Origin of the sequence: Maribacter sp. MAR_2009_72, from assembly GCF_007827235.1 — a bacterium.
In the GTDB taxonomy this organism is placed as follows: domain Bacteria; phylum Bacteroidota; class Bacteroidia; order Flavobacteriales; family Flavobacteriaceae; genus Maribacter; species Maribacter sedimenticola.
Genome location: NZ_VISB01000001.1, coordinates 3,344,945 through 3,575,630, shown reverse-complemented (window position 1 = coordinate 3,575,630; position 230,686 = coordinate 3,344,945). Strand labels below are relative to the sequence as shown.

Sequence of the window (230,686 nt, the reverse complement as noted above, 5' to 3'; positions counted from 1 at the left end):
CAAAGTAGCCTTATAATTTAACTTCTTGTCAAATGTATGGTTACCGTCCACATTTATGGCAACATCCTTATAATTTACCGTAAAAGGTTTCACGTTTACAACACCATCCTTAAAACTTAAGGATGTCTTTAAGTCCTTTAAATTAAGTTGGTCCAAATCAATAAAATTCAACTTACCCACCAAAGCGGTGAGCAAAGGTGCAGATTCCGTATCAATTTCATCCGTAGCGATGTCTGCAAAAAGCTCTCCTGTCAAAGACAGTAAATTTGGCAATAGATCATCTGTTAAATTACCGGACAATGAAATATCCGAACTTAATTTTCCTTTTAAAATTTGTGCTATTGGTGCCAAGGATTTAAATAGGTCCAATGAACCAAACGCTTCTTGAATACCCAACTGCTCCAAGTCTAACTTCATGGCAAACGTTGGAACTTCCTGTTTTGTGGAGACCTCACCGTTAAAAGCCATTTTACCCCCAAAAAGACCAGAAGACATATTGTTCAGTTTTGCCGTTTCATCCTTTATGACCAGGACGCCGTTTACATTGTTCAAGACAATATCATCATAAAGTACCTGCTTGGCACTTGCATTGATCGTTGCATCCAAAAATGATGGAATCTTGATTTTGTTCGCTGTAGCATTTTGTCCTTCTGTGGAATTGTTTTGGGTCGTTGAAATTGACGATTCTTCATCAGAAACCATGAAATCATTCAAGGCAAAGGTGTTGGACTTTAAATTAAAATTCCCTTCCACATTTTCATCGTTGAACATAAAGCCCAAAAGATTATTTATGGTTCCCGTAATATCAAAATCAGTTTTGCCGGTGGTACCGTTTAAACTATTTAGCGTAACGGTTTTTGGGTTAAAAGTTATCCGTGCCGTACTGAACTTAACGGCATTTGCAAGTTCATCTGAGTTGAATTCAAAATTATCGACACTTAAATTACCGATAGTATTGGTTTTATCATATTGTTTGTTCTCAACGGATGCCATATCAAAAGCCATAGTAATATCGGCCTTTAAAAAACCTTTTAGATCATAGGTTGCAGGAACGGGATAAGCTTGAGAAATATTTGCCAAATTCATTGACCCGTCTACGTGCGCCTTGACCTTGGTATTCCCCATAAGTTCACTGATTGTGGAAGTTAGGTTAAACCTATCCTCATCTATCATAAAAGAGGCCTTATTGATTTCTACATACGTATCTTCCGCTATACCTGTTGTATTGTTCAATTTCACATCCAGAAATACATTACGAACGGCCTTGGGCAAATCTGGATATTTAAAAGAGGCATTATCCGATTTTATAACAATATTGAATTTTGGAATATGTTCCTCATCCACTATTCCTTTAAAATTACCGTTCACCTCAAATTCACCAGTGGTGGTTACAGTCTCTATATTCTTGGAATAGGTTTCCGGTATGACCCCTAAAAAGTTTTTAAAATCTGACGAAGGCGTCTTAAAAGTCAAGTCTACTTCTTGATTGGTTTCATTAACCTTTATAAAACCATTGAACACCAAGGGAAGTTGATTGACCAAAGCTTCATTTTTCAAAAAAGTATAGGTATTCTCATTCAGGTCTATACCAATAAGGGCATCCAGCTGAACCTTATTCCTGTTCAAATAATTTACGCTATCCATTTCAAGGGAAACCAAAGCGTTGGTATGTGTATCCAATTCTGAAGTAGCCAAGGACAAATCTCCAGTTCCATTATGCTGCACATCATCCATTTTAAAAGCTATACCAGCAGCTTGATCGGTATAATATATGCGTGAGTTTGTAATATCATAGGCCTGAAGATCTAAAGAAAAACCTTCAGTAGCGCCAGATTCCTCAACTGCCGTACTTTCAGATGGCATTGCAATATCATAATTGGCATTCTCATCCTTATCGACCACAATATTTAAATATGCGCCATCTACATTAAAATTATTAATGGCAATTGGCTCACCTGTACTTTTGAACAATTGCATAATGCCCATGGTCAAACCAAGATCTTTTGCCGTAAACAAGGTGTCTCCTTCAAAGGGTGCCTTATTGATCAATACCACATCCTTAAAGCTTACTTCTGCATTTGGAAAGCTACTGATCAAGCTTAAATCCGCATCGGCAAAGTTTAATGTGGCATTCACGTTCTTATTGACATTATTCTTGACTATATCACCAATTTTAGCCTCCAAAAAAAACGGAGCGGCAATTAAAACCGCAATAATCAACACTACAATGGCACCAACAATCTTTACTATTTTCTTACCCATAATTTGTATACTTCTTTTTATAATGACCAAAGGTCTTTTAAAAATCCAAGTCTAATTCCTCATTTGGTTTTAGATTAAAACGTTTCCTCATTATATATACGAAGAAATAAAGAAAAGGGGTGTCAATAAATGCTATAAAAATCTTAAAAATGAATCCACTGACCACCAAACCAAAGAATAAATCCCACGGTAACACCTTAAAGACACATAATAAACCAACAACGGTAAACGTATCTAGAAATTGCGATAAAAAGGTCGAGAAATTATTTCTTAACCATAAATATTTTCCTTGAGTAAGTTTCTTCCAAAAATGATATATCGCCACATCTACATATTGGGCCAATAAATAAGCGATCATAGATGCCAAGACAGCTATGGGCGACAGGGCAAATACCTTTGTAAACGTTTGGTCGTCAATTGGGGACGAAGGTATTGCAGGTGCAATATCGGCAACAATTATAATCCCCATTGAAAAAAAAGAAGCAAAGATACCGGCGGTCACAATTTGGTTTGCCATTTTACGGCCATAAATTTCGGATATGAGATCGGTTATCAAAAAAGTAATGGGGTATGGCAATATACCAACGGATACTTCAAATAAGGAAACTCCAAAAACCGTCAGGTTACCAAAAGGGTTCCAATAAAAAAACTTTTGAAATATGAGGTTGGAGACCACTAAAGAAGTGATGAACAATGCCCCAAGATACAAGTATATACGTTGTGCCAGTCTCTTATCCCTAATTGTCATCGTTTACTTGATATCTAATGCAAAAGGCATTCTTGCCTGTATCCTCTTTCGTTCTTTAAAAGATTGCAACTCCTTTAATATCATAAATGCCTCATCCCCTATTTCTTTTTTGATCAATGTCTCCTTAAATTGAACGCTAGCCCCTTCCAAGTCTTCCATAAAACGCTCAAAGCCACTTTTATACTTAGGGAATTTTCTAATACCATAAGTTTCCAATCCTGCAATTTCCGCAGCGGCTTTAATGGCATCGTCCAAATTACCTAGCTCATCTACCAAGCCTACTTCCACGGCTTCGGTTCCACTCCACACCCTACCCTGCGCCACGCTATCTACCTGTGCCATGGTCAGGTTTCTTCCTTGGGACACCCGTTCAAGAAATGTTTGGTACGTATCTTCAATACTCTCCTGAACCTGATTTTTAAAGCTTTCCTTCATTGGCTCAAAAAGTGAGTAGTCTATAGCATTGGCATTGGTACCTACCTGTTCTGCGTTTATACCGATATCCCCTGCTAATTCCGTCAAATTGGGAATGGTCCCAAAAACACCTATAGACCCGGTAATGGTGGTAGGCTCGGCAAAAATCTTGTCAGCTCCCGCAGCAATATAATAACCGCCAGAAGCCGCTACGTTACCCATGGAAACCACCACGGGCTTTACCTCTTTGGTAAGGGCAACTTCCCTCCAAATAATATCTGATGTCAAGGCACTGCCCCCCGGTGAATTTACCCTAAGGACGACTGCCTTTACCTTTTTGTCCTCACGCGCTTTTATGATTGCCTCGTTTATAATGCCTTGTCCAATGATATCCGGACCGCCTTCACCATAAAATATTTCTCCTTGAGCAAATACTATTGCAATCTTATCGTCACCTTTCTTTAGTATTTTTTTGTTCGAATATTTGACATATTCGTCCAAAGTGCTGTAATTAATATCCTTATTGGTAGTTACCCCCAGCGCATTTGATAATTTACCTTCATATTCATCATAGAAGAGAATATCATCTATCAAGCCAGACTTTATGGCATATTCCGGAGTTCTACCCCCCAAGGTATCCGCAATTATATTCAGGTCACTTTCCGTTATAGACCGATTTCTAGATATATCGGTTACCATAGAATTCCACAAGGAATGCAACAATTCTGACAATTGGGTCCTATTATCCTCACTCATGGAATTTTCCAAATAAGGCTCAACCGCACTTTTATATTTTCCGTGTCTTATAACCTCCATTTTTATCCCGGATTTTTCCTGCAAATCCTTATAATAAAGAACTTCCGTAGATAGTCCCTTAAAATCCAATACCCCAACCGGATTGATAAAAACCGAATCTGCAACACTAGCCAAATAATAATCTCGCTGCATATAAAAGTCGGCATAGGCATAAATAAATTTACCGGCAGATTTAAAATCTTCAAGTGATTTACGTATGGCCTGTGTCTGGGCCAGGCCAGCTATAATAAAATTGTTATTGATACTGATCCCCTTAATACGTTCATCGTTCTTAGCAACCTCTATAGCATGAATGATTTCATCCAAACCTTGGGACTGTTCAAAAATACCTGCAAATGGATCTACCTCATTAGTTCCTGTATAATCTGAAATTGGACGTTGTAACTGAAGTTCCAAAACAGAATTTTTCTTTACAGACGCCTCATCCTCACTTGCACCTACCAGACTAATGAAAATCAGGAACATTACGAACAAAATTCCAAAAGCAAACAATGAGCCTAGAATGGAAGCCAAAAAATTTCTCAAAAAATTCATGCAAATCTTAATTTTAAATCCACTTCAAAGATAACTAATGTGAATATGTTTTCTTTATTTTGTCCTGACATTATGGGAGTATATAAATCTGCATTTTTATCATTAGGAAGTAATTTAGGACAGCGAGATATCCTGATACAAAAGGCTATTTTTGAAATTGGAAGACAGGCAGGTGAAATTAGACAGGTTTCTTCCTTGTACGAGACTCCGGCATGGGGCTTTGAAGGAGAGGATTTTTTAAATGCATGTGTAGAGATACAGACCACCCTATCCCCAACGGATCTATTACAGGTTCTTTTAAATATTGAAAATTACTTTGGCCGTTTAAGAAAAGAAGGGGACGGCTACCAAAGTAGAACATTGGATATTGACATCATCTATTACGAAAAAGAGGTCATACAAACGGCCCAACTTACCGTACCACATCCTAAAATGCAGGAGCGAAAATTTATTCTAAAACCTTTGGCCGATATTACTCCACAGTTTTACCACCCATTGCTCAACAAGGATACCAGAAATCTTTTAATGGAATGCAAGGACAAAAACCCAATTGTTAAATTCCATAAAAAACTATTTACCAACCGGCACACCTTCTTTTCCAGTTTGGAATATATTGCCATAGAAGGGAACATAGGCGCAGGAAAAACTACCCTGGCCACAAATATTTCAGAAGATTTCAATGCAAAGTTAATTTTAGAACGATTTGCTGAAAATCCGTTTTTGCCCAATTTTTATGAGGATCAAGCACGGTACGCCTTTCCGCTGGAAATGTCTTTTTTGGCCGATCGCTACCAACAATTTACGGAAGACACCAACCAGTTAGACCTTTTTAAAAGCTTTATGGTCAGTGACTATGACATATACAAATCCTTAATTTTTGCAAAAGTGACCCTACAGCAAAACGAATTTGAACTTTATAGAAAAGTATTCAACTTTATGTACAAAGAGGTAAAAAAACCCAGGATTTACGTTTATCTATACCAGACCACCGCACGTTTAATGGAACAGATCAAACAGAGGGGCAGGGATTATGAGCAAAATATTGAGATGTCCTATCTGGAGCGCATCAATAGGGGGTATTTTGATTTTTTAAAGACCTATCCCAAAGAAAATCAACTAGTTATAGATGTTAGCGAATTGGATTTTGTAAGCAGAAAAGAAGATTACGAAAACATCTTGATGCAAATAGAAAACTTTGCCCTTTCTACGGTACGTTAAGATATTTATTGGTCAATTTCTTGCGTAAATGAAAAGGATTTGCTTTATTGCATGAGCATAAGAGCAACTAACTAACTCAAACTATACTCCAAAAACCTGGTCATTGACCAGGTTTTTTTATGCATTTAATTTACTCCAACAGTCCCACACGACAATACCTACACTTACAGCCACGTTTAAGGAATGTTTGGTACCAAACTGAGGAATTTCCAATACCTCATCACTTAAGGATACCACTTCCTGGGCCACTCCTTTTACCTCATTACCAAAAATCAACACTTGTTTTTTATCAGTAGAAGGGAGAAAAGTTTGTAATAAGGTGCTGTTTTCAGCTTGTTCAACGGCAATTACATGACAGTTCTCCATTTTTAATGTTCTGACCAATTCCTTTGTATCCTCAACATACTCCCATGCAACACTATCTGTAGCCCCCAAGGCCGTTTTGTGAATATCCTTATGGGGAGGTTGAGCGGTAATTCCGCATAAATAAATCTTTTCAATAAGAAAGGCATCTGCTGTCCTAAATACGGAGCCTATATTGTTAAGGCTCCTAATATTATCCAGGACAATGATAATAGGTGTTTTGCCGGCAAGCTTAAAATCTTCCACATTTTTTCTTTCCAACTCGTCATTTCTAAGTTTTCGCATTTTCCTTGTATAAATTAAGTGATCTGTTGGGATAAACTTATCCTCAAATATCAACAATCATTTAAAATCCATTGATAAAATCATACTTTCGTGAAGGTGCAAAATTAAGAGATAAAGATAACGTGGCGGATAAAAAACAGACAAAAAAGGTAACCCCTTTAATGAAGCAGTATAACACCATCAAGACTAAATATCCTGATGCGCTTTTACTATTTCGGGTAGGTGATTTTTATGAGACTTTTGGCGAGGATGCCGTAAAGGCCTCACAAATACTGGGCATTATCCTTACCAATAGAAACAATGGCAGTGAACGTACAGAGCTAGCCGGGTTTCCGCACCACTCCCTTAACACCTATTTACCCAAATTGGTTAAAGCTGGCCAACGCGTAGCAATTTGTGACCAGCTGGAAGACCCAAAGCAGACCAAAACCATTGTAAAAAGAGGTGTAACGGAATTGGTAACACCAGGGGTGGCCATGAATGATGATATTCTACACGCTAAAACAAATAATTTTCTTTGTGCCGTACACTTTGGAAGAAAAAAAATTGGTATTTCTTTTTTAGATATCTCTACAGGTGAATTTTTAACGGCAGAAGGCGGTGAAGAACAGATAGATAAACTACTCCAAAATTTTTCACCGAACGAAATCCTGATTTCCAAGGCCCATAAAAAAGAATTTACAGAAGTCTTTGGCAAGAATCACCATTTGTTCTATTTGGAAGATTGGGTTTTTCAAGAAGATTATGCCCTTGAAAATCTGACTGCCCATTTTAAGACCAAGACGTTAAAAGGTTTTGGTGTAGACCATTTGGTATGTGGTACTATTGCCGCCGGGGTCATTCTTCACTATTTGGGAGAAACGCAACACCGTCAATTACAGCACATATCCAAATTACAACGTATAGCAGAGGACGATTATATTTGGATGGATAGGTTTACGATCAAAAATCTAGAATTGTACCATTCCTCCAACATCAATGCTGTTACGCTTTTGGATGTAATAGACAAAACAATTTCCCCAATGGGTGGGCGTATGATCAAAAGATGGTTGGCCCTACCCTTAAAAAATCTGGACAAAATTAAAAGAAGGCAGCAAATTGTTTCTTATTTGCATAACGATGAAACCACTTTAGAAAGGTTTCAACACCACATAAAACAGATGGGAGACCTTGAGCGTCTCATATCAAAAGTTGCTACGGGAAAGGTATGTCCAAAGGAGGTGGTACAATTAAAAAATTCCCTTGAGGCATTAATACCCATAAAACAGTTGGCCACGGCATCCAAAAACGAAGCATTGGCTCTTACCGGAGATAAAATTCAATCCTGTGATCTATTAAGGGCAAAGATTAAGGAAATGCTCAGCGAAGATGCTCCGGCCAATCTATTAAAAGGCAGCACCATAGCACCTGGGTTTTCCGAAGAATTGGATGAACTCAGGAATTTGGCTACTTCAGGCAAAAATTATTTAAAAAGTATGCTTGAACGGGAAACTGCCGCCACAGGTATTACATCTTTAAAAATCGCGTCTAATAATGTTTTTGGATATTACATTGAAGTAAGAAATACACACAAGGACAAAGTACCGGAGACTTGGACCCGTAAGCAGACCTTGGTCAATGCAGAACGCTATATCACAGAGGAATTAAAGGAATATGAAGCAAAAATATTAGGTGCGGAAGACCGCATATTAAGCTTGGAACAACAGCTGTTTTCCCAATTGGTGGTCTGGATGCAAGAATACATTACGCCCGTCCAAAACAATGCCCAACTCATAGCACATTTAGATTGCCTTTGCGGCTTTGCCCAATTAGCCAAGGAAAATGCCTATAATTGTCCTGGACTTAACGATTCAATGGATTTAAAAATTACCAATGGCCGCCATCCGGTAATTGAAAAACAACTTCCTTTAGGCGAACAATACATAGCAAACGATTTGTTTTTAGACCGTTCCAACCAGCAATTTATTATGATAACAGGCCCTAATATGAGTGGTAAATCCGCTTTATTAAGACAAACGGCGCTCATTGTACTTTTGGCACAGATGGGGAGCTTTGTACCTGCGGAAAATGCGCAAATTGGTGTGGTAGATAAAATATTTACACGTGTTGGGGCAAGTGACAATATTTCTATGGGAGAATCTACTTTTATGGTAGAAATGAACGAAACAGCATCTATCCTGAACAACCTCTCCGAACGAAGCTTGGTCCTACTGGATGAAATAGGTAGGGGAACAAGTACATATGACGGTATTTCCATAGCCTGGGCCATTTCAGAATACCTTCATGAACATCCTGCAAGGGCAAAGACCATGTTTGCTACACATTATCACGAACTCAATGAAATGACCAACACTTTTCCTCGTATTAAAAACTTTAATGTAGCCATTAAAGAATTAAAGGATACTGTATTGTTCCTTAGAAAATTGGTACCGGGAGGCAGTGAACACAGTTTTGGTATACATGTAGCAAAAATGGCCGGAATGCCACAACAAGTTATTCAAAAGGCCAATAAAATTTTAAAGAAGTTGGAAAGTTCACATGCAAATGGCGAAATGGGCGAGCAATTAAAAAATACTTCTGATGAAATGCAGCTCAGCTTTTTTAACCTTGATGACCCCTTGTTGGAAGAAATCAAAGAGGAAATCACTCATTTAGACATAGATACGCTTACTCCTGTAGAGGCATTAATGAAATTGAACGAGATTAAACGATTGCTCACAAAGAACAAGAAAGCCACTTCGTAATATTTTTTATTTCTTTTGCTTAAAATTACTTTGGTTTTTGCAGAATTGTATTAAATTTGCACCCGCATCTTTTAGGAGATGTACGTTCATTAAAATTGCGAAAGTAGCTCAGGGGTAGAGCATCACCTTGCCAAGGTGGAGGTCGCGGGTTCGAATCCCGTTTTTCGCTCAAAAGATGCCGTTTCACGGCATTTTTTAATTACTACCAGATTGGCTCGAGTGGTGGAATTGGTAGACACGCCGGACTTAAAATCCTGTGCTCTTTGGGGCGTGCGGGTTCAAGTCCCGCCTCGAGTACAAAAACCCTTGTTAATCTTTTGATTTTCAAGGGTTTTTTATTTAGTATCATTTTATATTAAAGATTGAGCTTCAAAAGTTAATAGGTAATATTATCTTTAATCAAGAATAGGAGTAGATGCTAAAAACAATTTTAAAGATTTCCGGAGCATTGTTAATTGCGTTATTACTCGTGATAATTTGTTGCAATGCCATTATTACCAGCACTACCGAAGACAAAACATTCTTTGATGTCCAACAAATTCCTACCAATAGGGTTGGTTTAATTCTTGGTACATCCAGCAGATTAACGGATGGTTCTCCAAATCCCTATTACACACACAGAATAAATGCCACGGTTGCCCTATACCAAGCCAATAAAATTAAATTTGTATTGGTTAGCGGGGATAATGGAACTATTTATTATAATGAACCGGACACTATTAAAAAAGACCTGATCAAAGCAGGCATACCCGAAAAGGTAATTTTTCTGGATTATGCCGGATTCAGAACATTGGATTCCATGGTTCGCGCAAAATTTATTTTCGGATTGAAAAAGGTAACGGTAATATCCCAACAATTTCATAACGAACGCGCCATATATATTGCCCAACAAAAAGGTTTGGATGCAATTGGTTTTAACGCAAAAGACCTTTCTACATCACAAGGAATCAAAGTGCAGGTTAGGGAATATTTAGCTAGGGTAAAGGTGTTCATAGACGCACTTTTAAATACACAGCCCAAATTTTATGGCGAGCCCATAGAAATAAAATAGGTCTTTACAGCTTCAATTAAAAAGTTTACATTTATGGACACCAACCAAAACTACATCTCGTGTCCAGAACAGGAAAACTGCTTAGAAATCTAGGTCCAGGGTTATTATTTGCCAGTATGGCCATTGGCACCTCACATCTGGTATTATCCACAAAGGCAGGTGCGCAATATGGTTGGTTGATGGCCATTCCTATTATCCTGGCCAATATTCTAAAATATCCTTTTTTTGAATTTGGTGTGCGTTATACCAGTGTTACCAATAAAACATTGATTGAGGGGTATTTAAACAGGGGTAAGGGGTATTTATGGTTTTATGCAGGGATAACATTGCTGACCACTTTTACAATATTAGCAGCGCTGTATACGGTTACCGCAGGATTGTTCATTAATCTCTTTGATATAGGACAAAGCTCTGTAGCTACAGTAGCACTTTGGCTTTTTATCATTATCAGTGCGTTGCTAATTTTCGGTAAATATAAATTTTTGGAAATTAGTTTAAAATTTGTGGTCAGTATTCTATTCGTAGCCCTGGTCATTACCACAATATTAGTGCTGTTGCAAGGGCCTGTGCCCCATGTACCCAATTTTAAGCCTACTCCTATATTCAATGAGGTAGGTGTTTTGTTTTTAATAGGATTAATGGGTTGGATGCCTACCACGGTAGAAGCTTCTAGTTGGGTAAGTCTTTGGAGTATTGAAAAATGGAAGAATCAACCAAAGCCAAGTTTAAAGGAATCATTACAGGAATTTAATGTTGGTTATGGAATTACGGCTATCCTAGCCCTATTCTTTATGATTATAGGTTGGTTTACCTTATATGGCACTAATACGCAATTGAGTGACAATGCTGTTAGTTTTGCTGATCAAATAGTACTTTTATTTACTGAACATATAGGTTCATGGGCCTATATATTCATTGCAATATCTGCATTTGCGACCATGTTCAGTACATGCATGACGGCACACGATGCCATTACTAGGGTAAGTTTGGACATTATTACCTTATTAAAAGAAAAAAGTACGGTCAAGGAGAAGAATAACAAGTTATATTTCTCAATTGGCGTCATCTTATTGGCAGTAATCAATTTTGTAGTCATTACTGCCTTTAGTGCCAACATGGGGAACCTTGTAGCCTTGGCTACTTTTGTTTCATTTGTAGTCGCCCCTATCATAGGCTATATGAATTTAAAGAACGTTACCAGTACTGAGGTAGCTCCAAACTTAAGACCGAACAAAAATCTAAGGATTTTGACCTATATGGGCATCGTCTTTTTGTCCTGTTTCTCCTTGTACTACTTTTACATTGTAATCTTTTAGGACAACATACCCTTATTTATCTACCACAACGATTAAAGTACGTTCATTTTGCTTGTGAAGAAAATCTAGACAATAGGCTCCATTGGTACAGTTGTTCTTTATTTTTTCCTCTCCAAAACCAACTACATCTACAATATTATTTGGACTTACACCTTTTTGAAGCAAATAATTTTTAATGGTATTAGCCCTATCCGTAGAGAGTTTTTTATTGTAAGCGCTACTTCCCCTACTGTCCGTGTGGTTTTCAATTACCATTCTTAAACTTGGAAAATGCATAACGGCATCCACCACTTTGTTAAGCTCGGTTTCTACTTGAGCGTTAATTGTAGATTTCCCTTTATCAAAATAGAATTTATCCAATTTTAATATGGTTTTATCCTCTTTATTGGTCAGCAAATCCTCTAGTTTTACTAGTCCCATATTAAAAGATTTGTTTTGAAGATCTTCCATACCATCTTCCGAGTAGGTCGTAGACAATTGAGAATAGCCATTCTTGGAAGTCTGTACCGTAATCTGACTTGACCATGGCACCTCAATTCTATAATCCCCATCTACCGTTGAAAACGTTTCCTTTAGGACTTCACCCTCACGGTCTAACAATTTTATACTCACCTTGTCCAATCCTACCTTGTTGGTAAGGTTCACTACCTTACCTTTAAGAGTGAATGTTTTAAGCCCAGGGGTATTTTTTAAACTAAATCTATAAAGATCATCACCACCTTTTCCCCCATTCCTATTTGATGAAAAATAACCAGTCAATGAATTATTATCGGCACCTTCTTTAATGATAAAACCAAAATCATCCGCTACCGTATTTATTCCGTTTCCTAGGTTGACCGGTATCGTAAATGCATCACCTTCCAACATATTGGATTTATAAATATCCATACCACCATAGCCATAAAAAATATCCGATGAAAAATAAAGGCTTCCGTTATGGATATAGGGCGATATCTCGTTACCCGGAGAATTGATACGGGGGCCAAGATTTTTAGGTGCAGAAACGATTTGGCCATTGTTGGTGTACACATAATACAAATCCGTACCACCGTAACTATCATCAAAATTGGCAGCAAAAAAAAGACGACCAGTTCTATCTTCCAAAAACGGATAATAAAAAGATGTACTAAGGTCTTTCAATAAAAACCTGAATTTTCCACTGTCCGTTAAAATACCTATGGCCAATGCATTTTTTCCATTTTCATCATAAGCAAGCTCATCGTTTTCAGTATTGGAAAGAATGTAATAGAACGATGCATATTTTTCCGAATAATATGGCGTTGATTTATGAAATCTTGAATTTGGAATTTTATCGAAAACCCTAACATCCACTAATTCCCCATCAGCACCTAACCTGCCATAATAGATATCTAAATAGGATTCTCCAGAGGGTTCATAAACACTCTTTGATTTTTGAAGCCTACTACTGGAGAACAACAACCCATCTTTATAGAATGTTGGTGAAAAATCTCCTTGGGCACTATTGGCACCTATGCCTTCAATTACCGTATTGCTATTGTCTGTGGCAATTTCCAAAAGGCTGTAATTAAATTCTGCATTTTCAAGAAGTTCCGGAGATAACTTATCCGCTTTTGACCTTAAAAAAGTTTTAACCCGTTCCCGTTCAGAATTTTTACTTAGGCTCTGCAATAATTTATTAAATTGATTGACAGTCATAATGGTGTCATTCTTATTGACATCCAGGTATAGTTTGGAAGCATCGTCAAACTTACCTGTTTGAAAATATGCATCTGCCAAATTCAACAATTGCACATTGCTTAGCGACCTTTTGGCCATTTCACTCTTATATTCCGCAATTGCTTTTTCATATTGATAGGCATAGAACAAATCATCCGCTTTGGATTTTTTTTGCTGTCCCAATAGCGAAAATGGAAGGAAAAATAAAATAGTAAGAAATAGTTTATAGTTCATTTTCGTTCGCTTTAAAAGAATCGAGGTGAATCAATTTGTTTAGGTTTGCCTTTTGCATTTTTATCCTTGTCACCACTATTTTTGGCAGGACCGCTTCTACCAATGTAAAATTTCAGGATTACCTCATGAGAGCCATTATTGAATTCCCCTAATAAATTGGTATTATAATCATATGAATATCCTACGAACAATGAATTGGAAACCTGAAACCCTGCAAGGCCACTAAAGGCGTTATCCAGGCGGTAAGAAGCACCCGCCGTAACTACATCGGAAATTAAAAAATTCGTGGATAAATTTACGTTTACCGGAGATCCTTGAATGGAGTTTACCAAAAAGGCTGGTTTAAATTTTAGGTTATCCGAAATATTGAACACATATCCTCCTATAAAATTAAACTGAATCTTATCCTCAACAATTGCGGCAACATCATCATTATACACACCTTCCGTTAAAAAGTTGGGCACAGATGCGCCCAAGTACCAATCATCTGAATATAAAAATGCACCCGCACCTACTGTGGGGTAGAATTTGTTGAGCATTTCCTCGTTTAAATTCTCTCCAGGATTTTCAAAAGTACCTTTGGAAAAATCTACATTTAAGAAACTTCCACCCGCGTCTATACCAAAAGAAAGCTTGGTTTCATCACTGACCATAATCTGGTATGAGTATGAAATATCCGCATAGGTCTGGGACATTGGTCCCAATTGGTCACTTACTACGTTCAACCCCAATCCTACCTTCTCATTCTGAAAAGGCAAATTGGCCCCAAAACGAAACGTTCTGGGCGCACCGGGTATATCTATCCATTGTGCCCTATATAGTGCGGATAATTCCGGAGATTCAACAGTACCCACGTAAGCCGGGTTAAAACTGCCAATATTATACATATACTGCGTATACTGCGGTTCTTTTTGTGAATATGCATTAAAGCCTAAAAAACAAAATAGAACCAGTGCAATTGTATAACCCTGTGTATTTAAGTTATAATCCATAATTTATTTTATCTGATAAGCTGTATCCAACCCTTGTCAATAACTGCGGGTTCATTATTAATGCTATAATTCATAATATAAAAATAGGTTCCTTTTGGCACTTCCTTACCCTTATAGGTACCGTCCCAAACATCCACATCATTTATTTTTTCAGTTTCAAATACCAAGTTTCCATAGCGGTCATAAATCTTGATTTTGTACTGCAGATTTACTTCTGTTTGCACACCTGTTTCCGGGTCTGTCAACGTACGATTAATACGTAATATCTCATTTTGATTATTACCATTAGGCGAGAACTGGTTAAATAGGAAGCCAGGCTCTGCTTCCGTCTTATTGATGACCTCTACCTCAACCGTAGCTTCATTGTTCAATGTATTGCCATCTCTTGGAAATGATGAGACAATATTGGCCGTATTGGTGAAAACACCTATTTGAGGAACTCTGGCGCTAATAATCAAGCGTGCGGTTTCTTCCCTGTTCAATGACGGAATACTCCAATTACCTGTTGTTTCATCATAGACACCATTAAAATCAGATTCCGCCGATACGAATTCAAATCCGTTTTCAGCCAAAATCAAATCGTTGACCACAATATTGGTAACCACATCCGACTCGGAAATATTGGTTACCCTGATAATAAACTCTACCACATCGCCTACCAGTGCCTTATCCGGGCGCGCTTCTTTCTCAATTTTTAAATCCACACCTTCAGGAGCCTCCGTATTCAAGATTACGGTTGCCTCATCATTGGCCGGATTATTGTCCGTTGGTATGGATTCCAACAAGGTAGCCGTATTTGTATAAGGTCCCTGCTCCGCAACAACAACGGTAATGGACAGCTCAACAGAGAGACCTGCCTCTAACTCAGCAATATTCCAATTCCCCGTTATCTCATCATAATTGGCAGAAGTGGAGGAAACAAAATCAAAACCAAGTTCTAATAGATCACCGACAACTATGGCCCTTGCGGTCCTATTGGATAAATTGGTCACCAAAATTGTAAAGGTTATGGTATCACCTACCAAGGCATCTGGGTTGTCAACCGTCTTCAATACTTCTAAATCAATGGGGTCATCGCAGTCGGGTGATTCGACCGGATCACAAGGATCGTCCGGATCAGAACCGTTGGTCTGTTCGTCCAGATCGGAAATACCATCACCGTCCGTATCACAACTACCATTAAATCTATTTGGAATACATGGGTTATTGTTTGCCGGATCCTGTTGATCGTTAACCCCGTCATTATCGGTATCCAAAATATTGGAATCCAATGCATCGATTATACCATCATTATCTTCATCTAAGGGATTATTGATATCCGGCCCTACTTCTTCACCATCATTGATACTGTCCCCATCCGTATCCGGATTATTGGAATCCGTACCCAGACCAACCTCTTCACCGCCTAAAAGTCCGTCATTATCATTATCGCTCTCACAATCACTAACATTGATGGTCACATCTACGGAAGGATTCGTACATGGTGCCGTTGAATTTGTTGTCGTAAATCTAAAGATATAGTCTCCGGAAGTCAATCCTTCAAAATTGACCACATTGGTAGAGTTGATCACTACATTATCTTCAGGGCCCGAAAGGAAAACCCATACACCGGCATCTGCATCCGTTAATGTACTATCCAGATCTAACGATGTAAGACCGTTTGTGGCCAAACTACAGATAGAAGCATTTTGTGCCGTTCCCGTAGTAGCCTGTACCCCTACACGGGCAACAACTTCTTGCCGAGCCGTGGTACAACCATTTTCGGTTGCCTCTACATAATATGACCTTGTAGCGCTTAACCTTGGTGTGGTAAACGTTTGACCAAATGCAATAGGAGTATCGGCATCAATGGCATCATACCAATTTACGGATGCTCCCTCACTAGGTTCCGCACTTAACAAAAGCGTACCGGGACCACAACGCTCGTTACCTGCAACATTGACAAATTGTGGAATGGTATTTTCTACAATCTGTACCTCTATGGTACCACTTGCACAATTATTTGTCGCATCATAAAAGAAACCATAGTATGATGCTTGTGTATCTATGTTTTGCGCCTCTGTTGGCGATAAATGGGAATCTGTATTCAAGGGGTCCGATACCCTACTCCATGTTAATACGGTACCTGTAGGAGCCTCAGATTGTGTATAGTCATATAAATTGGCAATAAAGCCATCGTCACTTCCATCTTCCACACAATAAATCATAGATACCGAAGGATCCAAAATTGGTGCGGCCACACAATTATCATCATCATTGATCGTACCTATGGCCGTGCCACCATTGGTTCTTTGCACATTATTGGTTGGTACTCCCAATTGCACGGTAAACGTTTCCGTTTCTTCCAAAAGTTCGTCATTGATGATTGGGACTACAATTTGCAACGTTTCGTTTGCCGTACCGGTAAATGTCAAGCTTCCATTGACACCGTCATAATCAATACCCCCGCCAATAGCCGTATCATCCTCAAAAGAATAGTTAACCGTAGTTCCGCCCACGACGGCAAGATTAAGTACTACATTGAACAATAATTCACCAGAGGCAACATCTTCATTTACCGTTGCATTGGATATGGACAAAGAAGCTTGGTCGTTATCCTCTATGACTACGGTAGCGGAACGAGTTGCGGCTGCCCCCAAGACATAACCCGTGCCAGCGGCAAGGGTAATGACCACATTTTCCGAGCCTTCCTGCAACTGATCATTAATCGGGGTAATGGTAAGTACGGCGGATTGCTGTCCATTAGGAATCACCACCGCATTCGCATTTATTTCCGTATAATCCACACCATTTGTAGCAGTACCGCTTATGGTATAATTTACCGTTATGGCACTTCCTGTATTGTTGGGCGAGTTAAGGTTGATGGTAAATTCTCCCGTGGCCAGAGCACCATTACTTTCCGCAGCCGTAGCATCGGAAGCCGTGATGCGAGCTATATTGGCATCATCACTGATAATAATGACCGTAGCACTGTTCTGGGCTGCAATAGTATATCCTGTACCTGCTGCCAATGTTAGAATTACCGTCTCGTTATTTTCAATAGCACTATCATTGATAGGTGTTATGGTTACCGTTGCCGTACGTTGATTATTGGCGATGGATACCGAACCACTTAAATTACTATAATCTAAACCTTGTGTAGCGGTACCGGTCATGGTATAATTAACCGTAATGGGGCTACCCGTTTGGTTAACTGCACCCAGGTCTATAGTAAAAACACCATTGGAAACCGGATTTTCATTGGCAGAAGCCGTTGTGGACTGCACACTGGCCTCAAAGGCATCATCATCATCGTTGATTACCGTAACATCGTCAACGTCATCACCATCCAACCCATTATAACTAATATCCGTTGATGTTACATTTCCCGTAACAATGGTATATTCCACATCACCATCTACGGCAGAATCGTCAACACCGGTAATGGTAACCGTTGCCCCGGTTTGCCAATTGGTAGCGTTCATTACAACATTGTCCGGAACCGTACCTTCTGTTTCATCACTACTGCTCAAAGCAATAGTAACCGGAGCCGTAGGTTGGGAATCCAAGGTGACCAAAAATGTAGCCGTTGCACCATCCTCAGCGGTGTTACCACTAATCGCACCTATATTAATCCCAATAGTATCATTATCATTGTTTGCAACCGTAACATTAGCTACATCTGCACCTGTTAGACCATTATAGTTGGAATCCGTAGATGTAACATTCCCCGTGTTGATGGTATAGATAATATCACCATCTGCCACATCATCATCTACTCCGGTCACCGTTACAGTAACCCCTGTATCCCAATTAGCTGCAGGAACAGTGACGGAAGCCGGGACCGTACCTTCCGTAGCATCCGAACTGGATAACGCTATGCTTACAGCTGCGCTAGGCTGGGTATTCAAGGTTAAGGTAAAACTTGCCGTGTCCAAATCTTCACTGGTATCTCCACTGATCGGGCTAACGCTAACCCCAGGAATATCATCATCTAAGATAGTCACAACACCAGAATCGACCGCTCCAATTTCAAAAGCCGTAGTACTTGCCCCTGCATCTAGACCCGTAATGGTCAATTCAATTATTTCGTTCCCCTCTACCAATAAATCATCAATAGCTTCGATATCTATAACCCTAAAAGACCTTCCATCCTCAATTATAAGGGTACCACTTAGGGCCACATAATCATCATCTGGGGTTGCATTACCTGAAATAGTGTAACTTACCGTAAGGTCATCTCCCGTATTGTTTTCTTCGCTAAGATTTATCCTAAACCGACCATCTTGACCTGATTCATCTTCATTTACAGTAGGCCGTACAGGATCAACTGACACCTCTATAAAATCATCGTTTAAAATAGTACCTTCTGCGTTTGGTCCTAGGATGATATTACTATTGTCAACACTTGTCAATATAATTTCAAAAGTTTCATCCGCCTCAATATTGCTGTCGTTTAAAGTGGTTACCGCCAATTGTTTTGAAACTTGACCAACGGCAAATGTAACCGTTCGTTCACCGGCACTGTAATCTTCAGGGTCTTGAAGCGTTCCTGAACCGGGAGTAGCGGTTCCACCAGAAAAATTAACAGTTACCGTATAATCAACTTCGACCCTGGTATCGGCCACGAGATTAAACACTAAATTAGTACCTTCCTCAGCACTTGTATCACTAACAGTGACCGTGGCAAAGTCATTATCCTCTATAATCATGGTGGCGGAATTACTCGCTGCACCAGCATTTATGGTATAATCATCACCTGGCAACAAAAACACGCTTAATGTTTCCTCACCTTCAACCAAAGCATCATCGTTAATCCCATCAACAATAATATAGCCTGAAATTTCACCTGCAGGCAATACTAATTCACCAGAAAGGTCATTTCTGTCCACACCTCCTTCTGTTGCCGTAGTCAATAATTCATCTACATCGTAATTAATAGTTCGTTCAATATCAGCCGGTGGAAAGAGACTGTTTAGCTGCACTAAAAATCGGCCGGTACTAGTTGGGCCCGCGGTTTCACTTCCGTTTCTGTCCACACTAATGGTTGCTCTTTGACCATACATCAAAGATGATCCCAACAACATTCCAAAACAAAAAAGTTTAGTGATTATGCTTTTATACCTATGCCAATTAAGCTTATTCATTTTCATAGCGTTTATTAATATCCCATAGATTCACGAAGATTGTTCTAGATCTTCGCCAAAAAATAAGGGCCTCAATATTACAAAAAAATCAAGGTAAAGCCCTCACAAACAGTTGAAAAAAGGATTTTTGGGTTGAACGGTATTATAGCCACTTTTAAGCTTCCATATCCAGGGATGGGGACTGCGTTTGTACACTGGGCTCAATTTTTCTGATCAGCCCCTGCAACACCTTGCCCGGACCTATTTCCGTAAACAAGCTAGCGCCATCCTTGACCATTTGCTGTACACTCTGTGTCCATTTTACCGGGGCCGTAAGCTGCAACATTAAATTTTTCTTGATTTCCCTGGCATCATTGACCGCTGTAGTAGGTACATTTTGATAAATAGGACAACTAGGCACTGCAAACTGAGTATTTTCTATGGCTGCTGCCAATTCTTCCCGTGCCGGCTCCATTAAGGGCGAGTGAAAAGCTCCGCCAACAGGTAACATCAAGGCGCGTCTTGCACCTGCTTCCTTTAATTTTTCGCAAGCCAGTTCAACGGCAGCTACCTCTCCTGAAATAACCAATTGTCCCGGGCAGTTATAATTTGCGGCTACCACTACCCCCGTGGTTTCCTCACAAATTTTTTCAACGACATTATCATCCAGACCCAATACGGCCGCCATAGTGGAAGGTTTAAGCTCACAAGCCTTTTGCATGGCCAAAGCACGCTGTGATACCAGTTTTAATCCGTCTTCAAAACTTAACGTATTATTGGCCACCAATGCCGAAAATTCACCTAAGGAATGGCCTGCGACCATATCTGGTTTAAACGCATTTCCCATAACCTTGCTCAATATTACCGAATGTAGAAATATGGCAGGTTGGGTAACCTTGGTTTCCTTTAAACCTTCTGCCGTACCATTGAACATTACATCTGTAATGTCAAAGCCCAATATTTCATTTGCCTGTAAAAAGAGTTCTTTGGCAATTGGGTATCTTTCATAGAGATCCAATCCCATTCCAACAAATTGGGCACCTTGCCCAGGAAAAACATATGCGTTCATAACTTTTAGTTTAGGTGCGGCAAAAATACGGATTTTAGACAGACCCCGATATCGTAATTGAACGAGCTTATAACCCTATTCCTTAAACCATCCGGAATACATGATATAAGCCTCTGCAATTCTATTGATTTCACCCTGGCTCAATTCTGGACTGATATCCTTAATCTTTTTTGCCGGCATACCCGCAAAAACGGTTCCGGAAGGCACGTGGGTACCTTTGGTCAAAACGGCGCCTGCAGCAATTATACTATTACTTTCCACGACACAATCGTCCATAATAATGCTACCCATACCCACCAACACATTATCATGGATCGTACAACCGTGCACTATGGCATTATGGCCAATAGATACGTTGTCACCTATGGTAGTAGGTGATTTTTGATAGGTACAATGTATTACCGCACCATCCTGAACATTGACCTTGTTACCCATTTTAATAAAATGGACATCGCCCCTTAAAACGGCATTAAACCATACGCTGCATTGGTTGCCCATAGTAACTTCACCTACAATGGTAGCATTTTCCGCTATAAAACAATCCGCTCCTATTGATGGACTTTTCCCTCTTACTTCCTTGATCATGTAAATTGAATCTATTTAATTAAAAAACGCTAGAAAATCCTTCTTTTTGGATGCCGAGACCAACAATTCCTTGCCATTGGACATAACCACACTACCGCCTTTTCCTTTTCTATATTTTACCACTTCATTTACATTGACCAAGTAAGATTTATGTACCCTGGCAAAAGGAAAATCCGCCAATGCATCTTCAAAATATTTTAATGTTTTGCTTACCAATATCTTGGTGTTCACCAAATAAATCTCGGTATAATTGTCGTCTGCCTTACAATATAGTATTTCCGGAATATTCAAGACCTGAAAACCATCTTGCTGGGGCAGCGTTAACTTACCGGTAACGCCTTTAGATTTGGAACTAAGGACCTCACCTTCCAAGGCAAGTTCCTTGGCACGTACAGTTGCCACATAATCAACAGCATTGATCAACTCATCAATATTTATAGGTTTGGTCAAGTAATACGCCGCATGATGGTTCAAGGCATCTTTGGCATATTGATCATAGGCGGTGACAAATACGGTTTCAAATGTTCTATCGGGCAATTGGTCCAAGAGATCAAACGCATTGCCAAACGGCATTTCCACATCTAAAAACACCAAATCCAGCGTATGGTTCTCAATGAGCACCATAGCTTCTTTAATGGAGGCCGCTTCGCCGACCAACACAACATTTGTGCAATATTTGGAAATATAGTTTCTTATAATTTCCCTACTATTGGCTTCGTCCTCTACTATGATCGCTCTTAATTCCATTATTCTTTTTTTAATATGAACAATACCTTGGTTCCCGATCCATCGGTCTCTAAATCAGAAATATTGATAGACACCTTGTCCGAGTACATATCGTTCAAAATGGCAACACGTTTCTGTATAATCCCCATGCCCTTGGATTTTTGTTTCTTTTGATTTTGTGTTTTTATGGATGCTGATTTTTTACGGCCTATTCCATTATCGGTAATGCAAATGGCCACAGAATTATTGCTTTCTACCTTGACCGACACATAAAGTAGCCCTTTGGTTTCCCTGTACCTTAAACCGTGCCAAATGGCATTCTCAATATAGGGCTGCAATAACATAGGCGGTATTTGATAGTTATTTACAGGGACCTCATCGTCCACCACAATCTCATAATCAAATTTATCCTTAAACCGTGAATGTTCAAGCTTTATATACAATTCTAACTGTTCCAATTCCTTGGCCAAGGGTATAAAGTCCTCTTCAGAGTTTTCAAGGACGGAACGCATGAGGGTAGAAAACTCACTTAAGTATCTATTGGCACTGCGCTCATCGCTTTTGGAAATAAAATTATTGACCGAGTTGAGTGCATTGAAAATAAAATGTGGGTTCATTTGAGACCTTAGTGATTTTAAGGCCAATAAGTTGTTCGTTAATTTTTGTTGCTGATTGCTTCTATAAAAAAAGAACGCTGCCAGCACGGTCAACAACAAGCCAAAAATCAAGGAATAAATGACCCATTGCTGTCTTTTGTAACTTTCTTCCACCAATTGCTGTTCGGTAAGCGCCAGGTCATACTTGCTCTGGGAAAGCTCCCTTTCGTTTTCAAGTCCTACCAACCTACTTTGGGCATTGGCAATATCCCTGTTAATACGGTTGGCCCTGGATATTTCCTGTTCCTTTCTGATATAAAGCGTATCTACCAATGCCACATAGGACTGGTAGGTATCCAAGGCCTTGGTGTAGTCCCCTTTTTCCTTATAAACTTCAGAAAGTTTTCTAGTCGCATCTTTCTGGACTACAAGATCATCTTCCGTATCTGCCTCAATAATACTTTTTTTCAGGAACGGAATGGCTTCGTTATACCTATCCTGTGCTATGTATGCATTGGCAATCTTATAATTAATACGCTGTGAAGTAATGGTATCCGCTTGGTCCAATTTAGAAATACCCAATTTGGGCGTATTCAGTTTTTTAATATCCTGCAAGCTTCTCTTCCGCATATTTATTTCCTCGTTGAACCTGCTTTTTTCGTTATAAAAATCGGCCACCTTTTCATTCTCCTGCAGTGCCCTTAATGGCGCAGATGCCTCTGCCAACTGCAGCGAATTGTCAAAGTAGGCTTCTGCCTCTATAATTTTGTTTTCTCGTGAATATGCCTCTGCTATCTTGGAGTTTAAGTCAATTAACTTTGGGGTAATCTGGTTTTTTTCGGCAATAAGCAAACCTTCCTTATAAAATTCAATGGCCTGGAGTACTTCACCGTTCCCTTTTTTGGCATCCCCCATTAATTCATATAAGGTAACCCGTTGATAGGGCACCATAGTTTTTAGTGCCATTAAAGGGTCTAACAATATTATGGACTCATTGAATCTAGAGGACATATTATAAACCTTGGCCAATAAAAGCGAAGTCTTGATCGTTTTGTTGGCCTCCAGTGCATCTTCGTAATTATCAATGGCCAAATCTATTTGTTTATGGTACTGATAAATTTCGCCCAGTTTAGATAACGATCTAGCCAATTCTTTCTTTTGACCCCGTTTGCCAAGGATAGAAATGGATTGGGCAACAAAATCGATACTTTTCTCAATATCCTTATCCTTGTAACGTTCTGCAGAATCCAATAAGGTTTCATGTCTTTGCGTTACACTTTTGGTATTGGCAGACCTTGACAAGGTATAGTCCTCTACTTGTATCAACACATCATCGTTACCTTTAATTCTATATCGCACCGTTTCCATATCTACGGCCTCTACCACAAGTTCATCCCCTATGCGCACCTTGATCTTAAATTCCCCTAAACCGTTGGTAAGTACGTAATCGCCCAAATTTGTGGAAACAGACACTCCCGGTATAGGCTTACCGGTTTCCTTTACCTCGACCTTACCGTTGAGTGTAAAAGTTTTGGGCGTTTGTTGAGCTTGGCAGAATGCCGTACCTGATGCCACAATAATTAACAATATGAAAACAACAATTTTTTTCATGTCCAATGATTGCTGTAAACTTAGCTGATTTTTATGGTACTAAAAAATAGCATAATGCACGCTCCACTTAATAAACACTACCTTTTTACCCGTTAAAAAACCAGACCGTACCGTTGGCTAAGCCAAAGGTCATGTTGCCTCATTATGGATATTTTAAAAAAAAGTTTCGCTTTAGTTTGGTCCAGAATTTATAATACATCGATCATGAAAAAATTTAATAAAATTTCAACTACGGCATTTTTATTTTTAACACTAACAACGGCGTTTGCCTGCAATGAAAAAAAACAAGACAACACAGTTACCTTATTGTCCCATAGTCTACAAGCTACAGAGCCATCTAGGGACAATACGGTACAAATTGCACTATTGTTGGATACCAGCAATAGTATGGACGGACTCATAAACCAGGCTAAATCACAATTATGGGATATTGTAAACGAGTTCAGCTCGGCTAAATGCGGAAATGGCACAAGACCCAATTTACAAATTGCGCTTTACCAATATGGCAATGACAACCTTTCCTCAAGTGAAGGTTACGTGGAACAAGTATTGGATTTTAGCAGTGACCTCGATGAAATTTCCGAAAAACTATTTTCACTGACCACCAATGGTGGAGAAGAATATTGCGGCAAAGTCATACAAACTTCATTGCAACAATTACCTTGGAAAAATAATCCAGACCATTTGCGCTTGATCTTTATTGCCGGTAACGAACCTTTTGACCAAGGAAGATATGACTACAGAACGGCTTTGGGCAATGCCAAGGAAAAAGATGTTGTCGTAAACACCATTTTTTGTGGAAACTATGACCAAGGTATTCATACCTTTTGGAAAAATGGAGCTACAATGACCGGCGGGGATTATATGGCCATTGACCATAATAAGGAAGTAGTACATATAAATACTCCGTATGACGAAATAATTATAGAACTAAATTCCAAGCTAAACACTACCTATATCTCTTATGGTGCTTTAGGGCAACAAAAAATGTCCTCACAAAAAGAACAGGACTACAATGCCTATGAAATGGAAGAAGCCGTAGCTGTGAAAAGGGCCGTGAGCAAAAGCTCCAGGCTTTACAATAATAAAAACTGGGATTTGGTAGATGCCTATGATGATGATGCATTTAATATAGAGGACTTAGAAACAAAAGACCTTCCAAAGGAACTGCAACAAAAAAGCAAGACGGAAATTAAAGCGTATGTAATGGCCAAAAAAGAGGAACGCGAAAAAATTCAAGAACAAATTTTGGATTATAATACCAAACGCACAGCTTATATTGCTAAACATCAGATAGAGAACAATACCGGGGAATTGGAAAATGTAATGATCCAGGCACTTAAAAAACAAGCTGCATCAAAAAACTATAGTTGGGATTAAACATTATATCAAAGGGCCCATGTACCAACTAATGGGCTCTTTTAATTTGCAGCGGGACAATAACAGTCATATTTACGTTCGGTTTGCCCAAAGTCGTACCCTAAGGTAATCTGGTGAAAACCACCATTGTCAAAACGGATGCTACCCATTTGATAGGAGTAATTATAGGACACCATAAAATTCTTGATATTGGCTCCTACAATAGGCGTTACCAATTGCAATCGTTGTTCTCCAAAAGAACCGCTATCTTGAAATTGTGCACCATCAAAACTTCTTCTGTAGGATAATCCTCCCCAGATACGGCCAAAATCTACATCCCTATATACCTTGGCATTAATATCAATATTTTTTTCCTTGGTAAATTCGGTCAATTGAAAAAGTATGGAAGGTTCTACTTGCCATTCATTTTTACCGAACACGTAGCCAGTTGAAATTAGATACCTTCTAATATTATCAATAACCAATTGATCGGGATTGTCCTGCCTATCCCTATAATACACATTTCTCTTACTACCCGTAAGGGCGTTGGTCACTGCAAAATGCGTATAAAATTCCTGAAAATTGTATGAAATACCAATATCCACATTAGAATAAGAGGCACTTAATTTAATTCCTGCTACCGCTGGATCGGGCTGGGCAGACCTAAATTCCGTTTCATCCAAACTACTTTGTAAAATGGTAGCGCTTAAACCAAATGACAATTGGTTCAATACTCTCATATCACTACCACCCATTCTTAAATGATGGGCATAGGTCAATTTTAATCCCGTTTGTGAATGATAGCCATTGGCATCGTTAAAAATAATAGCCCCTATTCCACTTGGCGAATCCCCCAGTCTAAAATGGCCATTTATAGTTTGTAAACTTGGGGCATCTTCTACATCAAACCATTGTTTTCTTGCGGTAGCCCTAATTTTACCACCTTGTGTAATTCCCGCCATGGACGGAAAAACCAAATAGTAATTATCAGATAAATAATCAAAATATACGGGTATACCTTCTTGAGCTTTGGATTGGGAACCTACTAAAAGCAACAATAAAAACAATACTAAGTTGTATCTCATCTTGGGGCGTTGAAACTAAAAATTAGTTCTAATATTATAAAGTGTATAACGGGTTAACCATAACATTATTATGTGTACTTAAACTAAGATTTCCTTCGTATTTTTGCATAAATTAAATCAGCAATGAAAGAGTATTCAATTACGGTTGTCAAAACAAATAACCCTAACATATTAAAATTCGAAACTAATCATTTATTAGTACACCGAAAAAACTACGAATATAAAAATATTGACGAAGCCAAATATTCACCACTGGCACAGCAATTATTTTATCTGCCCTTTATAAAGACGGTATACATTTCTGGGGATTTTATTGGGTTGGAAAGGTTTGACATTGTTCAATGGGAAGATGTTAAGGATGAGGTAGCACAGCAATTGGTAGAATACCTAAACGCGGGTGAACCCATCGTTATAGAAGAAGATATGGACAAGCCTATTCCTGTTACGGTATATGCCGAGGTAACGCCAAATCCTTCCACTATGAAGTTTGTGGCCAGCAAAAAAATCGTAGGTGCCGCTTTTGAATTTAAGAATATAGATGAGGCAAGAGATTCTAAATTGGCAACGGCCTTGTTCCAATTTCCATTTGTCAAGCAAGTCTTCATTGACGAAAATTATGTATCTGTTTCCAAGTTTGAAGTTGCGGAATGGGATGATATTACCATAGAACTTAGAGAATTAATAAGAAACTTTATAGCCGATGGCAAGGAGATTGTGGCGGACACTGCAAAATCTAACAATCCTACCCAAGTTTCAGAAACGGTAACTACCCAACCAACCATGGACCTGGATGAAACATCACAGGAAATTGTAGATATTCTAGAAGAATATGTCAAGCCTGCTGTAGCTAGTGACGGTGGAAATATTATGTTCAAGTCCTATGACACGGAAACCAAAACGGTAAATGTTATTCTACAGGGCGCATGTAGCGGTTGTCCTTCATCTACATTTACTTTAAAAAATGGTATAGAGACCATGCTCAAGAATATGATGGGCGATAAGGTCAATGAGGTAGTTGCGCTAAACGGTTAAAGATTCAGCGCATAGAATTAATTTGTAACAAGCTTTTTTTGTAACTTGTAATGAACCTAAAAATAGAATAACATGGCAGTTTTAAAAGTAATTGAAATATTGGCAAATTCTGATAATGGCTGGGAAGATGCAGCAAAAAAGGCTGTAGAAGAAGCAGCAAAATCAGTAAAAAATATCAAATCCGTTTATATAAACGAGCAAAGCGCCACGGTAGAAGATGGTAAAATCAAAAACTACCGGGTAAATGTTAAAATAACTTTTGAAGTCAAGTAATATTAACAGATTGTATATAAAAGCGCCTTTTGGCGCTTTTTTTTGTTCAGAACTGTACCATAAACATAGTAATTATGCAAGCACCGTATACCAACGATCTCATTCATGAAAGCAGTCCATATTTGTTGCAACATGCGCATAACCCAGTAAATTGGGTAGCCTGGAGCCAAAAAGCATTGCTCAAGGCCAAGAATGAAAATAAATTGATCTTGATCAGTATTGGTTATGCCGCATGTCATTGGTGCCATGTTATGGAACATGAATGTTTTGAAGATGAGGATGTGGCAATGACCATGAATAAAAATTTCATCAATATAAAGGTAGACAGGGAAGAAAGACCCGACATAGACCATATATACATGGATGCATTGCAAATGATGACCGGTAGTGGTGGTTGGCCACTTAATATTTTGGCCTTGCCGGACGGAAGACCTTTTTGGGGAGCCACCTTCGTAAAGAAAGACCAATGGATCCAGGTATTGAACCAATTACAACAACTATATGAAAATGAGCCAAATAAAATAATAGGGTATGCCACCAATATGCACCAGGGTCTAAAGGAAATTAATTCGATTTTTGCAGAAAGCTCCGTGCAAAATATTTCAGCTACAACCTTAGCAGAAGTTGTTACTACATGGTCCGCCTATTTTGATACTTATTTAGGAGGGTATAAACGTGCTCCAAAATTTATGATGCCCGTAAATATCAATTTCCTCTTGCACTATGGTCAAACCCAACAGGACCAAATGGTAAAGGAATATGTTGCGACCACATTGACCAGAATGGCCTGGGGCGGAATTTTTGACCATGTTGGAGGTGGTTTCTCCAGGTATGCAGTAGATACCAAGTGGCATGTACCCCATTTTGAAAAAATGCTCTATGACAATGGATTATTGATCAGTTTATATTCAAAAGCTTTTGCCGCGGATTCTAATGCGCTTTATAAAAATGTAGCCCTTCAATGTATTAATTTCCTCAAGGAAGAACTACTTGACGAAAACCATGGGTTTTATTCCTCTTTGGATGCTGACAGCCTTACCCCCAAAGGTACATTGGAAGAAGGAGCCTATTATGTTTGGACAGAGGCGGAATTAAAACAGTTGCTTCAGGAGGACTTCAATCTTTTTAGTGATTATTTCAATATCAATTCCTATGGCTATTGGGAAGATGACAATTATGTATTGATCCGGGATGATGAGGCAGCATCAATTGCAGAAAAACATAATCTTAATACAAATGTAGTAGTTGAAAAAATATCAAAAAATCTAACGAAGTTAAAGACCCAACGCCAACTAAGGGCCAAACCCAGATTGGATGATAAAATATTGACCAGCTGGAACGGCTTGGCTTTAAAGGGTTTAACGGATGCATATAACTATTTAGGAAATTCCGATATCTTGGACCTTGCCGTCAACAACGGTAATTTTATTGTAAACCAAATGCTCAAGCCCAACGGTATATTATATCGCAACCATAAAAATGGTAAAACTACAATTTCTGGCTTCCTAGAAGATTATGCCGCCGTAATAGAAGGATTTTTAGGACTTTATGAAGCCACTTTTAATTTATTCTGGATGGATAAAAGTGTGGAGCTCACCAAAATTGTGATCGAAAATTTTACGGATCCAAAAACAGGATTATTTTATTTTACGGCAATAAATGGGGAATCGTTGATCAGAAATACCATTGAAGTTGCAGATAATGTTATTCCGTCCTCCAATTCCATTATGGCCCTAAATCTTTTAAAGTTGTCCAAGTACTACCCAGAAGAAAGTTACCAAGATCGGCTGGAACAAATGATGGGTACTATGCATGCGACTATATTGGAAAATCCACAAAATCACGCCAATTGGCTTCATGTTTCCTCATTGATGAACGAAAAATTCTATGAAGTGGTCGTTATAGGTGAAAATTATGAACGCATTTGCAAAAAAATGCAAAAGAGCTATTTACCATATACTATCTTTGCTGCTTCAGATGTAAAAACCAGTGAATTTCCACTGTTTAAAAATCGATATGTTGAAGATAAAACAATGATATATGTGTGCCACAACGGCACCTGTCATTTACCGGTAGAACGTGTAGAGGATGCATTGAACCTATTTACATAATTTCCCTGAAATTGGTCTACTTTCCATATAGATAAACTTGAATTCCCTGGTAAACTTTTATAAAAATTAAAATTTTAAATGTAGTTATGGACAAGATCATGAATCTTCAAGAGCATGCGGACAAAGCACTAGAATGGATGTGGGCCGTATTGCCTAATGTTATAATCGCCATTATTTTATTGGTTTTAGGAACGTATATTATTAGGTTCATCAATAAAATGGTACGCAAGTTTTTTCTTAGAAAGGATTATGACCTTGCCCTGGAAACTTTTTTACAGAGTTTTATCAGTATAGCCCTTAAAATAATTCTGTTTGTTTTGGTAATTACCCAACTAGGTGTACAGACCACGTCTTTGGTAGCCATTCTTGCCTCTGCCGGACTGGCAATTGGTTTGGCCCTACAGGGTTCTTTGGCCAACTTTGCCGGAGGTGTACTTATATTATTGTTTAAACCATTTAGAATAGGTGATTTTATTTCTGCTCAAGGTGTAGATGGAACAGTAAGGGAAATTTCAATTTTCACGACTAAAGTGAGCACCTTTGGTAATCAAATTGCCGTGATACCAAATGGTCAATTATCAAATAACACGATTATCAATTATAATGCATTAGACACCAGAAGAGATAAAATTGATGTAGGTATAGGTTATGGTTCAAATATAAAACAGGCAAAGGAAATTCTGCTGGCTATAGTTAATGAACGCGATACCATCCTTAAAGCACCAGCCCCAGAAGTTTACGTTGGTGAACTAGCTGATAGCTCGGTAAACCTAACCTTACGTTTTTGGGCAAACAACCCAGATTTTTGGGCTGCACATTTTTATGTACTGGAAGAAATAAAATATAGATTTGATGCTGCAGGAATTGAAATACCGTTCCCACAACGTGTAGTGACTCAACTAAAGAGTTAATTCTAAAAACATTTAAGAACCTCCTTTTGGAGGTTTTTTTTGTATACTATTGTAAATCAATGCTTTAATTTGTATTTTTAATAAAATTAGACGTCATGTACAAATTATTTTCTTTCCTGTTTTTGATGACACAAATTGTTCTTTCGCAAAGTGTACAACCTATTGGAAATTCTAGTGGATTAATGACCACGGCACAAATGGGCATGTCCTATTATGAAGTGCCCATAGAAGGTACTCCCTATGTAAACGAGCTGTTCAAGAAGGGAACCACCATTATTAACGGAAACTATAAAAATGATGGGTTAATGAGATACAACGCATACCAAGATGCCATAGAAATAAAAAACGAAAATGGTTCCGTACGTACATTGTTAAGAAGGGAAAATATAATAGCCAATATTGATGGTACCATGTATATGGTGAGGAATTACAAGAGCATGGGTCAAATAAAAGCAGGGTATTTTAATCCCCTAAATGAAGGTTATACGCGTCTATTATTAAAACCAAAGAAAATATTCTTACAAGCTGAAAATCCTGAGAATGGATATGATGTATATAAACCCGCAAAGTATATGGACGTCTCCTTATATTTTATACAGCAAGGTGATCAACCAGCAATAGAAATAAAATTGAACAAAAAATCTGTTTTAAAATTGTTGGATGGCAATAGCGATAATTTAAAAAAATACATTAAACAGAACGATCTAAACCTAAGGTTACAGGAAGATATCATCAGGTTATTGAACTATTATAACACTTTGGACAATGATAATACAATGCTTTAGTCCAAATAACTAGGTATTCGATACTTTTTTAGTCTGCAATACAAAATCCTTTAAATAATAAGGTTCAAAATAAGCTACATCCTCAAATTTCTGTTCTTTGAACTTATCAAAGGAAAGTAAGGCCATTTCTTTGGAAGAAGGAACTATATGTGTGTGGAAAATAACTGTACCTGTATTCAAAACACCTTTTATTTTTTCCGCTCCACTACCTACGAAATGAACTGTTGCGTCTCCTAAATATTCTTGAAAAGAATGTTCATCGATTATTTCAGCTTTTGTATCTCGTACTTGGTTCATTTGGTGATCAAAAACTGCGGAATATACTTCCATCCGCCTAGCATCCAATACCGGAACTACAACCACATTATTTTCAATATCCACTATTTGTGATGCCATGCTTTTCAAAGTAGAAATAGAAATCAAAGGTATACCTAGCGCATAGCACAGCCCTTTGGCCGCAGAAACCCCTATTCGAAGTCCCGTATAAGAACCTGGGCCCTTACTGACCGCTATAGCCTCTATATCATCCATTTTAATAGTGGCTTCCTCAATTACTTCCTCAATAAATACATGCAATTTCTCCGCGTGCGAATAGTTAGCTGAATTTAATTCTCTAATCGCAAGGATTATTCCGTCTTTAGCGACACAAACGGAACAATTGGTAGAAGATGTCTCTAAATTTAATATTAAGCCCATATTGCAAAGGTATTACATCCTATAAAATGAAAAAGCCTGTAACACGTAAATGTTACAGGCCTTTTAAATTATGTGATCATATTAGTTTAAGGAAAGCGGTATCCCAAAATAGAACTCAAGAACTTTTATTCTAAAAATATAATCGTATTTGGTTCTTATTACATCTGCTTCTGCATTATCCACTCTAGATTGTGCTTGGCTAAAATCAAATGCGTTCATTAGTCCAACATCATACCTTTCCTTTGAGTAGTCATAGGCCAATCTCCTAGCCTCTAACGTTTTTTCAGCTGCTTCATAAGCTTTGGCAAAACTTTTTACATCAACATAGGCTTGGTTGACATCGGTCTCCAATTGTAATTTATTCTCCTCTAATTGTAATTGAGAGCGTAAAATATTTATTTCTGCTCGCTTAATATTGTTCTTATTTTCAAAACGATTAAAAATTGGAACATTTAGCTGTACGCCATAAGAAATACCATCATTCTGCCACAACTGGTTTGAGAAGCTTTCTCTCTCTAAAAGCCCAGTAATATTATTAAAACGTTCTTGATCGGAATACCTGGTGTTATAATTAAAGAAACCTACAAGTGTTGGCAATAAAGCGCCTTTGGATATTTTTAAAGATTGTTCAGCAAGAGCCACATTACTTTCTGAAAATTTTATATCATTTCTAAAAGATAAAGCTTTTGCAAAAATCTCCTTAGGGGTTTGAATAAGAATTTCTGATTGTGGAACATCTATATCGATTTCCGCTATATCAAAATTATCATAATCTGTAATTTGCAATAATTGGGCTAAACTTATTTTTGCGATAATTACTTGGTTCTCCGTAAGAACGATTTGCTGTTCTTGACCTGCTGCCGTTGCTTCAATTTCCAACAAATCTCCTTTGGGCAGAACACCTGCAACCACAAGTTCGGAAGTTCTTTTTAAATCTTGTTCAGTAACGGCATATTGTGCTTTTTGGGTAACCAAGGTTTCTTTTGCAGAAATAATATTTAAATACGCAAAAGCGACATTTAAACGTATATCGTCCTTGAGGTCATCCAAGCGATATTGATTGGCCAAGGAATTCATTTTTGCTCTTCTTAACCTATTGATATTTCTTAATCCATTAAATAAATTGACATTAGAACTTAAACCACCGTTGGCCGTTAATATTGTTGTAGTTACCGGTTCTTGCGTAGTAGGATCAAAAGACAGACCGGTATTGGCAGAAGTTGTAACACTGGCATTTGCGTTGGGCAAAAAATTCCCAAAGGCATCAGACTCACCGATCTTTGCTTCTTCAAAATCCAGTTCAGATTGCGCAATACTTATATTATTCTCTTCTGCATACAAAATACATTCTTCCAAGGTCCATTTTTTCTGTTGGGCCGTAACTACCACAACAGAAAACAATAATAGTAGTCCTGTTATTTTTACTTTCATTTGTTTTCTTTTTTGAACCGAACCTAAGTTTGGCTACAGGTTTCGTTTTTTGATTTGATTGATTATTTACTTATTGGTTAGCACCATTGTCAACACTCTTGGCATCTAACTTGTTCCAAATTTTAATCTTGGCATTCTCATCAATACCGGAAATGATCTCTACATCGATACCATCACTGACCCCTAACACCAATTCTCTCTTTTCAAATTCATTTTCGCCGGTTTCAACTTCCACGTAAGGTTTATTGGTTTCCTTATCAAACTGCAGCAATGCTTCTTTAATAGAAAGCACATCTTTCTTTTCTTCCAGAACTATAGCTGCATTAGCGCTATAGCCCGCCCTAACATTGGTACTGTCCGTAACCACCAAATCTCCTTCTATCTTAAACTGTACGGCACCTTCTTCCTCTACCCCCTTAGGAGCAATAAACTTTAATTTTGCCTTGAACGTTTCATCCTGCAACGCCCCCATACTAATTTCTAACGGCATACCAACTTTTAACTTTCCTACTTCTGCCTCGTCTACTTCTCCTTCAAATATCATTTTGGACATATCCGCAATGGTGGCTATAGTAGTACCATCGTTAAAATTGTTACTTTCAATGACCTGATCACCTACCTCAACAGGAATTTCCAATAACGTACCCGTTACCGTAGCCCTAATATTGGTATTGGCGCTGGATGAGCCTCCTGCGGATCCCACCCGGATTATCTGGTAGTCTGCCTGTGCATTTTCCAGTTCCTGCACCGCTTGATCATAGCTTAATTTAAGCGCATTGAAATCTTGGCTGGAGATAACACCCTTATCAAACAAAGTTTTGTTTCTTTCATATTCAACCTTGGTATTCCCCAGTGCAATTTTGGCATTGTTTACACGTCCTTTTGCTTGGTTTAAGGATTGTTCATTGGGCACTACCTTAATGGTAGCGATCAAATCTCCCGCTTTTACCTGAGCTCCTTCTTCCAAGTATACTTTTTCAATAATTCCGGAAATTTGGGGCTTGATCTCTATTTCATCTTCTGGAATAACCTTACCGGTAACCACAACCTTGTTTACAATATCCCTTTTTGCAACTTGCTCCGTTTCATATGTCTTTAGAGGAGTACTATTTTTCTTTAAAAAATAGACCACTGCAGCCAATATCCCTATTACCGCCACTCCTAGTAATCCGTACTTTACATACTTGTTCATGCTCAACTATTTGATTGTTATTTATTTTCTATTCTCTGGTTTGTTATTCTTCCCGCAATGCATCTATCGGTTTTATTCTAATTGCCCTATTGGCCGGAATCAATCCTATTAAAACACTTAGGCCTACCATTAAGACGAATGATACTATAAACTGCGGTATACTGATCATAAGATTATAAAAGGGCATATCACTATTTTCCCCTATCATATTATTGGCTATCGCTAAAAACCCAACAGCTATGGCAAAGCCTACAAATCCTGCAAACACGGTTATTACTATAGACTCCAAAACAATCTGTCTTTTTACGACTCTGGGAGTCGCCCCCAAGGCGCGGCGTATGCCAATTTCCTTTGTGCGTTCCTTTACCGTAATCAAAAGAATATTACTGATCGCAATAACCCCGGCAAGAAGTGTCAGTATACCTACAAAGAATGACACTCCCTGCAATACCGTTGTAAACGATGTTACGTTATTAAAGACCTCAGACAGGTCAAAGCTTCCAATAGCCCTTTCATCTATTGGATTGATATCATACTTGTTTTTTAACAATCGTTTGATCTGACTTTCTACTACAGGTACCTTTACATCTGGTTTTACCGAAATTGCCATCCAACCCATTCTATCTCCTGATCCAAATGCTTTTTGAAATGTGGAAAAAGGAATATATACCGAATTTTCACCATCAATATTGATATTCTGGTTGGGCTTGTAAATACCAACGATATTAAAGAACACCCCGTTTATCCTGACATCCTCACCAATAGCATTTTCCCCTTTATCAAAAAGAAGTTTATAGGTTTCCTCACCTATAACGCACACCTTTTTAAAATCTTCCATATCATTTTCGTTCAAAAACCTGCCTTCCACAAGTTTCTTCTTCATGATATCATCAATATTGGGATAATCACCATACACGGATGAACCACTGGTCAACCCATTTCTATATACGGTAACTATACCCCTGTGGCTTCCTAATTCAATTCTTGGAGCCAACACTTCTATTTCCTCTATCTGCTCCTTGAGTATGGTTGCATCCTCTAATTTAAATTGAATTCTACGACCTCTTTCAAAACCTTTATAAGGTTCAGAAGTACTTTGGCTCCATATAAAAAGACTGTTGGAAGCCGTACCGGCAAATATTTTCTGGAATCCGTTGCTCATTCCATTTGCCCCTCCTAAAAGCAAAACCAAAATAATCATAGCGATAATTACACCCAGCATGGTTAAAAAAGTGCGAAAAAGATTCTTGCCCAAAGTGGCAAAAATTTCCGACCATAAATCTTTATCTAGAATCCACATATTATTTATCGCTTAACGCTACAATTGGTTTAACCTTTGCTGCTTTCATAGCCGGTATAAGTCCCGCCAAGACACCTGCTACCACTAATATTATTGTTGCCGTGACTACAATGGACATACTTACCGACGGGTTTGCAAATGCACCAGATTGAATATTGGGTCCCACTGCGGCCAGTAATGCGGTAGCAATGCCCAACCCAATAAAACCGGACAAAGCGGTTATAAAGACAGACTCAAACAACACTAATTTTATAATAGACCAAGGTTCTGCACCCAAGGCTTTCCTTACGCCAATTTCCTTGGTACGTTCCTTAATGATGAATACCATTATATTGCCTATACCCACAATACCCGAAAGCAAAATCAATAGACCTACAATAATCACGGCAATATCAAGACCTCCGGTAAAATTGCTGATGTCCTCAAAAACTTCGGCATAATTAAAAATTCGCAATCCGGCCTGATCTTGTGGTGCAATCTTAAATCTGCGCTTAAATACACTTTCCAGTCGTTCAGAAAATTCCAATGCTTTGGTTAGGTCATAAGTAGGGTTATAGGTTAAGGAAATTTGGTCTATATGATCTGTCTGCCCATACATTTTTTGAAAAGTACTTGTTGGTGCATAAATTCCACGCTCCGCATTATCGTCGCCATCGTCCGTAAAAGTACCTATGACCCTAAACGGCAAGCCATTAAATTCAACAAATTTACCTATAGCATCTTCTCCCTTAAATAGGTCTTCCTCTACCTTTCTTCCAATAACCGCTACTTTAGAGGCATTGAGCAAATCATTGGTATTGATATACCTTCCCTTATTTACGATTGTTTTCTCTATAGCTTGATGATCTGGATAAACTGCCTGTATATTATAGCTACCGGTTTCACTTCTATAACGAGCAGAAGTACTTTGATATACCCTTGGGCTAATGTATTCAATGTCGTTTGGAAAACTGCGTTTAATATATTCTATATCGTCATTGGTAAGCTGTATTCTTCTACCGGCCTCAAAACCACCATATGCCATAGATGTAGTACCGGTACGCACAAAAATTGAATTAGTGGCATCATCACTGAACTGCATGGTAAAACCGTTCTGCATTCCATTAACGCTAGCAAGCAGCATCACTAAAATAAAAATACCCCATCCAACGGAAAATCCCGTTAAAAATGTACGTAGCTTATTATTGCTGATACTATGATAAATTTCCTGCCAAATATCGCGATCAAACATATTGTTCTGCCCTTACCTGTTCAATTTTCTTATCCTCTATGATCACACCATCCTTTAAATGCACTATACGTTTACACATATCTGCAATATCCGGTTCATGCGTAACTATTAAAATAGTATTTCCCTGATCGTTAATTTTCTGGATAAGGTCCATTACCTCATAGGAGGTCTTACTATCCAAAGCTCCTGTAGGCTCATCCGCAAGCAATACCTTTGGTTCTGCTGCCAATGCCCTAGCAATGGCAACACGTTGTTTTTGTCCACCGGAAAGCTCACTGGGTAAATGTGAGGCCCATTCCTTTAGTCCAACTTGTTCCAAATATTTCAATGCTTTTTCTTGGCGTTCCTTTCTTGGTACTTTTTGGTAGTACAGGGGCAGCGCTACATTCTCCGCCGCACTTTTATAATTAATTAAATTAAAGGACTGAAAAACAAAACCTAAAAACTTGTTCCTATAGCGTGCTGCCTTGGTTTCATTCAAGTTTTTAATAGGTACATTATCCAAAATATATTCCCCGGTATCTGAACTATCCAACATACCTAGTATATTCAGTAACGTAGATTTTCCGGAACCGGAGGAACCCATTATAGCTACCAATTCACCTTCCTCAACGTTAAAATTTATACCTTTTAAAACGTGAAGCGAGTTTTTGCCCATTTTATAGGACTTGTGAAGATCTTTAATTTGAATCATGTTGGTTATGGTTTTGAACAATCCTAAGCATTGTCTTTAGGTTAGACTATGTGAGATTAAGATTGTTACATCAATTCTTGGATTTTTTTTAATTTATTGATTTTGGGCAAATTCATCTGGCTTGACCTCGTTCCAAACCTTAATTTTGTCACCTTCTTTGATACCTGAATTTATTTGCACGTAAATACCGTCGCTTATGCCCAGTTCAATATCCTTACGCTCAAATTTCTGGTCACCGGTAGCAATTTCCACAAATGGTTTTTTGGTTTTGTCGTCAAATTGGACCAATGCCTCCTTTACGGCCAAAACACTGTCCGCTCGAGCAAGGATAATTGAGGCATTAGCGCTAAGTCCGGCCCTAATGAATACACTATCCTGCTTTTTAAGGGTGCCTTTAATTTCAAATTGTATGGCGCCGTTCTCTTCATTACCCTTTGGGGCAATATAATCAAGAACCGCATCAAAAACTTTGTCCTCAATGGCACCAACCGTAATTTCCAAAGGTAGATTTTCCTTAATCTTGCCTACTTCGGATTCATCGACCTTTCCTTCAAATATCATTTTGTCCACATCCGCAATAGCCGCAATAGTAGTACCCTCGTTAAAATTGTTGCTTTCTATAACCTGGTTGCCCACTTCCACAGGTACTTCCAGTACCATACCACTTACCGTGGCCCTTATTTGCGTATTTGCGGCATTACCGTACCCGGCCGTTGTACCGGTCTTAACAATATCAAAGCGCTTATTTGCGGCAGCGAAAGATTGCTTTGCCTGATTATAGGTTACTTCCGCTCGTTCTAAATCCACCTTTGATATTACACCTTTCTCAAACAGGCTTTTTTGCCGGGCCAAATTTCTTGCTTGATCATCCAAATTTATCTTGGCTTCATCAATATTGTTTCTTGCATCGTTCAATGCACTTAAATTGGGCACTACCTTTATGGTACATAACAAATCACCGGACTGTACATAATCCCCGCCCTCTACAAATATTTCATCTATTACCCCAGAAATATTAGGTTTGATCAATACTTCCTCTAGAGGTAAAATACTACCGGTAGCCATCGTTTTTCTTATAATCGTCTGCTTGGACGGTTCTTCTGTCTGATAAACAACAGGGTCCTCAGCATTTTTTTGATACAAATAATACATAGACCCACCAAAGGCCAAAACAATAATTAAAAGAATGACAATAGTTGCTGATTTTTTCATTTTTTGATTGGTTATAATTTTATCAATGTAATTATTCTGTTCTTAATGCCTCTATAGGCCTAATTTTTATAGCGCTTTGGGCAGGTATAAAGCCTGCAAGCAATCCTGAAAAGACCAAGATGATCAATGCACTTAGCACCACCCCAAGGCTTACACTCGGATTTATGAACATATCTACGGGACCGACCGAATCTAAAAGTGCATTCACTCCATATATAAATGATGCGCCAAATACAATACCGATCATACCGGAAATAATGGTCAAAAAAATAGATTCCATCAATATCTGTTTTTTAATAGACCAAGGTGCTTCTCCCAATGCCCTACGGATACCAATTTCCTTGGTGCGTTCTTTGATTACGATCAACATGATATTGCTCACCCCTATAATTCCGGATAATAGGACTAGTACTCCAACAAAATAAGCCACCCACCGCAGTGCCCCAAAAAGGCTCTCAACCCTATTAAATTGTTCATAGAGATCAAAATAGCCTACAGCACGTTTATCATCTGGATGTACCCGCCTTTTTTCCTTGACTACACTCACAATTTTCTCCTTTAAATCACTAATAGAGCTACCATCTTGAGCTGTTATGGCCATCCAACCCACATTATTCCCCATATTAAAGGCTTGGGAAAAAGCCGTAAACGGTACAAAAATTTCCTTTTGCCCTTCTTCACCTCTACCTTCGCTCTTTTTTTGATAAGTACCTACGACCATAAAGTTGACCCCCTGAATTTTTATATAGGTTCCCAGCACCTGTTCACCTTTATCGTAAAGCTCGTTTTGTACCCCGTCCCCTATTACCGCTATTTTTCTTTTGTCCTCAATATCGTTCTGGTTAATAAATCTGCCCGATGTGATGGTCATGGGTTCTTGGCGAATAATTTCCGGATAGTCCCCATAGATATTAAAGGCCCCTATTTTAAGTCCCCTTACCACATTATTTCCGCCACCAAAACCTCCTAATTGATTACGAGGGGAAATAAAACGTAAGTTTGGCACATTATCCCTAATAGCTTGAACATCTTCTATCTTAAACTGAAATTGTCTTCCTTTAGGCAACCCTTTATAGGGCATTGTGGTACTTCGTGACCACATAAACATCGTATTGGTAGCAATATCCCCAAAATCTGCCCGTATACCGTTCTCCAACCCTTTACCGGCCGCCAATAAAATAATTAGGATAAATACACCCCAACCCACACCAAAAGAGGTTGCCAGCGTTCTAAAGACGTTGCCTGACAAGACTTCCATAATTTCCTTCCAACGGTCTCGGTTAAACATGTTTACTTTATTTAATTCCAATACTAATCCAACCACAAACAGTGGCGTTTAACATACTACTCATCACGCAATGCTTCAATCACATGGATTCTGGCCGCTCGCCAAGCAGGAAAAAAACCTGCAATGGCACCTGCCACAACCAATACGATTACCGTAGTCAATGCAACATTAAAATCTACGGAAGGATTGAGTATATAGTCAACTTCTATATGGGGACCTACAAGTTCCAATAGCCCCATACTAAGAATAAGACCAGAGAAACCAGCTATTGCCGTTATAAAAATAGCCTCATGCAATATCATACCGACTATGGACCATGGTTTGGCCCCCAATGCCTTTCGTATGCCTATTTCCCTAGTTCTTTCCTTAACTACTATAAGCATAATATTGCTCACCCCCACAATACCCGCAATAATGGTACAGACACCTACAAACCAAAAGAAAAACTTAATGCCCCCCATAAGGGAATAAAAACGTTTTGCCTCTTCCATAGGATTATAGACCTGTATTGCACTGGTATCATCCGGAGCAACGGTATGCGCCTGTTGTAGATAGGATTTTATTGCATTTTTAAATTGAAGGGATTGTACCACGGCAGTCTCAAAATCCTTGGCTGGAGGTAATGTATAGGCCAAGTTATTAATATAGTCCGCCCCATTGAAAACTTGCTGTGCCGTGCTTATAGGAATATAGATGCGGTCCTCTTCCCGCTCTCCTCCAATATCTCCATAAACGCCAACAATCTTAAAAGAAATACCGGATACATCAAGGATTTGGCCAATAGGGCTTTCAATGTCCTTAAAAACCTCCCGCTTTATTTTATTGCTGATAATGGCAACCTTTGATTTTAAGTCTACATCTTGCTGGTTAAGAAACCGACCTTGTGACATAAACTCATTCTCAATGAACTGAAATTGGGCACTTACCCCTTGTACATTGTACGCCAATGATTCCTTACCGTAGTTGACAAAGGAATTTCTAACAAATAGTCGAGGTGATTTATGTTCAATTTTGTCAGCCAGCAATACAGCCGCAAAATCATAGTTTTCATTGCGCAATTGTATTCGCCTACCAGGATTCATACCCTTATATTCCTTTGTAGTAACTCCCGGCCACACCCAAACACTGGTAGCCGCATCTTGTTCAAACTCCTTGGCGATACCATTTTGCATACCTTGCCCAAACCCCAATAAGATGACCAAAATAAAGATTCCGGAAGCTACGGAAAGACCCGTTAGGAAAGTGCGCAGTTTATTCTTGCGAATAGTATCGAAAATTTCCTGCCAACGTTCTAGATCGAACATATGATTGATTAGTTTGATTGATTGATGAGCGCAATATTGCTATTGCACAACTATAAGACTAATCAATTTAAAGTTTGTTACACTTAAATGGTAAAAAATATTCGCATATTAGGTTGTACGCATTTTTCGATAGATGAAATAGAACAGACCACCGACCAATACATAGGGTACCGCCATTAAATAAACAATGCCGTTATTGATACCTTCCGCAGCCTTACCAGTAGACTCGCTTTCCAAAACCGCCCTACACATTGCACATTGTGCATCCATATCTATAGGAAAACATACAAAGGCTATGATTATAAGTAGTATAATTTTTTTAGTACGCATAATAAGGAGATATCATTAAATAAACTACGACCCCTGTTACCGCAACATACAACCAAACAGGAAACGTATATCTGGCCAAGGACCTATGTTCCTCAAACTTTTTAAGATAAGCTTTTGCATAAGTTCTCAACACTAAAGGAATCAATGCTATGGAAAGTATGATATGGGTTATGAGAATAAAGTAATATACATATGAAATTAAGCCATCACCACCAAATGGAGTGGAATCTGAAGTCATATGGTATGCAATATACATCACCAAAAAAAGTAACGATAACACAATGTTGGCGGTCATTAAATTTTGATGTAATTTTTGATTACCATTTTTTATGGCCCATAGCGCAACCAATAATAGAACGGCCGTTAAACCATTTATAGCAGCATAAATAGGTGGTAAAAAAGATAATGGGGCCACATTAGGTATTTTAATTCCAAAAAGTAAGGCTACCACAACAGGGATTACAATGGAAACCACCGTAATCATCCTATTAAAATTCCGTTCATCTGAAACTTTCCCTTGCATACATTTTCGTTTATTCTTGTAACAATTTTTTAATATCGGTCCTTAAAATACCTATTTCCTCTGTCTCGCCATGATCATTGGTTTTTTCCTGTTCCAGGATTGCCCCTCTGTAATACACAATAGGATTACCAAATTCATCCTTCCTAGAACGAAGATATCCCTCTTTGTCAACTAATGCGAACAGACCGGAATGCTCAAATCCGCCAGGAACCTCAGGCATTTCCGCTGCAAAAATATTGAACCCACCATTGGCCAAATCATAAATGGCTTCTTTATCCCCAGTCAGCAAATTCCAGACTTCGGTATTAATGTTATATTTTTGGGCATATTGCCTCAAAACCGATGGGGTATCAAACTCTGGTGTAATGGAAAATGATGCAATACCAAACTCATTGTTTTCTTTGAAGGTGTTCTGCAAACTAACAAGGTTTGTAGTCATTACAGGACATATACTTGGACATCTTGTAAAGAAAAAATCCACAACGTACACCTTGCCCAAATAATCCTTATCCGTAACCACAACACTATCTTGGTTTACAAAAGAAAAGGAAGGCACCTTACGTTTCTTTCCATTTAGCAAGATATAACCTAAATCATCCGTTTGTTTTGAAATAACACCGTTTAGCCTATCATTCTGAACAACAGTGCCGGTAGACATTCTATCTACAATACGAGGTATGACGATAATTCCAAAAATAAGAACAATCAATGACACCCATACATATGTATATTTCTTATTCATTACTTGGTTCTTTCTGCGTTATTCTTTTTCAGTGCCAGTCTATATTCTGCCAATACAATTTTGACATCATCTACCATTTTATTGTTCAGATCCGACACCAAGCTAGAATTAAAACCGTACTTGGTACCATCATCCTCATCATCCGTACGCCCACGAAGTGCCAAGTCCTTATCTATGACAAATACATAAGGTGAACCCAAATCTTCACCTAATGAAATATCCGTTTGTAGACTTTCAAAAACCGCTTTGATTTTTTCGGGACTGTCAAATACAAAATGCCATTTTTCTACATCTGCCAAAGTTGCAAGTTCTTCTTTAAGTTCTTTGGATTTTTCTTCCGCACCATATGGTAGCATCATTACAAATTGAAAATCCTTAAACTCGTGAAAGCGTTTATATATTTTCTGATTTAAGTTAAAGGCATTTCCTTTCCTATTATCTACACTAGAACCCAAAAAACCCAATATGGTGATATGGTCCTTAAATTTGACCTCACTGTCCACAACGTTCAATTCCCTGATATTTTCAGTAAGCACAGGCAATCTGCCAAAATTATTTACACCACTGGCAAAAAATAGGTATGCTACTATAGGAAGCACAAATAAAACAACAAGTATAAAGGTCTTCTTCATATTAAATAAATGCGTTTAGCATACAATCCATTGCCGTACCTGCCAAAATCAGCTTAAAAAAGAAACTATACAAAAATAAAAAAGACGGCATTAAGACCGTCTTTTAATTCTGTTAATAATACCTTAGAAATTCCAACTAACAAAGCCGTCTTTATAGACATTATAAATATAATCCGCTTCTACCAGCAAAATAAAGACCAGGTAAATAATCAAGAAAATAGGAGTCCAGACTATTGCTCTTCTAAGCGATGCTTTTTCATCCCTTAGGTGCATAAAATCCCATGCAATATAATAGGCCTTTACCAAGGTTAGAATAATAAATATCCAGTTAATTAATTTCATACCCAAAAAGTAGGTATCTGTTAAGGATACTGGCTTTATAATACCTAAAACAACCTCTACTGCAGTTATTAGCGTTAGAAACGCTAAAACTCCCCAAATCTTTTGTGTATTGGACTTAAACTTAACAAGTCCCCTAAAAATTTCCAATTTATGCCCGTGTGCCATTTTAATACAATCTTTTAAATATATCTATCGTAGAACTATTGCCCTGTCTTAAATTAAACCAAGTAGAAAAAGGTAAATACAAATACCCACACCAAATCTACAAAGTGCCAGTATAGACCAATTTTTTCAACCATTTCATAGTGCCCCCTTCTCTCGTAGGTACCCAAAATAACATTAAAGAATATAATGATATTGATCACCACACCAGAAAATACGTGAAAACCGTGGAAACCTGTTATAAAGAAGAAGAAATCCGCAAAAAGTCTGCTACCATATTCATTTCTTATAAGGTTGGCTCCTTCTACGACCATAGTAGCATCTGCCAATTTGGCTAATGACGCCTCTCTGTCCAAAAGGGTTTTTTCCCCTTCCTCATTGATCAACTCAGTTCTTATCAAAATATTTGGATCAGCTTTAAAACCTTCTATCACCTCGTTTAAGGAGTAGGTTGGAAGTTCGCCTTCATCAAAAAACCAAATACCGTTCTTTCTTTCATGTGCCACCCTTTCACCAGGAATAGTCACTGCAAAATCCCTTAATGCAGCACGTTCGCCACTATCAGCCTTTACGAACTGTAAAATTCTACCGCCTTTGGTCTCTAACGCTCCGTGATCACCCTTTATAAACGTTCCCCATTCCCATGCTTGGGAACCAACGAAAATAGCACCACCAATAATGGTAGCGAACATATACCAGATTACGGCATTCTTTTTCATTTTATGACCAGCATCCACAGCCAACACCATAGTAACGGACGACATAATCAAAATAAAGGTCATAAAGGCAACATATATCATAGGATAGTTACCATGAAAAAAAGGAACGTGGGTAAATACCTCGTCCGCAATGGGCCATGTTTCAATAAATTTAAATCTTGAAAAACCATAGGCCGCCAAAAAGCCTGAAAATGTTAAAGCATCCGATACCAGGAAAAACCACATCATTAATTTACCGTAGCTTGCTCCCAATGGCTGGTTACCACCACCCCAAACGTTTGTTTCCTCTGCCGTTGTCACCGTAGAATTCATATACTAATTATCGTTTTAATAAAACTTTAGCAAATTTACATTTTTTTGAACTATATAAAAGAGCAATTTGCCCAAAACTTAAATTGAACCACTTTTTATTTTACAAAGGTCATAAATAGCACTAAATAGAGCCATAGGAAATCTAGAAAATGCCAAAAAGTTGCGCCTAACGACAACCCTAAATAATTAGTTGAAGTATACCTGCCCTTACTATGATTGTATATAACTACCAATAAGGATATGATACCGGCAACTAAATGCAGGATATGAACCATGGCAATTAAAAAAACAAATGACATTTTTATACTACTAGTAGGACCTGTAAAATAGTACCCGTTAGCCACTAATTGCGAAAAGCCTTGAAATTGCAATACTATAAAAACTATACCCAGCCCTAATGTAATCCACAACCATAGTTTAGATCTATCTCCTTGACCCTCCTTTACAGATTTTTTTGCAAGAAAATAGGAGATACTACTTAAAATTATTACGATGGTACTATAGAAAAATGCTTGGGGCAAATCAACATCACTGGCCCAATCATCTCTAGACCTACTTACGATATAGGCACTTGTCCATCCAGCAAAACTCATGATCATACTTACGATTCCAAACCAAAGCATCATCTTTTTTGCCCTTGCATTTTTATCTTCCGGTGTACCCTGTGTTAAATCCATATTAAGCTAAAAATTTATCGATTACATATACAATTTGCATTAACGTTATATAACTAACGCTTGCCAACATTAATTTTCTTGCGGAGGCATTATCCCTTTGTCTATACAATTTAAAAGCAAACCCTAGCATTACCGCACCCATGACAAATATTAAAACCGCCGCTGCGATAGACAGGTGCAATCTACCCGTAATACCAAAAACAGGAATAACAGAAATGACCATCATCCATATGGTATACATAATAATCTGTAATACCGTTGCCGCATCCTTTTTTCCTGTTGGCAGCATTTTAAACCCTCCACTTTTATAATCCTCATCCAACATCCATCCTAAAGCCCAAAAGTGAGGAAACTGCCAAAAAAACTGTATCATGAAAAGTGTTCCCGGCTCTATACCAAATTCATTGGTAGCCGCCACCCACCCTAACATAAAGGGTATGGCCCCAGGTATGGCACCTACAAATACCGCAAGTGGGGTAATGGTTTTTAAAGGAGTATAGACACTAGTATACAGAAAGATTGAAATTGCCCCGAACATAGCGGTTTTGGGGTTTAATAAATAGAGGGCCACCGTTCCTAACAAAGTCAAGACTACTGCAATGGCCAATGCTGTATTCGCCGACATTCTACCGGCAGGAACAGGTCTGTTCCTAGTGCGTTTCATCAATACATCCAAATCTTTTTCAATAACCTGGTTATAGGCATTACTTGCCCCAACCATGCAATAGCCACCAAAGGCCAATAACAATAATTGAACCCATTGAATTTCGTACGCACCTAAAAAATATCCTGCAATAGAAGAGAAAACGACACTTATAGCTAACCTAGCTTTGGTAATTTCCTTAAAATCGGCAAACATTAATGCTAGCACATTATTTTTCGCCGAACCCACAGCCGTTTTCATAATTTGATTAATAGATCCACAAAGATAACCCCCAAGAGATATTTCTGCAACCATAACCCCTTTTTTAATACTATACGGCTTAAAACAAAGTATAGTAATCCACAGTTAAAACAATACGGATAGAAAATATAAATTCAAGCCAAGATTTATCAAACGACATTAAAGATAGGAGCAAAAAAAACATGTATGTTTAAGACAAAAAAAATCCCGAGTATTACACTCGGGATTTTTATATCATTAGAAATAGTAACTTCTACTATTGTAATTTAAAATTGATCGGAATACTAAAAGGTACACGTACAGCTCTACCTCTTTGCTTACCAGGTGTCATTCTTGGAAGCTTGTTGATAATTCTAGCAGCTTCCTTTTCCAGGTTTTTGTCCGGTCCACGCATTCTAACGTTACCGATAGTTCCATCCTTTTGGATAACGAACATTACACTAACCCTACCTTGCACACCCATTTCTTGGGCAATTTCCGGATAACGGAAGTTTTTACCGATATGCTTTTGAATCATGGAATTGAAACAAGCTCTTTTGTCACTTTCATTTTCACAACCAGGAAATACAGGTACATCCTCAATAACCGCGAAAGGAACATCTACGTCTTCTTCCACTTCCTCTACTACAACGTCCTCAACCTCTACAATTTCTTCCTCTTGACTAGTTTCAGTAGATTCAATTACCGTTTCCTCAACTTCTTCCTCATCTTCGACAACCTCAATAATTTCAGGCGCTGCCGGTGGTGGTGGCGGTGGTGGAGTTTTGATTTGTTCTGTCATTGGAACCTCTTCATCCAATAAATCATCTACGTTCATAGAAATATCATAGTCATTGACCTCATCATAGGTTTTCCACTCAAACGCTACATAAGTAAATAGCATTACCGCGAACAATCCAATAACAAAGTATAGGCTGCTGTTCTTCGTTAAATCCGCTTTAGGATTCTTTTTAGGTTCCATATATATTCAATTTAGTGATTGCTAATTTAACTAATTATTCCATAAAAATGCAACTAATATTTTCATTTTAACGATGGCTTTGTAAAAAACCGCGTCCTTATGAAGAACATTCCTACGATGGCCCCGCATGAATTAGCCAATGCATCCAATATATCGCCATGTCTATCCGTTGTTGCCATATGCTGTAATATCTCAATAACTATGCCGTACAATATTGCAAATAACATAATGTATATCACCCCTTTAAAGGAAGCTAACTTAACAACACCACCATTGGTTTTGGCAAAGAATGCAATGATGACCATTACCAAATAAAATGTAAAATGGACGGCTTTATCCAAATGTGGAATATTGAACGTTGAGGTATCTACATCCGAAAAAGAAAATAAGCTGAAAAATGTTACGAACATCATCCAGCTTATGAACAAAAGTTTATAAACAAGGGCTTTAGCCACCAATAATTTCTTTATAGGCTTCCGCACTTAATAAATCGTCAATCTCACTTGAATCGGAAAGTTTGATCTTCACCATCCATCCTGCACCATAAGGATCGGTATTTACCTGCTCCGGCTCGTCTTCCAAAGACTCGTTGAACTCTACGATTTCTCCAGATAATGGAGAAAAGAGATCAGATACGGTTTTGACGGCCTCTACGGTTCCAAAGATAGCTTCGCGATCTAAGGTCTCATCTAATGTATCTACTTCCACGTATACAATATCTCCTAGTTCCCCTTGCGCAAAATCGGTAATGCCAACGGTAGCAATATCACCATCGATTTTTACCCACTCATGATCCTTTGTATATTTTAATTCAGCTGGTATGTTCATTATATGATTTAATTTTTTACTTCGGCAAATGTAAAGTTTTATGCCAAGGTTATCAAAAAATAAATTAAGCTAATATCTCTTAGAAAAATTACCACTACCCACCCCTATAATTTAGTCCCCAAATTATTAATTACCAAAATTGTAACGTATAGTAAACCCTGTATTTATGGTTGTTTGCGGGAATGCTGTTGAAACCGCAAACTGTGAAAATGAATGGTCATAAAAGAACAAGGCATTCAATTGTTTGCTAAGGGCATAGTCTGCGGTAAACTTTAACGACATTAAATTTTGTCCTGAAGTAATCTGATTATTGTCGATATCCAAATTCCTTATGATGGTTATATTATCCCTAAGCGTAACATCTGCCTTTAGGTTTAGGTCTCCTTTTAACCTAGTTTTAGTGCCTCCAATATTGGTCACCAATTTTACATCCTTAAAGCGGTAACCTAAACCTACGGTATATTCCTTACCGTTTATCTCTGTCATTAAATTATTATCAAAACTTAGCGACATGGCCCTATCCGTTCTAACCTCAGCCAATACGCTAATAGAATTCTTCATTTCAAAATCTACACGTGCCAATGGGTTAAACTGATCCGTAAGGACAACATTGTTCAATATTAAATCTGGCAATATGTTTCCGGTCTCTGGATCTGTAAGTGTTATACTGGGATCGGCAATTCTATTCTTGCGAAGTTGTTCCTTCTCCAAATTGGTTTGAAAAGAATTAATGCTATATGCGGAGCGATACCCATGGCTCAATGAAAATCGTTTGAACTTCTTCTTAAACCATTTGTTCTTCATTAATCCGGTATACTTAATGCTCCAATTTGGAATTGGTATATCCCTAAACGTGTCTAAATTAACACGACCGGCATCTTGACCCGTGTAGGCGGCAAAAAATGCGGGCAACAGAACATTTTGCTGTGTTTTTCCATAGCCTTCCGGAAATTCGCCATTGGCATTTAAGGGTATATTATTCTCCAATGCCAACCTATTGGCTATGGTAAGTCTATTTTCCTTGAACTGCTCAAAATTAGCAGAATCAAATTCATCGCTCCTTCCAAAGGCCGTACCTATCATCATAGTAGAAATACTAAAACTGCCATAGGTATTGCCCAATTGAATCTTATACTCTTGATCTTCTACATTGAAATTCTCCTGATAGCTATTGGAATACTGTCTATCTGCCACAAGATCTATTGTGATATCCCTAGTGGGCTGGGCGGTAGCCGTAACATTCAATTGCTTGTTCGTTCGCTGTACAAATTGTTCGTTAAACTCAGGAAACGCAGTTAACCAGCCATTTCTAGCCGCTTCAAACCTAACATCTGCCTGACTACCAAAAATAAACCCTACACTAGGCCTTGCGGTACCTATGAACCCCACAGATTGGGTATAGCCAGGTAGCACTGTACCATTGTTTTCACTATAGTTCAAGTTTAATCTCTTTACCATGGTAACGACATCTACTACGGTATTGAAAAAATCACTGGTTTTACCTTTAATTTTTTCTTGATCTTCAGCAGGCACACCCGCTTTGTCCCTTCTAATTGGTCCGGCAGCAGCGGCTTTTGGCGCAGAACGTTTCTTTAACCCGATCATATCATAAAACTTCTGCAATGTTAGCGAAGAAGTTATGGTGTGTGTATTAGCATTTTGGACGGTGTTGATATCCGAACCTACTACCTGCCTGACCGCATCTCCGCCTCGTTGCCAATCAAAATTACTGGTATAGGTATATTGGGTATTTATGAAGTCCAAAGCCGGAATCTTGGCAAATGGCACCTCATAATTTAGTTGCATCTGCTGAGAATGCCTATTGGGCTCCCCTACATCAAAGAAACCATCCCAAAGACCTAGGGTATTGTCTATTCTATTGAACGAATCTTCCGGTTCATCTTCATTAAAGTAATTTCTAATGATATTATTATTAGATCCCGTTAAATTCAATCGTAACGATTTGGTCAAATTATAATTTATGGCATATTGCCAATTAAATAGGTAATTACGTTGTTGTAATTCTGGAAGTTCCAACCTATCCACACCTTCTTCCCTAACATCCCTAAAACGTTGCGCATTGAACTGCCTGTTAATATTTGAGTTGACGCCGATAGTAGATGGCAATAAGTTAAGGTTCAAATCTTTTAACCATTGTAAGTACTTACCTGTAAACAATGAATCTTTTTTGGCAAAAGGCGCGACCTCTACAGGTTCAAAACTATGGTTATAAACAAAACCGGTATTGACGCTCTGGTCACGCAACTGCGCAATCTCAAAATCGCGATGATCGGTTTCATTATAGCTATAGTTGAATGTAAAGTTTTCTATGTCGTAAAAATTGGCATCTGCCTCATCCCCCCGATCTTTTCTTAGACCTATAACATTAATACTTGTTCTTTTTGTATAATCCTCTGCTTGTTCCCGTATTTCATCTGCGGTTTCTTGATCTGGTGCCGCATCTATTAGATCATCAAGCTTTAAATCATCATAAACGGGATCAAACTCCGGTGTAATTACCTGTTCTGAAATGCCGTAATTGAATGGAATTTGTATGCCCCATTTTTTTGGAAGCAATTGCCCTACATTAACATTGGTGACAACATCATACGATATAGCATCTTCCCGAGCACGTTCATTGGGCATTTGGTCTATACTACCAAAACCGGAAGTACTGGTACTGCCCGTTGCACTGATATTGGCAAAATCCGCGATATTGGCATCTAAGGAAGCCACAGCTGCCCAACCGCCATTATTGTCCAGTCCTGCAAGACGTAATTCATTGAACCAAACCTCACCCCTGGCCGGTAAAATATCCTGATTTTTAACCCCCACCATAATACTCCGTATACTACCTAGGGAAGGGTTACCTTTAATTCCAATACGTACCTTACCCGGTGTACGCACATCAAATTCATCAACGGGAACAACTTCCCCGTTTTCGATTTCAAAAAATCGCATTTCATTTAATTCTCCGCCTGTAATCCATAAAGATTTTACCTTGTTCAAATCACTAAGCGCAACGGTCAGTTCATTGATTTCCGGCCAAATTTCCGTATCGGCGACTGCACCAAAAGGAGTAAACTGTAACGGAAGCTCCATTTGGTAATAGTTCTGTGAGAAATCCGTACCAATGCGGAGAAACCCTACCAATGGTGTACTGGTATCCGCATAATCACTATCCACAATTTTTTCAGCATGCATGAACATTTTCAATTGCTCATACTGGCGTATATCTATATTTAGATTCTTAAATACACCCCGGGCATCCTGTGCCTCTAGATTTTCAACAAGTAAAGAGAGCGATTGCTCATTTTGACGAATGATCGTGTTATTATTATTCAATTGCTCCCTGACAACGCCCGGTGGCAGAACATATGGAATAGGGCTTCTATTGCTATTTTCTTCTATGTTTACCGTATTTACATCTAATGAAGTTCCATCATCTGCAGGATTGTTGTCAATATCCGGATCTTGTAATGTTTTGGTGTAAGTACGCCAGTCTCCCCTCACCAGGTCCAATGTCGCAAAACGTAATACGGTTGGAGAATTAAACCCGGTCATGTACATTCTCATAAAACTAATGGATCTAAAATCCGTAATTCCGCCAACAGCATCCGTAAAATCACTTAACGGAATTTTATATTGAATCCAACGATAACTTACCTCATCACCATTAGGTATTCTATTTCCAGAAGCTGTTCCTTCCCTTATGTCGGTAACATATTTATCATTGATCGTGGTATTGGGCTTTATAGGAATACGGTATTCATAATAACTATTAACCGTATTCATGGTAAGGTCACGATCAATGTCCTCAACATCCGGTAAGGTGGTAGACCCCCTATTGGTATTGGTTACCTCTACAGGTGAGTTACCGTCCGGACTGTTAAAATCTACATAACGTTCCAAAATACTTCCTTCCCTGTTTAAATAATACCGATAATTGTCCAAAGCAGGGTCATCGCCCCCATTGTTGGTAAAGATGTCGGCTTCATTAATATCGTTCAATCCGTCATATCCAATATCCTGTAAATTTCGGTTTTGTTCACTGGCATCAAAGGCATAGACCAAAGATTGTGTTGCCGGTACTTCTCCCCATGCAGTAGGTGCAACAAAATCATTGCTATCTACACCGGGCAAACCGTTTTCGTATTGTTTTTTACCATCCCGTAATATATCCTCAGAAATATTACCAAGGTTTATGACCAATTCACCAGAACCGGTAGAGATGCCATCAACATATGGGTCCATTACCCAGAATTGAACAAATTCCACATTACTTTGTTCAAAATCCGTACTGCTCAATGCACGCATCATACCCCCCCATTTATCGGTAGGCAATTCAGATTCAAAACTTGGGTTGTTGTTATAGGGCCCCTTGGTAGCTGGGTAATAAACCATATCCAATGTTCCCTGTACCTGTGTTTGTCCTTGGGCTACATCGGTTTGTGGAAAAACCTCATCTATAAATACCCTACGTGTTGGGTTAATGGAAATATCGTCATCACTGATCCCTGATGGTCTTTGATTGGTATAGAAAATAGGATCAATGGTGTACCAAGCCAATTTGGCCCTGCCATATCCGTTCAGTAAATTTTCCGGGTCTTCAGGAGAAGTGCCATAAAGCTGACCGCCGTTGCCAAACTCCAACGGTGTACTGGAAATTGTCCAACCTAAGGAGGCACGTATATCTATTAAAGCCTGCGCCCCTTCAAAATCATCCAAATATGTGGTGGTCTCCCCTTCAAAATTTGCATTCTTTGGAGAATTAGGCTTCAACATGGCCATTTCTGCACGAATAGACACGTTAGAAGGCACATCAGTATCTATATTGGGAAGTTTATTCACCATACGGGTCAACCAGGGTACTTCGGTAGAAAAGTTTCCGTTTAGACCAAAGATCGTATTGTTTACAGGCTCAACACCAAAATTGGACTTTTGGGTCAAAGGTCTCTCGTTCAAGTTCAACAGCGTTGCCCCCAATACAAACTTGTCCGTAAATTGATGTTCCACATTTACCCCGGTAAAACGCCTAGTCTGTTGACCAAAAACAGCATTGTTTTCTACGGAAATATTAATTGGAACATTGGAAGCCTCTAAACTAGGATCTAATATTTGTACCGTACCCGCTTGATAGTTAACGGTATAATCAATACCTTCCTGCAATTGTCTACCACCTGCGGTAACACGAACAGAACCCCTAGGCACATTAAATGCCCCTATAGGAATACCGTTACTACCTTCTGATTTGTATTTACCTTTTAATAAAAATTTATTCTTTTCCGGATCCTGAAGTGCCGCCGCCTTGGTCAATTCATACATATCCTTGAATACGTATTTCTCTTGGTTGGCATTATAAGAAGTTTCGTCCTCATAACTAGCACTGTTTCCGTTTTCCAATTCTTGGAATAAAAATTCACCAAACGGCTCTACTTTGGTAAATATGATACGGCCACCTTGAATATCTATGGTCTGTCCCGGTACAAAATCAAAAAAACCGTCCCCTCCAGGCTGTATATCGTTATAGACATTTAACCTATCCAAATTAAAAACACTTAATAAAATACGTTCCTCAAGACCCTCTGGCCAACCTGACCCTGACCCTTCTTCTACTGGAGTTATGTAATTCCTTGGTGTTGGGTCGGAATAAAGAATATTCAATTTAAAATCTTCCTCACTTAAACGAAAAGCGCCCGTAGCATAAATATTCTTCATCATTAAATCCCAAATAGGATCGCTGATATTGGTAATATTACTTTTTAGCAACTTTAAGATCAAGGTATTATTTTCGATAATAGGATTAGCACCTTGAGATATGGTAGTGGCTTCTAGTCCGCCATTGGCAAATTCCCCTACTTGGTAGACTTCTCCCTGATAGGTATATTGAAAGGCAACTCCTAAAACTTCATCGTTACTTAAACGTTGGTTCAATGAAATATATCCCAATTGTGAATTAAATTCAAAATCCCTACCCTGTTCCAACTTTCTGGCGTTCTCTAAAATGGCATAGTCAAAACCTTGGTTAACGGAATATCCGGGAACATCAAAACCACTCTCCACGGTTGCAATCTCCCTAATATTTTCATTCAATGCACCGCCACCACTACTAATCAGTGCCGGATCATAATCATTAGCACTGTTTCGCGGCCTAACATTTAAACTACCGTCAAAAAAACCGCCACCACCGCCATTCTGTGCAATTCTGGTATTCCCAGCTTCCGCCTCACCTAAATCCTGAATGGCAACGACATTACGTACATTAAGCGTTTGTTGACTTCTATTCGTGACCCAAACTTCTATACGTGTAATCTGTACTTGACTTTGTATGTACGGATATGTTTCCAGTGCACGATCGTAATTGTCCCTAAAATAATGAGCCAGGAAAAAGTGCCTGTTCTCATCATAGTCCAACGCCGTTAATGAAAACTCGTTCAATGTACCGCCCCCTTGGGCAACTACGGTATTGTTTTGTGAACGTTGCTCTGAAAACACGGCGGTTACCGAAGTTTTACCGAACTGTAATTTTGTTTTTACACCAAATAGACTTTGCGCTCCCTGTATTAACGAACTGTTTAAAGGCATATTTACATTACCGACCTCAATGGATTGGATAATATCATCTTCTGTTGGCGTATAATCCAATTTAACGATGTTCTGGAAATCAAACGTAGCTTCCGTATCATAGTTGGCATTAACCTGTAGCCGCTCACCAATTTTACCCAACATACTAAGGCTAATACGCTGGTCAAAATCAAACGATAGGTTGGTTCTATTTCGTGGGGATAAAGAAGGATTGTCGTTTTTCTGCCATATGACCCCAAGATCCATTGCAACAGAACCCTGCGGAATAATTTCTATGGTATTACCTCCAAAGATGGACGTAAAGAAATTATTGTTTACATAAAAATTGGGCAATAAGTTTTTACGTGCCTCTTCACTTCCTGCTTTTTTACCGGAATAGGCATCTGACTTTTCCTTGAAGTAAGATTTAATACCTTCTTTTTCAATAAGGGCAAAATATTGTTCCGGTGTCAGAATAATAGGGTAGCCAATATTAAAATCGCCAACACTTTCATTATAAATATAACGATCAAGTTTAGGATCATAAATATATTTGGATACAATACCATCTGGATTCTCAATTAAGATCCGACCTAGATCAAATCCTGTTTTTACAGAATCTATCTCCTGCTCTTCCGTTTCTTGACCAAAAGCACTGGTTATGCTTCCAAAAAACGCAAAGAATAAAAAGATATACTTAAAAGAAGTTTTAAGATTTTTAATCGCCCCTTATTTTTAAACTAATTACAAATTTTTGAGCGCGAGCTTAATAATTTCCTCAACGCTTTTAGAAGCATCTTGACCAAGCACTTTATCGACAACCCTTTCTGCCTGTTTACGTGCGAAGCCTAGAACTTCTAAAGCAGATAACGCTTCATCTTTATTTGTATTGTTTGCATTGAGCGAAACTTCGTCAATATCATAGACTTTTAATACCTTGTCCCTAAGATCCAAAATTACACGCTGTGCGGTTTTGGCACCGATTCCTTTTATGGATTGAATTGTGGCTACATCGCCATTGGCAATGGCATCCCTAATTTGCAGTGGTGAAAGCGATGACAACATAGTTCTTGCGATGCTTGATCCAATGCCGGAAACCGAAATCAACAACCTAAAAATTTCACGTTCGGATTTTTCTACAAAACCATAAAGGGTGTGGGAATCTTCCTTTACTTGAAGGTGGGTAAAAATTGAAATACTTTCATCTTCAGGTAATTTTGAAAAGGTATTCAATGAAATATTCACAAAATAACCAACGCCACCACACTCCACAATAACATGTGTTGGGTTCTTTTCAATTAACCTACCTTTTAAATGATGTATCATACAACTTAATATTAATTAGGGAAATGAAACCGTATTCATTTCCCTATAGTATGGTTTTCTTATTTGGCTTCCTTTGCCTTTTTACGTTTTTCCCTTTCTTGGGCGTCTATTACGGCAACAGCGGCCATATTTACTATTTCATCTACACTTGCCCCAAGTTGCATGATATGGACCGCTTTGCGCAAGCCAACCATAATTGGACCAATGGAGTCTGCACCGTTAAGTTCCTTAAGTAACTTATACGTAATGTTAGCGGAGTCCAAATTTGGGAAAATTAACGTATTCACCTTTCTACCGGCCAATTTTGAAAATGGGAATTTACTTTCATGTAGTTCCTTGTTCAATGCAAAGTCTGTTTGAATTTCACCGTCCACTACCAAATTAGGGCATGTTTCATGTAAAATATGCACAGCTTCCTTCACCTTCCTTGCATTAGGGTGAACAGATGAACCAAAATTAGCATAGCTTAACATGGCCAATACCGGGTCAAAACCAAAGGTTGTCGCTACATTAGCCGTCATTTGGGCAATATCCGCAAGTTCTTCAGCATTAGGCTCAATATTGATGGATGTATCCGCCAAGAACAATGGACCCCTTTCCGTAATCATAATATTTACGGTAGCCACTTTTTTGACCCCTGTTGCCCTACCTATAACTTCTAAAATTGGTTTTACTACCGTTGGATAGGCCCTTGAATAGCCAGATATCATACCGTCCGCATCTCCTTCCAAGACCATCATTGCCCCAAAATAGTTGCGTTCACGCATTTTTATTTTGGCACTGTAAAAAGTTACACCACTACGTTTACGGCTTTCCCAATATTTGGTAGCATATCTAATATGGCGCTCATCAAACTCCTCTGACATTGGGTCAATGATATCTAGATCGGCATCGAACTCTAATTCTTTTTTCAATTCAAGGATAATTTCCTTTCTACCCAATAGAATAGGTGTTGCTATACCTTCTTCATGTACAATTTGGGCCGCCTTCAATACATCTAAGTGATCGGCTTCCGCAAAAACGATTTTCTTAGCGTTGGTTCGTGCCCTACCATGAAGTAACCGCACCACCTTATTGTCATTACCTGAACGCAACATTAACTCTTCACGGTACTTGTCCCAGTCCTGTATAGGTGCTTTGGCTACACCACTTTCCATAGCTGCCTTTGCAACGGCAGGAGGTATCTCATATATTAATCGTTGATCAAACGGTTTTGGAATTATATATTCCTTTCCAAACGCCAACCTGGTTTCCCCGTAGGCAATATTGACCTGTTCCGGCACCGGCTGTTTGGTAAGGTCTGCCAAGGCTTTAACGGCTGCCATTTTCATAGCTTCGTTTATAGCAGTTGCCCTTACATCTAACGCTCCCCTAAATATGAAAGGGAAACCTAATACATTGTTGACTTGGTTAGGATGATCTGACCTACCTGTGGCCATTATGATATCCTTGCGGGTATCAATGGCGAGATTATAGTCAATTTCCGGATCAGGGTTGGCCATTGCGAATACAATTGGATTATCCGCCATGCTATTTAACATTTCCGGGGATACGATATTTGCGATGGACAATCCTACGAACACATCTGCATTTACCATTGCTTCTTCTAGAGTATCTATTTTTCTATCCGTAGCAAATTCCTTTTTACTTTCAGCCAAGTTTTCTGCATCCTTGCGAATGACCCCCTTACTATCTAGCATTACAATATTCTCAGCCCTTGCACCAAAAGCCTTGTATAATTTTGTACACGATACCGCTGCGGCGCCGGCACCACTAATAACGATACGTACATCCTCCATTTTCTTATGGGCAAGCTCCAATGCATTCAACAATGCCGCTGCTGAAATAATTGCAGTACCATGTTGATCGTCATGCATAACGGGGATATCCAATTCCTCTTTTAAACGACGCTCGATCTCAAAAGCTTCTGGCGCCTTAATATCCTCTAAATTGATACCACCAAACGTTGGTGCGATCATTTTAACCGTTTCTATAAATTTATCTACATCCTCGGTATCCACTTCAATATCTATACCGTCTATATCGGCAAAGATTTTGAACAGCAATCCTTTACCTTCCATTACAGGTTTGGATGCCTCAGGACCAATATTACCCAATCCCAATACGGCAGTACCATTAGAAATAATGGCTACCAGATTTCCTTTAGAAGTATATTTATATACATTTTCCTTATCCTTTGCGATTTCCAAGCAAGGTTCAGCCACACCTGGCGAATAGGCCAAAGCAAGGTCTCTTTGAGTACTGTATGGTTTTGTTGGAACTATTTTGATTTTACCAGGCTGTGGCTTTGCATGATAAATAAGCGCTTCCCTTCTTTGCTTTTCCTTGCTCATGTTCTATAATTTTATTCGTCAAATTTAAAGGTATTCTTTAAAAGAGCGAGAAAAGAACGCAGTTTTATATTAAGAATAAAGCTACGTTATCAAAGGGAGTATAAAAGAGTGGAATATTTAAATTTCCACGGCTTCTTTTTTGTTTTTCACATTTAACCGCATAGCAAAAATTGCAGCAAGAACAAAGAAAGCACCAGCAAACAACATAGCATTAATTGCATTGTTACCCAACAAATATTTATAAATGGGGCCAAAGGTCAAAGTTTCAATTCCCATAGGTATAACGATCATCATATTTAAAATTCCCATATACACCCCACGCCTTTCTTGGGGCACCACTTTAGATACCATAGTATAAGGAATTCCCATCATGGCCGCCCAACCTATACCAAATAAGACCATGGGGACCAGCACCAAAGTTGGATCTTGAATAAACGGAATTGAAAATAATGCAATGGCCGTACCTACCAAACTGAGCGCATAGACTTTTTTACCACCATATTTTAAGGTTAAAGGTACCAAGGCCAAGGCTACGACCATAGTTACTATATTATAAGTTAAACTCATCTGTGCAGACTGCGATGCCGCTTCTCCAGTGCTGTACCCCATGGTCAATTTAAACAACGGAGTAGTATACTGCCAATAGATAAAAAGAGCATACCATTGAAAAAGGTAAACCGCACCCAATTTCCACATGAATTTTGGCATTTTCCTTATAGATTGGGAAATTTCCTTGAACGGCAAAGCAATTCTTTCCAAAATTGATTTGCCCTTGGCCTCATTTATTTCCGCAAGCTCTTCTGTGGTTGGTGGAATTTCCGGAGTTTTTAGTACCGACCAAAGGATAGTAGTGATGGATAAGATGGCTCCAATATAGAACGAGTAATACAACCATGTGGGGATGGTCCCTGCCGCTTCAACAGAATCCCCACCGAATAGGTATTGAAAAAGTACAATAGATCCATTTGCCAATAAAATACCCGCACCAACGAACAGGCTTTGCATTTGATACCCTAGACTTAATTGTTTTTCTGGCAATTTATCACCTACAAAGGCCCTATATGGTTCCATGGCCATATTATTACCTACATCCAAAATCCACAAGAGTCCTACAGCAAACCATAAAACCGGACTGGTAGGAAATGCAAATAGGCACAAACTACCTAAAATGGCCCCAATTAGAAAATATGGTTTACGGCGCCCCCAACGTTCAGACCAAGTTTTGTCTGACATAGCGCCAATTATTGGTTGAATTACCAAACCTGTAACCGGGCCGGCAATGTTCAAAATAGGTAACATTTCCTCTGGTGCACCTAAGTATAAGAATATAGGGTTTATTGCGGTCTGCTGAAGACCAAAACTGTATTGGATTCCTAAAAACCCAACATTCATATTAAATATCTGCCAAAAACTTAAACTCGGTTTACTAAAATTCATAATACTTCAATATTATTCCTATCCACTAAGGTGAAACAATATAGCATTTTAAATAAACAGCAACGATATATGTACAAAAGAATTTCAAAGATATTACAACGATAACGTTATAGTTTACACCCCTTGATTGCTTTTATAAAAGTTCAACCTCTTTTTGACCTTCCGTATAGGTAATCTTTAAATCTAGCGTTGTCAGGTCTATATACAATGCAACCCAATCATTATCCTTTTCCCACCTTATATTCAAAATAGTAGGCTCCGTTGGCAGTATATTAAAAGTACCGTTAAAAGCTACATGACTATTTCTTAAGCGCATTAATTTTTCGAATTTTTTAAAGAAAGGAGTTTTTATATGGGTCTCTATTTCTTGAATATCAAAATAGTGCCTATTAATATCTCTACCTACATTAGTTTTGGTCAAGAGTTCCATATCATTTTCTCCAGAAAAAAGTCCTACATAATACACTTGAGGTATCCCAGGCACAAAAAACTGAATGGCTCTAGCCGCAAAATAAGCTCTTTGGTCTTTGCCTAGCGCTTCAAAGTAAGTACAATTTACTTGGTATAAGTCTAGATTGGAAGCCGCAGCGCCTGTAGCCTTTCTACTGGTATTTCCACTATTGGTGTGCATACGCTCTACAATATCGTCTAAGGTATTGTCATCTATCAATCCTTTTTCCCCATTTTCCGATGCCACATCTATAATACCAATACCGTCATGTGTATCAAGTACCGTTATTGCGTTTCTTGGACTTATCTCCAACCAATTTTTTAAATTTTGGGCATTGGCATTAAATAGGGTATCCAAAACTAGGACCGGCAATGCAAAATCATATACAAAATCTACTTTTTTAGCTATTTCAATTTGGGTTTTGTAGAAAGAATGAATTTCAACAAGAACGGCTATTCCCAAATTTTTGGCTTTTACGGTAAGCTCATCAATAAATGCAAAGGTCTCATCGATCATAAACGAACTAGTACCAGCTTTCTTAATGGCATAACCGGCAGCATCTAGCCTGATCATATTAACCCCAGCTTTTTGAAACTCGTTTAAAATTCCATCCAAATAGGCCACCCCTTTTGAAGAATACACATCAATATCTATTTGATTGGTGGTAAACGTTGTCCAAATTATACGTTCCTCTCCATTGGCCATTTTCATTTTGGAAAATGGGTAACCCGGCCTAGGTCTATAAATTGCCAAAAGGTCTTGCTCTGTAGCTCCTTTAGGAAAAACCTTGTCGAAGGTTAAAAAAAGCTCGGCGTAGTCAGAATCCTCCCCATGTTTTAAAAAATCTTGAAATTCAGATGACTTTGCGGACATATGGTTTACGATCAGGTCAGCCATTACATCTACCGATCCACTAAGTTCCTTTAGGTCGTTCCAATTCCCTAAACGCTCATCTATTTGCTTATGGTCAATAGGGTCAAAACCCGCATCTTCCCCATCAATTGGATAATAAAATGGAAGCAAATGTACACCTCCAAACAATCCTTTTAACTGATTTTGCAACAATAGATTTAAGCCATTAATATTCTCACATCCTAGCCTATCCACATAGGTAATTAATTGTACTTTATTATTCATTGGGAATGATTAAAATTGATATTGAATTAGTGCTTTTAAACAGGGTGTTTTTCACTAATCAAAACCCAATATAGTACTTAAAACCCTAAAAAATAAGCCGGTTTTACCAATCCGGACCAGTAAACAAATTTCAAACGTTTGCGTTGGATAAAAAAATAAAAACTTTAGAATTCCACTATGCAGAAGACTAAATTTTACCCTTAAAATCTCAAATTAAAAAAGACTATTCTGAACTTTTTAGAAAGTCAATATTACGCTGAAGTCCATTAAATTTAGTTCGCTTGACAGCCGATTTTTTAAACACTTTTTTGAAGACATCCTCGGTAATTTCTTCCCAGTCATTTTTTGTCATAGCCAATAGATCTGGATGAGGATTGAACAATGGCTCATTATGGGGTTTGGAAAACCGATTCCACGGACAAACATCTTGGCATACATCACAACCAAAAGCCCAATCGTCAAAAGAACCCTTTACCTCTTTGGGTAGTTCATTTTTCAGTTCAATGGTGAAATAGGAAATACATTTGCTGCCGTCCACAACATAAGGGGCTACAATTGCCTGTGTAGGGCAAGCATCTAAACAAGCGGTACAAGTACCACAGTGATCTGTAACGGCCTGGTCATACTCCAGCTCCAAGTCAACGATTAGTTCTGCTATGAAATAAAAGGAGCCAACCTGCTGTGTAAGTAGGTTACTGTTCTTTCCGATCCAGCCCAAACCGCTTTTAGCCGCCCAAGCTTTATCCAAAACCGGAGCAGAGTCTACAAAGGCCCTACCATGAACCTCACCAATTTCATTGGTGATATATTGTTGCAACGCTCTTAGTTTTGTTTTGATTACATGATGATAATCTTGACCATATGCGTATTTGGATATTTTATAGGTGTCATTAGTTTGGGTTTCCTCTGGATAATAATTGAGCAATAAAGAGATGACACTTTTTGAACCTTCTACCAATAATGTGGGGTCCAACCGCTTGTCAAAATGGTTTTCCATGTATGACATTTGTCCGTGCATATTTTTTTTCAACCACTTCTCAAGTCTTGGCGCTTCTTCTTCCAAAAAACCAGCCTTGGATATACCACATGATAAAAAACCGAGGCGTTTGGCTTCGGTTTTAATACTTTTTGTCCATTTGCTTACTTTATCTATGCTCAAAATAAACCTGGTTGTATGCCTCCCTTTATTCTTCCAAGGTGCCTATAGGCCAATTCGGTAACTTCACGTCCGCGTGGGGTACGCATAATAAATCCTTGTTGTATTAGAAAAGGCTCATACACCTCTTCTATGGTTTCCGCACTTTCAGAAACTGCCGTGGCCAATGTGGTTATCCCTACGGGCCCACCTTTAAACTTATCTATAATGGTAAGCAGTATCTTATTATCCATTTCGTCTAACCCATGGGCGTCTACGTTTAAAGCTTTAAGGCCAAATTTGGAAATCTCCATATCTATAGTACCATTACCTTTTATCTCCGCAAAATCCCTTACCCTTCTTAACAACGCATTACATATTCTAGGCGTTCCCCTACTTCTACCCGCTATTTCAATAGCAGCTTCATGGGATATTGGTACGCGTAATATTTCCGCGCTACGTTCAACTATTGTTGAGAGCAGTTCCGTAGAATAATATTGTAACCTACTTTGTATACCGAACCTGGCACGCATTGGTGCGGTCAGCAGTCCTGATCGTGTGGTTGCACCGATCAAGGTAAAAGGATTTAAATTAATTTGTACCGACCGCGCATTTGGCCCGGTCTCTATCATAATATCAATCCTAAAATCCTCCATGGCGGAATACAAATATTCTTCTACGATAGGACTTAGACGATGTATTTCATCAATAAACAATACATCTCTCTCATCTAAATTGGTCAAAAGTCCGGCCAAGTCCCCAGGTTTGTCCAAAACCGGCCCAGAGGTAATTTTAATCCCAACACCTAATTCATTGGCCAAAATATTGGCCAAGGTTGTCTTACCAAGACCAGGTGGACCGTGAAAAAGAGTATGGTCCAAGGCCTCTCCCCTTCTATTTGCCGCTTCCACAAAAACTTTTAAATTTTCAAGAACCTGTTCCTGACCTGTAAAGTCATCAAAATTTACGGGCCTTAACGCTCTTTCTATGTCCAACTCTTCATTGGAGAAATTTTCCGAAGACGGGTCTAAATGCTCATTCATAACCTAACAAAGATAGACAAACAGCCTTTAACTTGATAAGATAGTTGTCCCCATCATCAGCTTTTTAAGAATCCATAAAGGAAGCCGAAAAAACTATCAAGAAATGTACATAAAATTTGTAAATTCAACTTATGACTACAAAACAATACACTGCAGAAATTTTACAATACATCCCGGTTTTTTATATTATTTGGTCAGATGACCTTTTGTCCGCCTCAGAAATCAACGTGGTAGAAAAGGCAATAGCCAATGATGATTCTTTGAATTCAGCCGATAAAAAGCAATTATATAAATGGTTAGACGTAACCAACCCACCAAAAGATTCCTTGTTTAAATCATGGAAACAACTTATAACCAAAAGCGGTATTAAATTAGTGGAACATGAAACATATCCATTAACTGTATTAAGTCAAAAAATAACGGCGCATTATTTTAAGGATATTGATTTCAACGAACAAATTAAGCATATAGAAATCAACCTGGGAATACAGCCCAACCATTACAACCATCTATTTGAGGTACAGATCGATGTCAGTAAAAGTCTTTCCCAATATGATGCTACCAAAATAGACCGGATATTAAAAGGAAAACATGCCAAAGTCATTGATCAGTTTAGATCGGTTTTAAAGGACCCTTTATTTGATTGGGAAATACACCGGGACAAAGAAACTTTTAGAGATCATGTATTGAACCAAGTACAGTTTTTAGCGGATAAAGGATATGGTGCAATGGCCTACCCCAAAGCTTATGGCGGTACGGATAATATGGAGGGCTACGCAACGATATTTGAAAACATGATGTATGTGGACGGAAGTTTAACCATTAAGTTTGGTGTACAATTTGGATTATTTGGGGGGAGCATACAAAAGTTGGGGACCAAAAAACACCATGACAAGTATTTAACCAAGACCGGAGAAGCGGAACTATTAGGCTGCTTTGCCATGACAGAAACAGGTCATGGATCAAATGTGCGGGGCATTAAAACTACTGCAACCTATGACAAAGCTACCGAAACCTTCATCATACATACCCCGGGAAAAAATGATAATAAGGAATATATAGGTAATGCACTCCACTCCAAAATGGCATCGGTTTTTGCCCAATTGATCGTAGATGGAAAAAATGAAGGTGTACATGCCATTTTAGTTCCATTAAGAAATGAAAAACATGAACTGTTACCAGGCATTCGTATAGAGGACAATGGTTATAAGTTAGGTCTAAACGGGGTTGACAATGGTAAGATTTGGTTTAACCAAGTCTCCGTACCAAAGGTCAACCTTTTAAATAAATATGGTACCATACTGGCCAATGGCAGCTATTACTCCGAAATTAAAAATCCCAACAAACGCTTTTTTACCATGTTGGGCACCTTGGTCGGTGGCCGAATTTGCGTTGCTAGAGCTGGCTTGGGCGGTGCAAAATTTGCGCTGACCGTGGGCATAAAACATGCGTTAAAACGTAGACAGTTTAACGATAGCGTCAAAGTACAGGAAGATCTATTAATGGATTACCCATCACATCAATTACGATTGACCCCTCTTGTAGCAAGTGCCTACGTATACCATGTAACCCTTGACCATATGATGGCGCTTTATTGTGACGATAGCCAAGAGGATAAAAGACAAGTTGAAACACAAGTGGCAGGGTTAAAATCCATTATAACATGGTATGCCAATGATACCATCCAGGAATGCAGGGAAGCTTGTGGAGGAAAGGGGTATCTTTTGGAAAATAGAATTGCCGACTTAAAAGGCGATGTGGACATATTTACCACTTTTGAAGGCGACAACAATGTATTGCTGCAATTAGCGGCCAAGGGCGTATTGTCCGATTTTAAAGCAGAATTCAACAGTGCGGGCTTTTCATCGGTCCTTAAAATTTTAAGTAGTCAGTTAAGCGATAAACTTGCCACTATAAATCCGTTATACACCAATAAGGTAGACAAGGATCATTTATATAATCCTAAATTTCATGTCCATGCTTTTGAGCATAGGACACGAAGACTAACCTACACTTTGGCCATGAGAATTCGCAGTTATATAAAAAAAGGCATGCCTTCATATCAAGCCTTTCTAAAAGTACAGACCCATTTAATGAAGCTTGGAAAAGCATATAGTGTAGAATTGGCCTATAAATCATTTATAGCACATAATACCCATCTTGAGGATTCAGCTTATAAGGCCCTATTTGAAAAGTTAGGAACGTTGTATGCCTTAAACGAAATACGAAACGATGCCTCTTGGTATCTGGAACAGGGGTATTTAGGAAGCAACAAAAGTAAAGCCATTAGACAACGGGTAGAAAGGCTATGTACGGAATTGAGACCCCACTTAAATGAACTGGTAGATGGTTTTGGCATACCTGAGCATTGTTTAACGGCGCCTATAGCTAATTAGCTATACAAGTACTAACTCAATTTTATACAAAAGTTTAAATAAATTAACTGAGGCATTAAAAATAATTGTAATGTTTTATTCCTTTATTTTCAAACACTCTTTATGAAATATCCTGTAATAATCCTACTAGTTTTATTAATGCCAATATTCCATCATGCTCAAAATAAAGTATTACATGTTGAATATGATTATTTTTTTAAAGATTACTTCCCCGAAATTAGGCACTTAGATTTAGTCAGCAACAATAACGAGTCCTTATCAACAATCACAAAAACAATAATGTACAGGGCGTATGGTGCAATTGAAGCAAGTCCTAAAACTACATATGAATCTATTTTCAAAACACGTGATACAATAATTTCCAAAGATATAGAAGTACAGGCCAAAGAGTATTTTATAAAAGAGCCATCTCCACAATTTAATTGGCAACTAACGGGCCGAACAAAAACCATATTAGATCAATTATGTCAAGAGGCCACTACTTCCTTTAGAGGACGTAATTATATTGCCTATTTTACTTCTAAAATTCCTTTTAGGGCCGCCCCCTTAAAATTTAATGGCTTGCCCGGTGTAGTATTGGCCCTATACACAGATGATAATAAAATAGCTATAGAAGCCAAAAGTATAGCCATTAAAAATTTTAACGGGCCTATTGCCTATCCTTTTACAGAAGGTGGCGAAACTATTACTTGGGAAATTTTTGTAGAAAAATATAAAGAATCCTGGGAAAAGCATAAGAACAAAGTTGGTAGTCAGATACAATCCATAGGAAGCTCCAGTTCTATGACCATGGGGATACCAAAGGTAAGTCCCGGCCTAAGAATGGAAGCTATCGTTGAAGGAAATTAAGGTCAATGACCCTCCAATAATTTGGTTTTACAAATATGGTGAAATTAAGGAATTATCTTACCATCACATTTTTTTCATTGTTTTTAAGTATTGCCTTAGGACAAAAGGAAATTATGGTATCAGGTACGGTTACAAATGAACTTAATGAACCAATACCCAATATAGATGTTTTATTAAAAACAACCGATAGCTTAAGTCTGGTTGTTGCATTCGCCATTACAGATGATTTTGGGAGGTTTAAAATAATACATCAGACCAACAAGGAAAGTCTTCTTCTAGCAACTTCATCCTTGGTTCATGAAACCTTGACCAAAAAGATTGTCATTGATAAAAACGCTCTTAAAATCATAGAAAATTTTAAACTGCAAAATAGGGTTGAGGAACTTGAAGAAGTTGAAATTAGGGCGGCACCTAGAGTCATCGTAAAAAATGATACTACTATCTTTAATTTGGAAAAATTAACGGATGGTACGGAACGTGTGGTAGAAGAAATTCTACAAAAGCTACCTGGAGTAGTCATTGATAGTAGAGGCAGATTACAATTTAAGGGTAAAAATGTTAGCAATGTACTTCTTGATGGGGACAATTTATTCAATGGCAACTATACGGTAGGCACAAAAAGAATCAATGCAAGCCATATTAAAGGTATTGAAGCCATTGAAAATTTTGAAGAGAATTCCTTGTTGCAAGGTTTAAGCGAAAATGATATCGTCGCATTAAATTTAAAGTTTGGAAAAGGCGTATCACTTTCTGGAGATGCAGAAGCTTCTTATGCCAATGGAAATAGATTTTCTCTAAATACAACTGCCATTACTGTTTCCAAACCGTTTAAAGCATTTGGCATTGCTTCGTTTAATTCTATCGGTAATGATTTGGAAAATTCAAATTTTGACGCTACCGAATTTATAGATAAACTACGGGAGCAACACTCTAATGGGTTGGATGCCCCTAGCTACGTAGGGGACAATTCTAATTTATTCCCAGAAAACAATAGTATTTCAAACAATGAATATTTTGGTAGTATAAACCTATTACCAAAAATATCGGACACCGAAACCCTACGCCTTAATATTGATGCCCTTGCTGATCGATCTCTTGAACAAAGGAGTCAACTCACTTTAATTGGAAATGGTGAGAATGACACCATACGGATAGAGGAAATAAATAGTAATTTAATTAAACCTAACTACTTTAATTCAAGTATTTATTTTCAAAAATTTGCTTCTTCATCAAAATCTTGGACCACTACTATTAAATTTTCCAAACTTAGGAATGAAAGACAATTATTAGGTATACGTAATGAACAGCAACAAGGCGAAAACACTATTTTCAATGATGTGTTCGTTTCCAATAATTCTACATATACGCTAAGAATTGACGACACAAAAGCATTAAAATTAGAAGGTCTTTTGGCATACAGTGAAAAACCAGAATATCTAACCCTTTTTTCCGGAATAGATTTTAACACCTACTCTCCCATTTTGGGCGAAAGTAATAATCAAAGCTCATTCTCTAGAAAGCAGCAAGTGCGATTGGTCAGTAATTATTACCAAAGACTTAGCGAAAATGACAAGTTCAATTTAAAACTTAAAACTACCTATTTTAAAAATACCTTGAGGAGCACGTTATCCAATACGGAAGGAAATACCGCATTTGAAAACGATATAGATTATGAGGTATTGGTTCCGGAAATTTCCGCTGAATATTTTTTAAAACTTTCAAATTTTAGTTTTAGACCAAGTATAAAATTAAAGTTATTTACCTACAATTATAACGATGCCACATTATCAAGAAATCATAATAATTCAAAAGGACTGATGGACGCCTACGTGAGATTTAATTACCATTTCGATAAAAGAAATAGTATTTCATCCCGTTTGGAATATTTGAACGAGATTCCTAATGAAGAAAACCTCTATACCAATTTCATTTTACGTTCAAATAGAAGACTAGTAACGAATGAACTCAACTTTGAAAACCTTCGTTCAAGTTCGGCCAGTATATATTACAACTATAATAATTTAATAAAAGATACCAATCTTAGTTTAGGTTTTAGATACAATAAAAACAACAATACCTATCTCATAACAAATACTATCAATAGCTATGTAAATGTTATTACGAACATTGGGTTCAACAATAGTTCAGTAGATAGAATTTGGAGTTTTAATTTTAGTAAGTATATAAATCCATTACGCTCCACTATTCGCTTTAACTCCAGTTACAATAATTCTAATTATGTGAATATTGTAAATGATTCGGAATTGCGTTTTAATACCATGGAATCCCTCAATACACATTTAGCTATTGGTACATCCTTTATTGGAAAATTTCTATTTGGAAATAACCTAACCTATACAAAAACAGATTTTTCAAACTTTGTTGATGAAGGATTTAGTAACCAAGGAATCATTAATAAATTTAATGTAACCTATGTTCCCAAATCTAATCTAAGGATTGTAAATAATTTAAACTACACGGTTCCAAATCTAGATAATGGAAGCAATAACACCTTAACACTAAATAGTTCTATATTACTGGAAAATAAGAAAAAAACAATTTCATATACTTTAGAGGGCAGAAATTTACTCAATCAAAGTTTTATAGGCAATGTGAGCAATAATGACTTTTCTACAACAATAATAGCTGAATCATTATTTGATAGACTTATATTATTAACGATAAATTTTAAATACTAAGACTATCTCCCGCATTATAATTTAACTGATTGAAACACAAATTAGTTTCTCTCCTTTTCCAATTTGGAAGTATCTAAAAAATCTATAATATCAATTTTGGCATCACCGTAAAGTTTGATTTTAGAGGAACCTTTTGCACTCAGTTTAAAAGTGTTCAATGCACGTATTTGAGCATCTGGAGAATCTTCGGTTGATAAGTGAACTTCACCTGCTTGTAAATCAGAGGCCTTCAATGAACTATTTCCGTATAGTTTTGCATTTAACACGTCTGCAGTTCCCTCTATCCTGGCAGAAGCATTTTTATACATGTATAGGGCATTATTTACACCTGTGGTGTATAATTTAACATCAATACGGTCTTTTAAGGTAAGGTTCAAGGAATCACTCGCAATATTAAAATCACCGGAACTAATTTCCTCCATTATAATATCCACTACATCTGCCGTTGCATTTAATTCTAACCTAGATGTACCGGAAGTAAAGACATGAAGCTCATCTGTTGATATTACGTCTTTCATACTTATTTTTCCATTTAGCATTTTCACAGCGGATAACTCACTAAAAAATACCGTGATCTCCAATTTCTTTTTGGAAGTAATATTATAGAAAGAAGAGATTTTCAACACCCCATTATCAACATCAAACTTTAAAACGTCCACTAAATTATCATCAATTTCCAAGGAATATCCTTCCTGCGAGGAATTTTGGAGTACAATATCCAAATCATCTACCAACTCTATTGCTGTGTAAGATGGCAAGTCCTCACGTAATTCTATGACGTTCTTATTTCCTTTTATTTTGGGTTTTCTTTGTGCAAAAATTTGTACCCCAACTAAGAGTACCAACAAAACCACTACCTTTTTCATAATCAATTGTGTTTATTTATAAGGGAAGATATTGAATTTTATGTAACCAAAAAATTACTTGGCAAAATCTTAAACAGAAAAAAGCCCAACTAAGATTAGTTGGGCTTTTTATTCAATCATGTTTTTTTAATGATTTAATTCTTCCTCATCTTGTTGAAGAGGTATATGCTGAGGAACGTAATCTTGCCCAGGCAAAATATATTCACCATTTTCATCGACCTTACTATAATCATAGGCCCATCTGTGTACTTCAGGAATTACTCCATCCCAGTTACCATGTATATGCTTCTGTTCGGTTGTCCACTCCAAGGTATTTGATTTCCATGGGTTCTTAGGTCCAATTTTACCATAGAACATACTGTAGATAAAATTACCTACGAAGACAAGTTGCGCTGCACCCGCCGTAATAGCAAATACGGTCATCAATACTTGTATATCGGCCAATTCATCAAACATTGGGAAAGCTGTATTCTCGTAGTACCTTCTTGGAACACCCGCCATACCTACAAAGTGCATTGGAAAAAATACACCGTACGCACAAATAGCGGTTACCCAAAAGTGAACATAACCCAAGTTCTTGTTCATTAACCTACCTTCAAACATTTTAGGGAACCAATGGTAAACACCCGCAAACAAACCGTATAGCGCAGAAATACCCATCACCAAATGGAAGTGAGCCACTACAAAGTACGTATCATGTACGTTGATATCCAAAGTACTGTCTCCAAGTATAATTCCTGTAAGACCTCCGGTAATAAAAGTTGATACCAAACCAATGGAAAATAACATGGCAGGGTTCATTTGAAGGTTACCTTTCCACAACGTAGTTATATAATTAAACGACTTTACTGCAGATGGTATCGCAATCAACAATGTCGTAAAGGTAAATACAGAACCTAAAAACGGATTCATACCTGAAATAAACATGTGGTGACCCCATACGATGGTCGAAAGGAATGCAATAGCAAGTATAGAAGCAACCATGGCACGATACCCGAAAATAGGCTTACGCGCATTTGTGGACATTACTTCTGAGGTGATACCCAAGGCAGGTAATAAAACGATGTATACCTCTGGGTGACCCAAGAACCAAAACAAATGTTCAAATAAAACCGGTGATCCACCTTGATAATGTAATACTTCTCCTTGTATAAAGATATCCGAAAGGAAGAATGAAGTTCCAAAACCTCTATCCATAATCAGCAATAAAGCTGCGGACAGTAACACTGGGAAAGAGATTACACCAATTATTGCTGTTACAAAAAATGCCCATATGGTCAATGGAAGTCTGGTCATTGACATTCCTTTAGTCCTCAAATTAATAACTGTAACGATATAATTTAATGACCCCAATAATGAAGATGCAATAAATATGGCCATTGAGGACAACCAAAGTGTCATACCTAACCCAGAACCGGCCTGTGCGGACGGCAAGGCACTTAAAGGCGGATAAATTGTCCACCCTGCAGCTGCAGGTCCTGCTTCAACGAATAAAGATATTACCATGATTACACATGAAACGAAGAACAGCCAGAACGATACCATGTTCAAGAACCCTGAAGCCATATCCCTAGCTCCAATCTGTAAGGGTATCAATAAATTACTGAACGTACCACTTAAACCAGCGGTAAGTACAAAGAATACCATTATTGTACCATGCATTGTTACCAAAGCCAAATAAACATCTGCATCCATAACTCCTTCTGGAGCCCACTTACCTAAAAGTGCCTCAAAAATTGGAAATGACTCACCAGGCCAAGCCAATTGCATTCTAAACATCAAGGACATGGCAATACCGATAAAGCCCATGATAAGGACCCCAGTAATAAGGTATTGTTTTGCGATCATCTTGTGATCCATACTAAAGATGTACTTTGTTACAAAAGTTTCTTTATGATGATGTCCGTGATCTTCGTGTACGTGACCATCTACATGTGCTGTTGCTGACATAATCGTAATCTTAGTTTTATTAATTTTCTTATTATAGCTTAATTGTTATAGACCAAGGGATAACCTTTAATCTACCGATGCCGTTTCTACTACATTAAATGCAGGATTGGTATCGTCCTTCATTACTGTTTCGGCAAAAGTGGACTGACTCTCCATCCATACATTATATTCCTCTTCCGTCTCTACAATAATCTTCATTTGCATATTGTAATGGGATTTACCACAAATCTTATTACAAAGCAATACATAATCAAATTGCCATGGGTCTAAAGTTTCCTCGCCACCGGCAGACTTTTCTGCCCTAATCTTGTTGGTTCTCTTCACCTTGGACATTACCTCAGGATTAACCCTCATTTCTTCCGTTGTATAAATAGGTGTAAATGAGAACTCGGTAATCATACCGGGCACACAGTTCATTTGAGCCCTAAAATGTGGCATATAAGCTGAATGCAATACATCTTGTGAACGCATTTTAAAGTTAACCTTTCTACCAACTGGTAAATGAAGTTCCTTAACGATAACATCGTCATGTGCGTAGGTATCACTTTCGTCCAATCCTAAAACGTTAGCCTTATCAATATCGATCATTCTTACGTTGGCACCACCAAGAACATTGTCGGCCCCACCATATCTAGCCGTCCAATTAAATTGTTGGGCGTAAAGCTCAACGATTAGAGGGTCATCCTCATCATTGACATCCATAATTGAGGTCCAAGTATATAATCCCCAAAGAATTAAACCTGCCAAAACAATTACCGGAATAATAGTCCAGATAAATTCTAAACGATCGTTATCCGCATAAAACAAAGCCTTTTGACCTTCTCTACCTCTGTACTTATAGCCAAAATAGTGTAGTAGGGCTTGGGTAATTGTCTGTACGATAAAAATAATAATGAAGGATACAAGCATTAAATAATCATACTCTTCACCATGAGCAGAAGCCGCCTCTGGCAATAAAAACTTACTATACTTCCAGAAGCTAAATATTGTTATTCCATAAATGAAAATCAAAAAGCCGAATAACATGTAACCATTATTCTTATTGTCGCTATCCGTAGCAATTTGAGTTTGTGCAGTTTTGAGCTGTGATAATTCAAATATCTTAGTCAACTGCCAAATGGCAATCGCTACAAGTACAAGAACAGCTAAAGTCAATAATGTCGTCATTGTGTATATAAATATTATACTTTACTTATCTATTAATAGTGAAAGTGCTTACTTTCCTCAATAAAAGGGTTTCGTTTTGGTTGTAAAGGTGCAGTGGCCAAAGCCCTGAACACCCAAAAAATGAACAATCCGGCAAAGAACAGAACAGATCCAATTTCTGGAATTCCAATAAACCATTGATCACCAACGGTTGAAGGCATAATGGCATTAAAAATATCCATATAATGTCCACACAAAATTACAATACCAGTTAGAACTACGAACCAACTTATTCTTTTATAATCACTGTTCATCAATAATAGAACAGGAAACAAAAAGTTCATAGCGATCATACCAAAAAATGGCAATTTATAATCCGAAATACGGGTTACGTAGTAAGTTACCTCTTCTGGAATATTGGAATACCAAATCAACATAAATTGCGAAAACCATAAATACGTCCAAAATACACTGATACCGAACATAAATTTTGCCAAATCATGAATATGGCTGTCATTAACATCTGGCAAAAGACCTTTGGACTTTAAATAGATGGTAACCATGGCAATCACCGTAATACCTGATACGAACATACTTGCAAATATATACCACCCAAACAATGTACTGAACCAATGTGGTTCAACGCTCATTATCCAATCCCAGGACATAATTGATTCGGAAATCAAATAAAACACCAAGAAAGCGGCAGATATTCTAAAATTCAACTTGAAATTGGAATTGTCATCAGATTCATCTTGAGCTAACGATAATTTTCTAGAATATTCTCTATAACCAATCCAACCCGCTAAAAATATAGCTGCTCTAATCAAAAAGAAAGTAGGATTTAAATATCCAGATTTACCCTGTAATAACGCATCGTGTGCAACTACATCAGCGTCCATCCATATGAATAGATGATTCATATGAAGAACAGATAATAATAAAATTACGAATACAATAATTCCACCAGGAACCAAGTATGCGGTAATACCTTCCATTACTCTAAATAACAATGGAGACCAACCTGCTTGAGCTGCACGCTGTATAGCATAAAATGCCAATACACCTAATGATATCATCATGAAAAAGAATGCAGCAACATATAACGCCGCCCAAGGTCTATTTTTTAATTGGTCCAATAAATGCTGGTCATGCGAAGCATCATGTTCTTCACCATGTCCTTCTGCAACAGCATGTTCATTAGTTGTACCGCCATGGGAAGCTTCCACAGCATGGGAGTCCCCATGACCGTCATCATGACTTGCTACCATTTCTTTCGCCTCTTCGATACTTCCGGGAGCCATTACGAATCCCCCAACAATTCCTAACGCACCAACGATCATTAGAATAATGGAAGCTATTTTAAGTCTATTTGAAAACGTATACATAGTATTGTTTACCTATTATTTGGTTAAATCTTGTTTCAATTGCATTACATATTCAGATACTTGCCACATTTCCTCAGTATTCATTTGAGAAGCATATGACCCCATTGAGTTCAATCCATAATGAATTGTATAATAGGTAGTACCAACGGTAACGTTTCTTACTGGATCTGCATAACTAGGAACACCCAATATTTTCTCTCTTTTTACCAAAGTACCTTGTCCGTCACCCTTATCTCCATGACAGATAGCACAGTAAATGGTATATAATTGACCACCTTTAGCCAGGTTTTCATCCGTATTTAAGGAATCTAATGGGCTGGACTGTAATCTAGCCAACTCCTTACCTTCTGGTGAATTCTCAATCTCATATGGCAACCATCCACGGTTTACCGTGTTTGCAGGTGGCACCAAAGCTTCCGCTTGATTTGGTAAAAAATCTGCCTCTCCATAGGTTTCATATCCTACAGATTCATACATATTTGGCATATATTGGTAATTCCTAACACTTTTATCATGACAAGAAGTTGCCAATATGACCAACGCCAATACTAATATTACACTCTTAAAACTGTTCATATTTAATGACTGTTTTTATCTGATATATTGATTTCAACAGCACCGGTCTGCATCAATAAATCTTTTAGTTCTTGCTCATTATCATGGATTTCAATTTCCATTAGAAAGTGATCATCCGTAGTTCTAACATCTGGGTTTTCCGCTTCCTTAAAAGGCCACAATCTACTTCTTAAATAAAACGTGATTACCATTAAGTGTGCTGCAAAAAACACCGTTAATTCAAACATAATAGGCACAAAAGCCGGCATGTTCTCTATATAGCTAAAACTAGGTTTACCTCCAATATCTTGAGGCCAGTCTTCTATCATGATATAATTCATCATAAGAACGGCAACCGTTAAACCCACACATCCGTATAAAAAGGAAGTGATAGCTATTCTTGTAGGAGCCAAGCCCATTGCTTTGTCCAGTCCGTGTACCGGAAAAGGACAATATACCTCTTCAATATGATGTTTGGCTGCCTTAACCTTCTTAACGGCATGCATTAAAACATCATCATCGTCGTAAAAAGCATGTATAACTTTAGATGCCATATTTATCTTTTGTTATTTAATAAAATTGCTGCTTGTCCTGCCCAATCATCACGTTGTGCCCTTCCTGGGAAAGATCCTGTAATAGAGTCCAACAGATCGTACTCACGTTCGGTCATTCTAGCTACTTGAGCAAACGTATATATTCCTATTTCGTTTAAAGTGGCTTCCATTTGCGGACCAATACCTTTCACTTTTTTAAGATCATCTGGCTGCTCCCTGGTTGCATCAAACTTACCTACCGCACTTAATAGATCAGAAACCCCGACCTTATCCCCAACAGCCGGTACAACCTCGCCCATAAGTACATTATCCGTAATTGGTTCTTCTATCTCTCTCTTCATAGGTGTAATCGTATATAACGGTTTCCCCGCATCCCTTAAGGTTTTATACTTTTCCCCAGACGACTTCAGGATAGACTTTACTTCTGCCTGTGCAATTACAGGGAAGGTTCTAGAATATAACAAGAACAATACAAAGAAGAATCCTATGGTACCAATGAATATACCGATATCCACAAACGTTGGAGAGAACATTGTCCATGAAGATGGCAAATAATCCCTATGTAATGATGTTACAATAATTACGAACCTTTCGAACCACATACCTATGTTAACCACAATAGATATGAAGAATGAGAACATAATACTGGTTCTTAATTTTTTAAACCACATGAACTGCGGAGAGAATACGTTACAAGTCATCATTGACCAATACGCCCACCAATAAGGTCCTGTTGCCCTGTTCAAGAATGCATATTGCTCATATTCCACACCAGAATACCACGCCATGAACAACTCGGTAATATAGGCACAACCTACAATAGAACCGGTTAACATGATTACGATATTCATTAATTCTATATGCTGAATAGTAATGTAATTTTCCAAATGACATACTTTCCTCATTATGATCAACAAGGTATTTACCATTGCAAACCCAGAGAAGATCGCACCTGCAACAAAGTAAGGCGGAAAAATCGTGGTATGCCAACCAGGTATTACAGATGTAGCAAAGTCAAATGATACAATAGTATGTACGGATAGTACCAAAGGAGTTGCTAGACCGGCCAGGACCAATGAAACCTCTTCAAATCGTTGCCAATCTTTTGCACGACCGCTCCATCCAAAACTTAATAGACTATATATCTTCTTTTGAAAAGGCAAAACAGCCCTATCACGTATCATAGCAAAATCTGGAAGTAAACCTGTCCACCAGAAAACCAATGAAACGGATAAATAAGTTGAGATCGCAAAAACGTCCCAAAGTAAAGGGGAGTTAAAGTTCACCCAAAGAGATCCAAATTGGTTTGGAATTGGAAGTACCCAGTAAGCCAACCAAGGGCGACCCATGTGAATAATAGGGAACAAACCTGCTTGTACTACCGAGAAAATCGTCATTGCCTCTGCAGAACGGTTAATGGCCATTCTCCATTTTTGACGGAACAACAACAGTACCGCAGAAATTAGGGTTCCGGCATGACCAATACCAACCCACCATACGAAGTTGGTGATATCCCAAGCCCAGTTTACAGTTTTGTTAAGTCCCCATGTACCGATACCGGTAGAGACCGTATAAATTATACAACCTACTCCCCACAAAAATGCCACTAGGGCAATAGAGAAAACTATCCACCAATGCTTATTTGCCCTTCCCTCAACAGGAGCAGCAATATCCACTGTTACATCGTGGTAGCCTTTGTTTCCAATTACTAGGGGTTTTCGTATAGGAGCTTCGTAATGCGACGCCATAGACTTTTGTTATAATTACTTTCTAGTATTTTTTTTATGCTTCGTTGGTATTTCTAACCTTAACATGATAGAAAACGTTTGGCTGGGTACCTATATGCTCCAGTAAGTGGTACATACGGTCACTTTCTTTCAATTCCGCCACTTTACTTTCCTTGTCGTTAATGTCACCGAATACTATAGCACCATTACTACATGCGGAAGAACAGGCTGTTTGAAATTCTCCATCCTTGATTACACGACCATCTCTCTTGGCATCCAAAATTGTTTTTTGTGTTTTCTGAATACACATTGAACATTTCTCGATAACACCTCTAGATCGAACGTTTACATCTGGGTTCAATACCATTTTACCCAAATCATTGTTCATATGGAAGTCGAACTCATCATTGTTATTGTACAGGAACCAGTTGAACCTTCGTACTTTATAAGGACAGTTGTTTGCACAATATCTTGTACCCACACATCTGTTATATGCCATTTGATTCTGACCTTGTCTACCGTGTGATGTTGCCGCCACGGGACATACTGTCTCACATGGAGCATGGTTACAATGTTGGCACATTACAGGTTGAAAAGCAACCTGAGGATTAGCGGAAGGATCTTCCAATTCACCAAAACCACCCAACGAACCTTTTTCACCACTTAAGCCATCAAATTCGTCCTTTTTGATATTATCCTGCTCAAATGTTTCTTCAGAGGAATAATACCTATCAATACGCAACCAGTGCATATCCCTTGACTTTCTTACTTCAGCTTTACCAACAACAGGTACATTATTCTCTGCATGACATGCAATAACACAAGACCCACAACCGGTACATGCATTCAAATCTATTGACATATTAAAATGGTGGCCAATAGTACGGTCAAAGCTATCCCAAAGATCTACTGACGTTGCAGGAACCTCTTGGTGGTCTAAAGAAACCACAGGAACTTCGTTCCATTCCGCATGATCTTTAGTATTGAATATTTCCAAGGTAGTTTCCTTTATAATATCCCCTCTACCCATAAGGGTTTTATGCAATTGAATACAGGCAAATTCATGGTTACCGGCTACTTTCTCCACACTAACGGTTTGATGTGCATTAAAGCCGTCATATAGTGCAAAGGCGTTGACACCGGTCTTCATTTCCTCTTTTAAACCTACAGTTTTACCATAACCAAAAGAAAGACCTACCGTACCCTTAGCCTGCCCTGGCTGAACGACCACAGGGACCTTATCCAAACTAACGCCATTAACGGTAAGTTTAACATAGTTACCATCCATTCCGCCATTGGCAACATTTACATTTTCTACGCCCAACTCAACGGCATCAGCTTTTGAAATTGTAACATAATTATCCCAAGACACCCTTGTAATTGGATCAGGAAACTCTTGCAACCAAGGATTACTTGCCTGCTGGCCATCACCCATACCTACTTTTGAATACAATGTAAGCTCCATACCGTCACCGGTAGTATTTGCAAGACTACGTACGGCGGTAGAAATTGAAGATGTATTGGAAACAACGGCATCACCACCGATCAATGTATTAGATTGAGACTCATCATTGTCGTCAACCTCACCATTTCCTATGAAAACACCATCTTGTAACGCTTGGTTCCAGTTAGCACCATTTAAAATAGACGAGGACCATGTTTCCTTAATATACTCATAATAGGTTTGCTCACTACCTAATAGTTCTAATAGAACCGATTGGAATTGCTTGGTATCAAACAATTCCTTAATAGTAGGTTGCATTAAACTATAATGACCTTTTTTTATTTCTATATCACCCCAAGACTCCAAGTAATGGTTAGATGCAGCAACATATTGTACGGCCTCCGCAGTTTCATTCCAATTGGAAGTAAACGCAACTGAAAGATCAACTTTTTCTAGGCCTTCTTTAAAATCTGCAGCGTTAGGCAGTGAGTACAATGGATTTACACCATCCATAATCAATGCTCCGACCCTACCGGATTTCATATCGGAAATCAAAGAATTCAAGGCCTTAACACTACCTTGTCTTATATATTTTGGAGCAGTAGCATCAAAAGCTTTACTACTCAACATTTCATTTATTGCCAGTACTACAGCCTGGGCATTTACATCATCCAAACCTGTAACTACAACAGCATTGGAACCGGCTTTTTTAATTTCCGCAGCCAGACTATCTACAGCAGCATCATATTCAGAAGTATTGCCTCCAACATTGGTACCGTTCAACTTACCATATAATTTGGCAAGAACAATTTTTTGAGCACTTGGTTTCAAAGGAATACGCTTATCCGCATTTGCACCCGTCAAGGACATATTGGCCTCTAATTGCACGTGACGTGACATTTTACCCTTTTTGGGTACACGCCCTCTAGAATAACCTGCATCATATCCTCCACCTTGCCAATCCGCAATGAAATCAGCACCAAAAGATACAATCAATTCCGCTTTTTCAAAATCATAATCAGCCAAAGCACGCTCTCCGTATTTAGCCTCAAAAGCGGTCAATGCAGCATCTTCAGATATTGCATCATATACTATATGCTCAATATTCCCATTAGAAGCTTGTAGCTCAGCAATAAGTCGATCCGTTGAAGGACTAGCATATGTTTGTGTCAGCAAAGCAATCTTCTTTGAAGAACCATTTAAAGCACCCAATTTGGATTTCAATGTTGCCGTTAGCACATTCCATTCTACAGCTTCCCCATTTGCCATTGGCCCTTGCAATCTTGTACTGTCATATAAAGAAAGTACAGATGCCTGTATTCTTGCATTTGCAGCACCACCAACCTTGGCCAAGGTATTATTCTCTACCTTAATGGGTCTACCTTCACGGGTTTTTATCAAGATACTTGCAAAATCAAAACCATTGGCAATAGTGGTCGCATAATAATTTGCCACACCAGGAACAATGTTCTCCGGAAGAACAACGTAAGGTATTGATTTCGTAACCGGACCCTCACATGCAGCCAATGAAGCTGCAGCTGTACTAAAACCGACATATTTCAAGAAATCCCTACGGTTTGTATTCGTTGTAGCTAAAGTTTCCTTATCGCCCAAGAATTCATCAACCGGAATCTGCTCTACAAATTCGTTCTGTTTAAGCGCCTCAACAATGGAATCATCAGGATTTAACTCCGCTTCGTTTTTCCAATATTTTTTGTTTGATGCCATACGTATTATCTGTAATTAGCTTCTTTAATTTATTATTAATAATGACACTTTCCACATTCCAGACCGCCCAACTGCGCAGCCGTTAAATTATCAACCCCATATTTCTTGGAAAGTTCAGCATGGATTTTCTCATAGTATTCGTTTCCTTCGACCTTTACATTGGTCTCCCTATGACAATCAATACACCAACCCATTGTCAACGAAGAATATTGATACATAATTTCCATTTCCTCAACTGGTCCGTGACAAGTTTGACATTCTACCCCGGCAACAGAAACATGTTGAGAGTGGTTGAAGTATGCAAAATCTGGCAAGTTGTGTATGCGCACCCATTCTACAGGCTGGCTCTCACCAGTGTATTTTTGGTTTGTTTCATCCCAACCAACAGCTTTATACAATTTTTTTATTTCCCCGGTATAAAACTCGTTCGTGTACCCGTTTTCCAAATCTTCTTGCGAAGGTCCTTCTGGATTGCCCGTATATTCATAAATAGATTTATGACAATTCATACATACATTTAAGGAAGGAATACCGGAATGTTTTGACACCCTAGCGGATGAGTGACAATATTTACACTCTATTTTATTGTCACCTGCATGTATTTTATGCGAGTAATGTATAGGTTGAATTGGAGCATACCCTTGATCAACGCCAACTTGCATCATCCAACCATAAGCAAAATATGCACTCCCCAACAACAATAATATTGCGGTCACCAATACCAAAAATTGGTTTTTGGCAAAAGCCTTCCACAATGGCAAACCTTTCTCCGCTTTTTCCTTTTCAACGATTACCCCATTGGCTTGGGCAATTCTTTGCAAGGTCTTGTTCACCAACAATAACATCACGACCAATAACCCGAAAACCAGTACTAAGGCACCCAATATAATTTCATTGGACACTCCTCCAGCCTGAGCAGCTGTACTAGAAGCCCCATCACTTGCTCCAGCCGCGGCGGCAGGTGCTGCAGGAGGAGGTGCGGCAGTATAGGCCAGTATATTATCAATATCCTCATTGGTCAACGTAGGAAAAGCAGTCATTGCCGCTTGGTTATATTCCGCATAGACCTTATTGGCATAAGGGTCTCCGGATTTTATCATTCCCGGACTATTTTTGATCCAAGAGTACAACCACTCTTTATCCAGCCCTTCTTCTTCACTCAGCCTTGCCTCTACATTGGCCAAGGCAGGACCAGTCATTTTACGGTTTAATGCATGGCAAGCGGCACAATTCTGGTTGAACAACGCCTTGCCTTTTTTAGCATCTCCAGCATCCGCCGCGGCAACTTCGCCAGAAGCATCATCTTGCGCGGTAGCGGGAACAGTATAAAACAAAAAAGCTATTAGGGTAAGTCCTAAAATTTTAGAAAACTGATTTCGGTATGGAACCTTTTTCATATATCGAATATTTCTATCGGAATCTTGGCATGATTTTGGTCATAGATGAAACCTATTAATATCCATCAAATGCCTAAATCGGAGACAAAAATACGACATAGACTTTATTTGCAAAATGTTAATGTATTTATAATTTACAATTTAGAAATATTCTAAATAACCTTTGATTTATTTGTTTGATCCTTAATAAATTACTTTTGTGTCTATTCAAAATAAAATGATTTAATAGGTTATGAAAACACTTTATACCATAGTACTTTTGGCAGGTTTAGCTCAATTTGGCTATTCACAAGGTGCCAAGGTAAACATTCAACAAGATGAGAAAATTGACCAATTGTTGGAAATTTACAAATCTTCGTTGAGCCATAACGAATATTACAGAATTCAAGTAGGTTTTGGCGATTATGCAAAGGCCCAAAAAATAAAGGCAAATGTAGAGGAAGATTTTCCAGACTTGGTTTCTAAAATAGATTTTGATTCACCAACCTACAGAGTACGGGTAGGCCGATTTACATCTAAATTGGATGCGGAACGAAAATTTAATGAAGTACGGATAAAGTATCCCGACGCCATGCTTTTAAAACCAAAAAAATCGACCAAATAGGTCGATTTTTTTATATCCAAACTACACATTAACATGTAGTTTTACTTATTTTGATTTCAGTTTCTTTTTAACAGCTACCTCTTGGAACGCTTCTACTATATCTCCTTCTACTATATCATTGTAGTTCTTGATCTGAAGTCCACAGTCATAGCCTTTGGAAACTTCCCTAACATCATCCTTGAATCTTTTCAACGATGCTAATGTACCGGTATAAATTACCACGCCATCACGTATTAAACGAATATTGGAATTTCTAAATATCTTACCACTGGTTACCATACAACCTGCAATGGTTCCAATTTTGGAAATCTTGAATGTTTCCCTAATTTCTGCCGTACCGGTTATCTCTTCTTTCATTTCCGGGGACAACATGCCTTCCATTGCGTCCTTAAGGTCATTGATTGCCGCATAAATAATGGAATACATACGGATATCTATTTCCTCTTTTTCTGCAATGGCCTTGGCATTACCCATTGGCCTTACATTAAACCCTATTATGACCGCGTCTGATGCAGATGCAAGAAGTACATCAGATTCCGTAATTGGTCCTACCGCCTTATGAATGATATTTACTTGGATTTCATCCGTAGATAACTTTTGGAACGAATCTGTAAGCGCTTCAACCGAACCGTCCACATCACCCTTAAGGATAATATTAAGTTCCTTGAATTCACCTAATGCAATTCTTCTACCAATTTCATCTAGTGTTATATGACGTTGCGTTCTAACGGATTGCTCCCTTTGTAACTGTGATCTACGAGATGCAATTTGTTTTGCTTCACGTTCATCTTCCAATACATAGAACTTGTCACCGGCCTGCGATGCTCCATCAAGACCAAGAATGGATATTGGCCTAGAAGGACCAACTTCCGTTACCGCATTACCACGCTCATCTTGCATGGCCTTAATTTTACCACTGGTGGTACCGGCTAGTACATAATCCCCTATTTTAAGGGTTCCTGCCTGTACCAAGACCGTTGATACATACCCCTTACCTTTATCCAAGTAAGCCTCAACGACTGTTCCACTGGCCAGTTTGTCAGGATTTGCCTTCAGCTCCAATATTTCAGCCTCCAACAATACTTTTTCCAATAATTCCTTGACCCCTAGACCTGTCTTGGCAGAAATATCATGCGATTGAATTTTACCACCCCAATCTTCTACCAATAAATTCATTTGTGCCAAGCCTTCCTTAATCTTATCAGGGTTTGCGGTTGGTCTATCGATTTTATTAATTGCAAAAACAATAGGTACGCCAGCTGCTTGCGCATGGCTTATGGCCTCCTTAGTCTGCGGCATTATATCGTCATCAGCTGCAATTACGATTATAGCGATATCCGTTACTTGTGCACCTCTTGCACGCATTGCGGTAAACGCCTCGTGACCAGGTGTATCCAAGAACGCAATACGCTCCCCATTTTCCAAGGTAACCCCGTAAGCACCAATGTGCTGGGTAATACCTCCACTTTCACCCGCAATTACGTTTTCCTTTCTAATATAATCCAGAAGAGAGGTTTTTCCGTGATCCACGTGCCCCATTACGGTCACGATCGGAGCCCTAGGCTTCAAATCCTCAGGAGCATCTGGCTCCTCAACAATACTTTCTTCTATATCTGCGGTTACAAAATCCACTTCATATCCAAATTCCTCTGCTACGATAGATAACGTTTCCGCATCTAAACGCTGGTTCATGGTCACCATGATACCTAAGGACATACAGGCAGAAATAATTTCTGTTGTAGAAACCCCCATCATTGTAGCAACTTCCGTAGCCGTAACAAACTCGGTAACCTTAAGTACCTTATTCTCTAATTCTTGTTTTTCAAGATCCTTTTCCGTTTGCTCACGGTGTTGATCTCTTTTACTTCTTCTATATTTAGCACCTTTACCTTTTTTGGACTTGCCTTGCAGCTTCTCCAAGGTTTCACGTACTTGCTTTTGAACATCTTCTTCCGTAGGCTCCACTTTGGCGGTAGGGGCAAATCTACCTCTACCTTTACGATCCCCTGTAGTATTGGATGGTCTTGATTGACCTCCACCCGGACCAGATGTATTTTTTGTAACGATTCTTCTACGCCTCTTCTTACGATCGGTAGATTTATCTGCAGGTTTTTTATCCGCTGGTTTCTTTTTGGGCTTTTCGAATTTACTTAAATCGATTTTAGCGCCAGCAATTTTAGGACCTGATAATTTTTGATATTGAGTCTCTATGGTAACGGGAGCTTCTGGCTCTGCCGTTCCCGCATCCTTAGCTTCACTTGCAGTTTCAGCTTTTTCTTCTTTCTTGGATTCACTTACCTTAGGCGTTTCTGCCTTCGGTTCGTCTTTTTTGACCTCTTCTTTTTTGGCTACGGGAGCTTCTTTTGGCTTTTCTACCTCAACCTTTTCAGTTTTTTGAACCTCTTCTTTTGCTTCAGGCTTAACTTCTGCCTTTGCTTCGGTTTTTGGAACATCCTTAGCAGGCTCCTCTTTCTTCTTTTTAGGATTCAGATCAATCTTACCGACCATCTTAGGCCCGGCAAGTTCAACTTTTCCTACCAAGGTCGACTCTTCTGATTCGGCATTTCTACGCTCACGGGCCAAGCGACGATCATCTTGTTCCTTTTCCAGTTGTACCCTAATTGCCTCTTTCTCTTTCCGCTTTTCCTCTCCTACTTCCTTAGATGCAACTTTTTTACTCTTGTCCGTCTGGAACTCGTCAAGCAAAACTTGATAAACATCATCAGAAATTTTAGTGGTAGGCCTAGCTTCCACATCATGTCCTTTTCCGTTTAGAAAGTCCACTGCCCTATCCAAGGAAATATTAAGTTCACGAAGAACTTTATTAAGCCTTATTTTCGCATTGTCTGCCATAAATACTGATTCCCGTTCTTTTATTTAAGTGCTAATATATAGCTAATCTTCTAATTCTTCTTTTAGGATGCGAACAACTTCAACAATTGTTTCCTCCTCAAGATCAGTACGCTTTACCAAATCACTAACATCTTGTTCTAAAACGCTACGTGCGGTATCCATACCTATCTTCTTGAATTCCTCTATGATCCAAGCATCTATTTCATCTGAAAACTCGGTCAATTCCACATCTTCCTCAACTCCTTCACGGAAAACATCTATCTCATAACCTGTCAACTGACCTGCCAATCTAATATTATGTCCTCCCCTACCAATAGCTTTGGAAACTTCTTCTGGTTTAAGGTAAACCTGAGCGGTCTTTTTTTCCTCGTTCAACTTTACAGAAGACACTCTAGCTGGGCTCAAAGCCCTGGTAACCAACAATTGTGGGTTTGCCGTCCAGTTGATTACATCTATATTTTCGTTCCCCAGCTCACGGACAATACCATGAATCCTAGATCCTTTCATTCCTACACAAGCACCAACAGGGTCAATACGGTCATCATAGGAATCTACTGCCACTTTAGCTTTTTCCCCTGGTATACGAACCGCCTTTTTAACCGTGATCAAACCGTCAAATACTTCCGGTATCTCTTGGAAAAACAACTGCTCCAAGAATTTGGGAGAACTTCTTGACATGATAATGGTCGGTTTTGCGCCTTTCAGTTCAACACTTTCAATAATACCCCTAACATTATCGCCTTTACGGAAAAAATCCGATGGTATCTGCCTATCTTTTGGAAGAACGATTTCATTGCCTTCGTCATCCAACAAAATTATAGCCTTATGGCGAATATGATGTACTTCTGCCGTATATATTTCACCTTCCAAATCTTTAAAGTGCTTATATATGGTAGTATTGTCATGCTCATGAATCTTAGAAATTAGGTTTTGCCTTAATGCCAAAATAGCCCTTCTTCCCAAGTCAATTAATTTAACCTCTTCTGAAACATCCTCACCAACTTCAAAATCCGGCTCTATCTTACGAGCTTCTGACAAGGAAATTTCCTCATTGGGCTCTTCAACCTCACCATCGTTTACCACAACACGGTTACGCCAAATTTCCAAATCTCCTTTATCTGGGTTAATAATGATATCAAAGTTATCATCTGAACCAAATTTCTTTTTTAGCGCATTTCTAAAAACATCTTCCAAAATGGCCATTAGTGTTACCCTGTCTATGAACTTATCGTCCTTAAACTCTGAGAAAGATTCAATTAACGCAATATTTTCCATTGGTAATTACAATTAAAATTTTAATACAACTTTTGCTTTAATAATATCTGAAAAATTTACTTCTTCTTTTTTTTGAACGGTAACCTTTCCTTTTCCTATTGGCTTAGGTTCTCTAGCCTTCCACTCTAAAACTATAGAATTTTCATTAACGGCAGTTAAATTACCCTCAAATTTATCATCATTGGTTCTTACTTCAAGTTTTCTTCCAATATTTTTTAAATATTGGCGGGGCATCACCAATGGCGAAGCCGCTCCTGCCGATGCCACCTCTAGGGAAAAATCATGCTCGTCACGATCTAGGTTATGCTCAATGGCGCGGCTGATCTTTATACAATCACTTACCGTAACACCATGATCTCCATCAATAACCACATGTATACTATTATCGGCCCCCATTGTAAAATCTATTAAAAACAATGAAGGGTCTTCCTTTAGACCTAGTTCCAATAACTCCTTTACTTTTTCCTTTAGCATAAATAATAAGTAATAAAAGAGGGGACTAATTGTCCCCTCATGAATACCTTTATATCCTTTCAGCACTGCAAATATAATATTTTTTAGGATTAATGTCCTAATTTTCAATCACAATCATTCAATAATTTCAATCGTTTTCTCTAACCGCAAAGGATTACCATTTTGATCTAATCCTTGCAGAACAATAGAATACCCCCCAATTGCCTCTTTTGTATCTATTTCGATTAAGGAATTATCCTTTACCGCTACATTGGGCACCCAATACAACACCTCACCATTGTTATTGATATGGCCTTTAGAACGATAGTCCATAAATTCATTTGCCTTGGAAAAACCAGGAATTGTGGCATTGACCCAATTAACAGGCCCGACAGATGCGGAATTATTATAATTCCCCCTCTTGGTATAGAATGCAATGACACCATTACCTCCCCTACCTCCAAAAGCGGCTGCACTGGCACCTTTTATAACATCTACAAACATAATTTCCTCTGCAAGTAATTGTTTAGCGGCATCAGCAGAGGTTGGAGCACCATTGATTAGAAAAAGAGGGTCTATGGATTCACTGATCGTACCAACGCCCCTAACCAAAACCCTTTGATTGGGATAAATACCGCTTACATTCACGCCCGGAGTCTGCATCAAGAGATCAAGAGCACTTACTGCCCCTAATTTGTATTTCAATGAATCTGCAACTATACGGTTATTATAAGAAAAATAAGGGGTTAACTTATTGTATTCCTTATCACGCGCAATTTGTTCTGACCAAGCATCTGACTCAACAACCACCTCTTCCAACACAGTTACTTCGTCATTGATGTCCATCAATTTATCTGACAAGTTTTGCCCAGCATTCCTTTGACCTTCGCCAATAATGCCGCCCTTGTTTGATGAACGCATTGTACTGACAGCAGGCCAGGTATCAAAAATATCTATTTCCAACGCATCTTTTGGTAATTTTCCCGCACCTACTTTATTTACATGTACCAATACGTTTAATGAATCATAAAAAACATAGGGTCCAAATTCAAAATCGCCCATAGCATTTGTTATACTACTTTCCTGAAAAAGTGACCCTCCGTTACCTGTTAAGGATACGGAGGATTTTGACGCATTTACAGCATTTTTCAACCCGACATTTCCTGACACCATTATACCAAGTTCCGGCCTATGCACCACCTCATCTATCTTAAATTCCTTTATTTTTTCCCAATCTACTTTATAATTATTATCCAATATCATCATGGCGTCCACGGCCTCTTTCAACTGTAACTCGCTTAAATCCCCAGACCCTTTCATTTGTGTTGCCGTTGCCAATGAATTACCCAAGGTGCTCATTTGCAAACCCGCTACTTCTTTATTTTCAATAATCCTATCTCTTGATACTACGGACAATGAAACATTACCCCATAAATAGTCCGCACCTTCAATACCCAACATAATGGGCTCACCACTACGATAAGTTTCCTTATCGAGCGTTAAACCAACAGCACCAAAATCACCTATTAAATTCAATGAGCGCTGACATTTGGCATTACCAAGCTGATCAAAAAGTGAAAAAGACACAATACCATTACCCAAATCCTTTTTAGCTATTTTAAAAAGTTTTTCCGTGTTTCCGCTTTTTTCACCCAATTGATATACCGATAATGGAGTTTCCCCTTTATGCGCCAAGAGTACACTTTTTTCTAGCTCCTTTTCATTTGTGCCAGCTACGCGCACCACAATATAATCTGACCCTTCCTTTACATGTAAACCATACCCTTTACTTATAACCTCCGGCAGCTTCTTTTCGTAAACTTGATCTCCAGAATTTATTCTTAAGCTATAAGATTTATTACTAAGTGGAGTGAAGTAAGCTTTTCCATAACCGGGAGATACCAACTCAAAATTGGTTACTACATTATCTTGATCATCAATTATAACACCACTATCCGCAAGCTTTCCCCCAATACCATTTACGGCTTTAACCCCAACGGCAGCAACCAAACCACTTACAAAAGATCCACCTTCCGGCCGCACATCAATATCCACTCCATGATCAAGATTGCCATTTTTTTGCCCAAGGTTAATACTCGTTTCGTTTTGTACAACAATAGGCTTTACTTGAATTCTTGGATGTTCATTATTAAGCATTAATTTGGTAAATGCCCTTATATAATACTTACCTGTATTCCAATTATTGGTAATGGACACATCTCCATAAGCCCCATTGTCCGATACCTTCAATTTTCTTTTATCCACAACATCCCCATTCTCATTAACCACTTCTACATAAGCCACCCCACTATACGGTTTTTCCTTATTGCTTAAACCATTGGTCATAAAAACACAGAACCAAATTGTTTCCCCTTTAACATAATAATCCTTATCCGTATGCACAATGGTGCGCTCATTGGCCAAATGACCATAATATTTTAGATGCTCTATCAGCTCATTCATTTTTTGTGGAAGAGGAGCATTTGTACTGTATGGGACAAAACTTAAAAGAACAAAGCTTGCTATTAAAATAGGCAATAATATTTTTCTCATATCGGCAAGAATTTCAAAAATTAACACTGATTTTCCTTAAAATTACATCAAAAAATATACCGAACTTACATCGAATCAGAATTTAACATTCCCATTAAATCTTTACCTTTAACCTACATTATTACCTATGGAAACACTAACCACTTACGATTTTATTATTACAGCATCCATCATAGTCATTGCATCTTTTTGGTTTAATATTATCAGCAAGAAAACAAATATACCTTCCGTATTACTGCTAATTCTTCTTGGGATAATCTTAAACCTAACCCTACAATTTTTGTTTGGCTCGGTCCCAGATTTTATTGGCAGTTTAAAGATATTGGGAACAATAGGATTGATCATGATCGTTCTGGAGGCGGCGTTGGAACTAGAACTCAAACGGGAGAAATTCTGGCCCATTCTCAAATCAATGGTCATTGCGGTATTAGGCCTTATAGCTTCTGCCTATGTTGCCGCTTTGATTTTACATCAATTTATTCCTAATATGACCATGCAATCTGCCTGGCTTTATGCAACTCCTTTATCTATTCTTTCCAGTGCAATCATAATCCCTAGTGTAGGCGGGCTTAAAGAAAAGAAAAAAGAGTTTCATATCTACGAAAGTACTTTTTCCGATATTATAGGAATAATGATGTTTTACTTTTTAACCGGCAAACTGAATCCTACCGAAGATCAAGGGGCCGTTGGTTTTGCATGGAATTTAGCACTAACCATTGTTATTGCTTTAGTTGCCAGTTATGCTATTATCCTAATATTTCAGCGAATTCAAAGTCAGGCCAAACTTTTTTTACTTATAGCTGTTTTGCTTCTCTTGTATGCTATTGGCAAAAAAATGCATTTGTCCTCTTTGATCATCATTTTGGTCTTTGGACTTATCGTTAAAAACGTGAAATTATTTTTCCCTGGCAAAACCAAAATTTTTCTCGAATCTGAGCGAATGAAGCAGATATATCACGAACTACATATTATAACCTTAGAGACCGCTTTTGTGATCCGCACATTCTTTTTTGTCATCTTTGGAGTCACCATTGTACTTTCTTCCCTATTAAGTTTAAACGTTGCTTTTGTAAGTTTATTGATCATAATATCTATCTATGGAATTAGATATTTGTTGTTATTTGTGTTTATAAGAAAAGACATCCTGCCTCAATTATTTATAGCACCCAGGGGATTAATTACCGTTCTATTGTTCTATGCCATACCCTCAGAAGCACAAGTAGATGGTTTTGAATCTGGCATACTACTCTTTGTGATTATTGCCACAAGTTTGATTATGACATGGGCCATGATAAAGGACAAACAAAAAATTGGGACTTTATTAGATGAAATTGATGAAGAAATAGTAGACCGCAATCTTACCGAGGATATTATCCGCGAAAATCAAATGGAAAATAAAAAGGAAATTTCCGAAAAAGGACCTGGTGAACAAATCATAGATTCCACTACAAGAAAAGATATGGGAAATAAAAGCGGGACGCTAAAATAATACCTATCAAAAGTATTATTCAGACAAATAAGAAGCCTGAACTTCCTGTCTTTCATTAAGCGCCTGAAGTTCTGCTTCCCCTAAACTATCCACTTCCTTTCTAAATCGTAAAATCATAAGGGTATCTAATTGTTGATCAATACTATCCCTAAACACTTTCCAATTGGTAGCGTTCATCTTACTATTATACTCCATTATTTTGTTGAACCGATCCAAATTATACCTGTTGGCCTTCCACGCATGTGTGGTACTCTCTTCATGCTTTAGATCTTGAAGGTAAATTCCAATACCAAAACCAGCAATAATTACAACGATTATAATTTTTAAAACTTTTGGGGAAAGGTTCATAAGGTCAAGTAATTTAGGGTGCTAAGTTAACAAATACGGTGATTGAAATAGTTTCTTTTCCGATGAATTTGTAACCTTATCAGTTTAAATGTACAAAAATACTTACATATTTAAACAGCTTCCTAAATTTTATTATTTACCGCACCATAAAGAAAAACCCGTTATCCAAATTTGATAACGGGTTTAAACACTTCTTAGTTGGCCCACAAGGACTCGAACCTTGAATGACGGTACCAAAAACCGGAGTGTTACCATTACACCATGGGCCAATACCTTCTAAGAGGCTGCAAATTTAAAACAAAGTTTCGTTTCACCAAACATTTTTTATGGTAAAAATTAAAAACATCTGATTACACCCCTGTTAAAGGTTTATAAAAATTGTTTATAGTTGTCTATATTAATTAGTAAATTCGCCACTTAGGTTTAACCCAAGTTTCATGTTTTCAAAGAACTATCATAAGTGGGACATCATATTAGGATGGTCCGTGTTTTTCATTGCCCTAATTACATATTATATTACTGTTGAGCCCACCAATAGTTTTTGGGATGCCGGGGAATATATAGCCACAGCGGCAAAACTTCAAGTAGGACATCCACCAGGAGCACCTTTATTGCAAATGATCGGCGCATTTTTTGCAATGTTTGCCATTGAACCTAGCAAAGTGGCCATGATGGTAAATTTGGTTTCCGGTGTTTCCAGTGCCTTTACTATTTTGTTCATGTTCTGGACCATAACGAATATTACCAGAAAGTTGATCGATAAGGATGGCCCTTTTACCAACAGTAAGGCTATTGCCGTGTTTGGGAGTGCCATAGTAGGTTCTTTGGCCTTTACCTTTTCAGATAGTTTTTGGTTCAATGCCGTAGAGACGGAAGTATATGCCATGGCAAGTTTCATTATGGCCTTGTTATTATGGCTTGGTTTAAAATGGACGGATAATCTGGATGATCCTCGCGGCAATAGATGGATTGTTTTAATATCATTTGTTGTTGGCCTAACATTTGGAATTCAGTTTATGGGCTTTTTGGCCATTCCCTCCATTGGCTTGCTATATTACTTTAAAACATACAAAAAAACGACTGTCAAGAATTTTTTGATCGCCAATATTGTGGTCATTGCCATTTTAATGCTTGTTTATAAATTTTCGTTGACCTATGTCTTGAAACTATTTGGTTGGGGAGAAGTATTCTTTATCAACAGTATTGGATTGCCCTTTAATTCGGGATCGATTATAATAGGTATATTGTTCATTGCCGCCTTTTATTTTGGGTTGAATTATACCAGAAAGAACAATTATAGAACGGCTAATACCATTGTATTGTGCCTTATGTTCTTATTTCTTGGGTTTTCATCTTGGCTAATGTTGCCTATCCGTGCAAATGCCAACGTGGTGATCAACGAAAACAACCCAGAAGATGCCAGGGCATTATTAGCCTATTATAATAGGGAACAGTATCCTGGGGTAGATAGTCCCGTTTACGGATCATACTATTCAGATATGTTTGCCCCTCCAGGGGAAGACCAAGATGGCAAACCCAAGTATGAAAAGGATTATGCGCTGGGCAAATATATTATAGTAAACAAATACAAAAACGCTGTTCAGGGCCCAAATCCTGACCACCAAGGGTTGTTGCCCAGAATGTGGAGCCCTCAGAATGCGGAGAACTATATGCGTTACTTTGGCGCTTTGGATTTTAGGGTAACCCAGTCCAGTCAAGAATTACGGCAAGCGGCAGAACAGGTTAAGACCGGATTTGCCAATGGGGAAATTGGAGCAGATCAATACATTAGTTTTCTTAAAAGATTTGACGAATACATTGAGGTACAGCCCCCAACACTATGGGAGAATATTGAATACATGATAGAATTTCAGTTCAATTACATGTATCTACGTTACTTTATGTGGAACTTTGTTGGTAAACAAAATGATGTTCAAGGTCGTTATAATGAAAACGGAAATTGGTTAAGCGGTATTAATTTTATAGACAGTCTAAGACTGGGAAGTCAAGATAATTTACCTAGTGATATTAAAAATAATCCTGGCAGGAACACCTATTTTTTTCTACCATTGCTTTTAGGAATCATTGGTATTGTCTTCCAGGTTTCCAAGGATAAAAAACAATTTTGGGTCCTTATGATTTTCTTTCTTTTTACCGGGTTGGCCATTCAGTTCTATACCAATCCAGGAATATTTCAACCTAGGGAAAGAGATTATTCATTGGTAGGTTCTTTTTATGTATTTGCGCTGTGGATCGGAATCGGGGTTTACGGTTTATATGATGGTTTCAAAGATTGGGTAACCCCAAAAATACTAGCACCTGCCGTAGTTATTGTAAGCCTACTTGCCGTACCAACGGTAATGGCCGTCCAAAATTGGGACGATCATGACCGATCTAATAGATTTACCGCCAACAGTACCGCTAAAGCCTATCTAGATTCGTGTCAGGAAGATGTTGGGGCCATTCTTTTCACCATAGGGGACAATGACACCTTTCCTATTTGGTACGCCCAGGAAATTGAAAATTATAGGACAGATGTACGTATAGTGTGCACCAGTCTATTTGAAACGGATTGGTATGTGGACCAAATGAAGAAAAAAGCCTATGAAAGTGACCCAATCCCTTCTCAGATTTCACACGAGAAATATAGAACGGGCTCAAGAGATGTCCTATATCATCAAGGCATTACGGAAAACAGGTGGCCGATCAAAGACTTTATTAATTGGATCGATAGTGATAAGCCACGTACAAAACTTAAGTATTTGTTTGAACAAAATGGTGCTGATTTAAGTCAATATTCTGAGGATACCCAAAATATGGTTTACTATCCTACCAATAAAATAAGGGTACCAGTGAATAAACAGAATGTGTTGAACTCAGGTCTTGTCAAGGAAAAAGATGCAGATTTAATCGTAGACTATATAGATATTGACCTTCCTGGCGCCATTACCAAAAAAAGCATGATGATGCTCGATATTCTTGCGAACAATGATTGGAAACGCCCGCTCTATTTTTCCGGGGGTAGTTTTGATGATGCAGAATACCTTTGGATGAAGGACTACCTACAACTAGATGGTCTTGCCTATAAATTAGTTCCAATCCGCACAGAACGTCCAAATGCTTTTGAACTGGGACGGATAGATACTGATCTTATGTACGACATTGTCAAGAAATGGGAATGGGGCAATGCCGGAGGAGATATTTATCATGATACACAAACCCGTATTCAGAGTGTTTCATTTAGAGGCAATTTAGCACGATTAATGGAAGCATTGATAAAGGAAAACAAAATGGACAAGGCTAAGGAAATCATTGAAATCTCCTTACAGAATATGCCTGTGGACAAGTTTGGCTACTATACATTAATAGAACCATTTATAGATGGTTATTATAAGGTGGGCGAAAGTAAAAAAGGGTATGAACACTTTAAGGTCTTAAAGAAAAAATATCAAGAAAGGCTGGAATATTATGCCTCTACCAATGTAGATGAACAATATAGCAACATTGATGATATTATCGCGGATATGGAAGCCTACAGAAGAAACATAGATATTATCATACAGAACGATACGGAAGACTTAGCTGAAAAAGAAACCCTGATCTTTAACGAATACATTGATAAGTTTCAGCATTTCTACAAGGATGAGGATAGTATGGAACTTTTAGAGGAAAGTATTCAAGGAGATCCAGATATGACGGACACTCTTCCCATATCGGACACCATAGTTCCGGACAACACCAAAACAGATATGTTGGAGGACACGGTTAATCTAAGCATACAACAATAAAAGCTTTGGGCATGGCCCAAAGCTTTATCGTATCATTTTAACACTGGTAAGTAACTTCCTAAACGTATTCCTTAAGAATACCTATAAGGGTATTGGCATCTTGTTCACCGCTTTGGCGCCAGACCATTTCCCCTTTTTTATAGATCATTAATGTAGGCAATCCTTTAACGCGCAAGGCTTGGGAAAGTTCCTTATTTTTATCCACATCGATCTTGATCACCTTGCCTTTATCCCCTAAAGCTGCCGCTACATCTCTAAGCACAGGGTGCATAGATGTAGACTGCTCGTTCCACTCGGCATAAAAATCGAGTAGTACCGGTATTTTTAAATCTATAAGCTCTCCAAATTTGGACATATAAATTGCTTTTCTATGTTAGCCAAATGTAATAAAAATTGTTAAAAAATTATCCTTGACTTCTTATTTGTATGACTTTAAAAGGGTTAAAATCATGTTAATGCCTTTTTTCGTAAAGTTATAACGGTAATTTCTGGCCAAATACCAACCCTTCCTGGGTAGCCCAAGAATCCAAATCCCCTATTTACGTTTATGAACTGACCCATTTCCTTATAAATTCCTGCCCAATATGGGTAGCGCCATTTTACTGGGCTCCATTTTACCCATCCTGGTATTTCTATACCAAATTGCATTCCATGGGTATGTCCGCTAAGGGTAAGATGATAATGATAAGGGTCATTGATGACTTCCATCTCCCAATGCGAAGGATCATGACTCATCAATATCTTAAAATCATCCTTATCTATTGCTGCAGAAGCCTTTTTAAGGTCCCCTGCTTTCTTAAAACCGCCCTTTCCCCAATTTTCCACACCTATCAACGCAATTTTATCTTCCCCTTTTTGCAAATAACGATGCTCGTTTAACAAAAGGTCAAAGCCCATGTTTCGCTGCAATTCTTTAAGATTTTCCAAATTTTTGCTTTTGAGCTCCTCCGTTTCCCATGGAATGTAATCACCGTAATCATGGTTGCCCAATACAGAAAACTTACCATCTTTTGCTTTTAATGTACCAAAGAGATCAGCCCAGGGCAACATTTCAGAAGTCATATTATTGACCATATCCCCCGTAAACAAAAGCACATCACTTTTCTGTTTATTGATGAGGTCAACACCATACTCGATCATCTTTCTATTATCAAAACTACCACTATGAATATCAGATATTTGGGTAATTTGATAACCATCAAAACTTTCCGGCAAATCATCAAACTCCAACGTGTACCGCAATACCTTAAAATTATATTTACCCTTATACATACCATATAATAATGCCCCAAAGGGAATAGAGGCTACGCCCAAAGCCAATAAGCTCAAGAAACGTCTGCGTGCCGGAAGTCCAAATTCCTTTCCTGCACCAAAAAATCGTTGATATATTCCGGTAGAGATTCTGAAAAGATCCTCAGAAAACAAAAATAATATGGTAATAATATTGAAGGTCAACACTGTCAATAACAAGCCAAATGCATAACTCTTTGAAATACTTAAGACACGTCCTGTTTCCTCACCAACCGTAAATTGATAAATAAAATTGGCCATGACCACCAAAGAAATGGCAATATACAGGTAGGACCACCATGGTTGCTTAGTTACTGTTTTTAAGGCCTGCAGTACATAAAAGCTAAGTGCTACATATAATATGGTAAAAATAACCCATCGTGCCATAAATTCTATTTTTTACAAAGATATCCGTATCACAGTGGTATACGTGCTCATTTCAATTTTATTTAACCTTGGTCACCACTTCATGAACATTTTTAAATTGGGTCACGGCCACATGGTCATCACTTAAAAAAGATTTGGAATTCATGGTTATAGGCGCAATTATATCCAGTTTTTTTTCCATTGCGGTTCCGGATAAGTGTACGGCTTTAAAACCTTGGTCCTTGAACAAGCTTACATTACCTGCATTGACACCTGAACCGGGCATAATATCAATACATGAACTATGTTTTTGTAAATCGCATAACAACTGTAGACCTTTAGGTGCAGAATTTTGCTGCCCTGAAGTCAACACGTAATCCATTTCCAATTCTTCCAATTGCCTCATTGCCTCTATAGGGTTTTCCACCCAGTCAAAAGCTCTATGAAAGGTAAATTTCAAATGACCGGCAGCCTGTTTCAATATTTTTGTTCGTTCAACATCTACTTTAAAATTTTGATGCAATACCCCTGAGACAATTCCAGAAAACCCCAGTTCAACACACAAGTTAATATCGGTCACCATAATATTGAGTTCATCATCCGTATATGAAAAATTGCCACTTCTTGGACGTATCAACACATGAACGGGAATGGAAACCCGCTCCTTGACCATTTTCAACAATCCATAGGAAGGTGTCAATCCGCCTACAGCAAGCTCTGAACAAAGTTCAATTCGGTCTGCCCCAGCACGTTCCGCAATCAAGGCAGATTCCAAGGAATTTGCACAAACTTCTACTAGCATATTCTTATATTTAAGGCCTCTAAAAGTAAAGAACCCAAACCATGAAAAGAAGAAAGTTCATAAGAAATTCCAGCACAATAGCGGCAGGTATCATATCTGCACCAATTTTAGCCTCTTGCAAGGAGGAAACGGCCGTAAACCTACCAAGTAAGGTCCCAACTGTTCCTATTGCCATATGTACCTGGGATTTTGGAAATGCAACGGCCAAGGCTTGGGAGGTATTACAGGAAGGCGGCAGTTCGTTAGATGCTGTTCACCAAGGCGTTATGGTAGAGGAGAATGACCTCAACAACAATACTGTAGGTAATGGCGGTCGTCCCGATCGTGACGGAAGGGTTACTTTAGATGCATGTATTATGGACAAGGACGGTAATTGCGGTGCCGTATTGGCCATGCAAAATATTGCCAATCCCATTTCCGTGGCAAGAAAGGTAATGGAAGAAACCCCACATGTTATGCTGGCCGGCAAAGGAGCGGAACAATTTGCATACGAGCAAGGTTTTGAAAAGACCAATCTACTTACTGAGAAAGCAAAACAAGACTGGCTTGAATGGAAGAAAACTTCTGAATATAAACCAATTATCAACATTGAAAACCACGATACCATAGGTATGCTGGCAATTGATGCTAAAGGTGATATTGCTGGCGCATGTACTACGAGCGGTATGGCCTATAAAATGGCCGGTAGGGTTGGTGACTCCCCTATCATAGGAGCGGGACTGTTCATTGACAATGAAGTTGGCGGGGCAACTGCGACTGGGGTAGGTGAAGAAGTGGTCAGGACCGTAGGCAGCTTTCTTATCGTTGAACTCATGCGGCAGGGAAAAACCCCTCAAGAGGCTTGTGAGGAAGGTGTTAAACGCATCATTGCCAAAAACAAGGACAAACAAGATTTTCAAATTGGGTTTATAGCCATAAACAAGCAAGGAGAAACAGGTGCATATTGTATTCACCCGGGGTTCACGTACAGAACATACACCAAAGACGGTCATGTCAACAATCCCTCACAGAGTTACCTTAACGGGTAAGACTTAAAATGAATTCCATTTCAATTTGTACTTTTAATCCCTACACAAACAATATACTCACATGGCCGATCAAAAAAGACTGTTTTTACTAGATGCATATGCATTGATATTTCGTGGTTACTACGCCCTTATAAAGAATCCAAGAATAAATTCTCAAGGTATGGACACCTCCGCAATCATGGGTTTTATGAATTCTTTGTTTGATGTGATCAGAAGGGAAAAGCCAGACCATTTGGCCGTATGCTTTGACAAAGGCGGTAGTGTGGAACGTACGGAAATGTTTGAAGCATATAAAGCAAATAGGGACGAAACACCGGATGCCATTCGTTTGGCTATACCTTATATTCAAGATATTTTAAAGGCAATGCACATACCTAGTGTAGTATTGGAAGGCTGGGAAGCAGATGATATCATTGGCACATTGTCAAAACAGGCGGAAAAAGAGGACTATAAGGTTTTTATGGTTACTCCTGATAAGGATTTTGGACAATTGGTCTCAGAGAACATTTTTATGTATCGCCCGGCACGTATGGGTAACGGTATTGAAATCTGGGGAATTCCTGAAGTTCAAAAACGTTTTGGTGTAGAGCGTCCGGAACAGGTTATAGATTATTTGGGCATGATGGGCGATGCCAGTGACAATATCCCGGGCTTGCCTGGTGTTGGCGATAAGACTGCAAAAAAATTCATTGCCCAATTTGGCAGTATGGAGAATCTTTTGGCCAATACCGATCAGCTAAAGGGAAAGATGAAAGAGAAGATTGAGGCCAATAAGGAACTAGGTATTTTATCCAAAAAACTGGCAACCATTTGTATAGATTGTGATGTTACTTTCAATGCATCTGACTATGAGCTTTCCGTGCCGGATTTTGAAAAGGTGCAGGAAATTTTTGAACAACTAGAATTTAGAAGACTTAAAGATCAGTTTTTGAAAATATTTGCTACGGACACCCAAGAACAGGTTACACAGGTTTCTAGCACACCTACGGCCAAGAAAGAACTGCAAGATGCGGGTTCCGGTCAGTTTTCCTTGTTTGGCAATGCTGCGGATGCAGGAGCCACTGTCAAGGATTATTCCAGCAGAAAAACTATAGCGGATGTGGCCCATGCCTACCAAAGTGTACTACCGGGTATGGCGATGAAATTATTTTTACAAAATTTAATGAAACAACCCTCGGTATGCTTTGATACCGAAACAACGGGCCTTAACCCTATCACGGCAGAATTGGTAGGTATTGCATTTTCATGGGAGGCCACCAAAGGGTTTTATATCCCATTTCCCGATAATAAGGACGAAACCCAGAAACTGCTAGAGGAATTACGCCCGTTCTTTGAATCTGAAACTATTGAGAAAATTGGCCAGAACCTTAAATATGACATTAAGGTATTGGACAAATATAATATTGACGTGAAAGGACCGCTATTTGATACGATGCTGGCCCATTACCTCATTAATCCGGATATGCGTCATAATATGGATGTATTATCTGAAACTTATCTTAATTACACTCCCATCTCCATAACGGAACTAATTGGAAAAAAAGGTAAGAATCAGTTGAATATGCGAGATGTACCCTTAGAGAAACAAACGGAATATGCCGTAGAGGATGCGGACATCACCTATCAATTAGCACAACATTTTAGACCAGAATTAAAAGAGGCCAATACGGAAAAACTGTTCAATGAAATAGAAATACCTTTATTACGCGTATTAGCGGATATGGAACTTGAAGGCATTAATTTGGACAAGGAGTTTTTAAACTCCCTTTCCCAAGATTTAAACGACGATATTGCCACACTTGAGGCAAAAATATATGAAGTGGCCGGTGAAGAGTTCAATATTGGATCACCCAAACAATTGGGCGAAATTCTTTTTGACAAATTAAAATTGGTTGACAAACCTAAAAAAACCAAGACAGGTCAATATTCAACTGCAGAAGATGTATTGTCCTATTTGGCAAAAGACCATGAGATCATACAAAATGTATTGGACTACAGGGGGCTTGCAAAACTTAAAAGTACGTATGTAGATGCATTGCCCGAACAGGTAGAACCCTCTACGGGTCGTGTACATACAGATTACATGCAAACCGTGGCAGCCACAGGACGTTTAAGCAGTAACAATCCCAATTTACAGAACATTCCTATTAGAACTGAGCGGGGACGTCAAGTACGAAAAGCTTTTATTCCAAGAGACGAGAACTATACATTATTAGCAGCTGATTACTCACAAATAGAACTACGGATCATTGCGGCACTTAGCGAAGAAACCACAATGATCGAAGCCTTTAAAAATGGCGAGGACATTCACGCCTCTACTGCTTCAAAAGTATTTGGGGTTCCCTTGGAAGAGGTGACTAGGGAACAAAGAAGCAATGCCAAAACGGTTAATTTTGGTATTATATATGGTGTATCGGCCTTTGGATTAAGTAACCAGACCAACTTATCCAGATCAGAGGCAAAAGAACTTATAGACACCTATTACAAAACATATCCAAAACTACGGAACTATATGAGCGAGCAAGTTGATTTTGCCCGTGAAAATGGCTACGTGCAAACCATTTTGGGCAGAAGGAGATACCTAAAGGATATAAATGGCAGCAATGCTATGGTAAGGGGCGCAGCGGAAAGAAATGCGGTAAATGCCCCTATTCAAGGTAGTGCTGCCGACATCATTAAAATTGCTATGATCAACATTCATAAAAAGCTAGAGGAAAAGAAGTTCAAGACTAAAATGCTTTTGCAAGTACATGACGAATTGGTATTTGATGTTTATAAAACAGAATTGGATGAATTAAAGCACCTGATCAAGGCCGAAATGGAAAATGCCTATAAAATTGCCGTTCCGCTGGATGTAGAAGTTGGTATTGGTGATAACTGGCTGGTTGCACACTAGTTAGCTTAAAAACTTAAATATCAACTTAAAAATTGTAAGAAAAAAAGGATGTAGTATATCGATTATTAATACTATAATATAATTATGATAGTTATATTACGGTTAGATAACCTACAACAAAACCTATGTCTAAAAACTACACTCAACTGCTTTTTGCAGTATTTATCCTGTTTAGCATTCAACTTTCATCCCAAGGCACAGCGGCTACTGACCGCGAGGCATTAATAGCCTTTTACAATTCAACAGATGGAGATAATTGGACTATCTCTTGGGATTTAAGTGCCCCAACCGATTCTTGGTATGGTGTCACAACAGACGCAAACGGAAGAGTCACGAACATTCTTATCCAGTCCAATGGTTTGGTAGGTTCCTTACCAGATGAACTTGGGAATTTATCTGAATTACAGAGCTTAGAACTACACAGAAATTTTTATATTGGCTATATACCTAATGTGATAAACGGTTCAATTCCAAATACATTTCAGAATCTTAAAAAACTTGAAATTTTAAACCTATTTTCAACAGGTATTAGCGGCGCTATTCCAAATGAGATTGGGCAAATGACTGCACTTAAGACACTGCGGCTATCCAGTAATGATCTCACAGGAGAAATACCAGCATCGCTTGGGAATCTTACAAATTTGGAGGTGTTGTTAATAGGCAGTAACAATTTAACCGGTAACATTCCAGCACAATTAGGCCAGTTAAACAACTTAAAAAGATTAAGCCTAATAAACAATGACCTCACAGGTAATATCCCTTCTGATTTAGGTCTGTTAACCAACCTCACAGAGCTAAGCTTAGGTTGGAACAATTTAACAGGAAATATACCTGCTACTATCGGTCAATTGGTTAATCTAAATATTTTGTATTTATCCATTAATCAATTGTCAGGTCCTATACCTTCATCTTTGGGTAATTTATCATTACTTGAAAGCCTAGAAATGGATCACAATAGTCTAACCGGAACAATACCAAATAGTCTAGGACAACTAAGTAACTTGACCAGACTTATTATTAGAACTAACAACTTAGAAGGTGGCATACCTTCTGAAATAGGACAATTGACAAACTTGGAAGAATTACTCTTAAATAGTAATAATCTTACGGGAACAATTCCTCTACAATTAGGTAATTTAAGCAATTTGACCAAGTTACATATACATGATAATCAATTATCAGGTAGTATTCCAGAAGAATTAGGCAATCTTGCAAATTTGACTGACCTGAACTTATACAAAAACCTTTTAGAGGGTACTATACCTGTAAGTCTGACCCAGTTAAACAATTTAACTTCACTCAACTTCAGTATTAATAATCTTAATGGTATTGTCCCTGTTTTTTCTAAGGATGAAATTCAAGTTTTATCATTTGCGAACAACAATTTTATTTTTGAAGATTTGTTTAATACTTTGGGTAATCAGGCCAATGCAATTTACTATCCTCAACTAAATATAGATGAACCTGCAACCATTGACATGGAAACAGGGGATGTCTTTACCATTTCAGTTACCGCCACAACAGATTCCAATAATAATTACCAATGGCGTAAAGATGGAGAAAATATTGACGGTGCTACCAGTTCCACTTTTACCATAGCAAGCGTTTCCACTGCAGACATAGGGTCTTATGATTGTTTAATTTCAAATTCCACTTTACCGGAATTAATATTAAACAAAAACCCTGTTCTACTAACGGTAGACGGAGCCAGTATTATAGATACGGACAATGACGGCATTGCAGACAATGATGACCAATGTCCTGGTACACCCGAAGGTGAAACAGTCAATTTTAGAGGTTGTTCCCAAAGTCAACTAGATGATGACAATGATGGTGTTACCAATAATCTTGATGTATGCCGTAATACCCCAGTAGGGGAACCTGTAGACGAAAAAGGATGTATTATTATCCCTCCAAATCAAACAAACTTTCTGCAAAATTTCAGTTTTGAAAATTGGTCTGGAACACCTAGTGCCCCAGATAATTGGTCAATAGTGAATGCTAATTCTGTTTCCCAAGCCAATTTCTATTATGCAACGGAAGGTTATTCTTCATTAAGACTAGATTTAAGCACCAGTATATCTGAAAGAACCGAATTAAGTACTAGAAACGTTAGTAAAGTTTCATTACAGAAAAACAAGGCACACACCTTCGCTTTTGATTATAAAGTTTATGTAGGTACAGGGGAATCTATAACGGCCAATCTTTGGATATTAAAGGATGGAGGAAATTTTGCTACCCAATATATAAATGAATCCCTTACCTTGAATACTGACGGAGAATGGCATACCTACTCATTTGATTTTATGACGGATACCGAGGATGAAGACTATGTTTTTGAATTAGAATTTAGGGCCACCTCCGCTCCACAAAGTGTTATCGTTGTAGATTATATGCGCGTACTGGGTGAAACCCCACCAGACGAAGATAATGATGGGGTTACAGATGCCATTGACCAATGTCCAAACACATCTCCCAATGCATTGGCCGTAGATGATTATGGCTGCGAAGTTGCAATAGACAATTCCAGTATAATTGAAGACCCTAGTTTTGAAGATTGGTCATTAGGCGGTGGAAGCAATTTGGCGCAATGGGGAATAATTATGATACCGGGAAGTTCATGGAACAAAAATGAGGATATAAGTGATAATTTAGAATATAGTCTAGAACTCACAACAGGTGATAATGGTACAAACACTTCATCAATCTTTCAAAAAGAGGTGCAACTTTATAAAGGTGTTTCATATGAAATTGCTATTGATTACAAAATTACCGAAGGCAGTTTTAACACCTTAGAGTTTGAACTGACAAAAGGTATTTTTCCCGAAACTATCTATAAAGTTACAACGGATCCCTCTGAAAATGGTTGGAATACATTTAGGGTATATTTTACACCAGAATCAAATGAACTGGTAGATTTGAACATAAGTGCAATATCCGATCAACCACAGGAACATATTTTACTAGACAATATGGTCCTTAGAGCAAACATTGCTAGCACAGATGATGATAATGATGGGGTGGACAATACTGTAGACCAATGTCCCAATACACCTATGGGAGAATCTGTGAACGCCAATGGTTGTTCCCAAAGCCAGTTAGATGATGACAATGACGGTGTAAGTAACGACAGTGACAATTGCCCTAACACCCCAGAAGGAACTTTTGTAAATAATATTGGGTGCCCAGTTACACAAACAGATACAGATGAAGATGAAGATGGTGTTTTTGACGCAGATGATTTATGCCCAAATACCCCAGCAGGTGAAACAGTAAATAGCAACGGTTGCTCACAAAGCCAATTAGACGATGATAATGACGGTGTAAACAACGCTATTGACCAATGTCCAAATACGCTTCCAAATGTAACGGTAAACGCTGAGGGTTGTGCAGACAATCAGACTGCTTTACCTGATATTCCCAATAATGGAATTCAAGTAAAAGTTACCAGTACCAGCTGCCCTAACACTTCTAATGGAGAAATTACGGTCAGCTTAACTGAAGATTATTTGTATCAGGTGGAATTAAGCCGTGGTGCGTTAAATGAATCTTTTTCCAATATTACCAATAATGAAGATTTTGTTAAATCAAACCTATCGCCAGGTGTGTATTCAGTATGCATTAACATACCGGATTTCCCAGATTTTAAACAATGTTTTACGGTTACCGTTAGTGTACCTGATGAATTTACAACCGGTAAAACCGTGGTAGATTATCATGCCCAGAAAGCAAGAATTATAGTTTCTGGAAGCAAAAGCTATGAGGTATTGGTAAATGATAAAATGTATACGTACCAATTTGACGATGTTTTAAATCATGAGATTCTATTTCCATTGGATAAAGGAGTAAATCAAATTTCAATTGAAACAGATAAAATTTGTCAAGGTATATTCAATGATAATATTGTTATAAATCAAGCCATCCTTTCTCCAAATCCTGTTGCTGAAACATTACGTGTAGAAGGTCTTGACAACATGAATAACGCTCAAATCTTAATTGCAAATGTAAATGGAGTAACAGCCGTACGTAGCAGTAGCGAAATAAACAATGGAGAATTGTCGATGGATATATCTAACCTTGATCCAGGTGTTTACATGTTGACCGTATTAGAGAATGAAAAAGAAATCAATTTAAAATTTGTAAAAAAATGAAAGTAGCTATAAAATTATTTTTAGTAATGACACTAATGGTTTCATGTGGTGGCGGTGGAGATAATGATAGTCCCAACCCACCAGATGAAGTGGAAAAGGAATTAGGCGCTTTCTCATTGACTTTCCCAGACAATAATCTTATCTGCACGGAAGGGGAAGAAAATACCGACGGAACCGTTGGTATTGAGTTTCTGTGGACAGCATCTACAAATGCCACTTCTTATGAACTTGAGCTAATTAACCAAGAAACCAGCACCGCGGAGAATAAAACTGTTAATGGCACTTCTACAGTTATAAACGTTCCCAAAGGTGTACAGTTTACATGGCAAATAACGGCCAAATTAGACGCTAAGACCTTAAAGAGCGATTCTTGGAATTTCTATTCGCAAGGTACAGTAACAGAGAGTTACGCCCCATTTCCTGCAACCATTGAAGTTGAAGACCAAGGTAATTCTACGGCAGACATTTCTTGGATTGCAGAGGATTTAGACGACGACCTTACCGGCTATGATGTTTCTATAGGTACCGCAAACAATCCAGAAATTCTTTTAGAGGATACCACGTTGACCACAACTAATTTCACCTATACAGAAGGCGAAGTGTATTTTATAAGAGTAGTTTCAAAAGATAGTACCGGCAACACCTCTGCAAATGAGATGACTTTTAGTTTTTAAACTCTTGTTAAATATTAGCTAATAATAGACGAAACCAAGTTTTAAGAACGTTAAAATATAGCGCACCCATCTAATTGGGTGCGCTATTTTAATGAAGCAAGCCATCATTCTTTCTTTTTTAACCCTTCTACTATACGTAAATGTACAGGCACAGGATGCTACTAATGCGGTAAAGGTTTTTCCAAACCCTGCAACCAATGTGGTTAATATTATAGGGCTTTTGAATACTTCAACAGCTCAAATTACCATACGGGATATCAATGGAAATCAGGTTTTACACCATCAATGGAGAATTAAGAACAATGCGTTGAACATACCTATATCCAATCTTAAAAAAGGTATTTATCTAATTAGCATACGATCGGATCTACAAACCATTCAGCGTAAATTTTACAAACAATAATATAGCCTTACTGAAACACGAAATTATAGGTCAATGAAAATAATGGGCTATTTAAAATGGAAAGTTCATAGGAACCTAAAGGACTACCAAGAAACACATCCGTATCTACACCATCTTGTCGTTGCGCATAGTAGTTATTGAACGGATTTCTTCTGCTATACACGTTGTAAATGGTAAACGTCCAATCGCCAACCCATCTTTTGTTCAACTTTTTACTATATTTTACATTCCAAGAAAAATCCAATCTATGGTAAGGTCTTAGACGTGCATTGTTGCGTTCAATAAAAATGGGTACATCTAAATTTTCCAATTTAAAAACACTGTTGGCAACAGTATAGGGCCTTCCGGTCTGTCCGGTAAAATTAAAACTCCAAGTGTTGTATCTATCCCCCTCAAAGTTAACCGTTGAATTGATGACATGGGGCCTATCAAAATCCGAAACGAACCAATTATTATTGTTGATCCTATCTCCAAGTTTTTCATTATTGGACTTTAATAAACTTTTTGACCACGTATAATTAAACCAACCATTAACCTTTCCTGTAGATTTTTTAATACTGAACTCTACCCCATAGGCTTTTCCTTCTCCCTGTATAATATCACGTTCAAGAAATTCTTCTAAAAAGAAATCCGCTCCAGGTTTAAAGGTCAAATTATTTTCAGATGACCGGTAATAGCCTTCTAAACCAAGTTCTATTTCATTATTTGAGATGTTCTTATAAATACCAAGACCATATGTATCACTTAATTGCGGTAGAATATTAGGGTCGGATGTTTTCCATCTAGAGGTGGGTAAAGGCGTTGTACTATTGTACACATTTTGAAGATATTGCTTGGAGCGGGCATAACTAGCCTTGATAGATGTTGATTGGTTCAATTTTATATTGGCACCCAATCTTGGTTCCAAACCGTTGTACGTCTTTACGCCAGCACCTTTTTCAAACTCGTTGACCGCAAGTAACAATCCCGTATTATCATCTAGAACGGCCTGTTTGTAAGGACCTACCAACACATAGTGACTAAAGCGCAACCCGGCAGAGATTGCTACGGCATCTGTAGGATTATAGTTCATATTGGCATAGGTTGCAAACTCATAACTGTTTTCCTTGGCCAATATAACCGGGTCTACACTGTTACCGTTACCGGGACTTAGTTCCCCCGGACTAATTTCATATTTATTGGCTTGAATACCTAAATAGTACGAAGCATCTTGGTTGATTTCCTTTGAAAATTCAGAAGCCAAACTTTGATACACAATCTGAGAAGAGAACTCGATGTTGTTGGGATTGTCAACTTCCGGAAAAATGGTTTTGGGCGCATAATTGCTCATGACCAAATAGGTTCTGAGATTACTTTTTTCATTAAAGGAATGCCTCCAGTTCAATGTGCCGTTCAATGTCCTAAAATCATATTGATTGTTCTTGGCGTTGATATTTTGAATTTTGGTGATCAAATCCAACTGATAATAATCTTTACTATAAAAACCTGTAAATGTAATCTGGTCATTATTGGTTGGCAGATATAATAATTTTAAGGTACTGTCATAGAAATTTGCCTTGGTATTTTTTAAACGTTCAGAAAAAAGGGGCAATAGAAAATCCGTAAGTCCGGCCCTACCCCCAATGGCAATCATGAGTTTATCCTTTATTAATGGAGTTTCTATATTTAACCTGCTTGAAACAATACCTATCCCCCCGCTTAATTTAAATTTATCCACATACGGATTCTTTACTTTTATATCCAATACAGATGTTATTCTACCACCATAGCGCGCAGGGATATTGGCCCTATATAAATCTACACTAGAAATTACATCTGGTGTAAAAACAGAAAAAAGTCCAAATAAATGAGTTGGATTAAAAACAGGGGCATTATCATACAATAACAGATTTTGGTCCAAGGCTCCTCCCCTAACGGACAGTCCATTACTTATTTCCCCTGCGTTGTTTACCCCGGCCAAAAGGGTCATACTTCTGAGTACATCCGCCTCGCCCAGACCAGAAGGCATTTTTTTAAGCTCTTGTGTTTGCAATTGCAGGGCTCCCATTTGTGGAAGTTCCAAGTTATCATTGATTCTTTTTGCACGCACAATTACCTCGGACAGTTGTTCCTCTTCCTCTTCAAGATACAGCTTTATCGTATTATTGGAATTTAGGTCAACAACGGTACGTCTACTTTTAAAACCAATGTAGTTTACGGTAAGCTCATAGGTATTGGCTTTAAGCCGTATGGTAAAAAGACCATTATTATTGGTAATACCACCACAAGCGCAGGGTTGTATGGTTATCTCCGCACTTTCTAAAGGTTGGTTAGTGGACTTTTCATAAACCTCTACCCCTAATAAAAATTCTTGGGCGGAAAGTGTACCAGAAAAAAATACGGTCATAATAAATGCTAAAAACATAATGATATGGGTATGCTTACCATATACCGTTTTGTGATTTAATTTGTCCATGCTGCAGGTTTTATTGCGGTTCTAAATCGTTCTTCGTTACAAGCAGCCTGTGTAGTCGCCGGTGGAGGATATGGAGATTGAAATGTGGGCTCAATACTCAAGGTTCTCTGAGGATCTAACTCCTTTTCAGGAATATCTCCACGTTCAATAAAAATATCCGCTGATGTCGTTGCCGCAGCGGTAAACCTTCCAAACACAAAATCATCCGTATCATTGGGGTTGTACATATTACCGATCAGAGCTGCCGGTGGCGGTGCATTAAAACCACTATTATTATCGACCAAATCCTTTAATACCTTATAATACTCATAGGCATCTGGGGTCAACGACAACTGCTGGATTTCTACTAAAATATTGTTTTTTGTATATAAGGGAATTTTTGCAACCTCCAAATCTGTGGTCGTTTTACCATTGGAAAATTTATCGTCAAAAATAGAAATGCTCTCCGGCAGACGTATAAGCCAACATTCTTGATCACACAAATAGTTAAAATAATCTGGTGTGGCAACATTGGTTTGCTGACAGGTTTCATTTCTGTAAATACCGTCAAAACAAGTTTGGCAAACCACCAGTTTTTCAAAAGATTTAAATGTCCAATAGTAATAATTCTCATTTTCAATTGGATCGTTGAACGTCAATGAAATTGTATGGCCGGGCTCAAAAGAATTTGTACCATCATTAAATTGTAGTTCAGGGTCATAAGTAGCCTTTATATTAGTAATGGGCACGGGTTGTAGTATACGCTCCGGTTGGGAATGGTATTGGGTACCGTCCAACAAAGTTACCTGTAATTGCCATTGCTCACCAATATTGGCCTTAAATTCTACAGATGGCACATAGGCCCCTTCCACCTCGGTCAAATTGATCACTTCACCAGAAACGGAATTTATGAATGAAACGCTAGCACCTTTTTCAAACTTCGTCTTATTTATTCCAAATTCAATGGTAGATTTATTGATTATTACAAAAGAGCCCCCTTTAACCGTGGTGGCAATACCTTCTATAAATACCAGTCCTTCTTTAAACTCAAATTCAGGTTCAACCGGGTCAATACAATTAACAAGTAATATTGACAAAACGAGTAGAAAGATTTTTTTGGCCATGACATTATTCAAATTATCATAAGTGTAATGAATACGCTTAAAGATAAACCGAATAATAACAACTTGTTATAAAAAAGAAAGGCCTTCACAAATTAATGCAAAGACCTGTATTTTTTGACAAAAAAATAGTAATTACTGTCGTACAAAAATTAGCTCACCACTATCTGTAAAATTAGGGATATCAAGATCTGTAGCATCTACGGTCATGACATCACCACTAATTGAAACATCTATCATTAAAACTTCTCCATTACTATCCGTAGTAGTTACAACTCCGTTTTCAAAAGAATAGGTTGTAGATTCCTCATCATATTGCGTAGGACAGGGCACATCAAAACTGGATGATGTAAAGTCTAACTCTACATAACTGGCTGCGTTTCTTGCAGATGCCGTTAAATCTTCATTGAATTTTAATGTCACTACATAACACTCCTTATCCGTCAAAAGGTCCAAAATACCTTTTGCCAATTTAGCATCATCACTTGCGGTATTATTGTCTATCCTAAGTTCCGTTGCGTTCCAAGTTCCTACTAAAGTATTAAGCGATAATTCCTCTTCTACAGCTTTATCGTTTTTATCTGAGCTGCATGACATGAACACCAAGGCACATCCTAGTAGCATTAAAAAATTCCTGTACATAATTATTAGGTTTGGTTAACAGTCTCTTAGAACGAAATTATAGACTTATTATTTCATCACAAAAATTAAGTGAACCTAATTAAAATTTAAAGGATGAAACGGTAAGTAGCTTTTATCAAAAAAGTGTTGTCCTTTTTTTCTCCAAAAATTTGACCATCCAAATTACTTCCTAAGGTATCATAAGGGTTTGCTAAACCTGCAACACCTTGGGACCAGACCAGAAAAATTTCGCTACCAGGTACATATTCCCATCTAACCACCAGATTGGACCTAAATTGTACAAAAGAAAAATCTGGATTCGCAATTTCATAATCTACCGTTCCGTCCAAATTTTCATCTATACTATAAGAATTACCCGTTTCCGTACTAGTAAGTTGGTCTTGATTAAATAAGGTGACCCGTTCATTGATATTTTTTGCCAATGAATTGGCTACATAATTGAAATCTGTATATATACCTCTGGATATAAAGGGTTGTCCGTAATACTGAATTGATAAGTTTGGGTTAATACTATAATTAAACCGGATGGAGGTACTAAATGTTCGCTGGTCAATATTTCCAGTAATATATCTGGGCAGACCATTGATACTGGTCTCCGTTACATATTGGGTTCTGTTTGGATTTTCCTCATACTCCGAAGATACGGAGAGGCTAAAGGCATCAAAAGGTTGATAGTAAAAACGAAGCACATACCGTTCTAGCGAAAAATTATTTTGTGCAGCTTGACTGTTGACATAACCCAACGTAAAATTGAACTTTTTTCTGTTATCCGAACCAAAGAACAAATAGGCAAAATTCTCTTCTGACCATCTCCACCTTGGGCCGCCCCTTAAAACGGTGTTGGAAAAAATTCTAGGTTTATGGGCTGCCCCTATTTCTGTCCACCAATTGTTCTTATAGTTGATGAACCCTTGCATCTCATATTGAATTCTATTGTAATTACCCTCAAAATCATAAGTGGTATATTGCTCAAGACCAATTTGCGCCCTTCTATAAAAATTGGTGGGCTTCAGGAACAACTTTCTAATTTGGGCCGTTTGTTTAATTTCATCTGCCTGTCTTAAAAAACCTATGTCATTCAGTTCCAATTCTGGCGATCGCCATACCAAACCACCATTATAACGCCAACTTCCTCCCCCGGTTTTGCCAATTTCCAGTTTACCCCCCGTCCCCGTTAAAGACGTCCTGTTTGGATCAACATTTACATGGCTTGCATCAACACGCTGAAATAAATGCGTAATGCTACGTTGAGTATTCGCAATTGCGTTTTCTCTGCCCACTACATGACTCCCAACAAAATTACCTTCCAAATAATAATTTCTATTTTTCCAGCTATGCCTAAAATCCAACCCACCAGTGTACGCAGCCTTGCGCAAAAATTCCAGTTCAGAGGTCAGATTTCTATTTGTAGCGGTAAATATACCTCCCACAAAAGAGTTTCTTTCATTAAAATCCTTTTGCACCCTAGCCACCAAATAATTGGTCAATGGCTCTACTAATTCTGAGCGTTTTTCCCCGTCAAAACTACCGACCTCCGCAAACATTTTACCGGTAACACTTTCCATTAATCCCAAGGACCAACCATCTTTTGTTTTACCGGAAAACTTGGCTGCGCCCAGGATAGTGGAATTAATGGGCAGGTCAACATACTCGCCGGCTACGGCGTTCACAGATTTCTGAGGACTTCTACCTATTCGTCTACTATAGAACACGTTGTCATTACCGTCGGCAAATTCATAATCGAATATATTTTTATTCTCTATGAAAAAAGGACGCCTTTCTTCAAAGAATATCTGAAACCCATCCAATGCAATTGCACCTGGGTCGGCATCTACTTGTCCAAAATCCGGATTTACGGTTAAATCTAACGTAAGGTCATTGGTAATACCAATTTTGGCATCCAAACCTGCATTTAAAACATAATCACGCCCATCTTTAAACGGATTGCCCTCTTGTTTGGGATAGCTATCATATTGATTTACCAAAAAGGGCTGAATTTCTAGTTGTTTTTGTGGTTGTATGTTTTTTAACCCTTTTAGGATCCCAAATTCGCTGACCCATCCAGGAGACTCCAATGGTATGGATTGCCAAATTGAACGCTCCTCGTCCCGGAACAATCTTCTATGTATTTGTAATCCCCAAACCTGTTCTTCTGCAGTACCAAATTTTAATTGACTAAAGGGAATTTTCATTTCTGCGGTCCAGCCAATTTCACCAATCTGGGTCGCGGTATACCAAATAGGGTTCCAGCTAGCATCCCAATTATCTCCGTTCTGTGATATGAACTCATCGCCCTTTACACCAGCCGCAGAAACGTTGAACGAAAAGCCGGTTCGCCTATCATGGTAACTATCAATGTTTATCTCTATCCAATCTCCAGCGAAATTATCCCTTCTGGCAAGACGCTTTTCAATACTTGATGGCACACTGTCCAAACATTTAACGGCTACATACAAATATTTTGCATCGTAGGTAATCTTAAATTGTGTAAGTTGACGTGGCCGTTGGCCGTTGTTGGGCTCATATACCGTAAAATTGCCGTCCCACGGAACATGTTCCCAACCTGTATCCGATAAAACACCGTCTATGGCAATATGTTCATTGATCGGTAATGGGGCCGTAGTATACTCCCTTATCACCCTAACACTATCCTTTTGACTAAATGCAATTGAAAAGATGCATAAAAATGCAAAATTTGTAAGAACTTTGAAATTCATTAATGGTTGGTCTTTGATTGATGTATATAAGTGACGATAAAATTGAAATACTGTTACAGTAGATCGCTAAAATTGACCAAGTTTTACAGTATGTATCCTCAAAGAAGTTGAAAATGAAATAAAAAAGAAAAAATATAGAAACAAGTATTTGCAATTCAAGTTAATAGTTGTAGATTTGCAGCCCGTTTGACGGGATTGATTATAATAATAGTTAAAAATAGCAGTAGTGGATACATTAAGTTATAAGACCGTTTCGGCCAACAGAACAACTGTAAACAAAGAGTGGTTATTGGTAGATGCCGAAGGAGAAACGTTAGGGCGTGTTGCTTCTAAAGTTGCCTATTTGTTGAGAGGAAAGCATAAGCCAAGTTTTACTCCGCACGTAGATTGTGGTGATAATGTTGTAATTATCAATGCAGAGAAAATTGCTCTTTCAGGAAACAAGTGGTCCAGCAAGGTTTACTTAAGATATACAGGTTACCCAGGTGGTCAACGTACCACATCGGTTAAACAACTTTTGGAAAAAAATCCAGAAGGTATTCTTGAAAAAGCTATAAAAGGTATGTTGCCCAAGAACAGATTAGGTGCCGACCTTTTTAGAAACCTAAAGGTTTATGCAGGTACGGAGCATGGTCAAGAAGCTCAAAAGCCTACTGTTGTTAATTTAAAAGATATTAAATAAGATGGAAGTAATTCATAAAATTGGTCGTAGAAAGACCGCTGTAGCGAGAGTTTATCTTTCTGATGGAAATGGCGACATTACCATTAACAATAAAGATTTAAGTGTATACTTCCCAACTGCTACATTACAGTACAAGGTAAAGCAACCATTTACATTAACCGAAAGTTTGGATACTTACGATGTTAAGGTCAATGTTTACGGTGGTGGCATTACTGGTCAGGCAGAAGCTATTCGTCTTGCACTTTCAAGAGCAATGTGTGAAATAGATGCCGAAAACAGAAGCATTTTGAAGCCGGAAGGTTTGTTGACGAGAGATCCAAGAATGGTTGAGCGTAAGAAATTCGGTCAGAAGAAAGCACGTAAGAAATTCCAATTCTCGAAACGTTAATTCGAGAGTCAAGAGTACAGGGCACCCTTTTTGGGTGCCTATTTTATATTTTATTTCATACTGGATATTCCAGAATATTAACAAGTTCATTGAAAGTCCGTTTTAGGACAATTAAAAATCCTCTAGCCCAATTTGTGGTTAAAGGTAAATTAGTTTAGCATCTAAATGGTGAAGGCTTTTGCAATTTGCGGATACCACTTTACCATTGCTAATTCATAAGAACGTAAACTAAATTTAAAAATGGCGAGAGTCGAAGTAAAACAATTATTAGAAGCAGGTGTGCATTTTGGCCACCTAACCAGAAAGTGGAATCCAAATATGGCTCCTTACATCTACATGGAGCGTAACGGTATTCACGTAATCAACCTTTACAAAACAGTTGCAAAATTAGATGAGACCAATGAGGCTCTTAGTAAAATTGCAGCATCTGGAAGAAAAATTCTTTTTGTAGCTACCAAAAAACAAGCAAAGGACATTGTTGCCGAAAAAGCGGCCAACGTAAACATGCCATACATTACTGAAAGATGGCCAGGTGGTATGTTGACCAATTTTGTTACTATTCGTAAAGCCGTTAAAAAAATGGCTTCTATCGATAGAATGAAAAAAGATGGTACTTTCCTTACACTTTCCAAAAAGGAAAGATTACAAGTAGATCGTTTACGCGCTAAATTGGAAAAGAACTTAGGTTCCATTTCAGAAATGACACGTTTACCTGGTGCACTTTTCATTGTTGATACCATGAGAGAGCATATTGCCGTTAAGGAAGCGCAAAAATTGAACATTCCTATCTTCGCCATGGTAGATACCAACTGTGACCCTAGAGATGTTGATTATTTGATTCCTTCCAATGATGATGCTTCAAAATCTATTGACATCATCATGACAGAGGTTACCAATGCTATTGCAGAAGGTCTTGCAGCACGTAAGTCCGAAAAAGCAGAAGCTGCCGAAGGAAAATCAGAAAGCAAAAAAGAGAAAGCACCTAAGAAGAAGGAAGCAGTAGATACTCCCGAACCTACTCCTGCAAAAGTTGATACAAAACCAGCTCCTGTTGTAGCTAAGGTACCTAATGTTGAAGTAGACGTAGAAGCTACCCAAGAAGCAGTTGCCAAAGATGCAAAAACTGAAGCTGATGACTTAACCAAGGTTGAAGGCATTGGCCCTAAAGCCGCAGAAGCTCTAGTTGCTGCAGGCATAGCTACATTTGCCGACCTTTCTATAGGTGATGCCGACAAGATTAAGGAAATCTTGACCGAGGCTAGCTCTAGAATGGCTCATTTAGATCCTACATCATGGCCAAAGCAAGCTAAAATGGCTGCCGAAGGAAAGTGGGACGAGCTTAAGGAGTGGCAGGACAACACCAAAGGTGGTGTAGAATAACGTTTTCTTTTTTGATATAAATAAATTTAAGAATAGCCCATTAAAACGGGTACACTAAAAGTTAAAAAAATGGCAAAGATTACAGCTGCAGAAGTTAATAGATTAAGAAAAACTACTGGTGCAGGAATGATGGATTGCAAAAAGGCATTGGTTGAAGCCGATGGCGATTTTGAAAGTGCAATTGAAATTCTTCGTAAAAAAGGTCAAAAAGTAGCAGCTAAAAGAGCTGACAGGGATTCTTCTGAAGGTGCAGCGATCGCTAAAGTGAACGATGATAACACAAGTGGTGTTATTATTTCCCTTAACTGTGAGACCGATTTCGTTGCTAAAAACGAAACTTTTGTAACATTGGCTACTGAATTGGCAGAATTGGCAATCAACTTTGATTCCAAAGAAGCGTTCTTGGCCGCTGATTACAAAGGCATGACCGTTCAAGAAAAACTAACTGAGCAAACTGGTGTTATCGGTGAAAAAATAGAGATAGGTGGTTTTGAAACCTTAAGCGCTCCTTTTGTTGGTTCTTATATACATGCAGGAAATAAAATTGCAGTTTTAACAGGTCTATCTGCAGCAGTTGCAGGTGCTGAAGAAGTTGCAAAGGATGTTTCTATGCAAGCAGCAGCAATGAACCCTGTAGCACTAAACGAAAATGGTGTTGACCAAACGGTTATTGACAAGGAAATTGAAATTGCAAAAGATCAATTACGTCAAGAAGGAAAGCCAGAAGCAATGCTTGATAACATTGCCAAAGGAAAGATAAAAAGGTTCTTTAAGGACAACACCTTGGTAAACCAAGATTTTATTAAAGACAGCAAGCAAAGCGTTGCCCAATACGTTAAATCTGTTGACGCCAATTTAGAGGTGGTAGGATTTAAAAGAGTTGCATTGGGATAATTACAATTTAACTAACTCAATAAAAAACCGTCTTACTTTAAAAAGTAGACGGTTTTTTTATGCGCTATCATTAGAATGTTTACTACTTATGTATTATTCATTTATTCCCTTTAGCCAAGCATTTTTCAGCGCAATTTTTTCTGGTCCGGCATTATCTTGAGAAACTACTTTCTTAACCATTTTATAGGGAGTACCTACCATACCTTCTACAGGGACTATCTCACCTTCCCTATCCACAACCATTCTTATAGGGCGTTCGGCAGACCAACTAAAGCTATCCTGTATAATTGGACGCAATGCATCTACGGATACTTCCTGGTCATCTATTGTCTTTAAAATATCGCCACCTTGTAATTTCAAGTCGTTAAAAAAAGAATTAAGTTGAATGCCCTCCCTTATAAATACCACACTATCATTTTGTACATCCACATCTATATATGGGACCTGACCGTCAAAAAAATAACTTGTTTGCTGTTGCTCGTCCATAATGTCAAGACCTACCTTGTTTAAAAATTCAGTATAATCTATAGGGGTAGAACCAATGACATGGGTATTAAAAAATACACCAACCTCAGGATAGGTCATTGCAATAATTTCCCTGAACAAATCATCATCATTAAAAGGCTTGTCAACCCCATATTTTTTAGAAAGTTCCTTCATTAACCATAATACACCTTTTTCACCTTTACTTTTTTCTCGTAACAATAGGTCTAGGCACATATTGATCAAGGCACCTTTCTCATATACATTGGCATAGTTAGCCTCGTAGGGTTCGTTTAATATATTCTTACTCATGACCGTAAAGGACATTTCATCATCATAAAACTTGGAATTGTCTATTTTAGCTAACATTCTATCATAAAACTCATCTTCATTTATCAATCCTTGCTGAATTTGAAATAGATTGGCAAAATATTCGGTTGTTCCCTCATACATCCATAAATGCTGTGACATTTTAGGCGCATTAAAATCAAAGAATTGAATCTCTTTAGAATGTACGCTCAATGGAGTTACAATATGGAAAAATTCATGGGAGACAACATCTACCATAGCTTGCTCCAACCTATCTTTTGGCATAGCTTCAGGTAAGACCACAACTGTAGAAGTATGATGTTCCAATGCTCCAAAACCATGGGCATCCGGTACATTGATATCGGACAAATACAACAGAATATTATACTCCTTGGTTGCGTCCACATCACCTAAAAATTTCTTTTGTGCCCCCATCATGGCAACCATTCTATCCCTTAAATCTGCTGCTTTATATACTCCATTAGGCGAGTATAGGCTTAAAGTTACCTTAATACCATTTATTTCAAAACTTTCGGTGTTGGGCTTAGCGTACATAATTGGATTGTCTATCACCTCAAAATACCTGCTAGCTATAAATGTATCCAAAGACATATCTGATTTATTATCCAGAGCTATTGGCAATGATGTTGTAGCAGACAAACCGGTAGGCTTTTGGATTAATATATGATACGGTTGTTCTTTAAAACCATCAAAATAACCAACAAAACCATGTAGATTTAGAACATAATTTTTACCCACTGCTATATTGGTACCTGCAGGGGAAAATACAGCATCTTCCACATCATTTTCAGAATCATACGTGTCATTTACCCAATACTGTATTTTATCTAACTTAGTTCCATTGGCAATACGCCATGAATTGTCATCTAGTTGCTCTACATCCAATGTTTTCCCATCATAATCCAAGGCTTCCAAATCCGTAATATACTGACCATAATTATCTGTGCTATATGTTCCGGGAACAGTTTTGGGCATTTTAAAAACAACATCCGGCAGCGTAAATTTATCCGGATCCAAAATCACTTTAACTCGGTCATCTACTACATTGACCAAGTCTATGGTCGTAATTATTGGATTGGGGTTGTTAGATACCGCTCCCTTACCGGCACCACATGCATTAAGCAACAGGGCCATAAGCCCAATTAAAATTATTTTTTTCATAGTAATCTATTGTTAGATAAGCTTTTATTTAAACGACGCTAAAGATAGAAATAATGGTGAACACCGAACATCACTAATTATTGACCTTGTTGTATGAATTATTGACCACACCCAACAAATATTTTCATTATTTTTGATGTCAAATAAAAATTAAAAATGCACTACAAAAGAATTCTTCTAAAGTTAAGCGGCGAAGCCTTAATGGGTGAAAAACAATATGGCATAGACTCTAACCGTCTTAACGAATATGCGGGAGAAATTAAACAAGTGGTAGACAAGGGTATTGAGGTAGCCATTGTGATTGGTGGCGGTAATATTTTTAGGGGCCTTACCGGGGCAGCTACCGGAATGGACCGTGTACAGGGAGACCATATGGGAATGCTGGCTACAGTTATTAACGGACTTGCCCTACAAAGTGCATTGGAAATGTGTGGCGTACAGACTAGGTTACAGTCTGCCATAAAAATTAATGAGGTTGCCGAGCCTTTTATTAGAAGAAGGGCAATGAGACATTTGGAAAAAGGCAGGGTTGTTATATTTGGTGGTGGAACCGGAAACCCGTACTTTACTACAGATTCCGCTGCAGTATTAAGGGCCATTGAAATAGAGGCCGATGTAATTCTTAAGGGAACTCGTGTAGATGGTATCTATACCGCAGATCCTGAAAAAGATAAGAATGCAACAAAATTCGATTCTATTTCCTTTCAAGATGTCTTGACCAAGGGGTTAAAGGTAATGGACACCACTGCCTTTACCTTAAGCCAAGAAAATGAACTGCCTATTGTAGTATTTGATATGAACAAAAAAGGAAACTTATTGAAAATAGTTGACGGACAGACCATTGGTACTACCGTAAACATTTAATTTTTGGTATAGTTTATGTTTAGCGAAAGTAATATTCTTATTTTATGAACGAAGAAGTACAATTTGTTTTAGACGCAACAAAAGAAAGTATGGCTGCCGCTATAGCGCATCTTGAACGTGAATTTTTAAAAATTCGTGCAGGTAAGGCCAGTCCGGCAATGTTATCCTCCGTTTTGGTGGATTACTATGGATCACAGACACCTTTGGCCCAAGTCGCCAATATCAATACACCAGATGGCCGTACAATATCCGTCCAACCATGGGAGAAGGGAATGCTACAAGAAATTGAAAAAGCAATCATGAATTCCAATTTAGGGTTTAACCCTATGAACAATGGCGATATGATCATAATTAATGTACCGCCATTAACGGAAGAACGCAGAATTCAATTAACAAAACAAGCCAAAGCAGAAGCGGAACATGCTAAAGTGGGCGTGCGTAGTGCAAGACAAGATGCCAATAAGGAGATAAAGGATTTGGATATTTCAGAAGATTTTCAGAAAAATGCAACGGCAGACGTTCAAGACCTAACCGATGCTTTTACAAAAAAGATAGATGATTTCTTACTTAAAAAAGAAGCAGAGATCATGAAAGTTTAAAATTCTTATCACAATAAGATTACCAAAGCTACCTTCTTAAGGTAGCTTTCTTGTTTTGTAATAATTTTAAACTTTTCTGTTTAGGAACAAATGTACCTATTGGTTACCTTTGGCACCTGCAAAAACAGTTATGGTAGCTAAACTTACTAAAGGATTTTGGCCAAAAACGGCAAACATTATTCTTCGTAATAGGATTTTAATCTTATTACTAATTACCGGATTTACAATTTTCATGGCCATGCAATGGCAACATATGCGATTCTCCAGTTCGCAGACCAATCTTTTACCAGATGACCATCCTGTAAATCAACAATACCAAGAATTTTTAAAGAAATTTGGGGAAGAAGGCAATGCGGTGGTTTTTGCCATACGTGATAGCGCCCTTTTTTCTGTGGAAAATTTCAATAGATGGAACAAACTGAGCAAACAATTGGGTGCGTTTCCGGAGGTTGAATTCGTGGTTTCTACGGACAATCTCCAAGAACTCATTAAGGACAATGAGAAACAGGAGTTTAAAATGCGGCCATTAATTTCTGGTGAGTTGACTTCGCAAAAACAGATAGACAGTATTACCGATCATCTTTTTCAAAACCTACCATTTTACGAAAATCTAATTTTCAATAAGGAAAGTCGCACATTACGCACCATTGTATATCTAGACAAAGATATTGTCAATACCACGGTGAGGAAGGATTTCATTTTACAAGACTTGAATACGGTCGTCAAAAATTTTGAAAAAGAAACCGGCTTGGATGTTCATATATCGGGAATGCCGTATGTACGTACTATGAACTCACAAAACATCATTGATGAAATCGGAAAATTTATTTTAGCCGCCCTTGGGGTAACCTCACTGATATTTTTCTTCTTTTTTAGAAGTATTAGAGCTACGTTCATTTCTATGTGCGTGGTGATTATTGGAGTAATGTGGGCATTTGGACTTTTAGGCCTTTTACAGTATGAAATTACCGTTTTAACAGCACTTATTCCTCCATTAATTATTGTCATAGGAATTCCAAACTGTATATTTCTAATCAACAAATATCAACAAGAAGTAAAGAAGCACGGTAATCAGGCATTGTCATTACAAAGGGTTATATCCAAAATTGGCAATGCAACGTTAATGACGAACATTACCACTGCATCCGGTTTTGCTACATTTATTATTACGGATAGCAAGCTTCTAAAAGAATTTGGCATTGTAGCATCGATCAATATTATCGGAATTTTTATACTATCCTTATTGATTATCCCAATTGTATACAGTTTTATGTCCCTTCCCAAGACAAAACATCTTAAGCATTTGAACAAAAAGTGGATAGATGCATTTGTAAGCTGGATGGAGCGTATAGTAAGACATAGAAGAATAACCGTCTATATTGTTTCCATAGCCCTTTTAGTACTTAGCATTATTGGAATATATCAAATTAAAATTTCTGGAAGTCCTATTGAAGACATGCCAAAAAATGCCGAATTCTTTCATGATATCCGTTTTTTTGAAAAAGAGTTTAAAGGTATAATGCCGGTAGAAATAGTAGTGGACACAAAAACTCCAAAGGGCGTCTTAAAACCGGTAACACTTAAGCGCATGAATCAATTAAGTGAGGTCATCGATGAAATTCCAGAACTCTCCTCACCGGTTTCAGTCGTTAATTTGGTAAAATACTCCAAACAAGCATTTTATAACGGCATACCAAAATATTACCAACTTCCCACAAGTCAGGAAAATACCTTTATAATGGATGTAGCCCGAAAGTCAACGGACAATAGCGACCTTTTGGACACTTTTGTGGATAGTACCGGACAGACCGCAAGGATTACGACTTTTATGCGCGATGTTACTACCAGCAGAATGGAACAGATAGAAGAAAGACTGTTAGAGAACATCACCAAAATCTTTCCATCAGAGCGATATAATGTATACATGACCGGTAGCGCCCTATTGTTTTTAAAAGGAACCAAGTATTTGGTAAAAAATTTAATTATGTCCCTTGCGCTCGCTATTGGACTAATTGCACTTTTTATGGCCTATTTGTTTCGCTCATTTAGAATGATCATTATTTCATTAATTCCAAATTTATTGCCTTTGGTCATTACTGCAGGAATCATGGGGTTTGTAGGCGTTCCCATTAAACCCTCTACCATATTGGTTTTTAGCATAGCTTTTGGTATTTCTGTAGATGACACCATACATTTTCTGGCCAAGTACAGACAAGAACTGACCGCCAACAAGTGGCGAATTGAAAAATCTGTCTACAATGCCCTGAGGGAAACAGGTGTAAGTATGTTCTATACCTCAATTGTATTGTTCTTTGGCTTTTCGGTATTTGTAATTTCTAATTTTGGGGGTACGGTAGCATTGGGATCATTGGTCTCCGCTACATTACTATTGGCAATGTTGGCCAATTTAATATTATTGCCTTCATTATTGTTATCCTTGGAAAAAAGTATTGCGAACAAACAAACCCTTAAAAAACCCCAAATAGACATTTTGCCCAAAGAGGAAAAATAATCTGCAAATAGATCAAGATAATACCTCCTTTTAAATGGTCTCATGACAATTTATTTTTTTACAAAATCATATCTTTGACGTTTTAATAACCAATTCATTCAGCATGCGTTCAGCAACAATTAAAGAACTTTTGTCCAGTAAGGATTTATTACAGGAAATCACCATAAAAGGATGGGTAAGAACCTTTAGAAGTAATAGGTTCATTGCTCTAAACGATGGGTCTACATTAAACACCATTCAATGTGTGGTAGATTTTGAAAAGTTCGATGAAGACGTATTGAAAAAAGTAAATACGGGAGCGGCTTTAAAAATTACCGGTACCTTGGTAGAAAGTCAAGGTAGGGGCCAGAGTGTTGAGATACAAGTAAGCAATTTAGAAGTGTTGGGTATAGCTGACCCAGAAGAGTATCCCATTCAACCAAAAAAGCACTCCTTGGAATTTTTAAGGGAAAAAGCCCACTTAAGGATAAGGACAAATACATTTGCAGCCATTATGAGGGTAAGGTCTACCCTATCTTTTGCTATACATAACTATTTTAGGGAAAACGGTTTCAACTACTTTCACGCCCCTATTATTACAGGTTCCGATGCAGAAGGTGCCGGCGAAATGTTCAGGGTGACCACATTAGATGAAAAAAATCCTCCTTTGAACGAGGATGGCTCCGTAAATTATAAGGAAGACTTTTTTGGAAAAGAGACCAACTTGACCGTTTCAGGACAATTGGAAGCAGAAGCTTATGCCATGGCCCTAGGCAAGGTATATACTTTTGGACCAACGTTCAGGGCGGAAAATTCCAATACTTCCAGACATTTGGCAGAATTTTGGATGATAGAACCAGAAATGGCCTTTTTTGATTTGGATGCCAATATGGATCTTGCGGAAGATTTTATTAAAAATGTAATTACCTACACCCTTACCCATTGCCAAGAGGATTTGGAGTTTCTTGAAAAACGATTGTTGGACGAGGAAAAATCCAAGCCCAAAGCGCAGCGTAGTGACATGCCACTTATTGAAAAATTGAAATTTGTAGTTGATAATAACTTTAAGCGCGTAAGTTATACAGAAGCAATTGAAATTTTAAAAAATTGCAAGCCCAATAAAAAGAAACAGTTTAAATACCCAATTGAGGAATGGGGTACCGATCTCCAAAGTGAACATGAAAGGTTTTTAGTGGAAAAGCATTTTAAATGCCCTGTAATCCTATTTGATTACCCTGCTAAAATAAAAGCCTTTTATATGCGCTTGAACGAAGATGGCAAGACTGTTAGGGCCATGGATATTCTTTTTCCGGGTATTGGGGAAATAGTAGGTGGATCGCAACGAGAAGAGCGGTTAGATGTCCTTAAACAAAAAATCAAGGATTTGGGTATTGATGAAAAAGAACTTTGGTGGTATTTGGACCTGAGAAAATTTGGAACCGCGGAGCATAGTGGTTTTGGTCTTGGTTTTGAGCGCTTGGTACTTTTTGCAACAGGTATGGGAAATATTAGAGATGTAATTCCGTTCCCAAGAACACCCCAGAATGCAGAATTCTAAGTTGATTTCGTTACTTTTACATGTCTAGAAAAAAGTAATGCTAAAACAACACCTACAGTTTAAATTATCACAAAAGCTATCGCCTCAGCAGATACAGCTGATGAAGCTTATTCAATTACCTACACAGGCATTTGAACAACGTTTGATGCAAGAAATTGAGGAAAACCCGGCGTTAGAAACAGGCAAAGAAGAATCAGATTCGCTTAACGATGAATTTGAGGATAATTACGACCAAGATTCCGATAGCGAAACTATTAACACGGAAGACATCAATATAGATGATTATCTGAGTGATGATGAAATACCGGATTATCGTACCAAGGCAAATAATTATAGTTCTGATGATGAGGAAAAAAGCGTTCCCTATGCCGCGGGTACATCCTTCAATCAACATTTATTGAACCAACTGAACACGGTTTATCTTAATGATGAAGAATGGACCATTGCAGAATTTCTTATTGGAAGTGTAGATGAAAGCGGTTATATAAGAAGACCTATTGCGGACATAATGGATGACCTGGCCTTTACACAAAACGTATATACGGACGAGGAGACCATAACCAGGATTTTGGGCATAGTTCAAGAGTTAGATCCACCTGGTGTAGGAGCCCGTTCTTTGGAAGAATGTTTGATCATTCAATTAGAGCGTAAAGAGGTTACACCCAGCATTGAACTTGCAACGGCAATTTTAAAAAGGTCTTTTGAACATTTTACAAAAAAACATTATCAAAAATTAATTCAAAAACACAATATTAGCGAAGATGAGCTCAAGGAAGCGATAAGTGAAATTGAACGCCTAAATCCAAAACCAGGTGGCTCCTATTCGGGCAACAATAGAATCATAGAACATGTAGTTCCAGATTTTGCCATTAGAATAGTAGATGGTGAGCTAGAACTGACCTTAAATGGCCGCAATGCACCAGAATTGCATGTATCCAAAGAGTATAGTAATATGCTTAAAGGGTACAAGGAGGCAAAGGACAAATCCAAATCACAAAAAGATACGGTAATGTTCATTAAGCAAAAATTAGATGCTGCCAAGTGGTTTATAGATGCTATACGTCAACGCCAACAAACTTTGTTCATTACCATGAACGCAATTATGCACTACCAAAGCGAATATTTTTTGACCGGTGACGAACGCAATTTGCGCCCTATGATCTTAAAAGATATTGCAGATGAAATAGGAATGGATGTTTCAACGGTTTCCAGGGTTGCCAATAGTAAATATGTAGATACGCCTTATGGCACTAAATTGATTAAGGAATATTTTTCCGAATCAATGAAAAACGAACAAGGTGAAGATGTATCTACCAAGGAAATCAAAAAAATACTGGAAACGGTTATACAGAACGAGACTAAGAAAAAACCGTTGACAGATGATAAATTAGCGGCCATCCTAAAAGAGAAAGGATACCCTATAGCTAGAAGAACGGTAGCAAAATATAGGGAACAGCTTAATATACCAGTGGCGCGAATGAGAAAGGAAATTTAATGAAAGTTTTCTCCAACCTTATTTCCTATATTTTACATCCATTATTCATACCAATAGGCGGTACAATAGCCTATTTCCTAATTACACCAAAATACACCCCTGTTGAAGTACAAAGTGCCAGTATTTTACCCATTTTCATCTTAACGGTCATAATCCCCATTGTCACCTTTCTTATTTTGAAGAATCTTGGCGTGGTTAATACCTTGTTTTTAGAAAATATAGCAGAACGAAAATACCCCTTGTACATTCACATTTCCATACTCCTGCTAATATTATATAAGGTAATTCCAAATAATTATATTACGGAACTCTATTTTTACTTTACAGGGTTATTAGGTGCGGCAATGGCAAGCCTGTTAATGTTATTTTTTAAGATTAAAACAAGTCTTCATGTCATTGGGGTAAGTGGATTACTTATGTATCTAATTAATTTAAGTATCCATTTTGAGATTAATCTCATCATCGCCATAAGCATTTTTGTACTGCTCACAGGAAGCGTGATTACCGCCCGCCTTTATTTACGAGCTCACACCAGAATAGAAGTCGTTACCGCACTTTTTATCGGAATTCTATCCCAACTACTAACAGTACGTTACTGGCTATAGAATATAAAATATGAGTCCAACCCTTAAAGGGGTATATTTGAGCACCTCTCCATTTACCATAGCAGTACCATTAAAAAGGTCTGACAAGGCATAATAGGCATGGAAATTAAAGGTATTGTAACCAAAACTTAAGGTAAGACCATATTGAAATCTTTCTAGATCCGTATTGTAGAAACCTTCTTTGATATCGTCGTCCACAAATTTTGAACGGGCCCCAATTAAATAGGCAGCTTTAATACCGGTATATATTCTCCAAAACTTATAATCGTCTGCTGTAGAATTTCTCCATCTAAACTCTAAGGGGAATTCAACTAAATGGGTTTCTAGATTACTCCTAGTAATATCATCATCGAGCCGATATACGATTTCATCTTGAATCTCCTCAGCTACCAAATTAGAATAATAACTATTAAGCGCAAGACCTACACCAATACCAATAGCTTTGGTTCCCGAGCCATTTAATGGTATATCTTTTATAATACCACCCTGTAAGCCATAGGAAAGATTGCGTTGATTAGACCCTTCCGGATGGTTTACGAGAAAATTATAGGAAAGACCAAGATAGAACTGATCCTCAAAATAACGTGTTTTAGTTGCATTGTCCTCGGTCAGTTGTGCTTTGACAATACCCGTGGTCAGCAATATGGCCAATAGTACTATATATCGCATATGTAAAGTTAATCAAATAAAAAACGCTTCAAATAAATTTGAAGCGTTTTGACAATTTGTATATTACTAACTAACTATTGTAGATTATTAAAAGCATCGCCTTCGTAAGTTGTATAATTTACCTTCAAAGCATTTACTTTTCTTAATTCCTGCTTAATATCGGAAATGATTCCCATATTGGCGTTCTTATCAACCTTTAAAGCCGTTGTCAATACATTTTGAAGTTCTTGAGGCTTTTTAGCTCTTTCCATCAAAATATAATCTCCAACTTCAGAAGGACTTGAAAACTTGTCGTTCAATTGAATCTTTGGTTCCGTACCAAATGTTTTTTCGTATTCTTTAGTTGGTTTCCCTACATAAATATAGATAACACGATCTTTTTTCTCCAATTTCTTTACTTCACTTGCATTAGGAAGTACGTTTTCAACTTTCAAAGAACTATCCTTCATAACGGTTACCGTCATAAAGAAGAATAAAAGCATAAATACAATGTCAGGTAAGGAAGCTGTTGATACCGCAGGTACCTCTCCATCTTTTTTCTTTGCAAATTTTGACATAGTGTTACTTTTAAATATTAATTATTCTGTTGAAGTTTCGGCTTCTGACAATTTTTGAGGGAACAGCCCTTGAATACGGGTCACTTTTTCCTTTAACTCCTCTTTTTTGTCATCAGTAGTTTCCGGATTTAGATATTCTGCCTCCATGGCTACATAATCCGTACCGTACAACCTTTTGGCCTCCCTATTTCTAAGGTCATTGTAAGCCCCAACCAATTCATTTTGAACGGTGATATAGGTACTGTACTTAGTTTCACGATCGTTCTTCAACGATATGATCGCCTTAGTCGGGTTATCCGAAGATTCAGGATTACGTTTACCCTTACAATAGCTACAATAATCTGGACTTCCCGAAGGTGCCCCACCATTATCTAAAAACTCTATTGCCTTCGCTCGCAAATCGTTAATGGAAAGAATTTCATCCTCAACCAACAACTGTCCGTTACGGTTTATGTTTACCGTAAAGATATTTTTTTGCTTAATAATTGGTGGTTCTTCTGTTGGCGGCTCCATTGGTGGAAGCATACGATCCAATCCTGCATCTGTCTCAATGGTCGTTGTAACCAAGAAGAAGATCAATAAAAGGAACGCTATATCCGCCATTGAACCTGCACTAACCTCTGGTGCTCCTGCTCTTCTAGCCATAGTTATTATTTTTATTTACTAAACATATTTTTGATCGCCGGTATAACCAAAGAAAGTATAGCGATTATAGTCAAGATGAAAAATACATTTAGACCCATTCCTATTTTCTTAACCGTACTTTCGTCCGACATTTCCAAATACTCCGGATCAACATCAGTACCGCTTGCCAATACATAGGATACCCCTACTACTAATAGAAAGCCTCCTACTACGAACAATGTCTTTTTAAGACCTTGAGGATTGGAAAATAAATTTTTCAATGTAAATACCAAACTCACTACTACGGCAATACCAAGTAATAAATAAGTAATGATAAACATTGTGTTCATTGCACCGCTCTGAGCAGCTTCAGCTGCCGGCATATCCGAACTTGGTAGTAAATACCACAGCACAGCACTTAATACACCTATAGCAATTAATGCTATTTTAATAATTTTTTGCATAATTTTTAGGTATTAAAAGTGTTACTTATTTTTTGTGATCTACCAACATATCGATCAAAGTAATCGACGAGTCTTCCATATCATTTACGATGCTGTCTATTTTAGCGATAATATAGTTATAGAAAATCTGAAGTATAATAGCCGTAATAAGACCGAATACCGTTGTTAATAATGCCACTTGGATATCACCTGCAATAAGAGATGCACTTAAGTTACCTACAGCCGCAATCTTCTGGAAGGCCTGAATCATACCGATTACCGTACCCATGAAACCAAGCATTGGAGCAATAGCGATGAACAAGGACAACCAAGAAACGTTTTTCTCTAACTGACCCATTTGCACACCACCGTAAGCAACTACAGCTTTTTCAGCTGACTCTACGCTTTCACCAGCTCTGTCCAAACCTTGATAGTAGATAGAAGCAACTGGTCCTTTTGTATTTCTACAAACTTCCTTTGCAGCCTCAACACCACCTGATGCCAATGCATCCTCAACTTGTTGTTTTAGTTTTGTAGAATTGGTACTTGCCATGTTCAAGTAAATGATTCTCTCGATTGCAACAGCCAAGCCAAGGATCAAACACAAAAGAACGATACCCATAAAACCGGCACCACCTGTTATGAACATTTCTTTCAAAACCTGAGTAAATCCTTTTTCAGCCTCTGCTCCTTCTTGAACTAGCAATGCTACCGCTGCTACTTTTGCACTTACAATATTTGTACCTGATACAAATGCCCCAGCAACTGCCAGGCTTGGAAATAATTTTTTCATTTTTTCAAACTTAAATTAGTTAGTTAATAGGGTTAAAGATAAAAAAAAAACAATATAAAAAAAGTAAAACTTACTAGCAGAGAGGAAGGGATTCGAACCCTCGATACCCTTTTGGGGTATACACACTTTCCAGGCGTGCGCCTTCGACCACTCGGCCACCTCTCTATGATACCTTTTTTAAGGGTGGGCAAATAACAAAAAAATTATTAGTTTAAGAAATTAAAGCTATGTTAATTTTAAAGCATTTCTCCACGCAACGAAGTTTCAAAAACTGTTTTAAACAATTCATTGGATACCCCAGAACCTAAAAGATACATTGCTTTTGCAATAGCTGCTTCTGTTGTAATATCCTTACCATTAATAACTTGCATTTTCTTTAACTTTGAACTTGTCTCATAATGACCCATCAATACCGCACCCCCTGAACACTGTGTTACATTTATGATATGGATACCATTTTTTATTGCAAATTTTAACTTTTCAAGAAACCAATCTTCCATAGGGGCGTTCCCAGAACCATAAGTTTCCAATATCAGGGCCTTTAAATCTTTTGCTCCCAACACTGCTTCTACAATATTTTTGTTGATTCCCGGGAAAAGTTTTAAAATGGCGACGTTATCATCCATGGCATTATGCACTTTTAATACCGCATTTTTTTTCTTTGGCAATAAGTATTCATGAAAAATGGATAAATGCACACCACTTTCTATAAGATGCGGATAGTTTAACGATGCAAATGCCTGAAAATGTTCAGCGTTTATTTTTGTAGTTCTATTGCCCCTATATAATTTGTATTCAAAATATAGTCCTACTTCTTGTATTACGGATTTACCTTTTTCCAGTAAAGCTGCTATTTGAATGGCAGTAATCAAGTTCTCCTTGGCATCTGTCCTTAAGTCACCAATGGGCAACTGCGATCCGGTCAAAATCACCGGTTTTGCCAAATTTTCCAATAAAAAACTAAGTGCAGATGCCGTATAACTCATGGTATCGCTTCCATGCAGGACTACAAAACCATCATACTCCCCATAATTTGAACCAATAATTTCTGCAATTGCTACCCAGTGGTCCGGATTCATGTTAGATGAATCTATAGGATATTCAAAGGAAAGGCTGGCTATGGTACAATCCAATTGATTTAGTTCAGGTATACTTTTCAGCAATTGGGAAAAATCGAACGCCTTAAGTGCCCCAGAGACATAATCTTTCATCATACCAATGGTTCCACCAGTATAGATCAATAAAATTCTACTTTTTTTTGAACTCAAATTAATCTTCGTTTAGTTTTAAATACCAAATACCGCTTTGGAATTATTAGTTGTTATCATTGCCAGTTCTTCACCCGATATGTTATGCAGATTGGCCAACTTATCCAAAACGTTAACAATATAAGCACTTTCATTGCGCTTACCACGATAAGGTGTAGGTGCCAGATAAGGTGCATCGGTCTCCAAGACAAGATGTTTTAAATTAATTTTATCCAAAAATTGGTCTATTTTGCCATTCTTAAAAGTTACCACCCCGCCAATACCTAATTTCATATTATATGAAATTGCCTTTTCTGCCTGATCAAATGTACCGGTAAAACAATGAAAAATACCCCTTAGATCGTTTCCTTTTTCCTCTTCCAAAAGTTCAAACACTTCATCAAAAGCATCACGACAATGTATTACAATAGGTAATTGATGTTCTTTTGCCAATTGAATTTGATACTTAAAAGCCTCTTGCTGCTCTTTTAAAAATTTTTTTTCCCAATACAGATCAATTCCTATTTCACCAATGGCATAATATTGATGCCGGGACAATAATTCTCTTACATGTAAAAGTTCGTCCATGTAATTCTCTTTAACATGTGTAGGATGCAAGCCTGTCATGAGATAAACATGGTCCGGAAACAACTCTTTCAAGGACAACATACGTTCAGTATAAGTAGAATCAATTGCAGGGATAAAAAAACGTTTCACCCCCTGATCAATAGCATTTCTTATAACCTCTTCTCTATCATCGTCAAAAGCCTCGCTATATAAATGGGTATGCGTATCTGTTATTATCATAGCGCAAAAATAGAATTATCTTTGACAAAAAATTATATATGAGCAGTCTCAAGGACTTTCTTAAGAAAAAAAAATACGTTTGCATACCGTTAACCCTTACGGCCACCAACCATTTTGAGTTAAATGCCAAAATCAATGATATTACGGGTAGATTTATTTTAGATACCGGTGCATCTAACACATGTATCGGCATAGATCAAATAGATGATTTTGGATTAATTTCAAAAGAATCAAAAATTAAGGCGGCCGGTGCGGGAGCCACGAATATGGACACCTTGGTTTCCAAAAAAAATACGGTCCACATAGGATCTTGGGAATATAAAAAACTTAAAATTGTCCTATTTGACCTTAAACATGTTAATGAAGCACTGACTGCTCATAATGCCGAACCTGTAAACGGAATTATAGGTGCGGACATCCTCAAAAAATCCAATGCAATTATTGATTATGGTAAAAAACGTTTGTACTTAAAGGCAAAAAAGCGTTGAGACCTGCCCAACGCTTTTTACATAAGTATCTATAATTTTTGAAAATTTACATTTCCAAGGCTTTTTTTACATTATTGTCCATAAGCAGCTCCGTAGGATTTTCCAATGCCTCCTTAACCGCTACCAAGAATCCTACAGACTCCTTGCCGTCAATAATTCTATGGTCATAGGACAATGCTACGTACATAATTGGAGCTATGGCAATAGCCCCCTCCCTTGCTATAGGACGCTCCACAATATTGTGCATACCCAATATGGCACTTTGTGGAGGATTTATGATAGGCGTAGATAGCATAGAACCAAATACCCCACCATTGGTAATGGTAAAAGTTCCACCGGTCATTTCATCTACGGTTATCTCCCCTTCACGGGCTCTAATTGCCAACCGTTTAACCTCTGACTCTATTCCCCTGAACGTCAAATTTTCAGCATTCCTGATAACGGGAACCATAAGTCCTTTTGGACCGGATACCGCTATACTGATATCACAGAAATCATAAGAAATCATTTCTTTGCCATCTATCATGGAATTTACCGCAGGATACATTTCTAGTGCCCTTACAACTGCCTTGGTAAAGAATGACATAAATCCTAAACCAACCCCATGCTTGTTTTTAAAATCTACTTTATACTGATCACGAAGTTCAAAAATGGCGCTCATATCCACTTCATTGAATGTGGTCAACATAGCCGTTTCGTTCTTTGCGGATACAAGTCTTTCTGCTACCTTTCTTCGTAGCATAGATAACTTGGAACGAGTCTCTCCCCTATTTCCACCGGTTGGCGTACCCATTGAAGGAACAGCGTTTACCGCATCCTCCTTGGTGATCCTACCATCACGACCACTTCCTTTTACAGTTGTGCTATCCACTCCTTTTTCGTCCAATATTTTTTTGGCCGCGGGGGAAGCTACTCCAGAAGCATATGTTTCTTTAGCCTGTACTGGCTGCGGGGCTTTTTCAGCCTCTTTTTGAACTGGAGCTGTTTCTTTTTCAGTGGCTTCATTAGACTTTTCATCCGAGCCTTCTGGTTTTTCCGCCCCTGTATCGATCAAACAAACAATAGCGCCTACTTCAACAGCATCGCCAACTTCTGCTTTTAATGTAATCACCCCACTGGCTTCCGCTGGTAATTCCAAAGTAGCTTTGTCCGAATCTACTTCAGCGATTGCCTGATCTTTTTCTACGTAATCCCCATCTTCAACTAACCATTCCGCTATTTCTACCTCTGTGATAGACTCTCCCGGGGAAGGGACCTTCATTTCTAGAATCATTCTTTCTATAATTTGATATGTTATATTTTATTTTTTGGTTTGAACATATTATTTTTTGACTTGTCAAAAACATAATCTATTACTTGTTGATGGCGCATTTTAGACCTTACAGCACTACCTGCAGCAGGCGCCGCGTAAAAACGCCTAGATGCAACCCTAAATTTCTGCACATCACTAAAATGCATTAGCAAATGGCTCCAAGCGCCCATGTTCCTAGGTTCTTCCTGAGCCCAAACCAAATCATCTACATGCTTGTATTTGGCTATTATTTCTTTCATTTGTTCGTCTGGCAACGGAAATAATTGTTCAACCCTGACCAAAGCAACATCTGCACGCTCTAACTTCTCCCTTTCCGCAAGAAGATCGTAATAAAATTTACCAGTACAGAACACAAGACTTTTGACTTTCTTGACCTCAACAGCATCATCGTCTATAACTTCTTTGAATCCCCCATCGGTCAAATCTGAAATTTTAGAAACTGCCTTAGGATGCCTAAGCAAACTTTTTGGCGTAAAAATAATCAACGGTTTTCTAAAATTGGCCTTCATTTGTCTACGGAGTATATGGAACATTTGTGCCGGTGTTGTCACATCTGCGATATACATATTATCCTTTGCACATAATTGCAGGTACCGTTCCATCCTTGCGGATGAATGTTCTGCTCCTTGACCTTCATAACCATGGGGCAACAACATTACCAATCCGTTTTGAAGTTTCCATTTATCTTCCGCAGCAGAAATATATTGATCGATCATGATTTGGGCACCATTACTAAAATCACCAAACTGGGCTTCCCAAATCGTTAGCGTATTAGGACTTGCCATAGCATAGCCATAATCAAAACCTACAACTCCATATTCCGATAATAGCGAATTGTAAATTTGGAACCTTGCTTGTTGTTCAGATAAATGGTTCAATAGAATAACCTCTTCTTCGCTTTCCTCTACCTTCATTACCGCATGACGATGGGAAAACGTACCACGCTCAACATCCTGTCCGGAAATACGTACCCCAAAACCTTCCTCTAATAAAGTGCCATAAGCCAAAAGCTCTCCCATGGCCCAATCAAGATTATCGTTTTTAAAATACATATTGTATCTATCCTTGACCAATTTCTCCACTTTGCGCAAGAACTTCTTGCCCTTGGGCAGTTCGGTAATTACTTTGGCAATCTTTGTAAGCTTTTCTTTATTGAAGGTTGTATCTACCGCATCCATCATTTCCCACTCACGTACGCTTTCAAATCCTTTCCACTCATCTGCCATAAAAGGAGTGATTACAGTTTTATCCTCTTTTCTGGAGTCTTCAAGTTTTTCCTCCAAAGAATCCTTATACTGTTTCTCTAACTGCGCCACATAGGTATCATCAATAATACCTTCTTTGATCAAGCGTTCCGCATAGATATCCCTAGGATTCTTATGCTTTGCAATGGCCTTATATAATTTTGGCTGGGTAAATCTGGGTTCGTCCCCTTCATTATGTCCATATTTCCTATACCCTAACAAATCTATAAATACATCACTTGCAAAACGCATTCTATATTCCAATGCAAAAAGTGATGCATGTACCACAGCCTCTGCATCATCAGAATTTACATGAAGTACGGGACTTAGGGTAACTTTAGCTACATCCGTACAATAGGTAGATGTTCTTGCATCCAAATAGTTAGTGGTAAATCCGATCTGGTTGTTTACAACAATATGAATTGTACCACCGGTCTTATACCCATCCAGGCCTGCCATTTGCACCAATTCATAAATTAGACCTTGTCCAGCAATAGCTGCATCACCATGAACGACAATAGGCAATACTTTTGAAAAGTTGTCCTTATAGTCCGCATCTTGCTTTGCCCTTGCTATACCTTCAACGACCGCACCAACCGTTTCCAAATGGGATGGGTTTGGCGCAATATTCATTTTTATCTTATTTCCGTTATCAGATTTTCGGTCAGATGTCCACCCTAAATGGTATTTTACATCCCCATCAAAAATTTCTTGCTCATAATCCTTACCGTCAAATTCACTAAAGATATCCTTAGCGGATTTACCGAAAATATTGGTAAGTACATTTAACCTACCACGGTGTGCCATTCCCATAACAAACTGTTCCACTCCCATTTCCGCAGCACGTTCCACAATTACGTCCAAGCCAGGAATCAATGATTCGTTCCCTTCTAGGGAAAATCGTTTTTGCCCTACATACTTGGTGTGTAAAAAGGTTTCAAATGATATGGCCTGGTTTAATTTCTTTAGGATGTGTTTTTTTCTTTCAGGACCAAAATCCGGATGGTTATCATTAACATTTATCCAATCCTGTATCCACTTGACCCTTTCAGGGTTTCTAATGAACATATACTCTACACCAATGGCATCGCAATAGATGCTTTGCAAATGCCTTATGATTTCCTTTAAAGGACTTGGCCCTATCCCGATAATATCACCTGCATTAAATACAGTTTCCAAATCAGAGCTTTCCAGACCAAAATTCTTTATGTCCAAAGAAGGCTCGTAATGCCTTCTTTCCCTCACCGGATTTGTTTTGGTAAAGAGGTGTCCTCTACCCCTGTACCCATCGATCAAACGAATGACCTGGAATTCTTTCTGCAAGGATTGAGGCATTTCACTCTTGGCCCCATTGACCATTACAGTGGTTCGATTTTCATCAAAACTTAGTTCATCCAAAGAGGTTTCCATTCCAAAATCAAAACCTTGAAAAAAGGCTCTCCAACTTGGCTCAACACTATCTGGATTCACTAAATACTTATCATATAACTCTGAAAAAAAAGAGGTATGGGCGGTATTCAAAAAGGAATATTTATCCATGAATTACTTTCTGTATATTTAGAATAAATTTGAACAAAAATACAACATTTACGATATCTAACGGAAGAATGTTATGTATTATTGAAAAAAGTTGAACTTTAAAACAAAATCTGTTAATGAGGGTGTCAAAATTAATGTTTACGGGAATAATTCTTCTTTTTTACAATTTTTGTAACAGTCAAAATTCCGTTAAAAACTCCGATTTTTGGAACCATGTAAGGTTTGGAGGCGGAATAGGACTAGGTTTCACTAACAATGGCTTTAATGGATCAATTTCCCCAAGTGCAATTTACCAGTTCAACGACCAATTGGCCACTGGTACAAGTTTAAATTTCAACTATTCCAAATTCAACGACAACAAGTTCTTGGCTTATGGGGGTAGCGTGCTATCTCTTTACAACCCAATTCCTCAATTACAATTGTCCACAGAATACGAACAATTGCGCATAAACCGTACCATTGCCACTTCCACAAACAGTATATCCGATAATTATTGGCTTCCCGCATTTTTCATAGGCGCCGGTTACAGTACACGTAATATTACTGTTGGCCTACGTTATGACCTTTTGTTCAACGAACAAAAAAGTATTTATGCAAACGCATTGATGCCATTTGTTCGAGTATACTTTTAATTTTATTTACCTTTCAACACCAACCAAACCAACCAAAATGAACACATTAAAAAACAGGTATCTTTCCCTAGACGTATTTAGGGGTATGGATGTAGCCCTAATGATCATAGTAAACTCCCCCGGAAATGGGGATACCAGTTTTGGGATTTTAAAACATGCCGTATGGAATGGATTTACCCTTACCGACCTAGTTTTCCCAACCTTTTTATTCGTTGTGGGAAATGCTATGAGCTTTAGCATGAAAAAATACCAAACCTTGGGAAATGCGGCATTTCTAAAGAAAATTTTTAAACGCTTTGCTATTATATTTCTTTTAGGCTTTCTAATGTATTGGTTTCCTTTTTTTGAAGACGGACATTTAAAACCAATATCCGAAACCAGAATTTTTGGAGTGTTACAACGTATTGCTTTATGTTATTTAATTGCTGCCGTGCTAATACATTATTTCAAGACAAGAACGGTAGTTATCTTCAGCATCGCCTCGCTCATTATATATAATGTAATACTGGTGGTATTTGGCGATTTGACATTGACGGGCAATGCCGTATTAAAACTGGACAAATTGCTTATTGGCCCTAGCCATATGTATCACGGCAACGGAGGGGTGGCTTTTGACCCAGAAGGATTGTTAAGCACCTTGCCTGCCGTTGTAAACGTTATTGCAGGATACCTAACAGGGAAATTCATTCAAAATAAAGGACAGCATTTTGAAACGGTAGCCAAACTTCTTATGATAGCGGCACTGTTGATCGTAGCAGGATTTGCTTGGCACCAAATAATGCCATTCAACAAAAAACTTTGGTCAAGCTCCTTTGTATTGCTAACATGTGGTATAGACCTTGTCATTATCGCTATCCTAATGTATTTATTGGATATGTCAAAACCGGGAAAATGGACCTACTTTTTTGAAGTGTTTGGAAGAAATACGCTGTTCATCTATCTTTTGTCCGAACTCTTTATAATTTCTTTGGCAGAAATAAAAACTACTGGTACTATGGCCTATAATTGGATAGCCGATAATATCTTTATCTCAATTGCCGGCAATTATTTTGGCTCGTTATTATTTGCTTTATGGATTATGTTGACCTGCTGGTTGGTAGGATATATAATGGACAAAAAAGGAATTTACATTAAAGTTTAGGAAGCTTAAATACTATATATTAAGGTATTATCTATTGATAAGTATTCTTATACCAAACCTTTTGGTATTCCCGTTTTAGAATCAAAAAGGTGACTTGGGCGGCAACTTCAACCGTATCTGTAATTTTTATGTGCTTAAAATCGCGTTCCGGAACATCTATGACATACAACAAATTAAGATAATCTGGAAAACGCTCCATTAACAAAACGTATACTTTTTCCATTATAATGGAAACATACGCCTTTAATTCAACATCAGTTGGTATTTGTAAAGGTACATTGGCCGAGATAAAATCCTTTTTAATTTGTTTTTGTAATTGCCCTAGCAATTTTTGCTCTTTGGTCAATTGCAATAATTCTGTGCTATTATTTACATTAATTCTCATTAAAAACAATCTATAGCTTGGCGGCTATTGTTTATAGATTACACCCTCTTTCATAACAAAGATTACATTGGTCAAGGTTTCCACATTTTCTATTGGATTAGCATTGACCGCTATAATATCCGCAATAAAACCTTCCTTTATCAAACCTAATTTACTTTCTCCTAACAGTTTGGCGTTGGTGATGGTTGCAGACCTTAACGATTCTATAATTGGCATACCTGCTTTGACCATATATATAAATTCCTTTGCGTTTTCTCCATGTGGCGACACCCCGGAATCCGTACCAAAAGCAATATTAACACCCTTCTTATAAGCTTTGGCAAATGTCGCTTCTAATTTAGGACCTATTTCCAAAGCTTTCTTGGCTACTACGGGCGGCAGATAGTTTGGAATTTCAGCCAATCTAGCAGCCTCCTTTCCAGCGGATAATGTTGGTACCATATATGCATCATATTCCACCATTAAGCCCATGGTCTCCTCAGACATTAAGGTGCCGTGCTCAATGGTTTTTATACCTCCTTTTATTGCCCTTTGCATACCTTCATCTCCATGGGCGTGAGCAGCGGTAAGCATACCATAGTCCTTTGCAGTTTCTGTAATCGCCTTAATTTCCTCAAGGGTAAATTGCGGATTCTGTCCATTTTTTGCCACACTTAATACTCCGCCAGTTGCAGTAATTTTAATTACATCCGCACCATCCTTATAGCGCTGTCTAACCGCTTTCCTTCCATCTTCTGGAGAATTAACGACCCCCTCGTTTGGCCCTGGATCACCCATTAAATCCTTACGCGTACCATTGGTAGGATCTGCATGTCCCCCTGTAGTTGCCAAGGACTTGCCGGCAGTAAATATTCTTGGTCCTACGACTATTCCTTTATTTATGGCATCCCTTAATGAAATATTTACCCCTGACCCACCTAAATCCCTAACGGTAGTAAATCCGGCCATTAAAGTTCTTTTTGCATAGACAGTAGATTGAAAAGCAACATCTGCCTCGTTCTTGGTAAATCTTTCCAAATAGCGCGAAGGGCTGGACTCGCTCTCAATATGTACATGCATATCAATAAAACCTGGTAATATGGTTTTATCCTTTAAGTCAATAAGTTCATCTGAGGATGACCCCGTAACAAATCCATTTTCTATTCCCTTAATTTTGTTTCCCGATACAATGATTGTTTTTTCCGAAAGTACCTTGCCAGATTCAATATCCACGATTTTTCCACATTGTAAATAGGTGTCCTGGGCATTGACCAATGCAAAAGTCAATAATGATAAAAATGTAAAAATAGTTTTCATATGCAGCGAGATATAAATTAAATAAGGGGAAATATAGCTATATTTCCCCTTATTTTTAGTGCAAAATCCATTAAATTCAGTCTCTTATCTTCTGTTCCCACACCCATGCAGATTTCATGGCCTCATCCAAAGTATATTCAGATTTCCAACCTAAAATCTCATTTGCCTTTGTAGTATCCGCATATGCAGTGGTAATATCGCCAGGACGCCTATCAACTACTTTATAATTTAATTTTTTTCCGGATACACGCTCAAAACTTTGTATAGCCTCTAAGACTGAACTTCCTGTACCCGTGCCCACGTTGAACACTTCGTAATAATCAGCATTTTTTCCATCCAATAAACGCTCCAAGGCTACCACATGCGCTTTTGCCAGGTCGACCACATAGATATAATCTCTTATACATGTACCGTCCTCAGTAGGGTAATCATCACCAAAAACAGCGAGTTGGTCCCTTAGTCCAATACCTGTTTGCGTGATAAAGGGTACCAAATTTTGTGGAACACCTTTTGGCAATTCTCCAATTTCAGCACTAGGGTGTGCACCCATAGGATTAAAATATCTTAGGGCAATAGCATTTAATCCAGGGGTTACCTTACAGGTGTCCGCTATAATTTCCTCGCCCATTTGCTTGGTATTGCCGTATGGGGATTCTGCGACCTTTACCGGTGCGTCTTCCGTAATTGGCATTTTATCGGCCTGTCCATAAACCGTGCAGGATGAACTAAAGATAAAGCTAGCCTTGTTCTTCTTGCACAGTTCCTTTAAAATATAGACCAACGTACCTATGTTGTTCTCATAATATAATAGCGGTTTTTCAACACTTTCACCAACCGCTTTGGACGCCGCAAAATGTATAACACCTGCTACATCTTGATGTCTTTTAAAGAAATCCTCTACTTTATCCTTCTCCTTTAGGTCAATCTTTTCAAATTCCGGCCTCTTACCTGTAATGGCCGTAATGCCGTTTAAAACTTGTTCATCAGAGTTGGAGCAATCATCGATAATGACCACCTCAAACCCTTTTTCCTGAAGCTCAACAACGGTATGAGAACCTATAAAACCTAATCCACCTGTAACTAATATTTTCATTTAATTCTATTTCTGCGTTGTTCAAAAGTAAGAAACCTGATTGCTATTCATTAACAAACCCGATAACCATATCCGTAATATGGTTAATCTGCTCACTATCCAATTCTGTGTGCATTGGTAAGGAAATGACTTCCGTAACCAATTGATTGGTTACCGGAAAATCCTCTTCCTTATAGCGCTCATCTGCATATGCCTTTTGTCTGTGTAGGGGAATAGGGTAATAGACACCACAAGGTATATTGATCTTGTTTAAGTATTGAACCAGGGCATCTCGCTTACCATTCGTAATACGTAAGGTATATTGATGGAATACATGACATTCACAGATGTCACAAATACCGTCACAATGGGTAACCGTTTTTGGCGTAATAATATGTTTTTGACCTTCAAATGCCTTTGAATAGGCACGTGCCGCATTTCTTCTTGCTTCGCAATAACCATTTAACCTGGGTAATTTTGCGCGTAATACAGCAGCTTGGATAGCATCTAACCTAGAATTGACCCCTACCACATCATGATGATATCTTTCATACATGCCATGATTTACAACACCCCTAATTATGTGTGCCAAATCATCATCATTAGTGAAAATAGCACCTCCATCCCCGTAACAACCCAAGTTTTTGGAAGGAAAAAAAGAGGTAGCGCCTACGTGCCCTATGCCACCAGCCATATATTTAGTGCCGTCACTGGCATAGTACTTTGCCCCTATTGCTTGTGCATTATCTTCAATTACAAATAAATTATGTTTTTTGGCTAAAGCCATTATAGCATCCATATTGGCACATTGACCAAATAAATGAACAGGTACAATTGCCTTTGTTTTAGGAGTTATGGCCTTCTCAATAGCCTCAACATTAATATTAAAAGTATCTGGATAAACATCAACCAAAACAGGCGTTAACTGCAAAAGTGCAATGACCTCTACAGTGGCGGCAAATGTAAAATCTGCGGTAATGACCTCGTCACCGGGCTTTAATCCCAGACCCATCATAGCAATCTGAAGAGCATCCGTACCATTGGCACATGGAATGACATGTTTTACATTTAAATAGTCTTCAAGTTCTTTTTGAAACGCATGAACTTCTGGGCCGTTAATAAATGCAGAGGTTTCCAAAATTTCAGCAATGGCTGTATTTACTTGCTCCTTAATTTCTTGGTATTGCCCGTTAAGGTCTACCATTTGTATCTTTTTCATTCTATGGAATTACGTGAAGTCTTACAAAAATACGAAACGGCCGACACTAATTTTATCGAAAGAAACGTAATTTAGCGCAAAAGTAACAGTTTGTCCTTTCTCTACAATCTTATCGGCATTATCGCTACTGGTCTATTGGCACTGGCAGCACCATTTAGTGCCAAACTTGCTCTTTTTGTAAACGGTCGTAAAAAAAGTATGGCGCTACTAAGAAATAACATCGCCAAGAACGATCGTACTATTTGGATACATGCGGCATCATTAGGAGAATTTGAACAAGGGTTACCAATCATAGAACAATTGAAAAAGGATTTTCCTTTACATAAATTGGTTCTTAGTTTTTTCTCCCCTTCTGGTTATGAAGTAAAAAAAAACAGTAACGTTGCTGACGTTATTTGTTACATACCATTAGACACCAAACATAACGCATCAGAATTTATTAAAGCGGTGAATCCGGAGTTGGCCATTTTTATCAAATATGAAATTTGGCCCAATTATCTACGTATGTTGAACAAACAGAAAATACCTACCATTTTAGTTTCCGCACTGTTTAAAAAAGAGCAGATCTATTTTAAAAAGTATGGGTCGTTTATGCGAAAAGCACTTGCTAATTTTACGCATTTCTTTGTTCAGAACACAGATTCAAAAACCTTATTGAATTCAATTGGCCATAGCAATGTCAGTATAACTGGAGACACAAGATTTGACAGGGTTATGGAAATACTAAAACGCAACAATAATTTGACTTTCATGGATACCTTTACAAAGGGCAAATTTTGTTTTGTAGGTGGCAGTACGTGGCCAGAAGATGAAGAACTCGTCACGGCCTATATCAACCAAAGTCAATTGCCCATTAAATTCATTATTGCCCCACATACCGTTAAAGCCTCCCATATAGATTCAATTAAAAAGGCCATACTGAAACCTACAATTTGTTATTCAGAACTTAATAACGCGCAAATACAGGATTATGATGTCCTTATTATAGATACCATAGGATTACTTACCAAAATATACAGTTATGCGGACATTGCATATGTGGGCGGAGGCTTCGCCACAGGATTACACAATACGTTGGAACCCGCGGTTTTTGGCATACCGGTCCTCATTGGGCCTCATTATAAAGGATTTATTGAAGCTGAAAATTTAGTTGCGGCTAAAGGAGTTCTCCCCGTACACAATTTTAAAGATTTTAAATTCAACGTAGACCGTTTTTTTGAAGATATTGACCTACGCAGGAATACCGGATCCATTAATAAAAAATTCATTCATCAGGAAAGTGGAGCTACCGATAAAATTATGGCAACAATACATACCTTACTTCCAAATAATGTGTTTAAAACGGAAGGATAATCTTTAAAAATAGGTCGATGAAAATATATAGATCAACCTATGGAGGCTTTTTGCATAATACTACTTTACAAAGATAATTTTCAACTTTGGTCGATTTATCCACTTATTCCACAGCAACTTAGCCCATAATTCATATCTTGAGTACAGAACTATAGAATTATGATCATGGAAAAAGAAATTACAGCAGGAGTTAAAATGCTAAACGGATTTTTAAAATTGATGATTGCCTGCCTGATAGGTATTTTAATTGCAATACCCCTTGCAGGATTGGCAGACTGGTTTGGATGGATTTAAAAAATTTAGCCATTATTACGATAATCTACCCAGCTAAAATTTAAGAGCTTCGGTCAAAAGTTCGATATAATGCTACGTATCTCCGTTTATGTACCATATAGATTTCATCTCACCACAACAAAGTAAGGCTTTACATCTAATTTGTAGGACTTTACAACATTTGTGCGATTAAATTTGGAAATATCGGCTAACTTTAAGATATATAACTTTAAAGTAGGTAATGTTATGAACGATTTATCATTTAAAACGGGGGTAGATACTTATCTATCCATTCTCATTATTGCAATGAACGCATTTTTGGCGGTAGTTGCAGTAGGATCTTTTTTAGCCCTTATAGGGATTGTTTAACTTTTAACACATAGCCCATATTGTTAAAAAAATTACATTAAAAAAGCCCCTTAACAGGGGCTTTTTCATTTTTGTTATTTTATGGTCATTGACCTAATTCTTTACTTTTGTTTTCTTCTTGGTTTTTTTCTTCCAAATATCTAACATATCTAAGGAGAAAGGAATTGTTTGCCAAACCGTTGGATAAAATTTTATATTTTTCATGTTTTAAATTCTTAGCAATTATACATGACAAAGGTCTAAAACATATATTGTTTATAAATCAATATAATTATCCAGTTTATGTGCTATTTTACCCAAAAATACACCACTTAACATTACATTAAGAAAAAATTCCACTTTTAATAAGGTTAAAAGCATTTATTTGAATAAACTATGGTCACTATGAAATAGCAAGATATGAGCACTATTCTTTCTTGTTAATTAATAACCTTTGCCAAGTTTCATACGCAGACACCATGTCCTTGTTCAATATTTTAGGTTCGTATTTTTTAAAGTCTTCATATGAAGCTTTAGGCAGATCACTAATTTCTTTCCAGTATTCCGCACCCATACCGGCGATCAGGGCCGCTCCCCTTGCAGAAACATCGGTTATACCAATATTAGTAACCGGTGTTTGAAGTACATTGGCCAAAAATTGCATTAAAAAACCATTGGCCGTAATACCTCCATCTACCCGAAGTTCTCTTAGTGGTTGCCCAGTTTCCTGTTCAATTGCAAGAACCACATCTTTAATCTGATATGCTATGGATTCCAAAGCTGCTCGTACGAAATGAGCCTTGGTAGTACCAAAGGTAATACCATGTATTGAAGCCTTCCAGTCCTTTTGCCAATGTGGTGCACCAATACCGCTAAACGCCGGAATAAGATAAACGCCTTCATTACTTGAAACTGAAGTAGCCAAAGCTTCTATTTGTTCATGACCGGCAAATAGTCCTAATTGGTTTTTTAACCATTCTAAGGTAGCACCACAACTTACGATAACACCTTCTAAAGCAAAATGTAGCTGATTTGGCAAACTCCAACCAACGGTTGTCAGTATACCGTTACCACTCTGCTCAGCCTTACCTCCCGTATTCCACAACATAGATGAACCGGTACCCATAGTGGCCTTGGCCATACCAATTTCAAAACATTCTTCACCAAAAAATGCGGCATGAGAATCCCCAATTATTCCCGTAATAGGAATTTTTTCATGAAAAATTCCATTAAAATCAGAAGTACCAAACTTATATGCCGAGTTTTGCACCTTAGGAAGGTTAAGGTTTATCAATCCAAATTTTGATAACAATTCATCATCCCATCTCAAATTATATGTATTATATAATAACGTTCTAGAAGCATTGGTGTGATCTGTAGCATAATGCTGATGACCGGAAAGTTTATGAAGGAGCCAAGTGTCTATTGTTCCAAAAAAGGCATCTTTTCTTTGTAAAGCTAGGGATACGGCCGGTACGTGGTCAACCAACCAAATCATTTTAGTAGCGGAAAAATAAGGGTCAATGGTCAGTCCCGTTTTTGAATTCACCATCTCTTCCAAACCTTGCCTTTTTAATTCATCGCAAATATCAGCAGACCTTTTACATTGCCATACTACTGCATTGTACAAGGGTTTGCCAGAACTGTCCCAGACCACAAAAGTTTCCCGTTGGTTAGATATTCCACATGACAGTAAGGTATAATCCGCACCATTTAATTCCTCTAAAAATTTAGAATAACAATTTTTAACTGCTGTAAGCACATTTTGATAAATCTCTTCTGGGTCTTGCTCCACAAAACCGGGTGACGGATAATAGGAACGTAAAGGCTCAAATGCCTTGACAATAATATTACCATCAACATCAAATATGATAGCTTTGGTACCACTGGTACCTTGATCTACGGATAAAATATAAGATGCGGTCATATGTATTAAAAATATAGGTGTTTACAACCCTTAAAAAAATTATTCTTCATTAGGGTGGTTTATACGATCCAAAATAACCGCAAGTAAGATTACAAAACCTTTAATGATCTGTTGCCAAAAAGGCGATACGTTTAATAATACCAATCCGCTATTGAGTACCCCAATAATCAAAGCCCCTTGAACGGTTCCCAAAATTGAGCCTCTTCCGCCAGATAATGAAGTTCCTCCAATAACCACCGCAGCAATAGAATCCAGCTCATAACTAAAACCTGCATTAGGTTGCGCGGAATCTAAGCGCGAAGTAAGAATAATACCCCCAACCGCCGCTAAAATGCCTGCTATGGTATACACCCAAATCTTAATTTTATTGATGGGCAACCCAGATAAACGTGCTGCACTTTCATTACCTCCAATAGCATAAATATATCTGCCAAACTTTGTCTTGTTGGTTACGATAACGGCTATTACGACCAATATGGCGGTTATCCAAACAGGCATGGGAATACCTAAAAACCAACCTGTACCAATAAATGCAAAGTGTGCACCTAATCCGGTTATTGGAAATCCACCGGTCCATAACATGGTTGCCCCTCTTGCAATAGTAAGCATGGCCAATGTGGCAACAAATGGAGGAACTTTAAATTTTGTAATCATCCATCCATTGAATACACCTAAGCCACCACCAACGAATAAACCGCCCAAAATAGCTCCAAAAACGGTAAACCCAATAAATAAGTTCAAGGACGGAACATCTATACCATACTTTAACAACCCGGCAGCCACCGCACCACTTAAAGCTAAAATTGATCCAACGGACAGGTCAATGCCCCTTGTAAGAATGACAAGTGTCATTCCAATGGAAATACATACATTGACCGAAATTTGACGCATGATATTCCATCCATTTTCAGGGGTTAAAAATTTATCCGACATAAACGATAGTACTATACAAAGTACTAAGAGCGCAATGATGGACTGAAATCTTATCAGGGTTGTTTTTATATTCATTTGATCATAAAATTGCCGCGTTCATAATAATATCTTCCGTAGCCTCATTTTTAGTGAACTCACCCGTTATCCTTGATTTCCCCATAACAATGATCCGATCACATATAGCCATGATCTCGGGCAGTTCTGATGATACCACCAAGACCCCCAAGCCCCTTTTGGCTAAAGTATTGATCCAGTGGTAAATTTCGTTTTTGGCATTGACATCGATTCCCCTGGTTGGTTCATCAAGAAATAATATTTTGGGTGTAGTGGCCAACCATTTGGACAAAACTACCTTTTGCTGGTTACCCCCGCTTAAATTTTTGGAACGTTCGTTTTGTGATGGAGTTTTTATTTTAAGGTCCGCTATATATTTTTTCGCCAATCCAATTTCTGCCCTGTTATTAATAAAACCGTTATCAATGACCTGATCTAGACTGGCCATACTTACATTCTTATAAATAGGCATTGATAGTACCAGTCCATCTTTTTTCCTGTCCTCCGGTACTAGACCCATACCATTGGCTACTGCATCCTTAACGGAACGTATATCCACTTTTTTGCCGTCTATAAAAATAGAACCGCTCATGCGCTCGCTATGCAATCCAAAAAGTGTTTCGAGCAATTCTGTCCTACCGGCCCCCATAAGTCCAAATACCCCCAACACCTCGCCCTTGCGCAGTGAAAAACTGACATTGTTAACCAAAAACTGGGATGCATTGGAAGGCTTGGGAAGTGAAATATTTTCCACCTTAAAAATCTCATCGCCTAAAGGCAAAGTATCCTTTATATATAAATTTGTGATATCCCTACCTACCATGAGCCTGATCAAGTCATCTTTTGTGCCTTGTTCAGCATTCTCTATAGTACCTACCATTTTACCATCCCTTAAACCAACAAACCTATCCGCGATAAGAAACAGTTCATCTAATTTGTGGGATATATATACAATGGATACCTGTTGTTTTTTTAACGAAGCTATAATCCTAAACAATACTTCGACTTCCGCATCTGTAATAGCAGAAGTGGGTTCATCCATAATCACCACTTTGGCATCTTCCAAAAGGGCTTTTGCTATCTCTACCTGCTGTTGTTGCCCTACCCTTAAACTAGATATAAAAGTAGTGGCAGGAACATTACATTCAACGCGCTCCAATAAACGTTTGGTAATGGCATTCATTTTTTTAAAATCGAGCAAGCCAAGGGAATCCACAATTTCCCTTCCTAGAAATATGTTGGCCGAAATGCTTAAATATGGAATCAAGTTCAGTTCTTGATGGATAATGGCAATGCCTTTGGACATGGCATCCTTAGGGTTGGAAAAATTAACCGGTTCGCCCTGCAGCAAAAGTGTGCCATCATATTCAGGATAAACACCAGATAAAATTTTCATTAAGGTAGATTTACCTGCACCGTTCTCACCAACTATTACATTGACCTTACCTTTATGTACATTGATAGAAACATTGTCAAGAGCGGTTACACCAGCAAATTTTTTGGTGATATTGACCGCTTGTAATATAATGTTGTCCTCTTCCATTATTTATTCAATGTTGAGGATTAAGGGAATAACCCTAAGATTTTTCAATGTTGGGTTCTTGGTATTTACCTTTACGCCTCCTTTGAAATAAACCGTATCCTTTATATTAACTTCTTTGGAGAAAGGCGGTACAATAGTGGTTCTTACCTTATCGTTCAATGCCATGGATATTGCATTGAAATCCATAGTATTTTGAAAATCACCAATATTGGCAATGGCGGTAGCTTCCCTGATTGTATTGCCAAATATAAAATCCGTTGCAATCCTTATTTTATTATTTGAATTACCTATTAATGACAGAATTACATTTTCATCCTCAATGGCCTGTACCTCCCCGGTGCCTTCCACCACAAAATAGTAGTCATTGCTAATTCCCATTTTGCGTCCTTTTTCGGCAGTAAAGCCCACTAAATCCAATTCTAGGGAACCTATGAGTTCGTTGGCATCTGTTGCCGGTAAATTGGGAAGTTTGGCCCCCATAAATTGATTAACAAACTCAACCGGATTAAAAACGCCGGCATTTTTGGCCGTATTCTTTACATCCAAAGATTCAAAGTAAACGGAATTATAACCCACCAAGACCAATGTCACGGCGATAATAAAAAATTTGATCGGTTTTTTCATATCAGTTTTCGCTGCCATAAGCCTCAAATTCACCTATGTTATCCTGGGTAATCACCTCAACCGCTATGGGCATTTTTCTATCCATATCACGCTCCCCTTGAAGATACTTGTCCGCCAACTCCGCAGCGGTCTGTGCAATGAATTTAGGGGATTGAAGGGCTGTCGCCTTAATTTTTTTTTGTTTAATGGCATCCATAACGTCTTGGGCTCCGTCAAATCCAAAAACCATTACACTATCTGCCTTACCTGCAGAGACCAAGGCTTGGTAAGCACCCATTGCCATGGCATCGTTACCGCAAAATACGGCATCGATATCCGGGTGCGACTGCATTACGGATTCAAGCACTTCCATTGCTTTGCTCCTATCAAAATCCGCACTCTGCTGTGCTACCATTTCCAAATCTGGAAAATGATCGACTACGCTATGAAAACCTTTGGAACGGTTCCAAGTATTGTTATCACCAACCAGTCCCAATAATTCTACATATTTTCCTTTTTTGTTCAATTGACGAACAAAATACTGTCCTAAATCTACACAGCCCGAAAAGCTGTCCGATATAATCTGTGTAACCGGACCGTCCAAGGAATTCACCTCCCTATCCATGCAAAAAGTTGGTATACCCGCTTCCTTGGCCCTATTTACATTACTAACCGAGCCTTCCGCATCGGTTGGATTGAACAATATTGCGCTATAGCCTGCAGCGATCAAATTCTCAAAATGCTCCGCTTCCTTTGCCGTATTGTTCTGCGAATCGAAAATAGTGGTTTCATAACCTAGTTCCCTAGCCCTCTCTGCCGCAGATTCACCCAAAACTACAAACCAAGGGTTATTTAAAGTAGACACCACTATTGCCATTTTTTTGGGCGCATTTTCATTATTTCTATTGCAACCGGCTATGCACATTACAATACATAGTACTGCAATGCTTTTAAGTCTAAAATATAAAGGTTGCCCAGTCATATCCCTATTGTGTTGATAATAACATTTTCCTGCATTTGGCATATATACCCTCCCCTGAAATACCATAATGATTGAATATCTCCAGTTGAGAACCTGTAACCGTATATTCATCTGGTATGCCAATAAGTGAAAAAGGGTTATTGAATCCGTTTTGGAGCAGATAACTGGCACAAGCTTCGCCCAGTCCGCCATGTACCATATGTTCCTCTACGGTAAGTATTGGTTTACCTTCTTCTCCCAATTCATCCAATAATCTAATATCCAAAGGTTTAATGGTATGCATACTTACGACCTTGGCCCTTAAACCGTCTTGATCTTCAAGCTTCTGCGCAGCCAACCAAGCAGGATAAACGGTTTCACCCGTAGCGATGATCGTTAGGTCATTTCCTTCCTTTACGACACGCCCTTTACCAATTTCAAAATTCTTGTTTTCCTCATTTAAGGAAGGCATATTCTTTTTACCCAATCGTATATAGAGCGGTGAGCCAAAATTTACCGCATTTAACACCACTTGTTCCGTTTCAAAATTATCTGCCGGTGCTATAATGGTTATGTTATTAATGGCCCTCAACGCCGCAAAATCATGTAGACTATGGTGTGTAGTACCTAATGCACCATAACTTACCCCGGCACTAATACCCACCAGAACAACAGGGTTGTTTGAATAGGCAACATCATTTTTGATCTGTTCCAAAGCTCTAGCGCTTAGAAAGCATGCCGGGGAAACCGCAAAGGTTTTTTTGCCTGCAGATGCCAGACCTGCGGAAACGCCCACCAAGTTTTGCTCTGCAATACCGACCTCTACCATCTGTTGTGGATATTTTTCTCCAAAAGGAACCAGCTTTCCAGAACCTCTGGAGTCACTGGTGACCACGACAATGGCCTTATCATTTGCCGCTAAACGCTCCAAGGTTTCGGCAAAAACAATTTGGTTGGCTTTCCCTAATTTTAAACGATTATCCTCTATTCTATCCAGTTCCATACTACCCTAGATTAATGCTTCCGCTTCTTTTAATTCTTGTTGTGCCAAGGCATACTGCTCTTCGCTAGGCACCCCATGATGCCATTTTAAGACACCTTCCATATAACTGACACCCTTACCTTTTACCGTATGGGCTATTATAAAATTTGGTTTGCCAGTTTCAAATGGCCCATTATCTAAGACATCTTGTAATTCCGCAACGTTATGTCCATCCACTTCTTTAACAGCCCATCCAAAGGACTCCAATTTTTCATGGATAGAATCTGTATTCATCACCTCATTGTTAGCTCCCGTAATTTGCTGTTTGTTGTTATCAAGAATGGCATACAGGTTGTCCAATTTATAATGAGATGCCGCTAAAAACGCTTCCCAATTTGAACCTTCCGGCAATTCACCGTCTCCTAAAAGGGTGAATATTCTATGCGATTTATTGTCCAATTTGGCCGCAATTGCCTCACCTACACAAATAGGCAGTCCGTGCCCCAGAGCACCTGTGTTCTGCTCTACCCCATGAACTTTTTTGGTAGGATGCCCTATATAATGGGAGCGGAATGCGCACAAGGTTTCCAAATCGGACTCAGGAAAGAAACCACGATCGGCCAAAGTTGCAAAAAGTGCTTCTACGCAATGGCCTTTACTTTGAATATACCGGTCTCTGTTAGGGTTGCCAAAATCCTTAGGATCTACATTTAAAACACTGTTATAAAGTACATTTAAAATATCTATACAAGATAGACTTCCGCCGGTATGACCCGCCTTAGCCTTATAAATATACTTTAGAAGATTTCTTCTAAGTATTACCGATTTTAATTTAAGTTCCTTATCCGTCATGATCATAGATGCATATTTTCTTCAACTACATATTGTTCCTACGATGAATGGTTATAAACCTCCCATCCCATATAATTGCCCAAAGCCTCTTCTAGAATAGCACCGGTTTTTGATGCATTCATTACCACGTGATGCTCAAAACCGTTTTTACAGACATATTTCATTAGATGCTGTAAATCCGGAATTTGGGCCACGGCCCTATTACCGAAAGTGTTAAGGGGGTCATCGGTCAATTCGCCCTCTCCAAGATAGACCTTGATTATCCCTTTGGGATCATCCGTACTAATTCTACCGTAGGTAAGGGGATTTGCAGGTGTTCTGCCATCTAGTGCACCATAGGTATTTTCAACACCTACCGTTGTTCCCAATATCGGTGCCGTATCCATTTTAATATCCGGTAAAAACGATTTTGCCCAATTTCCACAATGGAACAAAACACATTTATTGGGGTCATCTGCATAATTATTGTTCCAATCCACTAATGCACTAGGCGATCCGGAAGCCAATTGCATGGCATACATGGTCAACGTACCGGTAACATCTACCTCACAGGCAGAGGGCAACATATTCTCGGACATAATACTCATGCTTGTGCATACATTACAACCATAATTCTGTTGAAGGGACGTCCAACACTGAATTGCCGTAGCGTCCAACGCATATTCTTCCATGAATTCCTTTAGTACCACATCTAATTTTGCGATTTGGAGCATGGCCTCGTTGGGCGTTTTTCCTTGGGGTACATATGCATTGATCGACTCCAAATGACGTTTTACAGAAGCATCATTTAAGGTAAGCTTATTTGCCTTCCCAAGAATTTCGGACAAATCTACCGTTGTCACCGTAATTCCATTTCGCTGCAGTATTTTTTCCGAATACCGCACCGTATTAAAAGCACCGGGTCTTGCACCCACGGCACCTATCCTAATATTCCGCAATCCTTTGACGACCCTACAAACTGCAGCAAAATCTTTTAAATCTTGTTGAAAGGTAGCATCGGTAGGAAAAGATACATGTTGACTCGTCAATGAATACTTAATACCATATTGGTATAAATTATTACAAACCGATATTTTACCACACCATGAATCCCTCCGGTTAACAACATTCATTTTAGTAAGTTCATCTGGGTATGCCTGTATTAGAACAGGAACATTCAAATTTGATAGTTTAAGCGTATCTGCAACACCTTTTTCATCTCCAAAATTTGGGAGAAGCACTAATACCCCAACAATCTCATTGGCATGTTTTTTAAAAAGCTCAGCACATTTTTGAGCTTCCTTGAATGTTTCTACACCGCCAAGTTTGGTGTCGGTACTATCCAATAAAATGGGTTCTAAATTTAATTTTGAAAATACCTCTATGATTTCCACACGTGCTTTTTCCACTAAACTATCCGGGAAAAAATCACGATTACCGATAATTACGCCAATACTTAACATTGATGATTTACTATTCATTTATAATTTGTTTATGTCCAAGACATTTAGGCCAAAATCACTTCAATTTCATTATCCTTAAACACTTCCTTGTCCTTATCCTCCATTCCCGAGTCGGTAATAATAAAGTCTATCAAGGATAGTGCACCTAAACTAGCTAGGGCACTTTTACCTATTTTAGTACTATCTGCAACCAAATACGTTATATCCGCCGCATCTATCATGGCCTTTTTTACAATTAAATCGCTGATGCTCGGGTAGGTCAGCCCTGCTTTCAATGAAATTCCTGCCGTGGCCAAAAACAGCTTCTGCACATTTAATCCCTTGAAAAAATCTGCCGCTTTCTGGCCTGTTAAGGACAACGTTGGCGGCTTAAATTCCCCTCCGGTCATAATTACTTCAATATCCGGCTCCGTTCCCAACATCATTGCTATATTTAATGCATTTGTAATGACTGTTAGGTTTTTAAAGCCTACTAGTTTTTTTGCTATTTCCGTTGTAGTACTACCGGAATCCAAAATAATGGTATCACCGGGCTCAATGAATTCCAAACACTTTTGCGCAATGATCTCTTTTAATTCCATGTTCTCTTGGTTGACCAAGGAGAAATTGCGAACCTGGTCCCCCATATTCTTTAAAAAAGCACCACCATGCTCTCTAATAATCAAACCCTGAGCCTCTAACTTTTCCAGATCTTGGCGGATGGTCACCTCGGTCACTTTAAACAATTTAGCGAGGTCCACTACTTTTGCGGAACCATCTTCATTTAAGAACTCAATAATCTTTTCCCTTCTTTTATTCGGTAAGTATGCCATATTTTTATAAATAGTAAATTTTCATAAATATAAACAAACTTACCTGCTTAGATTCCGCATTTTGCAATAGGATTATTTTTACTTTTTAACTTTGACGATTATGATTCTACATTAATAATTACACGCTCATATCTCGTAAGGGCAGGACTTCCTTGATCCGTAACTTCTAAAATGATATGCATTGTTCCCAACAGGGCACCTTTTGGCACGACCAAATAAGCTTTGGCGCTATGGGCATTTTCTATGGTAACCGGCATAGCCGTTCTTCCAGAAGATTTGGTAAAAGTGCCAGGCTCCCCATAATAGAACCACTTGAACGACAATGTATCACCATCTGGATCAGTAGAGTTTTCCGCATTTAAATCTATACGGTCCCCAACCTTAGCGGTAATCATTTTTTTATTGCTCACTTTTACCACTGGGGGATGATTTGCCTGTTCATAAGGTTTTATGGTCCAATCCATTCTGGCAACAAAATCATTTTGATAAGCTTCTCTCCAACGCCAAATAGTCGCTTTATTATTGGTATGCCAACTACCGTCGTTACCTTCAACCTCATCCTGCGCATTGTTCCATAAAGGCCTGGTTTCCGGTTCCAAAAACCATTTTTCTGTTCTAGGGCGATACAACTCGTACCGACCACCCCAACTTCCCCAATTTGGGTGATCGGGATTTCCAAGACCATTGTTTATCAAATACATAAAACTGGGGGAATCGCCCTCCATTAGATAATCCATATGGGGATATTCCGCCCCTAGGGGACCTTTACTTCGTACATGCCGGTCCAGCCAAGGATTATCCACAATTTCAAAATCCGCACCGGCAAACCGCCCATGAAATTTATCTCCACTTATACCGGTCCATGTAGCATGGTGATACCCCCCATAAGCATGAAAACCAGGACTAGCGATATAGAATAAATCTAGAAATGTTTTTCGAAGCCATGGCCCACTATCATCTTGATCGGATATGGTGTAGACCCTGATTTTAGAAACAAATTTATTTAGTTCCTCTTCCGTACGTGTATGCTTTACCTTCCATAATGCCTGAGCCAAACAATTGGGCCCTCCCCATACCTGTATCCACACAGGGCGCTCATCATCCTTATCCACCACATAAATAATCCATTCGGAACCTTCAGAATCCATCCCTTCACCTACGGCATTCATTCCATAATCCGCACGACCTTCCTTTACGACCGACCTCAAATAATCTACTTCTGGATAGTCAGGTTCATGTAGCAATAGATTTTTCCTAACTTTTGCATACGCATCCAAGATTTCATAAATGCGCCATGTTGCAATTTCATTTTTTTGATGTACGGAGGTTGTTGCCACTAATCCCTCAACATCCCATTGATTGGCATACGTTAAAAACCTTACCAAAGACATGGCATCATCCGGTTCATTCTCAATATCGGTAAGCACCAACACCCTTTGCCTATCTGTACCGGACTGGGCTTCCATTACCGTTCCAAACGGTAACAGCATGCTTAAACAAACAAAGAAACTAAATCGAAGATGTCTCATAATAATTACGTTAAATCATCTTTGACAATCTAATTACTGTCTTAATAGTGATGACGGACAAACGAAAATATTAAAAAATACCAATATTGTTTACTATTTTTTTCGTTTTTTTTCTTTTTCTTTTTATTCCTTGATTTTATTAATCTATTCTACAAAAGTGTTTAATACCAATATTTAAATTAAATTGATAAGATGGCATTACACAGTTCAATCGATATCAAATACAAAAAAAGCCATTGAATTAAATTCAATGGCTTAATTATTAAAATTAGTTCTAACTATTGGTAGACCCTAACATAATCCACTTCCATAGTATCTTCTGTAAAAGCAGGGTCTATTGCCCCACCAAGTGTGCCGCCCATAGCAATGTTCATAATTAAAAAGAAATCGCTATTAAACGGTGTGGTATCAGAATTCACCAGGCTATTATGAACCATTTCCCCGTCAACAACAAATTTTATACTATCTGGCGTCCATTCTACGGTATAATTATGAAATTCCGTAGTAGCAGTAGGAACAGAAGTAGCCCCCACTACGGCAGTACCTCCAAAGTTTCCAGGATAATGTAAAGCACTACTTATGGTATTGTTATTATTACCTACGTGTTCCATAATATCAATTTCACCACATACTGGCCAACCTACTTCATCAAAATTAGCTCCTAGAGCCCATAAAGCTGGCCACGTACCGCCGGCAGAAGGCAGTTTTGCCCTAATTTCAACCCTACCATACGTAAACTCAAACAAGTTTTCAGATTTAATCCTTGCAGAGGTGTACGCGGCACCACCAGTTGGACTTTCACCAAAATCAAAAAACAGTACCACCCTATCATATGTAAAGGCCGGAGCAGCACTTAGGTCAAAAGACAGCGTCTCCCAACTTTCTACTACAGATGTTGTTGCATCTACCTCATAAAATTCTTGGGCATTGGCCTGGTTTTCCAGTTTTAATCTAACCACTGCCCCAACTGCCGGAGACCAAGTCTTTATTTCCATACTTGTATATGTACTAAGATCTAAAGCAGCATCAACATCAAAAAACGAACCTGCCCATACTTCGGCTCCATTATTCTTTGTGGATTCAGCTACCGTTACAGATGTATTTTCGCCAGAGGCATCAGGGTTTTCTATGACAGCTGTTGCCGCCCCACCAAAATCCGTGAAGACGGGCGCTGCACCTTCAAAATCCTGCACAACTGAAGTAGACCCACCGGCCGCGACCAAGGTAACATCATCATAATAATATTGAACACCACCACCGCTACCGGTGCCACGTGCGGTAATCTTTAATACACCATCTTCGACAATTACATTTTCAGGACTATCCGTATATTCCTGTGCCTCGCCATTTCCCCAGCCACCTGCACCGAGGTCGAACGTCCAATTAGCCGGATCCGGAGCTCCATCCGTATCAAATTCGTCTGACCAGACCAAATTGGTATATATAGTCTCTAAGCTCTCTTCTTCCCCACCTGTTGAAGGAGCAGCCGTAAAACGAATATACCATGCAAGATCAGGATTCATAGAATCATATGTTCTTACATAAAGCAAATCTTCGCTGAGCGATAAAATTTCATACGTTGAAGAACCTACATAATAACTCATGAAACCACCATCGGAAAATTCCATTTGCATTCCAGTTGTTTCGGCCTCTGGCACATTGCCCTCAACCGCAGAAAAAGTCACTTCTTTTTCCCCACTAGTATCAAAATCATAACAGTAATCCTCATCTGCGGTTCCACCAACAACAGCTTTATGCCCAACATTGAAGAATGTTTGACCTTTATTATCCAAAACATAAGTTACCTCACCACTACTATTAACGGTAAACGTCAATTCGTCATCACAAAAACAATCTGATATTTCACTTCCACACTTCTCAAATGCTTGGGCAGAATACCATTTAGGATACCACCAATCACCATCAATTCCTTCCCTAGCCGGACCCAAGCCCAAATGGCCTGGCTGAGAAGCAGCGAGAAACCAAGTTTTGGAACTTCCGTCCGTTATTAAATTGACCAAATCTGAATTCATAGCAGGTACATCCACCGTAACCTGTAAGGTTTCCGTTAGAGTAGAACCATCAAATCCAATAACGGTAACAGTTACGGTATAGGTATTTTCACCAGTAGTAGAATATGTTTTAGAGATATATCCAGTTAAGGACTCTCCAGTGGTTCCATCACCAAAATCATAGGTATATGATTTAGCACCGGTTGCGGTTGGTTTAAAAGTGACAATTCCTGAGCCATCATCACTTACTTGGGATGTTACCGCGAGGTTAGAAAGCGGTCCAGGGTCAAAGCTATCGTCGTCCTCACAACTGACGAACACCATAAGTAATGCCACAAACATGTACATTAAGTTTTTCATAATCTAATTTGTTTTTTGGAGTTAATAAGTACTATTTAATCTACCATTAGACCAATAATGAAAACATTACCGGTATAGGTCATATTTATAATAGTTTCAACTGCAAATTAATAGTCATATTTACGAAATCCTAAAAATTTACCCCTACAAAAAACATACATCTCAAAATATAACGGTCAAATAAATAAAATCATCAATAAAACACGCAAAACAAAGAGTATTGCCATATAAATTATGAGGCGTTTTAAAACAGTTGTTGTGGTAATGTTGTGGTATATTTTGCTTTTGATGTGGAATTATAAACTCATTATATAATCGGTGAGTCCTTCTTCATGTAATAAATTCATTTTTTTGCGAAGACGATATCTTTTTACCTCTACACTTCTAAGCGATATATTTAATAACGGAGCAATTTCCTTAGAAGATAAATTTAAACGCAAATAGGCACAAAGACGTAAGTCATTTGAGGACAGTTCAGGATGAAGGCTTTTAATTTTTTTTAGAAAATCCTTATCCGCATTATTAAATGCATTCTCAAAGAATTTCCAATCATCCTCATTGTTTATATTCCGGTCTATTGTTTTTATTACCGATTTAATCTGTGCATTTACCGGGCCATCCTTTAATTTATCCTTAATTGCATTTAGAAATTCATTTTTCTTGATAATACTCATAGTAGAAATAGCCAACTCCCTATTTTTGCTTTCTATCAAATCCTGCAGCTGTTCGTTTTTAATTTGAATAATTTTCTTTTGCGCCTTTAACTTTTTTCTCTTTAACCGTTTTCTGTTCGCTTTTAAAATTTGTTCTTGTTGTTTTTTGTAAAAGCTTTTATACAGCTTATGAACTACTATTAAAAGGAGTAGACCCAATAATACATATATAATTATGACATAAATTGAAAGATACCAAGGTCTTTCAATTTTAAAATTATACATAGCGACATTATCTACAAGTGCATTACCAACTTTAGCCCTTATCTGTAAGGTGTAGTTCCCAAATGGTAAATTTTTAAAAGACACTTCCGGTACCGTTGACCAGCTGCTCCAATCCGTATATAATCCATTTAATTTATATTGGTAATAAACCTCGGTAAATTTGTCGTATTCAGGAACATTGTATTGAAATTTCAGGTTATTCTCGGTATAATCAAATAGCGTATTATCCTTTATAGGTATATGAATACTAGGCGCATCATAAAATTCCTTGGAAATCGAAGTTACTGAGACTGAATATGATTTTGGCAAAACTTTATCCAAATTAAGGGTAACATAACCATTTGAAGTACCTATTAAATAGGTTTGGTCACCTAGACCCACAATAGATTCAAAACCCACAACCCCCATACCGTTTCTGAAAAATTTTGGAATGGGTATTTTAACCTGTTCCGGACTGCCGTTCATTATACCGGGAGATACATTAATGATATTATCATTGGAAAAACCCCATAACCTTTCGTTATTATCCGTTGGTTTAAGTACACCAATAATAGCATCGTCATTTTCAAAAAATTTGCTGTTCAAAACTGTATCCCTAAGAAATTCATTGCCGTTCTTGTCGTAATTAAAAACCCCATTGACAGTAGTATAAATTAAATCATCGTGATAGGCTACCAAACTAGACCCCGTACCTTTAGAATCTTTTTGCTTTACGGACAAAACCTTTGTGTAATCTGAATTCAACCTAACATCAAAAATACCTTTGTAATCATGGTTTACCAATACTTGATGGTCATCTACGAATTCAAAAAACCTACTTGAACTTTCAAATCCATCAATTACATTTTCAAAAGTCCAATCATTGCCTACTTTTTTCAAAACACTTAAACCTTCATAATTTCCCTGCAACAATAAATTCTCAGTACCGGGCATAGGATGAATATCCCATGTACCAGGGTAATCGGAAATTTTCTCAACGGTATTCTCCCTCACAACGAACGTTCCAGTATGATGCCCACAAAACAAGGTGCCGTCAATATTCTTCAACAACCAAACTTGGCCCTGTGTACCTTCAATACGTTTAAATTTATCCGTATTCGTATTGGACCAGTAAAACAACCCCTGGTTAGTGCCCAAATAAAGAACATCCTTATATAAAATTGCCGTATAAACCACACCCAACTCGCCAACATGGTCTACATATTCCTTAAATGGCGTTTCAAGATTAATTACACTAAGTCCATTGTCCAGTCCTAACCATAAATTTTTGTCCATATCTTGGTACATGGACAAAACGGTATTGTTATGAATACCTTGTTCCTGGTCTATATGCGCGGTAACTATACCCCGCATATCGATAATAAATAGTCCTTTTGAAATGGTACCCATAACAATAGAACCATCGTGCAATTTTAAAGTACTATAAACTTTTATGTTAGATAATAAAGGATCATTGGCCGTTGCCCATTTTTCCAACTTATTGCCCCTGAGCAAATAACACCCATGTTGCTCGGTAATCAATAAAATTGCTTGTTGAAACGAAAATGCACCAACTACAATATCATTTTTTAAAATATCATCATCGGACACCAAAACAGACCTACCATTTTCCACGGTAAATAATCCTTTTCCAATGCTTTGAAAATAAATTCTTCTATCGACTTCAAATAATGTTGCCCTAGTAGTTTTGGCATTTACAATATCAATTGTACCATTTTTAATGTGATAACTATAAATGCGGTCCAAGGAACGGAACAGTACCCAATCATTAAATTTTGTAATGGTCCAGAAATGCTCATCCTCTTCTATTGGCTGGGTCAATTTTGAAGAAATGGAAACATACTCCAGTTGACCTAATGCATCTCTTGTCCAATATCCAAATTCCATATAACAACCCGTATAAATACGGTCACCAATAACCCTTACGGATTTTAAAGGGGTGCCGTTTGGGGATGGATATAACACCCATTTCGTTCCATTATACATTAACAGCCCGCTATTGTTCGCAATATAAATACTCTTGTCCTGGCCTTGTGATACGCCCCAATTTTGATTACCTGCTGCATAGGTTAAAGGTGCATAGTTTTGAATTGGCGGCAGGTCTTGCGACTTAACGCCCCATATTGCCATATATAGGAGAAACCAAAATATAGGTTTTAATACCATTTGTAGGGGACTACATTGTTTAGTGAGACTTAAATATAAGATTTTTATAACCAGCCCAACCTTTAATGATTTTTAGTTAAAATAATGACGGGAATTACATACTTGATTTTAATTTGGAAACAATAAACTAACCGTATAAATAGAAACCAATGAGTTGTTATTATTTACGATTATTTTCATTTACTTTGTTTTACTATATTTGAGGATTACGGTAAGACACATTACCCATAACTATTAAAGGCGTCACCTTTAGAATCAACTTATGAAACAGATACTCCTATTTTTTGCCATTATTAATTTTACAAACTTTTGCATTGGTCAGTCACTTCCAAAGGAACGTGTAATTATCCTTTCGGATATTGAGGCAGACCCAGATGACACACAGTCTTTTGTTCGTCTGTTCCTATATTCCAATGAAATTGATATTAAGGGTATGGTAGCGACTACATCTTGTTGGCTACAGCATAAAATAAATCCGGAATCTTTAAGGAAAATTATTAAAGCGTATGATGAAGTACACCCAAACCTACTAAAGCATGATAAAAATTATCCAACCGCATCCACCTTGAACGCTCTAGTAAAAAATGGCTTACCAAAATATGGTATGACCGGCGTAGGACCGGGTATGGACTCTGAAGGTTCTGATTGGATCATTAAAATTCTGGAGGAAAAAGATGACCGTCCATTATGGATTTCCGTTTGGGGAGGCGTTAACACCTTAGCCCAATCCTTACACAAAATCAAGAACACCAAAAGTGCCAAAGAGGCAAAACGGCTTATTTCAAAATTAAGGGTGTATACGATATCCGATCAAGATGACAGCGGTATTTGGATCCGGAACAATTTTCCGGATTTATTCTATATCGTTAGTCCGGGTGATGAATATAGCCAAGCAACATGGACAGGAATTAATGCATATATAAAAGGTATTGATAACACCACAATTAGCAACAAATGGCTTGCCGATAACATTCAACAAAACCATGGACCGTTGGGCGCCAATTATCCTGATGTTGCCTGGGGCGTTGAAGGAGACACCCCGGCATTCCTTTCCTTGATACCCAATGGACTTAATATTGCTGAACATCCGGAACTTGGTGGCTGGGGAGGTCGCTATGAATTGTACAAGCCAGATTTTTCAAAGACCAAAGAAGGAGGATCAATTGTAACCATAGCGCCAGAAACCAGACCAATTTGGACCAATGCCATTGATAGCTACACGCCACATGTCCCCAAGGATTACGGTAGATCGGTACGACCGGACACAATAACATTTACAGGTTATAAGGAAACTTTATGGCGCTGGAGGGATGATTTTCAAAATGACTTTGCAGCCCGTATGGATTGGTCCATAATGAGCTTTGAAGAGGCCAACCATCCACCGACCGTAATATTGACCCATCCTGACGAGCTAACCGTTAAATCCGGTGAGGGCTTTATGTTGGATGCTTTTGATTCTACCGATCCAGATGGTGATAATTTAAGCTTTTTATGGTTCCAGTATCCTGAGATAAGCTCCTATAAAAAGGTGATAAACATGGGGGCCAATAATGTACATTTAGTAAACTTGACCGCGCCAGAAGTGTCAAAAAAAGAAACCCTGCATTTTATCGTTAAGGTTTCTGACAAGGGTTCGCCATCTCTAAGCAGATATAAGCGTGTAAAGGTTACTGTACTGCCCAAATAGTCGAAATACAATTACTGCAGTACAAGTGCCATAAAAGCCTCCTTATACGCCCGCCCAAGAGGCAAATGAACGCCGCCCTTTAGAAAAACTTGGTTGCCATTGATCTTGTGAATTTTGGCCATATTGATGATATAGGATTTGTGGATACGTACAAATCTATTCGCGCCTAAAAACTCTTCCCAATACCGTAAGGGTTCTTGGGATAAATATTTCCGTGTTTTGGTAATTATTTCAGTATAATCGGCATCGGACTGAATATATTCAATGTCATACACATCAACATTTATATGTTCATAACCGGATTTGATAAATATATGTTCCAAAGCGTTTTCTTCCTTATCTTTTAAAGAATTTGCCATTTGGGTATTATCCTTTGTAGGCACTTTGGAAACTGCTTGCACAAATCGTTCAAAGGAAAATGGTTTTAAAAGATAATCTACTACATCATATTCATAACTTTCAAGGGCATAGTCCGCAAATGCGGTAGTCAAGATAATATTGGGTCTATGCTTAAGCACCTTTAGAAATTCAATTCCAGAAATTTTAGGCAAGTGTATGTCCAAAAAAATTAAATCAATTGCTGTACGCTTTAAAAATTCCAATGCCTGCAGCCCATCTGCAAATGTGCCTTTTAACTCCATATTTCCAAAATCGGCAATGTACTTTTTTAGCACACGTTGTGCCGGTGGTTGATCTTCAATAATAATACAATTGATCATAATTTTGCCCTTGTTAGCTGTAACTTCAAATGTACATAATAAACATCCTGCTCATTTTGGATATGCAGATCGTGCGCATTGGAATAAAGCAACTCTAACCGTTTTTTTACATTTTTCAATCCTATTCCGCTAGATAAATTTTCCGTATTCGCCAGTGACAAAAAGGAATTTCTACATTCAAAATTCAACATGCCATTTTCATTAATATCTATGTTAATGTCGATAAAAATATTGTCAGATTGACTAGCGGTACTATGTTTAAAGGCATTTTCTATAAAGACCGATAATATCAAAGGCGCAATGACATACTCTGTTGTATTGCCGTTCATGCCAAAGGAAACCTTACCCCTTTCCTCTATCTGCATTTCATTAAGCTTTGTAAAATTTTTAAGGTGGGCTATTTCCTTTTGAAGGCCTACGTAATTCTCTTTGCAATCATACAACATATAACGCAATACAGATGAAAGCTCCAAAATAATAGAAGGAGTTTTTGGGGACTGTTCAATGGCGTACGAATAAAGATTGTTTAAATTATTGAACAAAAAATGTGGGTTGATCTGGGACTTTAAAAACAGGAGTTCACTTTGAACAACGGATGTTCGCAGTTCTACAACCTCCAATTGTTTTTTAGAGGCATCCCACGCAAACTTAAAACCTGCCAGAATAAGGATAACGGGCATAACGTCTAGCAAACTATATACGATACCTGGAAAATGTTGTCCTCTTGAAATTGGATAAAAAATACGCTCCAATACCAACTCCTCCACCATTATTATAACAGCTATGACAAGCACGACCAATATAAAGAACAAAAGATATTTTTTAGTATAAAAAAAACGGGGCAACAATATATAATTGATAAGTAAAGCGCCCAATGCATAATTTAAAAAGGCAAAGATGTTAAATGCGGGTATTTCCGGTTGGTTCTTATCAAAAGAAAAAAATAAGAACAATACGATATGTAGTACCAATTGAAATATAACTTCCTTTGAAGTACTGTTCAAAAATGAAAATTTTGGCCCCATGTATTAAAAATACCCAATTACGTAAAATAACCGATAATAAAACCGCCATCGACAGTATTAGCATGGTAAACACCAATAATTAATAATGTCGTTTGCACTATAACCTAGGTCGTTTGCAGAAAATTAATTTCATTAATGTAATCTTTACACCAACTTTGATTAAAATCAACTCAAATTATGCGTAAACAAGTTTTAATAATTATAATCCTAAGCTTCATTTTTGGAAGTCCGCTCTCCTTTGCACAGGAAGTTACAACGACCATAACGGGTAAAGTCATTGAGGAAAATGGTGGCGGACCAATTGAATTCGCAACGGTGTTAGTAGGTAATCCCACAGATCAGAAACCAATAGTAGGAACCACCACTTTAGAGGATGGTAGCTTTATTCTGGAAACCGATGCCCAAAGTTTTTACATTGAAGTAAGTTTTATTGGTTTTACCACAAAGCGATTTGACAACCCACAAATAAATAACGCGAAAATAGATTTGGGAACGGTTACCTTGGCAGAAGATTCACAACAATTAGATGAAGTCGTCGTAGAAGGAGAGGTATCACAGACCACATTTAAGTTAGACAAAAGAATTTTCAATGTAGGAGCAGATTTAAGCAGTACTGGCGCAAGCGCGTTAGAGGTATTGAACAATGTCCCCTCCGTTAATGTGAACATTGAAGGACAAATTAGTTTACGGGGCAGTCAAGGAGTACAAATGTTGATCAACGGCAAACCTTCCGTAATTGCCAATGAACAGGGCAACGCCTTGGGGACATTGACAGCAGATATGATAGAGCGCATAGAGGTGATTACGAATCCGTCCGCGAAATATGATGCGGAAGGTACTTCGGGCATTATAAACATTGTATTGAAAAAAGAGGAAAAAAAGGGTTTAAACGGCGCAGTTACTTTAAATACAGGGGTTCCCAATAATCACAGTATAGGTTTAAGTTTAAATAGGCGCACAGAAAAATTTAATTTATTTAGCCAAATGGGATTTGGCCGAAGAACCTTCCCAAGCGATAATGAAACAGAAAACCGCAATTTATCGGACAACACATATATTACCAGTAATGGGGAAAGCGATAAAAATGAAACCTTTTTCAATCTCATCCTAGGCACCGACTATCATATAAATGATTTGAACGTAATTACGTTATCCGGAAATTTTGCCTATGAATGGGAAAAAGAAACTTCAGATGCCTTGTTCAGTACTTTTGACACCTCTAATGAGCGCACGGATGCATTTAACCGTAACGAACTTACAAAGGCCACCAACCCAAAATACTCCTATGAGCTCCAATACAAAAAAGACTTTGAGGGCAATGAGGAGCAATCATTACTTTTGAGTGCCACAGGAAACCTTTTTGCCAAAGACCAGTCATCAGATTTCATCAATACCATTGTTTTTGGTGCCGGTGATGATATGCAACAACGATCCCGTACGGATTTTAGTCAAGCGGATTATACGTTTAAGGCAGACTACACACACCCTTGGGCAGAAAAATACACCCTTGAAACTGGTGCGCAGTACCAAATAAACGATGTTGAAAATGATTTTGCCATTAGTGATTTTGACGGCACAGGGTTTGTTGAAAATCCAGATTTAACCAATGTTTTTGAATGGACACAAAAAGTATTGGGCATATATGCCACTACGGCTTATGAAAGTGATGCTTGGGGTCTTAAATTAGGGCTTAGATTTGAGGATACCGACCTTGCTACCCTATTAAGGAATACCAACGAAAGCAATGACCAGAACTATAATAATTTATTTCCCAGTGGCCATACCTCCTATAAATTCAGTGACAACCTATCATTACAGGCAGGGTATTCAAAGCGGATATTTAGACCTAGAATGTGGGATTTGAATCCGTTTTTCAATATTCGCAACAATTTTAGCATACGCACCGGAAATCCTAATTTACAGGCAGAATTTACCGATAGTTATGAGATTACAAGTATTTATAAAATTGGTAAGGTTTCTATGAACTTTGGTGTCTTTTATAGGCATACGGAAGATGTTGTAGAACGTATTATAGCGTTTGAGGACAATGTAAGTATTTCCAGGCCAGAGAATATTGGTATTAACAATACAACAGGAATTGAATTCAATGCAAAATACATACCTACCAACTGGCTTTCCTTTACCAATGACTTTAATTACAGTAGTTTTAAAAGAGATGGTGACTTTGAAGGCAATTCGTTTGATTTTAAAGGTGACCAATGGTCTACCAGATTAACCAATAAAGTAAAGTTACCGGCAGACTTTGATTTGGAATTTATAGGCCAGTACCAATCTGGCTATAGAACGTTGCAACAGGAAATTGCGGACAATCTATTTATGGATTTTGGGGCGCGCAAAAAGATTTTTAAGGGAAAGGCCATTTTGAGCCTTAGCGTTAGGGATGTATTTGCTTCCCGTATTAGAGAAAGCATTACCAACCAACCTGGCTTTTATTTGAGGGATTTTAGCCAGCAAGGTCGCTTTATAACCTTTGGTGTTAGTTTTGGCTTTGGCAAAGGTGAGGCAATGGAATTTTCCGGTCAGAAACATTTTTAAAGAATGCTTATGATCATAGGTTGTACTTATATTCCTAGGTAAGTGGCCAATTTTGACTCAAAATTTTAATTCTATAGAAATATTTAGGAACTTCACTACTTCTATTAGGATTGAAATGGTAAGCACAGAAGCAAAACTTAAGGAGCGTATTAAGGAACTTACTTGCCTATACGAAGTAACTTCCATCATAGTAAATTCAGACTACAGTCAGTTACACACTTCGTTAGAGGCGATTACATTTTGTTTGAAAAAGGCATGGCAGTTTGAAGATGATACCGAAGTGTTGTTGCAAAGTGGCGATTATGATATTAAGACAGATGGATACCATAATGAAATGGTATACCTTAAATCTAATATTAGGGTATTCAACGAAGTCTCCGGTTTTATTAAAGTGGGGTATCCAAAGAAAAAATATAAACAGACCGATTTTTTGGTGGAAGAGGAAAAACTGCTTGAGAATGTAGCTTTGGCCGTAGGCAATCTATTGGAACGAAAACAAGTACATGATAGTGAGGCCGCTATAAAAAGACAGGTTGAAAGGGCGGATAGACTACATATTTTAGGGGAGATCACCGCTGGTATAGCCCATGAGATCAATACGCCATTGGCCAATATTCTAGGGTTTACGGAACTTTTAAAGGAACGTATTACCGATACCGACGCTTTGCGCGATCTTAATAAAATTGTGGACAATGCTATTTTTAGCCGTGAAGTGGTCAAAAAATTAATGTTTTTTGCTTGTGAAATGCCACAGCAAATGAACGTAATACAAGTTATTCCTTTAATAGAGGATGTATTGAACTTGTTGGGACCCTCTATACGGACAAAAAAAATACAATTGGTCAAATCCTTCAGTCATCAGGACATTGCATTACGTGCAGATAATGTACAGTTGACCCAAGTACTGTTTAATTTGATTATGAACGCAATTTATTTCTCACCAAAAGGAGGTAAAATTGAAATTAACCTAAAAAAAGGAACAAAGTATATTACCCTTCGTATTACCGATGAAGGTTCGGGAATTGCTTTGGAAAACGAGGACAAGGTTTTTGAACCATTTTTTACCACAAAGCCCCTTGGTGAGGGTTCAGGATTGGGACTAAGTGTCGTACATGGCATCATTAGCAGTCATAAGGGTACCATAACGCATGGCAAGAACCATCCCCAAGGCACTATATTTACCATATCTTTTCCTAAATTACCATAATGGCACTGCGCAAAGAAAATATATTGCTTGTAGATGATGACTTAGATATTCTAGAGTTGTTACAACGGCATTTACAGTCTATGGACTATCACATATTTAAGGCGGTATCCGTTAAACAGGCGCTCTATATCCTAAAAGATACGTTTATAGACCTTTTGATAACCGATATCCAGATGCCAGAAGTTGACGGTTTACAATTGGTACGGTTTGCAGACGAGCATTATCCAGATATTCCAAAATTGGTCATTACCGGCTACCCATCCGTAAACGGCGCCCTTGAAGTTTTTAAGTCTGGTGCTACGGATTATCTTACCAAGCCTTTTACCAAGGATGAACTAAAACAGGCCGTAGACAAATCGTTAAAGGGCAAAATTAGAAAAGATGCCCCTAAAGCATTGACCATTCCACATAAGGGCAAGGGGTATGCAGAAATGATCGGCTCTTCCCCCGCCTTTCAAAAAATAACGGATATCATTGACCGGGTAAAAGATAACAAGGCAACCGTTTTGATAAAAGGAGAAAGCGGCACCGGTAAAGAGCTGGTTGCTAGGGCCATTCACTATTCTGGTACATTTTCCAGGGCATCATTTATACCGGTCAATTGCGGGGCCATACCGGAAAATTTATTGGAAGCGGAGCTTTTTGGTTATATAAAAGGAGCTTTCACCGGAGCCAATGAAAACCGAAATGGATTTTTTCAGGCAGCAGAAGGGGGTACACTTTTCCTGGATGAAATTGGTACGGCACCACTCTCCGTACAGACCAAACTATTAAGGGCCATTCAAGAAAAAGAAATTACAAAAATAGGTTCTCGTAAAGTAGAAAAAGTAGATATACGAATCATAGCGGCAACCAACAGTAACCTTCAAGAGGCCATAGCCCAAAATGAATTTAGGGAAGACCTCTATTACCGGTTAACCGTTGTGGAAATAAATGTACCGCCCTTAAGGGACCGTAAGCAGGACATACCGTTATTGGTAGAAAAATTCGTCCAAAAATATGGAATTGAATACAAGGATAGGTTAATGGGCATATCTCCTGATGCCTTACAGATATTACAACGATATCATTGGCCCGGAAATATAAGGGAGCTGGAAAACTTAATTCAGCGGGCCGTAATTATGAGCGATGGTATCATAAAGGTAAAAGACCTACCTGACCATTTAAAATTTCAAATAGATTTTCCCGATACCGAATTTCTTCCCCTTAAGGAAATGGAAAAAGAGTATGCCAAAAAAGTACTGGCCCACGTTGACGGCAATAAAACAAAAGCTGCCGAAATTTTACAGATAGATCGCAAGACCCTCCGTGAAAAATTAAAATAATAGTAATGGTACATATTTCCCCGGCCGGGTAAATATTCCCCACTTCTCCAATTCACTTCATAATTAAAAAATTTTTAAACACCTGTTTTTTAGTTAGTTACAAATATTAACACATCTTTAATATTCCAAGGCATAGCTATTGCCTCTTTTAGGTAAATCAATAAAAGGGGTTATGAAATACGGAAGTTTAGTATTGGAAAAAAAAGATTTCGTGATGATACAACGGTATCAGCAACTGACCCCATATGTAGAAGATTACGCCCATAAAGATGCATTGGACAATTTAAAGGAACGTATGGCAACGGCATTGATATATGATTTAGAGGATATGCCGGAAGATATCATAAGAATGTATTCCTATGTCAATTTGAGTTATGAATCTGGCTGGAACCAAACATTTCAATTGGTTCCACCTCATGAAAATAATTTGGAAAATGACAAGATTTCCGTACAAAGCACTTTAGGGGCTTCTATCATTGGTTTATCGGAAGGGGATATTATAACATACGGACTTCCAAGTAATGTAAAAACTTTGACAATTAAGAAGGTAACACAAAGTAACCAGCATTTTAAGGTAAATATAACGGAGAGAACAATCAACGAAGCATTAGCAAAACATAAAATCAATTTATTAACCCAAAATTCAGAGCTATGATTAAATATGTAATAACAGCGCTGTTTTCAGCAAGTATGTTAACGGCACAGACGAACAATGATAATGTTCAAAATTCAGTAAAGGTTGGTGATGTCTACGAAATTGGCACGCCCAAAGTCCATAAATATCAACATATAGATTTTCCAAGGGCAAATTTTATTATTAAAAAAGGCGGTATTGCCAATTACAAAACTGTGGAAGGAAATACAGTAGTGGTAACCGAAGTCAAAGAGACAAAAGATGGTAATACCCAAATAAAGATGAAGCGTACAGACGGTACACGTTTTTTCCGTACCCACCCAACGGTTACGGCAAATTATTCAGAAGCATTGGCCTCTGGAGAGCTTGTATCCAAATAATACATTTAGCTAGTTGACCTATCTGCCTGGTTTGCAAAAATTAGTTTTGTTCAAAAAATGTAAGTCGGGCAGATTTTTATTTCCAATATGTAAGTCAGGTCATGAAAGAAATATTAAAGAGAAGCATTTGCCTTACATGCAGTCATGTAACGTTCTGCTGTTTAACCAAAAATAAAAACAACATTCACTGTTGTTGCGATTACCTACATCGTTTTGACAAATTGTTGAGCGATAAAAATATGGATGGTGATAAATACACCATGTAAAGTTTAACAAGTGAACAAGAGTTAATAGAAATACATGATTACAAAAACACATAAAAATAAAAAGGTATTGAAACAGGGCATGCTTGATAATGTCATGCGCCAGTTTGATAATGCTGCGGACATTATAGGTCTAAATCCCAATATTAGAAAAATATTGGAAGTAACCAATAATGAACTAGTTGTGCATTTTCCAGTTAGAATGGATAATGGGGAGGTAGAGGTGTTTACAGGATATAGAGTACAGCATAACAATTCCTTGGGACCCTATAAAGGTGGACTACGTTACCACCCTACGGTAGATATTGATGCCGCAAGGGCGTTGGCCATGTGGATGACCTGGAAAACATCCTTGGCAGGCTTACCATATGGTGGTGCCAAAGGAGGCATACAGTTAGATCCCAACAAATATTCCATAGCAGAATTAGAACGCATTACAAGAAGGTTTACATATGCACTAGGTGACAATATTGGGCCCGAATTGGACATACCCGCGCCAGATGTCAATACAAGTTCACAGACCATGGCCTGGATCTTGGATACGTACATGTCTACCAAATCACCTAATGAGCGTTCAAAGAACATGCATGTGGTAACAGGCAAACCGGTAGGTGCCGGAGGTTCCGAAGGTAGGGACCGTGCAACAGGATTTGGCGTGTTCCTGACCATTAAATTCTGGGCGGAAAGTAAAAATATTGACTTAAAAAATAAAAAATACATTGTTCAAGGTTTTGGAAATGTAGGCTATTGGACAGCTCACTTTTTGGAAGAGGAAGGAGCAAAACTGATTGTGGTTCAGGATGCCTATGGTAGTATTATCAACGAAAACGGAATTTCAGTAGAATCGCTCTTAGCTTATTCCAAGGCCAACAAAGGCAGCATTTTAGGCTATAACGGTGCCGAAAAGATAGATAATACGGAATTCTTTGGACTAGATTGTGATATTATTATTCCCGCGGCACTAGGTAACCAAATCACAGCCAAAAATGCACCTTATATTAAGGCTAGCCTCATTGCGGAAGGTGCAAACGGTCCTACGGATGTAGAAGCCGAAAAAATACTATTGAAAAAGGGTATTGAGATCATACCGGACATTCTTTGCAATTCTGGCGGAGTCATAGGTAGTTATTTTGAGTGGTTACAAAATAGGAACGGAGAAATATGGCAGTTAGATGAAGTAATGCAAAAACTTGAAAAAAAATTAAAGGAATCGTTCACAAAAGTAATGCTGACATCTATAGAAAGAGATGTGGACATGCGTACGGCCGCTTTCATAATTGCCATAGAACGTCTTGAAGAAGCGTATACACAAAGGGGCATTTTTCCATAAAGGAGTGCTACACCAGATGAAGAAACTAAGATATAACTTTGGTGGTTATACCTTCCTCTGAGGAAGGGCTGAACGGGGGTGGTCATTCAAACATTTGGGTTGTACCGCCCCTTTTTAGTTCATACCGGCCATGCAAATAGTACTGATTAAAAATTTTAAGCAATGAAATACAATAACCTCATCATTGAAAAGAAAGAATACATGCTCTTAAAACGGTTCATGAACCTATCTGAGTTTTACAAGGACAGGACCCTTGCCTATTCCATGAAAAAATTAATGGGCGAGTTGGAACATGCGCAAATTGTAGATGATTTTAAAATGCCTACGGACGTAATTAGGTTCAACACCAAGATTACCATAGACTCCGAAAATGGCTGGCAAACCACATTTACATTGGTGACCCCAAATGAAAGTGACGTTAAGAACAATAAAATATCCTTTTTAACGCCTATGGGTTCCGCTGTCATCGGCTACGCAGAAGGCGATACCATTACATGGGAATTTCCTTCTGGAGAGCAAAAATTGACCATACAAAAGGTAGAGCAAAAACAAAGACATGTCAACATTGATAGTGTTTTATAACATTTTATGAAAAGGGTAAAAACTGTAATTTTTGAAACCAATGGATAACAGTAAACCAATTGGCATTGTACAATTAACACCTTAATTCAGCACCATGGTAAAGAAGCTATTATTGCCTACAGATTTTTCTAAAAATTCATGGAATGCCATACAATATGCTATTCAATTGTATGAAAATCAAGAATGTGATTTTTATATTCTGAACACGTACGCAAAAGAGGCCCATGGACTTGACAATATCACTTTACTGGATCCGGATGAAGCTTTCAATAAATATTCAGAATTACGTTCCAACCAAGGGTTGGGCGATATTATGGCAAAATTGACCTTTGAGAACAATAATAGAAAGCATAGGTTTCATATGCTATCGCGTTCGGCGTTATTTCTAAATGCCATAAAGGATATCGTAGCACAAATGAAAATACATATGGTCGTCATGGGTGCAAAGGGGTGTAACAATGAAAATACACGGGCCTATGGTAAAAATACATTATCTGTCATTGAACATATTCGCCATTGTCCGGTTTTGGTAGTTCCCGAAAATGTACGTTTCAAAATGCCCAAGGAAATTGTCCTGACCACAAACTTTAAAACAAATTTCAAGTCCAAGGAAATAAAATATTTGGTAGAAATGGCTCAATTGCACAATGCACACATCCAAATTCTTAGCCTTACTGATCAAAGTGATATGACATTGTGGCAAAGAAGAAACCAGAAACGACTTTATAAACATTTAAAAGGGGTCAATTACTGCGCCAATGTCGTTCACAATGTAGCCATGGCCACGGCATTAAGTTGTTTTGTAGAGATCAAGCACACCAATATGATCAGTTATATAGACAAAAAACCTTCCTTTTGGGAACGTTTAGGGTTTGGTAAGCGAACATTAACCAAATTAGGGTATTTTAATGATGTGCCGGTATTGGCATTGCACGGGGGTGTACTTAAAAAATAAGTGCGATTCTGCATTATTCTTATCACTATGAATAGGGCTTTCTTATCTATTATAAAGATTATTTTATTCCTCCTAGTACATCTTTAGCAATTAACGGTTATTTGTGCAACCTCAATTAACTGAAAAACACACATCTATGCACTAAAAAATAGTACAAATTAAAAAAAGCTGATAAATTTATAGGGACCTATAAATTTTCATAATGCTTAAATTCTTTCGAAAAATTAGACATTCCCTTATTGTCGAAAAAAAATTGGGCAATTACCTCTTATATGCCCTAGGTGAAATAATATTAGTGGTTATTGGAATTTTAATAGCCTTAAGTATTGATAATGCAAACCAAGAGCATATTTTAAGGGAAAAAGAACATGTATACCTTGTGGGCCTAAAAAATGAGTTCATGGCCAACAAAAATAAATTACAGACCCTTATTGAGGTTAATAAACGTAATTATAAAAGTGCCAAGGCCATTTTAAATATGTTGGACAATGAAAATGACCAACCAAACGAACAGGAACTTTCACAACTTTTGTTTGAAGCCTTTGCTTTTGAAATAGCTTACAATCCCAATAATTCATTGTTGAACGAAATGATGAATTCCGGTAGTTTAAAGGATATTTCCAGTTCTGCACTCAGGTTATACCTCACCTCTTGGAATTCAATGATAGATAATATAAAGATACAGGAGGCTGACCTGCGCAAGCAAAGGGAAAACGTTCGTGATATGCTAAGAAGCGACCAGGCCAGTTTGCGTACCATTCTTGACCATGCCAATATTACTGTTGAAACAATTGGCTTACCGCTGTCCAACAAAAGATATAGTAATCTTGAACTCCTAAAATCAAAAGAATTTGAAAATAATGCACTTTCATTTATTTTGACCGGTATAAGTACTGAAACCTCCCATTATGTTCCCCTTGTAAATGAAATTGATGAAATTTTAAAACTTTTGGACCAAGAACTGCAATAAGGCCCTTGCCTTATGTTTGGTAGAGCTTGCCTATAATCCCGTTTAAAACAAAATTTTGTTCTTGATTAAAACATTATAATCCTTATTTAAAAATGCATCCATGCCAATAGCCCCAAAAACCAAAAGGAATATTCACAGAATTATACCATTTGCAATTATATGGTTGATCTTAGGATGGATAAATCTTTTTACTCAAGAAGCGGTTACCCTAAATACAAATTTAAATCCTTCCAGTGCCATAAGCATTACCACAGAAGTATTCCTATTTGCAAATTTTGCACTTATTGTTGTTAGTCTTCTGGTGGGGGCAATAGAAGTGCTATGGTTGGACAAGTTGTTCAATAAAAAGAACTTCTCAAAAAAAATCATTTATAAACTAGTGTTCTACACCTTGTTCTTACTGTTGGTCATTTTAATCACTTTTCCTATTGCTGCGGCAATAGAATCTGAAACCTCTCTTTTTAGCGCAGTAATCTGGACTAAATTTGTCAACTTTATTTCAAGCATTGAATTTGCCAGCACCATGGTGTCCATTTCCTTTAGTTTATTTGTCAGCCTGCTTTATTTTGAGATTAGTGAAAATATTGGCCATGGCGTCTTAATGAATTTCTTTACGGGAAAATATCACCGCCCAATTGAGGAAAAACGCATCTTTATGTTTACTGATATGAAATCCTCCACGACCATTGCTGAGCAGATGGGACACATCCAATATTTTGAACTTCTAAAGGCATATTACAATGACTTCTCAGATGCTATCGTACGTTTTTCGGGAGAAATCTATCAATACATAGGAGACGAAATTGTAATTTCCTGGAAATATGACAACGAGGAACAGCTCACCAATGCCATATCTTGTTTTTTTGCCATGAAAAAAGACTTGCTGAAAAAAACAAAGTGGTACCAATCTAATTTTGGCATTGTACCTACATTCAAAGCTGGGCTACATGCAGGAACGGTAACCACCGGAGAAATAGGCGCCTTAAGGAAAGAAATCATTTTTACGGGAGATGTGCTCAATACCACTTCACGAATACAAGGCCTCTGTAACGAACTGAACGTAGACCTATTGGTATCCCAGGAAATTGTAACCCCAACATTATCAAAAAATAAGTATGTAATTGAACCTATGGGTACGGTCGTATTAAAGGGCAAGGAAGAAAGTAAACCACTATTTACGATCAAGCAATTAGAATATGAACGTGTGCAATAGATTTTATGGCATTTACACAAAAAAAGTTTAGAAATTAATCTGTACTTGCATGTAATTATAACTTCTTTAATTAGCTTTTCACCTCGTTACTTCCATCAAAATTTACCGTTACATCATGCCTTTTATACATAGCTGTTTCCATAAAGCCTAAGGATATTCCATAAAAAAAGCCTTTCATTTCTGAAAGGCTTTCTCGTTGTACAGGCGGAGAGACTCGAACTCTCACACCTTGCGGCACTAGATCCTAAGTCTAGCGTGTCTACCAATTCCACCACGCCTGCATCAATATCCGATTATTATCGGGCTGCAAATATAAGCCAAAAATTCAATTCTCTAAATTTTACCATTTAAAAATTGCGCTTTTTGTACATTTATAAAAAGTCATATAAAACAGAACATGCAAAACGTAAAGAATTATCTATCGGAAAACAAGGACCGATTTTTAAATGAGCTTATAGAACTACTTAAAATTCCGTCGGTTAGTGCGGATCCCGCCTTTTCCCAAGATGTTATCGATACTGCAGAATCCGTAAAATTAAGTTTACAGGAAGCGGGTTGTGATGTAGTGGAAATACATGAAACCGCCGGTTACCCTATTGTATACGGTGAAAAAATTATAAACCCAGATTTACCGACAGTCTTGGTATACGGGCATTACGATGTACAACCGGCAGACCCTATAGATTTATGGCATTCCCCACCGTTTGAGCCTGTAATCAAAAAAACCGATACCCACCCAGAAGGTGCCATCTATGCAAGGGGAGCCTGTGATGATAAAGGGCAAATGTACATGCACGTAAAAGCATTGGAACTAATGGTAAAGACCGGTCAATTGCCCTGCAATGTCAAATTTATGATCGAAGGCGAGGAAGAAGTGGGCAGTAACAACCTTGGTATTTATGTAGCGGAAAATAAAGAGAAATTGTCCAACGATGTCATCTTGATTTCTGATACGGGTATGATCGCTAACGACATTCCTTCCATAACTACCGGACTAAGGGGCTTAAGCTATGTTGAGGTAGAAGTTACCGGTCCAAACAGAGATTTACATTCCGGTCTTTATGGCGGTGCGGTGGCCAACCCCATCAATATACTTGCTAAAATGATAGCCAGTTTGCATGATGATAACAATCATATAACCATACCCGGTTTTTATGATAAGGTAGAAGAACTATCCTCTGATGAAAGGGCCGCTATGGCCAAGGCTCCCTTTAACTTGGATTCCTATAAAAATGCGCTGGACATTGATAGTGTTTATGGCGAAAAAGGATATACTACAAATGAACGCAATGCTATACGACCCACATTGGATGTCAATGGTATCTGGGGAGGCTATATTGGTGAAGGAGCTAAAACTGTAATTGCAAGTAAGGCTTATGCCAAAATATCCATGCGCTTGGTTCCCAACCAAGATTGGAAAGAAATCACTGAGTTGTTCAAAACACATTTTGAGGCCATTGCACCAAAGGGAGTTACCGTAAAGGTTAAACCTCATCATGGCGGACAAGGATATGTAACCCCAATAGACACCATTGCATACCAAGCCGCATCAAAGGCGTATGAAACAACATTTGGAAAAACCCCTATACCCCAACGAAGTGGCGGCAGTATTCCTATAGTTTCCCTGTTCGAGAAAGAACTTGGCAGTAAAACAATCCTTATGGGCTTTGGCCTGGACAGTGATGCCATCCATTCCCCTAACGAACATTTTGGGGTATGGAACTATTTTAAGGGTATAGAGACCATACCATATTTCTATCAGTACTTTACGGAGATGAGCAAGTAATAAAAACATCTTTGCAATACGGTTTTTAACGACAAAGCAATCTGTAAGCTTAGTGAATCTAATTTACAGATTGCTTTTTTTACGCACATAGGCGTTATATAAAATTTGTACTAATTATAAGATAGGAGTCCTAACTTACCAGCTATTAAATTTTCTTTACATACTTGGTAATGATAACGGTCAATGTAGGCCCAACCTTACCTTCTATATATTCCGCATTTTCACGGTCCAACGAAATTCTTCGTACTGCGGTTCCTTGTTTGGCAACTTGGCTAGAACCTTTAATTTTAAGGTCTTTAATCAAAACAACACTATCGCCGTTTTGTAATACAACCCCGTTTACGTCCCTATGAATAATTTTATCGGCCTCTGCAATACCTTCTCCCGTGGCCCTTGCCCATTCCAAAACTTCAGGTTCCAAATACATCATATCCAAAAGGTCCTTTGGCCATCCTTCAGATTTTAATCTAGACAGCATACGCCATGCAACCACCTTTACAGAATCATATTGGCTCCACATACTATCATTTAGACAGCGCCAGTGGTTAGGGTCCATTTGCTCAGGATCTTCAATTTGGGTACGGCATGTCTCACATGCCAGGATACTGGAATCAACACCACTTATAGAAACCGGCTCTACTTCAAACACTTCTAAGTTATTGGTTCCCGTACAAAGTTCGCAAGTGGAACCACTACGCGCCTCTAGATCAGATAATACACTCATTATTGGTTGTTTTAAAGCAAACTTACATCTTTTTCATGGGGTGTTAGGGCCTTTCCCCAAAGAATTGGGGCCGGGCTATTCGTTGCAAGTCCGCTTTACCAATTGGCAAATACGGGCTTTCCACTGCTATCCCTAAGGCAAAAACTTTATTTGCTCTACATTTGTAGAATTAAAATATTTGTTCTATGTTTGTAGAACAAATTCTAAACTTGTAGAATATGCAGTTATCTAAATCAGAAGAAGAACTAATGAATATCCTCTGGAAACAGAAAAAAGCATTTATGAAAGATCTGCTGGATGCTTACCCAGAACCCAAACCCGCCTCTACCACCATAGCCACCCTATTAAAAAGAATGGCCGATAAAAAATTTATTGATTACAAAACATTGGGTAGAAGCCGTGAGTATTTTCCGTTGGTAAAAAAGAAAGACTATTTCTCAAAACACGTAAACGGACTCATTAAAAACTTTTTCAACGATAGCGCCAGTCAGTTCGCATCTTTCTTTACCCAAGAAACCAATCTAAGTAAAATGGAACTGGAAGAACTGAAAAAATTAATAGATGTTGAACTAAAAAAGAAGTAGTTATGGGTATCTATCTTTTAAAAACCGCCGCATGTATGGGCATATTTTTGCTCTTCTATAAACTGTTTTTAGAAAAGGAAAGCATGCATATTTTCAAACGCTATTTTCTATTGGGATCCATCCTTATAAGTTTGGCCATACCCTACGTTGTCTTTACTGAGATTGTCTATATAGAACCCATTAACGTATCAAGCCTACCTACAGAAGACTATAGTTTAGAAAAATATCATATCCCTAGCAAAGCACCTATTGACTATACGTATTGGTCATTATTGAGTATATATTGTCTAGGTGTGCTATTCTTTGGTATTCAGTTTATCAAGAATCTCTATCAAATTAAAAACACTATAAATAACAATCCTAAACAGAGAACCAATTGCATCATTAAGGTATTATTATCGCTTGACATTGTACCACATACCTTTTTCAATTACATTTTTTTAAACAAACAAAAGTTTGAGGGCAATGAAATACCTTCTGCCGTCTTGTTGCACGAAGAAACCCATGCCAAACAAAAGCACAGTTTGGATATTCTAATAATAGAAATACTTCAAGTCATATTCTGGTTTAACCCGCTTATTTATCTATACAAAAAATCAATAAAACTAAATCACGAATTTTTAGCGGATAAGGCCGTACTAAACAACGGACTAGAAAAAAGTGATTATCAAAAAATACTCTTGGCATTCTCATCAAATGCCGCGGAGCCACAATTGGCAAATGCCATCAATTATTCATCAATCAAAAAACGATTTACAGTCATGAAAAAACAAACATCAAAAAAAGTGTACGTATTTAAAAGCCTGCTCATTCTTCCTATTCTCGCCCTGCTATTATTAGGTTTTAGTGAGAAAGAAACTCTAGAGGTTCAAAAAGAACAAAATCTTATAAGCGATATTAACAAAGAGCTAGAAAATGTAGATGCCTCAAAGCTTAATTATACCAAGGAAAAAGAACAGATCATTGAACTATATATCAAAAAGAATGCTGAAATTTTCATACAAAACAATCCCGTTCTTTTAGAAGATTTGGCGACTACGCTAGAAAATAAAATTCAGCCCAATATTAATCTCGAAAATGTACGTGTTGAAGGATTAACGGAAGATACATTGGAATCTGAATTTATGCTTTCTATAATCATGGAAATTGAAAAAGCGAAGATTAAGCATATAAAATTTTGCACCTCAGAATATAAAATAAATGCGGAAGATTATAAAGATGAAATAGAAATTACCCCTGAAACTGTTATTCTAAATGCAGATAAAATATCCTTTCAATCGAATAATAGTATTACCTATAATTCCCTTGCCAAAAAGTACAATGCCGTACCTATAGAAGAAAGGGTCATTCCGTTAAAAGATTTACACGTTCTGGAAACCATTTACCGTAGTCTTAGTGCTGATCAAAAAAAACAGGTTCAACCCTTTCCGGAATGTTTGCCCAAAAACAAACAGGAAAAACCAAGCAATGAGATAACTATCAACATTAATAATAAAGGTCAACTTCTCGTGCAAGGTGATTTAATTACTATAAATGAATTAAAAGAATATTTATCCAAAATAAACAAACACCTTTCTTTTGATGAACGTAAAAAAGTAATTAGATCAATAATTAAAGTGGATACTAAAACACCAAAAGATGTGATTCAAAAAGCGAATGACATCCTTATGGAATATGGCACTGCTACTATTAATATTGTCGGACGTGAGAATTCCATGAAATCTAGTCAGCAAAAGACTGCGACTCGTGAAGAAATGAAAGCGTACAATCGTTTGGCCAAAAAGTACAATGAAATGGATCGTAACCATATGCAAATTAAAATGCAAGATGTACAGCGATTAAAAACTATTTACTCCAAGATGTCAACCAAGCAACGTGAGGATGCCCAACCCTTTCCCGATTTCCCTGAGCCACCAAAAACTCCAAAAGAACCTAAGGCTCCAAAAGTTCTAAAGGAAGAAAAAAGTAACATACCATTGCCTCCACCGCCACCGCCACCTTTTCACAAAGGAGAAGTATCTAAGAGTTTAGTGAACACGTACAATACATGGGTAAAAACTATTAAAAAAGCTGATGGAACCTATTATATTAATTCTAAAGAAGACTATAGCTATTTCTATAGTATTTATGAAAGTATGACAGATGAACAAAAAAATAATGCTTTGAAGATGCCTCCACCGCCCCCACCAGCTCCTAAATCTCCTTTAGATTTTGTGGTTGAAATGGCTAAAAAGGGCGCCACATTTATGTATGAAGGAGACAATATCTCCTCGGACAAAGCCATTGATCTTATGAAGAACAACAAAGAATTGAATATAGATTCGCGCACCAAAAATGGTGAGCGGGTTATTAAAATAACCAAAGACCCTATTCTAATTAGTAACGATCAAGAAGCTTCAACTAATAAAAATGTCAACACTTATATTAAGGAAAGAAATAAATTATTGAACTACATTAAAGTAAATAACATAGATTACCCAGTAGGTTATTTAGCATTGTCCAAACTTGAACAAACAGAATTTAATAAAATTCAACAGGCCATGTTTCAAGCTTATATGGATTTATCTGAAAATGAAAAACAATCTGCTCCAAAAATATTACCTCCCCCACCTAGTGCCAAAATGTACAAACTGGAAGATGGGAAGGTTGTAAAAAAAGTTTAAAAAAGTTCAAGTCACCTTATTTCCTGTGTAAAAGAACAAGTTACCATAGGTTAAAACTAATTGAAACTTGTAACAATAGAATAGTTATAACGTCAAACATATGTTAAAGCCCTCTTTACGAGGGCTTTTTGCGTACCAAAAACAAAATAGTTACGTTCACCCATTATAGACGTTCATCAATCAAAAACAAATCAATCATCATGATACAGCAATTTTTCATCCTTTGTTCCGGGGCAGATGCCGAACTTTTACAAACCTGTTCCAAAGGCGAACAAAATAAATACGCCGGTATTGGCGCAACCGTATTCTTTACGGCGGTAATGGCATTCATTGCCAGTAGCTACGCCCTTTATACGGTATTTGACAATGTGTACACCTCCATATTCTTTGGTCTTATTTGGGGGCTTCTAATTTTTAACCTAGACCGTTATATTGTTAGCACAATAAAGAAGAGAAATACGTTTAGCCAAGAATTTTTACAGGCCGTACCACGTATTATCCTTGCCATTATCATTGCCATAGTTATTTCAAAGCCATTGGAAATGAAAATTTTTGAAAAGGAAATCAATCAGGTGTTATTGGAACAAAAAAATGAAATGACCTTGGCCAACAAAGAACAATTGGCATTACAATACACCCCTAAAATTGAAGGACTAAATCAAGAAATCTCTGCATTAAAAACAGAAATAGCTACCAAAGAGGCCCAAACAAATGCACTTTACGACATTTACATCAACGAAGCAGAAGGTACGGCCGGCACCAAGCTTTTGGGCAAAGGACCTGTATATGCGGAAAAGCGCGAAAAACATGATGCCGCCTTGGCCGAATTAAATGCTCTTAAAGAAACAAACGCAGAGAAAATAACCGGTTTAAAAACACAGATTACCGCTTTGGACACGGAGTATGTAGAAGTCGTTAAAAACAGCCAACCCATCATTGATGGTTTTGACGGATTAATGGCAAGGATTACAGCTTTGAACGAGCTACCCTGGTTGCCATCGTTCTTTATCTTCTTATTATTCCTGGCCATTGAAACTTCCCCGATCATTGCCAAACTATTGGCCCCTAAGGGCGAATATGATATAAAACTGGAGGAACAGGAAAGTATACTTGCTACCTGGGTGACCCAAAAATTGGAACAACGAAAATTAATTCTTGCTACAGATGGGGAAATCAATCAAAAAATTTATGAGGACTTAAAGGGAGAAGAGGAACTTTATGGCTACAAAAAGAAAAAGGCGGAAGAATTGCTCCGCTTACAGGCCAATAGTTTCCACGACACCCAAGTAAAAGGCCTAAAATGAAAAAAGACCAATATTGCTATTGGCCCTTTTAAGGATTTGGGGGAACTACCTTAATTAACTAATAATCGTTTCTAAAATTAATTCGGTGTTGGTCACCTGCATATTAGAAATTTCATATACATTTTCTTGAGTCGTTGTTTCAAAATATCCTAAACTTCTTTTCATATTCGTTGCTTTAATACCGTATCCTATTATGTGTTAGTTTCTAATTACACTCCAAAAGTAATCTGCTTTCTCAGACCAAAATCTCATTGTAAGCCCAAACCAAAATTACTATAGATAAATTGTCAATAAGTGTCGACGAATTTGTGGACCATTTAGTACGATGGCAAAAAAACGGTTCAATTAGCCATGTAGACAATCTTAAATTCAAATAAGTTAAATTTATATGGCGTGTGTCTTAACTTTGCCAACCTTATGTCATCACTTAAAGAAGAGAAGAAAAAGAAGCGACGTTTTTACAACCTTATCATCATCATAATTCTGTTATTGATTATAACAACCGGTTTTATGGTACAGCTAGGATAACGGTCCATGAAGGCCAACAATATAAGATTAGCGTTTAATCGTTTCCCATATGACCAAATCAAAAAATAAAATCCTTACCTATTTAAAACGCTTCGGGAAAATTTTACTCGGCCTATTGGTTTTATTTTTTATTCTGGTATTGGTCATAAGAACACCTTGGGCACAAAATCTAATCGTTTCAAAAATTACCGATTACGTATCTGGGAAAACGAACACTACGGTTAAAGTTGATAAGCTATACCTTACCTTTTCCGGAAATCTACAGGCAGAAGGCATTTACTTGGAAGACACCAAGGGAGATACTTTATTATATTCCTCTTCCTTGGAGGCCAATGTTCCTATTTCCCCAATCCTGTTCAACAACCAACTTTCTATAGATAATATACATTCCAGCGGAGTGGTTGCCCATATAAAAAGAGAAAAGAATACAGAGGCGTACAACTTTTCATTTCTAATAGATGCCTTTGCAACTCCTGTAGATAGTACTAAAACCACAACCTCTCCTCCTATGGAAATTTCCATAGGAGATGCATCCCTAACCAATTGGAACCTTACTTATAACGACGCGTATTTAGGTACGGAAATTAAATTGGCATTGGGTAGGTTGCTTATTGATATTTCCGAATTTAATTTAGATGAAATGATTTTTTCGTTGGATGATTTTTCGTTGGATAACACCCAGGTCACCTATTTACAATCACAACCCTTTCCAGAAACGAACGATACTACAATCACAACCCTACCCCATATTAGGGCCAATGATTTCAATGTAAAGAATCTAAACATAAACTATTCGTCCATTCCCGATGGCCTTAAAGCCCAAATTGATTTAGGAACACTTACCCTTACGGATATGCTGGCAAATGTTGCCAACAGCCAATATGAAAGCAACAATGTAGTACTTTATGAATCTCAAGTACAACTAGATATCACTACAGCACAAAATAATCAATCAATAGAAAGTATTGAAGAAGGTTTTCAATGGCCTGCCATTATTTTAGACGTGCAGAACATTGACCTTAAACAAAATACCTTCACCTATAATTTAAACAATACACCAAGGCGCACTAACAGTTTTGACCCAAATGCATTTGAAATCCAACGTTTAAATTTTAAGGGCTCGGATTTTAAATATCAAAAAGAGCAGTTTAATTTAGAGGTTGAACAATTCTCATTGTATGAACCAAGTGGTATACGTTTAGACCAATTGGCATTTAAAGCCGGGTTGACGGACACAAATGCCGAGTTACGTAACATAAACCTACAATTGAACCAGAGTTCGGCAAATGCCACAATGAACGTTCAATTTGCGTCCTTGGCAAAAGTTTTTGAAAATCCGCGGAACAGTGTGCTATCCGCCACAATATCCGACCTTATTTTAGAACTGGATGATGTAAAACACTTTGCACCCGCGCTTGCTCAAAATCCATACATAGATTCATTGTCCGTACAACCCATTATAGGTTCGCTCAATGCCCAAGGCAATTTAAAAAAGGTAGATTCTTTTATGACGGACCTACGCTGGGGACCACACACCAACCTAACGGCATCTGGTTCCGTGAGCAACCTGACAGTACCAGATTCATTACTTTACAATTTGAACGATATTACCCTAAAGAGCACTGACAAGGATTTAAATAAATTTATATCGTCCAAAGAAACAGGTATTTCAACTCCCAATACGTTACTTGTTACAGGAAGCTTGTCCGGTGGTATGGATTGGATAAATCCCAATTTGGACCTCACTATTCCTGAAGGGTCGGCACATGTAAGCGCTAAAATTAATTTTGGCAATATGTTACGTTTTAACGGTAATGTAGCAATAGATAGTTTACAACTCAATCAACTATTAAAGAACGAACAATTGGGTAAACTATCAGTGACCCTAAGTGCAAAAGGTTCGGGTTCGGAACTATCCAATATAAATGCCGAAGTTAAGGGTACGGTTTCCCAATTTCAATTTAGCGGCTATTCATATGAAAATATAGGAATAAATGGCGACATGAAGAATGGCAATGGTACCCTTACCGCCAAAATAAAAGACCCAAACTTAGATATGGACATTACATCTGTTTTAAAGTTGGCAACGGAACGGCAACAAGTTTCATTTTCATCAACAATTATTGGCGCGGACCTACAGGAATTGGGGCTTACAAGGAACAATATTAAAATTGCAGCCAATATTAATGGGGACTATAGCGGCATACCTACTAACTTCAATTTCAATACGACCATAGATAACGGTATAGCCATTGCGGACAATGAACAATATCAAGTAGCGACCATTTACCTTCAGGGGCATATAGAGGATACTATTACCGATGTCTCCATTAAAAGTGGATTTATAAACGGAGCACTTTCCTCCAATGCATCTCCCAATCGTATTACAACAGCATTGAAAAAGCAGTTGGAACATTATTTCTCACAAGATTCAACGGCCTATACTGCAGAAGATTCTATCGAGGCAAAACTAAACCTGGCGGTAATACCCACCCCAATTTTGTCCAAAGTGTTTTTAAACGAAATACAAGAATTGGACTCCTTGAACATAGATGCCAGTTTTAATTCCAGAAAACAACTTATTTCGGCACAGGCCAACATTCCGCACTTGTCCTATGCAGGTAGTTCCGTAGATAGTTTAAACGCCTATGTAAAAGGAGATTCCCTAGACCTTAAATTTTCTGCCGGCATTGCAGATTTGTTGTATGAACCCATACATTTAAAACAGACCTATGTTGAAGGAAGCTTAAAAAACAAGGAACTGTTATTGGACTTTGTGTCCAAAAATGATTCGGTTCAGGTAATACATATTGCTTCTGCCTTGATATTTAAAAAAGATACCTTAACGTTACGCATAGACCCTACCGACTTGATTTTGAACAAAAAACCATGGGAGATTCCTGAAGACAATAGGATAATGCTTGCGGAGAACCATACCCAATTTCAAAATATAATATTGAACAGAAATGGCCAAAAACTAGAGGTTACCAACGCTATTCCTAACGTAGAAAAGGAACATATTGGTATTTTGTTCCAAAATTTCCAGTTACAGACTTTTTTAAGTCTCTTTAATCCAGATGAAGCCTTGGCAAAAGGCAAGATAGAGGGTGATTTTATGATCATAAACCCTTATGCCGCTTCTGGTCTTGTTGCGGATATCAATATTATGGATTTTCAGGTGCTACAAAATCCGCTAGGTACTTTAACGCTGGATGCGTCTTCCATATCCTTGTCTCAATATGACTTTAATATGGCCTTAACGGATGGTGGCGCAGAACTAAAATTATCGGGTGACTATACGGCAAGGGAACAAACGGCCGACCTAAATCTTAAATTGGATATTAAAAGATTGGAAGCCGCTGTTATACAAGGCTTTTCAAAGGAATTTTTTTCAAACCCCAAAGGTTACCTTAGTGGTAACATGCTTGTTGGGGGTACGCTATCAGAACCAAAATATTCCGGGTCATTAAATTTTCACGAATTTGGATTAAACTTGGCCGCATACAATACCGCATTACAGATTAACGACCAGTCCTTGAACCTAGATCAGGACAATATTAGCTTTGATAATTTTACTTTAACAGATGCCAATGAAGGTGCATTGTCCTTAAACGGTAAGGTGCTCACCAAAAACCTGCTTAATCCCGGTTTTGACTTGAACCTTAAAACTGAAAGATTTAGGATACTTGACTCCAAAAAAGGAGATGACGAACTTGTATATGGCATTGCAAGCATTAAGGCCGATGTAAATGTTACCGGAAATCTAGAAATGCCGGTCATTGACGGCAAGGTACGTATAAGGGATATTACGGACCTTACCTACGTAGTTCCACAGAACCAATTGGATATTCAAGAACGTGACGGGGTGGTCATATTTGTAAACAGGGAAAATCCCGATGCAATTTTAACCAGAAATGATGGTGAAGCGGCAAGTTCCTTTTTTGCCGGAATGGATATAAGCACCACATTGGAAATAGGCAATGAAGCTACCTTTACTATAGTTTTGGATGAAAAAACCCAAGATAAACTACAGGCATCCGGTGATGCCACCCTTAAATTAAATATTGACCCAAACCAAGATATACGATTATCGGGCAGATTAGAATTAAATTCCGGTTTCTACCGCACCAGCTTATATAACTTGGTAAGCAGGGAATTTCAATTACAACAAGGCAGCAGTATCGTGTGGAGCGGTGACCCATATGATGCCAAAATGGACGTTACTGCAATATATGAAATTGAAACCTCTGCAGCACCGTTAATGTCGGCCATAAGTTATGGTCAGGATACAGGGGTATCAAGCAAATACCAACAATCTGCACCATTTCTGGTTTACTTGAATATTGATGGACAACTTATAGAACCCGAACTTTCCTTTGGTCTGGATATGCCAGAAAATGCACAAGGCAATTTTGGAGGTGCAGTGTATGGTCGTATTCAGCAATTGAACGAGCAAGAATCGGAACTGAACAAGCAAGTTTTTTCACTTTTGGCCCTAAATCGTTTTTACCCTACAACAGGTAGTGATGGTAGCAATGGTGGTGCAATAACCATTGCCAGGAACAATGTAAACAAGGTGCTTTCCAGTGAGCTTAATAGTATTTCCAATAAATTATTGGGCAATACAGGATTTGAACTTGGGTTTGATCTTGACAGTTTCCAAGATTATGAGACAGGTAGTGCACAAAACCGTACTCAACTCAATATCAATGCCAGTAAAAAATTATTTGACGATAGATTAATAGTAACCGCCGGTAGTGCCGTGGATGTAGAAGGTAGCGCGGCTTCTTCTGATACGGCCACACCTATTATTGGTAACGTTACGTTGGAATATCTGTTAAGCGAAGAAGGAACTTATAGACTTAAGGGCTTTAGAAGGCAAGAATATCAAAATATTATTGACGGACAGCTCATTGTAACGGGGGTTGCGTTTATTTTTGACCGTGAGTTCAACAAGTTCAGTCAATTGTTCAGCCCTTTAAAAAAAGATGATAAGTCAAAAAAGGATACAACGAATAAAAATGTTAAAAACTAAGGTATTATATTGAAAAAATTACCCACATATAAATTACTATATGCTTTAGCAATTTTGCTCTTAGCTTCCTGTGGCATAGAAAAATTTATTCCGGAAGGGGAACAATTATACACCGGCGCACAATTAGATCTGGAGTCCGGCGGCAATATAAAAGACCTCAAGGAAGTAAGAACCGAACTGTACAATCTTATAGAACCCAATCCCAATACCACATTTTTAGGAATGAAACCGGCATTGTTCTTTCATTATAAGGCTCAACGTAAAAAACCAGGGTTTATATATAGCTTCCTGAACAAATCCTTTGGGGAAGAACCTGTTTATTTTTCAAGTGTAAATCCAGAACGTGTAGAAGAATTGATTCTAAACAGATTGGACAACAATGGCTTTTTTTATAGCCGTACCAATTCTGAAACCCAAATGGAGGGTAAATTTGCCTCGGTCGATTATTCCGCTGAATTGCCAGACCCCTATGTCTTGGAAAATTATACGTTAGAAACAGATTCATTACCCATTTATAAGGAAATAGAACAAATGTTGCCGGAAACGGTCCTATCTAAAGGAGACCGCTTTGACCTTAACTTGTTAAAAGCGGAAAGGGCACGTCTTAACAATGGCCTTAAACAAAAAGGATATTATAATAGCCAAGAAGATTTATTGATATTTGAAGCCGATACCAATCAATACAAGAACAGAAAATTTGACCTGTTTCTCAGGCTTAAAAAAGACGTCCCCTCAAGGGCGGCCATTCCATATACCATTGATTCTATTACGGTATATCCCAATTATTCCATTGAAGGGGATACGTTACCATTATCCGCCCAAAATACCACTCAGGTAGACGGTATTGACTTTGTACAGAACGAGCTTTATTTTAAACCAAGTTTATTGGAATCCTATATCCTGTTCAATGAAGGTGATTTATATGATGCCAATAGTTCCAAACTTACAAGTAACCGGCTTTCCGCCCTGGGCAGCTACAAATTTGTAAATATTCAATACACGGAACTGGACACAACCGCAACCGATGGTGATGGGGGTTCCTTGGCAGCGGACATATACTTGGCACCGTTGACAAAACGGTCCGTACGGGCAGAGTTACAGGCGGTATCCAAATCTAACGGATTTACAGGACCTGGGCTGGTATTGACCTATCATAACAGAAATCTTTTCAATGGTGGAGAAACCCTAAGCCTGTCCACAAATTTATCATATGAGGCCCAATTGTCCAGCGGAGACAATTCCAATCTTAGCAGCATTGCTGCGGGTATAAAGGCAGATCTGATCATTCCAAGATCCATTCCGTTCTCCCCAAAACGATTTAAATATGCGGTACCCAAAACTAAAATCTCATTGGGGCTGGACTTTCTACAACGTAGTCAATTATTTACACTAAGCTCCGTTAATTCATCTTTTGGTTATACCTGGAAAGAAAATCAATATGTCTTTCATCAATTGGACCCGATAAGCATAAATTACTCAAGACTCTCAAATGTCACTGATGAATTTCAGACCATTCTGGATGATAATCCGTTCTTAAGAAGAAGTTTTGACCAACGCTTTATTGCCGGACTCATGTACGGGTTTACCTATGATGAAGTTTCCGATATTGGAAAGGAATATCCCTTGTATTTTTCTACCAATATAGATTTGGCAGGAAATCTTTTTAGTTTGATCAGTAGTTCAAATACAATTTTTGGGGCGGAATTTGCGCAGTACGCTAAAGTAGACACAGATCTACGTTTTTATATGCGATGGCAAAAAGAACGCACCCTGGTATCACGACTGTATGCCGGTTGGGGCGTTCCTTACGGCAATAGTGAAACCATGCCATTTGTAAAACAGTTTTTTTCCGGTGGCCCCTATAGTGTGCGTGCATTCAATATACGCTCGTTAGGTCCAGGAAATTTCAATGCTGAAACAGAAAATTCCTCCACGGACTATTTTGATCGCTCCGGGAATTTAAAACTGGAAGCCAATGTGGAATATAGATTTCCCCTATTCTCCTATTTAAAAGGCGCATTTTTTATTGATGCGGGAAATGTGTGGTTAACGGGAGATTATTCTGAGCTAGAGGTTGACCAACAGAACAGTACATTCTCACAAACCCTGTTTACCGATGGAAAATTTGAAAAAGACTGGTTGACAGAAGTTGCCGTAGGGGTTGGTTTTGGCATGCGTTTGGACATTCAAAATTTTGTGATCAGGTTAGATTTGGCCTCGCCCTTGCGCGTTCCTTACTTATCTAAGGACAACCGCTGGAATACACCATTTTTTAGCGATCTGGATAACAATATGACATTGAATTTTGCCATAGGTTACCCTTTTTAAACAATCAGTTTCCCAAAATTCGTTGCCACAAGGAAGCCATTAAACGTTTAGCATCCTTCCTATTTTTTGGCATCTCCTTTACGGTAAGTCCATCTGTGGTCTCATTAAGTTGATAACTAAAGGCAAATTGATCTTCGGTAGTATCCATACTAATTAATCCAAACCGTAGATCGTTAATATATAATTTTCCTTCTTTTTTCGTTACTGTATACCACCCTTCAGTTATTGCAATTAACCGTTTAACCTTATCATCTGTAACCAAATTACCCAATAAATTATGATTTTTAGGATAAGCTTTAAATGATATGGATTGCCTATCAAAAAAAGAATAATCCGCCATTAAATAGGCATCTTCGGCATCAATATTTGCCATCCAAAGTATGGTATTAAAAGGTGCCGGTCTAGTATTCATTGCTGAATATGCTATACCATTTAAGGTTAACGCCTCCTCAAATTTCTGATATGCCATTCCTTTTAAAAGTAAGGTAAATGCCAAATATGAACTACTGATGATCAACCCTAGGCGAACCAATCTCTTACGTTTTACCGATGTCCTTTTTTTAAAAAGTATCAATACTAAACATATTAAAAACGGTATCGTATATAAAGGGTCAATTACAAAAATACTTTGAAAGGCAAGACGCGTAGAAAAGGGCCAGAACAATTGGGTACCCCATGTGGTAAAGGCGTCTAAGATAGGATGGGTAAACAAACCCCAGAACATTAACCATGACCAGTCTTTCCATGTAGCCTCTTCCTTCCTATTCAACCTCCATACCAACCATCCAAATATAGGTGCAAACAGAACTGAAAAGACTATGGAGTGGGTAAACCCCCTGTGAATTTCCGTGGCAGTAACGGTATCAAAAATATAACGGGCCACAACATCCAAATCTGGAATAGTCCCTGCAATGGCCCCATATAACATGGCCTTATTTCCTACCTTTTTCCCTAACACAGCTTCGCCTACGGCCGCTCCTAGAACAATTTGCGTTAACGAATCCATAGTACTATTAAAAGTGTCATAATCTGTTCGTAAAGAAAATAAACCGTGCAATTATCATTCTACAATACCCATTTTCTTTAAAAGAAAGGAGGCGTTCATATTTTGGCAGATACCATCTTTAAAGGTATAATCAAAGTGAAGTTCGTTATTGATGATTTCGGCATCAAAATAATGATTTTTCACGGTAGGATATGCTGTGGCCACTTCACAAAGGCTCAAATCATGTGTAGCAATTATACCCGTAGATTTACTCTTAACCAAACGCTCTACGAATTTTCTTGACCCCAAGGCTTTATCGGTACTATTGGTACCTTTTAATATCTCGTCCAAAACAATAAAATAACGGTCTGTTTGTATTTCATCAACAATATAGCGCAGGCGTTTTAATTCTGAAAAAAAATAGGATTCGTCATCGGTCAGGGAATCTGTGGTACGCATACTCGTTATTAATTTTATAGGGGAATAGTTCACTGCTTCCGCACAGACCGGAAGTCCGACATTTGCCATCATAATTTGTAGGGAAACCGTTCTTAAAAAGGTGCTTTTCCCGGCCATGTTCGCCCCAGTGATGATAAAAAATTCTCCCCTATCAATGGAAATATCGTTCAACACACTTTTAGTTGGATCTAATAATGGATGTCCTGCCTGTTTGGAACGTAACACTTCCTTAGAATTTGTAATAGTAGGGTAGGTAAACGAAGTATGATTAAATGCATAGTTCCCTAAACTGCTATAAGCATCAAAAAAGGTTATGGTCTCAAACCAATTATGAACTTCCTGGCCATGCGCCGCAATCCATTTCTCAATAGCTAGGCAATCTACCAAGGAGCGCAGAAAAAATCCGTTTGCAATTAAAATATACAAGAGATTATTGTTACGATCCAAATTACCTAAGAGTGTCGCAAACTTTTTAAGCACTTTGGAGTTTTTTTCACCCTTACTAATAATTTTAGCTTGCCTATCCTTCAATAATGTTGATGTAAAAGTGGTGCGTTCAATCATGGCCAACAATTGATTGTACTGATCAAACGTAGACTTCAATTTAGTGGCATCTTGGCCCAATTTCATAACCTTTTTTGTAAACAACCCTACAATGATCATCCCCAAAGCCCACCACAAGATTAAAACCGATTCTGGTATAAAATCAAAAAAGTAGGCCAAGAAAACGGTAATGGACAACACGGAAAACACCAATGGTATATATTGCATTGCCTTAGGCACAAAAGGAACATAATTTGCCAGCCATTGGACTATGGTCTGTGTAGAAGTCTCTGTTTTGGTTAGTGATGCCATGGCCGAGAATTCTTGGCGCCAATCTATCATATGACCTATTTCTTTTATGGCCTCTTGCTTTTCTTCAATACCCTCAATAGCATTTTCCAAATAAATGTCCGCAAGCTTTTTGCTCCCTTCCAAAAGATTGGTTCTATTGCTAATCTGGTAAAATGAACCTTCTCCAAAAAGGTCAATATCTTGGCTATAAAAATGTGCACTTTGTTTAAACTCTGCACCCGTAGAAAGTTTGGTATAATTACCTTCCAAGACCTGAAGTTCCAGAAGGTTAATGTCAACGAGCTCCTGGGCCTTTGCTTTCATGCTTTTAACATTGGCATGTTTGGTAACGAGGTACAAAAACAAGGGAATGCCAATCAATAATGTTCCAATGACATATTTAGCGTTTACACTGGCAAAATAAACTGCTACTGCGGTAATAAGAAAAACCAACAACCGCAATGTACTTAAACCCTGTAGTTTTTGGTTGTATGCCGCCACCTGTTTTTCAAAATCCGCTACTCTCTGGGTATATAACTCCAATAAATTCTTCATTATGCCACTAACGTTTTAAGTATGCAAAGATACTCTTAGAAATTGATAGCAGTAGCTCTTTTACAACGCATATAAAGCTATAATAGGAATTTGAAACAAATAAAATATTGAATGTAAAAATGTAGTGTCAATTGGTTTATTGACTATGATCCAAATTATCAAATACGTTTCCTTGATAAGTCGTATAATTTATTTTAAGCAGATTTATAGACCTTAGTTTTTTCTTTATATCCTCTATAATACCCATTTTAACACCCACATCGGCCTTAAGGGAAACTGTTGCCACACCCCTTAAATGTTCTGGCATTTTCACCAATGCCTGTAGGGCATAATCCTCAACCTCATTTAAGGAAATAAATCTGTCCTCCATTTGAATCCTTGGTTCACTCCCTAAACTATTGTTCCCATCATTGGTAGGCTTACCTACATATATTTCTATGACACGATCCTTCTTATGTAACTTTTCAGATTCGGTAGCTTTTGGCAATGTATTGGCTACCAAAAGATTTTGGTTTTTCATTACGGTTACCGTCATAAAGAAAAATAGCAGAATAAAAACAATATCAGGTAAGGATGCCGTGGATACGGGCGGAAGCGTTCTGTTTATGTTCTTTTTAAATTTGATCATAATCTTAATTATTTATGGATTCTGGTTCTAGAATTTTTTGGGGAAAGAGTTCCCTGATGATTTCAAGACGGTCCTTTAGTGTTTCTTTCTTATCGTTTTTTGTTTCCTCGCTAAAATATTCTCTATGTATTGCTTCGAAAGAAATGCCGAACATTCTTAAACTTTCCCTATTTCTTAAATGGTTGTATGCCGCAACAACCTCATTTTGGACGGCTACATAAACAGGATAACTAGTCTTTCTTGATGACTTGATGGATATAATTGCCTTTGAAGGGTTTTCCGAAGAATCCTCCAAGCGGTCTCCTTTACAATATGTACAAAATTCATCATGATCTGCAGATAACCCTCCATTATCAATAAAAGAGATTACTTGGCCTTTAAGATTTTCAAGGTCAATTATATCGTCTTCTGCCAATATTTGATCATTGTCATTAATGACGATTATAAAAATGTTCCGCTGCTTAATATCTATGATATCCTCATTTTCCGGAGGCATTAATCGATTTAAGCCTTCATCATTTTCTATGGTAGTGGTGACCAAAAAAAATATCAACAATAAAAAAGCGATATCCGCCATTGAGCCAGCGTTAACTTCTTGAGGTAATCTATGGTTTTTCATAAATAGTGCATTTTACTTGCACTATCAAGTACTATAATTTAAATAGCGAATAAAAACAACAATGAGCGAACACCCCTTTTGAGTGAGTAAATGGACTTTACAAATGAAATATTCAAGATTTTTTAAAGTGCATCCAAAGCAGCCTTTAACTTCTTGGTAAACTTGGCGACTACCAAGTGATAGGAATCATCAATAAGTTCCTTGATAAAATTTGGCGGCAAGCTTTCCAAATACACAGTGTTCCAATGCTTTTTACTCATGTGCCAAGCTTCAATAATACCGTCATGTGTCTCACGAAGTTCAATGGCCCTATCTGGGTCGCATTTGAGATTAACCTGTGAGGGTATGCGCTCAAGACCACATACTGCGAACATTTTGCCCATTACTTTAAATACCAAAGTTTTTTCATCAAACGGAAAGCCCTCTGTTACTCCTTTTTTAGCTAAGCAGTACTCCCTAAATTCTTCAATGTTCATTGCAATTTAGTATATAATGGTTAGTATTTAGTACCCAGTAAAGAATGCTCATTGTGCTTAGTGAAAGATACATTGTACCATGTACGTTGTACTTCTTTCCTTAAACCTTTTATATAATCCTAACTTTATTCCATTAAACAAAAAATGGATCAATAACGTCTAGCTAGTCGTTGTTTTTAACCTTGCTAAATTCAAGAAATCCTGCATATTGCTCCAAACATATCTTGTCTTGTAAAAGATAGTATCTCCTATATCATCTGCCTTGACGGTATCCATTACCTTACCTCCTAATCGTTCATAAAATGATATTGCCGGTTTGTTCGTGGTCAATACCCAAAGGTAAAATCCATGACTATATTTTCCGAGGAGGATTTCTTCTGCTAGTTTGCACATTAATTGTGTGCCAATGCCCTTACCTTTTTCCTGACTGTTTACATGCAAATTATCCAAGTACGTGCCGTACACCGGGTGTTCATCAAAATGGGAACAAATAAACCCCAATAGACGGTCCTTTTCTTCTGCCAAAAGAATATGCTGTGTATTTTTAGGATTTTGAAATCTTTTCTGCCAAACCCTTATTCGTTCGTCAAAAACCTCAACATCTAAAAAATACGCACTAAAAGATTGCCTATAATGTTTTTGCCAACTTAAGGCATGCAAATTTGCGATAGCCCTTGCATCTGTATCAACGGCATTTCTAAAAACCACCACAAATTAATTTTAAATACCCTTAGAATCGTAAACGATTACCTTGGACCACAGGTCGCTAGATTCCTCTATGAACAATTTATGAGGTGCTTCATCCTGGTAAGCTTGCTGAGCCTCATCAGATTCAAAAGTTACAATTAAGGAATAGGTGAAGGAACCATCTACAACATCTCTACTTGCTTTTGGAGGAGTACCAATAAATTTGGTCTTGGCATAACCGGAGTTATCCAAAAATTTCTTTAAAGAAGTTTCAAATGCAGTGCGGTCAGCGGCATTGTCCGGATTTTTCAGCCAGAAAAATACCGTGTGCGTAAAGTTGGAGTCAAAAGTTGTCATTTCATTTTCATTTTGACCAAAACTAAAATTGGTCATTAAGGTTATTGCAAGAATACAAATTATGTTTTTCATTTTTAAATAATAATAGGTTATGGTTACTGCTCTAACTTTTCTATTTGCCGTTGTGGAATCTTTAGTGCGGTATAATCTAATTTCCACCCTATGGTCTCTACAATTTTTTCCATGATCAGTACTGTTTGCAGTGCCTCTTTACGTGCACTTTCCATAAGTCCACTTTCTGGGATTTTCTCGCGGATATGGGTTTTGGCCTCAGCGTTCAACCTGGTCAAATCTTCCGGTACAAAAAAATTGAAAAACCCGCTCTTAATATCATAAAATTCCAGTTCAGGCTCTATGCTCAACACTTCTGGTTGCGGAAAATTATCCAAAACGATCAACTTTCTTTCTTCGTCTGCGTGCATCATTAATTTATTCAAATCATACCCTATATGTGCCTTAGCCTTAATGACGACCAAGGCCTTTTTCTTACTACTGACCAAGCTCATGAAATCCTTTACATTTTCATACTTATAGATTTCCGCAAAATCACCTTCAATGGAAATGAGCTTACATACACTTTTCATTTTTTCCAACAATACCGTAGATTGATGCGTTGTAATCTCCTTGGATTTCTTTCCCCTAAAAAAGGTAAAGACCCAATACGTACCAATGGCTCCTAATATTAAACCTAAAAATGTATCGAATATATTATCCATTTGTGTTTCCTATTTCACCCAAGTGGGTAAACTTAAATCCTTTTTCATATTTAAGTCCGTACCCAAAGATACGGTCCATGGCCGTATGGATGAAAAGAATTGTTCCTATTAATTGCACAATGGGCAACATAAAATAGATACCTACAAAATATAAAAGTACCGCTACGCCCCTATGGTGCGCAATATTATAGCATACCGCCCCTACTTTGGAACCAAAGAGATAACCAACCATAGAAACATCCGGAACCAAAATCAAGGCCGGCAGCCACCACCATGAATACCCTAACAGACCAAACATAAATATGCCCAGTACCATAAGTGTTACTTCTTCAAGTTTTAATAGGTTTTCCATAATTATAAAATTTTATACATTACCGGTCTACTGGGACTTGCGTCATTTTCAAAAGGGGCTATTTGAAGGTTTAAAAAGTAGGGACCATCCTTAATGGCATCTTCTACATAGACAAACTCCGTTATGGTTGCCCTCAATCGTGTTTTCCCGTTATAATTCCAAAAAGCTTTGTGTGCCAAAAGATTTCCATCATCTTTTTCCTTATCTACAGAAGGTAGGTCTATTAATAGATGTTCCACTCCTGAATCCCGTATATATTCCATGGCATCCTCTAAGATATAAGGTGGATTGGTATGTGAGTATTTTCGGTATAGCTTGTCACTACTATTGGGCAATGTACGTATGATCAACGCTTGGGGCCGGTTGGCATTCATGGACTCTACTACTTGTTGTCTAGTGATGACCAAATCCCCATTTTTTTCTTGCGGTGTAATTGTAATCAATTCTGCAAAATGAAAGAATTGATGTAACTGCTGATTTATAGACTGGTGTTCCTTGGAAATATGACCTATGCATTCCGTATGGGTACCATGGGCATGCGGATTAAAACTAATGTCAAAAAAATTAGTAGAAGACCCACTTGCTATGGCCCCTACAAAGTTGCCATCAACATGTGGTGCTATTTTTGGAGGTCCTACATACCAGGCATTTACGTTCTTATCATTGCCGGATATTGCAATGGAGATATCTAACGGTTCAGAAAGGTCAATTTGGTATTCCTTGTGGTTATGATGAATTATTGCTTTCATTTTCAAATGGACCGGTGATCGTTGATTATAGCTGGTTGATTCAATGCAGAAAATTACAACATTTTAACCTGTTTCCGATAACAAAGGCTGAAGATGGCCCTAATTTGAAAATCCTCTATTCACCAAATGGTTTATGGGAAGATTTTCTAATCGGTTTTTATCTATATAATGGAATTTAGGGTAAGAACAACCTATTTTAAATTGACCATAAACAGGTGCGATGCAATACCGTCTGCCAAAAACATACCCTTTTTAGTGGTTTTTAAGACTTCTCCGTCAAAAAACAGCAAGTGCTCCGCTATATATTTCTCCGCTTGTAATAACGCATATTCTTTATATTTTTCTCCAAATTCAGTTGCAATTCTATGTACCGATACCCCCCAAATGGTTCGTAGTCCGGTCATGATATACTCATTGTATTTATCAGTGGTAGAAAGGACTTCTATTTCTATAGGCAAAATACCGGTGTTGATCGCTTTAATATACTTAGGGTTGTTATTAATGTTCCACCCCCTGCGCACACCATCAAATGAATGTGCGGACGGACCAATGCCAATATATTTTTTCTGCTGCCAATAAGCCGAATTATTCTTTGAGTAATACCCCGGTTTACCAAAATTGGAAATTTCATAGCAGTCATAGCCCGCCTCAACAAGCGTTTCGTTCAAAAGATTAAAATGTTCTTGCGTTTCTTCATCACTTGCGGGTGTTACCAGGCCTTGGTCAACAAATTTGGCAAGTGCAGTTTTAGGTTCTACCGTCAACGCGTAACTAGATATATGCGGAATATCATAATGGAGTGCTTTATCTATATTTTTTTTCCAACGTACGACGTTCATATTGGGCATACCGTAAATTAAATCGATTGAAATATTATCGAAATACTCGGTTGCTAATTTTAGACATTTCTCCGCCTCATTGGCACTATGTGCCCTATTCATCAATTTTAAATCTTCCTCGAAAAACGATTGAATCCCTATACTTAACCGGTTTATTGAACTTGCTGCCAATTGTAAAATTTTTTCTTCGGATAAATCATCGGGATTGGCTTCTAAGGTAATTTCAGGATTATCTATAACATTATAATTCGTACGCACCGCATTCAATATATGCTCTATTTCATCGGTCTGTAGAACGGATGGGGTACCTCCTCCAAAATAAATAGTCTCTACCGTTTCAGCCAAGAACTCATTTTTTCGCATTTCCACTTCCTTAGCTAATGCTTTTACCATAGCCTCCTTTTTTCCCATTGAGGTAGAAAAATGAAAATCACAATAGTGACACGCTTGCTTACAAAATGGGATGTGAATGTAGATTCCGCTCATTTAATCAGTTTTCAGTAATCAGTTTCAGTAGGCAGTAAAATTACTCTGCTCCAGATTTTGTTGGGTTATTAATCATATAATTTAAAAGCTTTCCTACTTCTTAGGTATCGATTATTAACTCATCAAAAGTACGTTGATTAATATACTCACACTTAAAAGCAAATTCAAGCCATGTCTGTGTTTCTGAATTTTCAGCATCACTATCCGTCAACTTGCTAATAAAATTTTTAGGATATCTTCTTTTACGATAGGCTTCTGCAATATTGGCACATACACTTCTTGAGGAACGTCTAATTTGGTCAGTCAAAGAATACTTTTCTTCTACTGGAAAAGACTTTGAAATATGAAAAACTTTCATGGCAAGTGCAAAAGACTTTTTATACGCCAATAAATCTTGAAATTGCATATATGATTTTTTGAGTTTACAAATACTGAACACTGTTACTGCCTACTGAAACTGATTTTTAAAAACTACTTTTTCACCCTTTTCTCATTCTGTTTTACAAAGGCATCCCAACCGGTATAACTTTTACCAATCTCGACCCGGCCTTCATTATAAAAATGGCATACTGCGGCGGCCAGTCCATCTGTACTATCCAGGTTTTTGGGAAGAGATTTCAGGTTTAACATGCTTTGTAACATTTTAGCGACCTGTTCCTTACTGGCGTTTCCGTTACCGGTTATGGCCATTTTAATCTTTTTAGGAAGATATTCCGTAATAGGTATTTGACGTGAAAGGCCTGCAGCCATGGCTACACCTTGTGCACGGCCCAATTTCAGCATAGATTGTACGTTCTTGCCAAAGAAGGGCGCCTCTATAGCAATTTCATCTGGATGATAGGTGTCTATTAACTCAATGGTACGTTCAAAAATAAGCTTAAGTTTGGTATAGGGGTCATTGTACTTTTGAAGCAGCAGTTCGTTCATTTGAAGAAACTCCATTTTTTTATTTACGACTTTTATGAGTCCAAAACCCATTATCGTTGTTCCCGGATCAATTCCCAATATTATTTTTTCGTTAGCCAAAATGCTTAATTTGTATTTAATTGTACCGGAATACGGTATTTGGAATTTACCGGTTTTGCTTGTTTTAAAGCGGGTGCAAGTTTAGGAAGATTCTTTAAGCTTTGCGTAATAATACCATCAAATTCTGGCATTTGATCCAGTACAGATGCATCTTTTTCAATATCAACAACTTTAATTTCACCCAAGGTATCTATTACAAAAATTACATTTACTGTTTCACTTTCCGCGTCGGTCAAGGTAAATTCAAAATCATTTAAGGTTTCCTGAAAATGGGAAATCAATGTTTCCTCAAAGCATATTTTTTGTTCTGCTTTGGAAGCAGATTCGTCACAGGTATAGAAAAAAGGATAGGAATCTACCGTGTTCCAGTCTATTTGTCCCAATTCTTCATTAATAAGCTCTTGGGTTCTCTTTTCTTTGGATTCAAAGAAGGTGCAAGAACTTAAAAAAGCAATTATCAAGAAGGGCAAATATCGTTTCATCACTCCTATTCTAAAGGGGAAATTACGATTTTTTAGGGAGTTTAATCTTTGGAAAAATGGATTTGTTCCTTTAGTTCCTTGATTCGCTTTTTTACAGTTTCATAATAAAAGGGGTGTTCGTTTGGAAACTCCTTTAAGAATTTTTCATAGTAGGCCAATTTCTTTTCAGGTTCTGTTCCAGAATTATCGTATGTAGTACATACGTTATAGAAAATACGGGCATCTTGAGAATTTTCTTTATAAGCCATTTCATAATAGGAAAAGGCTTCATTAATATCATCTTGTTGTCTTGCAATTTCAGCTAATGCACTATATCCTTGTGCAAAAATTGGTTTTTGAACATCCATTGCCCAATTAATGAACAACTTTGCACTGTCTAGTTTTTTCTCCTTTTCATAGACCCTTGCCAATTCAAAATAGGTTTGGGAATTTTTATCATCGCGACCTAATAAAATTTTATAGGTGTCTTTGGACTTTGTAAATTCCCAATTATGATAATAACTATCGGCCAACTTTTCATACACGTAATCCTTGGTTTCCCCCAGCTCCAAAACGTTCTCAAACCAAGGTATAGCGTTTTTATACTGATAGTCATTATATAATACCAAAGCTTTAAGATTAATCAAAGACACATCGTTTGCATAAAGATCCAAACCCCTTTCAATGTAATCAAGCGCTTTGTCCCGCTCTTGCTTGACGGTATAATATTTGGCAAGTTGAAATAGACTTCTTAAATGAGTTTCATCTATAGCAATTGCTTTTTTATAATGCTTAATACTCGCAGCTACATTATCATCCTTTCTTTTAGCTTCACCTAGGTAATATTGATATTCTGGATTTACCGTATTAAGGCCAACAAGTTGCATAAAGACCTTTGTAGCTTTGGTATGCTCATTTGTTTTTAGAAGAAGCTTACCAAGTTCAAACAGGGCCAACTGGTTGGTTGAATTTGCTGAAGTAAGACTTTCATATTGAATAATAGCTTTTTCATAATTACCAATGGCATTGTAGCTTCTTGCAATTTGAAGCCCCGCAACACCGCCTTCTAATTTTGCATATTCGTTAATGGCTTTGGTGTAATCACCTAACATATACAGACTATCTGCAGTGGCATTTATCGGCGTTTGGGCACCGGCAACTACCATATGTATACCAACAATTAGCAATGCTACGACTTTCACCTACTTTAATTTAAAAGTAACAGGAATAGAAAAAGGAACATTTACCGCATTTCCTTGATGCTTACCGGGGGTCATATTAGGTAATCGTTTTATAATACGCTCTACCTCATCTTCCAATAATTTATCGGGACCCCTTAAACGAATATTTTCTATTGCCCCCTCTTTAGTAATCATGAACATAACACTTACCCTGCCCTGTAAACCTGCCTCTTGAGCTTCAATTGGATACCTGAAATTTTTGCTGATATGAAGTTGAATTTTATCATTAAAACAGCCTCGCTTATCCGAAGCATTTTCACAACCTGGAAAAATTGGGACTTGGTCTATCGTAGCAAAAGAAATAGTTTCGGTTTGCTCACTTTTACCGGTAGAATTCTTACTAGATTCTTCTAAGAAATTTAAATCCAGTGGTTGGCGTATTTTATTTAATATTAAAAATGAATACTGCTCATCTTTAATTACGACATTTCTAGGTGTACCCTTAATCAAATCAAGAGCTTTATTGACCTTTTTTATTTCAGTTCCGGTCAAATCCTTTACATCTTCTACCGTAATCCAATCACCCGGCCCTAAATTTTTATCGTCTTTTTCAATTAGATGAATGGACATATCTTTATCGCTTACAGATATTCTTAGATTTTCATCAAGAATTTGAAATGCCTTTTCTCTTTTTACATAATTGGTATATTCCTCTTCTGATGGATAAACCATAGATGCTGGATCAATTTTCAATTTACCAGGATACTTCTGCATCAAATCAGACATGTAATAAATGAAACTCAAACTACTTCTAAAATATTCTTTTTTGGTTTGAATGTAAAAATCTTTATGTTGGTTGTCTCCAAATATATTAGGCATTTCAATAAACCAATTTTCACCATATTGAATTTTTGCTTGCTTTATTTCAGATTTAATATCTTCAATCAGTGCTTCGTCATTTAAGGATAGTTCTTGAGTTTTTACCTCGCTTGTCGTAGATTCACTTTCACAACTGGTATAAATTAACATACCCAATACTAAAGGAATCAATAATAAATACTTCAACTTAAATACATCTTTTGATTTTGATTTTTGTAACATGACTATTCGTTTTTTGATTAATGATTTTGTAAAGAATTGATTGATGAATGATATATGTTCCGTTTCAAATACCTGAGCCAGCAACTGTTGGTAATGAGCGGGCTGTTGCTCTTTACTAACTTGGGCATCGGCAATAAATTCGTGAAGCTCTGCCGTTCTGTTTTGGTATACGTAAACCAAAGGATTAAACCATGCAATGATTCGCATGAGTTCAAAAAATAAAAGATCCCACGTATGGCCTTGTCTTATATGGACCAATTCATGTGCAATAATGGTATCATGTTTTTTGGCCACTACCTTATCACCTAAAAAAATGGATTTGAAAAATGAAAAAGCCATGGTACTATTACTAATGATAATTTGAGTGAATTCCGGATATTTTATCTTTTTACCATGCTTTTTCAACAGATGCAGTTGCCCTAATTTCAGCAGAAACAACACAAAAGCTACCAACATTCCTCCATATAAAAGGCCCTCTTGCCAGGTAACATTAAAAAATGGCTCGTCTATAGCGGTAGCCGTTATTTCCTGTTTTTGAAAGTTCCACCATAGTTCTGGATACATAACAAGGTTTTGTGGCACCTGTTGCTTAAATGCCTCTATTTTCACCCACGGTAATACCAAGGAAAGTATAAATGTTGCCAAAAGGTATACCCGGTTCCATTGAAAAAAGGTCTCCCGCTTTAGAAGGAAGTCATAAATCACCAAAAACAGTAATTGAAAAGCAATACATTCTAGAACAAATTGTAACATATGGTGGTTGTTTTAGTAATTATTTGGACTTTTCGTTAATGGCATCTTCCGTTTTTTTAATCTCCTTCATAACAGCTTCCAGTTCTGTTAGGCTCATATCATTCTTCTTCATGAAGAAAGACACCATACTCTTAAAGGAACCTTGAAAATAATTATCTACCAATTGGGTAATAGATTGGTTACTATAGTCAGTTTTCTTGACCAAGGGAAAATAGATATGCCCCCTACCTGCTTGTTCATGGTCTACAAAACCCTTGCTTTCCAAAATACGCACAATGGTAGAAATTGTATTATAAGCGGGCTTGGGTTCCGGTAATTTTTCTATAATGGAAGCTACGTTACCTTTTCCCAATTGCCATAAAATTTGCATGACCTCTTCTTCTGCTTTTGTCAACTGTTTCATTCAACTAAAGTTTTAGTTTGTTTTTCAAATATAACTAAAGTTTTAGTTTAAACTAATGTTTTAGTTAAAAAAATTGAATATAGTGGAAACTCCATGTAACAATTGAGACTTATCTTAGTCTTATGGATAACAATGAATAGAATTTAAATGGATATAGTTTTATTAGTTCTGGGGTTTATCTTTATGCTTATAGGTATCCTTGGCAGTTTTTTACCCGTTTTACCGGGTCCACCAATTAGTTGGATTGGTTTGTTACTGCTTTATATGACCAAAGCAATTTCCATGAACTGGACATTTTTAGGTATAACCTTGGCCATTGCATTACTTGTTTTTGCGCTGGATTATATCATCCCTGCCATGGGCACCAAAAAATTTGGAGGTACTAAAGCGGGGGTAATCGGCACCACTATAGGCCTGGTGGTAGCCCTCATATTTCCAATACTGGGACCCTTTGGTATTATCATATGGCCATTTATTGGGGCACTAGTAGGCGAATTACTGAACAAGGCGGATAAAAAAACCGCTACGAAAGCGGCCTTTGGTTCATTTTTAGGTTTTTTGACCGGTACCTTTATAAAGTTTCTGGTCGCCATAGTCTACTTGGGCCTATTTATATCACTAGCTTGGGAGCATAAAGAGGCCTTGTTTCCGTATTTCAATTAATATCAATGATCGATCCATTTGGTTTTTAAGGTAATGGAATTACGTTTTCCTTCTGGTAATTCTCCATCAAAATTGCCCATATAGAAAAAGCCTAAACATTTTTCGCCTTCGTTCAAGGTAAAAAACTCATCCATGTATTTTATGAGTCCCGGTGAAGACCAATAAGAGCCTATACCCATTTCTGTACATAGTAACCACATATTCTGTACGGCCATGGCTACTGCAGCAACCTCCTCCCATTCTGGCAAGGACTCTTTTAGGTCCCTTTGCATACAAATGGCGATTATGGCACTGGCACGTTGTGGATTTTCCTGCAACTTTTTTATTTTCATTGCTTTTGGCTTGGGGTCCAATTCTTGGTATTTCTTTGACATAAATGTCCCCAAACGTGCTTTTGCCTCTCCCTGAATGACCTTAAATCGCCATGGTTCCGTACACTTATGGTTAGGGGCCCAATTGGCGGACTCCAGCACCTTTTCAATATCTGCCTTTGCAATTGGTGTATCATTATATTGTACTGGAAAAATAGAACGTCTTTTTTTTATTATGTGGAAAATCATATTCTTTTAAATTATAAATACCCTTTTGTTGTGGGTTAAATTAGTTTACAAAGTTCCTAAAAAAAGATCTAGTAAAACAATTCTTAAATTAAACCATTAGTTTAATGCTCAATAGAAAATATATGGATAATAAATAATAACAAACGCCGTTTTAAATATAAGTATTTTCCTACATTTTAAAATAATAATAGCGCATTTCAAATATAATATTTACAACAAAGTCATATAACAATTTTACTTTAACACAACTTCATTAGTAAAGAATGTCAAATTTGCACTTAAAATCAAAAGCATTTTCATTATTTCTTATAATTATTTGTTTTAATTTAAATACTTTAAATTCTCAAGAGACATTAATAAAAAATAATACCGCAAGTCTAATACAGAATAATGCTTCTAATAAAATTATATCAAAATCTTCGATAGACAGTTTATATAACTTAACTCAATCCCTTTCTAGACGAAATGCAGACAGCGCACTAACTTTAGGCCATACAATTAAAGCTATAAGTATAGACATTGACTATAAGAAAGGGATAGCTATGGCCAATGAGATCCTAGCACGTGCTACCGTAAACAAAGGTGATTATGATAAAGGAATCATTATGGCAAGCGAGGCATTAATTTATGCGGACAAAATAAATGTCCAAATTGTATATCTAAATTGCATTAATGTTCTAGGACTTGCTCATTTTTTCAAACGTCAATTGCATAAAGTTTTTGAATACAATCAAATTGGTCTGAAATACGCAAAAAAAATCAATAACCAAGATAAAGTAATTTTCTTTTCTAATAATGCAGGTACAATATTATCAAGAATAGGTGAATATGATAAAGCTTTGGAATACTACAATGTATGCCTAGATATGCTAGAAAAGAAACCAGATTCTGTTATGAACGCTCAAGTACTTAATAATATTGGAAGCTTGCATTATACCCTTGGCGAATATGAAATTAGCAAAGAATTCTCTAAAAAATCCATTGCTATTTCCAGTATGAAAAAAATGACTAGCTGGCAGTCAGACTCGCATATAACCCTGGGTAATATTGCCATTATAGATAATGATATTGAAGAGGCCCAAAAACAGTTTGAACAATCGAAACAAATTCTAAGAGATTCTAAAGACCCTAAACAACGTATTGAGACAAATTTAGGCTTTGCAAAAATTGACTTAGCAAACAATAACATAGAGAGCGCTAAAACTAAAGCCCTTAACGCTTTACAATTTGGTAGAGCAAGCAAATATATTATTGGGGTAAACCATGCTATTGAATTGCTTCACGAAATTTCTTTAAAGCAACAAAATTATAAAGAGGCATACCATTACCTCTCACAATATAATCGTGTAAACGACTCTTTAAATATTGTTAATAACGACAACAAGCTAAAGATTACTTTAGCCGAAAACAATCTTAAATACGAACAGGAATTAAGTCGATTAAAAATAAATCAAAAACTGGCCACACAGAATATTTTAATTGCCATAGCTTTAATCTCGCTTATTATTCTTTCAACTGCCCTCTTTTATATAAGAGGAATTTCTAAAACCAGAAAACTTTTAATTGACGAGCTAAACGTTAAAACCTTAGAACAAGAAAAAAGTAAAAAGGAATTAATTGTATTGAATACTACAAAAGACAAATTGTTTTCTATCATCGGTCATGACCTTAAAGGACCGATGGGTTCCTTACAAAGCCTACTGAACCTATTAATTTCCGGTCATTTAAAATCTGCGGAATTTCTATCGTTTATACCTGTAATTTCACAAAATGTAGGCCATTTAAATTTCACCATGAATAACTTGCTTTCGTGGGCAACGACCCAGATGAACGGCACAACTACAAAACCAATAGAAGTTGCATTGCAAGACGTTGTTGAAAATAATTTTACCTTAAAACAAACCATTTCTACAAATAAGTCAATTACCATGACAAATAATATAACAGCGAATACTGTAGTTTGGGCAGACAAGGACCACGTAGATATTATACTAAGAAATTTAATAAGTAATGCTTTAAAATTTACACCCAATAATGGTACTATAACAGTCAATGCTAAGACTGAATTAAAGTTTAAGATAATAGCTGTTAGTGATGATGGTGTTGGTATGACCGAAGAAGTACTGAACAAAATTTTTAAAAGCAACGAAAATTATAGCACCTATGGAACAGATAATGAAAAAGGCACCGGTTTAGGGCTAACTATCTGTAAGGAATTGGTAGAGGGTAATCATGGCAAGATATGGGTAGAAAGTATACCTAATGTGGGGTCTACGTTTTATTTTAGTTTGCCTATAACCAAAGATGCTATAGCATAAACAATAATTCCATACAATTTTTTAAAACAGGATTTGTATGTTCCTTTTTCCAGATAACGGACAACTCTGCACGTTGGGGTATATTCTTTAACTCAATGAACTTTACCCGCATTTGAAAACCGTTTTGTAGCGCAGTAGGCACAATGGCAATACCCATACGATTTTCTACCAACTTAAAAATGGTATGCGCATGAACGGATTTATGCGAAACTTTAGGTATAAAACCTGCATCTTGACAAATACTCATGATGGTGTCATAATATAAAGGGCTATACGCTTGACTAAAAAGTATAAACTCATCATTGCTAAATTGGTGCATACCTTCAAATTCCCTTGTAATCATTGGATAACGCTCAGGCAATACCAAAGAAAAAGTATCCTTGAACACCGTTTCCATCCTCAAGGTATTCGGTACACGAGATAGGCGCACAAAACCCATATCAAGCCGATCATTGAGCACGGCATCTACTTGTGCCGTATTGGTCAGCTCTTCCAATGATGATTTTACATTTGGATAGACCTCTTTGATCTTTAGTAATAGTTTGGGTATGACCTCTTGCATGGCAGAACCTAAAAAACCTATTCGCAGCTCGCCACTATTGCCATCGCCAACTAATTTTAATTGACGTTCAACTTTTTCCAAGTGATTAAATATATAGGTAACCTCCTTCTTTAAGTAATGCCCGGCAGGGGTCAAGGAAACTTTTTTCTTATTACGCTCAAAGAGTTGGGTCTCTAATATTTCCTCCATTTGCTTGATCTGCCTACTTAATCCCGGCTGGGAGATAAACAATTTTTCCGCCGCTTTTCTAAAATGTAACTCTTGTGCCACCGCCAGAAAATATGTGAGATGACGTAGCTCTATTTGATTACCCATAGTAATGAATTGATGATAAAATTGATATTACCGATTATTAAAAATAGGTATTAATTTTAAATTAAATCTTGAGACGTCAAAACTATGAGCGAACAGATATTTAAATTGGGAGAAGATTGGTTGACCGTAGGAAAGGCTTTATCCATTGCCAAAGGAAACACCTCAATGAGCATTACGGATGAAGCTGTCAAAAAAATCAGCAAAAGCTGGAACATCGTTCAGCAAATTGTAGACAAAGGACATCCAGTCTATGGCATCAATACCGGTTTTGGACCATTGTGTACCACTAAAATATCCAAATCTGAAACCAGTGTATTACAATCCAACATTCTTCAAAGCCATAGTGTTGGGGTAGGCAAGCCTATTGAGAAAGACATCGCAAAACTTATGCTCATCTTAAAAGCACAGTCGTTGGCCAAAGGATATTCCGGTATAGCATTGAACACCTTGGAGCGAATTATTTGGCATATAGAAAACAATGCCATACCGGTTGTACCGTCCCAAGGTTCTGTTGGGGCATCGGGAGATTTAGCGCCTTTGTCCCATTTGTTTCTACCTTTAATTGGGCTAGGTAAAGTTTCCTATAACAATGAAATCATTACCTCTGAAATCCTGTTCAAAAAAACCGGGTTAAAACCTATTGCCCTAGGTCCAAAAGAAGGATTGGCGTTGATTAACGGTACCCAATTTATAGCGGCGCACGCCGTTAAGGTTGTGGCAAAATTTCATGCCTTGCTCGCGCAGGCCGATATAATTGGAGCCATGATGATAGAAGGCCTCCAAGGTTCGGTTAAACCTTTTTACAATGAGCTTCATGCCCTTCGTCCGTTTAAAGGAAATATCCACGTTGCCAAAAGGGTAAAAAAATTATTGAAAGGTTCTGAAATCATGGAAGATCATATTGATTGTGAAAAAGTACAGGACCCCTACTCCATTAGGTGTATTCCCCAAGTTCATGGTGCATCACGTAACACATGGCTGCACTTAAAGGAACTGGTAGAAGTTGAATTGAATTCCGTTACGGACAACCCGGTCATTATAAATAAGGAACTGACCATAAGCGGAGGTAATTTTCACGGCCAGCCCTTGGCAATGGCCTTGGACTATGCCTGCCTAGCTGCATCTGAAATTGGCAATATTTCAGATAGGCGCATTTATTTAGCTTTGGAAGGTAACAGCCCTGGAGTACCTAAATTACTAATGAAAGATACGGGTATAAATTCCGGTTACATGATTTTGCAGTATACCACAGCAGCATTAGCAAGTGAGAATAAAGGATTGTGCTTTCCATCCAGTGCGGACAGCATACCTACATCATTGGGCCAAGAAGATCATGTGAGCATGGGTTCCATTGGTGGTAGAAAGGCATTACAGGTACTTGGTAATGTAGAGAAAATTCTAGCCATTGAATTACTCATCGCGGCACAAGCCTTTGAATTTAGAAAACCTTTAAAATCTGGAATATTTCTGGACGAAGTGCACAATGCTGTACGTGATCAAGTCCCATTTGCCTGTAAGGACCGTGTTTTTGCCAATGACATTGAAAAAGGCATTGAAATGATCCGTAACAAAACCATCTTAAAAGTAGTGGAACGTGTTCAAAAAGAACATGGCATTTCATTAACGACCAAATATTCAAATGAATTCGAAGTATATTGATGCTATGGAAAAAATAACACTGATAGGTCCCTTTAAACAAATTATACCAATGACGGGACTACCGTTGAAAGGTGCATTGAACGATAGTCAATTGTCCATCATTGCTGATGGTGGCATTGTATTAAAAAACGAACGTATTATAGCAATCGGAACTTTTGAATCGCTTAAGGCAATATATACCCATGCCCATATTCACCATTTAAAAGGTAACCATGTATGTGTACCAGGTTTTATAGATTGCCATACCCACATTTGTTTTGGGGGTTCGCGCGCCAATGACTATGCTATGCGCAATGCAGGCAGTTCATATCTAGAGATTGCAAAATCTGGCGGGGGTATTTGGGACACTGTGACCCAAACAAGAAAATCCACCCAAGAACAATTGGTAAAGAGTACCATAAAATTGGCCAACCGTCATTTAAAAAACGGTACGACTACCATTGAAGTTAAAAGTGGTTATGGTCTAACGGTCAATGAGGAATTAAAAATGTTGAGAGCTATTAAAATCGCTAATATTGAAGCATTGGCAGATTTGGTACCTACATGCTTAGCAGCACATATGTTACCCAAAAATTTTAAGGGTACGGAAGTAGAATATCTTAATGAGATGAGCAAGAAACTTTTTCCAGTACTTCTAAAAGAACAACTCGCCAATCGTATTGATGCCTTTATAGAGCAAAGTGCTTTTAGCCCAGTACAGGTACAACCCTATTTTGAAATTGCAAAGCAGATGGGTTTTCATATTACCGTACATGCGGACCAGTTTACCCCAAGCGGAAGCAAGGTCGCCATAGATTTCCATGCAATAAGTGCAGACCACTTAGAAGCAAGTACAGATAAAGAAGTACACCTTCTTGCCAACAGTACTACTATAGCTACCGCATTACCAGGAGCTTCAATAGGTTTAGGATGCGCTTTTGCCCCTGCACGAAAAATTCTTGATGCCGGTGGTGCTTTGGCCATTGCAAGCGACCATAATCCTGGTTCTGCTCCCATGGGCGATTTACTTACCCAGGCCAGTATTTTAGGAACTTTTGAAAAACTGACCAATACAGAAGTTCTTGCCGGTATTACTTTTAGAGCCGCAGCAGCTTTAAACCTTACCGATAGAGGCATATTAAAAGAAGGTGGTTTGGCAGATTTAGCTGTATTCCATACAAGCAATTATCAAGACATTTTATATAACCAAGGCAATTTGAAACCCTGCATGGTTTGGAAAAACGGTTCGCTGGTTTATGACAAACATAATTAGCCTACAGCTATTATAAACTAGTACATAGTAGCAATTTTATCATTTAATACTGCACGTTTTATTACATACGTGGAAAAAATATAAGGAATGGATTTTAGAGAACACATTCAAATGGGCATACCTAATGATCTCCCTGCAAAAAAGGAGCGTTCATTGCATCTCAGCCATCCGCCCAAACGAAAGGATATTTTAACGGTTGAAGAAAAACGATTGGCGATCAGAAATGCACTCCGTTATTTTCCGTCCAAATGGCATCCTACTTTGGCGCCGGAATTTGCCAAAGAACTTAAAACATATGGCCGTATTTATATGTACCGTTTTCAACCTGACTATAAGATGTATGCGCGTTCTATAGAAGAGTATCCCGCTAAAACAGCACAAGCAGCGGCCATAATGTTGATGATACAGAATAATCTGGACCCCGCCGTGGCACAACATCCCCAAGAACTGATTACCTACGGGGGCAATGGAGCCGTTTTTCAAAATTGGGCGCAATACCTACTGACCATGCAATACCTGTCAGAAATGACCAATGAACAAACCTTGCACATGTATTCCGGTCACCCAATGGGCCTATTTCCTTCATCCAAGGATGCACCAAGGGTAGTAGTTACAAATGGTATGATGGTTCCCAATTATTCCCAACCAGATGATTGGGAAAAGTTCAATGCATTGGGCGTAACACAATACGGACAAATGACAGCAGGTTCCTTTATGTATATTGGTCCGCAGGGAATTGTCCATGGCACGGCAATTACGGTCATGAATGCATTTAGAAAAGTATTAAAGGCCGATGAATCTCCAAAAGGAAAAATATTTCTTACCGCTGGATTAGGGGGTATGAGCGGTGCACAACCAAAAGCGGGCAACATAGCCGGATGCATTACCATTTGCGCAGAAGTGAATCCGGCAGCAGCCACTAAAAGATACGAGCAAGGTTGGGTAGATGAGCTAATTGATGATTTGGACATTCTTGTAAACCGCACTCATAAGGCGGTCCAGCAAAAGGAAGTGGTATCCTTGGCATATATTGGGAATGTAGTAGAGGTATGGGAACGCTTTTACTCGGAAAACATGTACGTTCATCTAGGATCTGATCAAACATCGCTACACAATCCTTGGGCAGGCGGGTATTACCCCGTTGGACTAACATTTGCGGAAGCAAACGACATGATGGGCACAAACCCCCAAGTTTTCAAGGAAAAAGTACGGCAATCCTTGCGCAGACATGCGGACGCTATAAACCTTCATGCAGCAAAGGGCACATATTTCTTTGATTATGGCAATGCATTTCTATTGGAAGCATCACGCGCAGGTGCCAATGTAATGGCAGAAAACAAGATTGATTTCAAATATCCGTCATATGTTCAGGATATTCTAGGCCCTATGTGCTTTGATTATGGTTTTGGTCCGTTCCGGTGGGTCTGTGCCTCTGGAAATTTGCACGATCTTCAAAAGACCGATGCCATTGCTTTAAGTGTTATGCAAGAAATTAAGGAAACGGCTCCAAAGGAAATCCAACAACAACTACAGGACAATATTAAATGGATACAGGAAGCGGAACAAAATCAACTAGTAGTTGGTTCCCAAGCACGTATACTTTATGCTGATGCCGAAGGAAGGGCTAAAATTGCATTGGCATTTAATACTGCCATTGCAAATGGGGAGTTGTCCGCACCCGTAATTTTAGGAAGGGATCATCATGATGTAAGCGGTACTGATTCGCCGTATAGGGAAACCAGTAACATTTATGATGGTAGTAGGTTTACCGCGGACATGTCTATCCACAACGTAATAGGAGATAGTTTTAGAGGTGCTACATGGGTCTCTATTCACAATGGAGGTGGCGTTGGCTGGGGAGAAGTTATGAACGGTGGTTTTGGATTGGTGCTAGACGGCTCGGCCGATGCGGAACGTAAACTAAACAATATGTTGTTCTTTGATGTCAACAATGGAATATCAAGGCGCAGTTGGGCCAGAAACGATGAGGCTATTTTTGCCATACAACGAGAAATGGCACGAACCCCTACGCTTAAAATAACTTTGCCTAACTTGGTACATAAGGAACTTTTAGAAAATTTATTTTAAATTTTAGGTTTTTTAATGCTCTAAAAAACAAATAATTACAAATACATAAATCATAAACAATCTTAAAAATGTAAGATTTTTACTACATTTACGTTATAGTAGTATATGATTAAAATCTTCTCGTTCCCCCCTGTGCCAAAAACTTTGGCACAGTCGAGATTTTATAGTTCGTAAAACTGATTTAAATTATTCAGGAAAATATGTCAAACTATAAACTTCCAAAAAAAGAAAACTGGATAGGCAGGTCGTCTGCCCATCAATTATACTTGAATGAAAAAGTGGAACTCTCCAACATTACATCCAAATTTCCATTCAACTCTCATAAGACCTTTGCGTTATTAGGCTATAGTAGTGATGAAGGCGTACGCAGAAACCAAGGTAGGGTTGGTGCCAAATTTGGTCCGGATTCTATTAGAAAACAATTGGGTAAAATGCCCAATCATCTAACTCAAGAAACCAAATTGTTGGATTTTGGCAACCTAGAATGTAATGGTCAGGAATTGGAGAACTTACAAAAACAGTTATCCAATACCGTAAAGATGTTCTTGGACAACAATACCATTCCGATCATATTAGGGGGTAGTCATGATCTTGCCTATGGCCACTATCATGGCTTGTTGCAGCATCTTCCAAAAAACAAGACCATTGGCATTATCAATTTTGATGCACATTTTGATTTAAGACCCAATACGGATGGTAACAATTCAGGCACTCCATTTTACCAACTGGCCATGGAGCATAGGGTACAGGGTACACCATTTAAATATCTGGCCCTAGGGGTAAGAAAAGATGTCAATACAAAAGATCTTTATGATTTTGCTGAAGCAAACCAGGCCTTTTACCTTCAGCGCAAATACTTTTGTATGACACATGCAGAACATGTGGAACTCCGTCTGATACAGTTTATAGAAGATGTGGACTACTTGTATACTACCATTGATCTGGATGGTTTTTCGTCTGCTTATGCCCCTGGGGTAAGTGCAGCATCTCCCATGGGGTTTTCACCTGACATTGTCCTTAAAAGTTTAAAATTAATTATAGAGTCGGAAAAATTAATGGCCCTGGATGTGGTAGAGCTTAACCCTAAATATGATATAGATGATCAAACCGCTAAATTGGCCGCATCATTGATTCATTATGCTATTCATAAACTGGCCTAAACAAAAAAAGCCTCCCATTATGGAAAGCCTTTCATTGGGTATTACCGGTCAAAACCGATAAACACAATTGCCTCAATTGTTGTCTGAGGCACAACACAACGCTGTAAAGATAATAAAGGTTTTTCAATAATTGTACCCCCACTTAAATTCTTACCTCTTCATCTTATAAAAGGTAAACCCTACTTACTTTTTTCAGCATGGAACATCTCATAGATTTTTCGTTTTTCCTCTAACGTAAACTGTTTGGCAGCAAACCAATCAAAAATTTTAATTTTCTCATTTTCAATTTGTGCATTTCTAATGGCCTTTAAGGAAACAATATGCCAGTGCGTACCTTTTTTACGCGACACGGAGTAGCCCACATCTTCCATAATATAGGACTGTTTGGGTCTATTGATCAGGCGAACACCATTTTTTAAAACGGCCAGAGTCTCGGTTAGACTAACTACTTCTGAAAAGGAATATCTGGCAAAATCGTCAAAACCATTTTGCTCTACATTATAAAGTTTATCACCAATTTTCAGGATATCCATAGCATTTAAAAAGGCGCAAAAATAAAAGGGGAAATTGCCAAATGAAATGAAAACCGTCTTTAGTTATCCACAAATTAGATGGTTAAATCCTTAAAAAAAATATTACGCCATTCCTTTCATGGTCAACAAGGTAGTAACCCAAACAATTACAGAGGATAGAAAAATACCAATGGTATTGGCCAAAAAGGCCTTTTTCCGTTCTATTTTAAACAAGTAGCTCGCAATACTACCGGCATAGACACCGGTGCCGGGTATAGGCAACATTACAAAAAATATTAAACCATAAAAACCATATTTTTTAATTTGGTCACCAGAACCGGTTTTGGCCCTTCTAGCTACAAAAAGTGCGTTCTTTTTATAAAAATGCCATCTCAGTAATGATTTATTAATGGTATTTAGAAAATACATCATGATCGGAAACACCATTACGTTGGCCAAAAAACATACGACCAATACTAAATATATGTTCACTCCATTAAGCAGACCGTAAGGTATACCTACCTTGGCCTCCCCTAATGGTGAAATGCTCCAGAGTGCCGCTATGATTAAATCCTTAAACATTGTTCTATTTTAAGCGACTGCAAAATTACGTTGTTCTACACTAAGAATGTCTTATTTAAATCACAAATAATTAAACTAAATAGTTCAAAAGTTAAAAACAGTGCTATATGTAAAAACAGTGCTTTACCGGTAAGGCTATAGCCGCTAGCTACTGTTCCTATCCATAAAAACCCTATTTTTAATCAATGGCTTAATGAATATCAATTTCAAGTATGACTAAAAAAAATTCTAGAAGATCCTTTATAAAACGTGCCACTATAACTTCTGCTGTATTGGGCACTTCCCCGTATATTTTAACTGCATCCAATAATGAAATAATTGCACTGAAAAGAAGCTATGGCAATACGGTATATAGTGCAAACGACCATATAAACATTGCGCTGATCGGGTCTGGAATACAAGGAATATACGATACCCAATCTGCACTAAAAGTTGATGGGGTTAAACTTGTTGCCGTATGTGACCTATATACCGGCAGATTGGAGCGAGCAAAGGAACTTTGGGGCGACCACCTTTTTGTTACTAGGGATTACAGGGAGCTTTTGGAATTAAAAGATATTGATGCCGTACTTATAGCAACACCGGACCATTGGCACCAAACCATTGCCGTAGCTGCCCTGAAAGCAGGCAAACATGTATATTGTGAAAAACCAATGGTTCAAAATTTTAATGAAGGCCAGGAAATAATAAAGGCACAAAAGCTATCTGGTAAAATATGCCAGATCGGTAGTCAGGGAATGTCATCACTAGGAAATGAAAAAGCAAAGGAACTTTATGAAGATGGTGCCATTGGGGATATCGTAATGTTGGACATGTACAATGATAGGTATTCTGCGGAAGGCGCATGGCAATACCCCATTCCTACCGATGCAGACCCAAACACTATAGACTTTGATACTTTTTTAGGCAAAGCCCCCAAAGTACCATTTGAACCTACTCGTTTTTTTAGGTGGAGAAATTACAAAGAATACGGTACGGGAGTTGCTGGAGATTTGTTCGTTCATGCATTTTCTACCCTTAATTACGTCATTAGCTCAAATGGACCCAGTAGGGCCTTGGCCACGGGCGGACTCAGATATTGGAAAGATGGCAGAAACGTACCAGATGTATCGATTACTTTATATGATTACCCCAAAACCAACACCCATTCTCCCTTTAATGCAGCATTTCGTATAAATTTTATTGCTGGTAGTGGCGGCGGTGGCGGATTCAAATTAATAGGGACCGAAGGTGAAATGGAAATAAGACAGAATTCCGTTACCGTAAATAGATCTAAACTAAATATGGTTCCCGGTGGGTATTCCATGATATCCTTTACGGAAGAAATGCAAAAAAACATACAAAAAGAATACGCTGCACAGGAAAACGACCGAAAGTCACAATTAACTACCGGAAAAACAACATGGCAAGCCCCTAAAGATTACAAAGGGGCGCACTACGACCATTTTAATAATTTTTTTACCAGTATAAGAACGGGCGGCAAAACAATACAAGACCCAAAATTTGGGCTTAGGGCCGCAGGTGCCGCATTATTGGCAAACGAAAGTTATTATAAAAGACAACCGGTAAACTGGGATCCGGAAAATATGAAGCTAATTTAAGAAGGTAGCTCAATGAACTGTATATGGCGTTCCACCTTTTCCTCGATGGAAATAAAGGATTCTATACCACGTATACCGGCTACACTTAAAATTTCATCTTGGTATACTTGCTTATAGTGGTTACTGTCTCGCGCGTGCATTTTAATAAAAATATCATATTTGCCGGTTACATGATGAATTTTAACGACCTCTTCAATATCGTTCAACTTTTTCATAACACTTTTAAATAGACTTATCTCACTTAAAAAGATTCCTAAAAAAATAGTCATTTTCCATCCCATTTTGGCATAGTCCAAAGTAAGGGTGGCACCGGTAATAAGTCCCATATCACGCATTTTCCTCATGCGCATGTGTACGGTTCCTGGAGAAATAGTTAATTGTTTGGCAACATCGGTATAAGCTGTCTGTGCATTATCCGCCAGTATATTTAAAATATTAAAATCTACCTGATCTAACTTATTTCTCATCTATTTCATTTAAAAAACAATTAAACTATTGTAAGCTTTTATCCTTTTTTAACAAATTTAATTTATAGTAATGGAAATTTATGTGATAATATGATAATAAAAAGGTTGATTAATAGCGTTTTATTAATAATGAATTAATCAAATTATCGATCTCATAAAAAGCAGTCTTTTAAGCATTTATCCATATTCTTCTAAAACGACAGGTTAAAATGATTAAATGCTAAAAAATAAACAGATAATCATTAAAAAACTGAATTTTAATCAACCTAACATTAAGTAAACAACTAATAAACAACACCTTATAGAAGCAGTCCATTTTTATTATTCTTCAACAATCTATAATATTGTCTAAGTCAATCTGTCACTTAAACCAGGGCATATTGCAAAGAAAAAGTATCCGGAACTTTTCATTTTACGAATACCATATTCCCCCAAGGCATTCATATACTTATGATGACCGATTGGTGTTTATGGCAACTATTGAGAAACCACTAAACTCGTTCGATTATGAAGAAAATTCTAATACTTTCCTTTTTTATGCTACATGTAATGCATGTAGCCCATGGGCAGGAATTATCAATATCTGGTAAAGTATCAGATGCGCAAGGACCCTTACCCGGGGTAAACGTAATGGTAAAAGGCACAACCACCGGTGTCATTACTGATTTTGATGGGCAATACACCATTACGGCTGCAGCAAATGCAACCTTGCTATATTCCTTTATAGGCTATGCAAAACTTGAAGTGCCCGTTAATGGAAAAACAACAATGAACGTAACACTAAAAGAAGCTGCGGAGCAACTAACGGAAACAATAATACTGGGTACCAGGGGTGCCGCCAGGACCAAACTGAATACACCCGTTCCAGTAGACGTAATAAATATTAAAAAAGATGCCATAAATATGCCGCAACAGGATCTGTCACAAATGCTAGCTGCCTCGGCACCTTCCTTTACAGCATATACCAGTGGGGGAGGCGACCTATCCTCATTTGTTAGCCCTCCAAGTTTAAGAGGGTTGGCCCCAAACCAAATGTTGGTGTTGGTAAATGGTAAAAGAAGACACACCTCCGCAATTCTTGCTGCATCGCAAACGGGAACACCTTCTAATGCCGTGGACATGAAATTTATACCTTCTATAGGAATAGATAGAATAGAGATATTGCGCGATGGTGCATCTGCACAATATGGTTCTGATGCCATTGCAGGTGTGGTCAACGTGGTACTCAAAAAAGGGACGGGGGAATTTACGGGCACCCTTACAGGTGGCGCTTACCCTAATGCCACTCCGGACTTTGGGAATTCTGACCTGACCGATGCCGAAAAAGCATTGAACAGATCGTCTGGAGATTGGGACGGTTACAATTTTCAATTTGATGGCAACTATGGCGTTGGATTTGAAAATGGCGGATACTTCAACGCTTCGGTATTATTAAGTCAGTCCGAAAGAACAATTAGGCCTACGGTATTGGAAATTGACAGGGCACCCTTGTACAGTGATCTTTACCTGACCAATGGTACAACCGATGTAAACGGAAATCCTATCATCACCAACCCAGAATTGATCGCTGCACAAGGAAGTGGTGATGCAGGTTTAATAAGTTCCTTGACGACCGTAGAAGGCTTAATGGCCGCCAGGGGCATAGAACAGGTAGATGTATCCACTTACTCCGGGTTACCTGCAAAAACGTTGATGGGTTTTGGATTTAATTTGGAAACCCCATTGACGGATAGTACTGATTTTTATGCTTTTGGTGATTTCGGTTATCAATATTCAGATGCCTACAGTTGTTTTTACAGAAGGGCCGCACAAGCGGACAGGACCAGTTTTGCACTTTTTCCAAACGGATTTAGACCTCAAATCTATACCGATCAATATAATTTGTCATTGGCTACCGGTATTACAGGTGAGTTGGGAGATTATGAATTTGACCTAAGCAACACCTTTGGAACAAACTCCGCCAAATATGGCATGTTCAATACTTGGAACGCCAGTATTGGCGAAAGTTCCCCAACAGAAATGAATTTGGGAACACATAGTTTCCTTCAAAACTCCCTTAACTTGGATTTTACCAATTACTATGAGGATATTCTTTCTGGCTTGAACGTTGCCTTTGGGGGTGAATTGCGAGTTGAAAATTATTCCATTGAGGCCGGGCAGGAAGAAAGCTGGACAGCCGGCAGTGCAGGCGTTATAACCGCAACAGAGGACAATCAGGCATTGATCGGTCCAGATGGTTTTCCGTTGGAGGATTTAAACGGAGCGCCGATCGTAGATGGAACGGGAGCACCGGTTGTTCTTCCCTATGCAGGCGTAAGCCAAGAACTGGTAAAGAATTATGCGTTAAACTGTCAGTGTTTTAGAGGTTTTGCGCCAGAAAACGAAAGTAATAGCTTTAGGTCCGTAATGGCGGCATATGCCGATCTTGAATTGGATGTAACGGATGATTTCCTTATTTCTGGAGCATTGCGGTTAGAAAATTATTCTGATTTTGGAAATGTAGTCACTAGCAAAATTGCTGGTAGATATTCCATTGGAGAAAATTTTGCGATAAGGGGATCATATAGTAGTGGTTTTAGGGCGCCATCGTTACAGGAATTAAACTATTCGCACAGTTATACGTTTTTCGTAAACCTGGTACCTTTTGACGGAACATTATATCAAAACAGCAGTTCTGCCGCAAATGCCTTGGGTATTGGACAATTACAGCAAGAACGTTCAAGAAACTTTAGCTTAGGGTTTACGACCAAAATTGGCAAACTTGGTTTTACGCTGGACGCCTACAAAATAGATATTTTCGACAGGATATTTGAGACGGGGGAATTTAATTCCGGTACCACACCGGTTTTGGAACCCATTATTGGTAGCGGCTTGGCAAGTTTTAGAATTAATGGAGGTGATATTAGCACAAAAGGTGTTGAAGCCGTAGTTAATTACAATACCAGGATCGGGGATGGCCAATTAGGGGTTATACTTTCCGGAACATTTAGGGAGAATAAATTTGAAAAGATCAACCTTCCTGATTTGAATACGAATTTGACCGATGAGGAATTGGCGGATAACTATGTAAACAGAGGGCTTATTGGACAATTTGAAACCGGCACACCCAGTAGTAAATTAATTGGGACCTTAAATTATTCCATTGGTAAATTTTCCACCATGGTAAGGGGAACCCGTTACGGATCCGTACAGACCAGGGATAGTAGAACCAGAACCCTATTAGATGGCACTACAGGGTATGCAGACCAATTTTTTACTCCAGAATTTACTGTAGACCTAGGGGTGACGTATAAGATTTCGGATAAATTCAGTTTAACCGTTGGTGGTAATAACATCTTTAATGAATATCCTGAAATCATAAGATATGAACTAAGAACTTTCAACTTGTATTCCAACTATCAACAAGGCTCATCTGGCGCCTATTACTTTGGTAGATTAACGTTCACTTTATAATACATGGCTAACCCGTTTAAGAAGAAGACAATTATGAAAACATATATAAGACATATATTAATCCTGGTATGGGCAGTGAGCCTATGCTCTTGCGAACAAGAAAGATTAGACCCTATCCTAACCACTGCAGAAGGCGGAGGTAAACTAACGACCTACACGGCCTATACCATTGATGCAGCAGACCCTGCAGGCTCCAATGTTTACGGTAGAATCGTATTTTGGAAAAATACATTGGACCAAACCCTGGTGCAAGTATCCCTTTACAATACCGTTCCCGGATTATTACACCCTGCACTGATCATGAATGGTGCGGCCGGATCTGGCGCTGCTACAATGCTTGCCTTGGACAATGTGTCCGGTAATACGGGAGAGCTGGATACCAGTAAATTCTATGTGATTACGGATACCACATTTTACGATAACATAACAGCAATGGACAGTCATATCAATATTTATTTAAGTACAACTGACGATACTGTTGTCGCAAGCGGAAACTTAGGCATTAATGCTGACCCCGTAGAATCTAATTAAAGAATATTAAACTTAAATATAGCACACAATGAAAACAAACGTAGACAGACGAGAATGGCTTAAAAAAGGCATTCTAACTGCGGCCGGAGCAATGGCTGCACCCTATTTGACCTATGGGGCCTTCCCCGCTGAACCTATTGCTTTGGATGCAAAAGGTAACCTACCGTACACCCCGTTCTTTAAGGAGTATTTGCCTTATGCCCCTACACAACCCGTTGAATTGGCGGCAAAATTAAATGCAAATGAAAATCCTTACGGACCTTCCCCAATGGCTGTCAAAGCCATGCAGGAATATGCCCCAAAAGGTAACAGGTATGCATGGAAGGAACTATACCAATTAATGGATAAGATCGCTGCGGAAGAAGGCGTTAAGCAAGAAAATATTATGATGGGCCCTGGATCATCTGACCTTTTGGAAAAGACTGCCATGGTTTTCTTTCAGAATGGCGGCAATATTGTTTCCGCAGACCCGGCATATATGTCGCTCATAAAGGTTGCTCAGGCCACAGGCGCCACATGGAAACCCATTCCATTAAAAAAGGATTGGTCCCATGACTTAGCGGCCATGGAGGCGGCGGTAGATGATGAAACCAAATTGGTTTACATATGTAACCCCAACAACCCTACCGGCAGTATGACAGACCATGCGGAACTGGTTGACTTTTGCTCAAGAGTATCGGAGAAAACACCCATTTTCGTAGATGAGGCCTATTTGGGCTTTTTGGACGATAGTGCCAAAAAAAGTATGGTATCACTTATAAATGAAGGCAAAAACGTAATTATAGCGCGCACCTTTTCCAAAATTCAGGGAATGGCAGGACTAAGGGTTGGCTACGTGGTTGCCCAACCCGAAACATTAGGAATCATCCAAAAGATAACACGTGGTGGAATGGGAATATCCTTACCATCTGTCTACGCCGCTATGGCAAGTATGGATGATGTTGCCTTTAAGGACAAATCACGAAAATTAAACAAGGAATGCAGAGCATATGTATATGAAAATCTTGACCGTCTTGGGTTTGAATATGTTCCCTCCTCTACAAGCTTTATCATTTTTCCCATTGAAATGGACGGAAAGCCGTTCTTGGAAAAAATGACTGCAGAAGGTGTTGGCGTAAGAGCTTTTGAAATCTATGGTAAAAACTGGTGCAGGGTAAGCATGGGTACTATGGATGAAATGAAGTTGTTCACCGCTGCCCTTGAAAAGGTGCTAGTTTAAGTTTGAATTAGTCCAGGAGTTGGGTGAACGGATATTGCCTTGATACAACAATCTTTAATCCAACTCCTACGGACTATTCTAAACCATAGCCAACCAAACCACCATACAATATAACGTTATATCATCATGAATTTTGCATTACAAAAAACACTTGAGCTCCTTTTAATAATTTCCCTGGGTGTATTCTTGCAAAAGAAAGTGGCTAAGCAAGATTTAAAAGGAATAAAAGTACTTATCCTTAGTGTGGCATTACCGGCCACTATCTTTGTAGCACTTTTAAAAATAGAATTAAAGGGTACCTTGTTGGTCTTTCCTTTAATGGCCCTAACATTTAACCTATTGATGTTACTGGCCTCTAAGTATTTTCTGACCGTTTCCTTACACAAGAAGGAACATAGCAAAAAAAGAACCTTAATGATGCTTTTGCCGTCAACGGCACCTGGTTTATCCTGTTTTCCTTTTATAGTGGCCTATTTAGGGGATGATACATTGGCTTTAGCGGCACTTGCAGATGTAGGAAATAAAATATTTGTACTTATCCTGTTATATATGCTCGCTATGCATTGGTATAGAAAAAGGGCAATAAACAATAAACAGGAATCCTCCAAGAGTAAATTAAAGGGACTAATGATTTCATTGATCAATGAACCTATAAACATGGTTATGGTCATTGGACTTATATTATTGGGGTTTGGACTAAATTTAACGGCGTTGCCCGGATTTCTACAGAACACCGTACTAAGCATTAAGGACTTGATGACCCCATTGGTCCTATTGTTTATTGGTATGGCGGTGAGGATCAATTCCGGTGAATTTAAACTTATACTCTCCATGTTATTGCGCAGGGCAGGACTGGCCTTCTTTTTAAGCGGTTTGTTTGCCTACGCCATCCCGTCACTAACACCGGCCATGATATTGCTATTGGTGGTCTTCCCTCAAAGTTCATGTAGTTTTTGGCCTTTTGCCCACATGAACGCCATACAATCCTTAGAGGAAAAGGACAAGCAAACGGAACCTACCTTTGATGTCAATTTTGGTTTGAACATCCTTGCGTGCTCACTACCTTTTTCTACGTTATTGATCATTGGAATATTCTCCTTTAATGAATTCTTCATCAACCCTATGATATTGCTCGGTTTAGGTTCCGCCATTTTGGCTATCACGTATGCACCGGACATATTTAAATCTAAGAGTTTTATGATGGAGCGGGAACGTAAACTAACACCTAGACTTAAAAAAAAACGCACAACGCTGACCATAGCTAAAGAAGAACATACAATATCTAAGGAAGAAAGAATCAATGAGGCTGCCGCAAGCTAAAAGCCTTTAATAAGTTTCTTTCATCCATTCATACGGTTCCCTGTTCATCCATAGTCCCCTTGTAAAATCGGGAAAATCCTGTGGTTCGCCATTATTGGCTATGGAAACTTCAGATAATGGGGTAACCGCACTCCAGGCCGCGGCATCATACGCGTCTAAAGGAGGTGCTATTTGTTGTTTGGCGGATTCAATAAAAGCATTGATTACAAAGAAATCCATACCCCCATGGCCGGCATCTAGGGCATATTCCCCGTATTTCTTCCATAATGGATGGTCATATTTTTCAAGCCATGGCTTGGCATCGTCCCATGAATGGGGTTCGGATTTTCCATTAATATACATTCTGCTACCGTCTACCTCCCACAATCCGTTTGCACCCTGTACCCTAAACCCCAAGGAATATGGTCTTGGCAGGTTACAATCATGCGTAATGATGATGGTTTCGCCATTGGCGGTGTTAATAGTAGATGTAATTACGTCTCCTTGTTTAAATTTAATTTTTGCGTTGGGGTGTTGTTCCCCACCATGCTCAACAATATAATTATGCAACCCTATGCCTTTGGTTGCATGTGACGTCATGGATACAAACCTGTTACCCCTGTTTATATCTGCCATAACTGCAATTGGACCAAGACCATGGGTTGGGTATACATCTGCATTTCTCTTAACGGAATGTGCGGTACGCCATTTAGATTCTGAAATACCTTTATCTCCAAATTCCACACCTTTACCATAGGCCGTTTTACCGTCATTGAATTTTACATGGCGTAGATCATGTTGGTATCCACATCTAAAATGGACCAATTCCCCAAAAACATTTTGCTTTACCATTTGTAGAACAGCAAGAATATCCCTTCTATAGTTAACATTTTCCAAGATCATCATATGCGTGCCCGTACGTTCATGGGTATTGACCAAATCCCAACATTCCTCCAACGTATTGGAAGCGGACACCTCAACCCCGGCATATTTACCGGCTTCCATGGCATCTACGGTCATACGCGTATGCCACAACCAAGGTGTGGCAATGATTACGGCATCTACGTCATCAAGTGCCAAAAGATTTTTATAATCATTATCGTTGGCCCCAAATACCTTTGGTGTTTTACCGCCAGCTTCTGAAATAAGTTTTTTGGCTATAGAAATTCTAGCATCATCAACATCACAAATAGCTGTAACATTAACATCTTTGCGTAATAATAAATTTTCTAAATGATTGGTTCCCCGAAGTCCGACTCCTATTAAACCTACATTTAATTTATCTGCAGCACTAAACCTTTGTCGTGCAAATCCGGGTACGGCCATTAACCCTATACTGACCATAGATGTATTCTTGATAAACGTTCTTCTTGATGCCATTATAAAATTCTATTTTGGAGCACTTAAATTAGGAAAACTTGCGGACCCACATTAACGAATCATCAAATTTAACGGTGATACATCTAAATTCATCCGTTCAATTTAAAGGCATTTCCTATTTTTGACCTATAAACACAGAAAATCATGACATTACTTTTAATGGCTGCCGGTAGCGGTAGTAGATATGGAAAACTTAAACAATTTGATGATTTAGGCCCAAATGGTGAATTTTTAATGGAGTTCGCCATATTTGATGCCATTCAAAATAACTTTGATCAAATTGTGGTCATCACCAAAAAAGAAAATGTATCCTTCTTGGAAGAGCACCTTTCTGCAAGGTTGCCAAAAAAAATACAACTTAACGTACTGGCACAGGAACTTACAGATTTACCGGACGGGGTTACCTTTACGGGAGAACGTAAAAAACCATGGGGAACTGCCCATGCAGTATGGACGGCAAGAAATGTCATCAATGGACCTTTTGTAGTCATCAATGCCGATGATTTTTATGGTCAGGCAGCCTATAGGAAAGCTGCGGAATTCATGAGTTCCAATACAGATGCCTATGCACTTTTAGGTTACACCCTTAAGGACACCTTATCAGAACATGGGTCCGTTTCAAGAGGTGTATGTGAAGTTGACGGCGATAATTTGAAATCGGTACAGGAACGATTGAAATTGGTGCAAAAAGAGGATAAAGTAATAGATGAGGACACCCAATTGGAATTTACCGGTGATGAACAGGCAAGTATGAACTTTTGGGTTTGCAGGCCTACTATTTTTGATAAGATTGAGTCAGAATTTAGATTGTTCTTAAAAGATGAGGACCGTATAGCCAACAGTGAGCTGTACATACCGTTAATGATTCAAGAAATGCTTCAAGCCAATGAAATTGAGGTAAAATGTATTCCTTCTGGTGGAGATTGGTTTGGCGTAACCTATGCCAGTGACAAAGAAAAAGCAATGAACAGTTTAAAGGAAAAATCCGATTTGGGCAAATACCCTGCCCCTATCTGGAACTAAGGTTACCTATTAAATTAAAAATCCCCGGAGCTAATATAGATTAGTCCCGGGGATTTTTTTTGAAACAGGTGGTAACTAAAAAGAGTCCAACCTTAAAGGATCGGACTCTTTTACGAGAACACTATATGAAAATGAAAAAAATTTATTTCGTTTTTAATTACATAGTAAACTTACCGGATACCATAAGAATTAGAAACAAATTGATGTATGCCCCTTAGTATTTGTTGTCAGATGGCCTATTTTTGTTGTGAACTCAAATAGCAGCTATGAAGATTCGTATTAAAGGCAATTCCGTTAGGTTTAGGTTGACCCAATCTGAAGTCAGGACATTATCCGAACATGGTGAAATATACGATAGTACCAATTTTGGGGAAACAGAGTTTAAGTACGGTGTGGTGCTAGATAATAAGATACATAATCTACATACCAGTTTTAACAATAACTGTATTGTGCTAAAGATGCCAAGTTCCATAGGAAAAGAATGGTATAGCAATGATATTATAACTTTTGACCATACAGTAGAAACTACAAAAAATCAATCCCTATATCTTTTACTGGAAAAGGACTTTACCTGCTTGGACAACACTATAGAGGACCAATCGGATAATTATCCAAACCCTAAACTTACATAGGACATTTTTGACGATGGCATTAAATGGATAAACGTACTATTTAACAGAAATGAGCCTATAGATTAGCCATACAATTGATAAGTTTATACCATGGAGTCAAAAGCACAAAGAAATGTATCTTTTAGAGGGTCAGAAGATTTTTTGGATATAGAATTAAAAGAACCTGTTGACCATGCCGCAGGCTATTTGGGGGTTCGTGAAGCGCTAAAACATACGTTTAAGGAAATGGGAGTGTTACGTTCCATGAGATCTTTGTTACGTATGAACCAAAAAGATGGTTTTGATTGTCCAAGTTGTGCATGGCCTGACCCCGAGCATCCTTCACCGGTTGCCGAATATTGTGAAAATGGGGCTAAAGCACTTGGTGATGAAGCTACTACCAATCATGTAGACGCCAATTTTTTCAAAAAAAATTCCGTAGAAGAATTATCGTTGTTATCGGATTATGAGCTCAATAAATGTGGGCGCTTGGTAGAACCTTTGGTTTTAAGACCGGGCAGTGTACATTATGAGCCCATTACTTGGAACGACGCATTTCAGTTAATTGCCTCGGAGCTTAAAAAATTGGACCATCCTGACGAGGCCATATTTTACACCTCTGGACGGTCCAGTAATGAGGCCGCTTTTCTTTATGGTATGTTTGCAAGGGCCTTAGGCACAAATAATTTACCGGATTGTTCCAATATGTGCCACGAGAGCAGCGGAGTAGCATTGGGGGAAACTTTGGGCATTGGTAAAGGTTCTACGACATTGGAAGATCTATATGAAGCGGAAGTAATTTTAATAGCCGGACAAAATCCAGGTACCAACCACCCCAGAATGCTTTCCGCCCTTGAAAAATGCAAAAAGAATGGAGGAAAGGTAATCAGTATAAATCCGCTTGAGGAATCGGGTTTGGTGAATTTTAAGAACCCACAGAATATTAATGGTTGGATAGGCGGCGGTGAGGATATGGCAGATATTCATTTGCCCGTCAACATCAACCAGGACATCCCCTTGGTCAAGCTTATTTTAAAAAAATTA

Annotated in this window: 180 protein-coding genes and 5 tRNA genes (2 of these 185 cut by a window edge); 70 read left to right on the top strand and 115 right to left on the bottom strand. The window is 38.0% G+C overall.

The window, feature by feature from the left end; all coding sequences use genetic code 11:
- The 3 genes in view from JM81_RS14930 to sppA are tightly spaced (at most 37 nt apart) and all read right to left on the bottom strand, a layout consistent with a single transcriptional unit that may run on beyond the window.
- Nucleotides 1-2,262, bottom strand: partial view of an AsmA-like C-terminal region-containing protein gene (locus tag JM81_RS14930; RefSeq protein WP_144804598.1) — the 5' portion only. It extends 474 nt beyond the left edge of the window; 2,262 of the gene's 2,736 nt are visible here — the first part of the coding sequence; its start codon is at nucleotides 2,260-2,262; its stop codon lies off the left edge, out of view.
- 37 nt (nucleotides 2,263-2,299) lie between these two features.
- The gene (locus JM81_RS14925; protein WP_144804596.1) at nucleotides 2,300-3,010 is read right to left on the bottom strand and encodes a queuosine precursor transporter; all 711 of its coding nucleotides are present in this window, start codon (nucleotides 3,008-3,010) and stop codon (nucleotides 2,300-2,302) included.
- Nucleotides 3,011-3,013: 3 nt separating this feature from the next.
- Nucleotides 3,014-4,774: a signal peptide peptidase SppA gene (gene sppA, locus JM81_RS14920; RefSeq protein ID WP_144804594.1), complete on the bottom strand. Its 1,761-nt coding sequence runs from the start codon at nucleotides 4,772-4,774 to the stop codon at nucleotides 3,014-3,016.
- A gap of 45 nt (nucleotides 4,775-4,819) precedes the next feature.
- On the opposite strand from sppA, the gene folK reads away from it, so the two are divergent.
- The gene (gene folK, locus JM81_RS14915; RefSeq protein ID WP_261375080.1) at nucleotides 4,820-5,992 is read left to right on the top strand and encodes a 2-amino-4-hydroxy-6-hydroxymethyldihydropteridine diphosphokinase; all 1,173 of its coding nucleotides are present in this window, start codon (nucleotides 4,820-4,822) and stop codon (nucleotides 5,990-5,992) included.
- A gap of 117 nt (nucleotides 5,993-6,109) precedes the next feature.
- On the opposite strand, the gene JM81_RS14910 is transcribed toward folK, so the two are convergent.
- On the bottom strand, nucleotides 6,110-6,640 hold the full coding sequence (locus JM81_RS14910; protein ID WP_144804592.1) for an RNA methyltransferase: 531 nt from the start codon (nucleotides 6,638-6,640) through the stop codon (nucleotides 6,110-6,112).
- Nucleotides 6,641-6,801: 161 nt separating this feature from the next.
- Here JM81_RS14910 and mutS point away from each other — a divergent pair, with 161 nt between their 5' ends.
- The 5 genes from mutS to JM81_RS14885 all read left to right on the top strand — a co-directional run bounded on the left by mutS (nucleotide 6,802) and on the right by JM81_RS14885 (nucleotide 11,751).
- Complete coding sequence (mutS, locus tag JM81_RS14905) at nucleotides 6,802-9,384, top strand: DNA mismatch repair protein MutS (RefSeq protein ID WP_144805662.1); 2,583 nt, start codon at nucleotides 6,802-6,804, stop codon at nucleotides 9,382-9,384.
- Nucleotides 9,385-9,481: 97 nt separating this feature from the next.
- A tRNA-Gly gene (locus tag JM81_RS14900) sits at nucleotides 9,482-9,553 on the top strand.
- Nucleotides 9,554-9,597: 44 nt separating this feature from the next.
- A tRNA-Leu gene (locus JM81_RS14895) sits at nucleotides 9,598-9,681 on the top strand.
- Nucleotides 9,682-9,799: 118 nt separating this feature from the next.
- Nucleotides 9,800-10,435, top strand: a complete 636-nt coding sequence (locus JM81_RS14890; protein WP_144804590.1) for a vancomycin high temperature exclusion protein — start codon at nucleotides 9,800-9,802, stop codon at nucleotides 10,433-10,435.
- 59 nt (nucleotides 10,436-10,494) lie between these two features.
- Nucleotides 10,495-11,751, top strand: coding sequence for an NRAMP family divalent metal transporter (locus JM81_RS14885; RefSeq protein ID WP_144804588.1), 1,257 nt, complete (start codon nucleotides 10,495-10,497; stop codon nucleotides 11,749-11,751).
- Nucleotides 11,752-11,763: 12 nt separating this feature from the next.
- Here the strand turns inward: JM81_RS14885 and JM81_RS14880 are convergent, their stop codons facing one another.
- From JM81_RS14880 to JM81_RS14850, 7 genes are all read right to left on the bottom strand, one after another.
- Entirely contained in the window at nucleotides 11,764-13,683 is a 1,920-nt protein-coding gene (locus JM81_RS14880) for an OmpA family protein (protein WP_144804586.1), read from the bottom strand.
- 11 nt (nucleotides 13,684-13,694) lie between these two features.
- Nucleotides 13,695-14,675, bottom strand: coding sequence for a type IX secretion system membrane protein PorP/SprF (locus JM81_RS14875; protein WP_144804584.1), 981 nt, complete (start codon nucleotides 14,673-14,675; stop codon nucleotides 13,695-13,697).
- Between the two features lie 8 nt (nucleotides 14,676-14,683).
- Complete coding sequence (locus JM81_RS14870; protein ID WP_186435588.1) at nucleotides 14,684-19,801, bottom strand: Calx-beta domain-containing protein; 5,118 nt, start codon at nucleotides 19,799-19,801, stop codon at nucleotides 14,684-14,686.
- A gap of 154 nt (nucleotides 19,802-19,955) precedes the next feature.
- Entirely contained in the window at nucleotides 19,956-20,849 is an 894-nt protein-coding gene (gene fabD / locus JM81_RS14865) for an ACP S-malonyltransferase (RefSeq protein WP_144804580.1), read from the bottom strand.
- Between the two features lie 75 nt (nucleotides 20,850-20,924).
- Entirely contained in the window at nucleotides 20,925-21,434 is a 510-nt protein-coding gene (locus JM81_RS14860; protein ID WP_144804578.1) for a gamma carbonic anhydrase family protein, read from the bottom strand.
- A gap of 15 nt (nucleotides 21,435-21,449) precedes the next feature.
- Complete coding sequence (locus JM81_RS14855; RefSeq protein WP_089259372.1) at nucleotides 21,450-22,181, bottom strand: LytR/AlgR family response regulator transcription factor; 732 nt, start codon at nucleotides 22,179-22,181, stop codon at nucleotides 21,450-21,452.
- Nucleotides 22,181-24,367, bottom strand: coding sequence for a histidine kinase (locus JM81_RS14850; RefSeq protein ID WP_144804577.1), 2,187 nt, complete (start codon nucleotides 24,365-24,367; stop codon nucleotides 22,181-22,183). The genes JM81_RS14855 and JM81_RS14850 overlap by 1 nt, the downstream gene beginning before the upstream one ends.
- A gap of 204 nt (nucleotides 24,368-24,571) precedes the next feature.
- On the opposite strand from JM81_RS14850, the gene JM81_RS14845 reads away from it, so the two are divergent.
- Nucleotides 24,572-25,747, top strand: coding sequence for a vWA domain-containing protein (locus JM81_RS14845; protein WP_144804575.1), 1,176 nt, complete (start codon nucleotides 24,572-24,574; stop codon nucleotides 25,745-25,747).
- 41 nt (nucleotides 25,748-25,788) lie between these two features.
- Here the strand turns inward: JM81_RS14845 and JM81_RS14840 are convergent, their stop codons facing one another.
- A complete protein-coding gene (locus JM81_RS14840; RefSeq protein ID WP_089259369.1) occupies nucleotides 25,789-26,811 on the bottom strand; it encodes a type IX secretion system membrane protein PorP/SprF in 1,023 nt (340 codons plus the stop codon).
- A gap of 123 nt (nucleotides 26,812-26,934) precedes the next feature.
- On the opposite strand from JM81_RS14840, the gene JM81_RS14835 reads away from it, so the two are divergent.
- The 5 genes from JM81_RS14835 (at nucleotide 26,935) to JM81_RS14815 (ending at nucleotide 31,923) form a co-directional block, all read left to right on the top strand.
- Nucleotides 26,935-27,843: a NifU family protein gene (locus tag JM81_RS14835; RefSeq protein ID WP_144804573.1), complete on the top strand. Its 909-nt coding sequence runs from the start codon at nucleotides 26,935-26,937 to the stop codon at nucleotides 27,841-27,843.
- Nucleotides 27,844-27,915: 72 nt separating this feature from the next.
- Nucleotides 27,916-28,116, top strand: a complete 201-nt coding sequence (locus JM81_RS14830) for a dodecin family protein (RefSeq protein WP_089259367.1) — start codon at nucleotides 27,916-27,918, stop codon at nucleotides 28,114-28,116.
- Nucleotides 28,117-28,190: 74 nt separating this feature from the next.
- Nucleotides 28,191-30,227 carry a thioredoxin domain-containing protein gene (locus tag JM81_RS14825; protein ID WP_144804571.1) on the top strand — a complete coding sequence of 679 codons (2,037 nt, stop codon included), beginning with the start codon at nucleotides 28,191-28,193 and terminating at the stop codon, nucleotides 30,225-30,227.
- Nucleotides 30,228-30,313: 86 nt separating this feature from the next.
- A complete protein-coding gene (locus tag JM81_RS14820; protein WP_089259365.1) occupies nucleotides 30,314-31,138 on the top strand; it encodes a mechanosensitive ion channel family protein in 825 nt (274 codons plus the stop codon).
- Between the two features lie 95 nt (nucleotides 31,139-31,233).
- Nucleotides 31,234-31,923: a hypothetical protein gene (locus tag JM81_RS14815; protein WP_144804569.1), complete on the top strand. Its 690-nt coding sequence runs from the start codon at nucleotides 31,234-31,236 to the stop codon at nucleotides 31,921-31,923.
- Nucleotides 31,924-31,932: 9 nt separating this feature from the next.
- Here JM81_RS14815 and tsaB read toward each other — a convergent pair whose 3' ends face one another.
- The 27 genes from tsaB to ruvB form a co-directional block, all read right to left on the bottom strand.
- Nucleotides 31,933-32,619 (bottom strand): tRNA (adenosine(37)-N6)-threonylcarbamoyltransferase complex dimerization subunit type 1 TsaB, encoded by a 687-nt coding sequence (gene tsaB / locus JM81_RS14810; RefSeq protein ID WP_144804568.1) that lies wholly within the window; start codon nucleotides 32,617-32,619, stop codon nucleotides 31,933-31,935.
- 81 nt (nucleotides 32,620-32,700) lie between these two features.
- Nucleotides 32,701-34,050 (bottom strand): TolC family protein, encoded by a 1,350-nt coding sequence (locus JM81_RS14805; RefSeq protein ID WP_144804566.1) that lies wholly within the window; start codon nucleotides 34,048-34,050, stop codon nucleotides 32,701-32,703.
- 70 nt (nucleotides 34,051-34,120) lie between these two features.
- The gene (locus tag JM81_RS14800) at nucleotides 34,121-35,242 is read right to left on the bottom strand and encodes an efflux RND transporter periplasmic adaptor subunit (protein WP_089259361.1); all 1,122 of its coding nucleotides are present in this window, start codon (nucleotides 35,240-35,242) and stop codon (nucleotides 34,121-34,123) included.
- A 43-nt stretch (nucleotides 35,243-35,285) separates the two neighbouring features.
- A complete protein-coding gene (locus JM81_RS14795) occupies nucleotides 35,286-36,542 on the bottom strand; it encodes an ABC transporter permease (protein WP_089259360.1) in 1,257 nt (418 codons plus the stop codon).
- Between the two features lies 1 nt (nucleotide 36,543).
- Nucleotides 36,544-37,773, bottom strand: a complete 1,230-nt coding sequence (locus JM81_RS14790; RefSeq protein ID WP_089259359.1) for an ABC transporter permease — start codon at nucleotides 37,771-37,773, stop codon at nucleotides 36,544-36,546.
- A complete protein-coding gene (locus JM81_RS14785; protein WP_089259358.1) occupies nucleotides 37,766-38,467 on the bottom strand; it encodes an ABC transporter ATP-binding protein in 702 nt (233 codons plus the stop codon). Before JM81_RS14785 ends, JM81_RS14790 begins: the two co-directional genes overlap by 8 nt.
- A 93-nt stretch (nucleotides 38,468-38,560) precedes the next feature.
- Nucleotides 38,561-39,679: an efflux RND transporter periplasmic adaptor subunit gene (locus tag JM81_RS14780; protein ID WP_144804564.1), complete on the bottom strand. Its 1,119-nt coding sequence runs from the start codon at nucleotides 39,677-39,679 to the stop codon at nucleotides 38,561-38,563.
- Nucleotides 39,680-39,710: 31 nt separating this feature from the next.
- Nucleotides 39,711-40,967, bottom strand: a complete 1,257-nt coding sequence (locus JM81_RS14775) for an ABC transporter permease (RefSeq protein ID WP_144804563.1) — start codon at nucleotides 40,965-40,967, stop codon at nucleotides 39,711-39,713.
- Nucleotides 40,968-41,023: 56 nt separating this feature from the next.
- The gene (locus tag JM81_RS14770; RefSeq protein WP_144804561.1) at nucleotides 41,024-42,271 is read right to left on the bottom strand and encodes an ABC transporter permease; all 1,248 of its coding nucleotides are present in this window, start codon (nucleotides 42,269-42,271) and stop codon (nucleotides 41,024-41,026) included.
- A gap of 108 nt (nucleotides 42,272-42,379) precedes the next feature.
- Nucleotides 42,380-42,601 carry a hypothetical protein gene (locus JM81_RS14765; RefSeq protein WP_144804559.1) on the bottom strand — a complete coding sequence of 74 codons (222 nt, stop codon included), beginning with the start codon at nucleotides 42,599-42,601 and terminating at the stop codon, nucleotides 42,380-42,382.
- Entirely contained in the window at nucleotides 42,591-43,124 is a 534-nt protein-coding gene (locus tag JM81_RS14760) for a DUF420 domain-containing protein (RefSeq protein ID WP_144804557.1), read from the bottom strand. The genes JM81_RS14765 and JM81_RS14760 overlap by 11 nt, the downstream gene beginning before the upstream one ends.
- Before the next feature lie 10 nt (nucleotides 43,125-43,134).
- A complete protein-coding gene (locus tag JM81_RS14755; RefSeq protein WP_144804555.1) occupies nucleotides 43,135-43,866 on the bottom strand; it encodes an SCO family protein in 732 nt (243 codons plus the stop codon).
- Nucleotides 43,866-44,498 carry a hypothetical protein gene (locus JM81_RS14750; protein ID WP_089259351.1) on the bottom strand — a complete coding sequence of 211 codons (633 nt, stop codon included), beginning with the start codon at nucleotides 44,496-44,498 and terminating at the stop codon, nucleotides 43,866-43,868. The genes JM81_RS14755 and JM81_RS14750 overlap by 1 nt, the downstream gene beginning before the upstream one ends.
- A gap of 123 nt (nucleotides 44,499-44,621) precedes the next feature.
- Nucleotides 44,622-45,005: a cytochrome C oxidase subunit IV family protein gene (locus JM81_RS14745; protein ID WP_089259350.1), complete on the bottom strand. Its 384-nt coding sequence runs from the start codon at nucleotides 45,003-45,005 to the stop codon at nucleotides 44,622-44,624.
- A 53-nt stretch (nucleotides 45,006-45,058) separates the two neighbouring features.
- Nucleotides 45,059-46,033, bottom strand: a complete 975-nt coding sequence (locus JM81_RS14740) for a cytochrome c oxidase subunit 3 (RefSeq protein WP_144804553.1) — start codon at nucleotides 46,031-46,033, stop codon at nucleotides 45,059-45,061.
- Nucleotides 46,034-46,128: 95 nt separating this feature from the next.
- Nucleotides 46,129-46,710 (bottom strand): heme-copper oxidase subunit III, encoded by a 582-nt coding sequence (locus tag JM81_RS14735; protein WP_089259348.1) that lies wholly within the window; start codon nucleotides 46,708-46,710, stop codon nucleotides 46,129-46,131.
- 1 nt (nucleotide 46,711) lies between these two features.
- Nucleotides 46,712-47,614 (bottom strand): heme o synthase, encoded by a 903-nt coding sequence (gene cyoE / locus JM81_RS14730; protein ID WP_144805661.1) that lies wholly within the window; start codon nucleotides 47,612-47,614, stop codon nucleotides 46,712-46,714.
- Nucleotides 47,615-47,870: 256 nt separating this feature from the next.
- On the bottom strand, nucleotides 47,871-48,575 hold the full coding sequence (locus JM81_RS14725; protein WP_144804551.1) for an energy transducer TonB: 705 nt from the start codon (nucleotides 48,573-48,575) through the stop codon (nucleotides 47,871-47,873).
- Between the two features lie 62 nt (nucleotides 48,576-48,637).
- Complete coding sequence (locus tag JM81_RS14720) at nucleotides 48,638-49,030, bottom strand: VanZ family protein (RefSeq protein WP_144804549.1); 393 nt, start codon at nucleotides 49,028-49,030, stop codon at nucleotides 48,638-48,640.
- Nucleotides 49,023-49,403, bottom strand: a complete 381-nt coding sequence (gene gcvH / locus JM81_RS14715) for a glycine cleavage system protein GcvH (protein WP_089259345.1) — start codon at nucleotides 49,401-49,403, stop codon at nucleotides 49,023-49,025. The genes JM81_RS14720 and gcvH overlap by 8 nt, the downstream gene beginning before the upstream one ends.
- A gap of 126 nt (nucleotides 49,404-49,529) precedes the next feature.
- Complete coding sequence (gene sprA, locus JM81_RS14710; RefSeq protein WP_261375163.1) at nucleotides 49,530-56,660, bottom strand: cell surface protein SprA; 7,131 nt, start codon at nucleotides 56,658-56,660, stop codon at nucleotides 49,530-49,532.
- 51 nt (nucleotides 56,661-56,711) lie between these two features.
- Nucleotides 56,712-57,293, bottom strand: coding sequence for a Holliday junction branch migration protein RuvA (ruvA, locus tag JM81_RS14705; protein ID WP_089259343.1), 582 nt, complete (start codon nucleotides 57,291-57,293; stop codon nucleotides 56,712-56,714).
- Between the two features lie 59 nt (nucleotides 57,294-57,352).
- Complete coding sequence (locus JM81_RS14700; protein ID WP_144804545.1) at nucleotides 57,353-59,647, bottom strand: NADP-dependent malic enzyme; 2,295 nt, start codon at nucleotides 59,645-59,647, stop codon at nucleotides 57,353-57,355.
- A gap of 117 nt (nucleotides 59,648-59,764) precedes the next feature.
- Complete coding sequence (locus tag JM81_RS14695) at nucleotides 59,765-61,084, bottom strand: MFS transporter (RefSeq protein ID WP_144804543.1); 1,320 nt, start codon at nucleotides 61,082-61,084, stop codon at nucleotides 59,765-59,767.
- 133 nt (nucleotides 61,085-61,217) lie between these two features.
- Nucleotides 61,218-62,672, bottom strand: coding sequence for a sucrose phosphorylase (gene gtfA, locus JM81_RS14690; RefSeq protein ID WP_144804541.1), 1,455 nt, complete (start codon nucleotides 62,670-62,672; stop codon nucleotides 61,218-61,220).
- 223 nt (nucleotides 62,673-62,895) lie between these two features.
- Nucleotides 62,896-63,825: a tRNA epoxyqueuosine(34) reductase QueG gene (gene queG / locus JM81_RS14685; protein WP_089259756.1), complete on the bottom strand. Its 930-nt coding sequence runs from the start codon at nucleotides 63,823-63,825 to the stop codon at nucleotides 62,896-62,898.
- A gap of 2 nt (nucleotides 63,826-63,827) precedes the next feature.
- The gene (ruvB, locus tag JM81_RS14680) at nucleotides 63,828-64,850 is read right to left on the bottom strand and encodes a Holliday junction branch migration DNA helicase RuvB (protein WP_089259340.1); all 1,023 of its coding nucleotides are present in this window, start codon (nucleotides 64,848-64,850) and stop codon (nucleotides 63,828-63,830) included.
- Nucleotides 64,851-64,981: 131 nt separating this feature from the next.
- Between ruvB and JM81_RS14675 the strand changes: the two genes are divergently transcribed.
- From JM81_RS14675 to JM81_RS14665, 3 genes are all read left to right on the top strand, one after another.
- Entirely contained in the window at nucleotides 64,982-67,246 is a 2,265-nt protein-coding gene (locus JM81_RS14675; RefSeq protein WP_144804539.1) for an acyl-CoA dehydrogenase, read from the top strand.
- Nucleotides 67,247-67,348: 102 nt separating this feature from the next.
- The gene (locus tag JM81_RS14670) at nucleotides 67,349-68,095 is read left to right on the top strand and encodes a GLPGLI family protein (protein ID WP_144804537.1); all 747 of its coding nucleotides are present in this window, start codon (nucleotides 67,349-67,351) and stop codon (nucleotides 68,093-68,095) included.
- A 35-nt stretch (nucleotides 68,096-68,130) separates the two neighbouring features.
- Nucleotides 68,131-70,794 (top strand): carboxypeptidase-like regulatory domain-containing protein, encoded by a 2,664-nt coding sequence (locus JM81_RS14665; protein WP_144804536.1) that lies wholly within the window; start codon nucleotides 68,131-68,133, stop codon nucleotides 70,792-70,794.
- 41 nt (nucleotides 70,795-70,835) lie between these two features.
- On the opposite strand, the gene JM81_RS14660 is transcribed toward JM81_RS14665, so the two are convergent.
- From JM81_RS14660 to JM81_RS14620, 9 genes are all read right to left on the bottom strand, one after another.
- Nucleotides 70,836-71,660 carry a GIN domain-containing protein gene (locus JM81_RS14660; RefSeq protein WP_144804534.1) on the bottom strand — a complete coding sequence of 275 codons (825 nt, stop codon included), beginning with the start codon at nucleotides 71,658-71,660 and terminating at the stop codon, nucleotides 70,836-70,838.
- A 126-nt stretch (nucleotides 71,661-71,786) separates the two neighbouring features.
- On the bottom strand, nucleotides 71,787-73,610 hold the full coding sequence (locus JM81_RS14655) for a cbb3-type cytochrome c oxidase subunit I (RefSeq protein ID WP_144804532.1): 1,824 nt from the start codon (nucleotides 73,608-73,610) through the stop codon (nucleotides 71,787-71,789).
- Between the two features lie 66 nt (nucleotides 73,611-73,676).
- Nucleotides 73,677-74,777: a cytochrome c oxidase subunit II gene (locus JM81_RS14650; protein ID WP_144804530.1), complete on the bottom strand. Its 1,101-nt coding sequence runs from the start codon at nucleotides 74,775-74,777 to the stop codon at nucleotides 73,677-73,679.
- A gap of 32 nt (nucleotides 74,778-74,809) precedes the next feature.
- Nucleotides 74,810-76,144 carry a quinol:cytochrome C oxidoreductase gene (locus JM81_RS14645; RefSeq protein WP_144804528.1) on the bottom strand — a complete coding sequence of 445 codons (1,335 nt, stop codon included), beginning with the start codon at nucleotides 76,142-76,144 and terminating at the stop codon, nucleotides 74,810-74,812.
- Nucleotides 76,145-76,159: 15 nt separating this feature from the next.
- Complete coding sequence (locus JM81_RS14640) at nucleotides 76,160-76,720, bottom strand: c-type cytochrome (protein ID WP_179213126.1); 561 nt, start codon at nucleotides 76,718-76,720, stop codon at nucleotides 76,160-76,162.
- Between the two features lie 2 nt (nucleotides 76,721-76,722).
- Entirely contained in the window at nucleotides 76,723-77,253 is a 531-nt protein-coding gene (locus JM81_RS14635) for a DUF3341 domain-containing protein (protein WP_144804526.1), read from the bottom strand.
- A 2-nt stretch (nucleotides 77,254-77,255) separates the two neighbouring features.
- Complete coding sequence (gene nrfD, locus JM81_RS14630; RefSeq protein ID WP_144804524.1) at nucleotides 77,256-79,001, bottom strand: NrfD/PsrC family molybdoenzyme membrane anchor subunit; 1,746 nt, start codon at nucleotides 78,999-79,001, stop codon at nucleotides 77,256-77,258.
- A 34-nt stretch (nucleotides 79,002-79,035) separates the two neighbouring features.
- The gene (locus tag JM81_RS14625; protein WP_144804522.1) at nucleotides 79,036-82,152 is read right to left on the bottom strand and encodes a TAT-variant-translocated molybdopterin oxidoreductase; all 3,117 of its coding nucleotides are present in this window, start codon (nucleotides 82,150-82,152) and stop codon (nucleotides 79,036-79,038) included.
- A 35-nt stretch (nucleotides 82,153-82,187) separates the two neighbouring features.
- A complete protein-coding gene (locus JM81_RS14620; RefSeq protein ID WP_144804520.1) occupies nucleotides 82,188-83,549 on the bottom strand; it encodes a c-type cytochrome in 1,362 nt (453 codons plus the stop codon).
- A gap of 232 nt (nucleotides 83,550-83,781) precedes the next feature.
- Here JM81_RS14620 and JM81_RS14615 point away from each other — a divergent pair, with 232 nt between their 5' ends.
- On the top strand, nucleotides 83,782-84,153 hold the full coding sequence (locus tag JM81_RS14615; protein ID WP_089259330.1) for an SPOR domain-containing protein: 372 nt from the start codon (nucleotides 83,782-83,784) through the stop codon (nucleotides 84,151-84,153).
- Between the two features lie 45 nt (nucleotides 84,154-84,198).
- Here JM81_RS14615 and infB read toward each other — a convergent pair whose 3' ends face one another.
- The 4 genes from infB to JM81_RS14595 all read right to left on the bottom strand — a co-directional run bounded on the left by infB (nucleotide 84,199) and on the right by JM81_RS14595 (nucleotide 91,287).
- Nucleotides 84,199-87,006 (bottom strand): translation initiation factor IF-2, encoded by a 2,808-nt coding sequence (gene infB, locus JM81_RS14610; protein WP_089259329.1) that lies wholly within the window; start codon nucleotides 87,004-87,006, stop codon nucleotides 84,199-84,201.
- Nucleotides 87,007-87,048: 42 nt separating this feature from the next.
- Nucleotides 87,049-88,281, bottom strand: a complete 1,233-nt coding sequence (gene nusA / locus JM81_RS14605) for a transcription termination factor NusA (protein WP_089259328.1) — start codon at nucleotides 88,279-88,281, stop codon at nucleotides 87,049-87,051.
- Between the two features lie 12 nt (nucleotides 88,282-88,293).
- The gene (gene rimP / locus JM81_RS14600; RefSeq protein WP_089259326.1) at nucleotides 88,294-88,755 is read right to left on the bottom strand and encodes a ribosome assembly cofactor RimP; all 462 of its coding nucleotides are present in this window, start codon (nucleotides 88,753-88,755) and stop codon (nucleotides 88,294-88,296) included.
- A 114-nt stretch (nucleotides 88,756-88,869) separates the two neighbouring features.
- Nucleotides 88,870-91,287 (bottom strand): TonB-dependent receptor plug domain-containing protein, encoded by a 2,418-nt coding sequence (locus tag JM81_RS14595; RefSeq protein WP_144804519.1) that lies wholly within the window; start codon nucleotides 91,285-91,287, stop codon nucleotides 88,870-88,872.
- Between the two features lie 127 nt (nucleotides 91,288-91,414).
- On the opposite strand from JM81_RS14595, the gene JM81_RS14590 reads away from it, so the two are divergent.
- The gene (locus JM81_RS14590; RefSeq protein ID WP_144804517.1) at nucleotides 91,415-92,776 is read left to right on the top strand and encodes a cation:proton antiporter; all 1,362 of its coding nucleotides are present in this window, start codon (nucleotides 91,415-91,417) and stop codon (nucleotides 92,774-92,776) included.
- A 15-nt stretch (nucleotides 92,777-92,791) separates the two neighbouring features.
- Here JM81_RS14590 and JM81_RS14585 read toward each other — a convergent pair whose 3' ends face one another.
- Together JM81_RS14585 and JM81_RS14580 are read right to left on the bottom strand one after the other, a co-directional pair.
- Nucleotides 92,792-93,124 carry a hypothetical protein gene (locus JM81_RS14585; protein WP_186435586.1) on the bottom strand — a complete coding sequence of 111 codons (333 nt, stop codon included), beginning with the start codon at nucleotides 93,122-93,124 and terminating at the stop codon, nucleotides 92,792-92,794.
- Between the two features lie 198 nt (nucleotides 93,125-93,322).
- Nucleotides 93,323-93,393: transfer RNA gene (locus tag JM81_RS14580), tRNA-Gln, on the bottom strand.
- A gap of 168 nt (nucleotides 93,394-93,561) precedes the next feature.
- Between JM81_RS14580 and JM81_RS14575 the strand changes: the two genes are divergently transcribed.
- Complete coding sequence (locus tag JM81_RS14575) at nucleotides 93,562-96,912, top strand: DUF2723 domain-containing protein (RefSeq protein ID WP_144804515.1); 3,351 nt, start codon at nucleotides 93,562-93,564, stop codon at nucleotides 96,910-96,912.
- Nucleotides 96,913-96,970: 58 nt separating this feature from the next.
- Here the strand turns inward: JM81_RS14575 and JM81_RS14570 are convergent, their stop codons facing one another.
- The 3 genes from JM81_RS14570 to JM81_RS14560 form a co-directional block, all read right to left on the bottom strand.
- Complete coding sequence (locus JM81_RS14570; RefSeq protein ID WP_089259318.1) at nucleotides 96,971-97,267, bottom strand: thioredoxin family protein; 297 nt, start codon at nucleotides 97,265-97,267, stop codon at nucleotides 96,971-96,973.
- Between the two features lie 92 nt (nucleotides 97,268-97,359).
- Nucleotides 97,360-98,589 carry a metallophosphoesterase gene (locus tag JM81_RS14565; protein ID WP_144804513.1) on the bottom strand — a complete coding sequence of 410 codons (1,230 nt, stop codon included), beginning with the start codon at nucleotides 98,587-98,589 and terminating at the stop codon, nucleotides 97,360-97,362.
- Nucleotides 98,590-98,647: 58 nt separating this feature from the next.
- Entirely contained in the window at nucleotides 98,648-99,370 is a 723-nt protein-coding gene (locus JM81_RS14560) for a copper homeostasis protein CutC (RefSeq protein ID WP_144804511.1), read from the bottom strand.
- Nucleotides 99,371-99,411: 41 nt separating this feature from the next.
- Between JM81_RS14560 and JM81_RS14555 the strand changes: the two genes are divergently transcribed.
- From JM81_RS14555 to JM81_RS14535, 5 genes are all read left to right on the top strand, one after another.
- Complete coding sequence (locus tag JM81_RS14555; protein WP_144804510.1) at nucleotides 99,412-100,398, top strand: isoaspartyl peptidase/L-asparaginase family protein; 987 nt, start codon at nucleotides 99,412-99,414, stop codon at nucleotides 100,396-100,398.
- A 61-nt stretch (nucleotides 100,399-100,459) separates the two neighbouring features.
- Nucleotides 100,460-103,294, top strand: coding sequence for a DNA polymerase I (polA, locus tag JM81_RS14550; RefSeq protein ID WP_144804508.1), 2,835 nt, complete (start codon nucleotides 100,460-100,462; stop codon nucleotides 103,292-103,294).
- 125 nt (nucleotides 103,295-103,419) lie between these two features.
- Nucleotides 103,420-107,445: a thrombospondin type 3 repeat-containing protein gene (locus JM81_RS14545; protein WP_144804506.1), complete on the top strand. Its 4,026-nt coding sequence runs from the start codon at nucleotides 103,420-103,422 to the stop codon at nucleotides 107,443-107,445.
- A complete protein-coding gene (locus tag JM81_RS14540) occupies nucleotides 107,442-108,119 on the top strand; it encodes a hypothetical protein (RefSeq protein WP_144804504.1) in 678 nt (225 codons plus the stop codon). The genes JM81_RS14545 and JM81_RS14540 overlap by 4 nt, the downstream gene beginning before the upstream one ends.
- Nucleotides 108,120-108,210: 91 nt before the next feature.
- Nucleotides 108,211-108,522, top strand: coding sequence for a T9SS type A sorting domain-containing protein (locus JM81_RS14535; protein ID WP_144804502.1), 312 nt, complete (start codon nucleotides 108,211-108,213; stop codon nucleotides 108,520-108,522).
- A gap of 7 nt (nucleotides 108,523-108,529) precedes the next feature.
- Here the strand turns inward: JM81_RS14535 and JM81_RS14530 are convergent, their stop codons facing one another.
- From JM81_RS14530 to JM81_RS14515, 4 genes are all read right to left on the bottom strand, one after another.
- Nucleotides 108,530-110,977, bottom strand: coding sequence for a TonB-dependent receptor domain-containing protein (locus JM81_RS14530; protein WP_144804500.1), 2,448 nt, complete (start codon nucleotides 110,975-110,977; stop codon nucleotides 108,530-108,532).
- The gene (locus JM81_RS14525; protein WP_186435585.1) at nucleotides 110,965-112,053 is read right to left on the bottom strand and encodes a DUF4249 domain-containing protein; all 1,089 of its coding nucleotides are present in this window, start codon (nucleotides 112,051-112,053) and stop codon (nucleotides 110,965-110,967) included. Before JM81_RS14525 ends, JM81_RS14530 begins: the two co-directional genes overlap by 13 nt.
- Before the next feature lie 159 nt (nucleotides 112,054-112,212).
- The gene (locus JM81_RS14520) at nucleotides 112,213-112,719 is read right to left on the bottom strand and encodes a lipocalin family protein (protein WP_089259298.1); all 507 of its coding nucleotides are present in this window, start codon (nucleotides 112,717-112,719) and stop codon (nucleotides 112,213-112,215) included.
- Between the two features lie 86 nt (nucleotides 112,720-112,805).
- Complete coding sequence (locus JM81_RS14515) at nucleotides 112,806-115,436, bottom strand: DUF5916 domain-containing protein (RefSeq protein WP_144804497.1); 2,631 nt, start codon at nucleotides 115,434-115,436, stop codon at nucleotides 112,806-112,808.
- Between the two features lie 226 nt (nucleotides 115,437-115,662).
- On the opposite strand from JM81_RS14515, the gene rplM reads away from it, so the two are divergent.
- The 4 genes from rplM (at nucleotide 115,663) to tsf (ending at nucleotide 118,780) form a co-directional block, all read left to right on the top strand.
- On the top strand, nucleotides 115,663-116,118 hold the full coding sequence (gene rplM / locus JM81_RS14510) for a 50S ribosomal protein L13 (RefSeq protein ID WP_089259294.1): 456 nt from the start codon (nucleotides 115,663-115,665) through the stop codon (nucleotides 116,116-116,118).
- Nucleotide 116,119: 1 nt separating this feature from the next.
- Nucleotides 116,120-116,506, top strand: a complete 387-nt coding sequence (gene rpsI, locus JM81_RS14505) for a 30S ribosomal protein S9 (protein WP_089259292.1) — start codon at nucleotides 116,120-116,122, stop codon at nucleotides 116,504-116,506.
- A gap of 240 nt (nucleotides 116,507-116,746) precedes the next feature.
- Nucleotides 116,747-117,886, top strand: a complete 1,140-nt coding sequence (gene rpsB / locus JM81_RS14500) for a 30S ribosomal protein S2 (RefSeq protein ID WP_144804495.1) — start codon at nucleotides 116,747-116,749, stop codon at nucleotides 117,884-117,886.
- Between the two features lie 69 nt (nucleotides 117,887-117,955).
- The gene (gene tsf, locus JM81_RS14495; protein WP_089259288.1) at nucleotides 117,956-118,780 is read left to right on the top strand and encodes a translation elongation factor Ts; all 825 of its coding nucleotides are present in this window, start codon (nucleotides 117,956-117,958) and stop codon (nucleotides 118,778-118,780) included.
- A 93-nt stretch (nucleotides 118,781-118,873) separates the two neighbouring features.
- Here the strand turns inward: tsf and JM81_RS14490 are convergent, their stop codons facing one another.
- Nucleotides 118,874-120,754, bottom strand: coding sequence for a peptidase M61 (locus JM81_RS14490; protein ID WP_144804493.1), 1,881 nt, complete (start codon nucleotides 120,752-120,754; stop codon nucleotides 118,874-118,876).
- Nucleotides 120,755-120,910: 156 nt separating this feature from the next.
- On the opposite strand from JM81_RS14490, the gene pyrH reads away from it, so the two are divergent.
- The 6 genes from pyrH (at nucleotide 120,911) to JM81_RS14460 (ending at nucleotide 128,366) form a co-directional block, all read left to right on the top strand.
- Entirely contained in the window at nucleotides 120,911-121,618 is a 708-nt protein-coding gene (gene pyrH / locus JM81_RS14485) for a UMP kinase (RefSeq protein ID WP_144804491.1), read from the top strand.
- Nucleotides 121,619-121,662: 44 nt separating this feature from the next.
- On the top strand, nucleotides 121,663-122,217 hold the full coding sequence (gene frr, locus JM81_RS14480; protein WP_089259282.1) for a ribosome recycling factor: 555 nt from the start codon (nucleotides 121,663-121,665) through the stop codon (nucleotides 122,215-122,217).
- Between the two features lie 130 nt (nucleotides 122,218-122,347).
- Nucleotides 122,348-124,729 carry an efflux RND transporter permease subunit gene (locus JM81_RS14475; RefSeq protein WP_144804489.1) on the top strand — a complete coding sequence of 794 codons (2,382 nt, stop codon included), beginning with the start codon at nucleotides 122,348-122,350 and terminating at the stop codon, nucleotides 124,727-124,729.
- A gap of 103 nt (nucleotides 124,730-124,832) precedes the next feature.
- Nucleotides 124,833-126,266: an asparagine--tRNA ligase gene (asnS, locus tag JM81_RS14470; protein ID WP_144804487.1), complete on the top strand. Its 1,434-nt coding sequence runs from the start codon at nucleotides 124,833-124,835 to the stop codon at nucleotides 126,264-126,266.
- 37 nt (nucleotides 126,267-126,303) lie between these two features.
- Nucleotides 126,304-127,761: an RNA polymerase factor sigma-54 gene (gene rpoN, locus JM81_RS14465; protein ID WP_144804485.1), complete on the top strand. Its 1,458-nt coding sequence runs from the start codon at nucleotides 126,304-126,306 to the stop codon at nucleotides 127,759-127,761.
- A complete protein-coding gene (locus tag JM81_RS14460; RefSeq protein ID WP_089259274.1) occupies nucleotides 127,761-128,366 on the top strand; it encodes a hypothetical protein in 606 nt (201 codons plus the stop codon). Before rpoN ends, JM81_RS14460 begins: the two co-directional genes overlap by 1 nt.
- Here the strand turns inward: JM81_RS14460 and JM81_RS14455 are convergent.
- From JM81_RS14455 to JM81_RS14420, 8 genes are all read right to left on the bottom strand, one after another.
- The gene (locus JM81_RS14455; RefSeq protein ID WP_144804483.1) at nucleotides 128,361-129,035 is read right to left on the bottom strand and encodes a porin family protein; all 675 of its coding nucleotides are present in this window, start codon (nucleotides 129,033-129,035) and stop codon (nucleotides 128,361-128,363) included. The genes JM81_RS14460 and JM81_RS14455 overlap by 6 nt on opposite strands.
- Nucleotides 129,036-129,109: 74 nt before the next feature.
- Nucleotides 129,110-129,592: an ExbD/TolR family protein gene (locus JM81_RS14450; RefSeq protein WP_089259270.1), complete on the bottom strand. Its 483-nt coding sequence runs from the start codon at nucleotides 129,590-129,592 to the stop codon at nucleotides 129,110-129,112.
- Between the two features lie 21 nt (nucleotides 129,593-129,613).
- A complete protein-coding gene (locus tag JM81_RS14445; RefSeq protein ID WP_089259268.1) occupies nucleotides 129,614-130,237 on the bottom strand; it encodes an ExbD/TolR family protein in 624 nt (207 codons plus the stop codon).
- A gap of 11 nt (nucleotides 130,238-130,248) precedes the next feature.
- The gene (locus JM81_RS14440) at nucleotides 130,249-130,680 is read right to left on the bottom strand and encodes a hypothetical protein (protein ID WP_089259266.1); all 432 of its coding nucleotides are present in this window, start codon (nucleotides 130,678-130,680) and stop codon (nucleotides 130,249-130,251) included.
- 25 nt (nucleotides 130,681-130,705) lie between these two features.
- Nucleotides 130,706-131,452 carry a MotA/TolQ/ExbB proton channel family protein gene (locus tag JM81_RS14435; RefSeq protein WP_089259264.1) on the bottom strand — a complete coding sequence of 249 codons (747 nt, stop codon included), beginning with the start codon at nucleotides 131,450-131,452 and terminating at the stop codon, nucleotides 130,706-130,708.
- 77 nt (nucleotides 131,453-131,529) lie between these two features.
- Nucleotides 131,530-131,617: transfer RNA gene (locus JM81_RS14430), tRNA-Ser, on the bottom strand.
- Nucleotides 131,618-131,688: 71 nt separating this feature from the next.
- The gene (locus JM81_RS14425) at nucleotides 131,689-132,720 is read right to left on the bottom strand and encodes an asparaginase (RefSeq protein WP_261375078.1); all 1,032 of its coding nucleotides are present in this window, start codon (nucleotides 132,718-132,720) and stop codon (nucleotides 131,689-131,691) included.
- Nucleotides 132,721-132,738: 18 nt separating this feature from the next.
- Nucleotides 132,739-133,506 carry a TatD family hydrolase gene (locus JM81_RS14420; RefSeq protein WP_144804481.1) on the bottom strand — a complete coding sequence of 256 codons (768 nt, stop codon included), beginning with the start codon at nucleotides 133,504-133,506 and terminating at the stop codon, nucleotides 132,739-132,741.
- Between the two features lie 38 nt (nucleotides 133,507-133,544).
- On the opposite strand from JM81_RS14420, the gene JM81_RS14415 reads away from it, so the two are divergent.
- Nucleotides 133,545-133,994, top strand: a complete 450-nt coding sequence (locus JM81_RS14415; RefSeq protein WP_144804479.1) for a TIGR02281 family clan AA aspartic protease — start codon at nucleotides 133,545-133,547, stop codon at nucleotides 133,992-133,994.
- Nucleotides 133,995-134,040: 46 nt separating this feature from the next.
- On the opposite strand, the gene odhB is transcribed toward JM81_RS14415, so the two are convergent.
- Nucleotides 134,041-135,267, bottom strand: a complete 1,227-nt coding sequence (gene odhB / locus JM81_RS14410) for a 2-oxoglutarate dehydrogenase complex dihydrolipoyllysine-residue succinyltransferase (RefSeq protein WP_144804477.1) — start codon at nucleotides 135,265-135,267, stop codon at nucleotides 134,041-134,043.
- A gap of 20 nt (nucleotides 135,268-135,287) precedes the next feature.
- On the bottom strand, nucleotides 135,288-138,089 hold the full coding sequence (locus tag JM81_RS14405) for a 2-oxoglutarate dehydrogenase E1 component (RefSeq protein ID WP_144804475.1): 2,802 nt from the start codon (nucleotides 138,087-138,089) through the stop codon (nucleotides 135,288-135,290).
- Between the two features lie 116 nt (nucleotides 138,090-138,205).
- Here JM81_RS14405 and JM81_RS14400 point away from each other — a divergent pair, with 116 nt between their 5' ends.
- Together JM81_RS14400 and JM81_RS14395 are read left to right on the top strand one after the other, a co-directional pair.
- A complete protein-coding gene (locus JM81_RS14400; RefSeq protein WP_261375076.1) occupies nucleotides 138,206-138,721 on the top strand; it encodes an alpha-ketoglutarate decarboxylase in 516 nt (171 codons plus the stop codon).
- 37 nt (nucleotides 138,722-138,758) lie between these two features.
- A complete protein-coding gene (locus JM81_RS14395) occupies nucleotides 138,759-139,862 on the top strand; it encodes an acyltransferase family protein (RefSeq protein ID WP_144804473.1) in 1,104 nt (367 codons plus the stop codon).
- Between the two features lie 31 nt (nucleotides 139,863-139,893).
- Here JM81_RS14395 and JM81_RS14390 read toward each other — a convergent pair whose 3' ends face one another.
- The 4 genes from JM81_RS14390 to JM81_RS14375 all read right to left on the bottom strand — a co-directional run bounded on the left by JM81_RS14390 (nucleotide 139,894) and on the right by JM81_RS14375 (nucleotide 143,834).
- Nucleotides 139,894-140,247, bottom strand: a complete 354-nt coding sequence (locus JM81_RS14390) for a hypothetical protein (protein ID WP_089259250.1) — start codon at nucleotides 140,245-140,247, stop codon at nucleotides 139,894-139,896.
- A gap of 24 nt (nucleotides 140,248-140,271) precedes the next feature.
- A complete protein-coding gene (locus JM81_RS14385; RefSeq protein WP_089259248.1) occupies nucleotides 140,272-141,543 on the bottom strand; it encodes a metal-dependent hydrolase family protein in 1,272 nt (423 codons plus the stop codon).
- 76 nt (nucleotides 141,544-141,619) lie between these two features.
- Entirely contained in the window at nucleotides 141,620-142,636 is a 1,017-nt protein-coding gene (gene galE, locus JM81_RS14380) for a UDP-glucose 4-epimerase GalE (RefSeq protein ID WP_144804470.1), read from the bottom strand.
- 43 nt (nucleotides 142,637-142,679) lie between these two features.
- Nucleotides 142,680-143,834 (bottom strand): DegT/DnrJ/EryC1/StrS family aminotransferase, encoded by a 1,155-nt coding sequence (locus JM81_RS14375; protein ID WP_144804469.1) that lies wholly within the window; start codon nucleotides 143,832-143,834, stop codon nucleotides 142,680-142,682.
- A gap of 90 nt (nucleotides 143,835-143,924) precedes the next feature.
- Between JM81_RS14375 and JM81_RS14370 the strand changes: the two genes are divergently transcribed.
- The 3 genes from JM81_RS14370 (at nucleotide 143,925) to JM81_RS18635 (ending at nucleotide 145,829) form a co-directional block, all read left to right on the top strand.
- Nucleotides 143,925-145,187, top strand: a complete 1,263-nt coding sequence (locus JM81_RS14370; protein WP_144804467.1) for a 3-deoxy-D-manno-octulosonic acid transferase — start codon at nucleotides 143,925-143,927, stop codon at nucleotides 145,185-145,187.
- 165 nt (nucleotides 145,188-145,352) lie between these two features.
- The gene (locus JM81_RS18640; protein WP_261375075.1) at nucleotides 145,353-145,481 is read left to right on the top strand and encodes a hypothetical protein; all 129 of its coding nucleotides are present in this window, start codon (nucleotides 145,353-145,355) and stop codon (nucleotides 145,479-145,481) included.
- Nucleotides 145,482-145,706: 225 nt separating this feature from the next.
- On the top strand, nucleotides 145,707-145,829 hold the full coding sequence (locus JM81_RS18635) for a hypothetical protein (protein ID WP_261375074.1): 123 nt from the start codon (nucleotides 145,707-145,709) through the stop codon (nucleotides 145,827-145,829).
- Between the two features lie 406 nt (nucleotides 145,830-146,235).
- Here JM81_RS18635 and JM81_RS14365 read toward each other — a convergent pair whose 3' ends face one another.
- The 12 genes from JM81_RS14365 to JM81_RS14310 all read right to left on the bottom strand — a co-directional run bounded on the left by JM81_RS14365 (nucleotide 146,236) and on the right by JM81_RS14310 (nucleotide 162,886).
- The gene (locus JM81_RS14365; RefSeq protein ID WP_144804465.1) at nucleotides 146,236-147,735 is read right to left on the bottom strand and encodes an FGGY family carbohydrate kinase; all 1,500 of its coding nucleotides are present in this window, start codon (nucleotides 147,733-147,735) and stop codon (nucleotides 146,236-146,238) included.
- A gap of 39 nt (nucleotides 147,736-147,774) precedes the next feature.
- Entirely contained in the window at nucleotides 147,775-148,668 is an 894-nt protein-coding gene (locus JM81_RS14360; RefSeq protein ID WP_261375073.1) for an ABC transporter permease, read from the bottom strand.
- A gap of 79 nt (nucleotides 148,669-148,747) precedes the next feature.
- Nucleotides 148,748-150,265, bottom strand: coding sequence for a sugar ABC transporter ATP-binding protein (locus JM81_RS14355; RefSeq protein ID WP_186435584.1), 1,518 nt, complete (start codon nucleotides 150,263-150,265; stop codon nucleotides 148,748-148,750).
- Nucleotides 150,266-150,268: 3 nt separating this feature from the next.
- A complete protein-coding gene (locus JM81_RS14350) occupies nucleotides 150,269-150,907 on the bottom strand; it encodes a DUF2291 family protein (RefSeq protein ID WP_144804463.1) in 639 nt (212 codons plus the stop codon).
- Nucleotides 150,891-151,850, bottom strand: a complete 960-nt coding sequence (locus tag JM81_RS14345) for a D-ribose ABC transporter substrate-binding protein (RefSeq protein WP_186435583.1) — start codon at nucleotides 151,848-151,850, stop codon at nucleotides 150,891-150,893. Before JM81_RS14345 ends, JM81_RS14350 begins: the two co-directional genes overlap by 17 nt.
- Before the next feature lie 4 nt (nucleotides 151,851-151,854).
- Nucleotides 151,855-152,832 carry a transketolase family protein gene (locus JM81_RS14340; RefSeq protein ID WP_144804461.1) on the bottom strand — a complete coding sequence of 326 codons (978 nt, stop codon included), beginning with the start codon at nucleotides 152,830-152,832 and terminating at the stop codon, nucleotides 151,855-151,857.
- 6 nt (nucleotides 152,833-152,838) lie between these two features.
- Nucleotides 152,839-153,669, bottom strand: coding sequence for a transketolase (locus JM81_RS14335; protein WP_222430310.1), 831 nt, complete (start codon nucleotides 153,667-153,669; stop codon nucleotides 152,839-152,841).
- 32 nt (nucleotides 153,670-153,701) lie between these two features.
- Nucleotides 153,702-155,123, bottom strand: a complete 1,422-nt coding sequence (locus tag JM81_RS14330) for an L-fucose/L-arabinose isomerase family protein (RefSeq protein ID WP_144804459.1) — start codon at nucleotides 155,121-155,123, stop codon at nucleotides 153,702-153,704.
- A 26-nt stretch (nucleotides 155,124-155,149) separates the two neighbouring features.
- Nucleotides 155,150-155,917 (bottom strand): DeoR/GlpR family DNA-binding transcription regulator, encoded by a 768-nt coding sequence (locus JM81_RS14325; protein WP_144804457.1) that lies wholly within the window; start codon nucleotides 155,915-155,917, stop codon nucleotides 155,150-155,152.
- 98 nt (nucleotides 155,918-156,015) lie between these two features.
- Nucleotides 156,016-157,446 carry a DUF1593 domain-containing protein gene (locus tag JM81_RS14320; protein ID WP_144804455.1) on the bottom strand — a complete coding sequence of 477 codons (1,431 nt, stop codon included), beginning with the start codon at nucleotides 157,444-157,446 and terminating at the stop codon, nucleotides 156,016-156,018.
- Nucleotides 157,447-157,724: 278 nt separating this feature from the next.
- Entirely contained in the window at nucleotides 157,725-159,818 is a 2,094-nt protein-coding gene (locus JM81_RS18535; RefSeq protein WP_222430309.1) for a family 16 glycosylhydrolase, read from the bottom strand.
- 296 nt (nucleotides 159,819-160,114) lie between these two features.
- A complete protein-coding gene (locus tag JM81_RS14310) occupies nucleotides 160,115-162,886 on the bottom strand; it encodes a triple tyrosine motif-containing protein (RefSeq protein ID WP_144804452.1) in 2,772 nt (923 codons plus the stop codon).
- Nucleotides 162,887-163,184: 298 nt separating this feature from the next.
- Between JM81_RS14310 and JM81_RS14305 the strand changes: the two genes are divergently transcribed.
- Nucleotides 163,185-164,609, top strand: a complete 1,425-nt coding sequence (locus tag JM81_RS14305; RefSeq protein ID WP_144804450.1) for a DUF1593 domain-containing protein — start codon at nucleotides 163,185-163,187, stop codon at nucleotides 164,607-164,609.
- An 11-nt stretch (nucleotides 164,610-164,620) separates the two neighbouring features.
- Here the strand turns inward: JM81_RS14305 and JM81_RS14300 are convergent, their stop codons facing one another.
- A complete protein-coding gene (locus tag JM81_RS14300) occupies nucleotides 164,621-165,328 on the bottom strand; it encodes a LytR/AlgR family response regulator transcription factor (RefSeq protein WP_144804448.1) in 708 nt (235 codons plus the stop codon).
- A complete protein-coding gene (locus tag JM81_RS14295; protein WP_261375071.1) occupies nucleotides 165,325-166,332 on the bottom strand; it encodes a sensor histidine kinase in 1,008 nt (335 codons plus the stop codon). Before JM81_RS14295 ends, JM81_RS14300 begins: the two co-directional genes overlap by 4 nt.
- Nucleotides 166,333-166,530: 198 nt before the next feature.
- Here JM81_RS14295 and JM81_RS14290 point away from each other — a divergent pair, with 198 nt between their 5' ends.
- The 10 genes from JM81_RS14290 (at nucleotide 166,531) to JM81_RS14245 (ending at nucleotide 177,768) form a co-directional block, all read left to right on the top strand.
- Nucleotides 166,531-168,909: a TonB-dependent receptor domain-containing protein gene (locus JM81_RS14290; RefSeq protein ID WP_144804445.1), complete on the top strand. Its 2,379-nt coding sequence runs from the start codon at nucleotides 166,531-166,533 to the stop codon at nucleotides 168,907-168,909.
- 115 nt (nucleotides 168,910-169,024) lie between these two features.
- The gene (locus JM81_RS14285) at nucleotides 169,025-170,116 is read left to right on the top strand and encodes a sensor histidine kinase (RefSeq protein ID WP_144804443.1); all 1,092 of its coding nucleotides are present in this window, start codon (nucleotides 169,025-169,027) and stop codon (nucleotides 170,114-170,116) included.
- Complete coding sequence (locus JM81_RS14280) at nucleotides 170,116-171,441, top strand: sigma-54-dependent transcriptional regulator (RefSeq protein WP_089259213.1); 1,326 nt, start codon at nucleotides 170,116-170,118, stop codon at nucleotides 171,439-171,441. The genes JM81_RS14285 and JM81_RS14280 overlap by 1 nt, the downstream gene beginning before the upstream one ends.
- 172 nt (nucleotides 171,442-171,613) lie before the next feature.
- Nucleotides 171,614-172,096, top strand: coding sequence for a GreA/GreB family elongation factor (locus JM81_RS14275; protein WP_144804441.1), 483 nt, complete (start codon nucleotides 171,614-171,616; stop codon nucleotides 172,094-172,096).
- Nucleotides 172,093-172,455, top strand: a complete 363-nt coding sequence (locus tag JM81_RS14270; RefSeq protein ID WP_144804439.1) for a hypothetical protein — start codon at nucleotides 172,093-172,095, stop codon at nucleotides 172,453-172,455. Before JM81_RS14275 ends, JM81_RS14270 begins: the two co-directional genes overlap by 4 nt.
- A 300-nt stretch (nucleotides 172,456-172,755) precedes the next feature.
- Entirely contained in the window at nucleotides 172,756-174,048 is a 1,293-nt protein-coding gene (locus tag JM81_RS14265; protein ID WP_144804436.1) for a Glu/Leu/Phe/Val family dehydrogenase, read from the top strand.
- A gap of 162 nt (nucleotides 174,049-174,210) precedes the next feature.
- Nucleotides 174,211-174,630 carry a GreA/GreB family elongation factor gene (locus JM81_RS14260; RefSeq protein WP_089259205.1) on the top strand — a complete coding sequence of 140 codons (420 nt, stop codon included), beginning with the start codon at nucleotides 174,211-174,213 and terminating at the stop codon, nucleotides 174,628-174,630.
- Between the two features lie 94 nt (nucleotides 174,631-174,724).
- Nucleotides 174,725-175,585, top strand: coding sequence for a universal stress protein (locus JM81_RS14255; RefSeq protein ID WP_144804434.1), 861 nt, complete (start codon nucleotides 174,725-174,727; stop codon nucleotides 175,583-175,585).
- A gap of 202 nt (nucleotides 175,586-175,787) precedes the next feature.
- Nucleotides 175,788-176,555 carry a DUF6090 family protein gene (locus tag JM81_RS14250; RefSeq protein ID WP_144804432.1) on the top strand — a complete coding sequence of 256 codons (768 nt, stop codon included), beginning with the start codon at nucleotides 175,788-175,790 and terminating at the stop codon, nucleotides 176,553-176,555.
- A gap of 100 nt (nucleotides 176,556-176,655) precedes the next feature.
- Complete coding sequence (locus JM81_RS14245) at nucleotides 176,656-177,768, top strand: adenylate/guanylate cyclase domain-containing protein (RefSeq protein WP_186435582.1); 1,113 nt, start codon at nucleotides 176,656-176,658, stop codon at nucleotides 177,766-177,768.
- A gap of 199 nt (nucleotides 177,769-177,967) precedes the next feature.
- Here the strand turns inward: JM81_RS14245 and JM81_RS14240 are convergent.
- Nucleotides 177,968-178,049 (bottom strand) — tRNA-Leu (locus tag JM81_RS14240).
- A 116-nt stretch (nucleotides 178,050-178,165) separates the two neighbouring features.
- On the opposite strand from JM81_RS14240, the gene JM81_RS14235 reads away from it, so the two are divergent.
- Entirely contained in the window at nucleotides 178,166-179,554 is a 1,389-nt protein-coding gene (locus tag JM81_RS14235) for a dipeptidase (protein ID WP_144804430.1), read from the top strand.
- Between the two features lie 145 nt (nucleotides 179,555-179,699).
- Here JM81_RS14235 and JM81_RS14230 read toward each other — a convergent pair whose 3' ends face one another.
- Nucleotides 179,700-180,278: a PhnA domain-containing protein gene (locus tag JM81_RS14230; RefSeq protein ID WP_144804428.1), complete on the bottom strand. Its 579-nt coding sequence runs from the start codon at nucleotides 180,276-180,278 to the stop codon at nucleotides 179,700-179,702.
- A gap of 218 nt (nucleotides 180,279-180,496) precedes the next feature.
- Between JM81_RS14230 and JM81_RS14225 the strand changes: the two genes are divergently transcribed.
- The 5 genes from JM81_RS14225 (at nucleotide 180,497) to JM81_RS14205 (ending at nucleotide 192,720) form a co-directional block, all read left to right on the top strand.
- Nucleotides 180,497-180,862: a BlaI/MecI/CopY family transcriptional regulator gene (locus JM81_RS14225; protein ID WP_144804427.1), complete on the top strand. Its 366-nt coding sequence runs from the start codon at nucleotides 180,497-180,499 to the stop codon at nucleotides 180,860-180,862.
- Between the two features lie 2 nt (nucleotides 180,863-180,864).
- A complete protein-coding gene (locus JM81_RS14220; RefSeq protein WP_144804425.1) occupies nucleotides 180,865-183,525 on the top strand; it encodes a M56 family metallopeptidase in 2,661 nt (886 codons plus the stop codon).
- A gap of 200 nt (nucleotides 183,526-183,725) precedes the next feature.
- The gene (locus tag JM81_RS14215; protein WP_144804423.1) at nucleotides 183,726-184,829 is read left to right on the top strand and encodes a DUF4407 domain-containing protein; all 1,104 of its coding nucleotides are present in this window, start codon (nucleotides 183,726-183,728) and stop codon (nucleotides 184,827-184,829) included.
- A 577-nt stretch (nucleotides 184,830-185,406) separates the two neighbouring features.
- Complete coding sequence (locus tag JM81_RS14210) at nucleotides 185,407-190,392, top strand: translocation/assembly module TamB domain-containing protein (protein ID WP_144804421.1); 4,986 nt, start codon at nucleotides 185,407-185,409, stop codon at nucleotides 190,390-190,392.
- A 9-nt stretch (nucleotides 190,393-190,401) separates the two neighbouring features.
- Entirely contained in the window at nucleotides 190,402-192,720 is a 2,319-nt protein-coding gene (locus tag JM81_RS14205; protein WP_261375070.1) for an outer membrane protein assembly factor, read from the top strand.
- Nucleotides 192,721-192,724: 4 nt separating this feature from the next.
- Here JM81_RS14205 and JM81_RS14200 read toward each other — a convergent pair whose 3' ends face one another.
- From JM81_RS14200 to JM81_RS14120, 17 genes are all read right to left on the bottom strand, one after another.
- Nucleotides 192,725-193,726, bottom strand: coding sequence for a metal-dependent hydrolase (locus tag JM81_RS14200; protein ID WP_144804417.1), 1,002 nt, complete (start codon nucleotides 193,724-193,726; stop codon nucleotides 192,725-192,727).
- A gap of 54 nt (nucleotides 193,727-193,780) precedes the next feature.
- Nucleotides 193,781-195,553 carry a MutS-related protein gene (locus JM81_RS14195; protein WP_144804415.1) on the bottom strand — a complete coding sequence of 591 codons (1,773 nt, stop codon included), beginning with the start codon at nucleotides 195,551-195,553 and terminating at the stop codon, nucleotides 193,781-193,783.
- A gap of 136 nt (nucleotides 195,554-195,689) precedes the next feature.
- Complete coding sequence (locus JM81_RS14190; RefSeq protein WP_144804413.1) at nucleotides 195,690-196,181, bottom strand: ExbD/TolR family protein; 492 nt, start codon at nucleotides 196,179-196,181, stop codon at nucleotides 195,690-195,692.
- Between the two features lie 4 nt (nucleotides 196,182-196,185).
- Complete coding sequence (locus JM81_RS14185) at nucleotides 196,186-196,800, bottom strand: ExbD/TolR family protein (RefSeq protein WP_144804411.1); 615 nt, start codon at nucleotides 196,798-196,800, stop codon at nucleotides 196,186-196,188.
- A 122-nt stretch (nucleotides 196,801-196,922) separates the two neighbouring features.
- On the bottom strand, nucleotides 196,923-197,276 hold the full coding sequence (locus JM81_RS14180; RefSeq protein WP_144804409.1) for an MmcQ/YjbR family DNA-binding protein: 354 nt from the start codon (nucleotides 197,274-197,276) through the stop codon (nucleotides 196,923-196,925).
- 159 nt (nucleotides 197,277-197,435) lie between these two features.
- On the bottom strand, nucleotides 197,436-197,984 hold the full coding sequence (locus JM81_RS14175; RefSeq protein WP_186435581.1) for a GNAT family N-acetyltransferase: 549 nt from the start codon (nucleotides 197,982-197,984) through the stop codon (nucleotides 197,436-197,438).
- Between the two features lie 12 nt (nucleotides 197,985-197,996).
- A complete protein-coding gene (locus JM81_RS14170; protein WP_089259172.1) occupies nucleotides 197,997-198,392 on the bottom strand; it encodes a Dabb family protein in 396 nt (131 codons plus the stop codon).
- A gap of 23 nt (nucleotides 198,393-198,415) precedes the next feature.
- Nucleotides 198,416-199,036 (bottom strand): DUF4230 domain-containing protein, encoded by a 621-nt coding sequence (locus tag JM81_RS14165; RefSeq protein ID WP_144804405.1) that lies wholly within the window; start codon nucleotides 199,034-199,036, stop codon nucleotides 198,416-198,418.
- Nucleotides 199,029-199,388, bottom strand: a complete 360-nt coding sequence (locus JM81_RS14160; RefSeq protein WP_144804403.1) for a DUF4260 domain-containing protein — start codon at nucleotides 199,386-199,388, stop codon at nucleotides 199,029-199,031. The genes JM81_RS14165 and JM81_RS14160 overlap by 8 nt, the downstream gene beginning before the upstream one ends.
- A gap of 2 nt (nucleotides 199,389-199,390) precedes the next feature.
- The gene (locus JM81_RS14155) at nucleotides 199,391-200,137 is read right to left on the bottom strand and encodes a cyclase family protein (protein ID WP_144804401.1); all 747 of its coding nucleotides are present in this window, start codon (nucleotides 200,135-200,137) and stop codon (nucleotides 199,391-199,393) included.
- 191 nt (nucleotides 200,138-200,328) lie between these two features.
- Nucleotides 200,329-201,462: a radical SAM family heme chaperone HemW gene (hemW, locus tag JM81_RS14150; RefSeq protein WP_144804399.1), complete on the bottom strand. Its 1,134-nt coding sequence runs from the start codon at nucleotides 201,460-201,462 to the stop codon at nucleotides 200,329-200,331.
- Nucleotides 201,463-201,562: 100 nt separating this feature from the next.
- A complete protein-coding gene (locus JM81_RS14145; protein ID WP_144804397.1) occupies nucleotides 201,563-201,868 on the bottom strand; it encodes a four helix bundle protein in 306 nt (101 codons plus the stop codon).
- Between the two features lie 65 nt (nucleotides 201,869-201,933).
- On the bottom strand, nucleotides 201,934-202,488 hold the full coding sequence (gene ruvC, locus JM81_RS14140) for a crossover junction endodeoxyribonuclease RuvC (RefSeq protein WP_144804395.1): 555 nt from the start codon (nucleotides 202,486-202,488) through the stop codon (nucleotides 201,934-201,936).
- Between the two features lie 5 nt (nucleotides 202,489-202,493).
- Nucleotides 202,494-202,970, bottom strand: a complete 477-nt coding sequence (locus JM81_RS14135; RefSeq protein WP_261375069.1) for a hypothetical protein — start codon at nucleotides 202,968-202,970, stop codon at nucleotides 202,494-202,496.
- A gap of 41 nt (nucleotides 202,971-203,011) precedes the next feature.
- Complete coding sequence (locus tag JM81_RS14130) at nucleotides 203,012-204,151, bottom strand: tetratricopeptide repeat protein (RefSeq protein WP_144804391.1); 1,140 nt, start codon at nucleotides 204,149-204,151, stop codon at nucleotides 203,012-203,014.
- Nucleotides 204,152-205,984, bottom strand: a complete 1,833-nt coding sequence (locus JM81_RS14125) for a M56 family metallopeptidase (RefSeq protein WP_144804389.1) — start codon at nucleotides 205,982-205,984, stop codon at nucleotides 204,152-204,154.
- Between the two features lie 19 nt (nucleotides 205,985-206,003).
- Nucleotides 206,004-206,387 carry a BlaI/MecI/CopY family transcriptional regulator gene (locus JM81_RS14120; RefSeq protein WP_089259150.1) on the bottom strand — a complete coding sequence of 128 codons (384 nt, stop codon included), beginning with the start codon at nucleotides 206,385-206,387 and terminating at the stop codon, nucleotides 206,004-206,006.
- A 147-nt stretch (nucleotides 206,388-206,534) separates the two neighbouring features.
- Between JM81_RS14120 and JM81_RS14115 the strand changes: the two genes are divergently transcribed.
- A complete protein-coding gene (locus tag JM81_RS14115) occupies nucleotides 206,535-207,050 on the top strand; it encodes a DUF456 domain-containing protein (RefSeq protein WP_144804387.1) in 516 nt (171 codons plus the stop codon).
- 2 nt (nucleotides 207,051-207,052) lie between these two features.
- On the opposite strand, the gene JM81_RS14110 is transcribed toward JM81_RS14115, so the two are convergent.
- Nucleotides 207,053-207,610: a nitroreductase gene (locus JM81_RS14110; protein ID WP_144804385.1), complete on the bottom strand. Its 558-nt coding sequence runs from the start codon at nucleotides 207,608-207,610 to the stop codon at nucleotides 207,053-207,055.
- 272 nt (nucleotides 207,611-207,882) lie between these two features.
- On the opposite strand from JM81_RS14110, the gene JM81_RS14105 reads away from it, so the two are divergent.
- On the top strand, nucleotides 207,883-209,928 hold the full coding sequence (locus tag JM81_RS14105; protein ID WP_186435580.1) for a tetratricopeptide repeat-containing sensor histidine kinase: 2,046 nt from the start codon (nucleotides 207,883-207,885) through the stop codon (nucleotides 209,926-209,928).
- Here the strand turns inward: JM81_RS14105 and JM81_RS14100 are convergent.
- Nucleotides 209,918-210,805 carry a LysR family transcriptional regulator gene (locus JM81_RS14100; RefSeq protein ID WP_144804381.1) on the bottom strand — a complete coding sequence of 296 codons (888 nt, stop codon included), beginning with the start codon at nucleotides 210,803-210,805 and terminating at the stop codon, nucleotides 209,918-209,920. The genes JM81_RS14105 and JM81_RS14100 overlap by 11 nt on opposite strands.
- Before the next feature lie 84 nt (nucleotides 210,806-210,889).
- On the opposite strand from JM81_RS14100, the gene hutH reads away from it, so the two are divergent.
- From hutH to hutG, 4 genes are all read left to right on the top strand, one after another.
- Entirely contained in the window at nucleotides 210,890-212,464 is a 1,575-nt protein-coding gene (gene hutH, locus JM81_RS14095) for a histidine ammonia-lyase (protein ID WP_144804379.1), read from the top strand.
- Nucleotides 212,445-213,716 (top strand): imidazolonepropionase, encoded by a 1,272-nt coding sequence (hutI, locus tag JM81_RS14090; RefSeq protein WP_261375067.1) that lies wholly within the window; start codon nucleotides 212,445-212,447, stop codon nucleotides 213,714-213,716. The genes hutH and hutI overlap by 20 nt, the downstream gene beginning before the upstream one ends.
- Nucleotides 213,717-213,803: 87 nt before the next feature.
- Nucleotides 213,804-215,804 carry a urocanate hydratase gene (locus JM81_RS14085; protein WP_144804377.1) on the top strand — a complete coding sequence of 667 codons (2,001 nt, stop codon included), beginning with the start codon at nucleotides 213,804-213,806 and terminating at the stop codon, nucleotides 215,802-215,804.
- Nucleotides 215,805-216,004: 200 nt separating this feature from the next.
- Nucleotides 216,005-216,964 carry a formimidoylglutamase gene (gene hutG, locus JM81_RS14080; RefSeq protein ID WP_144804375.1) on the top strand — a complete coding sequence of 320 codons (960 nt, stop codon included), beginning with the start codon at nucleotides 216,005-216,007 and terminating at the stop codon, nucleotides 216,962-216,964.
- A 179-nt stretch (nucleotides 216,965-217,143) separates the two neighbouring features.
- Here the strand turns inward: hutG and JM81_RS14075 are convergent, their stop codons facing one another.
- The gene (locus JM81_RS14075) at nucleotides 217,144-217,497 is read right to left on the bottom strand and encodes a pyruvate kinase (protein ID WP_089259135.1); all 354 of its coding nucleotides are present in this window, start codon (nucleotides 217,495-217,497) and stop codon (nucleotides 217,144-217,146) included.
- A 102-nt stretch (nucleotides 217,498-217,599) separates the two neighbouring features.
- Entirely contained in the window at nucleotides 217,600-218,058 is a 459-nt protein-coding gene (locus JM81_RS14070; protein WP_089259133.1) for a COG2426 family protein, read from the bottom strand.
- 212 nt (nucleotides 218,059-218,270) lie between these two features.
- Between JM81_RS14070 and JM81_RS14065 the strand changes: the two genes are divergently transcribed.
- The gene (locus tag JM81_RS14065) at nucleotides 218,271-219,659 is read left to right on the top strand and encodes a Gfo/Idh/MocA family protein (protein ID WP_144804373.1); all 1,389 of its coding nucleotides are present in this window, start codon (nucleotides 218,271-218,273) and stop codon (nucleotides 219,657-219,659) included.
- Here the strand turns inward: JM81_RS14065 and JM81_RS14060 are convergent.
- A complete protein-coding gene (locus tag JM81_RS14060) occupies nucleotides 219,656-220,126 on the bottom strand; it encodes an Lrp/AsnC family transcriptional regulator (RefSeq protein WP_089259127.1) in 471 nt (156 codons plus the stop codon). The two genes, JM81_RS14065 and JM81_RS14060, sit on opposite strands and share 4 nt — an antisense overlap.
- Nucleotides 220,127-220,633: 507 nt before the next feature.
- Between JM81_RS14060 and JM81_RS14055 the strand changes: the two genes are divergently transcribed.
- The 4 genes from JM81_RS14055 (at nucleotide 220,634) to JM81_RS14040 (ending at nucleotide 226,649) form a co-directional block, all read left to right on the top strand.
- Complete coding sequence (locus tag JM81_RS14055; protein WP_144804371.1) at nucleotides 220,634-223,579, top strand: TonB-dependent receptor; 2,946 nt, start codon at nucleotides 220,634-220,636, stop codon at nucleotides 223,577-223,579.
- 33 nt (nucleotides 223,580-223,612) lie between these two features.
- On the top strand, nucleotides 223,613-224,110 hold the full coding sequence (locus JM81_RS14050) for a hypothetical protein (protein ID WP_143815161.1): 498 nt from the start codon (nucleotides 223,613-223,615) through the stop codon (nucleotides 224,108-224,110).
- A 28-nt stretch (nucleotides 224,111-224,138) separates the two neighbouring features.
- Nucleotides 224,139-225,329: a pyridoxal phosphate-dependent aminotransferase gene (locus JM81_RS14045; protein ID WP_144804369.1), complete on the top strand. Its 1,191-nt coding sequence runs from the start codon at nucleotides 224,139-224,141 to the stop codon at nucleotides 225,327-225,329.
- A gap of 126 nt (nucleotides 225,330-225,455) precedes the next feature.
- Nucleotides 225,456-226,649 (top strand): AEC family transporter, encoded by a 1,194-nt coding sequence (locus JM81_RS14040; RefSeq protein ID WP_144804367.1) that lies wholly within the window; start codon nucleotides 225,456-225,458, stop codon nucleotides 226,647-226,649.
- 6 nt (nucleotides 226,650-226,655) lie between these two features.
- Here JM81_RS14040 and JM81_RS14035 read toward each other — a convergent pair whose 3' ends face one another.
- A complete protein-coding gene (locus JM81_RS14035) occupies nucleotides 226,656-228,008 on the bottom strand; it encodes a Gfo/Idh/MocA family protein (protein ID WP_144804365.1) in 1,353 nt (450 codons plus the stop codon).
- Between the two features lie 144 nt (nucleotides 228,009-228,152).
- On the opposite strand from JM81_RS14035, the gene JM81_RS14030 reads away from it, so the two are divergent.
- From JM81_RS14030 to JM81_RS14020, 3 genes are all read left to right on the top strand, one after another.
- Nucleotides 228,153-229,031: an NDP-sugar synthase gene (locus tag JM81_RS14030; RefSeq protein WP_261375065.1), complete on the top strand. Its 879-nt coding sequence runs from the start codon at nucleotides 228,153-228,155 to the stop codon at nucleotides 229,029-229,031.
- 266 nt (nucleotides 229,032-229,297) lie between these two features.
- Complete coding sequence (locus tag JM81_RS14025) at nucleotides 229,298-229,663, top strand: DUF7009 family protein (RefSeq protein WP_144804363.1); 366 nt, start codon at nucleotides 229,298-229,300, stop codon at nucleotides 229,661-229,663.
- A 90-nt stretch (nucleotides 229,664-229,753) separates the two neighbouring features.
- Nucleotides 229,754-230,686: the start of an FdhF/YdeP family oxidoreductase gene (locus tag JM81_RS14020; RefSeq protein ID WP_144804361.1), read on the top strand. The gene runs 1,365 nt beyond the window's last position; only the first 933 of its 2,298 coding nucleotides appear in the window; it begins with the start codon at nucleotides 229,754-229,756; its stop codon lies beyond the right edge, outside the window.

Bases quoted from the DNA above. Each gene is read 5' to 3' on its own strand.
- JM81_RS14925 (WP_144804596.1), bottom strand. From the start codon at position 3,010: ATGACAATTAGGGATAAGAGACTGGCACAACGTATATACTTGTATCTT.
- sppA (WP_144804594.1), bottom strand. From the start codon at position 4,774: ATGAATTTTTTGAGAAATTTTTTGGCTTCCATTCTAGGCTCATTGTTT.
- folK (WP_261375080.1), top strand. From the start codon at position 4,820: ATGTTTTCTTTATTTTGTCCTGACATTATGGGAGTATATAAATCTGCA.
- JM81_RS14910 (WP_144804592.1), bottom strand. From the start codon at position 6,640: ATGCGAAAACTTAGAAATGACGAGTTGGAAAGAAAAAATGTGGAAGAT.
- mutS (WP_144805662.1), top strand. From the start codon at position 6,802: ATGAAGCAGTATAACACCATCAAGACTAAATATCCTGATGCGCTTTTA.
- JM81_RS14890 (WP_144804590.1), top strand. From the start codon at position 9,800: ATGCTAAAAACAATTTTAAAGATTTCCGGAGCATTGTTAATTGCGTTA.
- JM81_RS14880 (WP_144804586.1), bottom strand. From the start codon at position 13,683: ATGAACTATAAACTATTTCTTACTATTTTATTTTTCCTTCCATTTTCG.
- JM81_RS14875 (WP_144804584.1), bottom strand. From the start codon at position 14,675: ATGGATTATAACTTAAATACACAGGGTTATACAATTGCACTGGTTCTA.
- JM81_RS14870 (WP_186435588.1), bottom strand. From the start codon at position 19,801: ATGAATAAGCTTAATTGGCATAGGTATAAAAGCATAATCACTAAACTT.
- fabD (WP_144804580.1), bottom strand. From the start codon at position 20,849: ATGAACGCATATGTTTTTCCTGGGCAAGGTGCCCAATTTGTTGGAATG.
- JM81_RS14860 (WP_144804578.1), bottom strand. From the start codon at position 21,434: ATGATCAAGGAAGTAAGAGGGAAAAGTCCATCAATAGGAGCGGATTGT.
- JM81_RS14855 (WP_089259372.1), bottom strand. From the start codon at position 22,181: ATGGAATTAAGAGCGATCATAGTAGAGGACGAAGCCAATAGTAGGGAA.
- JM81_RS14850 (WP_144804577.1), bottom strand. From the start codon at position 24,367: ATGAAAAAAATTGTTGTTTTCATATTGTTAATTATTGTGGCATCAGGT.
- JM81_RS14845 (WP_144804575.1), top strand. From the start codon at position 24,572: ATGAAAAAATTTAATAAAATTTCAACTACGGCATTTTTATTTTTAACA.
- JM81_RS14840 (WP_089259369.1), bottom strand. From the start codon at position 26,811: ATGAGATACAACTTAGTATTGTTTTTATTGTTGCTTTTAGTAGGTTCC.
- JM81_RS14835 (WP_144804573.1), top strand. From the start codon at position 26,935: ATGAAAGAGTATTCAATTACGGTTGTCAAAACAAATAACCCTAACATA.
- JM81_RS14830 (WP_089259367.1), top strand. From the start codon at position 27,916: ATGGCAGTTTTAAAAGTAATTGAAATATTGGCAAATTCTGATAATGGC.
- JM81_RS14825 (WP_144804571.1), top strand. From the start codon at position 28,191: ATGCAAGCACCGTATACCAACGATCTCATTCATGAAAGCAGTCCATAT.
- JM81_RS14820 (WP_089259365.1), top strand. From the start codon at position 30,314: ATGGACAAGATCATGAATCTTCAAGAGCATGCGGACAAAGCACTAGAA.
- JM81_RS14815 (WP_144804569.1), top strand. From the start codon at position 31,234: ATGTACAAATTATTTTCTTTCCTGTTTTTGATGACACAAATTGTTCTT.
- tsaB (WP_144804568.1), bottom strand. From the start codon at position 32,619: ATGGGCTTAATATTAAATTTAGAGACATCTTCTACCAATTGTTCCGTT.
- JM81_RS14805 (WP_144804566.1), bottom strand. From the start codon at position 34,050: ATGAAAGTAAAAATAACAGGACTACTATTATTGTTTTCTGTTGTGGTA.
- JM81_RS14800 (WP_089259361.1), bottom strand. From the start codon at position 35,242: ATGAACAAGTATGTAAAGTACGGATTACTAGGAGTGGCGGTAATAGGG.
- JM81_RS14795 (WP_089259360.1), bottom strand. From the start codon at position 36,542: ATGTGGATTCTAGATAAAGATTTATGGTCGGAAATTTTTGCCACTTTG.
- JM81_RS14790 (WP_089259359.1), bottom strand. From the start codon at position 37,773: ATGTTTGATCGCGATATTTGGCAGGAAATTTATCATAGTATCAGCAAT.
- JM81_RS14785 (WP_089259358.1), bottom strand. From the start codon at position 38,467: ATGATTCAAATTAAAGATCTTCACAAGTCCTATAAAATGGGCAAAAAC.
- JM81_RS14780 (WP_144804564.1), bottom strand. From the start codon at position 39,679: ATGAAAAAATCAGCAACTATTGTCATTCTTTTAATTATTGTTTTGGCC.
- JM81_RS14775 (WP_144804563.1), bottom strand. From the start codon at position 40,967: ATGTTTAACCGAGACCGTTGGAAGGAAATTATGGAAGTCTTGTCAGGC.
- JM81_RS14770 (WP_144804561.1), bottom strand. From the start codon at position 42,271: ATGTTCGATCTAGAACGTTGGCAGGAAATTTTCGATACTATTCGCAAG.
- JM81_RS14765 (WP_144804559.1), bottom strand. From the start codon at position 42,601: ATGCGTACTAAAAAAATTATACTACTTATAATCATAGCCTTTGTATGT.
- JM81_RS14760 (WP_144804557.1), bottom strand. From the start codon at position 43,124: ATGCAAGGGAAAGTTTCAGATGAACGGAATTTTAATAGGATGATTACG.
- JM81_RS14755 (WP_144804555.1), bottom strand. From the start codon at position 43,866: ATGAATAAGAAATATACATATGTATGGGTGTCATTGATTGTTCTTATT.
- JM81_RS14750 (WP_089259351.1), bottom strand. From the start codon at position 44,498: ATGAAGAAGACCTTTATACTTGTTGTTTTATTTGTGCTTCCTATAGTA.
- JM81_RS14745 (WP_089259350.1), bottom strand. From the start codon at position 45,005: ATGGCACACGGGCATAAATTGGAAATTTTTAGGGGACTTGTTAAGTTT.
- JM81_RS14740 (WP_144804553.1), bottom strand. From the start codon at position 46,033: ATGAATTCTACGGTGACAACGGCAGAGGAAACAAACGTTTGGGGTGGT.
- JM81_RS14735 (WP_089259348.1), bottom strand. From the start codon at position 46,710: ATGGATTTAACACAGGGTACACCGGAAGATAAAAATGCAAGGGCAAAA.
- cyoE (WP_144805661.1), bottom strand. From the start codon at position 47,614: ATGAAAACGGCTGTGGGTTCGGCGAAAAATAATGTGCTAGCATTAATG.
- JM81_RS14725 (WP_144804551.1), bottom strand. From the start codon at position 48,575: ATGGAACCTAAAAAGAATCCTAAAGCGGATTTAACGAAGAACAGCAGC.
- gcvH (WP_089259345.1), bottom strand. From the start codon at position 49,403: ATGAACATACCAGCTGAATTAAAATATACAAAGGATCATGAGTGGGTA.
- ruvA (WP_089259343.1), bottom strand. From the start codon at position 57,293: ATGATACATCATTTAAAAGGTAGGTTAATTGAAAAGAACCCAACACAT.
- JM81_RS14700 (WP_144804545.1), bottom strand. From the start codon at position 59,647: ATGAGCAAGGAAAAGCAAAGAAGGGAAGCGCTTATTTATCATGCAAAG.
- JM81_RS14695 (WP_144804543.1), bottom strand. From the start codon at position 61,084: ATGAATTTTAGTAAACCGAGTTTAAGTTTTTGGCAGATATTTAATATG.
- gtfA (WP_144804541.1), bottom strand. From the start codon at position 62,672: ATGAATAATAAAGTACAATTAATTACCTATGTGGATAGGCTAGGATGT.
- ruvB (WP_089259340.1), bottom strand. From the start codon at position 64,850: ATGAATGAGCATTTAGACCCGTCTTCGGAAAATTTCTCCAATGAAGAG.
- JM81_RS14675 (WP_144804539.1), top strand. From the start codon at position 64,982: ATGACTACAAAACAATACACTGCAGAAATTTTACAATACATCCCGGTT.
- JM81_RS14670 (WP_144804537.1), top strand. From the start codon at position 67,349: ATGAAATATCCTGTAATAATCCTACTAGTTTTATTAATGCCAATATTC.
- JM81_RS14665 (WP_144804536.1), top strand. From the start codon at position 68,131: ATGGTGAAATTAAGGAATTATCTTACCATCACATTTTTTTCATTGTTT.
- JM81_RS14660 (WP_144804534.1), bottom strand. From the start codon at position 71,660: ATGAAAAAGGTAGTGGTTTTGTTGGTACTCTTAGTTGGGGTACAAATT.
- JM81_RS14655 (WP_144804532.1), bottom strand. From the start codon at position 73,610: ATGTCAGCAACAGCACATGTAGATGGTCACGTACACGAAGATCACGGA.
- JM81_RS14650 (WP_144804530.1), bottom strand. From the start codon at position 74,777: ATGACGACATTATTGACTTTAGCTGTTCTTGTACTTGTAGCGATTGCC.
- JM81_RS14645 (WP_144804528.1), bottom strand. From the start codon at position 76,144: ATGTATACGTTTTCAAATAGACTTAAAATAGCTTCCATTATTCTAATG.
- JM81_RS14640 (WP_179213126.1), bottom strand. From the start codon at position 76,720: ATGAACAGTTTTAAGAGTGTAATATTAGTATTGGCGTTGGTCATATTG.
- JM81_RS14635 (WP_144804526.1), bottom strand. From the start codon at position 77,253: ATGGCATCTAAAGTTATACATGCTTTTTACGACGATGATGATGTTTTA.
- nrfD (WP_144804524.1), bottom strand. From the start codon at position 79,001: ATGGCGTCGCATTACGAAGCTCCTATACGAAAACCCCTAGTAATTGGA.
- JM81_RS14625 (WP_144804522.1), bottom strand. From the start codon at position 82,152: ATGGCATCAAACAAAAAATATTGGAAAAACGAAGCGGAGTTAAATCCT.
- JM81_RS14620 (WP_144804520.1), bottom strand. From the start codon at position 83,549: ATGAAAAAGGTTCCATACCGAAATCAGTTTTCTAAAATTTTAGGACTT.
- JM81_RS14615 (WP_089259330.1), top strand. From the start codon at position 83,782: ATGAAAACACTTTATACCATAGTACTTTTGGCAGGTTTAGCTCAATTT.
- infB (WP_089259329.1), bottom strand. From the start codon at position 87,006: ATGGCAGACAATGCGAAAATAAGGCTTAATAAAGTTCTTCGTGAACTT.
- nusA (WP_089259328.1), bottom strand. From the start codon at position 88,281: ATGGAAAATATTGCGTTAATTGAATCTTTCTCAGAGTTTAAGGACGAT.
- rimP (WP_089259326.1), bottom strand. From the start codon at position 88,755: ATGCTAAAGGAAAAAGTAAAGGAGTTATTGGAACTAGGTCTAAAGGAA.
- JM81_RS14595 (WP_144804519.1), bottom strand. From the start codon at position 91,287: ATGAGAAAAATATTATTGCCTATTTTAATAGCAAGCTTTGTTCTTTTA.
- JM81_RS14590 (WP_144804517.1), top strand. From the start codon at position 91,415: ATGGAAACACTAACCACTTACGATTTTATTATTACAGCATCCATCATA.
- JM81_RS14585 (WP_186435586.1), bottom strand. From the start codon at position 93,124: ATGAACCTTTCCCCAAAAGTTTTAAAAATTATAATCGTTGTAATTATT.
- JM81_RS14575 (WP_144804515.1), top strand. From the start codon at position 93,562: ATGTTTTCAAAGAACTATCATAAGTGGGACATCATATTAGGATGGTCC.
- JM81_RS14570 (WP_089259318.1), bottom strand. From the start codon at position 97,267: ATGTCCAAATTTGGAGAGCTTATAGATTTAAAAATACCGGTACTACTC.
- JM81_RS14565 (WP_144804513.1), bottom strand. From the start codon at position 98,589: ATGGCACGATGGGTTATTTTTACCATATTATATGTAGCACTTAGCTTT.
- JM81_RS14560 (WP_144804511.1), bottom strand. From the start codon at position 99,370: ATGCTAGTAGAAGTTTGTGCAAATTCCTTGGAATCTGCCTTGATTGCG.
- JM81_RS14555 (WP_144804510.1), top strand. From the start codon at position 99,412: ATGAAAAGAAGAAAGTTCATAAGAAATTCCAGCACAATAGCGGCAGGT.
- polA (WP_144804508.1), top strand. From the start codon at position 100,460: ATGGCCGATCAAAAAAGACTGTTTTTACTAGATGCATATGCATTGATA.
- JM81_RS14545 (WP_144804506.1), top strand. From the start codon at position 103,420: ATGTCTAAAAACTACACTCAACTGCTTTTTGCAGTATTTATCCTGTTT.
- JM81_RS14540 (WP_144804504.1), top strand. From the start codon at position 107,442: ATGAAAGTAGCTATAAAATTATTTTTAGTAATGACACTAATGGTTTCA.
- JM81_RS14535 (WP_144804502.1), top strand. From the start codon at position 108,211: ATGAAGCAAGCCATCATTCTTTCTTTTTTAACCCTTCTACTATACGTA.
- JM81_RS14530 (WP_144804500.1), bottom strand. From the start codon at position 110,977: ATGGACAAATTAAATCACAAAACGGTATATGGTAAGCATACCCATATC.
- JM81_RS14520 (WP_089259298.1), bottom strand. From the start codon at position 112,719: ATGTACAGGAATTTTTTAATGCTACTAGGATGTGCCTTGGTGTTCATG.
- JM81_RS14515 (WP_144804497.1), bottom strand. From the start codon at position 115,436: ATGAATTTCAAAGTTCTTACAAATTTTGCATTTTTATGCATCTTTTCA.
- rpsI (WP_089259292.1), top strand. From the start codon at position 116,120: ATGGAAGTAATTCATAAAATTGGTCGTAGAAAGACCGCTGTAGCGAGA.
- rpsB (WP_144804495.1), top strand. From the start codon at position 116,747: ATGGCGAGAGTCGAAGTAAAACAATTATTAGAAGCAGGTGTGCATTTT.
- tsf (WP_089259288.1), top strand. From the start codon at position 117,956: ATGGCAAAGATTACAGCTGCAGAAGTTAATAGATTAAGAAAAACTACT.
- JM81_RS14490 (WP_144804493.1), bottom strand. From the start codon at position 120,754: ATGAAAAAAATAATTTTAATTGGGCTTATGGCCCTGTTGCTTAATGCA.
- pyrH (WP_144804491.1), top strand. From the start codon at position 120,911: ATGCACTACAAAAGAATTCTTCTAAAGTTAAGCGGCGAAGCCTTAATG.
- frr (WP_089259282.1), top strand. From the start codon at position 121,663: ATGAACGAAGAAGTACAATTTGTTTTAGACGCAACAAAAGAAAGTATG.
- JM81_RS14475 (WP_144804489.1), top strand. From the start codon at position 122,348: ATGGTAGCTAAACTTACTAAAGGATTTTGGCCAAAAACGGCAAACATT.
- asnS (WP_144804487.1), top strand. From the start codon at position 124,833: ATGCGTTCAGCAACAATTAAAGAACTTTTGTCCAGTAAGGATTTATTA.
- rpoN (WP_144804485.1), top strand. From the start codon at position 126,304: ATGCTAAAACAACACCTACAGTTTAAATTATCACAAAAGCTATCGCCT.
- JM81_RS14460 (WP_089259274.1), top strand. From the start codon at position 127,761: ATGAAAGTTTTCTCCAACCTTATTTCCTATATTTTACATCCATTATTC.
- JM81_RS14455 (WP_144804483.1), bottom strand. From the start codon at position 129,035: ATGCGATATATAGTACTATTGGCCATATTGCTGACCACGGGTATTGTC.
- JM81_RS14450 (WP_089259270.1), bottom strand. From the start codon at position 129,592: ATGTCAAAATTTGCAAAGAAAAAAGATGGAGAGGTACCTGCGGTATCA.
- JM81_RS14445 (WP_089259268.1), bottom strand. From the start codon at position 130,237: ATGGCTAGAAGAGCAGGAGCACCAGAGGTTAGTGCAGGTTCAATGGCG.
- JM81_RS14440 (WP_089259266.1), bottom strand. From the start codon at position 130,680: ATGCAAAAAATTATTAAAATAGCATTAATTGCTATAGGTGTATTAAGT.
- JM81_RS14435 (WP_089259264.1), bottom strand. From the start codon at position 131,452: ATGAAAAAATTATTTCCAAGCCTGGCAGTTGCTGGGGCATTTGTATCA.
- JM81_RS14420 (WP_144804481.1), bottom strand. From the start codon at position 133,506: ATGATAATAACAGATACGCATACCCATTTATATAGCGAGGCTTTTGAC.
- JM81_RS14415 (WP_144804479.1), top strand. From the start codon at position 133,545: ATGAGCAGTCTCAAGGACTTTCTTAAGAAAAAAAAATACGTTTGCATA.
- odhB (WP_144804477.1), bottom strand. From the start codon at position 135,267: ATGATTCTAGAAATGAAGGTCCCTTCCCCGGGAGAGTCTATCACAGAG.
- JM81_RS14405 (WP_144804475.1), bottom strand. From the start codon at position 138,089: ATGGATAAATATTCCTTTTTGAATACCGCCCATACCTCTTTTTTTTCA.
- JM81_RS14400 (WP_261375076.1), top strand. From the start codon at position 138,206: ATGAGGGTGTCAAAATTAATGTTTACGGGAATAATTCTTCTTTTTTAC.
- JM81_RS14395 (WP_144804473.1), top strand. From the start codon at position 138,759: ATGAACACATTAAAAAACAGGTATCTTTCCCTAGACGTATTTAGGGGT.
- JM81_RS14390 (WP_089259250.1), bottom strand. From the start codon at position 140,247: ATGAGAATTAATGTAAATAATAGCACAGAATTATTGCAATTGACCAAA.
- JM81_RS14385 (WP_089259248.1), bottom strand. From the start codon at position 141,543: ATGAAAACTATTTTTACATTTTTATCATTATTGACTTTTGCATTGGTC.
- galE (WP_144804470.1), bottom strand. From the start codon at position 142,636: ATGAAAATATTAGTTACAGGTGGATTAGGTTTTATAGGTTCTCATACC.
- JM81_RS14375 (WP_144804469.1), bottom strand. From the start codon at position 143,834: ATGAAAAAGATACAAATGGTAGACCTTAACGGGCAATACCAAGAAATT.
- JM81_RS18640 (WP_261375075.1), top strand. From the start codon at position 145,353: ATGGAAAAAGAAATTACAGCAGGAGTTAAAATGCTAAACGGATTTTTA.
- JM81_RS18635 (WP_261375074.1), top strand. From the start codon at position 145,707: ATGAACGATTTATCATTTAAAACGGGGGTAGATACTTATCTATCCATT.
- JM81_RS14365 (WP_144804465.1), bottom strand. From the start codon at position 147,735: ATGACCGCATCTTATATTTTATCCGTAGATCAAGGTACCAGTGGTACC.
- JM81_RS14360 (WP_261375073.1), bottom strand. From the start codon at position 148,668: ATGTCGGATAAATTTTTAACCCCTGAAAATGGATGGAATATCATGCGT.
- JM81_RS14355 (WP_186435584.1), bottom strand. From the start codon at position 150,265: ATGGAAGAGGACAACATTATATTACAAGCGGTCAATATCACCAAAAAA.
- JM81_RS14350 (WP_144804463.1), bottom strand. From the start codon at position 150,907: ATGGCAGCGAAAACTGATATGAAAAAACCGATCAAATTTTTTATTATC.
- JM81_RS14345 (WP_186435583.1), bottom strand. From the start codon at position 151,850: ATGACTGGGCAACCTTTATATTTTAGACTTAAAAGCATTGCAGTACTA.
- JM81_RS14340 (WP_144804461.1), bottom strand. From the start codon at position 152,832: ATGGAACTGGATAGAATAGAGGATAATCGTTTAAAATTAGGGAAAGCC.
- JM81_RS14335 (WP_222430310.1), bottom strand. From the start codon at position 153,669: ATGATCATGACGGATAAGGAACTTAAATTAAAATCGGTAATACTTAGA.
- JM81_RS14330 (WP_144804459.1), bottom strand. From the start codon at position 155,123: ATGAATAGTAAATCATCAATGTTAAGTATTGGCGTAATTATCGGTAAT.
- JM81_RS14325 (WP_144804457.1), bottom strand. From the start codon at position 155,917: ATGGCATACTTACCGAATAAAAGAAGGGAAAAGATTATTGAGTTCTTA.
- JM81_RS14320 (WP_144804455.1), bottom strand. From the start codon at position 157,446: ATGAGACATCTTCGATTTAGTTTCTTTGTTTGTTTAAGCATGCTGTTA.
- JM81_RS18535 (WP_222430309.1), bottom strand. From the start codon at position 159,818: ATGAAAAACTTAATGTACATGTTTGTGGCATTACTTATGGTGTTCGTC.
- JM81_RS14310 (WP_144804452.1), bottom strand. From the start codon at position 162,886: ATGGCAATATGGGGCGTTAAGTCGCAAGACCTGCCGCCAATTCAAAAC.
- JM81_RS14305 (WP_144804450.1), top strand. From the start codon at position 163,185: ATGAAACAGATACTCCTATTTTTTGCCATTATTAATTTTACAAACTTT.
- JM81_RS14300 (WP_144804448.1), bottom strand. From the start codon at position 165,328: ATGATCAATTGTATTATTATTGAAGATCAACCACCGGCACAACGTGTG.
- JM81_RS14290 (WP_144804445.1), top strand. From the start codon at position 166,531: ATGCGTAAACAAGTTTTAATAATTATAATCCTAAGCTTCATTTTTGGA.
- JM81_RS14285 (WP_144804443.1), top strand. From the start codon at position 169,025: ATGGTAAGCACAGAAGCAAAACTTAAGGAGCGTATTAAGGAACTTACT.
- JM81_RS14280 (WP_089259213.1), top strand. From the start codon at position 170,116: ATGGCACTGCGCAAAGAAAATATATTGCTTGTAGATGATGACTTAGAT.
- JM81_RS14275 (WP_144804441.1), top strand. From the start codon at position 171,614: ATGAAATACGGAAGTTTAGTATTGGAAAAAAAAGATTTCGTGATGATA.
- JM81_RS14270 (WP_144804439.1), top strand. From the start codon at position 172,093: ATGATTAAATATGTAATAACAGCGCTGTTTTCAGCAAGTATGTTAACG.
- JM81_RS14265 (WP_144804436.1), top strand. From the start codon at position 172,756: ATGATTACAAAAACACATAAAAATAAAAAGGTATTGAAACAGGGCATG.
- JM81_RS14260 (WP_089259205.1), top strand. From the start codon at position 174,211: ATGAAATACAATAACCTCATCATTGAAAAGAAAGAATACATGCTCTTA.
- JM81_RS14255 (WP_144804434.1), top strand. From the start codon at position 174,725: ATGGTAAAGAAGCTATTATTGCCTACAGATTTTTCTAAAAATTCATGG.
- JM81_RS14250 (WP_144804432.1), top strand. From the start codon at position 175,788: ATGCTTAAATTCTTTCGAAAAATTAGACATTCCCTTATTGTCGAAAAA.
- JM81_RS14245 (WP_186435582.1), top strand. From the start codon at position 176,656: ATGCCAATAGCCCCAAAAACCAAAAGGAATATTCACAGAATTATACCA.
- JM81_RS14235 (WP_144804430.1), top strand. From the start codon at position 178,166: ATGCAAAACGTAAAGAATTATCTATCGGAAAACAAGGACCGATTTTTA.
- JM81_RS14230 (WP_144804428.1), bottom strand. From the start codon at position 180,278: ATGAGTGTATTATCTGATCTAGAGGCGCGTAGTGGTTCCACTTGCGAA.
- JM81_RS14225 (WP_144804427.1), top strand. From the start codon at position 180,497: ATGCAGTTATCTAAATCAGAAGAAGAACTAATGAATATCCTCTGGAAA.
- JM81_RS14220 (WP_144804425.1), top strand. From the start codon at position 180,865: ATGGGTATCTATCTTTTAAAAACCGCCGCATGTATGGGCATATTTTTG.
- JM81_RS14215 (WP_144804423.1), top strand. From the start codon at position 183,726: ATGATACAGCAATTTTTCATCCTTTGTTCCGGGGCAGATGCCGAACTT.
- JM81_RS14210 (WP_144804421.1), top strand. From the start codon at position 185,407: ATGACCAAATCAAAAAATAAAATCCTTACCTATTTAAAACGCTTCGGG.
- JM81_RS14200 (WP_144804417.1), bottom strand. From the start codon at position 193,726: ATGGATTCGTTAACGCAAATTGTTCTAGGAGCGGCCGTAGGCGAAGCT.
- JM81_RS14195 (WP_144804415.1), bottom strand. From the start codon at position 195,553: ATGAAGAATTTATTGGAGTTATATACCCAGAGAGTAGCGGATTTTGAA.
- JM81_RS14190 (WP_144804413.1), bottom strand. From the start codon at position 196,181: ATGATCAAATTTAAAAAGAACATAAACAGAACGCTTCCGCCCGTATCC.
- JM81_RS14185 (WP_144804411.1), bottom strand. From the start codon at position 196,800: ATGAAAAACCATAGATTACCTCAAGAAGTTAACGCTGGCTCAATGGCG.
- JM81_RS14180 (WP_144804409.1), bottom strand. From the start codon at position 197,276: ATGAACATTGAAGAATTTAGGGAGTACTGCTTAGCTAAAAAAGGAGTA.
- JM81_RS14170 (WP_089259172.1), bottom strand. From the start codon at position 198,392: ATGAAAAACATAATTTGTATTCTTGCAATAACCTTAATGACCAATTTT.
- JM81_RS14165 (WP_144804405.1), bottom strand. From the start codon at position 199,036: ATGGATAATATATTCGATACATTTTTAGGTTTAATATTAGGAGCCATT.
- JM81_RS14160 (WP_144804403.1), bottom strand. From the start codon at position 199,388: ATGGAAAACCTATTAAAACTTGAAGAAGTAACACTTATGGTACTGGGC.
- JM81_RS14155 (WP_144804401.1), bottom strand. From the start codon at position 200,137: ATGAAAGCAATAATTCATCATAACCACAAGGAATACCAAATTGACCTT.
- hemW (WP_144804399.1), bottom strand. From the start codon at position 201,462: ATGAGCGGAATCTACATTCACATCCCATTTTGTAAGCAAGCGTGTCAC.
- JM81_RS14145 (WP_144804397.1), bottom strand. From the start codon at position 201,868: ATGCAATTTCAAGATTTATTGGCGTATAAAAAGTCTTTTGCACTTGCC.
- JM81_RS14135 (WP_261375069.1), bottom strand. From the start codon at position 202,970: ATGAAACGATATTTGCCCTTCTTGATAATTGCTTTTTTAAGTTCTTGC.
- JM81_RS14125 (WP_144804389.1), bottom strand. From the start codon at position 205,984: ATGTTACAATTTGTTCTAGAATGTATTGCTTTTCAATTACTGTTTTTG.
- JM81_RS14120 (WP_089259150.1), bottom strand. From the start codon at position 206,387: ATGAAACAGTTGACAAAAGCAGAAGAAGAGGTCATGCAAATTTTATGG.
- JM81_RS14115 (WP_144804387.1), top strand. From the start codon at position 206,535: ATGGATATAGTTTTATTAGTTCTGGGGTTTATCTTTATGCTTATAGGT.
- JM81_RS14110 (WP_144804385.1), bottom strand. From the start codon at position 207,610: ATGATTTTCCACATAATAAAAAAAAGACGTTCTATTTTTCCAGTACAA.
- JM81_RS14100 (WP_144804381.1), bottom strand. From the start codon at position 210,805: ATGGGTAATCAAATAGAGCTACGTCATCTCACATATTTTCTGGCGGTG.
- hutH (WP_144804379.1), top strand. From the start codon at position 210,890: ATGAGCGAACAGATATTTAAATTGGGAGAAGATTGGTTGACCGTAGGA.
- hutI (WP_261375067.1), top strand. From the start codon at position 212,445: ATGAATTCGAAGTATATTGATGCTATGGAAAAAATAACACTGATAGGT.
- JM81_RS14085 (WP_144804377.1), top strand. From the start codon at position 213,804: ATGGATTTTAGAGAACACATTCAAATGGGCATACCTAATGATCTCCCT.
- hutG (WP_144804375.1), top strand. From the start codon at position 216,005: ATGTCAAACTATAAACTTCCAAAAAAAGAAAACTGGATAGGCAGGTCG.
- JM81_RS14075 (WP_089259135.1), bottom strand. From the start codon at position 217,497: ATGGATATCCTGAAAATTGGTGATAAACTTTATAATGTAGAGCAAAAT.
- JM81_RS14070 (WP_089259133.1), bottom strand. From the start codon at position 218,058: ATGTTTAAGGATTTAATCATAGCGGCACTCTGGAGCATTTCACCATTA.
- JM81_RS14065 (WP_144804373.1), top strand. From the start codon at position 218,271: ATGACTAAAAAAAATTCTAGAAGATCCTTTATAAAACGTGCCACTATA.
- JM81_RS14060 (WP_089259127.1), bottom strand. From the start codon at position 220,126: ATGAGAAATAAGTTAGATCAGGTAGATTTTAATATTTTAAATATACTG.
- JM81_RS14055 (WP_144804371.1), top strand. From the start codon at position 220,634: ATGAAGAAAATTCTAATACTTTCCTTTTTTATGCTACATGTAATGCAT.
- JM81_RS14050 (WP_143815161.1), top strand. From the start codon at position 223,613: ATGAAAACATATATAAGACATATATTAATCCTGGTATGGGCAGTGAGC.
- JM81_RS14045 (WP_144804369.1), top strand. From the start codon at position 224,139: ATGAAAACAAACGTAGACAGACGAGAATGGCTTAAAAAAGGCATTCTA.
- JM81_RS14040 (WP_144804367.1), top strand. From the start codon at position 225,456: ATGAATTTTGCATTACAAAAAACACTTGAGCTCCTTTTAATAATTTCC.
- JM81_RS14035 (WP_144804365.1), bottom strand. From the start codon at position 228,008: ATGGCATCAAGAAGAACGTTTATCAAGAATACATCTATGGTCAGTATA.
- JM81_RS14030 (WP_261375065.1), top strand. From the start codon at position 228,153: ATGACATTACTTTTAATGGCTGCCGGTAGCGGTAGTAGATATGGAAAA.
- JM81_RS14025 (WP_144804363.1), top strand. From the start codon at position 229,298: ATGAAGATTCGTATTAAAGGCAATTCCGTTAGGTTTAGGTTGACCCAA.